The sequence below is a fragment of the Paenibacillus sp. FSL K6-1096 genome, from assembly GCF_037977055.1.
In the GTDB taxonomy this organism is placed as follows: Bacteria; Bacillota; Bacilli; order Paenibacillales; family Paenibacillaceae; genus Paenibacillus_AQ.
On sequence record NZ_CP150274.1, the window covers coordinates 634,385 to 865,070 of the forward strand.

Below are 230,686 nucleotides of genomic sequence, written 5' to 3' on the forward strand. Positions count from 1 at the left end.
GACTTTGTAGATCGTAGTCTTGCCCGATTTGCGGTCCTGGGTAACAGTAACCGATCCGGGAGACGCCGGTGCAGACGGCTCCGGCGTTGCGGAAGGTGCAGTCGTTGGCGTACTCTCCGCGCCAGCCGTAGCTTCAGGCGCCGAGGTTGCAGCCCCGCCGCCTGCCGCCGTTGGCGAAGCCTGAACCTTGGACGGGTCTTGTGTTGCCGTAGTCAGGCTGCCGTTATCAGCCTTTTCCGGCTCCGAGTCATTCATCGTTGAAGATGCATATAAATAGATGACCACCAGGATCAGCACAGGGAATGTCCACATGAGCAGGGTGGGCAGCCACTTGGGGTTCCGCTGTGTTTCGGGCTTGCGGCTGCGCTTCTGAATCACCGTCTCCATGGTGGTATCTACGGGAGCCGCGGGCACATTGCCGTGCTCCTCCATCAGCTCGTCCGGGTTAACCCCGACTGCCTCCGCATAGGTTTTGATAAAGGCCCGTACATAAAAGCTGCCCGGAAGCACTTTATAATCACCTGCTTCGATGGCCTCCAAATATTTTTTGCGGATCTTTGTTACTTCCTGGACATCATCAAGGCTCATCCCCTTTTGCAGACGCGCCTCTTTCAAATGCCGGCCCAGTTCCGACATACCATCACCTCCCAGATTGAGAATATATTAAAGATCATCACTGTAGCTTGTCGTAAACGACTCGTACAAGATCTCTTCGTTCGGCGCATTGCGCAGCTCGATAATGATATCGAAGTCATCAAACGTATACTCCGATTCACGCACAAAAATGTCCGGATGCTCGATCACCTTGGTGCTCGGCATACTCATGACATTCTGCAGCAGATTATAGTGCTTCTCATTGGAGCGGATCGTGCTGACAATCCCGTCAATAATGAAGACATTATGCGGGTTCATCTCGTCTTCAGCCAGCTGGCTGCGGACTGTCTGCCGCAGAAGCGTCGACGAAACAAACGTCCAGCGCTTCATCGCGCAGACGCTGCCGGCAATAATCGATTCGGTCTTGCCCACCCGGGGCATACCTCGTAGTCCTATAACCTGATTTCCGTCCCTCTTAAACAATTCACCGAGAAAATCCACCAGCAGCCCGAGCTCATCCCGGGTGAAGCGGAAGGTCTTGCGGTCATCGGAGTCACGGTCAATATATCGTCCATGGCGGACAGCCAGACGGTCCACCAGCCGCGGTGTACGCAGTGCGGTGACCGTTATATTATCAACTTTTTTGAGCATCTCGCCCATCAGCATGATCTTATCGTCGTCGCTGGTCTCCAGCAGCATTCCGCGGGTCTTGCCCTCCACACCGTTAATGGTCAGAATGTTGACTTCCAGCATCCCCAGCATGGAGGCGATATCGCCAAGCAGACCGGGTCTGTTCTTATGTATCTTATACTCCATATACCATTGTTTATATTCCACTTTGCGCACCTCATAGATTCCTTTTCCCTGCATATTGCTCTTAATACACGGGTCATGTTAATGATATATAAAAAAAAATTGAAAGGCAAGGACACGATTGTAATAATTGCAGAAAAGCTCCCGCAGGGGGAGCTTGTTCCGCATACCTATGCGTTTTTCTTCGCCAGTTTGACCATGAGTGCGGCAATGGTATGCTTCTCGTCATCCGTTCCGACATCCCACAGCTCTTTGATGGCCCGGTTGGAATAGTTGCCCGGATCGACCTTCTTGTCGAGGAATTCCCCGATTTCAAAAGCCAGCTTGGTGATGGTCTCGTCGCTCATCCCCATTTTTTCCGCCTGAATGACCCGGTCTCCCAAAAAGCTTTTCCAGGTATCAAAGTTCTTCACTACAGAATCTGTTGACATCTTAAATCCTCCTCGGGGTTGTGGTGATTTTGAGATTTAGAAGCAACAGTTATAATATGTCTCAAGCCGGAAAATCTTATGCTGGAGCATTTCTCCAGCGTGCCTAGGTAATCCAGCCGCCGTTCGGACTGATGATCTGCCCGGTGATATACCCCGATTCCGGCAGCGCCAGAAAATAGACAAGCGATGAAATCTCTTCCGGCGAGGCCAGCCGCCCCGCAGGGATCTCCTCCTCCAGCATCTTCACCTCACCCGGCTCCAGATTAGCCAGCATAGCGGTCTGCACCGCCCCAGGGGCTACCGCATTCACCGTTACCTTCGAGGGGGCAAGCTCCTTGGCCAGCGCCTTGGTGAACGCATTCACGCCCCCCTTGCTGGCTGAGTAGGCCACTTCGCAGGAAGCGCCGGAAATTCCCCATACGGAAGAGACGTTAATAATCCGCCCGTAACGCTGGGAGACCATATATGGCATGAAAATCTGGCTGCACATGAAGGTGCCCTTCAGATTCACCGCCATAATGTCGTCCCACTCCTCCTCCGTCACATCGGCCAGCATCCCGTAATGCGCCTTCCCGGCATTGTTGACCAGGATGTCAGGCATCATGCCGCTGCTCTCCAGCCTTTCGGCCATGCGCACCAGCTGGCTGCGGTCCTTCATATCGGCGGCGACCGTCATTACCTTCGCACCCAGCGCCATACAGCGCCGGGCCACATCATTCGCCGCTTCATGCGAGTTCATATAATGGATCACAATGTTCATGCCAACCGAAGCAAAACGCTCAGCGATCGCCCCGCCGATTCCCCCGCTGCCTCCGGTAATAAGCACGGTCATCTCCCCAATCGGCTTGCTGTCCTCTCCCGGCAGCGTCATTCGGGGCTCACCACAAGCGACACGGCCAGCTGTTCCCACTTCACATGGTCGCGGAGCCGGGCATTGACTTCTTCCAGCGTGATCGATTCGTACAGGGGAAGCACTTCGAACAGATCGCCGCCATGGAACTGGTAGCGCGTGAATTCATGGGCGATGGTCTCCGGCGAGTTCAGCATCCGCAGGTAGCCGCCGATTTTCTTTTTGCGGGCCCGCTCGAAATCCTTCTCCGCGAAGCCTGTCTCCAGAATATGGCCAACCTCCTCCTTAATCCGCTCCAGCAGCAGCCCCGGGTCTCTGGTGTCGCCGCCGATAGCCGAGAACGCATATTGCGGGGAGCTGTTGAACTCATGGCCGAAGCTGTCGGAGATCAGATCTTCATCGTAGAGCTTCTGATACAGCGGCGTGCTGCTGCCCAGCAGCAGATCCAGCATCAGCTTGGTGGTGAGATCCCGGCGCACCGCCGCCTCTCCGCTCAAGCCATCCACCTTCTCCTTGAACCCGAACATCATCTTGGGAATAGAGACCGCCAGACGGCTCTCCACATGCTTCGAGGCGACCTCGTCCGGCTCCTGATCGAAGATGCGGGTGATTTCACCCTGCGGCTCATAGCTTTTGCCATGCTGATTATTGCGGATCAGTTCGAAGACCTGCTCAGGATCAACACCGCCGACTACAAACAGCAGCATATTGCTGGGATGGTAGAAGGCATTGTAGCAGGTATACAGCGTCTCCTTCGTGATGGTCGAGATCGACTCAATGGTTCCGGCAATATCGATATGGACCGGGTGGGTCGCATACATCGCTTCAATCAGACCGAAATAGACCCGCCAGTCCGGATTGTCGGCATACATATTGATCTCCTGGCCGATGATCCCCTTCTCCTTCTCCACGTTCTCATCCGTGAAATATGGACGCTGCACGAAATCCACCAGAGTGCTAAGGTTCGTCTCAATATTCTCTGTGGCTGAGAAGAGATACACCGTCTGGTCAAAGCTGGTGAAGGCGTTCGCGGAGGCACCGTTGGAGGCAAAGGTGGCAAAAATGTCGCCCTCCGGCTCCTCGAACATTTTGTGCTCCAGGAAGTGGGCGATCCCGTCGGGAACCCTGATTTCTTCCCCCCCGGCCACCTTAAAGTGATTATCCACAGAACCGTATTTGGTGGCGAAGGTGGCGTAGGCTTTGCGGAAGGCCGGCTTCGGCAGCACATACACCTGCAGGCCGTTGTCCATAACCTCGTGATAAAGTGTCTCTTGCAGTCTTTCGTAATGGAGCTTGCGCACCGCTATTCCCCCTTCCCTGTCAGGAAATAAATCGTATCCAGTTCAAAAGTCTCCGCCGCCGCCTTAACCTCCGCCGCACCGATATGCTCCACCTGGTCCATCAGCTCTTCGGCGGAGCGGTCCTTGCCGGACAGCTGCCGGTTGAAATCGAAGGAGATCAGCTCAAACGCGGAATCCTGAATCTCCGAGAGCAGATTGCGGATCATCGCCTTGGTCTGGCTAAGCTCAAGCTCGCTGATGCTGCCGGCCCGCAGCTCATCCAGCTGCTTGCGGATAATATCCACCGCCTTGCCGTAATTCTGGCTCTCGATACCGGACTGGATCGTGCCGATTCCTTTATGCCCGTCATACCGGGAAGAGGCGTAATACGCCAGGCTCTCCTTCTCCCTCACGTTGACGAACAGCTTGGAGTGCGGATAGCCGCCGAGTATACCGTTGTACATTAACGCAGCCGCATATCTGTCATCCTTATAAGTGATTGAGGTGCGCAGTCCCATATTCAGCTTGCCCTGATTGACATCAAGCTTCTCCTCCACCGTCCGCACTTCCGTAACCTGCACAGGCTTGAACCCGGAAGCATAAGATGCCGGCTGATCCTGGCGATCCCTCCCAAAGTGGGCTGTTACCAGCTTTTCAACCTCCTCAGGGGTAGTGTCACCAACCACATACAGATCCAGGGTGGCACCGTTCAGCCAGGATTGATATGTCTGGTACAGCGATTCCGGCGTGATGCTGTCCAGGTCAGCCCTTTGACCCAGCGGATGCAGTCGGTACGGCTCATGGCGGCACATTTCCTCGATGCAGCGCTCTGCCGCATAACGGATTTTATCGTTGACAATGGCCTCCAGCTTCTTGCGGATCGTCTCACGTTCGGTAGCTACATAGGAGGCACGGAAGCTTCCGGCTTCCACCAGAGGGCGGGTGAATACCTCTCCGAGAAAAGCAAAGGACTCCTCCAGCAGGCTCTCCTTGCTCTGAACAAAGGAATCGTTGATCGTATCCATTCTGAACTGGACAATCTGATAATCCCCGCGCTTGTAAATATCAAAGCCGAAGCCTGCACCGTACAGCTCCTCCAGTCGTTCACGGAACTGGGTGGTCTCAGGATAGGAGGCCGTCCCCCGGCGGAGGACAAAAGGAACCAGCGCCGTAGACGTTACTGTACTCTCTTCCAGAGGAACGCCGGCATATAGTGAAATGGCGAACGTCTTGAACGCCTTGGTCGGCAGAACATGAATGCGCATACCGGCAGCGCTGCCGTGGTGAAATCCGTTATTTGTCAATTCCAAAACTCCTTTACGGCCCGTTACGGCTGGATAGATGCTGTATTTCAATGCTGTATTTCAAGTGTATGAAGTATTATCCATTCTAAACCATTCCAAAGTAAGGAAGCAACCGGAGGACAGCTTCCGGTTGCTCGCAGTAAAGGTTCTATGCGTGACGCTTCCTTGTAAGCTCTCAGACGGTGCGCCCGCTGTTACATGCAGAAAATATGCTGCCCGATCGTCTTCACCTGCGGGCGGGACCAGATCCACTTCGAGGTCGCCGTCTTCGGGTTGAAATAATAGATACAGCCGCCGGACGGGTCCCAGCCGTTCAGTGCCTGCTGCACCGCCTTGCGTGCCTGCTCGTTAGGCTCCAGATAGATCTGGCCGTCGGCTACTGCGGTGAAGGCTCCCGGCTGGAAGATAACCCCGGACGGGGTGTTGGGGAAGCTGGGCGATTTCACCCGGTTCAGAATCACCGCCGCTACCGCTACCTGCCCTTCAAACGGCTCCCCGCGTGCTTCCCCGTAGACCGCATTGGCCATAATTTTCAAATCATTCTCGGAGAGCCCCATCGTATTGCCGGAGGACAGCTCTGCTGTGTTCGATTTGGCCGTATTGTTGCCTCCCTGGGTATTCTTCTGGGCGGTAGATGTCTTAGGCTCAGTCGGCTTCCAGGCCTTTGTGGCATTGTACAGCTTAAGCTTGGTTTTGGCACCAACCACGCCGTCAGACTTCAGGCCGAATTTCCACTGGAACCAAGTAACGGCATTTTTGGTTTTGGGTCCGAACTGGCTGTCAATTTTGCCGTCGAAATACCCAAGATGCTTCAGTCTTCCCTGCAGCTCATAGACATCCTGCCCGGAAGATCCAAGCTTGAGCGGGGTTGTCCCGAACACAGGCATAGCCTCTTCCTCTTCTCCGGGGTAAACCGCTGCTGCCGATGAATTCCGGGCCGGCTCGGCATACATCCGGTCCCGGTCTTCTAAGCGGACACCCGCAAACGGTACGGCTGCCAGTGCAAGAGTCAATACGGCAATCATCCATTGCTTATGTTTGGTCATGGTTCGCTCTACCTTTCTCTTGGAAGTCTGCATGAATAGCTACGGTTATTATGACGACTGGCAGGACTTCCTATGCATGACCGCCAAGCAGAGAAGCGTAAATTCATTGCAAATGAGAATGATTATCAAATATACTTGGTTTATGAAACAACAGGAGTTGAGAAGATACATGGATTTTAAGGACCATATCGTATTGTGGAACCATGCTGCTGTAGAAGTTATGGATATCCGCAAAGCCTCATTCATTGCCGGACAACATCCGCTGAAGTACCGCTTTCCGGCTAGTACATACCTGTATATTGTTCGCGGCAGCGCAAGTGTGCTTATAGATGACAGCCCATATGAAATCAGTGGCGCAAGTGTCTTTCACGGGGGCAAAGGCACCATGATCCAATTGCTGAAAACACAGGAAATATTGGATTATTACCTTATTATGTACCGTTCTGCGTTAACCCTGCCTGCCCGGCGCAGCCTAACGGCGCTTTTGGAACGGAGCAGGCCTTTTACCGGAACCTATCACTTCATTCCGGCTCATCCCCTGCCGCTGTATGAGATTCTGGACCAGATGTACAATGATTGGCAGACACGCCGCGCTCTGGAGCATCTGCATGCCAAAGCCCTGTTCTATCAGTGGGTCCATGAGCTGCTTCATCAAATGCAGGGGCAGGAGCTGCAGCCGCTCAGAGCAGATGTGGTTGACCAGGCCGTACGGTATATGCACCATTCTTACAACAGGCCGTTCACACTGGATACACTTGCCGAGACTCTGGGCACAAGCCCGAGGACTTTATCGAGATTATTCCGCATGCGGCTTCAGACCAGCCCTGCCCAATATCTGTTCCAGATTCGCATGGATAAGGCCCGTGAGCTGCTGCTGGGCACAGAGGCCACACTGCATGATATTGCGGCTGCTGTGGGGTACCCGGATGCATATTCTTTTGGCAAAATGTTCAAGAAGCACTTCGGAAGCTCGCCGGTGAGGTACAAGAATTCTGTGCAGTCCACTCCCCTGTGGCGGGATATGCCATCTGCTCTGTCCGTATATGACATTGCCCGTGAAGACACTCTCCGATATATTGATGATGATAATCATTATCAATATGATCTTAAAGGAGCGTCATCCATGTTCAGAACAGCCAAGCCATCTCTACTGTTAACCTTGTTGTTATGCTTCACCATAGTGTTAAGTGCCTGTTCCCCAGGTACTACAGGCTCTAGCGCAGCGGGCAACACCAGCCCCTCACCGGCCTCTTCTCCTAGTGCCGCTGCAATCGCCACCCCATCTCCAGACAACACTGCGGCCGAGTCACAGACCCGTACAATCACTACGGTAAAAGGAGACATTGAGGTGCCTGCCGATCCTCAGCGTGTCGTGGTGCTCTACTTGCTGGGCGATGTTCTGGCACTGGGCATTAAACCTATCGGCGTGTCAGACGTATCCGAAGGTGCCGCCTTCGAGGAGGAATTGAAAGATGTGCAGAAGCTGGGCACCTGGTTCGAGGCTAATCCGGAGGTGATCCTGTCGCTGAATCCCGATCTGATCATTGTTCCTTCCGAAGAAACTTACGAAGCGCTGCACAGTATCGCACCAACGGTTCTGGTTCCTTATGAGCAAATGACGACGGAAGAGCGGGTCTGCTTCATCGGACATATTTTCGGCAAGGAAGACGAGGCCGCCACTCTATTGAGCGACTTCAATTCCAAGGTGGAGGAGAGTAAGCAGAAGCTCCGGGATGCGGGAATTCTCGGCTCGACGGTCTCCATCATGGAAGGCGGCGCAAAGCGCAGCATGGTCGTGGCTATGAGCAAACAATACGGCCGGGGTTCGCAGGTCATCTATGAATATCTTGGAATGAAGGCACCGGAGCTGCTCCAGGCCAAATTCGACAGCAAGACCGAGGCTGAGGGCGATTCCATATCCTTTGAAGTTCTGGCTGATTACAGCGGGGATTATATCTTCCGTTCCTCCTATGACGGGATGGCTGATCTGACTGGGGACCCGCTCTGGAACGCCATCCCCGCAGTCAAAGAAGGCCGCCTTATAAATATTGACTTCGGCTTATCCTATTACAGCGATATTTATTCCTTGGACGCGCAGCTTAATTTCATTGTTGAGCATTTACTTGCAGCACCACGGGTGAAGTAATACCGTTCATAGTTGTGCAAAAAAAGAGATGACCCGTAACTTGGGTCATCTCTTTTGCAGTTCAGGAGCTGAGTCTGCCATGCTGGTACTGCTCCAGTGACATCAGCACCTCGCGCGGCTTGCTGCCCTCGTAAGGGCCAATGACGCCTCTGGCTTCCATGGCATCAATCAGACGCGCAGCGCGGGTATAACCGACACGCATCCGCCGCTGGATCAGGGATACCGAGGCCTGCTTGGCCTCCAGTACAATCTGAACCGCCTGGTCATACAACTCATCCTGCGGCTCCTGATCCTCAGTCTGGGTATCATCCACTTCAGGCACAAGCGATTCATCATAATCCGCTTCCCCCTGGCTGCTGACGAACTGGACGATCGTCTCGACCTCCTGGTCGCTCATGAACGCGCCCTGGACGCGGATCGGCTTGGAGGCGCCCATCGGCAGGAACAGCATATCGCCGCGTCCAAGCAGCTTCTCGGCACCCGGCATATCAAGAATGGTCCGGGAATCGACGTTCGACGATACGCCAAAGGCTATGCGGGAAGGAATATTGGCCTTGATCAGCCCGGTAATAACGTCTACCGAAGGGCGCTGTGTGGCGATAATCAGATGGATTCCCGCCGCCCGCGCCATCTGGGCCAGCCGGCAGATCGCATCCTCCACATCATTCGCCGCAACCATCATCAAATCAGCCAGCTCGTCCACAATGACGACGATGTAAGGCAGAATAGCTGCCGGATTGTCTTTCATCAAGCTGTTATAGCCTTCCATATTGCGTGTGCCCGACTTGGAGAACAGCTCGTAGCGCTTCTCCATCTCCACCACGATCTTCTTCAAGGCCAGGCTGGCCCGCTTCGGATCAGTAACGACCGGCGCCAGCAGATGCGGAATGCCGTTGTAAACATTCAGCTCGACCATCTTGGGGTCAACCATGAGGAACTTCACTTCGTTCGGTTTCGCCTTATAGAGAATACTTGTAATAATACCATTGATACATACGGACTTACCGGAACCGGTCGCTCCGGCTACGAGCAGATGGGGCATCTTCGCCAGATTGCCAATAATTGTCTGACCGGAGATGTCGCGCCCGAAGGCAATCGACAGCCGCGACTCCGCCTCCTGGAAGATCTGCGTCTCCATCACTTCACGCATCGTAACCACCGAGACCTCTGCATTCGGCACCTCAATCCCGATCGCCGACTTGCCGGGGATCGGCGCTTCCATACGGATATCCTTGGCGGCCAGCGCCAGCGCAATATCGTCGGTCAGATTGACGATGCGGCTGACCTTCACGCCGATATCCGGCTGAATCTCATAACGGGTGACCGCCGGTCCGCGGACTACCTCCAGTACCTTGGCCCGGACCCCGAAGCTCTCCAGCGTAGCCTCCAGCTTGCGTGCTGTCTGCATGTAGTCATTCTGGTCCCCCGCCTTCGCCCCGTTATTGGGCTTGGATAACAGACGGAAGGACGGCAGCTTGTACGGCTTGGGCGGAGGAGGCGGCGGTGCAGCCGGAAGCGCCGGTACGGCGTCTCCCTGCTCTCCTGTCTCCAGCAGCCCCTCCAAGTCTACCGGGGATACATCCTGGCCCTCATCCTCCATGGAGGTCTCCTTCAAGCCGGCCGCCGGCATAACGCTGCTGCCGGCTCCTGCAGCCGCACCGCTGCGGGCAGCGGGCGAGAATTCGCTCCATTCCTCCCGGTCCTCGGCATTCAGCCCTTCGGAGCGGATATGCTCGAAGAAATCGCGGATAATCGGGGTCACAGGCTCCAGATCCTCATCCGGGAAGTCCTCTTCATAGAAGTCCTCCGGCGGCAGATCGTTGCCTGCTGTAAACCCGGAGATGACCGGACCGCTGCGGGGGTCCGTAATAATGATGTCCGGCACTGCAGTCTCTTCATCGTCCAGTTCCGGCTGATGGTCATTCCGCGCAGCAGCATTGCCGCTGAACCAGCCCGATACTCTGCTCAGCAGATTCGGGCGGCCGCGGCTGGGAAGCTGCTGGCCGGAGTCTGACGCTTCTTCGATATAATCCTCATCATCGTCAGGCTCCGGCGCTGCACTGCGGTTCGTTCTCCGTGGTCTGCTGACGACCGGAACAGCCGCCGGGCGGTTCGCCGCTCTAAGCTTAATACCCTCCACCAGCTTGACTGCCCTCACCCGGAGCAGGGTGAACAGCTCTACATAGGACAGATTGGTAATCAGCATGAAGCTGATCGCCAGGAGGACAATCATCAGCAGCTTGGCCCCCAGATTGCCGAACAGCCACAGGAGCGCAGCATAAGCCAGTGCGCCGGTATACCCTCCGCTGATATCCTTGCCCAGCATGTACACGCTGCTGTCCCCTGCACCCGGTGACAGCGCTCCTGAGAGATCATTATGTATTTGCGCCAGCACATTGCCCGGATGCAGCATCCCGAGCGGCCCCAGCTTCTGCTGCATGGCTGAGATCGTGCTCATCAGGCACATGGACAGCAGCAGCAGCACCCCGCCGGTATAGCGGCTGTTCCAGTTAGAAGGCCACTTTCTGTGAATCATCACCATGAGACCATAGAACATGCCTGCCAGCGGCAGCACGAAATAGAATCTGCCGAGCAAATAGCCCGCCATGCTGGACAGGGAGCGTCCTACCGCCGCTTCCCCGGACAGCGCAATGACGGAAATCGTGATCAGCAGAATGCCGTAGATCTCATATTTCAAAACGCTGCCCAGCAGCGCTTTTTTCTTTTTCTTTCTCCGTTTAGCCACGCCAGCCACCCCCGAGTCAATATTATACCATATAATGGCGTGGCGTACCTATGTTCTCTTTTGTCAGAAAATGCATCTTTAAGGGGGTTGTCCGCTTCAGCTTCAGCTTATCTGAATAACGGCTCCCGGGGCGTATGCCGCATCCAGATATTTGTCCAGCGGACCATGCAGCAGCCGGACGATCTTCGCCTGTCCTCCGTCCAGCGGCTCGACCTGCAGCAGCATCCCCTGCACACTGATCTCCTGCAGCGGCCGTGTGTAGCTCAGTGCGCCGTCGAAGATTTGCTCCATGGCCAAAACAGTGTACAGGCTCATTGGGGCAGCCCTCCCTGCGCCAGCTTATCCGCCATCGGCTGAGGTGCGGCTGAGGCAATCATGCGGTTCAAATGGGCCAGCGCGGCGCCGATGCCCCCCACCTCGTCCATCAGTCCGTATTTGACCGCATCCGCACCTCCAACCGCAGTCCCGATATCCCGGTTCAGCTCTCCGGTTTTGAACATCAGATCTTTGAATTGCGTCTCGCTGATCCGGGAATGGGAGGTGACGAACTTGACCATCCGCTCCTGCATCCGTTCCATGTACTCGAAGGTCTGCGGAACCCCGATCACCAGGCCGTTCATTCGGATCGGATGAATGGTCATGGTCGCACTCTCGGCAATAATCGAATAGGTCGAAGCTACCGCAATCGGCACACCGATGCTGTGCCCGCCGCCAATCACCACCGTCACCGTCGGCTTGGACAGGGAAGCTATCATCTCGGCAATCGCCAGCCCCGCTTCCACATCTCCGCCGACCGTATTTAGAATGATCAGCAGCCCTTTAATTGCTTTATTCTGCTCCGCCGCGACTAACTGGGGAATGATATGCTCATACTTCGTCGTCTTGTTATGCGGCGGCAGCACGAAATGTCCTTCAATCTGGCCGATAATCGTCATGCAGAAAATATCCGGCTCACCCGCCGGCACCGCCGTCTGCCCCAGCTCCTTCAGCACCCCTACCGGTCCGGGCGGCACCGGCTCACTGACCGCAGGCGCAGGCTTGCTCACGCCTGGCATGGGCTCTTCATTACTGCCTCTGCCGTTCATACTTGCTCCTATAAATTCCATCGCGCAGCCTCCCTTACCGCTTACAGCATCATCCGCTGCAGCCATAGTATCTCCTGTTTAGTATGACATTGGAGGGGGCCCTTATTCACCACTGCCGATAAAATGCAAGAAGGACGGGGCCGCATCATGCAGCAGCCTCCGCCCTGTCCTTTAGTATTTGTCCGCCACTGCCCCCAGGACAGCCGCCCGGACATAGGCTTTGCCTTGCAGGCTTTTTAAGCCGTCCGCCGTCCCGGTTACGACCACACCCAGTATCCGCACATCCCCGGCCTCCGGAGCGGCCTTGTCTTTCCGCAGATAATTGTAGATCCGCTGGTACTCGCCGTGGTGTATGTCCTTCTTCTTCATACCGAAGGTCACAGACCCGATGAAATCCTCAGGGCTTGCCTGATCCCAGTCCGGCCGGACGCCGAAGCCATAGACACCATAATTCGCACTCATCGGCAGCGGATAGTTCATTTTGTCCGGATGATTCTCGTTCGGATACGGCTTAAATTGGAACCCCTCGCGGTCATCATACGTATCCACCCAGTACCAGACCGGCTTCACCCCTGCCGGCAGCAGGTTCTTTGCTTCTTCAAAGGAGTAATCCCTGTCAAAAGATACCGCCAGCTCCACCCGCTTATCCCCGTTCATCTGATTCAGCTCGGCAAGATCATTCAGCATTTTCCCGTTATAATCTACCCCTGGCACATAGAAGGCCATCTCTCTCTGCCCGTTATAGGAATTATATCCCCGGTAGTACTCATATCCCTCCTGCTTCATCCGCGGATCTTCTACGGTCAGGTTGCTGGCCCCCCCATAAGCACCAGTAGTAAAAGGGAACCACCAGGCATTGTAATTCAGCCATCTGTTCTTCCAGGGGATGGGCACATCGCCAATGATCTTGTAGGTTTGCATTTCCAGGACTCCCGACAGAAAGCCTCGGTTATCCTTAAAGCCTGCCCCATATTCATTCGGACTGCTAATGCTCATATACCGCTCTTCACTGAACAGCGCATTCGTGGACATCCGGTCGACCAGCTGCGCCGCGCCAATGAACACAGCGATGATTACAACCACACTCACTGTAATTGAAATCAGGATGCTGCGGATCAGGCTCTTCCGCTTGGTTTTTTTCAGCGTTTGGATGATGTTCTGATCTTCTGCTTCTTCCCATGGGGCCGTCATTCGCCCTCACCTCCGTATAATTGTTGAAACTGCTGTCTGGCCCGGTAGAGAGTAGCTTTCACTGTTGATTCGGAAATACCGAGCAAGGCGGAAATTTCCTTGTAGGACAGCTCCATTTCATATTTCAGCAAAATCAGCTGCTTGTTTACCGGATTAAGCTGTGCCAAGACCCCCTCAATTTCTTCCTTCCGCTCCTTGCGCAGCAGCACCGCCTCCGGCATCTCCAGCTCGTGGCCAGGGTGCCCCTCCACTTCCTCACCGCTGTACGAATATCTCTTCGATCTGCGGCAGTAGTCGAAATACCGGTTAATCGCAACCTTATACAACCAGGCGCTGAATTTGCGTTCATCAATCGCCTCCAGATATAAGAGCGCCTTATATACCGTATCCTGCACAATATCCTCTGCATCCGCATCTCCGGCGCCCAGGCGGATCAGGTAGCGGCGGATTTCCGCCATTTTGGGCTGGAGCAGCCTCTCCATCTCTCTTGGCTCCAATTCTGCACCTCCTTGCCTGTATAACGGTCAGGTTCCCCAAATGTTGTCCGGTTCCAAAAAAAAACACAAAAATCCCCTTCACCCAGGAAACCGTCCAATATTTCCGGGAGAAGGGGATTACAGTTAAACTATATTGTCTTAGCGAAGCTTCACTTATACTTCCATAATAATCGGCAGGATCATCGGTCTGCGGCGGGTCTGCTCATAGAGGAACCGACCGAGCGAATCCTTGACACTGGTCTTCAGCGAAGCCCATTCATTGACCTTCTCGCTCATCAGACGCTGCAGCGTTCCGGAGACAATCCGGTTCGCCTCGTCCAGAAGGCCTTCCGATTCACGCACATACACGAATCCGCGGGAGATGATATCCGGGCCGGAGACAATGGCCCCGTTCTGCTTGCTCAGTGTGACCACTACGACCAGGATCCCATCCTGGGACAGCAGCTTGCGGTCACGCAGCACGATATTGCCCACATCGCCGACGCCCAGTCCGTCAATCAGCACGTTGCCGGCAGTAACCTTGCCTGCTCTGCGCGCTGCGCCCCCGGCAATTTCGATCACTTCACCAAGCTCGGTGATGAAAATATTGCTCGGGTCAACGCCAACGGATTCAGCCAGCAGCGCGTGTTTGCGCTGCATCCGGTATTCCCCGTGAATCGGCAGGAAGTACTTCGGCTTCATCAGGTTGAGCATCAGCTTCAGCTCTTCCTGGCTGCCGTGTCCGGATACGTGAACGCCGGAGTTGGAGCCGCTGTAGATCACGTTCGCACCGAGGCGGAACAGCTCGTCAATGGTGCGTCCGACATACTTCTCATTCCCCGGCACCGGTGTAGCGGCAATAATAACGGTATCTCCCGGCAGGATGTCCACCTTGCGGTGGCTGGAGCGGGCCATCCGGGTCAGCGCCGACATCGGCTCACCCTGGCTGCCTGTGCAGAGTACCACTACACGGTTGGCGGCCATCCGGTTCATCTCTTCCGGCTCGATCAGCATTCCGTCCGGAATATGCAGGTATCCAAGCTCAGAGGCGATGGATACAACATTCACCATACTCCGTCCGATGACGGTAATCTTGCGGCCGGTAGCTTCAGAAGCATTCACGACCTGCTGGATGCGGTGCACGTTGGAGGCAAAGGTTGCGACCACCACCCGCTGCTCGGCTTTGCGGAAAATATCCTCCAGCACGATGCCGACATTCTTCTCGGATGGCGTGAAGCCCGGCTTCTCGGCGTTGGTGCTGTCCGACATTAAGGCCAGCACGCCCTTCGCGCCGATCTCGGCCATCCGGTGCAGGTTGGCAAATTGGCCGTTAACCGGTGTGTGGTCAAACTTGAAGTCACCAGTGTGGACAACATTGCCTTCCGGAGTTTCGATGCAGACCCCGACAGAATCCGGAATACTGTGGTTCGTTCTGAAGAAGGTTGCCTTCAGCGAAGCCCCCAGATTGATCTCGGAATCCTCGTTGATCAGAATCCGCTTGGTCTCGCCCAGCAGCTTCGCTTCCTTGAGCTTGTTCTCTACAAGGCCAAGGGTAAGTCTTGTTCCGTAAACCGGAACGTTCAGGTTCTTGAGCACATAAGACAATCCGCCGATGTGATCCTCGTGGCCGTGGGTGAGGACAATGCCTCTAACCTTGTCTCGGTTCTCCGTCAGGTAAGAGATATCCGGGATGACAATATCAATCCCAAGCATATCCTCTTCCGGGAATTTCAGGCCGGCGTCTACGACTACAATGTCGTTGCCGTACTGGACAACGTACATGTTCTTCCCAATCTCGCCGACTCCGCCTAAAGCGAAAATCGTCAGTTTATCATTGTTGTTTTTTTTGGACAAGTGAATCTAACCCTCCTATGATGTTGGACGTCAAATTTTATTGGTTTAACCATGAGCTTCAATATTTAAGCGGCGCTGGAATGTACATCAAAATGCTGTTAACTCCATATTTCGACAAGGATATCCCGATTAAGGTGTATAATTGCGCAGGTCTAAATTCCCGAATCCGGGCAGTAATCTCCTCTTGAAGCGGGCAAATCCCGTCAAAATTCCACCACCGCGCCCCTCGCGCGTAAATCCGGCGTGTTTAGCACAGACTTATCCAAGGACCTATCCTGTCTCACAATGCACAATCACATTGACGGAAGATTACCGCATATTCTATTTTAACCGCACCAAGTCACTTAAGATCATTATACATGATTTTTTTGGCAAAAGACAAGTCACCCTGTGGCTGCCCCACTTTTTTCCTTTACAAACAGCCCGAATTTGCGCAAAAAACAGGCAAAATAGAGGCCCGAGGCCTCCATTTATAGCAACAAAAAACCGGCCGCTCGTTCAGAGCGCACCGGTTGCCGGAGCCAGTCTCTATTTCAGCAGGTTTGCGATGAAGGCTGCTTCTTCCTCATTCGGCGGGACCAGCGGCAGCCGGACCGAGCCGACATCGATGCCGCGCAGACCCAGAGCATACTTCACGGCAGAAGGATTCGGCAGCGGCTGAGGACATTCAAACAAGCCCTTGAACAGCGGAAACAGCTGCCGGTGCAGTGCACCAGCCTGCCTTACATTGCCGGCGTTATAGGCTTCGATCATCTCGTGCATCTGCGCGCCGGCTATATGGCTGGCAACACTGATGATTCCGTATCCGCCCACCGCAAGCGATGCCAGCCCGGCAGAATCGTCTCCGGTATAGACATAGAAATCCTCCGGACAGCCAGTGACAATCTGTGTCACCTGGTCAACCGAGGCGCATTCCTTGGTAGCCACGATGTTCGGAATCTCCGCCAGCCGGAGGGTGGTCGCCGCACTCATGCTTACTCCGGTGCGTCCCGGCACGTTGTACAGGATACAAGGCAGTGAGGTCGCGGCGGCAATAGCCGAGAAATGCTGATAGAGCCCTTCCTGATTGGGCTTGTTATAATAAGGGACGACCAGCAGCACACCGTCTACACCGAGGGCCTCAGCATCCCGGGTCATTTCGATCGAATGCTGTGTGCTGTTGCTGCCTGTGCCGGCGATGATTTTGCAGCGTCCGGCAGCCTGATTTTTGACAAAAGAAAACAGCTGCAGCTTCTCCTTGTCCCGCAGGGTCGGTGATTCTCCGGTTGTTCCGCAGACCACCAGCGCAGAAGATTTCTGCTCCTCAATCAGGTAATCGACCAGCCTTGAAGTTGCTTCCCAGTTGATTTCTCCGTCTTCGCCGAACGGGGTGACCATTGCGGTTATTAATCTTCCGAAATCCACTTTGAATTCCTCCTTGTCAGCGGTGCAATTCAAACTTTCCGTGCAGGGCCCGGACCGACTGCACCATATCTTCCTTCTTCACCAGCACCCAAATCGTTGTATTGGAGTCAGCCGACTGCAGAATCTGTATGCTCTGCGAGCTGAGCGCTTCCACAATACGCGCCATAATCCCCGGAACGCCGTTAATGCCTCCGCCGATGACCGAGACCTTGGCGCAGCCGGACAAGCTCTTGGGACGCAGACCCAACTCCTGCAGCGCGGCAATCGCCTGCTCCGATTTGTCATCGAATACCGTATACACCGCCTCGGTCGGAGTGACATTGATGAAGTCCACGCTGATCCCGTTATCCGCCATGCTCTTGAAGATCTGCAGCTGCACACCGGTTCCGTTCCCGTCCGGGCATTCCACCGAGATCTGGGTAATATTGCTGACATAAGCAACCCCGGTAACCAGCCGGTCCACCACTCCGCCCGCAATATCGTTGAAGCCTTCAGGATGGGTTACCAGCGTTCCTTCCGCCTCCGAGAAAGTGGAGCGGACGCGTACCGGAATCTGAGCCTGCATTGCAATCTCGACCGCCCGGGGATGAATGACCTTGGCCCCCTGATACGCCATGTTGCAGATTTCGGTGTAGCTGACATAGGCAAGCTGTCTGGCATCTTCTACGATACGCGGATCGGCGGTCAGAATGCCGTCTACATCCGTATATATATCAACCATTTCAGCACGCAGCGCAGCCCCGAGCGCAGTCGCTGAGGTATCGCTTCCCCCGCGGCCGAGAGTAGTGAAGTCCCCGGCTTCTGTCTGTCCCTGGAATCCCGTTACGATAACTACCTTGTTCTCGCGCAGCTCGCGCAGAATGCGTTCTGTCCGCACATTCAGAATCCGCGCATTGCCATAATTATTGTCGGTCAAGAATCCGGCTTGTGCGCCGGTCAGCACAGTCGAACGAATCCCCTCCTGCTCCAGCAGGCCGCACAGATTCGCCGCCGAGATGATCTCCCCGCAGCACATCAGCAGATCCCGCTCCCTGGCCGGCAGGGCATTGCCGCTCTGAGCGGCCAGATCTAGCAGCGTATCGGTCGCATAAGGCTCCCCCTTGCGCCCCATCGCCGAGACCACCACGACCAGGCTGAACCCGCTGGCGAGCTCGCGTTTGACATGACGGACCACATGCTCCCTGGCCACCGGGGTGGAGAGTGAGGTTCCGCCGAACTTTTGCACTAGAATACCCATGTATAATTCCTCCATTACTTCTCTCAGCAACCCTGAGTGGACCCTTCATGAGAACAATCACTTCCGTCAGCGGAAGCGTCGTCCTCACGATAACCTAATCTAAGTATAGTGTAAAATTGTTCGTGCCGCCCCCGGAACGGGGACGGCAGCAAAGAAGCGTATCTGATCAGCAGCTGAACATGCCATCTGCCGGGCAGAGACGGTTATCATTCTGTGAGCTATGCGGAATGGAAGCGCTCGATCAGCATCGGCTGCAGCTGGTTGCCCTGCAGGGCGGCATAACAAGCCTCGGGAATCAGGTCCATCTGCGCCACTAAGGAGTTCGGCTTACCGACCGGATTATCCTGCCCGAAGGGAACAAAATAAATATGCTTCGCCACCAGCAGCTTCGCGATATTGGCTGCATTCAGCCCAAGCCCGTCATTGGTCGAAATAGCCAGCACAATCGGACGTCCGTTGCGCATCTGCGATTTGGCGGCCATCAGCACCGGACTGTCCGTCATGGCGTTCGCCAGCTTGCTGGTGGTATTCCCCGTGCAGGGAGCGATCGTCAGCACATCCAGCAGCTTGGAAGGCCCCAGCGGCTCCGCTTCCACAATCGTAGAAATGATATCATTCCCGGTTATATCTTTCAACTGTTTTAACCAATTTTCCGAGGTTCCAAAGCGGGTATCCGTATTCAGTACCGATGATGACACAATCGGCACCACCTTTGCGCCGCCATCCATGAACCGCTGGATCTGCGGCATCACCTCCGCAAAGGTGCAGTGAGAGCCGGTGATGGCATAGCCTACCGTTTTACCGTGCCAATCCATTCATTCATCCCCCCTGATTAAAGTCTCGTCCAAGATCGACTGTACCAGTGCACCTGCCATAATTAATCCGGCACTCTTGGGGGCAACAACTCCGGGCAGACCCGGAGCCAGCATCGCCTTGATTCCGCGCTTCTCGGCATAGCGGAAGTCGCAGCCGCCCGGGGCGGAGGCCAAATCGATGATTACACAGTGCTTCTGAAGCCGTGACAGAACCTGGGCATCAATAATCATGCCCGGTACGGTGTTGAAGATCAGATCCGCTTCAGGTGCATGAAGCAGCAGATCTGCGGTCATGAACGGCTTCCAGCCCATCTCCTCTGCCCTGGCATAATGCTCCTGCTTCCTTACGCCCACCTTCACCTTCGCCCCGATTCCCTGCAGGGTCCTGGCCATGGTGAAGCCGGTTCTGCCCATCCCCAGCACCATGGAGGTGGAGCCGTGGATGGTGAAATCGGTATTCTGAATCGCCATGACGAGCGCGCCTTCCGCTGTAGGAATAGAGTTATAGATGGCGACATCGTCTCTGTTCAGCAGCTCCACCAGCTTGAGAGAATGCCCGGCACACAGTCCGCGCAGATAGCTTTTGGCCATACCTGTATACACAACCGCACCGGGCGGCAGCGCAGCGATATGTTCTTCCCGCAGCTGCAGCCGTTCCGAGGAGAACAGCGCATTAATATAACCTTCATCATCGCAGCCGACCGTCGGCAGCACCAGCACATCCGCTCTGCCCAGCAGCTCTGTTGACAGCTGTTCCAGGTGTACCCCCGGGCATGGGGTTTCCCACTGATCGAACCCGGCAGCGCTTACCGACCCATCCATTTCCACACATTTCCGTATCACTTCAATTTGTCTCGCGTCCCCGCCCAGGAACACGATCCTGATGCCAGTAAGCATAGGGATGACGCTCCTTTCCACAACCACATTCGACTATAAAGCATCTTATGCCGGAAGCGCCCGATGGGTGAAGAGCACAGCGAATTCTAATTCCCCGCTCAGTGCAGCTTTAGTTCAGGCGGAATATAAAAAAAGCCTGCGGCTGCACCCGAGAGGGCAACATCCGCAAGCTTATTTGTACCGCTTCTATGATAAGGACACTTATTTGCCGGTATGGCCGAAGCCGCCCGCGCCGCGCTCGGTTGCGGACAGCGTGTCCACTTCCACCAGCGACACCGCTGGAACTGCCTGGAACACCATCTGGGCAATCCGCTCGTTGCGGGCGATCGCAAACGGCTCCTGTCCCAGATTAATCAGCAGCACCTTAATTTCCCCCCGGTAATCGGCATCGATCGTACCCGGTGTGTTCAGGCAGGTAATTCCATGCTTCAGAGCCAGACCGCTGCGCGGGCGGATCTGCGCCTCCAGCCCGTCCGGCATCGCCAGGGCTATGCCGGTAGGAATCAGCTTCCGCTCGCCGGGAGCAAGCACCACAGCTTCTCCTACAGCGGCATACAGATCATACCCGGAGGCCTGCTCTGACATTTTGCAGGGCAGCTGAACATCCTCGTTCCCCGGAAGCTTGTTAATTTGAACGTAGTACGACAAGATCATCTCTCCTAACATTGTCTATCGCTTTATCTGTAGAGCCGACCATGGCCAGCGACAACGGCTGGGCGAACATTTCATCCAGCAGCGCCCCCATGTCATCCATGGTCACAGCCCCTATTTTGGCTATCATCTCATCCAGTGTATCCAGCCTGCCGAGCATCAGCTCGTTTTTGCCCATCCGGTTCATCCGGCTGCTCGTGCTCTCCAGGCTCAGAATCAGGCTGCCCTTGAGCTGCTCCTTGCCTTTGCGCAGTTCATCCTCGCTCAGGCCGTTCACGGCAAGATCATGCAGCATCTCCTTGATCAGCTCCGTGACCTCCTTGGTCTGCTTCGGCGCTGTTCCGGCGTAGACAGTGAACAAGCCGCTGTCGGCCTGGGCGCTGTGGTAGGAGAACACCGAGTAAGCCAGACCGCGCTTCTCGCGGATCTCCTGGAACAGCCGCGAGCTCATGCCGCCGCCGAACGCATTGTTCAGCAGAGCCATCGGATACTGCAGCTTGCCGCCGCTCTGGACGCCCGGCAGGGAGATGCAGATATGGTTCTGCTCTGTTTTCTTCTTGCGGAACACCAGCTCGCCCTGATACACCGGCTCAGTCAGCGCAGCGGCTGTTCCGTGATTCGTGAAGCCCCCGAAGTGCTGCTCCAGCAGCGGGATCAGCCCGTCGTCAATGTTGCCGGCCACGCTGATTACCGTATTCTCAATGGTATACTGCTCTTTCATGTAGCCCCGCAGGTCATCCGGCGTCATCTCCAGCAGGCGGTCCTTCAGCCCCAGGATCGTATACGCCAGCGGATGATTGCCGTAAGCGGCCTCACACATCAGTTCATGAACGAGATCATCCGGCGTGTCCTCGCACATGGCGATTTCCTCCAGAATGACATTTTTCTCTTTGGCCAGCTCCTCCGTGTCCATCCGCGACCGGAAGAACATCTCCGCCAGCACATCCACGGCAATCGGCAGATGCTCATCCAGCACCTTGGCATAGAAGCATGTATATTCCTTGGAGGTAAAGGCATTGACATTGCCGCCGATCGCATCGAACTGCTCGGCAATCTCCTTCGCACTGTACCGGTCCGTTCCCTTGAAGAGCATGTGCTCGATGAAATGCGAAATCCCGTTGTTGAGCGGGTTCTCATGGCGGGAGCCTGTCTTGACCCAGATCCCGAAGGAGACGGATCTTCCGGTCGGAATCCGCTCGGTCACTACCCGCAAGCCGTTCGATAATGTTATTTTATCCAATAGTACAATCCTCCTGGCACAGCCCCTGGTTCTGTCTGTATTTGTTATTCGCGCCTTTTATCCTATCAGAAATAGGCCGTTCACTCAACTTCCGTTAGGAACAATCCGGCCCGGAGAGAGTGTCTGGCTTACTGTGCCAAGCTGCAGTCCCTTGGCCCGGATGCCCCGGATCATCCCCCTCAGCGCTTTGGAGGAAGAGGACGTCGGGTGCATCAGCACCAGGGTTCCGGGCTCGGCCCGGCTGGTGATCTTGGCGATGACCGAATCCGGAGACGGATTGCGCCAGTCCACCGTATCCAGCGTCCAGAGCACCGTCTTCAGGCCCAGCGAAGCGGCGATCTCCACCGTCTGCTGATTGAAATCCCCCGAAGGCGGAGCAAACCAGGTGTTGGTCACGCCAAGGCTGTCCTTCAGCAGCTTCTGCGTCTTCTCGATCTCAGCGGTCGCACGCGCCCGGCTAAGCTTGCTCATATCAGGATGGCTGTACGCATGATTCTCCACCTCATGGCCGCGCTTCAGCATCTCTGCAGCCAGCTCCTTGTTCTTGCTGAGCCAGCTTCCGTCCAGAAAAAAGGTCACCTTCACCTTCTCCGCATCCAGAATATCGAGCATCGGGATAATATACTCGTTGCCCCAGGCCACGTTAATCATCAGCGAGACCATCGGCTTCGCCGGATTGCCCCGGTAGATCGGCTGCGCTCCCAGATCACTCAGTGATACCTTGGGCTTAATCTCCCGGTATACCAGCCTGAGATCCTCCGACGGCCCCCGCAGCACCGCATTGCGGTAAGTAGCCTCCACATCGACCTCAAGCCCGTTATATCCCGGTATAGCTTTCCATACGCGGTCAAGGACTGCATCGACCGGTGGTGCATTCAGCTCCTTGGCCTTGGCCATGATCTTCTCCCGTAATTCATTACTGCTCTGCTCCACAGCACGGCTCATCACGGCTGCATCCGCCTGCGGCTTGAGCCCGGCAAACATCTCCTTCACCGGCCCGTCTGTGCTGCCAATCCCGATTACCACAGCGATACAGGCCAGTACAAGCGCTGCCTTGTCCGTCTTCATGACATATGTCCTCCCCGGCCGATAACGGTCTGATCCGTCCCCGCAGCAATGGTAACCGTGCAAGGACGCTTTGTCCCAGCCTATGTCAGAAGCGCTGCAATTATAACATATATCTCCAAAAAAAAGAGCCAGAACCATAAGGCTTCTGTCTCTCCTTGAGAACATTAAGTTACATCCGCTTGTAACGCAAATTGCGATTATGATGAGCTTAAGCCTTGGCTCCGCTCTCCGCAGTCAGCACAGCTTTGCGTGACAGGTTCACGCGGCCCTGCTGGTCGATCTCCGTTACCTTCACAGTGATGATATCACCGATGGCTACGACGTCTTCCACTTTCGCCACACGTTCCGTCGACAGCTGGGAAATATGCACGAGCCCGTCTTTGCCGGGGATCAGTTCCACGAAGGCGCCGAACTTCTCGATCCGTCTAACCGTACCGGCATAAATCTCGCCGACCTGGATTTCCTTCACAATCCCTTCGATAATTCCACGGGCCTTCTGGATCATCGCTTCATCAGAGGAGCCGATAAAGACGCGGCCATCCTGCTCGATGTCGATCTTTACGCCGGTTTCTTCAATGATTTTGTTGATGATCTTGCCGCCGGCACCGATAACATCACGGATTTTGTCCGGGTTGATGTTGATGATAATAATCTTAGGCGCATACGGGGACAGGCTTGGTCTTGGCGCGGAGATCGCTTCATTCATTTTGCCCAGGATGAACATGCGGCCTTCTTTGGCCTGCTGCAGCGCATCCTGAAGAATTTTGCGGTCGATACCGTCGATCTTGATGTCCATCTGAATCGCGGTTACGCCTTCTGCTGTACCAGCTACCTTGAAGTCCATATCACCGAGGTGATCTTCCATGCCTTGGATGTCAGTCAGGATGGACACATGCTCTCCGTCCTTGATCAGACCCATCGCCACACCCGCAACCGGCGCTTTGATCGGCACCCCTGCGTCCATCATCGCCAGGATACTGGCACAGATACTCGCCTGGGAGGTCGAGCCGTTGGATTCAATCGCTTCCGATACGAGACGGATCGTGTACGGGAATTCAGTTTCACTAGGAATCACCTTGGACAACGCGCGTTCCCCGAGCGCACCATGGCCGATCTCGCGGCGTCCCGGAGCTCTCAGCGGACGGGCTTCCCCTACGCTGAACGGAGGGAAGTTGTAATGATGCATGAAGCGCTTGGTCTCCGCCGGATCAATACCGTCCAGAATCTGCACATCGCCGAGTGCCCCCAGTGTACATACGCTGAGAATCTGGGTTTGTCCGCGTGTGAACAGACCGGAGCCGTGAGTGCGCGGCAGCAGAGCTGTGTCGCATTCAATCGGACGGATCTCATCCAGCTTACGGCCGTCAGGGCGTACCTTATCATGCGTGATCAGGCGTCTGACTTCGTCCTTCACGATATCGTGCAGCACTTCTTTGACATCTTTCAGAAGCTCAGGTGTCTCTATGTATTTCTCTGCGAAATACTCCACCGTCTCATTGTTGATCAGGTCGATCGCATCCTGGCGGGCATGCTTCTCGGCAATTCTGACCGCTTCGATCAGACGGCTTCCTGCATAGGCGCGCACATCGGTGTTAACGTCTGCGTTCACCGCATGCAGCTTCACTTCCATCTTCTCCTTGCCGGCTACGGCAACGAGCTGCTCAATGGTAGCCACAATCTTGCGGACCTCTTCATGTCCGAACATAATCGCTTCCAGCATTACATCTTCAGGCACTTCATTCGCTTCCGCTTCCACCATCATGATGGCGTCCTTGGTGCCGGCTACAACGACATAGATATCGCTGATGGCCTGCTGGGCAACATCCGGGTTGATGATGAACTCGCCGTTAATCCGACCGACAGCTACGCCGCCGATTGGACCGCTGAACGGTACATCGGAAATACTCAGCGCTGCGGAAGTACCGATCATAGCAGCAATATCCGGCGCACAGTCCTGATCCACGCTCATGACCAGATTGAGGACCTGAACGTCATTGCGGAACCCTTCCGGGAACAATGGACGAATCGGACGGTCGGTCAGACGGCTGGACAGAATCGCTTTCTCGCTCGGACGTCCTTCACGCTTGATGAAGCCGCCGGGAATTTTGCCTACCGCATATAATCTTTCCTCATAGTTCACCGTAAGCGGGAAAAAATCCAGGTCCTTCGGTTCACTCGACGCTGTAACCGTACACAATACAGAAGTGTCGCCGTAACGCACCATAACTGCTGCGTTCGCTTGCTTGGCCAAACGGCCCGTCTCCAGCACCAGGCGTCTGCCGCCAAGCTGCATTTCCACACGTTGTTCCATAAAACCCCTCCTTAAATGGCATTCATTGTGCTCTGTATGTTCTACAAGCAAAAACGGCTTGTCCTCATACGGAGGTGATCTAGCCGTTCTGTGCTAATCCTATCTGCTTGTCAATTGTAAAAGTTTACCCTAAATTTTCAAAAAGCAACCCGGCTGTCCCGCTGTCGCTCGTAAGAAGGACATACGGTATACAACCAGGCTGCTTTAGGGTTCATCTTATGGAAAATTAACGACGCAATCCCAGTTTTTCGATCAGGGCGCTGTAACGTCTGATGTCTTTGTTCTTCAAATACGCCAGCAGTTTACGACGTTGTCCAACCATCTTCAGCAGTCCGCGGCGGGAATGATGATCCTTCTTGTGCGTACGCAGGTGGTCAGTCAAATTAACGATGTTCTCCGTAAGGATAGCAACTTGCACCTCTGGGGACCCGGTATCGGATTCATGAGTTTTGTGCTCGTCGATCAATTGGTGTTTACGTTCTTGAGTCAATGCCATCCTGTTCACCTCCTTCATTATAATCGCCTGTAGCCTCGTCACCGTCGGTGAGAACAAGCAACCAAGCTAAGGTTCACATGCTGGTCAATCCAGCAACGTTAATCAGTATAGCACCTTCGCAGGCAAAAGTAAACGGCATGTCCGCGAAAGATCAGGAATGTTCCCGGAGACGCTCTTTGGCGGTGACGGCATCGGCGCCGATCTGCGCAATCAGGGCATCAATCGACTCGAACTTGCGCTCCGAACGGATATAGGATACCAGTTCTACCTTCAGCTCATGCCCGTAAATATCTGCTGCAAAATCAAACAAATGCACCTCAAAGCTCGGGGTGGTCACTCCTTCATGGAACGTAGGCTTCACGCCGACATTCATCACACCGTGCAGAACTTCATCCTTGTACAGCACTCTTACGGCATACACGCCCTTGGCCGGAATGACATAGCGGTCGTCCAGCTGCAGGTTCGCCGTCGGGAAGCCGATGGTCCGCCCCCGCTTCTCGCCATGACCGACAATTCCCCGCAGGTGATAACAACGTCCAAACCAGGCATTGGCCTTATCCAGCTCCCCGCTCTGCAGGCATTTGCGGATGCCGGAGCTGCTGACCTTCTCTCCTGCAAGCAGGAACGGAGGCACTGTCTTCACATTCATTACACCGTGTCCCAGCTCGCGGAGCGTCTCGGCATCCCCCTCGCCCTTATACCCGAAGCGGAAGTCGAAGCCGACTACGGCAGTTACGATGTTCAGCGGCAGGAGCATGATGGAGACGAAGTCCGCCGGGCTGACCCGGGAGAGGTCTTCATTGAAATTAATGATATATAAAATCTCGACCCCCATGCCGGCAAGCAGCTCCTGCTTGTCCCGGGAAGGCGTCAAATATCCCTCATAGTCCCCTTTGCCCATGACATCCTTCGGATGGGGATAGAAGGTCATCACGGCGGCCGGAACGCCTGCCTCCCGGGCCAGTTCTACCGCAGATGTAATCACGCTGGCATGTCCCAGATGCAGGCCGTCGAATTGGCCGAGGGCCACAACCTGAGGCTGTGCCGCCTGCGCTGCCGTCTCCGGCAGCATCGGATAGCTTAATGTTATGGTTCTCACGCTGCTCTTCACCTACATTCACAAATAAATTAGAGTCTGCTGTCTAAGTCCTGTCTAGGCCTGGGCGAACACTTTGACCGGTGCAACCGCGCCGGAGGCTTCCAGCGCATAGATTCCAAGGAATTCTCCGCGCTGGTCATACAGCCGGAAATCACCGCTGTCCTTCACTTCGGGCGTAACCGAGCGGGCGGAAAGACGCTGGCCCTGGAGTGCCGCCTTCCGCTTCTCTTCAGCCACCGTATGCCGGGGCATATGGGAAATCGCTTCATCGGCAGCAATCAGATGCTCCTCCAGCGTATCTTCCTTCTTGTACTCGGCGATTTGCTCCAGGGTCAGGCAATGACTGGCCGGGATGCCGGCTGACATGGTCCGCACCAGCTCCACCATCACACCCGGAACCCCAAGCTTGCGCCCGATATCCACACAGAGGGTGCGGATGTAAGTCCCTTTGGAGCATAATACCCGGAAGGTTATATCGGGGTACTTGCCGTTCCAGACCATGCGCTGCATTTCAATCTCATAAATCTCCACTTCACGGCTCTTGCGCTCTACGGTCTTGCCTTCTCTTGCCAGCTCGTACAGTCGCTTGCCGTCCACCTTAACCGCTGAGTACATTGGAGGCACCTGCGAGATCACACCCTTGAAGGAGTCCAGCACCGCCAGTACCTCGGCCTCGGAGACCTGAACCTCGTCCACAGATTCGGTAATGGTTCCGGTCAGATCCTCAGTATCGCTGGCCAGTCCCAGCCTGAGTGTCGCTACATATTCCTTGGGCAGCTCCTGAATATACTCAACGACCCGTGTAGCCCGTCCCAGGCAGAGCGGCAGCACGCCGGTAACCTGCGGGTCGAGCGTTCCGGTGTGACCGATCCGCTTCATGCCCAGTATGCGCCGTGCTTTGGCCACCACATCATGTGAAGTGAACCCGGCCGGCTTATAGACGGCCAGCACTCCTGTCAGCTCACTCATAAATGACGCTTAACCTCCTCCAGCACCAGGGCAACCGCCTCTTCGAGCGTTCCGTTAATCCTTGCCCCGGCAGCACGGGTATGCCCGCCGCCGCCGAAGGCCTGTGCCAGCGCCGCTACATCCACCTTGCCTGCGGAGCGCAGGCTGGCCTTCACGGCCTGATCGTCGATGACCTTGAACAGAATGCCGACCTCAACCCCGCGGATGTTGCGCGGATAATTGACAATCCCTTCAAGATCCTCGTTCGCAGCTCCGCAATCCAGCATGTCCTGGGGCGTTACATACAGCCAGGCGATGTCCCCTTCGGGACTCAGTTGAAGGGTACTGAGCGCACGGTTCAATACCTTCACCTGGGGAAGGGTCATCTCTTCAAGCAGGGTCTCAGCCAGATCAGGACCATTCACGCCCAGCGCCAGCAGCTCGGATACAGCCGCCATCACCTTAGGCGAGGTATTGCTGTAGCGGAATCCGCCGGTATCTGTCAGCAGTCCGGTATAGACCGCTGTGGCGATATCGATATCCCACTCCACCTCGAACGTCTTCAGCAGATCGAACAGAATCTCCGCTGTGGCTGCCGCATCCGGCTTGATCAGCGTCACCGAACCATACCCGTTATTCGTTGGATGATGATCGATATTCAGTATGAGTGCATCACTGGCGAAATGGTGCTGGGTCAGCCCCACCCGCTGGAAATCAGCACAATCCACACAAATGATATGGCTGAACTTGCGCGGCAGCTTCTCCGCAGACAGATTCACAATCTGATCGGCATGCCACAGATATTCCATCCGCTTCGGAATCGGCCCCTCGTTCAGCATCGTGTATTTTTTGCCCAGACATGAGAGAAGCCAGCCCACCGCGAGGGTGGAGCTGACTGCATCTCCGTCCGGCTGAACATGCGACACTACAAGATAATCGTCGTGTTCCAGCAGAAACTTACGCGCCTGCCGGAGACTTTGTTCATAGCTCTGCATTCGCCGTCTCCTTTATGTTCCGTAGCCTATTCGTTTTTTTCGATCTCCCCGAGCAGCTTCTCGATATGACTTCCGTAAGCAACGGATTCATCGATCTTGAAGATCAGCTCCGGGGTGTGACGGAGGCGGATCGCCTTGCCGATCTCCGAGCGGAGGAAGCCCCCCGCTTTCTCGATCGCCTTGAGCGAGTCTGACTGCTGCGCCTCGTCTCCGAATACGCTCAGGTATACCTTGGCCTGTGACAAATCATTGGTCACATCTACGCCTGTTACCGTGACGAACCCGACACGCGGGTCCTTCAGCCCGGTTTGGATGAGCTGGCTCAGCTCTTTCTTGATCTGCTCGCCAACCCGTCCGGCTCTGATTTTAGACATGTTGTTTCACCTCTTTGCTTAGCGCTCTACCGTTTCCATGATGAAAGCTTCGATGATATCGCCTTCCGCGATATCATTATAGCGTTCCAAAGTTATACCACATTCATAACCCTGGGCCACTTCTTTGGCGTCATCTTTGAAACGTTTCAAGGTGTCGATTTTGCCTGTGAAGACAACGATACCGCCGCGGATCAGGCGCAGCTCAGCATTGCGGGTAATTTTGCCGTCGGTAACCATACAGCCTGCGACACTGCCCACTTTGCTGATTTTGAATACATTGCGCACTTCAGCGTGGCCGATAACACTCTCTTTATAGACGGGATCAAGCATCCCCTTCATGGCACTTTCAATTTCTTCAATTACGTTGTAGATGATGTTGTGCAGGCGTACATCCACCTTCTCCTGCTCTGCCGCAGCCTTCGTCTGGGCATCCGGACGAACGTTGAAGCCGATCACAATCGCGTTGGAGGCAGCCGCCAGGGTAATATCGGACTCGGTAATCGCTCCGGCACCGCTGTGAATGATCTTCACGCGCACGCCTTCGACTTCGATTTTGGCCAGAGAGCCCTTGAGCGCCTCAACCGAACCTTGTACGTCACCCTTGATAATCACGTTGAGATCCTTGATCTCGCCTTCCTTGATATGCTTGAACAGGTCATCCAGAGTTACACGGGTATTCGTGTTCAGCTCGGACTGGCGCTGTGTGGTAGAACGTCTGTCGGCAATGGCACGGGCTTTGCGCTCGTCCTCGAAGGCCATGAACGGATCGCCCGCCTGCGGCACTTCGGTCAGACCGGTAATTTCCACCGGAGTGGAAGGTCCCGCTTCCTTGATTTTGCGTCCCTTGTCATTGACCATGGCACGGACACGGCCGAAGCAGTTCCCTGCGACAAAAGCGTCTCCGACCTTCAGCGTACCGTTCTGCACGAGAATACGGGCCACCGGTCCGCGGTTCTTATCAAGCTCCGCTTCAATAACTGTACCGCGCGCCCGTTTGTCCGGGTTCGCCTTGTACTCATTCACCTCAGCCACGAGGAGAATCATCTCCAGCAGCTCTTCGAGGTTGATGCGCTGCTTCGCGGACAGGTTAACGAAGATCGTATCGCCGCCCCACTCTTCCGGCACCAGCTCGTAGTTGGTCAGCTCCTGCTTCACCCGGTCAGGGTCTGCACCCGGCTTGTCGATCTTGTTGACGGCAACAATGATCGGAAGTCCGGCAGCCTTGGCATGGTTGATCGCTTCCACAGTCTGCGGCATTACACCGTCATCTGCTGCTACAACGATGATCGTCATATCTGTCACCTGAGCTCCGCGCGCACGCATAGCTGTGAAGGCTTCGTGGCCAGGAGTATCCAGGAAGGTAATTTTCTTCTGGTTGATTTCGACCTGATAAGCACCGATGTGCTGGGTGATTCCGCCTGCTTCGCCGCCGGTCACGTTCGTGGAACGAATGGCATCGAGCAAGGTGGTTTTACCATGGTCAACGTGACCCATGATGGTTACTACCGGCGGACGGGTCATCAGATCCTCTTCGGAGTCATTCTCTTCCACGGTCTCGAAGCTGTCTTCATCGACCGGAATCTTCACTTCTACTTCAACTCCGAATTCACCGGAGAGCAGCAGAATGGTATCGATATCCAGCTCCTGGTTGATGGTGGCCATAACCCCCATCGAGATCAGCTTCTTAATTACTTCCGAAGCATCCTTGTGCAGCAGCTTCGCGGTTTCACCGACGGTCATGCTGCCGCGAACAATAATCTTCTTCGGTGTGTTGTCAATCTTCTCACGGTATACGGTCGGCTGGTTTCTGCCACGGTTATTATTCTTGCCGCCGCGGCCGCGGAAGTTACCGCCCTTGCCGTCTTCAAACCGTCTTTGGCCGCTGTTGTTGCCGCCCGGTCTGCCGCCGGTGGTGTTCTTCTTCGGTCCGCGGTCACCGCCGCGCGAGAAGTCGCCGCCGCTGCCTTGACCTTGGGTACGGTTGCCGCCGCCGGAGCCGCCTTGCGGACGGTTGCCGCCAGTAGAGCCGCCCTGCGGACGGTTGCCGCCGCCTGTGCTAGCCTGCGGACGGTTGCCGCCTGCGGAGCTGCCTTGGGTGCGGTTGCCGCCACCAGTGGTGCTGCCCTGCGGGCGGTTGCTGCCTGCGGAGCTGCCCTGGGTACGGTTGCCGCCTGCGGAGCCGCCTTGGGCGCGGTTGCCGCCGGAGCCGCTTTGCGGGCGGTTGCCGCCTGCGGAGCCGCCCTGCGGACGGTTACCTCCGCCGGAATTGCCCTGAGGGCGCGAGTTCTGCGTTGTGCCTGATCCTTGTGTTCTGCGGGAATCTTGTCCGCTTTGGGGCCTTGGTGACATCGTCGATTGGTTGTTGTTTTGGTTACTGTTCATACCTACCTGCTTTTCCGATTGAATTTTGTTGGCATTCTGAGCACTGTGGGCTTCGGCTGTTACCGCACCGGCAGTTACTGCCGGGCGGCTGCTGGCGCCTGTGTCCCGCTTGGCTGCAGCGTTTGTCTTAATATCCTTGAAGAATTGTTCCACTTTGCTCACGGAGCTGTTCTCCATGACACTCATATGATTATTCACTGGAACATTCAAACGCTTCAGAATTGTAATAATTTCTTTGCTGCTCATGTTTAGAGACTTCGCGTATTCATATACGCGGAGCTTATCTTTGTTATCTTCTTTAGTCAATAACTCCACCTCCGACAGTATCTCCAAGCGTTCTGGAGATCATTTCCGCGAATCCTTTATCCGTAACGGCCAGCACCACGCGCTGGTCTTTACCAATACTTGCACCGAGTTCATCCCGGTGAAATGCGATTGCTAGTGGAATATCGTAGGTCCCGCATTTATCGCGGAACTTCTTCTGGGTATTATCTGAAGCGTCACCCGCCAGGACGACCAGCTTCGCCTCTGAAGACCGTACTGCCTTAAGCACAGCCTCGTCGCCGGTGACAATCTTGCCTGCTCTCATGGCAAGCCCTAAATAAGAAAGTGTCTTACTCTTGCTCAATGTCCTCACTATCCTTCGCTGCCAAAAACTGCTCCTCCACGGATGCAAAATCCCGGGCAAGCTGGGCATAGATTTCAGGACTGACCTGGCATTTCAAGGCCCGGTCCAGTGCTTTGTTTTTTTGTGCCAGCTTGAAATACTCCAGCTTGCCGCAGATATAAGCGCCACGGCCCGACTTCTTGCCTGTCAGATCGATCAGCACTTCACCTTCCGGCGTTCTCACCACGCGAATGAGCTCTTTCTTGGGCATCATCTGCTGGCTGGCCACGCATTTGCGCAGCGGCACCTTTCGTTGCTTCATTAGTAACGCCTCCCGTCAGTCAGCATTCATTAATCAATGGAGACGGAATCCTGATGCATTTCATCATTGGAAGATCTGGGTCTGCCGTATTCCTGCTCCGCCTGGGTCTCGCTCTTGATATCGATCTTCCAGCCGGTCAGCTTGGCGGCAAGGCGGGCATTCTGCCCCTTGATGCCGATGGCCAGCGATAATTGATAATCAGGAACAATAACACGCGCCATCTTCTCAGCTTCAAAGACCTGAACCTCAAGCACCTTGGACGGGCTGAGCGCATTGGCTACGTACTCCTGCACAAGCTCGGAATAGCGGACAATATCAATCTTCTCGCCGCGCAGCTCCGTTACGATGGTCTGTACGCGTGTACCTCTCGGCCCTACGCAGGAGCCGACCGGGTCCACCTCAGGGTTACGCGAGTATACAGCAATCTTGGAACGGAAGCCGGCTTCCCGGGCCACGGAACGGATCTCCACAACCCCGTCAAAAATCTCAGGCACCTCCAGCTCGAACAGACGCTTCAGGAGACCCGGATGACTGCGGGACAGCATGATCTGCGGCCCTTTGGTCGTGTTCTCCACTTTGGTGATATATGCCTTGATACGCTCGCTTTGTTTGAACTTCTCTCCGGGCATCAGCTCGCTCAGCGGAAGCACCGCTTCAATTTTGCCAAGGTCCACATAGATGTTGCGCATATCCTGACGCTGGACAAGGCCGGTGACGATATCATCTTCCTTGTCGATAAAAGCGTTATAGATCAGGCCACGCTCCGCTTCGCGGATGCGCTGGGTCACCACCTGCTTCGCGGTCTGCGCTGCAATCCGGCCGAAATCACGCGGGGTAACCTCCTGCTCGGCGACATCCTCCAGCTGGAAGTGCGGGTTGATCTCCCGGGCGGAGAGAAGCGAGATTTCCGTCCGCGGGTCCAGCACCTCCTCCACAATCAGCTTGCGGGCGAACACCTTGATAACGCCTGTGTTGCGGTTCATATCCACACGCACATTCTGCGCCGCATTGAAATTGCGTTTATAGCTGGAGATCAGCGCAGCCTCGATGGCTTCGAACAGCACATCCTTGCTGATGCCTTTCTCCCTTTCCAGTTCATTCATAGCTTCAATAAACTCCATACTCATGAAATTCCGGTCCCCCTTTCAAGACGTTAAAAAATAATGGCCAATCTCGCACTGGCGACCTTGGCATACGGTACAACATGCTGTTTTTTGCCCGCGGAGATGAGCAGTTCCTCGTTCTCGAACGAGAGCAAACGACCTTCGAATTCCTTGAGTCCCTGAATCGGCTCATACACCGTTACAAAGACATCCTTGCCGACCGCTTTGGCAACATCTGCGGCTTTCTTGAGCGGACGTTCAGCTCCAGGCGAGGATACCTCAAGGAAATAAGCTTCGGAGAACGGATCGTTCTCATCCAGCTTCTGGCTGATATATTCACTGATGGTGCCGCAGTCATCAATATCGATGCCGCCTTCTTTGTCTACGAATATGCGCAGGAACCAGTTCGAGCCTTCCTTCACGTATTCCACGTCCACCAGTTCAAAGCCATTGTCCTCAAGATAGGACCCGAGCAGCTGCTCTACCGTTTGTTTAATTTTGGATTTAGATGTGCTCAAAAGAAAATTACCTCCACGAACTTGTCTTTTGCTATATACCAAAGATAAAGAGTGGGTTTCCCCACTCTTTACACAACGGACTTATCTCATTATTACCAAAAAAATTATACCATAGTGCGTGTGTACTGACAAGTACCAGCCCTTGACTCCCCTTTTTGAGCCCTGAAACATAAGGGTTAGAACAAGGAGAGCTGGTTGCTCTCCGGCAGTCCGCGGAAGCAGCCCATGCCGGTCAGCAGCTCAATTACAGTCTTACTGGCCTTGGATTTCTGCTGGAAATCCTCAATGGAGAGGAACTCTCCCGCCTCCTTCGCCGCGGCGATATTGATGGCGGCGTTGTCACCGATCCCGGCCAGTGAGGAGAACGGCGGAATCAGACTCGTGCCGTCAACGGTGAACCTAGTCGCATCGGAACGGTACAGATCGATATTCTTGAAGGTGAAGCCGCGCGCCGTCATCTCCAGCGCCATCTCCAGCACCGGAAGCATTGCTTTCTCCTTCGGCAGCGCCTGGAAGCCCTTGCCTTCAATCTCTACAAGCTGCTTCAGAATCGCCTCATAGCCCTTGCAGCACAGCTCGATGTCGAAGTCGGCCGCGCGGACCGAGAAGTACGTTGCATAATATTCAATTGGATAATACAGCTTGAAGAAGGCAGTCCGCACCGCAGAGATAACATACGCCGCAGCGTGGGCCTTCGGGAACATGTACTGGATTTTGAGGCAGGAATCAATATACCATTGCGGCACCTTGCAGTTCTTCATCTCTTCAATCCACTCCGGCGGCAGCCCTTTCCCTTTACGCACGCTTTCTGTGATTTTGAAGGCCAGACTGGCATCCATACCCGCCTTATAAATCAGGTATAACATGATATCGTCACGGCAGCCGATAACCGTCTTGATGTTGCAGGTATTATTCTTGATCAGCTCCTGGGCATTGCCGAGCCATACGCCGGTTCCATGGGACAGTCCGGAGATCTGCAGCAGGTCGGCGAAGCTGGAGGGCTTCGCTTCTACAAGCATCTGGCGGACGAACTTCGTCCCCATCTCCGGCACCCCGTAGGTGGCTACCGGAGTCCGGATCTGATCCGGCCGCACCCCGAGCGCATCCGTCGAGTTGAACATGCTCATGACCTTCGGATCATTCATCGGAATGGTCGTCGGATCCACCCCGGTCAGGTCCTGCAGCATCCGCATCATCGTCGGATCATCGTGGCCGAGGATATCGAGCTTCAGCAGGTTGGCGTCGAAGGCGTGATAGTCGAAATGAGTCGTTTTCCACTCTGAGGTCACATCATCTGCCGGGTACTGTACGGGCGTAATATCTTCAATCTCCATATAATCCGGCAAAACCACAATCCCTCCGGGATGCTGGCCGGTGCTGCGCTTAACGCCGGTACATCCGGCAGCCAGCCGCCCGACCTCTGCGCCGCGCCACCGCTTCTGGTGATGCTCCTCATATTTCTTGGCGAAGCCGTAGGCGGTCTTCTCCGCAACCGTACCGATCGTTCCCGCCCGGAATACATTGTCCGGCCCGAACATGGTTTTGGTGAAGTTATGGGCATTCGGCTGGTATTCCCCGGAGAAGTTAAGGTCGATATCGGGAACCTTGTCTCCCTTGAAGCCCAGGAAGGTCTCAAACGGAATATCCTGGCCTTCCCCCTTCAGCTTGCCGCCGCAATCCGGGCAGTCCTTGTCCGGCAGGTCGAAGCCGCTCGGCACACTGCCGTCCAGGAACCATTCGCTGTGCCTGCATTCAGGATTCGTGCAGATATAATGAGCCGGAAGCGGGTTAACCTCGGAGATCCCGAGAAAGGTAGCGACAACCGACGAGCCTACCGATCCGCGCGAGCCGACGAGATATCCGTCCTGGTTCGACTTTTTGACCAGCCGTTCAGAAATCAGATAGTTGGCGGAGAAGCCGTATTTGATAATCGGTGCAAGCTCTTTCTCCAGGCGGGCCACAACGACCTCCGGCAGCTCTTCGCCATAGATCGACTTGGCCGTGTTGTAGCAGGTATTGCGGATCTCATCATCCGCCCCTTCAATGATCGGCGTGAACAGGTCGCTGGGGAACAGATCATATTCCTCGAACCGTTCCGCCAGCTCAACCGTATTCGTGACCACGACCTCCATTGCCTTCTCCGCACCCAGGAATTCGAACTCGGCCAGCATCTCATCGGTCGTGCGGAAGTGGGCATCCGGCTTATTCTGGTCCTTCAGCGGACTGAACCCGGTAATCCCGTGGATAGTGATATCGCGGAACAGCTTGTCGCGCGGCTCCAGATAGTGCACATTGCCTGTTGCGATAACCGGCTTGTTCATCTGTTCGCCAATCTCGCAGATTTTGCGCAAGACATTCCGCAGGTCCTCAGCGCTGGCGACAAAGCCCTTGTCCACCAGATGCATGTACATGGTCAGCGGCTGAATCTCCAGCACATCATAGAACTGGGCAACCTCCATCGCTTCTTCCACCGTCTTGTTCAGCACCGTTTCGAAGAATTCGCCCCGCTCGCAGCCGGAGATCACCAATAGTCCGTCCCGGTACTCCTCCAGCTTGGATTTGGGAATGCAGGGTACCCGCTTGTAATATTCGGTATGAGACAGCGAGATCAGCTTATAGAGATTCTTCTTCCCGGCAGGATTCAGCGCATAAATATTGCAGTGAAACGGCCGCACATTCGACAGGTCATTGCCCACATAGTCATTCAGGCGGTCCAGCCGGGTGATCCCCTTCATCTTCTCCGCGTCCGCCAGCAGACCGTTCAGAATGCCGCCCAGGGCAATCGTATCATCTACCGCCCGGTGATGGCTCTCCAGCAGCACCTTGTACTTGTCGGCCAGCGTGTTAAGCCGGTGATTCTTCATCGTCGGGAAAAGCAGACGCGCCAGCTCCAGCGTATCCAGCCACGGATTCGGAAGCGTGGCCCGGCCCAGCTTAGTAAGCGAAGCCTGAATGAAGCCCATATCGAAGCGCGCATTGTGGGCGACCAGAATGCTGTCACCGACAAACTCCACGAATTCCTCCAGCACAGGGGCCAGGTCAGGCGCATCCTTGACCATTTCATCAGTGATGTTAGTCAGCTGCTGAATGTGGTATGGAATCTTCTCATGCGGATTCACAAAGGTCGTATAACGGCCAAGCTCCTTGCCCTCGCACATTTTGATGGCAGCAAGCTCCGTGATGTTATTCCGCGTGATCGACAGACCCGTGGTCTCGATATCGAATACGACATAGGTGGCCGTCTTCAGCTCCAGCGGCAGTGCATTCTCCACGATGTTGACCGCATCATTTACGACATTGGCTTCCACGCCGTAGAGCATTTTGAGCTTGTGCTTGTGGGCGGCATGGTTCGCGTCCGGGAAGCTCTGGACATTGCCGTGGTCGGTAACCGCAAGCGCCGGGTGGCCCCACTTGGCCGCTGTTTTGACATAGTCGGTAATCGTCGTCACGGCATCCATCGTACTCATTGTCGTGTGAAGATGGAATTCCACCCGTTTCTGCTTGGCGTTATCCTTGCGGGCCGGCGGTGCGGTCACCTCAGTAAGGTCGTTCGGAATCATCACCAGCTCAGGAATTTGCATGAAGCGGTCGTATTCCACTTTGCCGCGGGCCCGCACCCATTTGCCGTTGGCCAGCTGGCTCATGATCTTCAGATCTTCCTTGGTCTTGGCGAACATCTTCATCTGCAGGGAATCCGTGAAATCCGTCAGGCAGAAGCTGAACAGCGTGTTGCCGTTGCGAAGCTCCTTGCTCTCCAGTCCGAAGATGGTTCCCTGGATCGTGATCTTCTTCTCTTCATCCTGAATTTCCAGAATGGAGACGGCCTGCTCCTTGATCTCGTTCCCGATCTGCAGCTTGATGACCTCATTCGGGTCCCCGGCCTCCTCAGGCTCCTCCGGCTCAACCGCCGTCATCATCAGCTCAACCAGCTCACGCTGCTCCTGCTGGAGCTTCTGCTGGAATTCCTCATAGGCATCCGCCTTGCTCTCGTCCTCGGCAATCTGCAGCTTCACCTTCAGCTCGAGTCCGAAATATTTGGCATAATATTTGATAATGGCGGCTTCGATGCCTTTTTTGCGGGCCAGCTCCAGCGCCATCGAATCATTCAGGCCAAGCACCAGCGTGCCGTCCGTCAACTCCTGGCTGGAGCGCGTCAGCCATCCGTTCACAGACGGAATCTCGCGCTGCACCCACTCCAGGAACATCCCCCAATACTCCTGGACAATATCCGCCCGGTTAATTGTATCCTCATAGAGGAACAGGAAGCTCACCTTGGCAATATGCTGCAGCTTCTCGCGCATTCTAAGGATGAAGGTCCGGTAGGCCTGGGCCGGAATCAGGCTCTGCTTGGCAATGACAATATGCCAGTCACGGTTGCCGCGGCTGATCTCCACGCGCTCAATCTGTCCGTCCATGAAGTAGGGATCGATAATGGCAGGCGGGATCTCCCCCTGCTTCATAAGCAGCTCGAACCTTTTTCTTCTCTCCACGTTATGCTCCATGCTCTCCCACCTAACTCGGCAAATAATTAACTGTAAAACTGTATAGGTTTGCAGGCTTCAAAAAAGCTTCCGGCTCCAAAGCATTGGGTACTTGCGGCCCGCCGACTCTCTCGCCAGAAGCTGATATTAGCAAATATAGGGTACCGCTTAATACGCTTTGGCAAAAACAACGGTATGCTGTGCAGGCTTGCCGCAGCAGATACAGGTCTCCTTGGTCTCGGACGGCTGGAACGGAATGTTCCGGCTGCCTGCGCCGGTCTCTTCCTTCACCTTCGATTCACATTCCTCCGAGCCGCACCAGCCGGCAAGCGCGAAGCCGCGCTTCTCATCCATAGCATCCTTCATCTGCTCCAGGGTATCCACGGAATAGAAATGATCCTCCCGGAACTTCAGGGCACGCTCGAACATCTCCTGATGCACCTGCTCTAGCATGGCGTTCACTTCTTCCACCAGATTCTCCTGCCGGATGACCTTCTTCTCGCCGCTGATCCGCGATACCAGCACGCAGACGCCGTTCTCCATATCACGCGGCCCAAGCTCCAGACGGACAGGGACACCGCGCATTTCATATTCATTGAACTTCCAGCCTGGCGTAAGATCGGCACGGTCGTCCACCCGCACACGGATTCCAGCCTGCTTCAGTTCGGCAAACAGCTCATCGGTACGTGCGATAACCGCTTCGCGGGTCTTAGGCGGCCCGATCGGGATCATAATCACCTGCGTAGGCGCCACCTTCGGCGGCAGAGCCAGTCCACGGTCGTCGCCATGCACCATAATCAATGAACCAATCAGACGCGTCGTGGAGCCCCAGGAGGTGGTATGCGCATATTCCAGCACATTCTCCCGGTTCAGATACTGAATGTCAAAAGCAACCGCGAACTTCGTGCCCAGATAATGTGAGGTAGCAGCTTGTACGGCCCGTCCATCCTTCATCATCGCCTCGATCGAATACGTATCCACCGCACCGGCGAACCGTTCAGAAGGCGTCTTCTGCCCCGTAACAACCGGAATAGCCAGATAGGTCTCTACGAAGTCACGGTAGTTCTCCAGCATCCTCATTGTTTCTTCGCGGGCCTCCGCCTCATTCTCATGCGCCGTATGGCCTTCCTGCCAGAGGAATTCCGTGGTGCGGATGAATGGCAGAGTACGTTTCTCCCAGCGGACCACGTTGGCCCATTGGTTGATCAGCACCGGCAGATCGCGGTAGGACTGAATCCACTTGGAATACATATGTCCGAACATGGTCTCAGAGGTTGGACGGATCGCCAGACGCTCCTCCAGCACATCGCCGCCGGCCTCAGTTACCCATGGCAGCTCAGGGTTGAAGCCCTCCACATGCTCCTTCTCCTTCTGGAAAAAGCTCTCCGGAATGAACAGCGGGAAGTAGGCGTTGCGGTGTCCGGTTGCCTTCAGGCGGCGGTTCATCTCCTCCTGGATGTGCTCCCAGATTTCATAGCCGTCCGGCTTGAACACAATACAGCCGCGGACCGGCGAATAATCCATCAGATCCGCTTTTTTGATCACATCGATGTACCAGCGGGAGAAATCCTCGCCTTGCGGCGTGATCTCGGTAACAAACTGCTTGTCTTTGGCCATGTATAAAAATCCTCCTATTGTTGTGGATCAGCCGCTAATCAGGCGTAAAATATCATTATAAGTTACAGCGATCATTACCAGGAACAGAAGAGCGAAGCCCACAAAATGGACCATGCCTTCCCTGCTTGGATCTACCGGCTTGCCGCGCAGCGCTTCAATTCCAAGGAATACTAACCGGCTGCCGTCAAGGGCCGGAATCGGCAGCAGATTGAAGATGCCCAGGTACAGGCTGAGGATCGCCGCCCAGTAGGTCAGATATTGAATACCCTGCTGGGCTATCTGTCCAGTCAGCTGGAAGGTGCCCACGGGTCCGGAAATGTCATCCATATTGAATTTGTTGATCAGCTGCTTGAAGCCGACAAAGATCAGCTCGGTGGTGTCCACCATAGCCTTGCTTGACTTGGTGATGGTCTCGCCGGCCCCGGCCTTGCGCGTAGGCAGCTCCGGCGTGATGCCTACCTTGCCGCCTTCTTCCCCTTCCATACTCCGGGGAATCATTGTGACGTTGAAGGTCTCACCGCCGCGCTCCAGGGTCCAGTCCATCTCTTTGCCTTTGGCGGCCGAAGTGAGGGTGATCATCTTCTTGTAATCCCCGCCGATGGCCTGACCATCCACAGCGACCACGATGTCGCCCTTCTTCAGGCCGGCTTCCTGGGCCGGCATACCTTCGCTGACCTCGCCGATCTTCACATAGGACGGATTCTCCACCGGGATGCCGGCCATCTGCAAATGCAGCGCGAACAGCACAAAGGCCAGAATGAAGTTCATCACCGGCCCGGCCAGGATCGCGATAGCCCGCTGGCCCACCGTCTTGCTGCCAAACTGGCGGTCCTTCGGGGCTATCTGCGTCTGCTGGGTCCCTCTGATCATCATCGCCTGCGGGTTCACATCATACGTGGTGACTTCGCCGTCGACATTCAGCCGGATCTTCAGCTCATTCTCCAGATCCGTGAATTCCGCTTCACCGCGGATGACATTGCGGCGGGTATCCAGCGAATCCAGGTAGATATTCTTAATCTTGTTGTCCTGGCCGAGCCGGACGGCAATGGTCTGGCCTGGGCCAATCTCAATCATCTCGGGGTCCTCGCCAGCCATCCGGGCGTATCCGCCGAAGGGCAGCAGGCGCAGCGTAAATTGGGTTTCCCCCCGTTTATAAGAGAACAGTTTCGGACCGAAACCGATCGCAAATTCCCGCACTAGAATTCCCGCACGTTTGGCGAAATAATAATGTCCCCATTCATGGACTGTCACCAGAACGAAGAACATGAACACTGTCAAAAAAACTACTCTTACCATCTCCATAGCGCAACATTCCCCCTTAAGGTGTAAGACCGAAGTATGTCCTCTTAATTTATCATTATTCCAAGGCAAGGCACAAGAGAATCAACAGTCCACCCCTATTTTTAAAAGGGTATTGCCGCCACCGCCATTTCCACATGCTTCATGACTGTCTACAGGGAAGCTGCAAGCTCCCGGGAGGCAAGATCACAGAAGCGGATCTGCTCCAGATCAGGGTTAGCCGTGTTGTTATGGCGCTGCAACACTTCGTCAATAATCTCTTCAATCCGCAAGAAAGGAATCTCGCCGCGCAGGAAGCGGGCCACAGCAATCTCATTGGCGGCATTGAACGCGGTAGGCGCGGTGCCGCCCGCAATCCCGGAGTCAATCGCCATCTTCAGCGCCGGATAACGCTTGTAATCCATCTCGCGGAAGGTGAGGCTGGCAATGCGGGCCAGCGACAGACGCTCAGCCGGCGACGGCCAGCGGTCCGGATAGGTCAGCGCATATTGAATCGGAACGCGCATATCCGGGGTTCCGAGCTGGGCGATGATACTGCTGTCCCGGAATTCTACATACGAGTGGATAATACTCTCAGGGTGCAGCAGCACATTGATCTGATCATAGGGCAGGGCGAACAGATGGTGGGCCTCAATAACCTCCAGCCCTTTATTAACCATGGTTGCCGAATCAATAGTAATCTTGGCCCCCATACTCCAGTTGGGATGGCGCAGGGCATCCTCCACCGTAACATCCTTAAGCTGTTCGCGGGTTGAATCGCGGAACGAGCCGCCGGAGGCTGTGATGGTTATGGAAGCTACGTCCTGGCGGTTCTCGCCGTTCAGACATTGAAATATCGCCGAATGCTCGCTGTCCACCGGCAGCAGCTTCACGCCCCTGCAACCGGCCAGCTCTGTCACGAGATGGCCGGCGGTAACCAGCGTCTCTTTATTAGCCAGACCAATATGTCTTCCGGCTTCAATTGCTGCAAGTGTAGACTGCAGGCCTACACTGCCAACGAGCGCGGTCACAACGGTCTGTGCATCTCCGCCGGCAGCAATCTCCACCAGCCCCTCACTGCCGCTGTACAGCTCGACACCGGCAGGCAGAGCGGATCTGATCTCTGCGGCAAGCTCCGGCGTGGATACAGACACACGGCGCGGCTTGAAGCGGCGGACCTGCTCCAGAAGCAGCGAAGTATTGCTGCCCGCAGCCAATCCGTCAACCTCAAAAGCCTCGGGATGCATGGCTACCACATCCAGCGTCTGGGTGCCGATGGAGCCGGTGGAGCCCAGAATACTAATCTTTTTCACAGTTGCTTTCCTTCTCCCTGTCGTTAATAGTAAGGCATCAGCATTACGATATGTACGAAAGGAAATACGATAATCCAGCTGTCGCAGCGGTCCAGGATGCCTCCGTGACCAGGCAGCAGCGAGCCTGAATCCTTAATACCGTACACCCGTTTATAGGCAGATTGTACAAGATCTCCAAGCTGGCCCAGCACGGCGCAGGATACTCCGATCAGCAGCGCTCGCGGAATGGTCAGCAGATCAGGAACGAATAAGGCAAACACGGCAGAGATTACAGCGGAAATCAGGACTCCGCCAATCGCGCCTTCAATGGTTTTGTTGGGACTGATAGCAGGCCACAGCTTATTCTTCCCGAAGCTTCTGCCGACAAAATAAGCTCCGGCATCACTTCCCCAGATGCAGCACAGCAGCAGCAGGGTCCAGAACAGACCATGGCCGTCTCCCGCCCCGCGGGCAATGGCCATATAGGAGAAGCCCATCCCTATGTACACAATCCCGGTGAACATTAGTGCGGTGATCTTAATATCCAGCTTATTCTTGCTGAACACCGTAACCAGCAGGAACAGCAGCATTAATAGCCATATGCCCTGCTCCCAGGAGAACCACTCGTCTCTCCCCAGCAGATCCCAGGGAATCATGAAGCACAGCACAGAGATGTAGCCGAGTACAGCCGGAATTCCGAAGGGTGCTGTACCCGTCATTTTGATGAATTCATAATAGCCGATGAGGGCCATGGCAGTCAGCATCAGCTGATACGGCCAGCCTCCCCACACGCATAACCCCATAAACAAGGCTCCGGCAACAATTCCGGTAATCAATCGCTGCTTCAAACAATCCCTCTCCCATCAGGCTACTTCAATCCGCCATAACGGCGTGTGCGCCGCTGATACTCCGCCACAGCCTGCATCAGATGTGTTTTGTCAAATTCCGGCCAATACGCATCTGTGAACCAAAACTCACTGTACGCGATCTGCCACAGCATAAAGTTGCTGAGCCGCTTCTCGCCGCTGGTGCGGATCAGCAGGTCAGGATCGGGTAATCCGCTGGACAAAAGTCTGTTGCCGATCAACTCTGATGTGATCTCGTCCGGCGACAGCGTACCAGCCTGGATATCCTTGCCCATCTCGCGCATACAGTCTTCTATCTCTTTACGTCCGCCGTAGTTCAGCGCAAAATTCAATATAAGTCCGGTATTGTTCTTGGTGCGGGCCACTGCTTCATCCATGGCCTTACGGGTATGGGAAGGCAGAGCCTCCGGGTCGCCCATGACGCGTACCTGCACATTTTTCTCGATTAATTCGTCCAGCTCAATCGCCAGGAATTCAACGGGGAGACGCATCAGGAAATCAACTTCATCCTTCGGCCGGGTCCAGTTCTCCGTAGAGAAAGCATACAGAGTCAAAAATTCTACTCCCAGGTCATTCGCGGCAATGGTTGCACGCTTGACTGCCTTCATCCCGTTCTGGTGGCCCACCACCCGCGGCATACCGCGCCGTTTGGCCCAGCGCCCGTTGCCATCCATAATTATCGCTACATGCCGGGGAATATTATCCGGTGAAATCTCGACTGGCTCCTGCCTGTCTTTACGGCTCAGCCATTCTTGAATCCGTTTGATCATTTCCGTTTCCTCCAAGCTCTTATCAGAAAGAGACAAACCCCACCATAGCGGAGGGGCCTGAAGTCTCTTGAATTTCATTATACTTCCATAATCTCTTTTTCTTTGGACAAGAGCACTTTATCGACTTCAGCTATGAACTTATCCGTTGATTTCTGGATATCTTCCTGATGTCCATGTGATTCGTCTTCGGAAATGCCGTTCTTCTCCATCTTCTTAATGTCATCGTTCGCATCGCGGCGGATGTTGCGGATGGCCACCTTGGCTTCCTCGCCGAATTTCTTGGTGAGCTTCACCAGCTCGCTGCGGCGCTCCTCGGTAAGCGGAGGAATCGACAGCCGGATAATCGTGCCGTCATTGGCCGGGGTAATTCCGATATCGGATTTCATAATCGCCCGCTCGATGTCGGACAGGGAGCTTTTGTCCCAAGGCTGGATCATCAGGGTCCGGGGGTCCGGGGTACTGATGTTGGCCAGCTGATTCACAGGAGTCGGAGCACCGTAGTACTCCACTTGAATGCGATCCAGCAGCGACGCCGAAGCGCGTCCTGCCCGCAATGTTGCCAGATCGCGCTTCAGCGAGAGAATCGCCTTTTCCATACGCTCTTCGGCATTCTTCTTGACCGATTGTGGCATTAATTTACACTCCCTTTGACCATCGTCCCGATTCTTTCACCGAGAACGACACGTTTGATATTGCCTTGCTCTGTAATAGCAAACACAATGAGCGGTATATTATTATCCATGCAGAGAGAGGAAGCGGTGGAATCCATAACCCCGAGGTTCTTGTTCAGAATATCCATATAAGTAAGCTGCTCATACTTCACAGCCGTGCTGTCCTTGAATGGATCTGCAGAATAGACGCCGTCCACTTTGTTCTTGGCCATCAGAATGACCTCAGCTTCGATCTCGGCCGCGCGGAGCGCTGCCGTCGTATCTGTCGAGAAGAACGGATTCCCGGTCCCTGCGGCAAAGATAACGACACGGCCCTTCTCCAGATGCCGGATTGCCCGGCGGCGGATATAAGGCTCAGCAATCTGCTGCATGGCGATGGAGGTCTGCACCCGGGTAGGGACATCGATCTGCTCCAGGGCGTCCTGGAGGGCCAGCGAGTTCATCACCGTTGCCAGCATTCCCATATAATCCGCTGTAGCCCGGTCAATTCCGCTTGCGCTTCCGGCGATTCCGCGCCAGATGTTGCCGCCGCCGCAGACAATCGCAACCTGCACTCCAAGCTCAACGACTTCTTTAACCTGCTCTGCAATGGAGATAATCGTGTCGGCATCGATGCCATAGCCGTTCTGTCCAGCCAGCGATTCCCCGCTGACCTTAAGGACTACTCTCTTAAATACCGGTTGTTCCAACTGTATACCCTCACTTTCTTACAAAAGACGGAACACTTCTTGTATGTGTTCCGCTCTTTTGATGCTTGCCTTTATTCAGTTCATGCCAGAGTGCTGTGCAGCTCTTATTGGTTCACTTGTGCCATTACTTCTTCAACGAAGTTGTCGACTTTCTTCTCAAGACCTTCACCCAGCTCGAAACGTACGAAGCGGCGGATGGAGATGTTCTCACCGATAGTGCTGATCTTTTCGTTCAGCAGCTGAGAGATCGTCTTATCCGGGTCTTTAACAAATGGCTGTTCCAGCAGGCAGTATTCTTCATAGAACTTGCTGATGCGGCCTTCCACCATTTTTTCAACGATTTTCTCCGGCTTGCCTTCGTTCAGCGCCTGAGCCTTAAGAATTTCTTTTTCTTTCTCTACATCAGCAGCCGGTACTTCTTCACGGCGAACATACAGCGGCTTCGCTGCAGCGATCTGCATTGCGATGTCGCGGGCGAATTCTTTGAAGGAATCTGTTTTGCCTACAAAGTCTGTTTCGCAGTTGATTTCAACCAGAACGCCGATGCGGCCGCCAGCGTGGATGTAAGACTCTACAGTACCTTCTGTAGCAACACGTCCTGCTTTGTTGGCTGCTGCAGCCAGGCCTTTCTCGCGAAGCAATTCAGCAGCTTTGGTGATATCGTTGTTTGCTTCTTCCAGCGCTTTCTTGCAATCGAGCATTCCTGCTCCTGTTCTTTCACGAAGTTCCTTTACTGCCTTTGCATCTACTGCCATTTGTTATTCCCTCCAGATCATAGTCGTTATCGCACGCTTACGCCAAGCCATACTTGCTTGCATCTTAAAAAAAGGGCAGTGAGAGGTTATCCACCTGCCAACCACCCTTTTCATTTAAGTTCTTGTTTATGTTCCGGTTACTACTTAGGCTGTAGTTGTATCTTCGCCTTGGTGAGCTTCAACAACGGCATCAGCCATTTTACCAGTCAGGAGCTTCACGGCGCGGATCGCGTCGTCATTACCCGGGATAACGTAGTCGATTTCGTCCGGATCGCAGTTTGTATCAACGATAGCCACGATTGGAATACCCAATTTGCGGGCTTCCGCTACTGCAATACGCTCTTTGCGAGGATCAATGATGAACAGGGCGCTTGGAAGGCCCTTCATGTTCTTGATACCGCCGAGGAATTTCTCAAGACGATCTTTCTCTTTGCGGAGAAGGATAACTTCTTTCTTAGGCAGTACTGCGAAGGTACCGTCTTCTTCCCAAGCTTCAAGCTTCTTCAGGCGGTCAATACGCTTCTGAATCGTCTGGAAGTTAGTCAGGGTACCGCCCAGCCAGCGCTGGTTGATGAAGAACATGCCGGAACGTTCAGCTTCTTCCTTAACGGAATCCTGTGCCTGCTTTTTGGTTCCCACGAACAGGATTGTGCCGTTGTCGCCAGCCACGCTCTTTACAAAGTTGTAAGCTTCCTCTACCTTTTTGACTGTCTTTTGCAGGTCAATAATGTAAATTCCGTTTCTTTCAGTGAAGATATAACGATCCATCTTAGGATTCCAACGACGGGTCTGGTGACCGAAGTGAACCCCAGCTTCGAGAAGCTGTTTCATGGAGATTACTGCCATCTTCACACACCTCCTAGGTTTGGTTTATTGTGTGTCTCCTCCGCCGCGTGTCATCTTTCGGCAAGACTTTCTTCAGAAGAAAGCACCCCTTGTCGAAATCAACCGGCGTGTGTTTTAACACCGTCAATTACTATAACATATTAAAACAGCCTGTGCAACGATTACTGCAAAGTTATTCATTTTGGGCACGATTATTTTTTGACCGTAATCAGCTTGTCAATAATCGAGTTAATGCTCTCGCCCTTGGCGAAGCTGTAGCTGCCGTATTGAATGATTTTGTTGACCTTGCGGCTGTTTGCGGCCTGAAGGAACTTATCCTTGTCCTGAATAACGCCTGCCTCGGCCAGCACATCTGCGGTCTGGGCAAGCGTAATGCCCGTAGGAATCCTTACGGATATCGCTCCGTTCGCAGCACTCTCCGGCGATTCCGGCGCGGCCGGAGCCTTGGCCTCCCCGCCTGCCGGACTGCTCTCCGGCTGCGCCGGGGCGGACGGGCTTCCCGGCGTTGCCGCCGCACTTGGCGCGGCAGCCGCCTTCGGGGTGGCTGCCGGAGCAGGAGTCGCCGAAGGTACCGCAGCCTGCGTCGCTTCAGCGGCAGGCTCCCCATCGACTCCTTGGGCCGGTCCGCCCGGTGCCCCTTCATCCGGCGATGCTGTAGCTTGAGCAGCAGCATCCGCAGGGTCAACCACCGTCAGGTTCAGGCGGGCTGCTTCACGTACAAGCTCCTCCCGGGTCATCGGCGCGGCCCTGCCGGCGATCATCAGCTGGAGCAGCAGAGCCCCGGCGATCAGGCCGGCGCCCAATCCCAGCATGAAGTAGCGGTTCTTCATCATACGGATTCCTCCTGCGCGGCCAGCTGCAGAATCAGCTGCACTTCACCCCGCTGAAGACCGGCAGTTCTGGCGATGGAATCGATGGATTTGCCCTGCTCATGCAGCTCGAACAGCCGCGGATACCGCAGCTTGACCGAGCTGACCGGCTTCGGCTTGGCCGGGGGCGCTTCCGCTGGAGCCTCCGCTTGTTCAGCCGGCGGATTACCGGCTGAGGGGCCTGCCGCCTCTCTTCCGAAGGCAGCCGTCAGCTGAAGCAGGCCCTTCTCTTCGGCAGTGAGCCTGGCATCCAGCAGCAGCAGGCTCTTCTCCAGCCCGGTAACCTGTCCGCGCAGGGCGCTAATCTCTTCCTGCAGGGCGGCTTTGTTCGCCTGCGACTGTGTTTTGATGCTGCCGACAAGCTGAATCAGCTCCGAATTCTCACGCTCAATGTCAGCCATATACAGCTCCAGAGCCTTCTCCGCTTCCTTCAGGCTCTTCTTCTCCTCCGAGTCCTCCCTGCCGGTTCTGGCCGGCAGCCGCAGGGCATAGACCATAGCGGCTGCGCCTGCCAGCACGATGTATACCCATGGTTCCAAATGTCTAATCTCCTTCTGCGTTCAATTCTTGCCAGCCTCTCAAAGACTGAAATCAATACGGTGCCCCTTATAGGGGTGTTCGGCTTCATGGGTATCCTCCGGCTTCTCCTGCTTGCGGGGATAGGCCTGGCTCCCGGGACGGCTTCCCTTCCCGCCGTCCCGCAGCGCCGATTCTGCAGACTCGTCCACCTCGCTGCTGCGCTGCGCAATCTCCTGGGTCTGCTTGACGTTCTGGCCGGCCAGCTGCTGCTGGTCAAGCGCAGGACGCTGCTGCAGGTTATTCTGGACTCTGCCCGCATCATGGGTGCGGGGCAGGGCAATTTGCAGTTCCACCGGCTTCATACTCATACGATCCCTCTTCTTCCGTGATAGATTTCAGAATCAAGGAATGGCAGGCCGCCCTAAGCTGCCTGCCTGATTAGATGTACGGCGTAATGGAGATATCCCCTTCGCTGTATATGAAGGATACCCGCTCAGTAGGGTCCTTGACGAAGCGCGTGTACCTGCCGATCACGATTTTGGAGCCGCCATAGATCGTTTTGATGACGTCCACTCTGGCTCTGCCGGTATCCTCCAGCATCCGTTCAATTTCCAGCACACGCTCTTTAATTCTCTTCTCCTCGCGCAGATGGGATTGCTTCGTTGCATTGAGCTTCACCCGGAGGGCAACCTTATCCGGCGGGAGTTGGCCGTTGTTCGCCAGCTGGCCCAGCAGATACAGCGCTTTGTTCGTCTTATCCTCGTTCTCTAAGAGCTGGCGCAGCTCCTGGCGCAGCTCATTCATCTCGTTTCGCAGCTCAGGAACAACTCCCACCTCAATTGCTGTAGCGGTGGACATCGTATTCCCGATGGTTCGGGCAACTACCCGGTCCCCTGCCTGCACAATCCCTCCGACAATCAGGCCCTTGGAGCCGTTGCAGAGCACATCACGTCCTGCCCGGATATTGGAATGCATAATGCTCTGCGAGACGATGATATCCTCACCTGCAACTACATTGCCGTCCTGGATGAAGGAGACCTTGACGTTCTGTCCGGCGTTTACAAGACCTTTATTGTAGCCGATAATTCCCCCGGTGATCTCGATGGAGCCGCCTGAGATAAGCTCAGCACCCTCCACCCCGCCAACCACCCGGATATCTCCTGCGGATTTGACGGTGAAGCCGGTAAGCACATTGCCGCGAATGACTACCGTACCCACGAAATCAATATTGCCTGTGCTGTAATCCACATCCCCGTTCACCTCATACACCGGGAAAACGTTAATCTTCCCTTTGTCTGTTAGCGTAACCAATCCGTCAATGGCCGCGTACATCGAGGTCTCTTCCTGATCCACCAGCACATTCTTGCCTACCTTGAAGCGGGCATCTTTTCCTGCCCGGCAGGGAATCTCTTCGCCGGTGACCATCTTGCCGGGAACTCCGCTCTCTGCAGGAATCGCCTTGGCAATGAGTTGGCCTTTTCTCACATTATGCAGCCGCACCAGCTCTTTATAATCGACCTTGCCGTCCTCCTTCTCCAGAGGCCTGCGGTCTTCTTCCAAATCCACGGTCAGAATGACACGGCCGTCCTTGCCGTTCACTGCTGGCTCCCCGATGGCGATGGGCACTCTGTTCCAGAAATACTCCTCCGGATTGCTGCTGATCCGCTGGACAATGTCGCGCTGGATGCCGAAACGAATATTGTGACTGTACAGGAAGCTGTCAAGATCTTCGACCGAACAGGAGAAATTCTCATCCTTCTTGATGAATTGAAGGTAAGCAATTCCCTTATCATCCGAGAATGTAATACTCAGGTATTGGCTCAATACATATTGACCGATCAATTCTGCTCCCCCTTGTCACCGTCGCCCGGTTAATCATTTTGCATCAGAAGGTCCCGGTTCTTCTCAAGTGTACCCCTTAGCCGCAAAATCGCTTTGGAATGAAGCTGCGAGATCCGTGAAGGCGATAACGACATCACCTCGGCTATCTCGCTTAAAGATAAATCTTCATAATATAAAAGGGACACTACGGTCCGTTCTTTCACTGTTAATTTCTCGATGCCCTTGGTAAGTGTATCCCGCAGATAGAACTCATTTACTTTACGGTCCGGATTCTTGGCCTTGTCGTCCACCAGAATGGACATGCGCGTCTCGGATTCTTCTTCACGAATAGGATCTTCCAATGAACAGAGCGACATCACCGCAACATCCTGCAGCATGGTCTGAAACTCCGTCTCCGAAATATTCAGATACTGGCTCATTTCCTCGTCACTTACGGACCGCAGATACTTCTGTTCCAGCTGCTGGTAAGCATCCTCAATTTTTTTGGCTTTCTCCCGGACCGATCTCGGAACCCAGTCGCTTTGCCGCAGTGAATCGAGGATAGCCCCTCTTACCCGCCAGGAGGCATAGGTCTGGAATTGAAGCCCCCGCTTGTAGTCGAACTTCTCAATGGCGTCAATCAGCCCCATCACACCGTTGCTGGCCAGATCATCCTTGGACACGTTTTTGGGCAGGCCTACCGCCAGACGGCTGGATACGTAATCAACAATATGAAGATAACTCTCAATCAGCTTTTTTTTGGCTTCAGGATCACCGTGTTCTTTCCATTGCTCCCAGAGCATATCTGTTTCCGACTGAGCTGCTTTGCGCTCGTTCAACGGCTTTCACCCTTCCCAAAGTGTAGTCAGCGGGCCTGATGCGGCGCGGGAAATACGGACCTATGCCGCAGCACTCGCTTATTCTTCTTTCAGGTGACGAACGGCCTTGGCCAATTCTTCAGGATCTTTCATCGAGACCAGCTTTGGAGGCTGTAACGGCTTGAAATCCCCGTGATCCGCGCTCTCCTTGTCCTTCTTGGGGGTCAGCAGATCCTTCAGCTCCTGCTCTTCATCAGGTGTACTGATATCAAGCCTTCCTCCAAGAGCATCCCCCTGACCGGAGGGACCGGACTCGGCATCCTCAGCTGCCGCAGATTTCCCGGTAATAACACTGAGTACCCATCTCAGGAGAAAAGCAAGCACAAACCAGATGATAAATCCGTAAACGCCCCGGATCAGACTGGTTCCCACTGTGTTATGCCCGTTGTTTGCCAGAAAGGTAATGACAAACCCTGCGAGCCCGGCTGCTACATTAAGCAATAGCTTCCTGCTCATGGCTATATTTCCTTCTGGCCTTTTTGAACGCTGCGGATAAAAATCACTCCGGTATTACAGGAGATTTCTATCGTGCGTCCGTAGTTGCCGCCCGTATCCTCAGCGATCAGAGGAATACGAAGCGCGTCAAGAGCAAGCTTGCAGGATTCCACGTTACGAGGCCCGATCCTCATGGTGTCACTCCCGCCCGCAAAGGCGAACATCTGCGAGCCTCCGGCCATCTTGGCCACAATCCGGCTTCTGACCGCCCCCAGCGCAAGCAGGCGCGATAACAGCTCCGGCACAGCAGTATCGGCGAACTTGGCGATATTCAGCTGCCCTTCCCGCGCGATGTCTGACGAAGGCAGCATGACATGAGCCATGCCCGCCAGCTTTTTGCCGGGGTCGAACAGCGTCAGGCCAACGCAGGAGCCAAGACCGGTCGTACGGATAAGACTATCCTGGCCGCCCACATTAAGATCCGCCATGCCTACTTTAATGATGCTTTGCTCTTCAATCATTGTCGAACGGTACTCCCAGGGCCTTGAAGATTTTGGGGAATGATTCCGGATCGGGTATTAGGAAGAATTGCCCTTCAATTTCATTCTGGCCTTCCAGGAAGGTCGTGTCGATCAGCAGCGCGTCATCGCCCATCTGACCGAATTGCAGCAGCCCGTAGCCGAGAATAGCTCCGGCCATATCCATCGCCAGCGCCGGCACCGTAGGGTACATGGACAACGAGGTGAAATCAGCCAGGGAGGACAGGTAGGAGCCGGCCAGAATATTGCCGATCTCGCTGAGCGCCGACAGCTCCATCTCACTCAGCTCGCCGCTGCCGGACACTTCAATTCCGGCAATCCGGCTGAGCAGATTGGTGGCAGCCTCCGGGGCCAGTATGAAGAACAGATTACCGGGAGCTTCGCCTTCCACCCGCAGGAATACCGCATATACGAGTTCTTCCGCACCGCCCACCTTATCGGTAATCTCCTCGAAGCTGAGGAGCTGGACCTTCGGCACCGCCATATCGATCGGTTTATTGAGCAGCTGCGACAGCGCGGTGGCGGCATTGCCGGCCCCAATATTCCCGACCTCCTTGAGCACGTCCATTTTGAAGTCCTTGAAGTTCTTGAATAGCTCCACAGGCTATCCCTCCAGGCCTTCAAGCTGCACGATTTCGCTCTTGTTGAGCACCTCGGACAGGTTGAGCATAATCAGCAGACGGTCATCTCCAATTTTGGCCACCCCGTCCAGATACTTCGCCTTGATGCCGCCCACTACATCCGGCGGAACATCAATGATATCGCGGTTCAGATCAATGACATCGTTGGCGGAATCGACGATGAAGCCGACCTCCATCTCATTGACATTCACAATGATGATCCGGGTCTGGTCGGTATGCTCCGCTTCCTCGATCCCGAACCGGCCGCGCAGATCAATCACCGGAATGACCACTCCGCGCAGATTGATTACCCCTTTGATGAATGAATAAGTCTTCGGTACACGGGTAATCGGCATCATGCGTTCAATCGTCTGGACCTTCTCCACTTCAATGCCGTATTCTTCAGTGCCAAGCTTGAATACGATTACTTTGATATCTTCAGCCATGGAATGAACCTCCCTGTTCTATCCTCATTATTTGATGAAAGCATTCGGATCAATGATAAGCGCTACCTGCCCGTCCCCGAGAATGGTTGCCCCGGAGATGCCCTGCACCTCAGGCAGATACTTGCCGAGGTTCTTGATTACAATTTCGTTCTGTCCGATGAAGTCCTGCACTGCCAGGGCAACTAACCGTTCCCCCTTGCGCACGACGACAATCTCGGTCTCCTCCTCCGTGCTCTCATCGTAGTCCGGAATAGCGAAGATCTTGCTCAGCGATACCAGCGGAATATGACTGCCCCGGAACTCTACCATTCTGTTGCCGTGAATGGTGCGGATCTGGGTTTGCTTCACGATGCCCGTCTCCACGATAGATGAAAGAGGAATGGCATATTTCTCGGAGCCCAGCCGGACCAGCATCGCGGCAATGATCGATAGAGTGAGCGGAAGCTGCACTGAGAAGTTAGTGCCTTTGCCCGGCGTGGAGTAGATCGTGACGTTACCGCCCAGCGAGGAGATTTTGGCTTTGACCACATCCAGGCCGACTCCGCGGCCCGAGACGTCGGAGATGACCTCTGCCGTACTGAAGCCCGGGGCGAATAGGAGCTGATAGGCTTCATCATCCGACATCGAATTAGCCTGCTCCTGGGTAATCGTCCCCTTCTTGACGGCCGAGGCCAGAACCTTCTTCGGATAAATGCCCCTTCCGTCCTCTTCAATCTCAATGAAGACGTGGTTACCGCTATGGAAGGCCCGCAGCTGAACCGTGCCGGTCTCCGGTTTCCCGGCGGCGGTGCGGTCTGCCACCGATTCAATGCCGTGGTCCACCGCATTGCGCAGCAGATGCACCAGCGGATCGCCAATCTCGTCAATTACAGTGCGGTCCATCTCTGTATCGGCGCCGGTGATGATCAGCTCTACCTTTTTGTCGAGCGATTTGGCCAGATCGCGGATCATCCGCGGGAACCGGTTGAATACCGTATCCACCGGCACCATGCGCAGCTTCATGACGATATTCTGCAGATCCCCACTGACCCGGCCCATATGCTCAACCGTCTCGGTAAGGTCGCTGTTCTGGACTTCGGAAGCCAGCTGCTCCAGCCGGACCCGGTCAATCAGCAGCTCGCTGAACAGGTTCATCAGAACATCCAGGCGCTCAATATCGACACGGATGGTCCGGGAAGGCGAAGGCGCTCCGCCCGCTCGGGCCGGAGCCGCCTTGCCGCTGTCTTCCCTTGCGGGCGCAGCGGCGGCGGTCGCAGGGGCTGCTGCCGGAGCCGCAGTCTGCACAGGAGCAGGAGCTTCTGCGGTAGCAGCCACACTGTCCTGCCCCATCTGGCGCAGCGATTCCTGATCAAGAGCCACGGCTGTAACCGCCTCAATCTCCGACAGGTTCAGAATCATCTTCTGAATTTCGCTTGCATCCTTTTGGGTTATGTAATAGAGGGAGAAGCCGGTATCGAATTTCTCCTGCTCGATATCCTGAACCGAAGGGAAGGACTTAACGACCTCTCCGGAGCGCTCCAGAAGATCGAAGACCATGTAGGCGCGCACGGCTTTGAGCTGGCAATCCTTACGGATCGCTACATCCACATACAACACCTGATGTCCTGCCTGCAATGACTGCTCCAGTACGGAATACTGGAATTCGTCCAGGAATACCTGCGCGCCGGAGGCATTGCCGGCGGCTGCCGCAGTGACCTCGGCAGCCGCTCCGCCCGCCGCAGGAACCTCTCCGCGCACAATGGCCTGGAGGGAGGCTACAATTGCCGAGACATCCGCCTTGCCCGTGCCTCCGCCTGTGATATCCTCAACCATTGATTCCAGAGCGTCAATACTTTTGAACAGGGTGTCGAAGATGAAATCCTGCATCCGCAGTTTGTTATTGCGTACCAGATCGAGCACATTCTCCATCTGGTGCGTCAGCGAAGCCAAATCCTCAAAACCCATTGTAGCTGCCATACCCTTCAAGGTATGGGCGGAGCGGAAAATCACCTGGACAATGCTTAAGTCCTCAGGATTTGCTTCCAGTTCCATCATGCTTTCGTTCAGTGACTGCAGATGATCATTTGACTCATCAATAAACATGGATAAATATTGGTTCATGTCCACTAACGAGCACCTCCCCTTCGAGTTCGCTTTTCCATTATTTAACGGCTTGTACCAGCTTTGGAGCAATGTCTTGCAAAGGCAGAATGTATCTCACACACTGTAGCTCCACTGCCGAGCGCGGCATTCCATAGACCACGCAGGTCTCTTCGCTCTCCGCAAAGGTAGAGGTTACACCCGAATCGTAGAGTGCTTTCATCATACGGGCCCCATCGCTGCCCATCCCGGTCATGAGCACGGCGTGACGTTCCAGCGAGGTAAGCTGCAGCACCGATTCAAACAGTGTATCTACAGAAGGACGATGCCCGTTGCGGACCTCTTCCTTGGTAAGCTCGATCGCATATTGGCCGCCGGTTGCCGGAACCACCTTCAGATGATATCCCCCGGGGGCGATATAAGCCGCGCCCTGGCGGAGAATCATGCCGTGCTCCGCTTCGGCCACCTCCAGCGCGCTGAAGGTATTCAGCCGCTGGGCCAGCGATTTGGTGAAGTTAGGCGGCATATGCTGGACAATGACAATCGGGGCCGGAAAATCACCGGGAATCTTCTCCAGGAACGCCTTCAGCGCCCTCGGTCCTCCCGTAGAGCATCCAACCGCAACCAGCTTGCGCAGGTTGCGTGTCCCGCCGCCCAGCCCGGTGGCTGCAGGCGGCTCCATGAAGGCCCCCGCGGCCGTCTCGGCAGCCGCCCGCAGGCCAATCGCCTCGGCGCCGGCAGCCTCCGTGCTCCGGCTGCCGGGCCTGCCGGCCGCCGGCTTCGCTGCCGGCGGCGTAGACACGGGCGGCTTGGCTGCGCGCCCTGGAGCCACCGGGTCCGCACCGCCCTTCTGCGGCTGCGGCTTCGGCGGTTCAGCCGGCGGCGCAAGAGGCGCACGCTTCGGCTTCTCCGCTTCCTTCTGCGGCTCCCGCAGCGGCGCCGCTTCCTTCTTGAACGCTTCGGGCTTCCGGACCACCGGTTCCCTCACCGTTCTCGGAGCCTTAGGCTCCGCTGCCGGAGGCGGCTCCGGCGCCTTCACGCCCGAAGCGCGGGCTGCACGCTGTTCACGCGCCAGCATGGCCTCCTTCATCTGCTCCCGCAGGGATTCCCCCACGGCGATGATATCCTGGGAGTTTGAAATGGATGGCTTTCGGATGAAATCGAAAGCCCCCCACTCCAAGGCCAGGATGGTCTCCTTCATCCCCTCTTCATTAATGCCTGACAGCATGATCACAGGCAGGGGATGCTCGGCCATGATAAGCTTGAGCGCCTCCAGTCCATTCATCTCCGGCATTTCCACATCCATGGTGACGAGATCGGGCCGCAGCTCATTCACCTTCTGAATCGCCTCGCGGCCGTTAGCAGCGGTTGCCGTCACCTGGAAATCCGCATCGTTCTCTATTAAATCGGAAATGATCTTGCGCATAAACGCAGAGTCATCAACCACCAGAACTTTATAAGGCCTCATATCATTTCCACCTCTGTCCCCCAGATTCAGAACAATTATTTGTTTCGTTTCAACCACTTGCTGATAAATCCCCTGATGCCCTGCACTTTAGCGGTTTCTACTGAATCAGCAGCCAGATAGCTCAGCGCAAGCCTGCGCACATCCCTGGCTGCAATACTGTTCGGAAAAGCCACTGAGAATGGAATTTGTCTCTTTACGGCCTGGACAACATGCGGATCACTGCTGATATACCCGAGGACAGGAAGCTCAAGCTGGAGGAAGCGGCTGGCAGCCATGCAGATTTTGTCGCTGGTTGCCCGGGCCTCCCGTTCATCTCCCGCCTGATTGACAATCAGCCTGAACGCCGTCTCCGGATGGGAATGATGAACCACCTTCATTAAGGCGTACGCATCCGTGATCGCTGTAGGCTCCGGGGTGGTCACCACCAGGCAGTCGTCTGCAGAGGTAATGAACTTCATCGTCTCCTTTGAGAGGCCCGCCCCTGTGTCAAACAGGATGTAATCCATCGTATCGGCAATGAGGCCGATCTGTGCGGTAAAGTAATTCAAATCGGTCTCGGAAAGGGTAAACAGCTCATCCATCCCGGAGCCGCCGGCGATAAAAGGCAGGGCCTGCGGCCCGTGCTGGATGATCTGTCCGATATCAGCTTCCCGCTTGAGCAGGTGATACAGGTTATACTTTGCGGATACGCCCATCAGCACATCGATATTGGCCATCCCGATGTCCGCATCGAACAGCAGAACCCGCTTCCCCATTGCTTTCAGTGCAAGCGCAAAGTTAAGGGTGAAATTCGACTTCCCGACTCCCCCCTTACCGCTGCATACGGTAATGATGCGGGCGGAGCTGCCGCTGCCGGAGGCCGGCCGGGCATCCTGGCTGGACACCAGCCGTCTTAACGATTGCGCCTGATCCATCATCCGCCCCCTGTGCCCAGCAGCATCCCGCTAACCTGCTCCGGACTTGCCGTAAGAAGATCGTCAGGAACCGTCTGCCCGTTGGTGATATAGGAGAGCTTGAGCGGGAAATCGTTCAGCACATTGAACAGCGGACCATAGCTCCCCGTCTCATCCAGCTTCGTGAAAATAACCTTATCCAGCGGGTAGCGGCTGAAATGCTCGGCGATCTTCTTCATATCCCGGCTCTTGGAGGTGAGGCTCAGCACCAGGAAGGTCTCGCTGGGCAGCTCCTTGGCCAGCAGGCTCTGCAGCTCCGCGACCAGCAGCTCGTTGCGGTAATTCCGGCCTGCCGTATCCATCAGCACCAGATCACAGCTCTCCAGCCGGAACATGGCCCGCTGGAGATCACCGGGCGACTGGACCACCTCCAGCGGCATATTGAGGATGGAGGCATACGTTCTAAGCTGTTCAACGGCCGAGATACGGTATGTATCCGAGGTGATCAGCCCTACCTTGCGGCCCTGCTTGAACAGCTGCTCCGCCGCCAGCTTGGCAATCGTTGTCGTCTTGCCGACACCCGTCGGCCCGGCGATGTATACGATTCGCGTCTCCGGGGAGATGCCGCCGGCAATCCGGCCGTCGAGGAAGCCGTCAATCTGTTCCTGCAGCGCTTCTCCGAACTGCTCCGGGCTCCAGCCGCTGCCTTCCTCCCGGTAACGCTCCAGCACCTCGCTGATCCATTCATCAACCAGCACAGCATCCGTCTCCTGGTCGATCAGCCGCAGCTTCAGATTCTCCAGCGCACCCGGCAGCTCGGCCGCTCCCGACGAATAGCGCGCAATCCGCTCCATCCACTGCTTCATATCCCGGATCTCGCGGAGGACGTCGCTCTCGCTTGCCGCCTGCACAGGCTGAGCAGCCGAAGGCGCCTCATAGGCCGCCGGCAGCGGCTTCAGGCTCTCGCCTGGAGGAGATTCCGGCTGATGCGGCTGCGGATTCGTCAGCTTGCCTTCGGCCGGGACTTCCGGAAGCTCCGTCTTCACCAGAGGAGGACTCACCGCAACTCCGCCTCCCTGATCAGGGAGTTCAGCCAGTGCAGCGGCTACCTCGGCGTACGAGCTTCCAGCCGCCGCCTCCTTTACCGTGACAGGCTGCGGCGCTGCGGCTGACGCTGCCTTCTGGTAGGCCTGCGGCACAGCGCTTCGCGGCACATGCACCGGCTGTACGGGAGCCCGTTCCGGATCAGCCGCCTTCGGCCCGTTCTCCACAGCGGCAACCACTTCAATCTTCTTCTTCGTGAACATGCCCATGAAACCGCCGACTTTAATCTCTTTGGTGCTCAGGATGACAGCATCGCTTCCCAGCTCGCTGCGGATCGAATGCATGGCGTCAGGCATCGTATCGACCACATAACGCTTCACTCTCATAAGTTCACCACCCCGACGCTTTGAATTTCAATGTTTGGCTCCAGCTCGCTGTACGACAACACCGGTATATCCTGCATGGTCCGTTCAATGACCTGGCGGAGATACATGCGGATCGTAGGGGAGGTCAATACAATCGGCTGCTGGCCGGACTGCAGAAGACGGTTAATCTGCTCCGCCAGCCGCTGGTAGACGGTTTGGGTGGATACCGGATCAAGCGCCAGATAACTGCCTTGCTCCGTCTGCTGCACGCTTTCGGATATTTTTTTCTCCAGGCCCGGACCGACGGTAATGACCCGCAGCGTCTCGCCCGTCTGTGAGAACTGCTGGGTGATCTGCCGCGACAGAGACTGCCGCACATACTCGGTCAGAACATCCGGGTCCTTGGTGTAAGTGCCGTAATCAGCCAGCGTCTCGAAGATGGTCACAAGATCGCGGATCGAGATCTTCTCGCGCAGCAGCTTGCCCAGCACCTTCTGAATATCGCCGACAGCCAGAATAGACGGAATCAGCTCATCCACCAGCACAGGATAATTCTCTCTGAGATTGTCAACCAGCTGCTTCGTCTCCTGGCGTCCGAGTAATTCATGGCCATGCCGCTTAATCAGCTCGGTCAGATGCGTCGCTACAACCGAAGGAGGGTCAACCACCGTATAGCCCGACAATTCGGCACGTTCCTTCACCGATTCATCGATCCAGAGAGCCGGCAGGCCAAAGGATGGTTCGATCGTCTCAATCCCGCTGATCGACTCGTCATCATAACCGGGACTCATGGCAAGATAGTGATTAAGTAATAATTCACCGCCGCCCACGGTATTTCCTTTTATTTTGATGACATATTCATTCGGTTTCAGTTGAATATTGTCGCGGATGCGAATGACCGGCACGACAAGACCCATCTCCAGGGCACATTGCCGTCGAATCATGATGATTCTGTCGAGCAGGTCACCGCCCTGCCCCGTATCCGCCAGCGGTATCAGGCCATACCCGAATTCGAATTCTATCGGGTCTACCGTCAGCAGATTGATTACACTCTCCGGACTGCGCACCTCTTCGATCTGCTTCTCCTCGACCAGCTGTTCATCGGCAATCTGCTGCCGGTTAGCCTTCTGCCCCATGCTGTAAGCCGCATAAGCCATCAGACCTGCCAGCGGCAAGGTGGACATGATTGTAATCGGGGTGAAGAAGCCCAAGAAAGCAATGGTAGCAGCCACGATATAGAGCAGCTTCGGATAAGACAGCAATTGCCCGGTCAAATCCTCAGCCAGGTTGCCCTCCGAAGCCGCCCGGGTGACGATCAGGCCCGCAGCGGTAGAGATCAGCAAGGCCGGAATCTGGCTGACCAGCCCGTCCCCGATCGTAAGCACGGAATAGGTCGACAGCGCTGCCTGAAACGTCATGCCGTGAACCGTCATTCCGATAATGAACCCGCCGATCAGGTTGATGATGAGGATAATAATACTCGCAATAGCATCGCCTTTGACGAATTTGCTCGCACCGTCCATGGCGCCGAAGAAGTCCGCCTCGCGCTCTACATTGCGGCGGCGCTCGCGCGCCTGCTGTTCATTGATCATACCCGCGTTCAGATCCGCATCAATACTCATCTGCTTGCCGGGCATAGCATCCAGGGTGAAGCGTGCACCTACCTCCGCCACGCGCTCCGAGCCCTTAGTGATAACAATGAACTGCACGACCACCAGGATCAGGAAGACGATGAACCCGATGGCAATCTGCCCGCGCGCAATCCAGCTTCCGAAGGTGGCAACCACCTCACCGGCATGCCCTTCGGCAAGGATCAGCTTGGTGGTGGACAGGTTCAGGGCCAGCCGGAACAGCGTGGTGATCAGGAGCAATGAAGGGAATATCGAGAATTGGAGCGGGTCCTTCGTATTCATAGCCACCAATATAATAGTTAGGGCTATCGAAATATTGATAATTAACAGTACATCCAAAAGCCAGACAGGGATAGGCAGAATCATCATCAGCACAATACCGATAATGCCCAGCAGAACTGTTAGGTCTTTAGCTTTCAATGTCCTTTTCCTCCCCCGGCTTATCTCCTCTTGCCTTTAAGCTTGTATACATAGGCCAGCACTTCGGCAACGGCCTGGAACAGATCGGCCGGAACCACATCGCCAATCTCGGCTCTCTGGAATAATGCCCGTGCCAGCGGCTTGTTCTCCATCGTAACAACACCATGCTCCTTGGCCAGCTCCCTGATGCGGAGCGCTACATAATCCTGGCCTTTGGCGATAATCTGCGGAGCCTCCATAGTGGAACCGTCATACTTCAGGGCTACTGCAAAGTGGGTCGGGTTGGTGATGATGACATCAGCCTTGGGGACCTCCTGCATCATCCGCTGCATTGCCATTCTGCGCTGCCGCTCCCTGATCTTGCCTTTAATGATGGGGTCGCCCTCCATCTTTTTGTACTCGTCCTTAATGTCCTGCTTGGACATTTTCAGGCTTTTCTCATGCTCGTATTTCTGGTAGATATAGTCCAGGACAGCCATGATAAAAAGAGCCGCTGCAATCTTGATGCCCAGGCTCATCGTCAGCTTCGCCGCGAACCGGTAGACCCCTTCCGCATCAACATGCGAGAGGGAGGCAAAGCTCTCCTTCTCCCCCCAGAGTGTGCTGTACACCAGATAGGCAATCAGCAGGAGCTTGAAGACCGATTTGAGAAATTCGACAAACGAACGGGTCGAGAAAATATTCTTGAACCCTTTAATCGGGTTAATCTTGCTGAACTTCGGGGTAATCCCTTCGCCTGAAGCCATGAAGCCCACCTGCGCGAAGTTCACTACCAGCGCCAGCAGGAAGGTGATGCCCAGCAGGGGAGCGAGCAGAATCAGAATCTGCAGCCCGTACTGGTTGAACAGCGTGGAGATATTCTCCGGCGTGACCTCCAGCATCATCCGGTGCTGAAACACGTCCGTGTACAGCTTCATAAACCGTTCTTTCATGAACCCGCCAAAAATACTCAGGGACAGCAGCGCCGAGAACAGCACGACCGCACCAGACAGCTCTGCACTTTTGGCAACCTGGCCCTTCTTGCGGGCATCCTGCCGTTTCTTGGGGGTAGCCTTCTCGGTCTTGTCCCCGCCGAACAGCTGAAGATTCAGTTTGTACCGTGGCCGCTTCGCCATGTGATCCCCTCTCCTTACCTCTGCCTAAGGGCTCTTCCCCATGAGGCCAAGCAGGTTGTGCATGGACTCGAACATAATGTCGAAGAGGTTACGGAACAGCGCAGCCATCCCCGGCATCAGAATCAGCAGCAGCGCCAGGCCTATAATAATTTTGAGCGGAACGCCGATGACAAACACATTGTATTGCGGAGCCGTTCTCGCCAGGAAGGCAAGGCCCACATCCGTCAGGAACAGGGCTGCCACCAGCGGGGCCGACATCTGGAAGGCCAGCATGAAGGACTGCGCAAAGGTGCGGACCAGAAATTCCGACAGGCTGCCGTCAATCATGGTGAGGAACAGATTATTGTCCAGCGGCACCCATTTGTAGCTGTAGACGATGGCATCCAGCAGGTAGTGATGACCGTTCATGCTCAGGAACAGCAGCAGCGCAATCATATACTTGAAGTTGCCGATAATCGGCGCGGATGCCCCGGTCATCGGATCGATGACGTTGGCAATTCCGAACCCGATCTGAATATCGATGAACGAGCCTGCCGTCTGAATCGTCATGAACATCAGGTAGGCGACAAAGCCGAGCAGCAGCCCGATCAGCGCCTCCCGCATAATCAGGAGCACATAACTGAGATCCTGCGCAACCGTAACACTCATGCCGCCAGAGCTGAAGATGACCATCGATACAAAAAAAGACAGGCCAATTTTGAATGTTGCCGGCACACTTTGCGAAGAAAAGACAGGAACAACAACAAAAAAGGCGGTAATTCGACAAAAAATCAGCAAAAAAACAGGAAAACTTTGCACCAGGGTCTCTATATTCATCAGCTCAACCGATATACATATAGAGGCTTCCCAGGATTTGGCTGGTGAAATCGACCAGCTTCGTTATGATCCACGGACCAAACAGCAGCAGGGCGAGCAGCACGGCCACGATTTTGGGTACAAACGCCAGGGTCTGCTCCTGAATCTGGGTAGTGGCTTGAAAAATACTGACGATCAGTCCTACCACCAGACCAAGGATCAGCATGGGGGCGCTGGTTTCCAGCACTAAATACACGGCTTGGCCGGCAAGGCCGATAATAAAATCCGGATTCATCCCGTATGCCTCCTCTTAAAGATCAGGTGTTAAAACTCATAAGCAGCGATTTGACTACCAGATACCACCCGTCTACCAGCACGAATAGCATAATTTTGAAAGGCAGCGATATCATAACCGGCGGCAGCATCATCATCCCCATCGCCATCAGGGTGCTCGACACCACAATATCGATAATGAGAAAAGGAATGAAGATCATAAAGCCCATCGTAAAAGCCTTCTTCATCTCACCGATTGCAAATGCCGGCACCATGACGGTTAACGGAATATCGTTGTAGCTGGCCGGCTTGGCCGTAGCCTTGCTTCCGGTATAGTTCATGAACAGCAGCAAGTCCTTGGTGTTGGTCTGCTTGAACATGAATTCCTTAATCGGCTCCTGCGCCTTGTTCAGCGCCTCGCTCTGGGTCAGCGTGCCCTTTATATACGGCTGTAAGGCCGTCTCGTTCACGGTGGCCAGTGTAGGCGACATAATGAACAAGGTCAGGAACAGCGCCAGTCCTACCAGCACCTGGTTCGGAGGCATCTGCTGGGTACCGAGCGAGGTTCTGACGAAGCCCAGCACGATCACAATCCGGGTGAAGCTGGTCATCAGGACCAGGAATGCCGGAGCGATGCTCAGGACCGTTACGAGCAGCAGAATTGAAATGGAGCTTGTCCCTCCGCCTGATCCGCCGCTGCCTCCGACCTCAATATTGATGTTCGGGATCGGATCAGCATGTACCGGATGCAGCAGGAGGACACTGAATACACCAAGCAGCAGTAAAGAAAGAATCAGCTTTTTTTTCATAATTCCCCCGGCTTCTTCAGATCCTCATCCCTTAGCAGCTCCTCCAGCTTCTCTTTGCGCTCAGGGGCCTGCGCCAGCTTGGATTGCAGGGTCTCATAGAAGGACGAAGTCTCGCTAAGTTCAATTTCCTCGGATGGAATCTCACCGCGCAGCTTCGATCTGATCTTGGCGACAAGCGGTGTAATGAAATTCTCCGTTCCCGAAGACTGCTCTTCAAAAGCGGAAATTATCAGCGCCACCTCTGCCGGATCCGAAATCTTATCCATCATAGAGATGTTCTCGCCTACACCTATAAGATACAGGCTGCCGCCCAGCTCGATGATCTGAATCGACTTATTCGGGCCAAGCCCCAGCGCGCCCAGCGTGCGGATGGAACGGCCGCTCATCAGTGTCTGATTGCGGCGTCCCAGGAAACGGATCAGCAGCACGATAAGAACAATAATGATTGCAAGCACAAAGATAACCTTCAAAAGATTCAGCAGGGCACTACTACCGTCTCCGAACGTTTCGGAAGTGGCTAACATACCTTAATTCCTATACACCCAGCGTTTTGTTGATCGCTTCAATAACCCGGTCAGCCTGGAACGGCTTCACGATGAAGTCCTTGGCGCCGGCTTGAATTGCATCAATAACCATAGCCTGCTGACCCATGGCTGAACACATGATGACTTTGGCATTGGCATCTACCTTCTTGATCTCTTTCAGGGCGGCGATTCCGTCCATCTCAGGCATGGTGATATCCATCGTGATCAGATCCGGACGCAGTTCCTTGAATTTCTCAATCGCCTGTGAACCGTCCTGGGCTTCACCCACAACCTCAAACCCGTTCTTCGACAAAATGTCCCGGATCATCATTCTCATAAATGCTGCATCGTCCACGATTAGAATTCGGTTAGCCATTTTTACAAAATCCTCCCTAAGTATGCTTATTGTAATTTCTGTATACGGTCCCACTGGCTGACGATATCGGTAACGCGGACACCAAAGTTTTCGTCGATAACTACGACTTCCCCTTTGGCAATGAGCTTGTTGTTCACTAGGATGTCAACAGGCTCGCCCGCCAGCTTGTCCAGTTCAATAATTGAACCTTGCGACATTTCCAGAATATCTTTGATCTGCTTCTGGGTCCTTCCTAATTCTACGGTTACCTTCAGGGGTATGTCCATCAATAAATTTAAATTATTTTCGTCGATATTGCCGAATGCCCCGGCATTCAGATTAGCGAACTGAACAGGCTGCACATTCACGTTGCGGCCCGGTGCCGGATTCTGCGGCGGAGCCTGCTGATACGGCGTCCCCTGCGGCGGCATTCCGTATGGCGGCATCCCCTGCATTCCATACGCCGGCATCCCTTGCGGAGGGTAATAATATCCGCCTTCCGGCATCCCCGGATAGGGCGGCATTCCCTGTCCCTGCGGCGGATACTGCGGCGGGTATCCCGGTACTTCCGGCGCCGGCATCTGCTGCTGCGCTGTAGGCGGCGCTTGCGGCGGCTCCGGTGCTGCTGCGGCAGGCGGAGGAGTCTGTGCCGGCTTCTCCAGAGGCGCGGCCGCAGCTTCCGGCTCAGGCTGGCTGACATCACCTAGCAGCATGGTCACCATATCCTTGGCGAACTGCACCGGCAGCAGCTGCATGATGGTCGAATCAATCAGATCACCGATCTTCAGCCGGAAGGAAATCTGGATCAGAGTTTCATCATCCGGCAGGCTGCCGACCCCTTCACCGCTGGACATATTCAGAATATCGATGCCGGGCGGAGAGATGTTGACGAACCGGTTAAAGATCGTTGACATTGAGGTAGCAGATGAGCCCATCATCTGGTTCATCGCTTCCTGCACGGCGCTGATATGGATCTCATTGAGCTCCTCATCCTTGGGCTGCCCTTCCCCGCCAAGCATCAGGTCGGCAATGACCTGCGCATCCCTGATCTTGATGACCAGGGAATTGATCCCCTGGAAGCCGTCCACATACTGCACATGAACCGCCACATGAGGTTTCGGGAAGGCCTCCTCGAACTCTCCGCGGGTTATGATCGACACCTTCGGTGTGGTGATATCCACCTTTTTGCCCAAGAGGGTGGACAAGGCGGTCGCCGCACTTCCAAAGGTGATATTGCCGATCTCTCCCAGCGCATCCTGTTCAAACGGCGTTAAGTAATCATCCACGGTCTTCGGTGAAGGAGCCAGGGTGCCTTCCGCAGACTGTCTTAGAAGGGCATCGATCTCCTCCTGGGACAAATAATCTTTACTCGTCAAACTCTTCAACCCCTTCGCTGACAATCTCGTCTATTTGTACAGCCACACGTTCTTTGATCATCCCAGGACTTCCGATGAATTTCAGCTTGTCCCCTACCTTGATCGACAGACCGGAATCCACAGTCTTGTTCAGGGATATCACGTCGCCGACACTGAGTCCGAGAAATTCAGCGATGGATAACCTGGATTCGCCCAGCTCGGCCACAATCGGAAGCTGGGCCCGGTGGACCCTCGCCCGTATCGCTTCAAGCTCTACCTCATCGCGCACCTTCTTCTCGGAGACAAACCACTGGTGTACAGACAGCCTCGACATGATCGGCTCCAGTACAACGTGAGGAATACAGAGGTTGATCATCCCTGTGGTATCCCCGATTTTGGTGCTGAGGGAGATCAGGGCAATCGTCTCATTGGGCGATACAATTTGCATGAACTGCGGATTCGTTTCCAGTGCCTCCATCCGCGGATGGATATCAAGCACCGTTTTCCAGGCCTCCTGCAGGCTTTCAAAGCACCGGCTGAAGATCCGCTCCATGATCGTCGTCTCAATCTCGGTCAGCGCATTAATCTTGGAGGGTGCTGTTCCGAAGCCGCCCAGCAGCCGGTCCAGCATGGCAAAGGCGATATTCGGGTGAACCTCCATGACCATCCGGCCCTCCAGCGGCTCGGCTTCAAAGATGTTCAGAATCGTCATCTTCGGAATGGAGCGGATAAACTCATCATAAGGGAGCTGCTCTACCTGAACGACATTGATCTGCACGAAGGTACGTAATTGGGCCGAAAAGTATGTCGTAAGATAGCGGGCAAAGTTATCATGTATCCGTGTGAGACTGCGGATATGATCCTTGGAGAAGCGCACAGCCCGTTTGAAATCATAAGAGCGGATCTTCTTCTGGGTCTCTTCTTTTTTAAGTTCGTCGGCATCCATCTCTCCGGATGAAAGTGCAGCAAGCAGCGCATCAATTTCGTTTTGTGATAGTACATCAACCAATTCAATCACCCCCCATCAAAGAATCGACCCGCCTGCAGCTACATCGGTGCCAGTATAAATTTAGTGAATTCAATCTGGGTAATCGAACCTTTAGTCAAGTTCTTATTGATCATGTTCGCCAGCTTGCTGTTGAACTGGTCCTTGCCGCCTGCCCCGTTCAGCTCCTCGGGCTTCGTATCGGCAATCGCTTTGATAATCAGCGGTGCAAACTTTATTGTTTTTATCTTCTCGAATTCTTCCTTGGACTTCGCTGAATCCAGTTGAATCGCGATGTCAACTGACAGGATGTAATCGGGATCGGCAGTGTTAGTTTTGATATCTGTGATTTCGGCTGTCAATTCGACGATTTCATCAGCCGAGAGCTTTTTAGCTTCCACGTTCTGGACAGCCTGGTTCGCATCATTCGGATCACTCGGGAAAATCTTGTCCATCAGCAAGAATGCGGCGACTACGATAAGCGTAATGGCCAGCAGTATCGTAATGAGCCACGGCAGCATCTTTTTCATGAAAGCTCCTCCATCGACTGGACTTTAATGGTGGCAGCATGTGTGCCTATGTCCCTGTTATATTCCTTGATCATGTTAATGACTTCATCGGCCTTCTCACGCACAATCAGCCTTTTGCCCGTTACCAGCGTAATGTACGTGTCCGGTGATTCCTCCACCATTTCAACCAACAGGGCATTCAGCCACATGGCCGTCCCGTTCAATCTTGTTACCGAAATCATAACAGGCCTCCTAATAAAAATAGGGGGAGGAGTTCCTCCCCCACGACTGTTCCGACAATCCTGCCGGCGGCAGTATGTCAGGATAAAGCAAGTATTAAGCTAATCTGTGAGCTTAACGCTTCAGGTTAACCACTTCCTGCAGCACTTCGTCAGAGGTGGTAATGATCCGCGAGTTCGCCTGGAAGCCGCGCTGGGTCACAATCATCTCCGTGAATTCGCCGGTCAGGTCAACGTTGGACATCTCCAGCTGGCCAGTAACGATGCTGCCGGTTCCCGCTTCCGCGTTGCCGGCAGTGGTCGGCTCCAGCGCACCCTCCGCATTAGCGTTGAGTGTCACCCGGTACAGATTACCGCCAATCTTCTCCAGACCCGACGGATTACTCACCTTGCCGATCCCAATCTGTACACCGTTCTCCGTAGTACCATCAGCCATCGTCTGCACAATCGTACCGTTGCTGGAGATGGAGAATGCCGTAACATCTTCACCAATCTGAATGGGTCCGCCTCCGGCGTCAACGACAGCTAAGCCATCCGATGTAATCAGATTGCGGTTGGCGTCCACATGGAAATCTCCGGCACGGGTCAGGAACGGAACCTCCTGGTCAGCCGAGAGCTTCACCAGAAAGAACCCGTCTCCATCGATCCGCAGATCTGTAGGGTTATTCGTTGTCATCGCACTACCAGCTGTGTGCATAGTGTCAACGGAACCGATCGATACCCCGAGACCGATTTGTTTGGCATTGATTCCGCCTTGTCCCTCTTCCCCAGGTGCTGTAACCCCGGATACGGTCTGGCTCATAATATCCTTGAACATGACGCGCCCCGATTTGAAGCCGATGGTATTGACATTAGCGATATTGTTACCGATAACATCCAGCTTCGTCTGGAAACCGCGCATACCTGAAACCCCTGAATACATCGATCTTAACATGAATTATCGTCCTCCCGGATATAGAGTCTTCAGACTCTTAAGAATTGGATTGTTGAAGCTATGGGCGCAGCCGCGTCAGTCGGTCGGCGGCCGCTGCCGGCTCTCCAGTTCGGACCAGCCGGTTCAAGATATAATTACTGCACTGTCAATCTGCGTGAAGACATTGTCTTTCATCGACTGGCCGTCCATGGCTGTGACCACGGTCCGGTTGGCGACACTTACGATTAACGCCATGTCCTTCATGAGGATCAGCGACTCTTTGCTGCCCTTGGCGGCTGCCTTATCTACAGCTGAGGAGATCTGATCCAGCTGGCGGCTGCCAAGCTCGATTCCCCGCTGTTCCAGACGTCTCGCTGCATGATTGCTGAATTTCAGCAAATTCTTCTGCAGCACACTCTCGAAGGAAGCCTCGGAGCTTGCCGCATTCTTAACGGATGACGGACGCTGCAGGGCAGAAGGATGAACCGTTCCGGGGTACAGCTGCCCGATAGTTATGCGGTCACTCATGCCGTCTCCCCGCTCTCCCCGCCGCCTGATGAAGAGTCACTGCCTGCTTCTGCTTCACTAACGGCATTCTGGATTTCCGTGACATCCGTTAACGCAATGCGCTCCTTGCCTACAACCGCGTATTGGACACCGCTGCTGACAACAATGGATTCTACATTGCCGGATTTCGGCAATTTCGTCTCGGCATCCGTCCAGGTGATCTGCTTGCCGATCAGACCGGAGACCGAGCCCAGCGACTGATTCATCGCCGTAAGCTGGGTTGAAATATTCATAAGCTGCTCAACCGATGAGAACTGGGCCATCTGGGCGATGAATTCCTTGTCCTCCATCGGCTGCATCGGGTCCTGATTCTGCAGCTGAGTCATTAGAATCTTCAGGAACTGATCCTTGCCGAGTGTAGAACTGCCGGTGGCCTTGGGCTTATTATCGACTACATAATTCCATTGATCACTCGTTGATACGGGGGGTGTTGTTGCCATGCTTTTCTCACCTCACTTGTCTGTTCACTTGTTCCCTATGCTTTGGCTGAGAAGCCGCCGTCCTGTGCAAGCTCCTGCTGAGCCGAGACCCAATCCTTCCATTCTCCACCCAGCTCCGCAGCCAATACTGCATCTCCGGATTCTTCCTGACGTTCCCTTGATCTTCTGCCCTGCTGCTGGCTGCCTGCCCCTGCCTGCTGGCCTTGTTGTCCGGTCCACTGTGACTGCGGGGAAGAGCTGTTCTGCGATACTTCCAGCCGTTCTACCTGAAGCCCCTGGGATTGCAGCGCCAGGCGAAGCTGGTTCATCTGCTGCTCCAGCATATCCTTGGTTCCGGCGTGCTGGGTCAGGAATTGCGCAACCAGATTACCGTTATGCATCGATATCTTCACATCCACCTGCCCCAGATTCTCAGGGAACAAGGTAATGGTAGCTTCAGCCACTCCGCCTTTGCGGACGATCTCCAGCTTGCCGCCGATGAACGAATTCATCTCCCGGGCGAATTGGTGGACCGGCACAGGCGCGGCTTCTGACTTGAGCGGTGCTGTAATTCCGTGCCGCAGGGATAATTGGCCCGCCGTTACAACCTCCGGCTCCTTAGTTGCCCCTTCGCCAGCGGGCATAGGATCTTCTGCAAGCACGGTCTCCTTCAATGCGGCAGGCACTAACGCGGCAACAGGAGTGGAATCCTCAGGTGCAGTTACCGCTGCGGAATTGCCAGCTGCAGCCGCTGCCTCCAGCATGGAACGAGTGCTCGCTGAAGCCCCCAATAGCCTGCGGACATCCGCTGCCAAATCTGCCTTGCTATACATTTCCGCCTTAGGCTCGCTTCCCGTTGCCTGTTTAAGTGGCACCGCTGGAGCATCAACAACTGCTGGAGCCTTGTTAGCCATGGACTTGTGATTAACAGGTGCACTCTCCGCCATAATAGCCGAGAATTGATTCAGAAGCGCCGCTCCTTTGACAGCTGTCTCCTGATCTTCGCTGACCGCTGCCGTCTGAACCAGCTGTACCAGGCTGTTCAGTTCATCCTGAACGGCAAAACGCAGGGTTTCCGGGTTGCTGGCAAGCGGGGATAAAGTAACGGCTGTCTCCGACGCAGCTTCAGCTCCATTCTGCTGCACCGTAGCAGTGTTGCTGTTGAGGAGGGCCGGTACCTGAAGCAGCCAGCCCTGAAGCGCTGCAAGCAAGCCCGGGTCAGCCTCCAGACTGCTGTCCAGCTTCTCCAGATCCTGCTTAATGCCTTCCAGCAGGGGGGCTGTCTGCGTATCCGCATTTCCTGCATCCTCTGCTTTGGTCTGCACGGCACTCAGAAGCCCCTGCAGCAAAGCGGCCAGATTAGCAGCAGCAGGAGCCGTCGTTGCCGGAGCAGCTGCGGGCGTGCCGCCCATGCTCTGAACCAGCGTCTGGGCAAAAGGCGCTGCAGAACTGGAAGCCGCTGTGCTTGTTACATTGGCTCCGCTTGCTCCGCCTGTAATAGACGTTGCCGCGCCACCGCCCGCCCCATTACCTGCTGTGAGGGTTTGTGCGATTAGACTCATTGATTTCACCTCCCTTCAAGCGTTTTATTTACCGCCCATCAGACGGTTTAGTATTTGGGCTGCCTGCTTGCTGTCCTTCTTGGTCATCTCTCCCAGAATCGAGGAGCGGACCGTGTCACCTACTGTATTAAGGATAGTAATCACCTTATCCGGGCTGACGCTGTACATGGAGCCGAGCAAGACGGCCGCATCGGCAGCCGGCATCGCCGTGAAGGTCTGACTGAGCTTCTCCTGGTCCAGATTGGCTGAGGTCTTCGCGGGAGCCTCAGCCCCTGTCTCCTGCTTAATTCTGGATTGAAGGGCTGCAATAGCCATATCGGTTGAATTGGTTGTTTCCTTTAGCAGAACCGACACATCCGCCGCTTTTTTAGGGTCCATCTTTTCGAGAATCGCCGTTTTGCTGGCATTGCTCATATTGCTGAAGATCTGCACCATCTCTTCCGTAGTCAGATTCTCCATAATCGGGGCTGCCTTGGAGGCCTTCATTCCGCCATACAGCTTGGCCAGATCCTTCACATTCTTTAGATAAGGATCTTCCTCTTCAGGAGTGGCGGCGGCAGCCTCAGCGGCCTCTGCCTTTAGGCTGTCAATCTGCTGCTGGAGCGCTGCGGACTTATCCGCCTCGGCTGTTCTGGCGTCTTCGGCCTGCTTCAGCTTCTCGGCCTGCTCGGCCAGCTGCGATTTAAGCTCCTTAATCGTGCTCTCCGAGCTGGCAGCCTGCTCCTTGCTTTCCTTTTGCGGATCTTCGCCGGCCTCATCTGCGGCTGCAGGGTCCGGCACCGGATCAGGAACCCACTTCTCTACAATAGGAATCTTGCCCGCAATCTCCAACACGTTATTGCGGATATCCATATTAAATAGAGTCAGCAACACTCCAAGCAGCACAAGCGTGAAGATGATCGGAATCATCAAGAATAAGAAACGCTCTAACTTGCCTGCCGACCCTTCATCTTCAAATTCCATTTCATGATTTGCCACTGGCGGAAGCCTCCCGGGTTAGAGGGATTTCATCGCGAAGCGGACGGTAGCCATCTCATCCAGTTCGTTTTGTTCCCGTAAACTCATATTCTGCAGAAATGCCGTCTGTGCCTTGTCTTTGGCCATAAGCCATACCTTCTCATCCAGCACCTTGGTGCTCAGATGGTTCTGTTTGCTCTGAACCTCCATATGCGCCCGGCTGATATCGGACTGCTTGCGGGCAATGCATCTGTCCAGGTAATCCGCATAATCCTGCATCTCGCGGAGCTTGGCCAGCGGTGTCTTCTGCTGGGCTGCACTTTGCAGAGAGGACATCAGCGCGCTGCGCTGGCTCATTAATTCATCAAGGCTTTTCTCCTGTGCCTGCAGTTCTCCGAGCGCGCTTGAGAGCATCCACTCTGCCTGTGTCTTTTCGTTACCCTTCAAGTCCACCACTTTTTGAAAAGTATAATGGAACCGCATGATCATTCACTCCTCGAGAACTGTGAAATTAAAGACTGCTGGACTTCACTAAGGGTAACCTTCTCATTCACCTTCTGCCGGGTGAATTGCCAAATACTGTCGATATAATGAATGGACTCATCGATTTGGGCATTGGAGCCCCGCTGATAGGCTCCGATATTAATCAGATCCTCGGAGTCCTTGTACACGGCCATCAGACGCTTCACATTCTCTGCCGCGGCAATCTGCTCCTCCGGGGCGATATCCTTCATCACCCGGCTGATGCTTGCCAGCACATCAATGGCCGGGAAGTGCCCTTTGTTGGCAATGCTCCGGTTCAGGACAATATGCCCGTCCAGGATGCCGCGCACCGCATCGGCGATCGGCTCATTCATGTCGTCACCGTCCACCAGTACGGTATAGAAAGCGGTAATTGAGCCTGTAGGCCCCGTCCCTGCCCGCTCCAGCAGCTTGGGCAGGCTGGCGAACACGGAGGGCGTATACCCTCTCATCGCCGGAGGCTCACCTACAGCCAGTCCTACCTCACGCTGGGCCATCGCATAGCGGGTAACCGAGTCCATCATCAGCATGACATTCAGACCGCGGTCACGGAAGTATTCTGCGATGGTAGTCGCAATGAGCGCCCCTTTGATGCGGATCAGCGCCGGCTGGTCCGAGGTGGCTACGATGACTACGGAACGCTGCAGGCCCTCCGGCCCCAGGTCGCGCTCAATGAAATCCAGCACCTCTCTGCCCCGCTCGCCGATCAGGGCAATCACATTCACATCCGCTGACGTATTGCGGGCAATCATCCCCATCAGAGTGCTCTTGCCGACGCCAGAGCCGGCAAAGATACCTACGCGCTGGCCTTTGCCGATGGTCAGCAGCCCGTCAATCGCCCGGACGCCGATGCTGATCGGCTCGGCCACCCGCGGGCGGTTTAGCGGGTTGGCCGGAATATTAAACGTCGAGCTGTGCGGCATTCTGGCCGGAATCAGTGAGCCGTCGAGCGGCTGTCCGAGACCGTCCAGAACCTTGCCCAGCAGCTCCGAGCCGACTTGGACGCTCAGCGGCTTGCCGGTGCCAACCACATCACAACCGGGGCCGATGGCCTGCAGTTCCCCCAGCGGCATGAGCAGCACCTTGTTGTCGCGGAATCCGACCACCTCAGCCTGGAGCGGCTTCGTGCCTTTGGCCGGATAGATGTAACACACATCCCCGATGCTGGCATCCGGTCCTTCCGACTCGACCATCAGCCCGATCACCTGGGTAACCTTGCCGTTGATGCGGACCGGATCGAAGTTACGCAGCTGTTCTTTATATTTGCCGGTGTCAAGCATCGCTGTCCCCATTTCTCTGCTCATCCGAGTCCAATGCGATGCGCAGCAGCTCCTTCTTGATCTCGGCAAGCTGCGTATCGACGCGTGCGTCAATGCTGCCGAAGGAAGAGCGGATGACACAGCCCTGGTCCTTCACCGTGGAGTCCGGGAGAATCTGCAGCTCCGCCTGCGAGTCCACAGCGAGCGAGAGCTCTTCCCTGGCTGCGTTGACGAAGGCGAACTGGGCAGGAGAGACGCAGAGCGAGATCAGCCCCTGCTCGCGCTTGCGGGCCAGATTCTTACGGATCAGGTCCATGGCGAACTGCGGTTCCACTGTAAGCTGCTTGTCCACAATCTTCTCGGCAATGCTGCAGCTCATCTCCACCAGAAACGGCTCAGCCTCCTGAATAATGACATCCCTTGCCCGGTACGCCTCCTGAAGCACGCTCTGTGCCTCCTCCATCATCTCGGCCATGCGCCGGGACATCTCCAGCTCGGCCTGAGCCAGACCTTCCTGATACCCCTGCTGATAGCCTTCGGCCTTCACCGCTTCGATCAGCAGCTCGTCCTGCTCCCTGCGCTGCCGCCACCATTCTTCAGCTTCCGTCCGTGCTGATTCGATAATATTCTCGGCTTCCTGGGAGGCGCTGCGGACCTGGTCTTCAGCGAACTCCTGAGCGTCCTTCAGCATCTGCTTCCGGGCCTGCTCCGCCGCTTCTCCGGCCGGGTCCGCCTCGCGGCTATCCCCGGCAGCCTCATCCTGAGCAGGCTCTTCAGCAAGTCCTGCATGATGTCTGGCCTGCTCCAGCCGCTTCAGCACATCAACAGGAATATATTGAGAATGTTTGATCAGCTTAGACAATAATGTCATCTCCTCCGCCACGGGCGATGATAATTTCGCCGGATTCCTCAAGTCTGCGGATCGTGCCTACGATGCGGGTCTGCGCTTCTTCCACATCACGCAGCCGTACCGGACCCATATATTCCATTTCCTCGCGGAAGGTCTCGGCCATACGCTTGGACATGTTGCGGAAGATAACGTCCCGCACCTCTTCGCTGGCGACCTTGAGCGCCAGCTGCAGATCGGCATTGTCGATATCCTTGATAATCCGCTGGATGGACCGGTTGTCCACATTGACGATATCCTCGAAGACGAACATCCGCTTCTTGATCTCTTCCGCCAGCTCCGGGTCCTGAATTTCCAGGGAATCCAGAATGGTACGCTCTGTACCGCGGTCGACACCGTTCAGAATCTGGACAATCGATTCGATACCGCCTGCATTCGTATAGTCCTGGGTAACGGTTGCCGACAGCTTCTGCTCCAGCACACGTTCGATCTGAGTCACAACCTCCGGAGACGTGCTGTCCATAATCGCAATTCTCCGGGCAACCTCGGCCTGCTTCTCCTGAGGCAGGGAAGACAGGATAGAGGCGGCCTGTTCAAATTGCAGGTATGAGAGTACAAGGGCAATTGTCTGGACATTCTCGTTCTGGATGAAGTTGAGAATCTGATTCGGGTCCGCCTTGCGGGCGAAGTCGAACGGTCTTACCTGGAGTGTCGCCGTGAGCCGGTTGATGACCTCAAGCGCCTTGGCGGAGCCAAGCGCCTTCTCCAGAATCTCCTTGGCATAGTTGATACCGCCTTGCGAGATATACTCCTGGGCGAGACAGATCTGATGGAATTCAGACATGATCAGCTCCTTCTCACTGCTGTCCACCTTGCGGACATTAGCGATTTCCAGGGTGAGCTGTTCGATTTCCTCGTCTCTCAAATGCTTGAATATTTGCGCCGAAACTTCCGGCCCTAATGTGATTAGCAGGATTGCCGCTTTTTGCCGGCCGCTGAGTCCCTGCTGGCTAGCCTTTGCCATTCCTTCACCTCTGTTCTTCAGCAAGCCATGTACGCAGCAGGTTTACGAATTCATCCGGCTTCTTCTTCGCCAGACTTTCCAGCTGCTTGCGGACCTGACTCTCGTTCGTCACGCTGTCCATATTAATAGACGGAAACTCGGTTGGAACCTGCAGCGGAATATCTTCCTCTACCTCTTCCTCCTGCTTGTTCTTGCGGCTGCGGTAGATCAGATAACCGCCGCCTGCACCGACGAGCAGCGCGGCTGCGCCAATCGCCCAGAGCATCCAGTTGGCAAGTCCTCCCGAAGCGGTATCCGCAGCGGTACTGCCAAATTGTTGGGACAATACCGAAACTTTTTTGGTAAGATCGGCGTCTGTATAAGTGACACCCGAATCCGCCAGTGAAGCGCGGACGATGTTGACCAGAATATTTCTGATTGCTCCCGTGGTCGCATCATCCAGAGCATTTTGCCCTGCAGGTGGTTCAACCGCAACATTAATGGTTAAATCTTTTACAGTATATGGGCTGGCAATAATATCCTTAGTGATTCTGCTGACTTCATAATTTCTGGTCTCCGATGTTTCCTCAGAAGAAGAATCACCCGTGCTCGCCCCCGCCGGATAACCTGCAACATCTTCAGAGCCTGTACCTGCCACTCCACCGGATGTGTTCCCTTTACCTGAGTACGTATTGCTGATGATCTGGGAGCTGATCTCGATCCCTTTCATATTCTCAGCGTCTACAGGAACTACGAGGTCTTCCTTCCTGTTCTCTTTATCGAAGTTCAGCTTGGAGAATACCAGAACATCGACTTTATCGGGACCGGTGAGTGTACTGAGGAACTGCTTAACATCCCGTTTGACATCTTCCTCAAATTTCTTCTGCAGCGCGAAGTTCTCTTCAACCTGGCTGGAGACACCGCTCTGACCGCCTCTGGCTGTCGGCCGCAGCTCCACCTCATTATTGGTGATGGTAATGTTGTCGATTGGAAGATTGGGAACAGCCGTCTTCACCAGATTGAAGTATCCGTCAATATTCTCCTGCGACGGTCTGAATCCGGGATCGAAGCTTAGCACAACGGAAGCCTGAGCCTTCTCCTGATCCTCCTGCGCGGCGAACACAGTCTCCTTGGGCAGGGTGACGAGCACCTTGGCGTCCTTAATTCCCTGCATTCTCCGCATGAGCTGTTCCACTTCACCGTTCAGGGCATTGTTGTACTTCACATTGAATTCACTGTCTGTAGTGCCGATCATCGAAGAGGATTCATTGAACACCTTGTAGCCGATGGACCCCTGCTGGACAATCCCCTGCGAGCCGACAGCAATCTTAATGCGCGCAGCATCTGTGCTTGGTACGGATATGCTCTTGCCATCAGGGCTAAGACGGTAAGACACCCCGGATGAATCCAGATAATTCATAACTCCTGCAGAATCCGTGCTGTCCAGATCCTTGAAGGCCACTTCATATTCAACCTTCGTTAACTGCATGGTTGCTACTACGATTACTATTATGATGATAAACAGCGTGGAGAAAAATAATATTTTCTGTTTACCGCTGAATCTGTTCCAATACTGGGTCACCTTCTCCCGGTACTGGGCCAATCTTTCATTCACAGTGTCACCCCATCCGAAACGTAGCTAGGATTATTTAGATTTGCGTTCTCATAATTTCCTGATAGGCTTCTATCACTTTGTTCCGGACTTGTGTAGTCAGCTGCAAACTCAGCAATGCCTGCTGGGACGATATCATCGCTTCGTCAATGTTGACCTCGCCCAGTACAAATTTGTTGCTCATGTCTTTAGCCTGCTGTTCCTGGGCGGCCACCTGATTAAGGGCATCCTCCAGATAGGAGCCGAAGCTCTGCCCTGATTGCTGAACGGCTGAGGAGTTGGCGGCTGCGGGCTTCATTGCGAGCGGCTGCACGGCCTGGCTCCCGATTAATACATTCTGTATCACTTTTTCTCCCCCTAGTTCATCAATTCAACTTACCGTCCGATCTCAAGCGCCTTGACCACCATCGATTTGGAGGCGTTCAGCATCGTAACATTCGCTTCATAAGAACGCGAGGCAGACAGCATGTCCACCATTTCCTTGGTGATATCCACATTCGGCATGTACACATAACCGTTGACATCCGCATCGGGATGGCTGGGGTTGTACACCGGCTTCAGCGGCGAAGTATCGTCGATAATTTCCTTAACCTTGACCCCTTCGCTGCCCCCGCCCATTCGCGATTGGAGGATATTAGAGAAGCTGTCTCCCTGGCCGGTCTCCAGTACTGCAAGCTTGCGGCGGTAAGGAACGGCCTTGCCGTCCACTACAGAGGCTCTAGTAGTCTCCGCGTTTGCGATATTGGACGAGATGATATCCATCCGCAGGCGCTGGGCGGTTAAGGCCGAGGCACTGATTCCAAAGCTGCTGCCAAAATTCATCGCTCATTATCCTCCCTGCACCACTGTACGCATCATTGTGATCTGGCTGTTCAGCTGCTCTATATAAGAGTTGTACCTCAGCTGGTTCTCGGCGCTCAGCGCCTGTTCACGGTCCATATCCACATTATTTCCATTGTTATTCATCGAAGTAGTCTCATCTGTGCTGACAACAGCAGCCGGCATACCGGTCACCGTCCCAAACTGGAAATGACGGGAATCTGATACTTTAGCGCTCAGCGTCGGCTTGAGTCCAAGCTCCTGTTGTCTCAGGATACTCTCAAAGCTTACATCAGAACGTTTAAAATTTGGTGTATCAGCATTTGCTACATTATTAGCGAGAACACTTTGTCGTTTGGTGGCGGCTTCTAGGCCCCCCTGTAATCTTTGAAAGCTGACACTGTTAAGCAAACCCATGGTAATCCCCCTTCCAAACCTATCATAATGAAAAGAATTCCACAACTTCGACCAAAATCCTGCTCTTATTCGACAAATAAAGCCATTTTTTTCATTGAATCGTCGCTTAAAAGTCGAATCATGTCGATGAATGCATCTTATGTCAATCTCACATACATTGATTCTCTTAGAATTTGTATATTATTACAATAAGAAATAAGCCCTATCTTTTCAGAAAAGAGAGGGCTTAAAGCATGTTTTTACAATTTTCTTCCTTTTAAGTTACATATTCTTCTAAAAAATAGCGTAATTTAACTTTTCACGCATGATTTTAGGATCAAATTCGGATAGTTGTAATTCTTATTACCCAGATTTGTTGTTTTGAAGTCTGTCACATTAAAGGATATATTGGCTTAAATCGCGATCCTGGGCGATTCCTGCCAGTTTTTCGCGAACATACTCGGGGGTAATGACCATAGTATCCAAAGTCAGCTCAGGCGCTTCAAACGAAAGATCCTCCAGCAGCTTCTCCAGGATGGTGTGCAGACGCCGCGCTCCGATATTCTCCATATTCTGGTTCACAGAAGCGGCGATTTTGGCAATTTCCTGAATAGCCTCCTTCTGAAACTGGATTTCAATGTTCTCCGTCTGCAGCAGATGCACATATTGTTTCGTTAATGCGTTCTCCGGCTCAGTCAGAATAGATACAAAGTCCTCAAGTGTCAGACTGCTCAGCTCTACACGAATCGGGAAGCGCCCCTGCAGCTCAGGAATCAGATCCGAAGGCTTGGCAATATGAAAAGCCCCTGCGGCGATGAACAGGATATAGTCTGTCTTCACAGGACCGTATTTGGTCATTACCGTCGAGCCTTCCACGATAGGCAGAATATCGCGCTGTACCCCCTCGCGGGATACATCCGGGCCGGAGCCTTTGCCCTGGCTGGCTACCTTATCAATCTCATCGATAAAAATAATCCCGGACTGCTCCGCACGCGCAACGGATTCCTGGATCATATCGTCTGTATCGATCAGTTTGGCCGCTTCATCCTGAATCAGCACCTTGCGGGCCTCCCGGATCGGCAGCTTGCGCTTCTTCGTCCGCTTCGGCAGCAGGCTGCCGAACATCTCCTGCATATTCATACCTATCTGGTCGTTGCCCTGTCCCGCGAACATATCCATCATCGAAGGCGTGGTATCCTCCACATCAATCTCAATGATGTCATCCTCCAGCTGGCCGGCCAGCAGCTTGAACTTAATGCCCCTGCGGCGCTCGCTCAGGCTTCCGTCCTCCGCCTCTTCCTTGGTATCCTCCGCGCTGCCGCTGTTCCCGCCAAAAATCATCTCGAACGGGTTCCGCTGTGACTTGCCCTTCGATGACGAAGGCGCCAGAATCGCGACGATACGGTCATTGGCCAGCTCTTCCGCACGGTCCTTCACCTTCTCGGTGCGCTCCAGCTTCACCATACGGATAGAGGTCTCCACCAGATCGCGGACCATCGACTCGACATCACGGCCCACATAACCGACTTCGGTAAACTTGGTAGCTTCTATCTTGATGAACGGCGCATTGACAAGCTTGGCCAGACGCCGGGCAATTTCCGTTTTGCCGACACCGGTCGGTCCGATCATCAGAATGTTTTTGGGCACCACCTCATCGCGCAGCTCTTCGGACAACAGACTGCGCCGGTAGCGGTTGCGCAGCGCCACAGCTACGGATTTCTTGGCCTGTCTCTGGCCTACAATATACTTGTCAAGCTCTGTTACAATCTGGCGGGGTGTAAGCGACTGATTCGCCATTCGGAGTTCCTCCCTTTTTGTGTGGCACCGTGCCTATAATTGTTCGACAATGATATTGGAATTGGTATATACACAGATCTCGGAAGCAATCTGCAGCGCTTCTCTGGCAATCTCGTCGGCGCCCAGATGAGCGGCATGACGTTTGAGCGCCCGCCCGGAGGCGAGCGCAAAGTTCCCGCCGGAGCCGATCGCCAGCACATCGTCATCCGGTTCAATGATCTCGCCGTTGCCGGAGATCAGCAGCATCCCTTCCTTATCCATTACAATCATAAGGGCCTCCAGCTTGCGCAGGATGCGGTCCTGGCGCCAATCCTTGGCCAGCTCCACCGCAGCCCTCTGCAGGTTGCCGTGATGCTCCTCCAGCTTGCCCTCGAACTTCTCGAACAGTGTGATCGCATCGGATACGGAACCCGCAAAACCTGCAATCACCTGCCCTCTGTACAGGCGGCGGACTTTTTTGGCCGTCGTCTTCATAATGACGCTCTCTCCGAATGTAACCTGGCCGTCCCCGGCAATCGCCGCATGGCCGTTATGTCTTACCGCACAAATTGTAGTCGCATGAAAGCTGGGTAACATAATAGGCACCCTCCTGAAATGTTATGATCGAACTTCTGAATTTATTGCGCCGGAGCATCCGCTTCGGCATGCTCTGCTTCCGCCGCCTCAGGCTCCTTATACGTCAGCCCGCGGGATGCCGCATATGCGGCGAGGCTGTCCAGCGCCCGGTAGGCGAGACGTTCATTCTTCTCCTTCTTGCTCTTGAACCGCGTGTCCAGCTTCGGCAGCAGGCCGAAGTTGGCATTCATCGGCTGGAAGTGCTCGGGATCGGCTGAGGTAATGTAAGCAGGCATGCTGCCAAGAACGGTATCCTCCGGGAAAATCAGGCTCTCCTCGCCAAGCGCAGCCCGCGCTGCATTCATGCCGGCAATCATGCCGGAAGCCGCCGACTCCACGTACCCTTCCACACCGGTCATTTGTCCGGCGAAGAACAGGCGCTCACGGCCCTTCATCTGATAAGTAGGATGCAGCAGCTTGGGGGAGTTGATAAAGGTATTGCGGTGCATGACGCCGTAGCGCACATATTCGGCATTCTCCAGGCCCGGAATCAGCGAGAAGACCCGTTTCTGCTCGCCCCACTTCAGATGGGTCTGGAAGCCAACCAGATTATACAGCGTTCCCGCAGCGTTGTCCTGGCGGAGTTGCACAACCGCGTAAGGCAGCTTGCCGGTGTGCGGATTCATCAGACCTACGGGCTTCATAGGGCCGAATAAGGCCGTCTGCTTGCCGCGTCTCATCATAATCTCGATTGGCATACAGCCCTCGAAGTAAATCTCTTTCTCGAAATCTTTGAGCGCAGCAGTCTCCGCCGAGATTAGGGCATCATAGAAAGTATTGAATTCTTCTTCCGTCATCGGGCAATTCAGGTAGGCAGCTTCGCCTTTATCGTAGCGGGAGGCCAGATAGACCTTGCTCATATCAATGCTGTCCTTCTCCACAATCGGGGCGGCGGCATCGTAGAAATAGAAGTATTCCTCGCCAAGCAGCTCCTTGATCTCAGAGGACAGCGCCGGGGAGGTCAGCGGGCCTGTGGCAATGACAACGATCCCTTCCTCCGGTATATGTGTAAGCTCTTCGTTTATGACCTCAACCAGCGGGTGATTATGCAGCACGGATGTAATCTCACCGGAGAAGCCGTCGCGGTCTACCGCAAGCGCACCGCCTGCCGGAACCGCATGTTTGTCGGCAGCGCCCAGCACAAGCGAGTCCAGGCGCCGCATTTCTTCCTTAAGTACACCCACCGCATTGCCCAGCCCGTTAGCCCGCAGCGAGTTGCTGCAGACCAGCTCGGCGAACTGGTCCGTATGATGCGCCGGTGTCTTCACGGCCGGGCGCATCTCATATAATCTTACCGGCACTCCGCGAGAGGCGATTTGCCAGGCGGCCTCGCTCCCGGCAAGGCCTGCTCCGATGACGGTTACCTTCTTGATTTCAGTCAATTTCCGTTCCTCCTGTGAACCTATTATTCTGCCAATTCTTCGTTGTCCAGCACTTCCTCTGTATGATCACACGAGGTGCACTGCAGCTTCGTACCCTGCTTATTGCGCTTCTCTATCATCCAGGCGCCGCACACCGGACACGGCTTCGCGGACGGTCTGTCCCAGGACACGAAATCGCAGCCCGGATACTGGTCACAGCCGTAGAAGACACGCCCCTTCTTGCTGCGCCGCTCTACAACCTTGCCTTCATGGCATTTCGGACAGCTGACCCCGATATCCTTCACAATCGGCTTCGTATTGCGGCACTCCGGGAATCCCGAGCAGGCAAGAAATTTACCGAACCGGCCCAGCTTGTAGACCATCGGCTTGCCGCATTTCTCGCACAGCTCGTCGGAGACCTCATCTTCAATTTCGATTTCCTTCATTTCTTCTTCCGCATACGTAAGCCGCTTCTCGAAGGATTCATAGAATTCTGCCAGCACCTTAACCCAATCCTCGGCTCCCTCTTCCACATGGTCAAGATCGCCTTCCATATGGGCCGTGAATTCCACATCGAGAATCTCCGGGAAGAATTCTTCCATTTGCTCGATGATCAGCTCGCCGAGCTCGGTCGGCATGAACTTCTTCTCTTCAATCGCCACATATCCGCGCTTCTGGATCGTCTCCAGTGTCGGCGCATACGTACTCGGACGGCCGATGCCCAGCTCCTCCAGCGTTTTGACCAGTCTTGCTTCCGTATATCTCGGAGGCGGCTGGGTGAAATGCTGCTTCGGCTCGATCTCGTTCGCCTTCAACGCATCACCGGCCTTAAGCGGCGGCAGGAATTTCTCGTCATCGGTGGTGCCGTCATCATTGCCTTCCACATAGACCTTCATGAACCCCGGGAAGGATACCTTCGACCCGACGGCTCTGAAAATCGCTGTACCGGCTGCAATATCAACCGACAGGGTATCGAGCACCGCCGAGGACATCTGGCTGGATACAAACCGTTCCCATACCAGCTTATACAGACGGAACTGGTCACGGCTCATGAATTCCTTAACCATCTCCGGCTCGCGGAGCGCAGAGGTGGGACGGATCGCTTCATGGGCATCCTGAGCGCCCGCAGCCTTCTTGGAATACTGGCGCGGCGTCTCGGGAACGAACTTCTCGCCGTATTTGGAGAGGATCAGCTCCTTGGCTTCTTCCTGAGCCGTAGCGGAGATCCGGGTGGAATCCGTACGCATATAGGTAATCAAGCCGACAGTGCCTTCCTTGCCCAGCTCAACCCCTTCATAGAGCTGCTGGGCGACTGACATCGTCTTGGCTGCGCGGAAGCCCAGCTTGCGGGCCGCTTCCTGCTGCAACGAGCTCGTTGTAAAAGGAGCGGACGGATGCCGCTGTCTTTCCTTCTCCTTGACTTCCTTCACCTCGAAGGCGGCATTCTTGATCGCCTCCAGCACTTCCTGGACATCGCTCTCCTGGTTCAGCTCTTTCTTCTCGCCGTTCAGCTTATGGAACTTGGCTTCGAACTCCGAATCCCGGATGCCAAGCTTGGCGGTGATACTCCAGTATTCTGTAGGAATGAACGCAGATATTTCATTCTCGCGGTCCATGATAATCTTGACCGCTACCGATTGCACCCGTCCGGCAGACAGGCCTTTTTTGACTTTCTTCCATAATAGGGGACTGATCTTATAGCCGACCAGCCGGTCGAGAATCCGCCGGGCCTGCTGGGCGTTCACCAGATCCATATTAATCTTGCGCGGCGTCTTGAAGGCATCCTTCACCGCCTGCTTCGTAATCTCATTGAATACCACCCGGCACTCCTGGGTATTATCCAGCTCCAGCGCATGGGCCAGATGCCAGGCAATCGCTTCACCTTCGCGGTCCGGGTCAGCTGCGAGATAGACTTTTTTCACTTTTTTGCTGGCATCCTTAAGCTCCTTCAGAATGGAGCCCTTGCCGCGGATCGTAATGTACTTGGGATTGAAATCCTTTTCCACCTCAACGCCGATCTGGCTCTTGGGCAAATCGCGGATATGCCCCATCGATGCCTTAACGATATATTTACTGCCAAGATATTTACCGATTGTTTTTGCTTTTGCCGGTGATTCTACAATAACCAACGCATCTGCCATAGGTTTTCCTCCCAAAAGTTGATAAGCTAAAGCCCGTTCCCCTGTCTCCCGGACAGGCCTGAAAGCACGGAATCTATGCTTACCACAGTTACTTCTATATTAAATTACCTTATAAATTGCTCCCGGTAATTGTACTACCGCTTTTTTTATGATTAAAGATAACAGAACTGAATGCAAATGTCCAAAATCCCACTTTGTAGACACCAGCAGCTCATCCAGCGTAAACGGCCCTTGATGCAGTATATGGTAAAGGTGCAGCTCCTCACTTGTCAATTTCTTTTGCAGACAGTCTTCCGTTTCCCCGTGCTCCAAGCCTCCTGTCAGGGATGCTCCTGATCCGGCCTTAGGCAGGTAGGACACGTATTCTTCGACAATATCTGAGGCTGCGGTGACCAGCTTGGCCCCCTGCTTAATCAGCTCCAGCGCCCCCCTGCTCTTGGGTGAAGTAAGCGGCCCCGGCACGGCGAATACATCCCTGCCGGCTTCAAGCGCAGCATCGGCTGTAATCAGCGATCCGCTGCGGCTGTCGGCCTCCACCACCAGCGTCCCCAGGGTCAGGCCGGCAATAATCCGGTTGCGCTGCGGGAATAATCCCGGGTGGCTGGGTGTTCCAAGCGGATATTCACTCAGCACCAGACCTTCACGCGCAATCTGCCGCTCCAGCCCGCGGTTCTCCGGGGGATAGACCTTGTCCAGCCCGGTGGCCACCACAGCAATCGTGCCTCCGGCTCCCGCCAGCGCCGCTTCGTGGCTGATGCTGTCTATTCCTCTGGCCAGACCGCTGACAACCGTTAGACCAGCTGCGCTCAGCTGACCAGCCAGCAGCTCTCCCACCTTGCGCCCGTAGGCAGTGGGCACCCGGGTTCCGACCATCGCCACAGAAGGGCGCGATGCCAGCTCCAGCCGGCCCCGGTAATACAGGACCCATGGCGGCTGGGCGGTTTCTTTTAACTGAACAGGATAGTCTGCATCCAGAATGGTCACCATCGCTACACCGCTTTCTTCCATTAAAGAGCGGCGCTTCACAATCCATGCTTCATTCAGAACAGCAGCAAGCTTAGCGGACAATTTATCGGGGATGCCGGCCCTTTGCCAGTCTTCGTCAGTGCAGGATAAGACATCCTCCGTCAGCAGTCCCGCCCGCTGTATCCGGTCAATGCTCTTCCAGCCGATTCCTTCCACCTCATGCAGTCCAAACAGCAGATCACGGATTTCCATACGCATTCTCTCCCTAGAGGAAGGCCAGACCTTCCTTATTTTGTAATATAACACTCAAAATAGCAAGCAAAAAAAGCAACCCTCCATCCGCATCATCACGAATAAAAGGTTGCTTACCTTGTACATCATTCTATTAAATTCATCATGAATAACTATAATAACTAGGATTCTAGTGGGTAGTAAAAGCGTTCAGAATGCCGCGCTCTTCCAGCACACTGACAAGGGTTGAGCCCATCTCGGCAGGTGTCGGAGCCACCTTGATGCCGCAGGACTCCAGCACAGCGATCTTCTCGCTGGCCGTCCCCTGGCCGCCGGAAATAATTGCTCCTGCATGGCCCATCCGCTTGCCCGGAGGAGCCGTGACACCCCCAATGAAGCCGACCACCGGCTTGGTCATGTTCTCCTTGATCCACTGAGCAGCTTCCTCTTCGGCCGTCCCGCCGATCTCCCCGATCATTACAACCGCCTTGGTGCCGGGATCTTCATTAAAGAGCTTCAGAATATCGATGAATTCCGAGCCCTTCACCGGGTCGCCCCCGATGCCCACCGCCGTAGATTGCCCGATGCCGCGCTCTGTCAGCTGATGCACAGCCTCATAGGTCAGCGTCCCGCTGCGGGAGACTACCCCTACATAACCAGGCTTGTGGATGTAACCCGGCATAATGCCGATTTTACACTCTCCCGGCGTAATTACACCCGGACAGTTAGGACCGATCAGTACCGTGGAGCGGCCCTCCATATATCTGGAGACTTTGACCATATCAAGCACCGGAATGCCTTCTGTGATGCAAATGACGAGCTCAAGCTCCGCGTCCACCGCTTCCATAATCGAATCAGCCGCGAAGGCCGGCGGTACATAGATTACACTTGCAGTCGCGCCTGTGGCGGCTTTGGCGGCAACCACTGTATCGAATACAGGAAGGCTCTTCTCCGTGCCGTCCTCCAGCGTAATCTGGACCGTGGTGCCCCCCTTGCCAGGAGTTACACCGCCAACCATTTGCGTGCCGTAATCCAGCGCGCCTTTTGTATGAAACAGACCGGTGGCTCCGGTAATTCCCTGGGTGATGACTTTCGTATTTTTATTTACAAGAATGCTCATGCCTTAGGTCACATCCTCACTATTATTGTCGAATACGAGACAGGCTCTCCGTTAGCGGCAGCTTTTGCTTACACAAGAGCAACAATTTTGCGGGCACCGTCAGCCATGGAATCGGCAGCAACAATGTTCAGTCCCGAACCGGCGAGGATCTCCTTGCCCAGTGCAACATTCGTGCCCTCCAGACGCACCACCAGCGGCTTGGTTAATCCAAGCTGTCTGGCAGCCTCCACTACACCTGTAGCAATGACATCACAACGCATAATTCCGCCGAAAATATTAACGAAAATGCCGTTCACCTTGTCATCCGACAGGATGATTTTGAACGCTTCGGTGACCTTCTCAGTCGTCGCGCCGCCCCCTACATCTAGGAAGTTAGCCGGCTCGCCGCCGTAATATTTGATAATGTCCATGGTCGCCATGGCCAGTCCCGCACCGTTCACCATACAGCCGATGTTGCCGTCCAGTGCGATGTAGCTGAGATCATATTTGGAAGCCTCAATTTCCTTGGCATCTTCTTCGTCCAGATCGCGCAGCTCCTGAATATCCTTATGGCGGAACAGGCTGTTAGAATCGAAATTCAGCTTGGCATCCAGCGCCATCACATTGCCGTCAGCGGTTACGACCAGCGGATTGATCTCGGCAATTGAGCAATCTTTATCCACAAAAGCCAGATACAGCGCTTGCATGAACTTCACAGCCTTATTGACCAGCGCAGGCGGAATGGCAATGCTGTAAGCCAGCTTGCGTGCCTGGAAGGTCTGCAATCCCACTGCCGGATCAATGATCTCCTTGAAAATCTTCTCAGGGTGCGTTGCCGCCACCTCTTCAATCTCCGTGCCGCCTTCCTCGGAAGCCATCATAACCACCCGGCCGGTGCCGCGGTCCACCACCAGTCCGATATAATACTCTTTCTCAATCTGGCAGCCTTCTTCAATCAGCAGCCGCTTCACTACCTTGCCTTCGGGTCCCGTCTGATGGGTAACCAGTGTCTTGCCGAGGATTTCGGACGCATATGCGCGGACCTCATCACTGTTCTTCGCCACCTTGACGCCGCCCGCTTTGCCGCGTCCTCCGGCATGAATCTGAGCTTTGACTACAACAACCGGTGTGCCCAGCGCTGCGGCAGCTTCTACTGCTTCCTCCACTGTATAAGCAACTTTTCCGTTCGGTACGGCAACGCCGTACTTCTTAAGTACTTCTTTTCCCTGATACTCGTGGATATTCATTCCGGAAGCCTCCTAAAGTGTTGCGGCGGCATTCAGCAGGCAGCCTGCAGCCCTCCGCATTCCGTTTTGATTGTCCAAAGCCGGGGCCAGACCGGTGTTAACCGGCAATATCCCGGGACTAGCAGAGACCGTACCCGCCTGTTCCCTGAAGCAGCAAGCGGCCCGTTTCTCTGCTGCTGGCACACAGAATCTATTACAGAGTGATATCTATAATTACCTATATGCCAGAATGTGAAACCCAGAATATTGTAACATGTTTTAAAAACGCTTTCCTTAAAAACTTTCACTATTTATACATACATTTTCGCTCGGTTTCATGCCGAAATGCGAACGATTGCATTGACAATAAGCGAACAGTTTATTTGGAGCTATTCATATTCGCCTCGTGGACCCGGTTCAGAAGGTCTTTGAATTGTCCAAGCAGATCGATGAATTCTACCGGAGAGAGCATCGTGCCAGCGGCCATTTTGCCGGGAATAGACAATGCCTCCTGCTTCAGCGCCAGCCCCTGGTCCGTTAATGAGATCAGCACCTTCCGCTCATCCTGCTGGGAACGTTCACGCAAGATCAGTCCTGCGGCCTGCAGCCGCTTAAGCAGCGGAGTCAGTGTGCCAGAATCCAGGAACAGCGCCTCGCCCAGCTCCTTGACCGTACATTGCCGTCTCTCCCACAGAACAAGCATCACCAGATACTGGGAATATGTCAATCCGATTTTGTCCAGATGGGGCTGATACAGCTTCGTGAATTCACGCGAACAGGCATAGATCGTAAAGCAGAGCTGGTTCTCAAGCATGAGCTCAGGGGTGGTTGTCGGTTCATTTTGCATTTCTTCTTCACCTGCCTTTGTGACATTAGTTTATCACAATTCATTCATAATATCATGTTAATAGCGGAAAATAGATTGACTTTTATTTTAATTGTGTTAAATTAAGTTGTGTACAATATAATTTGAAATTGAACGGGAGCGATTAATCATGATGACGATCCAACAGAAAATGTATGAAACTACAGTAAAAGCGGTTGGCGGCAGACAAGGCTCTGTCGAATCCGACAGCCCTAAGCTGAACCTCACGATCAGCACACCGCGCGAAATGGGCGGTGCCGGCGGCGAAGGCACGAATCCTGAGCAGCTGTTCGCAGCTGGTTATTCCGCTTGCTTCGACAGCGCTCTGAACATGGTTGCCCGGATGGGCAAGGTGAAGATCGAGGGCAGTGAAGTTACGGCAACCGTAAGCTTCGGCAAAGTGGAAGACGGCGGCTTCGGCATTGCTGTCAAAATGGATGTTCTGGTCAAAGGTGTTGACCATGAAACTGCCAAACAGCTCGTTGAAGCGGCCCACGGCGCTTGTCCCTACTCCCGCGCAACCCGCGGCAATATTGAAGTGGAATTGAACGTGCTGTAAGACGTTATTCCTTCATATAGCAGGTAATCCAGTCCCCTGTCCGGCAGTTCCGGGCAGGGGATTTTGCATTGCATAGAACAGCAAGAAGCGCAGCAGCATTCAAGAAAAGTGCCGGGCAGGAAGCCCGCTTCTTCTTTACTCCTCCTCCGCCGTCACCTGCCGGTCCAGATTACGGTACTGTACCGCTTCGGCCAGATGTGCGGCATTGATTGCATCTGCGCCTTCCAGATCCGCAATCGTGCGGGCCAGCCGGATGATCCGGTCATGAGCCCGCATGCTTAGCCCCAGGCTCTCCAGAATGCCGTTCAGCAGCACTGCCTCCTCGGGCCGGAGCGCCGCATAACGGCGCAGTGCCGCTCCCGACAGCTCGCTGTTCCAGGAGACCGGCAGCCGTGCGTACCGCTGCGCTTGAACAGCCTGTGCCCGCAGCACCGCCTCCCGCATCTGTGCGGAAGAGACCTGTGGTGCGCCCGCATCCCATTCCTTCGGACGCGGAACATCAACCTGCATGTCCATCCGGTCCAGCAGCGGCCCCGAAATCCTGGCTCGGTACTGGGCGATTCTGGCCGGGCTGCAGGTGCAGCGCTGGTGGGTGCCGCCACTACCGAGATAACCGCAAGGGCATGGATTCATCGAACAGGCAAGCAGGAACCTCCCAGGGAAGGTGAACGCTGCCCGGGCCCGGCTGATCGTAACCAATCCGTCCTCCAATGGCTGGCGGAGCACCTCAAGCACGGCGCGGGAGAACTCCGGCAGCTCATCCAGGAAGAGAATGCCGCGGTGTGCAAGGCTGACCTCTCCCGGCTTCGGGATACCGCCTCCGCCGATCAGCCCCGCTCCCGAGATGGTATGATGCGGCGAGCGGAACGGCCGGCTGCGCAGCAGGCCCTGCCGCCCGTCCCTGAGCATCCCGGCGGCACTGAAGATCTTCGTCACCTCCAGTGCCTCGTCATCCGTAAGGTCAGGCAGAATACCGGGCAACCGCTTGATTAGCATGGTCTTCCCCGTACCCGGCGGGCCGATCAGCAGAATATTGTGCATTCCGGCAGCCGCGATCGTCAGCGCCCGCTTCACATGATTCTGGCCCAGCACATCGCTGTAATCTTCCTGCATCAGCTGTTCGGCCCGTAGCGGGGGCGGATTATCCGTAACCACTAGGGGCTTGTACCTTAAATGCTCCAGGGACAGCGCAAGCACCGGAGGGCGTTTTCCGGACGCAGCTCCATTCCCGGCGGATACCGGAAACGGCAGTTCTGATTGCTGCATCTCCTCTCCGCTTGTCTCTGTTAGCTCTGCTATACCAGAGGCAGGTGGCTGCTCCGGCTGCGGCAGCTGGTTCAGATGCCCGGCTGTGTACACCTTCATCCCTGTAATCAACGCCGCCTCGGCGGCATTGCCGGGCGGTACCAGCACCGCCTTCAGTCCTGTCCGCCGCGCAGTCTCAACCATGGATAACACCCCGTTCACCGGACGCAGGCTGCCATCCAGGGCAAGCTCCCCGATGAACAGCAGCTCTCCGGCATCAGGCATGATAAGCTGACCGCTCGTGGTCAGAATGCCCAGCGCAATCGCCAGATCAAACGCCGAGCCCTCCTTGCGCAGGTCCGCCGGAGCCAGATTAATCGTAACCCGCTGAAGCGGATAGCTGTATCCGCAGTTCTTGACTGCCGCCCTCACCCGCTCCACCGCCTCGCGCACCGCCGAGTCGGGCAAGCCGATAATATGGGTCTGCGGCAAGCCGTTCGCCAGATCAATCTCCACGCCAATCATTACACCTTCAATGCCATAGAGGCACGCACTATGCATTTGTCCGTACACCAAAAAGCACCCCTTCTCCAGAAATCCGCCCATACGCCGGGCGTTCATTTTCCGGGAAAAAAGGTGCTTCCTCATTCTCCGCAAGCTCTATTGATTTGAGTATACCCAATACCTCCTGCTTCACGCAAGAGGGCCTTGCGCACCTGCCGCTGCATAATTCTGCATATTCTTCTTTCTTGCATAATTGCGCAGACATGACTTAAGCATCATTTTAATCTCCACCTTCTTCGCTGGCTGTAACGGCGTCGCGGATCTGCTCGAAGGAGAGCGGCGTGTAATTCCAATGCTCCACACAAATATTGAAATGATGCTTGCCCTCATATTTCTGTCCATGGATATGGCCGTGCACATTCACGTAAGGCATATGCTTGTTCATATACATCGGCTCATGGGAGAGCATGAAGAACTCTTTATAGATCAGCGGATGTTCACTGACCTCATCAAACCCGGCTTCCAGCCACCAGGCCCGGCCGCGGCCGCGGTCATGATTGCCGAGAATCAGAATTTTGTAGCCGTTCAAGGCAGACACAATTCTCCGGGTATCCTCCAGGTTCAGAAAAGAGAAGTCACCGAGATGAAAGACGGTATCCTCCTTGCCCACCGCCGCATTCCAGTTCGTGATCATCGTCTGGTTCATTTCCTCTGTGCTGCCAAAGGGCCGTGATTCGAAATCAATAATCAGCTTGTGGCCAAAATGATGGTCCGAGGTAAAGTACACGTTGGACAACTCCGTCCCCTGCCTTTCCTGTAATCTTGTGATCGCCCTTGTCAAGTGGAAACGGCTATTCCGTCCTTTTTAAGGGCGGTATCGTTTCAGCAAGAAATATAAGGACAAGTTATCGTATGGAACATATAGATTCTTATATTTCCAAAAAGACTCCAAACCGCCCGTCTACCGGACAGTTCAGAGTCTTACCGGCCTTACTTCTCCCAATTCCGCTTGGCACCGCGCCGGTTCACATTCAATTGAATTAATTCTGCCACCGGCGGAGCTTCTTCATGCTCAACCAGCCACTTCCGCATCTCCTTAATGGCCTCCACCTGCCCGTTCCCCTTGTCCCGCCAGGTCAGCAGCTCGATAACATTGATGACCAGCGACAAGAGGCTGCTGTTGCTGTCCTGAGTCTTCTCAGCACGCATCTTGTGGAACAAGGCTTCATTCTCCCAGTCAATCAATATCTCTTCCGCTATAGCAGGACGCATAACGGTAAATGTCTTGTTACAATTGCTGCAGCATACAACTGACAAGGGCTCAGCGCCTAGTTCTGTTACCACTTTGTGTTCGCAATGCTGGCATGTAAAGCTCACCTGTATATCCATCGGTTGTTGATTTCTCATATCGGCAGCCCTCCTCATGGTGGCATTAAAAGTCACACTAATGTTTACCCACATCTTTTGAGAAATGACCCACGAAGTCCGTCCCATGTCAGGGTTTACTGTATCATTTCACCAGCCCTGCTGCCTTAAGGCAAGCAGAAACGGCTTTGCCGTCCTTTTTAAGGACGGCACCCGTTTCAGCGAGAAATATAAGGATAAGTTATCGTGTGCAACATATAAATCTGATATTTTTAAAAAGCGTCCCGGATATGGCGCAGCGAGGCAACGCTTAAATCTGCATTAAGCTGCACAGCAATCACATCGAAGGAGATGATAGCCTGAGCGATTCCCTGCTGATGAAGGTAGACGCCGGCTGTTTGTCTCACCTGACGGATTTTGCGGGCATCCACCGACTCTTCTGCGGTTCCCCTGAGCAGGGACCCGCTGCGGCTGCGCACCTCAATGAAGACCAGCCCCTCTTCGTAATCTGCAATAAGATCCAGCTCCCCGCTCCGGCAGCGCCAGTTACGCTCTCTGATCCGGTAGCCCTGCGAGGTCAAATACAGGCTTGCCGCCTGCTCCGCCGCCGCGCCTTTCTCTCTGCGGGTATAGGGGCTGCCGCCGGAAGCGCGGTTCACTTCTCCCTCCGTTCCCCGGCGATCCGGTCGCTCTGGTAGACATAGCTGAGAATCTCCGCCACCAGCTGATACAGCTGCGGAGGAATCTGCTGGTCCAGATCCAGCTTGGACAGCACCTCCACCAGCGCTGCATCCTCCTGCACGGCAACTCCGTTTTCCTTGGCTTTTTGCAGGATGATGTCAGCTACCGCCCCATGTCCCTTGGCGACAACTACAGGAGCCTCCGTCTGGCCGGGGACATATTTCAGGGCAACTGCCTTTTTAAGGTTCTGCGGAACCTTCTGCTCCGGCTCATTCATATGCGGTAATCTACTCCTTTGTATTCATGCGGAACGTAATCGGAGGACTTAACCTCGGGCGCAGCTGCACTCAGCTCCGGCATGGGTCCGGCCCGCAGGCCGGATAGCTGGTAGCCAATGGATTCCACGGCTGTGCGGATCTCCTCGCGGCGCCCTTCCAGCAGCTCCTGCACCCAGGGTTCATTGTTGTGCAGCTTCAGGCTGACAATCCGGTCCATGACCTGCACATCGACCAGGGTATGGCCGAGCAGCTTCATGTCCAGGTCGAACCAGAGGCGGCAGTTCGCCGCATCCAGTTCGCCTTTGCGCCCGCGCCGCGACTGGATGTGGACCGAGGCCGTCTCCCGGCCGTCCGGCCCCTGCAGCGGCAGGAACATCGTCACCTGCGCGAACGGCGCGGTGCGGTCCGTGTTAAGCAGCAGCTGCTGGCCCGTCAGCTGCTGCACGAGCTGGCCCGCGGCTTCCTTGACCGCGGGCGGGGCATCGCTGCTGCCCAGCACCTGCAGCAGCACGCCCTTGAGCGTCCCGGCGGCCTCTTCCGCGCCGCCGGACGCTGCATGCGCGGCCTGCGGCACGCCGCCGCGCACGGCCAGCTGCTCGTGCTCCGCACCGAGCAGCTTCAAGAGCTGCCCCACCCAGGGGGCTTCGCCCTGGGCGGGGGCAGTGTCCCCGCGCAGCGCAGCGGGGACGGGGTCTTGCCCCGCCGCGCCGGAAGCGGGCGGGGCATCGCTGAGCTGCGGCAGCGCGCCGCGCAGCTCCGTCAGGACGCCCTGCAGCTTCGCCAGCAGGGCCGCCCCTGCGCTGTCGCGCACACCCGCTGCCAGGCCCGCAGCGTCACGCGCTCCAGCCGCCGCCGCTGCGCCTTCGCGCGCTCCCGGCGCAGCACCCGCGCTTTCATGCGCTCCAGCGGCCGTACCCGCGCCTTCCCGCGCTCCAGCCGTTGCGCCTGCACCACTTTGCGCTCCTGCCATCGCCGCACCTGCACCATCACGCACCCCCGCCGCAGCTCTGGCACCTTCGCCTGCGCCTTCGCCTGACACCGCCGCAGTTCCTGCAGCTTCACCCGCTGCTGAGGCTGCTCCCGCGCCTTCACGCCCTCCAGCTGCTGCGCCTGTACCTCCTTGCGCCCCTGCCGACGCCATACCTGCACCTTCACGCAATCCTGCCGCAGCACCAGCGCCTTCGCGCACTGCAACCGCGCCCGCTCCTTCTTGCGTCCCTGCCGCCGCCACACCTGCACCCTCGCGCAGCCCTGCCGCAGTACCTGCTCTTTCTTGCGTTCCCGCCACAGCACCTGCGCCTCCTTGCGTTCCCGCCGCAGCACCTGCGCCTCCTTGCGTTCCCGCCGGCGCACTTGCACCTTCACGCACTCCTGGCACTGTCGCCGCACCTTCACGTACTACCGCCGCTGTACCTGCGCCTTCACCTTCGCGCAATATTCCACCCACGGCGCCTTCTTGCGCTCCTGCCGCCGGCACGGTACTGCCGGAAGGCTGTGCCACTCCCGCACTACCGCTGGTACTGACACCATTGCCAGCCGCATTCGCCGAAACGGAAGCACCGGCGGCTGTAATTGCTGCGCCTGGTGCACCAGACGTCGCCCTTCCTGCCCCCGTTGCTTCACCTGTGCCTGTTCCACCGCTACTCTGCTGCGCCCATACATTCAGCTCCGTCTCCAGAGCGGCCAGCAGCTGATGCAGCTTCGGTCCAAATATGGCCTGCTGCAAGCCCTTGACGGTCTCAGCTGTCACCGGCAATCCCCGCTTCATTGAGACGACTGCCGCCTCCAGCCATTCGGAAGCAGGTACACCCGGCGGCTTGGCATTCATTGCCGCATCAAGCTGTGCAGCGGTCTCCTTGGTGAACGCCAACCCTCCGGCCTGCATGGCCTGAATAATCTCCCGTCCAGCCTTCGAGCCTGCCAGTCCCAGCGCTTCAATAGCTTCGCCCATGCTCTGCGGCGAAGCCAGGGCCGCCTCCCCGGGCGATACGGGCTTCAGCACCGGAAGCCCGCCCTCTCCGGGCGCCCCAATCTGCAGGTTCAGAGTCTGACCGGCAGCCAGCGGTGTTTCCAGCTCCGCCCGTACCGGCGTTCCCTGAATCTGCACCACCGCCTCTTTTCCGGAGTCCGATACGCTAAGTACTACGCCGCGGACAACCTGTCCTTCCTTAAGCTCTACCGACTTAGATTCCCCCGCCCTGCTGTCACCGAGCAAGCCGCGAATCAGCGATCCGATATTCATGTTGTCCGCCTCCTGTCCCTTTCTACTCTATATCGGTATTTCCGGCCTATTACTGAACCAGCGGACGCATCAGAAGAAGGACAACTGTTCCTGCTCCGCAAGGATATTGCCGATGAAGCTGCGGCGGTGCATTGGAGTTACCCCCAGCAGCTTGATTTGTTCACGGTGCAGCTTGGTAGCATATCCTTTATGTATTTTGATCCCGTAATCCGGATACATCTCCTCCCATAAGCCTTCGCAGAGCCGGTCGCGTGTAACCTTGGCTACAATCGAGGCCGCAGCAATAGACTGGCTGTTGGCATCCCCTTTAATAATTGCACACTGCGGAACGGGCAGATCCACCTTCTCCGCATCCACAAGCATATAGTCCGGCTGTTGGCTTAAGCCTTCAACGGCTTTGCGCATCGCCAGACGGGCAGCCTGCTTAATATTAATCTCATCGATCACCGTGGAATCCACATAGCCTACACTGACTGTCAGCGCCTGCTCCATAATCAGCTCATACAAGGCGTCCCGCTTTTTGGCGGTCAGCTTCTTGGAATCGTCCACTCCTTCAATAATCAGCCCGGCTGGCAGAATCACTGCCGCAGCCACCACATCCCCGAACAGGCAGCCTCTGCCTACCTCATCCACCCCAGCGATGTGCCGGAAGGATTGCGCCCAGCCTTCTTTTTCATATCCAAGCATATCCACAGTACTCATCCGATCCCCGCCTGTCCCATACTATATTAATGAAGCTATATCTATTCATTTCGGAAACTTTCCTTTTACACATCACACAGCATTACCTACATTATTACTACCGTAATCCCAAAAAGTTGTACAAAAACATCTGATACCGCAACGAAAATCCGTCTTTTCCCATCCGAAATGCAAAAAAGAGCCTATCCAACTAACGGATGGCTCTTCCATACCTGCATTACCTTACTATTCAGGCGTTTCCAGCGTGAAGCGTCCAAGCTTCCCGGCACGCAGCTCATGCAGCAGCGCACGCGAGGCCTTCTCCAGATCTACCCGTCCGCCGCTCATCAGGCAGCCGCGTTTGCGCCCTACCGCCTCCATGATGGCTACGATTTCGTCCGGGTTCTCCAAGTCCTCAGGCAGCTTGCTGATGCCGAAGCGCTCCTGGAAGCGGTCGCCGTAATCCTTAATCAGATATTTAACCGCATAGAAGGCAATATCCTCTATATTCAGGATTTCTTCCTTGATCGCTCCGGTGACTGCCAGCTTATAGCCTACGACCTGGTCCTCGAACTTCGGCCAGAGAATCCCCGGGGTATCCAGCAGCTCCAGATCGCCGCCTGTTTTGATCCACTGCTGGCCTTTGGTCACGCCCGGACGGTCTCCGGTAATCGCAATGTTCTTGCCAGCCATCCGGTTGATCAGCGTCGATTTGCCCACATTGGGAATCCCGACGATCAGCGCCCGCATGGCGCGCGGGTTCATCCCTTTGGCCAGCTGCCGGTCGATCTTCTCCTTCAGCAGCAGCTTGACCTGCTCGGGAATCTCCTTGATTCCCGTTCCGGTTGAAGCATCCACCGGGTGAGCCACATGCCCCTCTGCCTTGAAGTAAGCCAGCCACTTGCGTGTAGATTCCGGATCAGCCAGATCCGCCTTGTTCAGAATAATCAGCCTTGGCTTGTCCCGCAAAATATCGTCAATCATCGGATTACGGCTGGACAACGGCAGACGGGAATCAAGCAGTTCTATTGCAACATCAATCAGCTTCAGCTTATCCTCGATTTGCCGTCTGGCCTTTGTCATATGACCAGGAAACCATTGAATGGCCAATGCCGTCACCTCCTTAGACTTTCAGTCCGTTTAATGGTTAATAATGGAGATATCCTTCACCGGCCAGAAAATCAGATCAGCACGGCCAACGATATCACCGAGCGGCACATAGCCGATCATCCGGCTGTCGGTACTGTCAGAACGGTTGTCCCCCATGACAAATACATGCCCTTCCGGCACAGTGCCGTCTGTGAAGCGTTCATTCGGAAAGTTTTTGTCGTTATACAACGCATTATTCTTGTGGGACTCATCAATAGCTTCCTGGATATATGTTTCGTTAACAGGCTCCCCATTAACCGTAACAACATCCCCTTCTACTTTGACGGTATCGCCGGCAACTCCGATAACACGCTTAATGAAATCCCTGCCTTCAGACGGAACATGGAACACGATGACTTCCCCGCGCTTCGGCTCACGGATATCATAGAGAATCTCATTCACAATCACACGTTCGCCGGTATGAAAGTTAGGCTTCATGGAAGGTCCGTCTACGATAAACGGCTTGAACAACAGCCAGCGTATTAGAATAACCAGAACCAATGCAATCGCTATCGCCTTAATCCATTCCAGAACTTCATTCTTCTGTTTCCGGGGGCTCTGCCCGCCAGATTCTATAATCTCGCCCTGCCCCTGCTGCATATCCTGCTGCATAGTTCACCGTCCTCTCTAGCTCTTGTTATCTCCACTATACAACACAAAAAAACTTCTGCCAAAAACTCCCCCGTGATTACTCCTTCAGGAGGCCTTTTCGGAGAAGCTGTTCCTAAGGCACATAGGTTCATAAACCCCACAAAGTGATACTTTAGCTTCGATGCTTACTCAGATACTTTGAGGGGACCCCAGACTAAAATTCTTATTTGCAAGAAATAACGAAAGGGGCTTGAACTCAAGCCCCTTTCATCTGTCCGTTTTCTAGCGACGAACTTCTTTAATTCTTGCAGCTTTACCGCGCAGGTCACGAAGATAGTACAGCTTCGCACGACGAACTTTACCGCGGCGAGCCACTTCGATTTTCTCGATTTTAGGGGAGTTGACTGGGAATGTTCTTTCCACACCAACACCATAAGAGATTTTACGAACTGTAAAAGTCTCACCGATCCCGCCGCCGCGACGTTTGATTACAACGCCTTCGAACAACTGGACACGCTCACGAGTTCCTTCGATAACTTTTACATGCACCTTCAAAGTGTCACCCGGGCGAAAACTCGGGATATCTTTACGAAGTTGCTCTTGTGTAATAGCTTGTAGGATATTCATTAAGGACTTCCTCCTTCCGTACAGGTGTTCTTGCCTCTTCCGGAGAGCCATCGCTCTCCCTCATTATCCGCAGAGGACCACCGTATTCCACACAACAGAAGTTATATTAACACAAAATACAAGCATCTGCAACATATACTTTTCATAGCACTCATAGCGGCAGCATATCCCGTTTCTTCGCCTTGGCCTTGCAATCCTTGCAGAGTCCGACGACACTTCCATCATCCTGCGCATAAAAAATCAGCTTGCCGTTCTTCTTCCTGCAGGAGGAGCAGATCTGGTCAGCGGCATTCTGCTTGGCCCTGCGGTGGCTCTCCATAGAGATTACATTACTTCTCCTGCCCGAATGCGGCGACTCACTCTTCCCTGGATTCATCCGGCTGCGGGACACTGCATAGACAGCTGCACCCGCGAGCACAATCATCACAACCGCTGCAACTACCATTTGACTCATCCGCTCCCTTCTCGTCCGCTCCCTTTGACTTCCTCTGACCGGAATCCGGTCCGCCTCTGTGCCGCTCCGTTACAAGCTTACTGGACTATGGTCCAGTATCGCAACCCGCCGCCAGCCTGTTATTCAATGTTTTCCCATAATATATAATATTGAGTATACATAAGCAACTGATTAACCTTTAGGAGGGTCTATATAGTGAAGAAAAAACATAACCCAGCCATCATCGCAGCCGCCGCCGTATTCTCCATCGTCCTGCTGGCCGGATGCACGGAGCTTCCCGGCAAAGAGGCCGCAGACAATCAACTGGAGCAGCGTATATCCGGCACCTTAGGTGAGGAAGCGGCAGCAGCTGTCAAGCAAGGCGTCAGCAATGCTACTGCAGCCGTAGGAGATGTTGTCCAGAATACGGCCGAACAGCTTCAAGACAAGCTGAATGCCCATGGTATCAGCAGAGAATTCAGCACCTCTTTGCCTGCAGGCTCTGCTTCAGTGCTTAAGCTGGAGAATGCCGTTGGGGAGGTCAGCGTAACCCAGGCATCCGGTGATGAGATCGAGGTAAAAGCCACCATTATCGTCTATGAGCAAAAGGATCACGACACAGTAGCCGGTGTGCTTGACCATGCGCAATTATCCATCGAGCATAAAGGAGATGCCCTGATCGTCTCAACACACAGTCCCGATAACCGGAAGAAGAATATTTGGGAATGGGCACAGCAGGAATACGGTGATTCCAACTTCAGCATTAATTATGAAATAGGATTGCCAGATACCGTGAACATATTTGAGGTTGATAATAATGTAGGCAAGGTTCAGCTCAGCGGTCTTGAAGGGACGTTTGAGGTCAGCAGCAATGTCGGCAGCATCGTCCTGCAAGACACCGTCTTCACCGGTAAGTCTAGCGTGGAGTCGGATACAGGCAGCATTGAGCTGGGTATTTCCGGAATGGACAGCGGCAGCAGTCTCAAAGCCAAGAGCGGGATAGGCAGAATCAGCGCCGAACTGGCTGACTCCCTCCCCTGCACTGTGAAAGCCAGCAGTGAGCTTGGCCACATCTCCGGCACCGGTGACGGCAAGACCAGGGATTTCAACGGCGGCGGTCCGCTCATCACACTTAACACACAGATTGGTGCCATATCGGTTAATTAATTATCAAATATATCACAATAAAAAGTGGGCATCCCTGAGCATCAGGGGCCCACTTTTTTTTGGTGTGCCTGACAGCAATTAGATCAGAGCGATTGCCAGCAGCGTGAACAAGCTCAGGGTAAGAATTTCGCTGCCGTAGCCGTAGTACCCGCCATAGTAGCCCCCCGGTCCTCCCGGATAGAATGCCGAGGTTTTCATTCTGCCGTTGCCCTTGGTTTTCAGATACACATTGTTCCGGTCCACATCGACAATAATTCCTTCGTGGCGCTTGCCGTCAGTGGTCAGAATACGTACCCGCTTATTTTTGCAATGAAGGCAATTATAATAAGCATCCATCTGCTCTTTCCTCCTCAACCGTGTTTCTGTATCTTATGAGGGGAGGGATAAGCCGGCAACGGCTATCGTCATGGCTGGGCTGTCAATAAATAAACTTGCTGTGAAAACAAGAACTTGTGAACATTGTGTATCAATTTTGTGTAAAAAGGGGTAATATTAGAGTAACCATTCAAAATAAATTCTAAAGTTTATGAACATTATTCTACAATTCTTAAGGAGGCAGGAATCATGAGCACAGCAGGCAGACGTTTTATGAACGAAGGAGTACTGCGGATCGCCTGGTTTATCATTTTCGCTTCGCTCACCTACACCGTGCGCAATTATACTTGGGCCATCGTACTGCTTTTGGCTGTTGGCTTATATTCGCTCGTCACCGGAGTAATCATGCTTAACCGCCGGGACGAGGATCGGGGCAGGATGTAACAGCACGTAATTACTACATCAATCAAACACTTCCCTCAGAGCGTTGTTCTGACGGAAGTGTTTTTTGCAATAAATGCCAATCATCTACATAATATGATATAATCACAGAAGCAATAGAACAGGCTTATAGGGGCGTGTCGGCTACCTCTCTACAGAAGGGAGGGATGCCTTGTGGAAGTTAAAGACACTTTAATGCTAATGATCTCATTCGCTACTTTAGTGGTTCTAATACTTTCATTCAGTAAACACAAATAGACCGCGCCCCGGCAAGGAATCGGTCTATTTGCATCGTCATTCCACCACAGCTGGCCGCCCTTAAAAGCGGCTCTATTGCGCAGGGAGAGTCGTGGTGACGCACGACTCTTTTTGTTGACTATAGTATATCATGTTTTGATTTACTTTGTAATACATGTATTACACTTTGTATTACAATTCAAGACTAACATCCTCTTTAGCTTCTTTATCCTATACTGTTTTCAATAAAAATAAGACCACGCCCTCCAGGAGCCAACTCCCTCAGGTATGATCTTATCTGCTCCATTTCCTATAATCGGAGTAACAGGATTTGAACCTGCGACCTCACCCACCCCAAGGGTGCGCGCTACCAGGCTGCGCTATACCCCGACGAAATCCATACACCGCATCCCACAAACTAACATACGCCTACAATAATCAATATATGCCAGGAAACGGTTACTTTCTATGTATACTTATAATATACCTCAGATTCGCTTCAGTTTCAAACCCGGTGCTAGAATATTTTGCTAGAATTATTTTTGAGGATTTTGTTAAAATTCAATGGATATTCCCCCTAAGCTATGCTATACTCTTGGCACAAGGAAAGGAGGTGCGTTCACATCAAGCATGACATGTTGAACGTATCCCTTACCCGGACCAACGGCTGAACCTCTTAGCCTTGGTGGCGCGGGATACGGATCAAGGTTACAAGTTAGCGCCTCGGGTAGAAAGACCGTCTTCGGACGGTCTTTTTTTGTTGGTCTTCTGAAATTCACTTCGAAGTGGACATAAAATAACCGCCTGAGCGGGCAGGACGTTAAGTCCTTCCTCACTCAGGCGGTTACTGGTGGAACCTGCTGTATGGCCGGGCTATATTTAATTACGATTTGCGGTTCTTATAGAAATCGATAATATCGCTAACGGTGCGGAGCGGCTCCGCCTCTTTGTTGTGGACTGTGTCCACGGCAGGCTTGAATGTTTCATGCGTATTCGTAGTCACTTCAGTCATTCCTTTCGGTAGTTAAGCTAGCTGTATCTTAAGCTGCATCTATTCTTGCGGCGCCTCTCATTATTACCCTGATCCAGGGACGCCGACGCATCTGATACTCATCTTTCCCTTACTCTACTATTCTTTCTGTTTGCTCCTTCCAATTCATTAATAGCCGAATACGGTTCCCGGCACACAGCAAAAAACGCCTCCCTAACGTAATATACGTTAACAAGACGCTGGTTATGACTCCAAACGAAGCCCAAATTTTATTGGTTATCCTTAATGCTTGCCTGCTCCCGCAGCCGCTTCAGTGTCTGCTTGTCCTTCTCTGTCAGCGCGGCTGTCTCCAGCAGATCCGGACGACGTTCCAAAGTACGCTGTAGTGCCTGCTCGCGCCGCCACCCCTCAATGTTGGCATGATGGCCGCTAAGCAGCATATCCGGCACCTTCCACCCCCGGAACTCGGCGGGGCGGGTATAGTGGGGATACTCCAGCAGGCCCGTGCTGAAGGAGTCCGTTACCGCAGAGGTCTCGTTACCGAGTGCCCCGGGCTGGAGACGCACTACCGAATCAATCACCGTCAGAGCGGGTAACTCGCCGCCCGTTAGTACATAGTCGCCAATCGAGAGTTCGTCTGTTACCAGATGCTCCCGGATTCGTTCATCGTAACCCTCGTAATGTCCACAGATGAAGATCAGATGCTGCTCCTGCGCCAGCTCCTCGGCAATCTGCTGATTATAAGTCCGGCCCTGGGGGCACATGAGGATGATGCGCGGCTTCACAGCGGTATCCTCAACAACCCCGTCCTGCCCGCTGTCAGCGGCGCTCTGCGCCAGTACATGCTCTACTGCTGCGAAGATGGGATCAGGCTTCAGCACCATGCCTCCCCCGCCCCCGTAAGGGGTATCATCCACGCTGTTATGCTTGTTTCCTGAGAAGTCACGGAAGTTGACCGCATTCAGCGTAACGATTCCCTTCTCCCGGGCCTTGCCGACAATGCTGGTGCCGAACACGCCCTCACACATCTCCGGGAACAGCGTCAGCACATCAATCCGCATCATGGAAGCAGCCCTTCCATAAGATGCACGGTGATTCTCCGGGCTGCAATATTCACATCAAGCACGACATCGTTAATGACCGGAATCAGAATATCATTGCCCTTCGCCGGCTTCACGACCCAGACATCATTCGCTCCCGGCTGCAGAATCTCCTTAATGGTTCCCAGCGGCTGCTCTGCATTCTCGTCCGTGTAAACCTCACAGCCTACAATCTGATGGAAATAATATTCGTTGTCCGGCAGCTCGACCAAGTCCTCTACAGGCACCTTCAGCATACTGCCCTTGTATTTCTCAACCTCATTGATATTGGTGTACCCTTTAAGCTTCGCGATGTACATCCCTTTATGCTCTCTGGCTGATTCGATGGTAACCTCGAATTTCGGGCTTCCGTCTGCCGGAATCAGCAGCAGCTTCTTGCCGGGGGCAAAGCGCACCTCCGGAAAGTCGGTGTGGGACAGAATTTTGATCTCTCCGCGGACTCCGTGAGTATTCACCAGCCTGCCTACCGTTAACTCTTCCGTCATAAATTCCTCTCCTTCTGCCGTTCTTATCGTGTGCAACATATAAATTCTTATATTTTCAACAAAAAGGAGCCGGGATATACTATCCCTAGCCCCTCTTGTACGCATCCTTAAGATAAAATATCCACGGTAACGCGTTTATCGCTCTTGACTGCTGCCGATGTGACTACGGTACGAAACGCTTTGGCGATCCGCCCCTGCTTGCCGATGACCTTGCCGACATCATCAGGATGTACGGAAAGCTCATAGACAATCAGGTGATCCTTCTCCACGGTCCGCACAGCCACATCCTCCGGATGATCCACTAAAGCCTTAGCAATAACGCCAACTAATTCTTCCATAGAGGACCCTCGCAATCAGTCATTATTTCTGTAGCTTTGACTCATGGAACTTCTTCATCACGCCAGCCTTGGAAAGCAGGTTGCGGACGGTATCAGATGCCTGGGCACCTGTCTGAAGCCATTTAAGAGCCTTCTCTTCATCAATCTTAACGACTGCTGGAACTTCAACCGGATTATAATAACCGATTTCCTCAATAAAACGACCGTCACGAGGGGACCGGGAATCGGAAACCACTACACGGTAGAAAGGCGCTTTATGTGCACCCATTCTTTTCAGACGAATACGTACTGCCACGAAATTCACCTCCTTAATAGAGTATCGGAATATAGAGAATTGTTTAAGATAAACCCTTTTTCCATCCCTCCCAAATCCTCCCTTCCCCAAGGGAGGGCCCCAAAGGGCTGCACCCTCTGGACTCCCGCTAAGTGCAATTAGCGTAGGAGTTCAGACTGGCGGGACTTGGCGGGGTTTGGTGAAGGACCGCTTTTCCTCCCTGCGGGATACGCTCGACTGGCGGCGTCCCCTGGATACGGAGGAAAGATTAAGGGCAAAAGATTAAGGTCAAGGTCAAAACCTTTTGATCATCTGATGTTGTACTATGTCTGATCTAAAAACCAAATGATTAAAAGATTAAGATCAAAAGACTAAAGGCAAAGACCTCATGATCTTCTGATGTTGTACTATGTCTGATCAAAACCTCAACGGAACGGGAATTTCATGCCGCCCTTACCGGCAAGGCCCTTGAGCTGCTTCATGGCGTTCTTCTTGCCGCCCTTGCCGCCGCCGCCCATCATGCCGGAGAACTGCTTCATCATCTTGCGCATCTCATCGAATTGCTTGATGAGCCGGTTCACCTCGGCTACGTTGGTGCCGCTGCCTGCAGCGATACGCTTGCGGCGGTTATGGTTGATGATCTCAGGCTGGGCTTTCTCGGCCTTGGTCATGGAATGAACAATGGCTTCGACACGGCCCATCTGCTTATCGTCGACCTTCAGATCCTTCATGCCCTTGGCTTTGTTCATGCCGGGCAGCATATCGAGGATCTGATCGATCGGGCCAAGCTTCTTGACCTGATCCATCTGCTCCAGGAAATCATCGAACGTAAATTCCGCATTGCGCATCTTACGTTCCATTTCCTTCGCTTTCTCGCTGTCGATGTTGGCTTGGGCCTTCTCGATGAGTGAGAGCATGTCGCCCATACCAAGAATCCGTGACGCCATCCGCTCCGGATGGAACGGCTCCAGCGCATCGATCTTCTCGCCGAGCGCGGCGAACTTGATCGGACAGCCGGTGACGGCCTTAACGGACAACGCTGCCCCCCCGCGGGTATCACCATCAAGCTTGGTTAATACTACACCGGTAAGCTCAAGCTGCTTATTGAAGCTGTCTGCCACATTGACGGCATCCTGACCGGTCATGGCATCCACGACCAGCAATACCTCATCAGGATTCGTTACAGCATGAATCTGCTTCAGCTCTTCCATCAGCGCTTCATCTATATGCAGGCGGCCCGCTGTATCGATAAGGACATAATCCAGATTGTTATCCTTCGCATGTTGAATCGCTTGTCTGGCGATCTCCACCGGACTCGTCTGATCTCCCAGCGAGAAGACGGGAACCTTAATCTGGTCACCCAGCACCTGCAGCTGCTTAATCGCCGCAGGACGGTAGATGTCCGCCGCTACGAGCAGCGGGCGGTGATTGCCCTTCTGCAGCAGCTTCGCCAGCTTACCGGAGGTGGTAGTCTTACCTGCACCCTGCAGACCTGTCATCATGACGACAGTCGGCGGCTTGTTCGACTTCGCCAGCTTCGCCTGGCTTCCGCCCATCAGCTCGGTCAGTTCCTTATTAACAATATCGATAATGACCATGCCGGGTGTGAAGCTGTCCATCACTTCCGTGCCGATCGACTTCTCCTTCACCTTAGACACGAAGTCCTTGACGACCTTGAAGTTAACGTCAGCTTCCAGAAGGGCCAGCCGCACTTCACGCATCGCTTCGTTGACATCATCTTCGGATACTTTGCCCTTGCCGCGCAGCTTGCTGAACACATTCTGCAATCTTCCGGTTAACCCTTCAAATGCCATAGGCGGCTCGCTCCCTTCAATGCTATTCTAACTTCTGCAGCCGGTCCAAGATGTCCATGAACTGCTGCTCAAATGGCTCAGGCAGCGTCCCATGGTCAGGCAGTCTGCGCAGTTCTTCGATATACTTGTTACGGTCTTCATGCTTGGACAGAAGTCCAAGCTTCTCTTCATAATTCTCAAGCACCTGCTCCGCCCGCTTAATGTGCTCATATACGGCCTGGCGGCTGATTTCAAATTCCGCAGCAATCTCTCCCAGGGAGAAATCATCGTGGAAATAATATTTGAGGAACGTCTGCTGCTTATCGGTAAGCAGCCGTTCGTAGAAAGCAAATAACAGGTTGATCCGGTTCGTCTTCTCGAGCCTATTCTCCTGACTCATTAAGGGCACTCCCTTCGTCAAGGAAAAACACTTTACAGCTTCACAACGTCCCTTATGATACCGAAAACAAAGAAAGATGTCAAGCTTTTTTGCTTGTCATCTTTTTCTTTGTCCCAAACGGGCGATTCTAAGCTGGAATACCGCTCTATTCCGGGCTTCTTCCCCTTATTGAATCGGAGTGATATACAACAAAACAACGAAGAAATGCAGCACCGTACCCGCGAGCACGAATAAATGCCAGATCGCATGATGGTACGGAAATCCGCGCCATACGTAGAACACCGTACCCAGTGTGTACAGCACCCCGCCCAGCACCAGCAGTGTAATGCCTCCGCTGGCCACGGCCTGGGTCAGGGGACCCCAGGCAATCACAATCATCCAGCCCATTGCAATGTAGAAGATCGTGGACATGAACAGGAATCTTTTGACGAAGAAGGCCTTGAACACAACCCCGAATACCGCGATTCCCCAAGCGATACCGAACAGCGTCCAGCCCAGCGGACCGCGGATCGCCACCAGCATGAAGGGGGTATACGTGCCGGCGATAAATAAATAGATCGAGGAATGATCCAGGAATTCAAAGAAATCCTTCGCCTTGCCTTCCCTGAGACTATGCACCATCGTTGAATTAAAATACAGCAGCAGCATCGTAGCGCCATAGATGGAGAAGCTGACGACATGCCAGGCCGAGCCATACTGAGCTGCAAATACGACCAGCAGCGCCAGTGCAGCGACGCTTAATACAGCGCCGATTCCATGCGTAACCGCATTGGCCACTTCTTCCCTGCGGCTGTAAGTGTGAGTGTTAGCCATACCACAATTCCTTCCGTTAACGGTTTCCTTCTATTATAGCCGTTTTCCGGGCATCCTTCCAGCCGCTGGTTCTTCTACAGCTTGTACAGCTCGGTATACTTCGCTTCCAGGTAATCCGCCAGATAATCCGGGTTCAGCGGCTCACCGGTCACCTGCTCAATGATCTGCGAAGGGGTCAGGCTCTGGCCGTAGCGGTATACCTTATCGGTAAGCCATTCCTTAATCGGCAGCAGGTTGCCTGTGGCAATCAGCTCCTCGAACTCCGGCAGCTCCTTGCGCAGCGTATTCAGCATCTGGGCCGCGTACATGTTGCCGAGTGAATAGGATGCGAAATAACCGAAGTCACCTCCAGACCAGTGAACGTCCTGCAGCACGCCCAGCGCATCGGTTGGCGGTGTAATGCCGAGATACTCCTGGTACTTCGCATTCCAGACCTTCGGCAGATCCTTCACTTCCAGCCCTTCGTTGAAAATAAGCTTCTCGATCTCATAGCGCACAATAATATGGAGGTTATACGTCAGCTCATCGGCTTCAATGCGGATGAAGGAATTGCCCACTTTGTTGATCGCCCGGTAAAATTCCTCCACCGTAACCTCCGCAAGCTGCTCAGGGAAATGCTGCTGGAGATCACCGTAATAACGCTGCCAGAAGGCCAGGCTGCGGCCGATCATATTCTCCCACAGTCTGGACTGGGATTCATGAATCCCCATGGAAGCGCCCTGCGCCAGCGGCGTGCCGATCAGCTCTTCCCCGAAGTTCTGCTCATACAGGGCGTGTCCGCCCTCATGCAGCGAGCTGAAGATCGCACTGGCTACATTGTCCAGCAGATAGTTGGTAGTAATGCGCACATCGCCGGGATTGAGCCCGGTTGCGAACGGATGCACACTCTCATCCAGGCGTCCGGCCTCGAAATCATAGCCCATCTGCTCCAACAAGAAGAGACCGAACTTCTCCTGCTGCTCCTTGGGGAAAATCTGGCTCAGGAACTCCGTATCCGGCTGGTTCGGCGAGGCGCTGATCGCTTCAGCCAGCGGAACGAGGCGGCTGCGCAGACGGCTGAAGATATCGTCCACCTTATCCACCGTCAGATCCGGCTCATACATATCCAGCAGCGTGTCATAGCGCGTCCCCTTCACGCCCCAGTAATCAATGAATTTCTGCTTGAGCTCAACAATTTTGCTGAGATACGGCTCGAAGGAAACGAAATCATCATTGTCCTTGGCTTCTTCCCAGATCGTCTGCGCATGGGCGGTCAGCACGGAGTATTCCTCGAAGGTTTTGGCGGGAATGCTCTTGCTGCGCTGGTATTCCTTGCGGGCATCCTTCACAATCTTGTTCTGATTGCTGTTCAACTGGCTCATGACCTCAGGCCGGCTGAAATACTCGGTGAACGCGCCCATCTCCTCTGATACCTCAAGCTTGAACGCTTCGGCACTCAGCATGCCCAATGTAGCTGAACGGATCTCAACGCCCTTACGCGGCGCACCGGTGCGCAGATCCCAGCCGAGAAGCCCGATCGCTTCATAGTAACCTTTAATCTTGGATAATAGCTCACTGAATTTCTCCCACTCTTCCCGGACCTGCTGTTCCATGGGTAAGCACCTGCCTTGTTAATTTTTTCTACACCTCTTGATGATACTTTTTATAATCGCTATAATCAAATTCAGGCTGCACCTCTTCAAATTTGAAATGGTTGGCGGTCTACAGAGCAGAAGCGGAAATACGCTTATACTCATCATGATTACGCACAGCAAGCTCTTTATGTTCGCCGCAAGACGCAGTACAATAAACTACAGTTTAATTTGAGGAGGCGCATATGTATGAGTCAGATTACAGACATTTTGGAGTTCAATAAGCATTTTGTGGAGGAGAAGGCATACGAGAGTTATCTGACCAGCCGCTTTCCCGATAAGAAGATGCTGATCATCACCTGTATGGACACAAGGCTTGTTGAGCTCCTCCCCAAGGCAATGAACTTCAAGAACGGCGATGTTAAAATCATCAAAAACGCCGGCGCTGTCATCTCCCAGCCGTTCGGGAGCGTGATGCGCAGCGTCATGGTTGCGCTGTATGAGCTGGATGCAGACGAGGTTATCGTCGTCGGGCACTATGAATGCGGCATGGCCTCCCTAAACGCCGACAAAATGATTAATTCAATTAAGCAGCGGGGCGTGTCCGAGGAAGTGCTGAACACGCTCGAAAATTCGGGGATTAAACTGACAAAATGGCTGCGCGGGTTTGACAATGTGGAGGAAGGGGTAATTCAGACTGTGGAGCTGATCAAGCGCCATCCCCTACTCCCACCAAACGTACCTATCCACGGCATGGTCATCGACCCGGCTACCGGAGCGCTTGAGCTTGTCTCGGATGGATACGCTGACGTGAAGACAACTCTCTGAATAACTGCTGTTTGCGCGGGTCCCGGACCCGCGCCTTTTTTAAAATATAAGAATTTATAGGTTGCACACGATAACTTATCCTTATATTTCTCGCTGAAACGGGTGCCGTCCTTAAAAAGGACGGCAAAGCCGTTTCCGCTTGTTTACATTTATGAATATTAAAAATTGAAACCTTGGGCCTCCGCCTGCGTATTACCGGGGGAACACCGGTAAGGTGTTACCAAATCACTAGGAGGTTCACGTACTATAATGAAACTAATGAAACACGCATTGATGATTGTCATGGCCTTCACCCTGTTCTTCGTCACAGCTGCACCTGACATGGCAGATGCCCGCCGCGGCGGCGGAGGCTTCAAGTCCGGTACCCGGGGCTTCACCACCACCCCGAAGAAATCCACTACTGACAACGTGAAAAAAAGCGATAGCACCAAAAGCAGCACTTCCGGAACGGCAGCCAACGCAAACCGCGGCTTCTTCAGCGGCGGCGGACTGATGAAGGGCCTGATGATCGGCGGGATCGCCGGCCTGCTCTTCGGCAGCATGTTCGCCGGCATGGGCGCACTGGGAAATATCATCGGCTTCCTGATTAACATGATGGCCATCTACTTCGTCATTGTCCTGATCATGTCGTTCTTCAAGCGCAGACAGGAACGACGCAGACTGCAGGAAAGAGACGGGCGTTATTAAGATGGCGGTTACGGTTCTCAGCATGGACGAGATTATCAACGCGATCTGCCTGCATATGGCGGAGCGCAAGGCTGTCCGGGTGGAGGAAGTCCAGGTCGAGCTCAGTTGGGATGAAGACACCGGCTACACCGCAGAGGTCTGGACACAGGGCCGGAGCCAGTATCTGGTGGAATCCAATATGATTGAGGCCATTCTCCGGTATCTGCACAGCGAATACGGCATCCGCGCTTACCGCGAGGATGTGCGGCTGGAGCTCGATGAAGAGATTACAGCCGTTGTGAACGCTTAAGCGTAATGCCAATAAGCCGTAATTTTAAACAAAGGGATGATCCGCCGGATCATCCCTTTACTTTATGTACATTCAGCTACAGGCCAGACCGCCCGGGCCTAGCTGATGCTTTTAACGCTAATCTCGTCGCCCTTGACCCAAATGACTTCGTTGTTGGTGATCGGACGCAAGCTGAGGGTAGCCGAATAGGTGTCCACAATCTGTTGCGCACTTTCTATAAAAGGGAAGCTGTTGTAATGCGGTACAGTATAGAACTCTACCAGGCCCAGCGCAGTAAAATCCGATAACTCTGGGGCCGGCTCTACGCTATCCATTCCTTGTACATATTCAATACTCGCTGAGGCGATAATCGATCCGGCCGACTCTCCAATGTACAGCTTACCGGCGTTAACGGCATCCGCGATCATGGCATCTGCTCCGCTTCTTTTCAGCTCCTGCAGGAGATAGAAGGTATTGCCGCCGCTCACATAGATGTAATCATTCGTTTGAATCTTGGCAGCAATGTCCGCTGCGGGAGCGGTGGCTACATCCAGCTCGTCTACAATCAGCCCCAGCTGCTCAAGGGCCTCTCTTCCTTCGGTTACATAGACTACATATTCCTCCACTTTGCTGGCCGTGGGAATGAAGGTTACCCTTTTACCGCTTAAGTCTGGCTCAAAATCTGCGAGCAGGCCGGCAACGTCAATAAAGGAGGAGGCCAAAAACATTTTTTTCATACCATCATAGCTCCTGTCTTGTCTGTCTTACTGCCAGTATAACAGATCAATATTCCATTGGCACAAGCGCCGGGCAGCCGAATAACCGGATCAGCCGTGTGCCGACCCGGTTATCAAGCGCCGAAGGAGAATCCCCTCACTTAGAGTAACGAAATCGCCAGCAGCTCATACAGGACCAGCGGAACGATCACATTGCTGCTCACCGCACCCGGATAAGGGTAACCGGGATAGCCATAGCCGGGATAAGGCTTGTAGTACGGATTGTAATACCCGCGGCCGTTCTCCATGGTCACTGTTACGGTCAGATACAGGTTTTTGCTGTCCATCCCGGCGAGGGTGCCTTCATGCATCTGTCCGTCAAGCGTCTGCACCTGCACTTGATGATTCAGATATGGCTTGCAACTCTGATGCAGAGAATCGCGAACCCCTTGCATATGCTTAACCGCCGCTGGGTCTGCCTGGTAGATCACCGTTGTTTGCGGGCCGGACTGATAGGTTGACATGAGCGTTAGACCTCCGTATTAGTGGATTTGCTCCATTCTATGCACCTGCCCAGCCCGGGGTGCCTAGCCTGCTCTGCACTTCCCATTCTACGCTGCACCGCACGCCAAATAGCCGTACACCGGAACCTCCAACATACGGCTTGAACTATTTTTCACTTAAAAAGCAACGCCGATTCCGCCCTGTCCGGCATATGTTCCCATCACAGGCCCCATCGTGGACAGCAGAATCTCTTTGAAGGGATGCTTCTCCAGAATGCGTGCCTTGACCTCCAGCGCCAGCTTCTCGCAATTGCTGTGAACAATGGCGATCACCGCCTGTTCATAATCATGCTGCTTGTGGTCCAGCTTGGCCAGCAGATGGGTCAGCGCTTTGGGTAGCCCCCGGGTCTTCTCCACCACTTCAACGACACCCTCGTCGCTGATCTTCAGCAGCAGCTTGATATTCAGCACGGAGGCGACAGCGCCGGAGATGCGGCTTAGCCGGCCGCCTTTGATTACATTCTCCAGGCTATCCAGCGTGAAGTAGGCCATCGTCTCTTCAACCTTATCCAGCACTTTATCCTTCAGCTCGGCCAGGCTTGTTGCCGTCAGTGACCATTTGGCTGCCATCGCGACAATCAGGGACAGTCCGCCTGAGAACAGTTTGGAATCTATAATTTCAATCGCATTGGGATGTCCCTCTTCCTCGTACATTTCCTTGGCGATCATTGCGGTCTGATAAGTACTGCTGATATTGGAGGACATGCAGATCACCATAATATCAGTGCCTGCCTCCACCTCCTTGAAGCTATTCAGGAAGGTCTGCGGGCTCGGGCTTGCCGTGGTCGGCAGCTCCTTCTCTTCATGCATCCGCGCATAGAAATCCTTCGTATCCATATCATCCGGCATAAGCTCATGGCCGAAATGAACCGGAAGATGAACAATAGAGATATCGTACTGCCGGATGTACTCAGGGGGTAAATCGGAACCGCTGTCGGTAATAATCTTGATGGGCATCAGGGTGATCTCCTTTCAATTCTATATCATTATAGCCACCCTGCAGGATCGGCAATAGTACAATTTATAACTTGTCAAAATCAGAGTTTTGTGCTTAGGCTGACTTATGGTATGGTTGAACTATATGTGAACAGAAATGGAGTGTACCCTGATGAGCAAGAACAGCGTATGGAACCGGGGCAAGCATAATGGGGCCGGCCTGTCCAAGAAGCCCCCGGTCAACACAGAGCAGGAGAGCGGGAGCGCCGAAGAGACGGCTCCGGTTGACAATAGCAAGGATGAGGCAGCTATGGCCCGGATCGATACCGTGAAGCCGATGAACCGCAGCAATTGGGTAAGCCGGCCTGCCCGCACGAAGCCGCAGAAGCCTGAACGGAGGTCATAGCAGGCCGTCCGGCAAAAATACATTCTGCTGCATTAGCGCCCGCATCACAGTAAGCGTGTTGCGGTGCAGCGGAACGCCGGTGGTCCGGTGGAGCTGAAGCCAGCGCAGCGAGGCCAGTGCCTCGAACAGCACAAGCTCTGCCGGAGTGCAGCTGCCTGAGGTGAGGAATGCCCTCTGGTAGATACCGGCGTACCGCTCGCCCGCATAGACCCTAAGCAGCAGAATAGACCAGGCTATGTCATACCGTGGGTCACCGAGCTGAACATTGGTCCAGTCAATAATGGTGTATTGTCCGGCTGACTCCAGAACATTGCCCAGATGATAATCTCCATGAATCAGGCGGTCCGGGGTTATCTCTGCCTGAGCGATCAGCTTCCCCGCCAGTGCCCGGATCTCCGGCTGCTGCCCCCATTCCGGGAAGAAGTAGTCGATGAATTCATAAGACGGCACATGGACTCCGTCCAGTGTATTAAGATCTAGCTTATGTATATTGAGCAGATTATGCGCTATGGCTGCGAGGCCTGCCGCATTCACCTTGCGGACGGGGGTTCCGTCGTAACTCATTAACAGCACATGATAGCCCTCCGCATCCACGCCCCAGGCGTAAGGATTGGATACCGCGCAGCCCTGACTGTAGAGGCGCTCCAGCACCTTGTATTGCAGCGGAATGTCCGGCCGGGATTCACGGTTCCAGCTTTTGAGCACCAGCTCTGTATCTCCCAGCTTTACCCGCTGTACCTCCGCTTCCAAGCCTCCCTGCATGGAAGTAAGCACCGCCCCGTCAGCCTTCCTAAGCAGCTTCTCACCTTCCGCAGACTGTTCTTTCCAGTCTATATCGCCAAGCCTGTATTTCATGATGATGCCCCCTCTCAGTTAACAATTCCTTCTCTAGGCACTTTCCCTACAACCCTGAATAGTATATCCCCATAGGACCATCAACCGGCAAATGGAGGAAGTATTATGGAGCATTGGATCAGAGTTGAACCGGACGTCAAAATCTATGTCAATGACATCAATCCGCTGGGCAGCAGGACCATCCTGTTCATCCACGGCTGGCCGGCTAACCACCGGATGTTCGAATACCAGTACAACCAGCTGATCCCGCTGGGCTACCGGTGTATCGGAGTGGATATGCGTGGCTTCGGCCAATCGGATAAGCCAACCGGCCGGTACGACTATAACCGGCTCGCCGATGATATCCGCTGTGTCATCGGCGCCCTGGGATTGCAGAACATTACGCTGGGCGGACATTCCACCGGCGGCGCCGTCGCCATCCGGTATATGGCCCGGCATCAGGGCTACGGGGTCTCCAGGCTTGCACTGTTTGCAGCAGCAGCCCCCAGTCTGATTCAGCGCCCGGGCTTCCCGTACGGCACGATCAGAGAGGTCATTGAGCAGATTATTCAGGCCACCTGGCAGGACCGGCCGAAGATGCTGCGGGATTTCGGTGACATGTTCTTCTATCACAAGGTCTCACAGCCGTTCTCCGACTGGTTTTTCCAGCTCGGGCTGGAAGCGGCAAGCTGGTCTACGATCGCTGTCTCCGAGGCCTGGCTCACCGAGGAGCTGTTCCAGGATCTGGCCTGCATCCGGGTCCCGACCCTGATTATGCACGGCATCCATGATCAGGTCTGCCTGTATCCGCTGGCAGTGGCCCAGCATCAGGGAATCAGGCATTCCGTGCTTATACCGTTCGAGAACAGCGGGCACGGACTCTTCTATGACGAACGGGAACGCTTCAACCGGGAGCTGTCCGCCTTCGCCCGCTAGACAATCCGCTATACGAATACAGCCGTTTCTTTGCCGGAGCAAGGAAACGGCTGTAGCATTATTTTAGCAGATTAAGGTTGACCTTACAGCTCCAGCGACTCCCCTAAACCAAGCGCTGTCCCCCGGATTCCCGCTTCCTCCAGCGCCTTCACGAAGGCCCCGGCATCCTGGCGGATCGGCGGGAAGGTATTGTAATGAACCGGAAGCACCTGCTTCGCGCCCAGCCACTTCGCCGCAATCAAGGCATGCTCTGGTCCCATAGTGAAATGACCGCCGATAGGCAGAATAGCCAAATCTATGGAATACAGCTCCCCGAACATCTTCAGGTCACCGAACAGCCCGGTATCTCCGGCATGAAGCACGGTACGTCCCTCCGCCTCAACAATGAAGCCCGCCGGCGTTCCGCCATAGATTCTCTGTCCATCCTCCAGCGTGATGCTGGAAGTGTGGAAGGCATGAATCATCGTCGCCTTGGCAAAGCCAAGGTCCACCGTTCCCCCGATGTTCATCCCGATCGTCTTCTTCGCTCCCTGACCCTCCAGATGACCTGCGAGTTCCACATTGGCTACAACTACCGCCTGATTCCGCTCAGCAATCGGCACAGCGTCCAGGATATGGTCCATATGGGCGTGAGTCAGCAGTACGGCATCGGTCTGAATATCCTCTACCTTCGTCACCGCCGCCGGATTGCCGCTAATGAACGGGTCGATAATCAGCGATTTGCCGTTCACCTCAATTTGAACACAGGAATGGCTGTGGTAGGTAATTTTCATAGAATTCGTCTCCTCTTCTTGATTAGTTTCAATAGGTACTAAGGAATGCATCGTGCAAAAACCCAAGGTTTACGATACAATGACACCAAGTTGCTCTAAATTCAAATCCAGCAGTGCGATTGACGAATATAACATAAATTATAACGTTCGTTTGTTTTTATGATATATCTATTCCTGCCAGCTGTCAAGAGAGGTGTGAAGAAGTTGCTGTCCGTTGAGAAAACAATGCTGTTTCTGTTATCTAAAGTGAAGCAGATGGGCGCCCAGCAGTTAGTCGAGATCTATGAGCACAGGGGGTACACCTCCACCTATATCCGCAACGCCCTGTCCCGTTTGAAAAAAGAGGGCTATATCGCATCCCCGGCACGTTCCAGGTATAACGTCACTGCCGAGGGGCTCGCCTACATTAAGGCGATTAACAGCAAGCCGGCCCGTTATCAGGAGCAGTGGGACCATACCTGGGATGTAGTAATGCTCGAGGTTCCCGAATCGGAACGCAAGAAGCGCGACCTGTTCCGCTCAGCACTCGGGCAACTGGGTTACGGGCTTTTATATAACAGTGTGTACATCTCACCATGGAACTATCAGGATGAGGTTACAGCCCAGATCCAGAAACTGGAGCTGAATGGCAGGGTGTCCATCCTGCAAGGCCAATTCCAGGAAGGCACGATTACACCGCTCAAAGCGCAGGCCATCTGGCACCTGGACGACATCGAAGCCTTATACCGGAAGAAAGCAGTCTGGCTGAAGGGAGAATTCGCTCCGAGATTAGCGGATACCCTTCAGGCGGGGCAACCATTACAGCTGTTCCTGCTATATTTGCAAATGGGTGAGGAGTTAAGCGGACTGTTCATGGCCGACCCCTATCTCCCGGATGAGCTGCTACCAGACCACTGGCCGGGCAAACAGGTCCTCTCAGACATGAGAGAATACATGGTTAGAGCCGCTCAGGCGATACCTGCGGATTCGTTCTATGCTCCCTTCGTCCAATAAGGTATGGCAAAGAGCAGCCCAGACTCCGGACTGCTCTTCGTATGTGAACTATTCCTCACGGCTGCCGGAAGCCAGCAGCTCCCGCACCGCTTCCTTGTTTGTTACCGGTGCCCGGCAGGCGAAGTTCCGGCAGACATAGGCGGTGGCTTCGCCGCGGATGGCCGGTTTGTCAGCCAGATGCGGCAGCAGGCGGAGAATTCCTTCGCTGTCCCCTTCCCAGTTAACAATGAGTGCCGCGTCCGGCAGATAGGCCTGCTGGACCTGGGCGAGCATAGCGTGCAGCACTGGATCTTCTTTTTTGCCGGAGAGAACCCATTCTCTGCCGCCGGAGACCATCGCCAGATGGGCCTGCAAATACATTGCATACCCCGGCGGATACTCCGAAGCAGCCGAAGCAAGCACCGCAGCGGTGCGTTCAGCGGTCTCTTTTAACTCCATATCCTGAGTAATCACCGACAGCTTCCAGAGCAGCTTCGCCGCCACCGAATTCCCGGACGGAATCGCGCCGTCATACAATTCCTTCGAGCGGACCGGCAGCTTCTCCCCGTCATGCCCGGTGAAGAAGAACCCGCCGCCTTCGGCATCATGGAACAGTTCGAGGAGCCCTTCTTTCAGCTCCAGCGCCCGTTCGAGGTAGATCGCTTTGCCTGTCGCTTCATATAATTCGCTGAAGCCCCAGAGCAGGAAAGCATAATCATCCACATAAGCCGGAATCGCCGCCTCCCCGTCACGGTAACGGGCCAGCAGCCGTCCATCCTCACGCCGCAGCCTGTCCCAGATGAAGTCCGCTGCACGTTCGGCGGCTCTGGCATATTCCGGCTTCTGGAGGGCTTTGGCCCCCAGAGCCAGCGCAGCGATCATTAGCCCGTTCCATGAGGTCAGCACCTTGTCGTCCTTCAGCGGATGAATGCGCTGCTCCCGGTATTCGAACAGCTTCTCGCGCCATTCGTCCATCCGGGTCCGCAGACCAAGCGGATTCATGCCCATACGTTCCGCAATCTCCTCCGGCAGCCCTTGGAGCAGATTCGGAATATTTTTGCCTTCGAAATTGCCCTCCGGCGTAATCCCGTACACATGGCAATACGAATGCATGTCCTCCAGTCCCAACGCTTCCTCAATCTCCTCCCGGGAGAAGACATAGAACTTGCCTTCCACACCCTCGGAATCAGCATCCTCTGCGGAATAGAAGGCGCCTTCCGGCGAAGTCATATCGCGCAGCACATACGTGAAGATCTGCCCGGCAATCTCCGCATACAGCGGCTTCCCCGTAAGCTGGAAGGCTTCCAGATAGACATTCGCCAGGAGCGCGTTATCGTAGAGCATTTTCTCAAAATGCGGCACCAGCCACTCCCGGTCAGTCGAATACCGTGCGAAGCCGAAGCCCACATGATCGTACATGCCGCCCTTGTACATTGACTCCAGCGTATGCTCCACCATCCGCAGCGCTTCCGGCTGATTATGAAGCTGGCTGTAGGCCAGCAGGAAAGACAGATTATGCGGTGAAGGGAACTTCGGTGCGTTGCCGAACCCGCCGTACTCCTCATCGAACTGCCGACGGTACAGCTCATACGCCTCATGCAGCAGCTCCGCTCCGGGAATACTGCCCGCAGTATCAGGGTTATACGCATTCTTACGGTCCAGCGTGTGCAGCTCAGTTAATAGTTCATCGCCAAGCTTGTCCAGCGCATCGCCATCCTGCTCCCACTTCGTATGAATCTGCTCCAGCACATCCATCAGCCCGATCCGCCCGAACATCTGCCGCTTGGGGAAATACGTCCCCGCATAGAACGGCTTCTTCTCCGGCGTCAGCAGCACCGTCAGCGGCCATCCCCCGCTCCCCGTCAGCGCCTGACACACCGACATATACAGCGCATCAATATCCGGCCGCTCCTCGCGGTCTACTTTGATCGCTACGTAGTGATCGTTGAGGAGCTGGGCGACTTCGGCGTCCTCGAAGGATTCGCGCTCCATTACGTGGCACCAATGGCAGGTCGAATAGCCGACAGATAAGAAGATCGGCTTGTTCTCCGCCTGCGCCTTGGCAAAAGCCTCCTCTCCCCATGGATACCAGTCCACGGGGTTGTGGGCGTGTTGGAGCAGGTAAGGCGATTTTTCGTTCGCTAATCTATTGGGTGTTTTATGAGTCGTCACCAGGCGTCCCCTCATTTCGGATGATTTGGGTAAAGTACGTATAGGGTTAGTTTACCCAAATTGGTGGGGGAAATCTCTTCCTGTGTCCTTTAGGCTTCCTCCATCATCTATTTTTACAAGCAGCTTAGCGAATGAAACAGTATACTGTCCTATTCGGCTCCCGATAGCCCAAGGAATCTCTCAATTTCCCTTGCACATTTATTAGTTTATCTCTCTTCCTCCTTAACCACGCAGATTCCCAAATTCACAGCTGTTGTCGTCTTGCCTACAGAGCCTTTTTGATTAGCCAGGGCACTTACCCTTGTCATCTCATTCCCTCCCTTTAACGTATAAAAACCGACTGCGCTAAATTTCAGTGCAATCGACTTTTAAAGGTTCTTCATTTAAACGGGTAATGCCGTCACTAATACCTTCTGAACTATTTTCAGCAAATCGATCAAGTAATTTCAATTCTGAGGCCAAATAGGACCTTTCTCTCAAAAAAATTTATGAATAAAAAACGGAAGCACCAAACTCTTAGTTGAGCTTGGTACTACCCTAACTTATCAGGTAACTTTATTCCCATACCTATTCCTTATCAGCATTAGGTCACATACTTATTAAGTCCTTCAAAATCAGTCGCTTGATTATAGTCAAAGACGATTCCAACACTGAACTTCGCTCTAGTTAATGCAACATACAGTTTTGAGCGGCTCGTAGAAGCTAAGTCAAAGGTGTTATTCTTAATCCACTTAATAATGGGTTGAGTTGGATATATTAATACCCTTTCGAATGTAAGACCCTTAGATTCGCCAAAATTAACACACTTGTAATCTTTATTTACCGTTTCTCTGATGCTGTCTCTTAATTGAACTGGGGTGTAGCTTTGTAAATAATGTTCAACATCTTGTTTTCTTACTAAAAAGATCCCGTCATGTCCCGTCACTTCATGTTGGTTTGATTGGCATGAATTATATTCAGGAAATAATTTTGAAGAATAACTACAAATCAGATCATTATTTCTATGGGATACATTTAACGAGTCTTCATCAATTTCACAATCTATCCTTCGACACTCGGTTTGAATAAACTTTTGATACGCCCTTCTTTATATCGATCATACTTTCTTTCAATGTGAGTTAGATATGTTACCTGACGAGGATCGCCTACGAAGAGCACGCTTGAATCACTCTTTAATAGTAACTTTACAATCTCCAAGTCATATCCTGCTAGGTCTTGGATTTCGTCAATAAAGATATGCGAATAGATACTGCTTAATCTCTTAATAACGGCACCGCCGCTTCTTTCATTACATCTGACAACCAATTTGGAAATCTTATCTGAGTAAACTTTAGAGTCGCTTGTAAAGTAGTACTGTTTAAAGTGAGTAATTTCACCAAAGTAAACCCTACGTGTTCCCTGAACATATCTCAAAGCCGATGGTTCATTTACTAGAAGCATTCCTCGAATTGGCTCATCATATAATCCTCCCTGATAAGGTCTAATTCCATGTTGTAGCAAAGTGGAAAACCAAGTTTGAATTGTAACATGAGATGGAACGCACCCATTCAATTCAACAAACTTCTTACGAATTTCGGCTTCGTTTGCTTGGGTATAAGTTGTAATAAGTACATTTCCTTCTCGTAGCCTTATTGCTTCATTTACAAGAAATGTTGTTTTTCCAGAACCAGCAGCTGCGATAACCAGTCTATTAGTTTTCATACTGATTACCTTATTGCATCTGCGATGTATTCAGGAAATACCACAGATTCAGCGGTTTCGAATATTTTCAATGCACACTCGGTTTTATTAGACTTCATATATTTATACATATCATCAACGTCTGCATATTCTGTTCCGAAAATAGTATTAAACTTGCTGAGCTCATTAACCTTTAGCAGTTTTGGTTCCAATGTATTGTAGTTAAAGGGGCTCTTTCCAATAACTAAATTACCTTCATCTACAGTCGGATCAAAACAAATTTTAATACCTTCATTTTTGTCATCACCCAAATAGTCACTGTACTTTCTATTAACAGCTTCTACGTCTCCATAATTATCTGTAACGACTGTTACAGGTTTGTTAAGCAATACCGCGATCTCTAAGAAACGTAAGAAAGAAGTGCCTACCGAAATAACATCGATTTCATCTTGAATAGGTAATTTACCTTCATTTGAAAGCATGTATGCTTTTTGAACTACCAGTTCATCGGAATCTCCCTCGACTAAAATAGCCTTCTTGCAGAGAATCAGCCGAAGGGTATCATAACCAGCGACCTTCTGAAAGAAACTTTTTGTATCAGGCTTTAGATTATTGAGCTTTATAGCCTTTTTGTCGTTTAATAAAATCAAGTTGCCTAACCCCAATTTATTAGCTACGAAACTACTATGAGTAGAAATAATTATTTGTTTATCTTGCTGATTCTCCGTTATTTTTTTTATAAACTGATTTAATTTAGTATGTGATAGGTGGTTTTCAGGTTCTTCAACTAAGACGACTGCAGCTTCTCTTGTTCTCCTATGGCTTAGAGCCAACTCAGTTTTCACAATACATTGCTCGCCTTTTCCAACGAAGTGAAACGGTACGTCATCAAGATACGTCACCAAACTGTTTTCCCAAGCATTCTTAGAAAGCAGCTCAACAGAAAGCTCGACTTTCTTTCCGGTTAGAACGGCGGTTTCTTGAATTTTCGCATTAATAGCTTGAATTGACTCTGAACCCATGAAATTATCTCGCATTTTTCTATGGGATTGGGAAATATCCACTATATCTGCGGGTTCCAGGTTATCCCGAACAATTCTAGAAATATAAATATCAGATCCATTTTGATATCGATTACTTGATGAATCAATCATGGCCGATTTTAGTGGTATGCTTTTTGGCGTTATTATCTCCCTAGCAAATGTAGACCAAACCAAATCGTAATATTCAATGGGTAGTGTCTTTACATCTCCTTTACTAACTAATTGTTCATATTCAGCTTGATACTTTTCATCGAAGCAAATTTTAAGTGAGATCCCACTTTCCTTCGCACGATCGCTATTGCCATTACCCTCTAACAACGCTATATTATCACCACTCAAAAATATTTCAATTAATATGTATGGTAACTCGTGACTTTGTCTCTGCTCCAATTTTGTTAAGTATTCGCTTACAACAGTATTATTGAAATAATACTGTGTTAACTCATTTTTGATTTGTCTGCCATTAAGAAGACCAGTGAGTGCTAAATGAATCGCTTCAAGAATCGTACTTTTCCCTGCCTCATTGTTGCCTACTAGGATGTTCATTCCTTCACTAAGTTCTAAAACGAACTCCCCGCAGAAACTCTTAAAGTTCTGGATTTTCACTTTTTTTATTATCAATTGTCTTCTCCCCCATTCATTCTATCTAAATAGATTATTACTAGGTGCTCTATATTTAGAGTACTTCGATTGGCTCCTTACTCGGTTTAACTTGCTTCTTCAGATTTGAACTTAAAAACCAGAGCAACAAAAGCGAAGCGAGGAGATGAGATAATCCTTTGTTGTACAAGGGATCACGGCATTTTTGTAGGGTCGAAAAATGGTTCGCATAATATTATGTTATGAGTTATCAGATGAGATCCTTGAATATTCGCTAAGTAAAAATTCTTCTAGAGCATGTTCAAATTGTGTACTTTTAGTTATCCCTGTTATTTGTATAATTTCAATTGTTTCTTTTCCATTTGTACTGTTCAAATCCTGTAATATTTTACTTCTATTTATTTTTTGAATATCAGTCGTACCACCTAAAATACTCAAATTTTGTTTACGCTTAAGTATTGATAACAACGAATTAATTTTGTTAGTATTGAGACGCTCACCTTTATGGATTAACACTGGAGAATCATCGTTAATATCTGTAATATTCTTCTTCATTTCGTTTAGCTTTTCCCACAATCCATCATTCAAAGAAATCCACTTGTAGGCTAATCTATCTTTTCGTAGGTTATTGATTCTTTTTTTATCCAAATCAACGTCTGACCAGTTGAGCTTTATTAAGTGATCTTGTTCAAATATCAAATGGTAGGACATCATTAAAATTAGGTGAAGGATGATCTTGTCTTCTTCGGAGTCCTTGTCACTATAATTTATCTTGTCACTTAATAGAAAAGATAATTCTTCATTAGAGAAAAACTTCATCTGTTTCTCTACTTTTGTTAGTTTTAGCGTTCTTAGATAATCATTCAGCTCAATATACTTTAAAGTACTAAGATGTCCATACTCTTTAAGAAAGTTCATAAAATTAACTACTGTAGCTCTGGCTGTAGAACTTCTTCTATAACTAAGAAATGATGCTATATCTCTTGGTACGAAAAACTTATCCAATCCATCAATGATATTTGAATTATTTATGTAGTTTTCTATATAATAATTAATGTCACTCAAGTATCTTTGTTTAGTTCGTAAAGAAATTTGATTTTCCTTTTGATTTAGATACTTAAGAAAATCAAGTTGTACAACGTTTTCTATTGAAGGTATCATTTTGTTACTCCTTTCATTTGATTTCTGGTAAACGTCATATTCACGAAATTTGTCAATCTAAAGAATACAATTAATTAAACGAACTGCCGAGACTCAAATTTCACCTATAGGCTATACTTATTATACAATGTAATGGAAAAATATTACGAGCGGTAATCTTACGATTTCAAATTAATAAGCTTCCTCCAATACTATCAGTCCAAACCCTAACAAAATAAAAAGAGGCCAATGCATACCGTTAGACACATTGGCTTCTTTACCTCAGACTATTTCGAACAAATACCCGCTCCGCTTTCTTCAATTGCTTTAGTGAATTCTCAAAAGAATACGGAAACCTACCTCGAAGCTCAACCAGCTTTTCTACCTCTCCCAAGGCAATAGCTTCCTTAATAGCAGGAATCCACTTCTCTTGAACAATGCCCCAACTTTCCGCTTGAAGAAGCTCGTCAATCAGCATAGGCAATTTAGAATTAAAAGTATCATAATTCTCTCCCATCCGACTTTATTTGTTCAAAGATCAACTTCTCCTTAGTCTGTATAGGTTTTGTCTTATGTTCCAATACTTCAATGAGCATCGCAGCTCCCGTTCTGAATCCAAGAGTATAGGCAGAAGCGGACGAGATAGAGATCAGGAGACTGTTCAGATCCATGACTTCTTCGAGCACGGTGAAGTCTTCTGAAGACAGCTTTGCTTGCAGAATGTTTATACGCTCCGAGATTAGCTTAGAGTTCTGTACATACTCGGGATCATTTAAACAGATTTGTTCATTTGGGCAGATTTTACCGTAATATAGATCTTCTAAAAGACTCACTTGTAACCCCTCCCAAAACATCATCTCTTTGATTACATTAGCGAATTTTTCGCTAAAATCAATAGCGAATAATTCGCTAAGATATGCTTGCGTTGGAGGTGTTCAAATATGTATCAACGTATCCGGGATTTACGCGAAGATAAGGATTTGACGCAAACTCAAATGGCGGAGTATTTGCAATGCAGCCAGCGGATTTATAGTAATTATGAACGCGGTGATGTCGATATTCCCACTGCAATTCTGATCAAGCTGGCAGATTTTCATATGACGAGTACTGACTACTTACTCAATCGAACGAACCAAAAGAAGCCCTACTCCAAAAGTTAAATTAGTATAATGCTTAGATACTGTAGGGTTCAAGATTATCTAAGAACAGACACCGAACAAAAAGCTCAGTGGCGAACTCCATGAGCTTTTTGTTCGGTGGTACCATTGCTTCTAATTAATGCTATTTCAATTTAATATGAATATATCTTTCTTTTAAATACTGAATCATACTATCTTCAACGATCAAACAACTTACTTCATCACGTTTGCTAACTTTCCCAATCTTGGATAACCAGTTATGAGAACCTATAAACAAATACTTATCATCAACCAACAAAATTTTAGAATGAATAGGAGGAATATATTGAAGTGCTTCTCCCATTACCTCTTTAAGCTTTGAAATTGATAGTTCAATATCTGATTTTCTTCCAAGTGCATAATCCTTCATAACAATACTGTTGATATTATGGATATCGATCCCTTTTCCCCCTCTATATCCAAAACCAATTCGGATCTCCACGCTTCTAGCCATCGCTACTTCAACAATACCAATAAACTCTTCATTAACCACGTACGGCATAATCCAAGGGGAGAAGATGACTATTGACTTAGTGGCATGACGAATTGCTTCTATCAATACCTGATAGTGTTCTTCTGGTGTTATAATTAGATGTTGCGGTATATGTTCACGAATGTATGTAGAAAATACTTCATTTTCATTCTCCATCCTATCAGTGGGAGTAGTAAACAACGCAAAGGAAATAGCTTCTAAATCGGAACTTACAGTATGAAAGTGTTCGTCATAGGGGCTAATACCTACACCCTTGTCCATAATAATCCTAAGAACATGATGCAAATGATTATGTTTAAGATTGGAAATAACATCAAGATTCCCAACTAACACAAACTGTTCTTTTGCACGGGATAAAGCTACATTTAGCATATTAGACCGCCCCCCAATAAATGCAGCAAGTCCTTGTTTTTTTGAAATGTTACTATCGATGACTGAGCTGAAAATTATATATTTCTTCTCCTGCCCTTGAAAGGTATGTACAGTGCCGATATCTACTCCAGCAATGGATGCTTGCAGCTTTTCTTTTTGTTTACTAAATGGAGTTATAATACCGATTTGCCCTTTAATATCTTCACCATACTCCTTCACATAAGCATCTACCAGATTCTTACACACCTGCACCTCCGAAAGATTAAAGTGGGCTCTGCCATCCTTTAAACCTCGTACGTCTATTGCTACCAAATTTCGTTCAAACAGCTTGTCATGGTTGTCTTTATTAATGATGGTAAGTATGTTTCCATAAACATATTGATTCGAAAATAACATTATACTTTCCTCGCATCGGCGATGCTCGGTTAAGATCATTCCTTTTCTCTTTCCTTGGTAATCGCATTCGTATATATCCGAATTAAGATCAACATAACTTTGAGCACTATTGCGCTGCACACAGAGCGTATTATGATGTGTCTCCGGTATAGGCTGGAATTGCTCAATCACATTGCTTTTTAAGAGCCTTATAGGCTCCAATTGCTCAATATCCCCCACTATTATAGCTCTTCTGGATCGAAACAAAGGGCTGCTCAAATAATGCGGCATAATCTGACCCGCTTCATCAACAAGTAAGGTGTCAATTAGTTGCGGCAACAAATGAAAGGTTCTCTCTCCGAAGGAATGTAAGGTAGAAGTGGTGACTGGAAAACAAAGAAACATTGTGTCCCAGAGACTCTGAATCCCTTTTGCATATTGAATGTCTCTCTTGTTTCCTTCATTGAAAAAAGGATTGAACCAGCTGCCTTCACATATCAAATTCAAGTTATGTATCACTTTTTCTGCATGTAGTAAGATGTACTGTTCTGTCACTCTCAAGGAAAGTAGATACAGCTCGTGGCGTTTTTTTAGAATAATAGGATTGCACGAAAAGTCAAATCTGCTGTTTAATGAGATTTTCTCTAACTCCCATTTATCAAAGAGTTCTTGTTCCTTTAACATCTGTGATTCCAACATTTCAATCGTTTTATAAAGAAATTGCAATTTCCGTGTCAATACCAGTTGCTCCATTTCTTGATCAGCAAGCTGTTCCTGAATCTCTAATACAGTCGAATTCACAACATTAAGATCGTTTATGCATGATGGTAATCGCTTATTAAGTAATTCTTGCTCCTCGGCCTCTTTATTCTTGATCAAACGATTTTCAATATAAGTTTCAGATGGATATTCCTTGAAGAAAACTTTTCTTTTTGGAATAAGCCACCCATACCAACTCCTCTTCTTCCACTTTAGATATTTCTCTAATATACTGTAGCCTTTCTTGATTTCTTCGGGTATGACTCGCAATCGCAACTTGGTTTCTTCCACTTTCTGTTCCAAATTTCTGATATTATGTTGTGAGTCTGTATATCTGTCCTTCAGATCATTCATTGATATTTCGAGTTCATTAATCCTTTTTTCAGCCCCCTCCCTTTCGCTTAAAAATCTTGATCTATCTTCAGTTATGCTTATAAATGTTATTTTATTATCACTATAGAAACGAACAAGCTCCTCTCTTCCTTCAATGAATCGCTCTATATCACCATACATATTTTCAAGTTTGTTATATGCATCATTAAATTGAGTTTTTACTTCAGGCAGAAGATATTGGTTGTATTCAGCTTCCAGCCCTTTAATAAACATAGGAACAAAATTCTTCATAAATGACTCTTTATTAGTGGCATTGCCTAATCTTGCGCAAAAGAAGCCGTTAATTTGCTCATTTTCTTCTTTGTTAGTTACAAATTGAGAAAAGTATTCCACTTCTTTAAGTAGCTCTAGCCCAATATTATCCACGGCTTTATTGTTGGTGCTAGTTAGAACCATCGAGTAAGTTCGTTCGCTACCAGTGATCGGATATCGATATAGTTCGCTGCTTCTCTCCTTAAACCGCTCCCATGGCTGCTCCCATATTTCAATCAGTCTCCTTGCTTTTTTAACCATATTATCGGCGAAAATTTCTTTGAGCAGCGTGCTTTTCCCTGTACCTGGGGGGCCGTTTACCGATAGAAGAGTGTGATTTTGAGCTGCATCAAGCGTATGCCACTGCTTCTCGTTGATCGGATACGAACCAGAATAACTTCCATAATGAAATAACTTACCTTCTTCTGAGTTGTTATACTCTACAGTGGATTGTCCCCCTATTAAATAATTCAACAACAGCTCTGGAAACTTTACTTTCTCTGAAACTAAATCAATAATACGTTGAATCTCCTTTTGAAAAATCGGTCTTGTCATGTCTTCCAATGTTTCATATGTAATAAATGCCTGATTAAGTTTCTGCCAGCCTTCATAAGATTTAAAGTGTTCAAGGGCTTTCCCGTATCTTGATGATAGCTCTCTATTCAAAATATTTATGATTTCAAACATATTCGTTTGTTGTGTATAGTCATTTGCACTTAGCAATTCCTGTAAGTTAGTCTTTTCAAGCTCAGCAACCTCAGATGTTGAACAATTTGTGAGCTTAGCGATAATTATTTCTAAGCTTTCTCTATTGATAAAAAAACTATCTACCTGAAGTTTTTGATCCTCAAATCTGCACTTAAACGTGATCAGGGGCTTTATCGTTGTCTCTTGTTTCGTTTTTTTCTTTAAAAGTGGATAGCAAATTGTTGTGGTATCCACTAGTAAATTTTTTATAAATTCTTCAGTATTCACCCTATTATCCGCGTATACGAAGGAGATCCAGGATAAAAAGTCGGCTATCTCCATTCCTCCTGAAACAACAAGTTCAATACTAGATGTAAGCTCAACGTCGCTGTACTTTCCTTTCTTAAGCTGATTTTTTATATCCTTGTAATCCGTAACCTTTTTGAATATAGTGGTAACTTTCTTACGGAAAGAATATTCTTCTAAAGTACTGGTATTACTCAAATAATCATCACTAAAGAGTTCTCCTTCCACCTTTGAAAGCGAATTTTCCATTAAGGCTGTCATTTTCTCATATTCAATAAAATACCTAAGTACGGTTCTCGCATCTAACAAGGAACTAACCTCCAAAAAAACAAATTTCTATAAGATAGTTTCATTATAGAACATTTAAAGATGTTCTATAAAGTTAGTTACCGATAAAAAAGCTCCTCCTATTTTTTAGCATAATCTTTAATGATAAAGGATTCACATGAACATCTCATCAATGACAAGTCAAATAACCTACAGATAAGAAGATCGGCTCGTTCTCCATCTACAGCTTCCTACCCATGTATACCAATCCACAGTGTTGTGGGAATGGAGTAGTAATTTTTTGCGATACCTTCTGTTAGTGTAAAAAGTTCTTCTTCAAATTCCGAAATTTCTCTTCAATAACAAACAGTTTTTTTCACATTTGCTATATGCCTATAAAGTAATCTGTTTTCTATTAGTTCAATAATTTTCTATACTCAATATTAGATTTATATATATACGTAACTTTAGCATAATGGTAATATTTCCTTGTTACATAATTACCCAATTCAGGAGGTATTGATGAAAACAAAAAAATTCTTTTTAACCACAACAGCTTTGCTACTGTTCTCATTGTCTTTAGCTTCAACCGGCTTTGCCAGCAACAATGAACAAGAAGCTTCAAACCTAAATAATGACGTGGAGATTCTTTATTCAAATAAAGAATTGGGGGGACCGCCAATTAACTACAATAGGTTCAAAACTTCTCAAGAAAATTACACACCAATTGTTGAAAGATCTTCAATTGCTACGGTGTATGATGAAAACGGTAACATTGTGAATACACACGTTATAGAAAAAAACACTACTGAAACTGAAGATAACAATATAAACTCCCGGGCTTCTTCCGGTAGATTATGTAGAGTCTTAGTTGCTGTTGATGAAGAATACCGTGCGAAACATAGTAATTGGATTTCATTAACAGAAAGTATAGTCGAGGGAGCAGACGATGCTTTCAACAGAGATTTTGGTATTGATTTAACAGTTGCAGCTTATCAATATTGGAATTCCAGTGGCAGCAATGGTAAACAAATTCTAAATAATTTAATGTCTTCTTATTCATCAAATAGCTATGACTTTGTTATTGGTTTTACAGCCGAACCTGATTTCGTTGATAATTATGGTATTCAAATTTCCGGCACTGCTCAAGAAGTAACTAGCAATCCCATATATGGTAGCTATGCAGTAAACTGGGATCAAAATGATATTTATTCTGACTGGCACTCTCTACAACATGAAATTTCTCATCTCTATTCACTTCAACACGATATTTCAGGACCTTCGCCTTTATGCATCATGAATTACGGAACCATGTATAGTACATCATATTGGGATACAGACCATTATAATCAAATTGCCGTAAGGGTTGGGTGGTATGGTACTAGCATAAACTAATATTCGTGAGCGCCATAAACTAAGTTTATGGCGCTTTCTAAAAATTTCGGAGGGGTAAATTATGAAGAAACTTCTTTTCATTATATCCGTTTGCATTCTTTTAATTGGATGTTCAAATGATAAAGTTACAAGCAGCAACAATAATATGTCCAATAGCGATCCCGTGACTTGGCTCACAATTGATGGAAAGAAATACTCTTATACCACTACTTATGAGAGTATGGATGAGACCACACTAATAGATACAGGAGACGTAACTGATAGTGAAGACGGAATTCAACTTGGCCTTAAAATCTACAAAAGCAATGTCTTCGAAGACCGTTACTTTATAAAAAGCCAAGATTATGAAACCGCATGGCGAGAATATAAATTACGCGATTAACACTGTTCATATCAACACATGGTTTACACTTCCAACCCTAACCACAAAGCCAATCCAGCGGTGAATTCTTTTTGAGACTCCAGCTTCAGTTCGTTATACACTTTAGTCATGCGTGCCTGTGCTTGTTCCATATCACCTGTTAAGCAATAGAGTGCAGTTAAATGATGCGGGTTCTCGTATATTCCAGCTTTCTCCCTTAGCTCCATTACCCGAATGACATTTTTAACCTCTTGAAACTGCCGCAGGTGAGGGAATATAAAATCTGAAATGTCTTTCGTTATTCTTTGTTTAAGTTCTTCAATGTTAGAATCAGGGGTCAATTTGTACCAATTATCGTTGTTCGTTAGCTCAGTACCGCGAATCTGCAGAACTGAACTCACGACTGTTGGAAAAGCTGGTTTCGGGTATAGATAAACTGTTCCGAATAATTCTTCCATATAGATTGCAGTATTGAAACAGAATTCGACCCCATTTTGCATGTTCCACTTGGATGATTGAATGTTCGCTGTCATGCTGCATTCCGATGCCCCCATCCTCCAAAACCATTCAAATCCCCAAATTCTCATTCACATACAACTCGCTGGGTAGAATTCGGTGCTGGTCAGTATGCAACAGCTCTGGCAAATGCCCGATACGCTCAGCCAAACGGGAGAGTTGTTGCTCATGAAAATTAGATAAGCCCGTATGAATCCGGTCCTGGAAAGGCTCAAGCCATCTCGCATCCAAGCTGTCCGGGCCGAAATACACTCCGAGCAGAGAGCCCGCAGTTGCTCCGAAGCTGTCGGTATCGTTTCCTTGCATGACCTGTTTGCATATTCCGTCTCCAGTATTCTCAGCAAATCGAAAGGTATTGATCAAGGTTCCGACTTCCTGATACACCTGACAATGGCAGTAATTCGCGTACTTCTGATGAATCCCCTGATAAGCCTCCAGCCAGTGATCTGCATTCGCTACGATCTGTAGGCAATCTTCGGTAATCTCATAGAACCTGCTCCTTCTAGGGACGAATTGCAGTGCAGTTCTTATGATTTCAAGCGGATCGCGCAGCACATGAGCGGCAGCAATTGCAGCGGCAATGAACATCGTGGCATAGATTCCCGTCCGGCGATGTGTAAAACTGGCATCACGCCAAGCCAGCTCAGCCGCAAGCGCAGGTTGACCAGGACAGGCATAACCGTAAGCATCTGCACGAATCGCTGCCCCGCATAATTCGGTATCTTGCACCAGGAAGTCGGGCCAAGCCTCTATTTCAGAATGATTGAATACTTCTCTGTCATGCTCCAAATAGCTAATTCCCGACCGAACCAGGATGGCCCTCTCCGGCCCCCAGGTTGTACTTATCGGAAGATGATTTATCCATAAATCTCTTAGATTTCTTTTCGTAAAACCCTTACCGAATTGCTCTAACGCCATCATTCCTATTAAGGTGTAGTTGATATCATCATCAGGTGCCACATAGCGAATCCGCCCGCGCGTCGTCTCGAACCATGACCAATGACGACGATCCAACGCATGAAGGGCTTGTTCCGAAATATAATCATTCAGCGGCCATTCCCCCACAGCGGTTAACGCTTGACGTAATTCCGACAAGGTGGGATTGACCTCAATCGGCTTGCCCAGCATTGAACCACAGACTGAAGCGAGGAAGCCTGCCTCTACACGCTTGGAGCTGTCCTTCAGATTCAAGACTCCGATCTGGCCCAGAGGTCTATCCGGATCGCATTCCCGCCATATCTCCTCCAATTCATTCGGCTCATAATAAGGCCAATTCTCCCGCATTGGCATATCAGCCAAGCTATGAGCGAATTCCAAATAAGCATCATAACTTGCGGAAAGCTCTTCCAATCGGGCTAAATAACCGGAGGTTTGATGCCCCTGTGCAAATTTATTACGCAGAATTCCCTCTAATTGATGTCTCAGGAACGTTAGCGATGGCAGCATGTGATAGCTCCTTTGTTGTGATTATCACAAAACCCCAAAAATTTAGAAAAATAAACAGATTTCAAAATTCCGCTGTTTATCGCTTGAATCTCCCTAATAAATTCAATGATTTTAGTTCTTATCTCATTAACAAATTCACTTTTGTGTACTCTAATATTCGAGAATGACCCATATGGCACATCTTTTAAAAGGAGCTTATCCGTTTGAATTAAATATCTATAAGGTATTTCACCGTTTTTCTCGCTTAAGATTAAAATCTCATTCTCCACTTCTATTTCTAACCAGGTCCAGGAATTCTCAACATACTTCAAGGCTAAGTAGTTATGCGAATTTAAGTAGTTGCAGGCATCGACAAGCAGATCTAAATTGGTTAGAATGAGCTCAGAATATAGCCCTTTTGCTGATAAAGGCATGTCTGGAGATGGATATGGAATGAACTCATGTCCGTCTACAACCAGAGTAAATGCCCCATAGATCTGATGCCACTCTTTATCAAATGTCGCTGTATCCACCGTTCTCAGTTCCTCTACCTGATCTTCAAACAACTCATACTTGATCTCAAATACTGGATGCTTAGACACTATTACTTTCCCCTTCTCTAGGAATTCTCCGAATACTCTATCGTCACATCTAGTTACTCATCTTCGCTCAGAACGGTATTTTTTCAAGTCACGCATGAGCTGTTGCTTTGCTTGTTTTATTTTGTTGTCCTTAGTACACCTCACAAAACAAACACAACCGCAATCACCACATACGCATACCGCACATTCTTGCTCAACATTATGTATATCATTCCATATAAAAGCGACATGAAAAACGCATACCCCCCCGTCGCTCCGCCCTGGAGCAGAATGTGGATCAGGCCCCAGGTGAGTGCGAGGAACATCCCGCCGTAAGGCAGGCCGTCTCTTTTGAATAGTGATTCACCGAATTTCTGCCCAAACGCAATCGTTAACAAGATCAACGCAGCTTCGAACAAGTAATAGACATTCTGAAAAATAAATCTCACCACGTCCTTGTATTCCTGAACCGGCTTGAAGCCCTCCCACACAATGGTTGTCGCTGCAATGGCGATCATCGATACCACCAACGCAAGCAACCATCCTCTGGCGTCCGGTGTTGCATTCAACCTCATGATGTCAAAATCATATTTGTGCTTGGAGAGCCTGATCAGGAATAACGCCATACCGCCCCACAGCAAGCAGGTAATTCCCCAGTGAATACACTGATGAAGCAGTGTATATTCGGAGCCTTTCACTCCCAAGATTGAAGGCAAAACCATCGACAATACCACTTCCAGGCCAAACCCTGCAAACGCATACAATGCTAAAGCCAGATAATCGCTTGCTCCAATTTTTTTCTCTGCCCTAACTGTGTTCGCCATCATCCGCACCTCCAGTTAACTTTAATCCTCATACTTACTCATAATCCCCCGCACATATGCCTTGAACCCGCTGCGGATCTCGGGCGGCCCCAGCACTTCACACTTGTCTCCAAAAGCAAGCAGCCGGTCATAGCCATAGTCATTCGCAATAATGGGATACTTGGCCCAGCAGTGGTGTTCATCCACCCGCAGGATATGGTCGGCACCGAACCGTTCGATTACCCGATCCATAACGGAGCGGTCCAGCCGGATCGTAACCTCCACCCAGCCTTGGTTAAGCCAATCACTCCCATCCATGGGGAGAGGGGTGAACGCTCTTGGAACGAACTGCTCCTTCAGCACCTGGAGACCGCTCATTCTGGCCAGCTTGAAGATGCGGTAGTCTTGTCTGTCCAGACAATAGCCTTGCAAGTACCAGCTGCTCTCCTTAAAAACCACCTGATACGGCTCCACCCGCCGTTCACTGATCTGCCCCCGCGCATCCGTATACGCAAAAGCCAGCACAGCATGCTCATTCATCGCCGTCTCGATCATCCCGAACAGGTTGCGCAGCGATTCGTTGCCTTGATTCAAGGACAGATCCATGACGAACGGCGCACTCGGTCTGTCCACTGCGTTGTCGGGGTAGAGAGCGTTCAGCTTCTCGGCAGCATACACCATTTCCCGTCTCCCGAACAGCTGCTTGTAGCTGTGTAACCCATTCATCAGGTTATGGATTTCTTGAGGAGTGAACACGGTTTTGCCCACCTTGTAGGACTTCATCAGACCGACACCGCCCCATGCCCCCATCAGCGTATAGATCGGCAAGCCGGCTCGATTCAGCGTATCAATATCCCGGTAAATCGTTCGTCTGCTGACTTCGAGACGCTCCGCTAACTCGCGCGCACTAATCTGCTCATGCTCCAGCAGGATCATAATGAGCGCAATCAAGCGATCCATTTTCATCAAGACCACCTCGAATCAAGTATGCCATACAGGTGTCACAGTTGGTAGATTATGCTTGCTTGGAAAACACAAATTACACTATCCAGGAGGTACATTGTCATGATTTCGACCAGAATTGAAACGAAAGACGCATTCCGCCTGATCGGCTACAAGACTACTCTAAGTGAGGGTGGAGCTGTGCACGATCCGGCGTATTCTCCGCTCAAAACAGCTTTTTTCAAAAGCACGCTGGAGAACGGCTCCATGGCCTCCCTGCGTCCCCTGTCTGAGAGTCCATACGGCTTCGCCGCGATTGCCCAGGAGGATGGAAAGATTCTGTATGTTGCAGGCGTTCAGTCGTCCAAGCCCCAGCCGGAGGCTGCGGGTGAAGTACTTTTTCCGGGAGGAGAGTATCTGGTGTTGTCAGGTCAGGGCGGGTTATCGCGTCTCGCGTTTGACCGGCTGGAGGATGAGGCATTCGGCGGTATCCTGAACGATGATTATGAGTATGTGTACACTGGACACCCGATTGCGGAGGTATTAACCAATGGCAACCCTATGGATGCTGAAGTCGAAGTGTGGGTGCCGGTGGAAAAGCGGAAGGCGGATTGAGGACTCCACTAAGAGGAAATAACGTTACGCTATAGGTAGAAGCAGCTCCGTTACGTTGTAGCGCATTGGATCAGCGGCACTCAGAATTTGAGGCGTGGCTGATCCAGCGCTCAATCATCTGCTCATGTCCAGTGGCTATCGCGCTGACCAGCCCAGTACGTTAAGGTGTAGGCGTATAGGATGATTAAGGCTATTATGATCAGGACAACGGGGATAACAAAATTAATGTTAAGCATAGCTATCATGTTTAGCTGCACAACCGATATCAGGATAACGAACAAGAAGCTTGCTGTAATCATGAAATTCGACCAGGCACGGCGATAAGATACGTCTTCTCTCCCCTGCTGCTTCCCTCTGCGCATTCTCCAATATTCAAATATGAACAGAAGTGTCCCTAACACCTGCATGATCGTAGGTATAAATACGATACTATAAGATTTATCTACATAGCGGTCTACGGTCCAACTGCTGTCGAAATGAACCGGAAGCTGGTCAGGAATCAGATCGTAGTTGCGCAGCACCATTACAATACTAACAACAATAATGGAAACGTGAATGAGGAACCACTGGCTGGGCAGGCCAACTTTTCCCTTGCGAAATCCAGGTTCCATCTCCATGACCGATGATTCGGGAGCAGAAGACAGCGTAGGCAGTAAGCTTTTCATTCTCAAATGATACCTAAAGTTAATAACCAAGGAGATTACGAGCATGGCGAGTGCGTAGGAGATCATGACCCAACTGACTTGCTTGGAATGTTTATCACTGTAGATTAAGCATAGAATGCCAACTATGAACAGGATGGTATGTAAAATAGCACTAATCCGGGCATACGACTTCCGCATCTGGCGCAGCAGCTTACTGTGGAATTGTACAACGCTGACGGTGGTCCCGAAGCTAATCGTCTCTTTTGTTAAATATGGCATACTCACGATGAGTACAATGGTAGGTACAAATACTAAGATAAAAATTATAACAGGCAGTATCGTTATATCATTCACCCCATTCAACAGACTATTTCACATAATCCTCGAATGCGATCTTATACTCAGCATACTTTTCAGGATTATTTTTTTCATATATTCTCAAATAAGCGGGTTCCCGAAAATCTATATCATTGACATCAAAATAGATGCTCTTGATATCTCCATTCTCATTATTGTCGGTCTTATAGGGTTGTATGAGTTCACCCTCCTGCTTCAATTCCATGGCTAACCTCTGAGCCCATCCATCGAACAAGTAAGCAGAGAATGAAATGTGATCATAACCGATAAATTTATACACTTCATTAATAGATGACGTCCTGCCATAATTCTCGTATAGATCGCTTGAATATATGGCTACATATCTGTAAGGTGTATCAATAAATACGCCCATGTAGTCAAATGCACTATCGCTATTAGCCGACGATGATACAGGCAATTTGAAGTCTTCACCGATATAAGCAGGATCTCTCTTCCCTTCATTGATCGCCTTCATAATTTGATCATCAGTTAGGCTATAGATATAATCGTAACCCGATTTTTTTGTTGCTGCTATGGTATCTTCATCAATTAATGTCAATGAATCTTCTGCCGTACTTGTGTTAGTTCTGCCTGTTCCAGTTTTACTGGTGTTAGGGATATCAGTAGAAGTTGAAGCTGACTTATTGATACTCGAAATTGCACTTCCTTTTTCAACTAAATCATACTTCGATAATCCATAAAATATCACTACATTTACTGTTAATGAAACTGTCAATAAAATAAATAAAATCTTAACCTTCATTCTGTATGCCACCCTCAGTTCCCATTTAATGCAACAACCCTACCATATTGTGGTGTACGTGTCACATGCTAAGAAAGTTTCATTGGAGTCCGATCGCTTCTTTAATTTGCGGGATCGATAAGCCGTTCGCTTTCAGCTCCTTTATCCAAAGAATGCGTGCGACGGTCTCCTCTCTTAAATATCTGCGTGTTAGATTCTCTTCAGCCTGCTCAAAGGGCAGCATACCTTCTTCGGTGTAATGCTTCAGTGTGCTGTAACGGGAACCTGTGATTCTCACCAATTCACCTATAGACACATACTCTGAGGCCAGAATGGCCTCCATGGAACGTTGCCTGGACATAGCTAGTTACTCCTTTACAGAGGACGCTTCGGAACAAGACGCACACCTTGAATCGGTACTCTCATCATCACATAATGCGGAATTGCATCGTATAACAAATTATCGATTCGGAGGGTCGCAATGGAACCTTTCTCAATCACCTTAACTTCATGTCCATAGGATTGCAACCTCGTAAGAACAGCGTTTATCCTTGCATCAGAATTATCGAACCAAGCCTCCGTCTCTATAAAGACAGCTTGTGCCCGCTCAAGGACAGGGAAGATAAAATTGATACTGCTGCCTGCATAGGTCTTCACAAACTTCGACTTCATGTGCAGAAACCGCTTGATCCCTAACGCCATTCCCTGATGGATTCGGCTTTGGAATAATGTCTTGGCCCATAAGTTACTGCGGTATAGATCATGCATTCTGGTATTGACCTGCTCCAGTTCATTCCCTGAAAAGAAGTCATGCATACATCCACTTTCGCGAAGCAGCCAGAGCATGCCAATGACCTCATCCGTTACCGTGCCCTCTTCCAGAATTTCTGCCCGGACATTCTCTGTAATGCTTGTATATACCCCGTTACTGCTTCGGTAGACTCTCATTTCAACACCCGCTGAATCGAAATACATGTCACTTCCTAACAGACTCGGGATCTCTTCGAGCAAATTCATTGCCTTTAGATCATCCGACATCGCAATTTCAAACTTTTTTAATTTTTTCTTGGGCAACATGGAAGCTTTTTTCAGCCACCAGCCCAGATCCCCCTGTACCTCAGCCTGATTATGGAGCAAAGGAAATAGAACAGCTTCTCTATATAGCGTTGAACTGGATTGGCCAAGAACTTCTTTGCGGAAAGTTAACTCGTTATCCGTTTGTGTAAACCATCCTTCTAAATAGACCTCCAAAATAACCGCAGCAGCCATAGCACGCAAAGACACTTTCTTAGCATTAGTCATGTAATTACTGCTACTCTGTGCGTTTAATGCGATCAGCGCAAAACTCTGTGCTAATTTCAAATCCATCATCACCATCCACCCCTCCCCATAATTTAGCCAAGGCGCGTCACTTATTACTTACTACTTATCACTTACTACTTACTCTAAGTCATTCCCCATTTATTGTCAATCTATATCCGCACCATCAGACCAATTCTTTAACCGAAATCTTATACAACATATTATCTGCACAGAACAGCACGCGGTCTTCCCGGAAATCTTGCGACATTAGTTCAAGCGGTTCGGATTTTTCATTCAGAAACTGTATCTTATGTCCTTTGGTCAAGCTTGATTTTTCAAGTTTCTTGATAACATATTCTCCGTGTTTACCGTAACCGCCGTCGAACAAGAAGTGACAACCATCCGTGCAGAACCCGGCCGAACCGGAAATTTCAGGATTCATAAACGTAACCTTGGGCTGACCGGGTCCGCCTGAGATGCAGCCGAGCAAGAAGTCCGTATAATAATAGAACCAGACCTCCTCTTCACGGACCACATTCAAAGCGTAACAATCGGCAATATCCGACACATGATCTTCGTACAATTTGTTGCCATGCTCATCCCAGGCCACAAGGCCGTGTTCACCGACAGGCTGATCCCACCCGTTATTCCCGAACACGCCTTCGTCAAAATAGCTGGTCCAGATGGTGCCCTTCTCCGTCACTTGAACATTCTGAATCCCGTCTCCAAGCAGGAACTCACGAACGGTACGTCCTGTATAATCACACACTTTGGCGTTCAGATCATATTGGCCTGCACCATAATACGTGCTGCGCGCTCCAACCAGCAGCAGATGTCTGCGAAGCGGCTGAACATAATGATAATTGAAATGCTGGTCCGGAAATGTAATTTCATCGATATAATGTTGGCTTTCTATCATCAGAACCTTGTAGGTATGCGGTTGCTGCAAAGCCGGTTGGACGAACATTCCGCGTTTGCGTTCCGGGATCTGGTTAATCAGCAGGACATATACACAGCCATCTCCACCTAATTGAGCCGAGACAATCTTGAATCCTTTGGTATACTCCGAAATATCTGCAAAAGGCTGCAGCGTCACTGTTTTATGAAACATGCTTCTTCCTCCTTAAGGTCTGGTATAAATCCATCCTCTGTTCTTTTACCGTATTATGTCAGAGTAGAGGGGACCAGAACATGGCGGAAGTATGGCGAAGCTTGGGAAAAAACGAAAAGACACTAACATGGAGTTAGCGTCTTTATCGATTCACTCTATTTTTAACGTATCTAGCCTTATTTAAAAAAGGGTTTGCCTACAGGAATCCCCCTGCTTCTGCCGCCGAGCAGCAGGCCGTTGATGCAGCTATACAATCCGGTAATGGTGACGATAAGCCCAAGCCACTGGAGGAGCACATTCCAATGGGTGCTTAGAATATTCAGGCTCACTAGCCCTGTAAAAGTAAGGAAGCAAGCCGCCGCCATATAGCATATAACCGTCACTTTATCCGCGCTGGTACGGTTAATCCATACCACAGGCAGGATGGAGATCCCGCCCAGGATGAAGGGAAGTGCTGTCATCTGGGTAGAGACCGGCCAACCTATAATGTCTGAGAAACCAATCGTTATGTTGGACAAACCACCAACTCCCCCGAACAGGGTGGCGAAGATCAGGAACACATTGCCGTTGGTTGAATCCCCTTTACAATAGTACAGGATGGCGCCAATCAGGTAAGGGATAAAGCAGGCGATCTGCACCATCCCAACTGCCATGATCGTGGGTCCGGTGAAAATACCGGCGTAGATTCCCCAAAACTCCATAGTTAGCATGGTGAAAATAAAGGTTAAGGCTGGTCCGGGATTCCCGAGCTGATCCTTTTTTCCGGCAATCCTGATGTCTTGAATTGGACTATCCTGAGTGTTTAATGGTTGCATATTCGCCCCTCTTCTCAAGCCTGGAATTTACTGTCCGGCATATCCTAATACTTCATCAAGCCAGTCCATTTCAATCTGGTTCTTGAGCAGCAGATTGTTCTCCGTGCAATGCTGTTCCCCGCCTTCATAAGCCATGGTCAGATTGAATCGGTTCTTAGGGTTCTTCAGCATGGCAAAATGCTTCCGTTCCTCCTCCAGCTGATCAGGTCCAAATTCCCCTTCGCCGATCATGTTCAGCACAGGGCAGGTGATTTGCTCTTCCAGGCCCAATAAGGAGCCTTGGCCCAGGTAATCCATCCACTCCGCAATCGTCGTATTCTTATGCCCGCATCTTGCGCGGAAATCGCCTTCCAGGACGAATTGCGCCGTCGTGTTGGCCGGATCGATCTGGGATTCCATGTCACGGGGGTAAGGCTTGCTCGCATTGAACCCTAGAATCTGCAGGATTTCAGGCTGCATGGACCAAATCACAGGACTGGCGATACAAGCGGCGATCCGCTTCTCGAAGCAAGCTGCCCGCATCACGTAGTATCCTCCAAAGCTATGGCCGATTAGGGCCATACGATCAGGGTCCACTTCCGGACGGGTTAATGCATAGTCAACAACATAACCAACCGGCACTTCTGCATCCATGCGGATGTAGAGATCCGGATTTTCCCAGATGGCTGCTTTTTGACCTGGAACCTCAAAGATCAGCAGATTGTAACCGCGGCGAACCGCTCCGGCGCACTGGAAGTAGATCTCCTCCAAATAGTTCTCGCCGCCGCCCATTCCTAACAATGTCGGTCTCCGCTCACCGGGCGCACCGCCTGCGATGAAATAACCTTTCATCACTCTGCCGTTTTCGTAGGGGATATCCACGGGTTCCATGATCGGATCAGACAGCTTTCCTACTTCTTTCCACAAGGCACGCGTCCGCATACATGATTCTCTGGTAAGCGGGTCCGAATCGCTAGTGTACATTCCCACGCAACCCCAATAGACCGCCGCACGCATGAAGGCTTCACGTGCACTCACTTTGTGCCCTTTTTCGAGACAGTCCCAGCCTTTGGCCTCCATCCGCTCAGCTAACGGCTGCCACGCAGGTGCGTAGGTTGAGAAATCGCCGTCCACAATATGCGAGGCAGCTTCGAAGCACTCACCGGTGGATACACCACCATAGGCTTCTTTAGCCAAAGTACGGGTGAAATGAAAATCCATATGCGACACGAACTTGTTGGCCATGCCAACGGAGTGACGAAAAATCGACTCGTTTTCGGCCACTGCCTGGCCTGCTAACTTTGCTGCAGATTGCTTGTTTTCTTGATTGGTCATGTCTTTTCTCTCCTTTTTATTTATGATGATGTCGGTGAATAATAAGGTACGTTAGTACCTTATATGGTCATTCTATAGGGAATGCGGACAAAATGCAAGTGATTAGATTGTTTGTGGTACTATATTATGGTGGAAATGATTCGGACCAAAAATAAGGGGTTGTTGTGATGAATGAAAATGCGAGCCGACGCCGGGGGGCTATCCTGGAAAATGCAATTTTAGATGAGGCTTGGCGGTTGCTCAATCAAATAGGTTATAGCAAGCTCACCATGGATGACGTGGCCCAGGCCGCCAAAACCAATAAAAATGCGATTTATCGCCGCTGGCCCCAAAAATGCTACCTGATTCAGGCTGTTATAAGCCGGCAAGCTCCAGCATTAGAAGGAGAGATCAGGGATCAGGGTTCTTTAAAGGAGGACTTAAGGGCACTATTCAGGGTTCTAGATCCTATCTTTGAAATCATCAAGCCTGATGATCTGCGGGGTGTGATTTCGGATATGTTTTCGTATACGACTTATTTCGATTTATTCAGCTTTGTGAATCAAGACAACGATATCCGTAAATCAATGGAAGCTATTATTACGAGGGCTAATCAGCGCGGGGAAATCTCTCTTTCAACCGATACAATTTCGGAGAAGGCTCTAAATTTACCGTTTCTGCTAATGATCAATGAAATTATATTGTATGGAAGGCTTAATGAAGCTGGCAGCGAGGATATTATTAATAATATTTTGCTTCCTATTTATGAGGTACATAAGTAGTCTTTCGTGGAGGACCGGACACCCGATTTCGGTGGCGCTGACCCATAGCAAACTTATGGATGCTGTAGCCGAAATGCGGGTGCCGGTAGAGAAGCGGGTATCTGTAATCTACAGCGTGATCTTCAACATGCTGTTTGCTCCCTTTTGAAACTCGTATCGGGCCGTTATTTCTTCAGTTGAACAACCCTGTTGATGTATGAAGGTGAGCAGCTCATCTAATTGACGATATCTCTCCCCTGAAAGGCTGACTAAAGGAAAAATCCGAATTTCCTGTTTGGTTACCCGAAGTAACTCTTGAATCGCCTTCCTATGGAAATCAGAATCAAGCCGGTCTGAATACATAAACAAAAAGTGTGCAGACAGTGTCATATCAAATTGCTTATCCTTGAATGGAAGCGAGGGCAATGCGGATGCAATATAACGCCCGGGATGGTTTTTCATACCCTCTGCACAGTCAGCTAGGGCGCGGTATCTATACTGCTTTAGTTCTTCAACGGATTTGAAATAATCCCATACGTAATTCGTCTGGGCACTTTCCATTTTGGTCATGGCGTGCTCTAAATCCTTCATGCCTTTTGCGTGAAGATCCTCATAGTCATGATAATAAGCGATATCCGTTGCCGTTACATCGGCACCCAATTTATTTGCATGCGCCGTGAACGAGCATGCTCCAGCGGGGCAATCCAGAATGGACCGTCCCTTCAATTCCGCCTGTGTTAAATTAAACATGGACATATATTCTTCAAAAGTCCTTCCAATAAACACGATACGGCTTAAATCCAACTTAACCTCTTTGCTCATCTCAGCTCACCTTTCCTCTACTCATCTAGTCTCACCCTGTCCTCATACAACAGCACCTGTTCATCCGGCAGCTCCGCATTATGATGATAATGCCCAAAATACCATTTGCAATAGTCCAGTCTAAACTTTATTTCGTTGAAATACGTATGCATTGAATCTGCTTCCACATTCGTACGATAGCGCTCTTTGATCCACTGAAGCGCATCATAGGAACAGGTATGGGTCAATACATAGTCAACCTTCCACTGGTTCTTCTCCAGATTGCGTGTGCCTTCCTGGTACTCTTCGGAGCTTGGCATTTCGCGTTCCCACCAGGACACGCCAGCCTTCCTGTACTCCTTGTCATGAGAAGCCGCCCCGCCAAAGGTGAAAAAGCTTTTCCCTCCGATCTCAAAGACCTGGCCGCGCATTAAATGAATGATACTAGGGGTAATGTGATGCACCTGGCCGCCGTTCCATTCGGAGACTGGATACGATTCAAGCAGATCAAAGTTCTCATGATTCCCGTCAATGAACAGGGTGGTCCACGGTTTCTCTGTCAGCCATTTGAGCCAAAAGCGATCCTCCGCATCATCTGCCCACAACAAGCCAAAGTCCCCGACAATAATAACATAATCCTGCTTCGTCAGCGCCCTGCCTTCAGGAAAGTTCCTGGAGTTAAAACGGCTGGCCACACTGATGGAGCCGTGAATATCGCCTGTTATGTAGATCATGGAATCTCCTCCTTTCAGAGGGCGTTTGATTGAATCACAAAAGCATATTTCTTCTCCTGCTTCTCCCAGGATGCATTTATGATAAAACCTCTAAATTCCTTTTTGTCTTTTTCATAGTAAGAGCTTAAAGCAGAAGCGATGTGCGTGTCTAAATTGAAGCTATACACACCTTTCTTTGCAACATAGGGAACATCGGTGATTTCTTTGGAAGTATATAAATAATCTCCATTAGCATCAATTAATCCATCGCTTATGGAAAGTGTATCTGGCGGATTCGATTCAAAATCAATTGAAATCTCTTCGCCAATATTCAAATATTGAATGTCTGAAATGTTCTCACCCGCGAACGCATAGGAAAACGGTGAAGCCTTCTGATCGGATAAAGATTCCTTTTGATCACTGTTTAGAGTCGCATATTTAATATTTTCTTTTCCGCCAAGAATGGTAACGCTACTCTTAGGACTGCCAACACACCCGGTAAATGCTACAAGTAATGAACTTAAAAGCATACTAAATATTATTTTTCTACAGCGATTAATAAGTATCATTCCCCTCTCTATACTCGCCGCAAATCTCTGCCTGCTAAAACCATAGACAACACGCAGCTAAGCGAAGCCAGCCCCATCCACAGCAATACGGAATAGGACATCCATACACTAATCATAGTATAATTGTAATTTGCCAATAAAGGCCAGCCCAGCACGAATAGCAGCAGCAGCGTTCTGATGAGCAGCGTAATACAGGCCTTGAGCTTTTGACGGCGAATCCCCTTCTCTGTGGCAAAATCGCTTCTCCCGCCAGCCAGCCGGATGAGCTTAAACGCAATACCAATCACAGTGAACACAACTAACAACGAAGCTACCCCATCCATCAGGATATAAGTATCATCATACTTGAACGTCTTCATCGGCTGTCCCTGCATCTGGTCATAGATATTCTGGGCAATCAGTGTTGGGGCGGTAGAGTTCAGATTAGCCAGCACGAACACCCCCTCCTTCCGTTCCGGATCAATGATTACTTGGGAGGAATAATTCGGGTTGCTGCCGCTATGACGGATCACCCCCGTCTTCAAATCTTGGCTCCAGCCGAAGGCATAGCGCAGATCCCCGCTTTCCTGTCCGGCTGTACGTAGGTTAAGCTCATGCGACTGCTGAATGGCCTTCTTCAGATCGTCCGGGAGCTCGCTGCTTCCCAGCTGGGCGTTGACCCAGTGCTGCAAATCGTTCAGACTCGTCACCAGATACCCTGCGGCTATATTTCCGTAATATCTGGGAGCATCGTAAGCCATGCTTTTGCCAAAAAACACCCGATACCCCTGAGCAAGCTTCTCCGGCGTCTGTTCCTGCCCTGTCGAGAAATAGCTGTCGTTCATCCCCAGCGGCTTCAGAATGTGTTCTGTTACATAATCCTGATAACTCCCCCCTGTCACCCGTTCAATAATCGCTGCCAAAATATCGTAATTCACCGTAGCATATTGATAGGCACTGCCCGGCTGGGTATCCAGCGCAAGGCTGGACATTCTATGTATGGTCGCTGCAAGCTGCTCCTGACCTGAACCTTCAGGGATCAGGCGGATGCTCCAGGACGGTATTCCGCTGGTATGTGCGAGTAGTTGATTAATGGTGATTTTAGCCTTCTCCTCCTTATAGGTCGGAGCGAACTCTGGCAGATATTGCGAGACCTCATCGGTATACGCCAAGGCCCCCTGGTCCTGTAGCATAATCACAGCCAGCGCTGTGAACGCCTTGGTCGTTGAGCCTAGCTCAAAAAGCGACTCCGCTGTGACCTCCTTCCCCTGCTCCTTATCGGCGTAGCCGTAGGTTTTGAATTCTGTTTTGCCGCCTGTGGCGGATAGAATCGCTACCCCTGGAGTCACTGTCTTGTCCATGATGCTCTGCACCATAGCAGACTCACTGTCAACCTTTCCCGAGGCCAAAAGAGTTCCAATCTCCTGCCAACATGCAGCCGCAGCAAGGCTTAGGATTAGCAGCATGGCAATGCCTTTCAGCAGCATTTCTTTTCTTCGCGTTGTCTTCTTCATGATTAGACTCCTTCAAGTTCGGTCGTGTAGATCATTATGCACTTATCTAGTAGGACGTCTTGAAGCAGCCGTTCCCTGCACTATGGGTGATTAATACTTTACCCCAACAAAAACAAGTCCGTATACCGATGTATAAAGAAAATATTTTTTTAGTTTGACCTTGCAGTATACTTCAACCCTTATAGTGAAATATAGTTAAGGATACTCTTATACTAAATTCATTAAAGATAACGAGAGAGGTAAATTATGCGAAGTAAATTTAATGGAGAACTGCCGGGAATTCTATTCCTAATTCTAGCGCTTTGCGCTTCTGTGTTTATCGGGAAAGAAATGTTGTTTGCTATAGTAGCAATAATCGTTTTATTGGCGCAAATAGTTATCTATACTTTTCTTCTCAACAAAAGAGGTAAACTGTTTTGGCTCTATGCAGTGGCCCTGGTAGCGGAGATTATGTTCTTAGCCACTAAGGAGTTCTGGATATTCGCATTTGCTATTTTACTGCTAATCGTCGCTGGGGTATGGAATGTGTTTTCTGCTCGTGCTGTGCGTAAGAGTGAAAAGGTTTTTCTAGTGGTGCGAAGAATGTTGTACAGTATTGTCGCTTTAGTTGCCAGTGTGGTTTGGATCGTTAACCTATATGTTCAACCTATTACGAGGTCTGTTACTCTGCCCGCTGAATGGACTGCTGAGATCAACAATGACCAGCTCGATTCTCCAGCCACCATGCTGGAAAATATCAAAAAAATGAATTCCTTTGGCAGCCGTACAACCGGATCTGAAGGTCACAATCAGTTTATTGCATGGTTACAGCAGCAGTTGACGGATATGGGGCTAACTGTATACCGGGATAAGTATACTTTTGACCGCTGGGAAGAAAAGAAAAGCTCTGTGATCATCGATAACCAGGAAATTCATGTGTCCTCTGCGTTTCCATACTCTGGCGAGACCGATGCAAATGGAGTTACCGGAGAATTGGTCTACACCAAGCCTGGTAAATATGATCAAGCCAAGGGCAAAGTAGCCGTCGTGGAAATCAAGAACTTTAAGAACTTCCCTATAGCACTGGTGATGAATATACGTGACAAATTCCGGGCGCCGGGCGGTATTCCATCAGATGAGGGGGATCTGGTCCTTACCACTGCTCTAAAGCATGCTAAATTGGAAGAAGCAAAGGAAAACGGCGTTAACGCAGTCATTATCGTCTGGGATGGTGTTTCAGATGAAAAGGCTGAACAGCAGTACCTCCCATTTACTGAGCATTATTTTGGAATCCCCGCCGTTTGGGTCAATAAAACAGATGGGCAGAAGGTAATCAACGCAGCTAAGGCACATCAGGCGGGCACAGTGATTCTAGAGGCAGAAAAACAGGAGCATGCGCCGACCGAATCTTTTTATGTGAAAATTGAAGGAAAGAACAAAAAGGAATCAATCATTGTTAATACGCATACCGATGGTGTAAATGTGGTAGAAGAAGACGGTGCGATTGGCATGCTCTCCATGATTCGTTACCTGCAGCAGCAGGAGCAGCCAGAACGGACTATGATCTTCTCCTTTGTAACAGGACATTTCAGATTGCCCGAATTCAAAGGTACGTCGCAGGCAACCTCAACCTGGATGCAGGCTCATCCTGAGCTGTGGGATGGTAAAGATGGACATCTGAAAGCCGTGGCAGGACTCACTGTAGAGCATCTAGGCGGCTTGGAATGGAAAGACAATGCTTCCGGACAATATGGACCGACTGGCAAAATAAGCACAGAATTCACCTATGCAGGGAATGAACGAATGAAAGCCATTTGGATGAAAGCCGTTGAAGACAGAAATAACACCCGGACCGTTATCCTGCGCGGACACAATAACTTTCAATTCGGTGAGAGTCAGCCCCTGTTCAATGCCGGGATTCCAATGATTGGCCTGATCCCCATCCCAGATTATCTGCTGGTAGATAGTGCAGACCGAGAGATGGATAAATTCGATGTGAATCTTATGCACGAACAAGTCGGGTCTCTATTGAAAGCACTACAGCTTATGGATCGTACAGAGACTACGGCGCTGGGGACGGCAGACCGGTATTCGTTTTTCTTTGGGCGGAGTAAGTAGTTGAAAGATAAAAGCTAACACCGATGCCAAAGTACAATGAGCGTAATTATGGTATTATATATTCGAGTTTTTGAGTCGATCAATCTTCTTATACCGGAGGGAAACATGGATATTACTGAATTTCAACAATGGGTTAGGGAATATTACAAGAATCGTAACTGGTCGGACTTAGATATATTTGTTCGTATTGGATTTCTTGCTGAAGAGACTGGGGAAGTCGCCCGCGCGATTCGTGCATTAGAGATTGGCAGGGATCGTCCAGACGAGGTTGCAGGCACATTTCAAGAGAATAAAGCTGAATTAACCGAAGAACTTGGAGATGTTCTAGGAAATCTCATTGTCATCGCCAATAAATATGATATATCGCTTGAAGATATCTTAATAGCGCATAAACACAAGCTTCAGGCACGCTATTCAGAAAATTAAGCCCCCCCAAAATAAGGAAGAAGGTATGCACATGAAGCTTTGTGGAGTTTGTATTATGACTGACAATGCACCGCGCCTGGCCGCTTTTTATGAAAACGTGCTTAAAGAGTCTCCGGTTGTTGAAGGACAGCATTATGGATTCGACAGCGCCCAGCTTGCGGTCTACAATCCGGGCCAGGTGAACGTGGTCAATGACAAGAATATGTCTCTAATGTTCTATGTTCATGATGTCTTGGCTGAGTATGATCGTCTAAAGCAAGCCATCCCCGCTATAGGGATTGCCTCTCCACCTGAGCGCAGACCGTGGGGCGCCTACTCCTTCTGGTTCCTTGACCCCGACGGCAATACGGTGAGCTTCATTGAGAAGAAGGATCTACCGTGATATACCAGTAAACACCGTACTTATCGACGACTTCAGCACAGCAGGAGCTCCAGGGAAGGGCTCCTTACGGAACTAGCACCGTGCCGCCCTTCACTAGCATTTCGTATGCCTTGTTCACTTCCTCTTAACTCGCAAAGTTAATTCCATAACTCATAGTTGGCCGTGACCCCTCTAATGATGATGCGAGCATAATTCTAACCAAGTTATCATTGTGTGATTCGCTGACTGCAAATATTTCTTGTCCGTCTCTAAGTAATGATGCGTGCATAAATGTGCCATCCAGGTATTTCTCATGGTAGCCCAGGGTAAGTCCAAAGGCTTCTGAGTAAAACGCTACAGCTTCATTGGTATTCTTGATGTATAAGGTTGCTCCTAGTTTCATGGTGTGGACCTCCTTAGTTTATTTAACTTCTCTCCCCGCCAAAAACCTCAATCATCGTTAACGCACCTATTTTGTAGCCTTGCGTAAAAGATAGTGCTGAATGCAGCGAGCAGGATTCACTATGTAGCTCCAGCAGTTCCTCGACCTGATCAAAATCCTCTTGAGAGAGTCTCTCTTTAAGCATCTCTAATGAATCAATAATCTGCTGATTAATCCTTCGCGATTCTGGATCGTTTGGCTTCACCTGCTCATTGGGACGCAAACTCCCATAATATAAATCCTCTAAAATAATGATCATCAGACCTCCTTAAATGTGATGCCTAGACTGGGAAAATACGGTTCCTCCCCACCTAGTTTACTTGATAAAATGGGTATATGTTGTTTTTTATGCAGTATTCGCATAAGAGTCGGAAAGATTCATTCAAGAAGCCATGAAGAGTAAAATTCAAGGTCATCGAATTCTTTCGGAGGAAGATGGAGTACATAACTGGGATAATTTCGAGTTTGACGGTCCGGTGTGGGTGGTTGATCCTTTAGATGGAACAGTTAATTTCGCCCGGAACCTGCCACATACGGCATTTCGTTGGCTTTTGCCCTTGATGGCGTAGTGCTGGCAGGGGCTGTGTATGCGCCAGATTTGAACTGCACCTATGTAGGAATTAAATATGCCAAAGCCCGACAACAAAAAACCGAAGCAGATGATGCTCCGGTTATGATAATGAGCAACCTATTCCCTCCAATCGGAAGTACCTCTCCACCTGAGCGCAGACCGTAGGACGCCTTTTTTTATATTATTGGAAAATTCAATTTATAATTTGGGTAGCAATAATAAGGCGGTCTACGTCCTATTTGAGGCATTAGCCATGAATCATTAATATAAATCATGGTGACTTTTTCCGACGAATGATTTACAAGTAATAGCTTCACTACCGGATTAAATTCATATCTCAATCCAAGTACCTCCTTATATTAGGAATTTGTAGATTCCCCGCCGTCAACATGCAGCACTTGACCTGTAACAAAACGCGAATCATCCGAAGCCAGATAAACGTAAGTCGGTGCAAGTTCAAATGGATGAGCAACTCGTTCCATTGGGTTAAATGCGCCATAAACAGCCACCTGGTCTGACGAGAAGCTTGCTGCAATGAGCGGCGTCCAGATCCGTCCGGGAGCAACGGCGTTAACCCGAATTCCTTGCTTCACAACATTTTTAGCCAAAGCACGAGTCCAACCAACAATTGCACCTTTTGTGGCGGTATAATCAATCATTTGTTGCTCGCCTACATACGTCACGACTGAAGTAGTACCGATAATAGAACTGCCTGGTTTTAAGTAAGGAATCGCTGCTCTCGTTGTGTAAAAATGTGAGTATATGTTGACTTTGAAGGTGTCATCGAATTGTTCATCTGTAATGTCAAGAAGGCTTTGTTGTTGAAATTGGATGCCAACATGGTTACAAAGAATATCTAGGCGTCCGAAGGCTTGAACGGTTTGCTCTACAATGGCGATACATTGCTGTTTATCCCGCAAGTCCCCTGGCATTAATAGGCAACGTTGCCCCAGTTCTTCGATTCTTGCTTTTGTTCTATTAGCATCTTCATGTTCATCTAAGTAGGCAATGGCAACGTCAGCACTTTCCTTTGCGAAGGCTATGGCTACTGCCGCACCAATGCCACTATCCCCGCCTGTAATAAGGGCAACCTTACCCGCTAACTTGCCACTCCCTTTGTAATTTGGATTTTCAATTATTGGAAGCGGCACCATTAATCCTTCTATACCAGGATGACGAAGCTGACGTTGTTCAGGTAAATTAATGGGGATTTCTTCATAGCGTGTGATTTTTCCGTAATTAGGGTACATGGGGTAAGGTTGAGTTTTCATTTTCTCCAGAAACATCTGTTGCATTTGTTTGATTTGTTGCAGCTCACGCTCATCAGACTCTTGTGCCATTTGACTTCCTCCCACTAAAAAATAATTTGTTCGCCTGTTTTCTCCATCATACGCAGGATTTCCATTTCAACGTTATGACGAAACAGCTTGAGAGGAGAACGCCAGCGGCCTGAGCGCGTATGCGGGAGCAGAGCTGTAGAACGTTCGCGATCCAAAAACGCTCAGCACTTGCTGCAGTTCCCGGAATGTGAGCCAATAGTCATGACACTGAAATGGCTCCTATCGCACTTGGTCCTTGATATGTTTATGTTGTAACTTCCACACATATTTGTAATTAATCAATATCTGTAGAAGTTATTTAAAGAGATAGTCCGCTTTAATCACTCCCTCCGCTATCCCCTTAGCACCTTTATTACCCCACCTTCCTCACAAAACTAAACCGCGCCCCGCCCAGCTCCGAGCGGGAATAGGTCAGCTCCCCGTTCAGCCGTACCGCTATCTGGCGGCAGATGGCCAGGCCGAGACCGGTGACGCCGTTCATGCCGGTATAGAAGCGCTCGAAAACGGCTTCCCGCTCCTCCTCTGCCAGCCCCGGGCCGTTATCTTCAATATGGATCGCCCACGCCGCTCCCGGAACCTCCGGGTCCACCCGGATGACCACCTGATCCTTGGTATGCCTAACCGCATTCTGGAGCAGATTGACCAGGATACGGAACAACTGCTCGCCGGGAATGGTAACTTGCAGGCTCTCGCCGTCCACGGTGAGCTTCAGCTCCCGCCTGGTGGCCTCGGGCATGAGCAGCATAGCAGCTTCTTCAGCCATAATCCGCAGGTCAAGGGTGGCGGCAGGCCAATGCTCGTCAACGGCTTCCAGCCGGGAGAGCTGGAGCAGCTTGTCTACCATATCAATCAAGCGCTGCGATTGGTTGGTGATGACCTCCAGCCCCTCCTCCTGCGTAACCACCTGATCCTGAATGGCGAAGACGAAGCCGTGGATGGACATCAGGGGGGTTTTGAGCTCATGTGAGATATTCTGTAAGAATTCAATCTGGTTGCGCTGATGCTGCTGGATACGCCCCGACATGGACTGGAAGGTGGTGATCAGCTCCCCGATCTCGGTCCGGTCCCCCTGTGGAAAAGGATTCCCCTGTGCATAAGAAGGCTCGTACCGCCCAACAGCTTCCTTCAGCCGGTTCAGCGGCCGCACCACCCGCGACACGGCCAGCAGCCCGATGGCGAGAATCACCACGAAGCTGGCTCCTATGGACAGCAAGGTGGTTCTCATTAATGAGCCGTATAAGGCTCGAAGCGAGGACAATGGCGAATAGATGAAAATCTCATCAGAGAGACCTCTCAGCTTTTCTTGCGCATAAAGTACTTTCCTGCCGTGCAGGAGGGCAATCCCATTTTTCCCCGTTGGCGTGTAGTGCAGCTGCTTCCCTTCCTCCTTCTCATCGCTCGCATCAATGATCCGGTGGTCCGGCCCCAGAATCATGTAGTCCGCGTTCAGCATCAGGCCCTTGACGACATATTTGAACCTGGTACTGTTCAGATTGGTGATATCGCCATCGCTGAGCAGCTTATGCGCCTTCCCGACTTGTCCATGCAGCTCAGCCTTGACCTGATTCACCAGGATGTCGTCGATCAGGCGCACGAACAGCATCACCGTAATCGCAACCGTGACCAGCATGGCGATGCACAGGGAGAACAGCATTTTGCCGCGAATCGTCCGCATGGCTACACCTTCCGCACGGATGCCCGGTATCCGAAGCCCCACACCGTATCAATGAGCAGGGTGGAGTGGTGTTCGGCGAGCTTTTTGCGGATTCTTTTGACCACATCATCTACAACACGGACATCCCCGAAAAAATCATATTCCCACACCTGCTGAATCAGATGCTCGCGCCCGAAGGGCCGTTCCAGATGGGAGGCCAAGAAGAGCAGCAGCTCGAATTCGCGCGAGGTCAGGCTCACTTCCTCAGCATTCACCATAACCTTCCGGTAATCCGCGTCTATCTCCACATTCCCGGACCGGCAAATCTGCTTCACCGCCGCTGCTGGCGTATTCTCCCCGATCACAGCACTGCCCGCTCTAGCCAGACGCAGCATCGACTTCACCCGGCCCACCAGCTCACGCGGATTAAACGGCTTGCTCAGGAAGTCACTGCAGCCCAGCTCCAGCCCCTGAATCCGGTCACTCTCTTCGCCGCGGGCAGAGATCATAATAATGGGCAGCTCGGTGAAGGTGCGCAGCTCGGTAAGCAGTGCCAGACCGTCAATCCCAGGCATCATAATGTCGAGGATCAGGCAATCCGGGTGCTCTGTACGGACATGCTCGACCAGCGTGCGGCCATTCGAGAACGAAGTCACCTCGTACCCTTCCTTGCGCAAATATTCCGAGAGCAGCTGTAAAATAAAAAGATCGTCGTCTACGACCACAATTTTCGCCATTATGTATACCCCTTTACCGTCCTTAATCTAGCTCTATTATACCCAATAGCAAATTCAGAGAAAGTGGTGTACAGTTACGATAATCCCCACAATAGACAAAGATACCAAAATTTATATTAGGTAGGTGATTAGGTGTTTTTCTGGTTGCATGTTGTTCTTCCTATTTCTTGCTTTTTGTTTCTTTTTAACTTTGTGCTCCTGTTTAAGAAGCTCCGTGACGGGAAAGGAATTTCTATCCGAAATATCATTCTGGCTTCGATTGGACTCTATTTAATGATCTATATCCCATCATTGTTTATTGCTATGGAAGCTGGAAGAGTATAATTTATCCCTTTTTGTTAGTTGACGAAATGCGATTGAAGTCAAAATCGTGTTTCGTCTTTTTCGTGTACAATCTTACATATCCGCAGACTGACCGTCACAACCTGTCTCACTCCTCAATAGTATGAAATTAAAGGAGGAGTGAATATGACAGATCGAGTTCGCAGAATCCTCTCAAGTATACTGGCTGTTGCGGTTGTTGCATTGGGCATCCATATCGCCGCAGCTTCTGCCAGCAGCAAGGTGTCCATTACGTCCGTGACTGTCACCAAATCCGGCATTGCGGTTCGGCCTTACACCAGTAACCCGGCATTATCCAAGGAGCAGCAAGTCATAGCCTATCGTAATTATAAGAATCTGACACGAGTTGTCATGATAGAAAAGTATGTCCTGTCTGATAAAGGAACCAAGCAAAAGATAGGCAGCGCAGCAGGCTTTATGTTACCAGGCGGATATATTGTCACTAATAATCACGTGGCCCCCGCAAGTTATAATGGAAAGGCATTGCGGTTCCAGATCACTTTTTACGCCCAAAAATCGGACGGGTATCTGCTTGGCTCACTGGTGGCTACCGATGTGAAGGAGGACCTCTCTCTGCTGAAGATCGATGCTAAAAAAATCCCCAAGGTCTATCAAGACAGCTATTTCAAGGATTTCAATCTCCAGCCGGCGGCAGGTGAGAAGGTCACGGTCATCGGGCATCCTACTAAGCCATTAGGAACAGCAAATACTGTAAGCACCAAGAAGTACACCTGGACACCGCTCTATGGATCGTTCACAGCCGACAATGTAGCCGTTTTCCGTAAATCGAAAAATCCCTCAATCCCCGACATTTACACAAATTCCATGGAGATCAAAGTGCAGACCTGGCCCGGGAACAGCGGCAGCCCCGTTATAGATTCAAGCGATAAAATCGTCGGAATCATCTCCTCCACGATACTCGGTGAACCCCGCTCCTTTGCTACCAGCTCGAAGCTCATTTTACAATTCATTGAAAATAACAATTTGTCAGAAGCCATTTTTGGACACGCCGCTGACGGAGGTCAGAGTTAGTTAGATGTATAGATCAAAGACGGGACTCTTCATGAGCCCCGCCTTTGATTGTTGTGCGTTTGATGCCTGCCGAAATCTATTGAGTGCTTATTTCTTTTTGGTTGTTACGATTGTCTTATTGCCGGATTTAGCAGGTGTAATAGTCTTTGCTACCGTTTTGTGCTTGGCATGTGCAGCTACTGTTTTTACTGTTGCTTTGTGCTTGGGATGTGCGGCTACTGTCTTTACTGTTGCTTTGTGTTTAGCGGTAACGGCTGTCTTTACTGCTGCTTTTTGCTTGGCTGGCGCTGTTGTTTTTACCGCTGCTTTGGCAGGAGTGGAGACTTTCACAGGAGTTACCTTCGCTGGGGCGGCAGCTTTCACCGCTGGTGTAGTGACCTTCACCTCTTTCACTGATTTTACTACAGGTGCCGTTGCTGCGAATGCGCTCGTTGAGCCGCCTACAACACTCACTACTGCCAACACTGCGATTACTCTTCTTGTCCATTTGATCATGTCAATCACCTCTTCTTTGAAAGTATCTTCATCTTAGCAGGCGATTGCGGGAATTCTGTGGAACAAGTATGAGTAAAGTATATGAAAATGGCTTCATAGAATGTGAACGGTGGCGACATCCTTTCCTGCCCACAGATTGAAGCTGTACCCCGGTACCCACAAATGCCACGGTGCGGCGTCCACAATAAAAGCAACATCCGCATACGTATCCCAAGTACCCTCCACTTGACTGGTGATCCTAACCAATACGGTCCAAATCCCCCCTTGCGTGCCCCCGCCTATGATTTCCTCATAGTCAACAACGATATCACGTATCCATTCATTTCTTGAAAAATTGCTTGGATCCCGATGCCAGGTTATTAGAGCCTGTGCGTGTCTTATGTCGTTCATGACGGTCATCTCTTTTCCATTTGTTGTATAATGAATCAGGGTAACTAAGTGGATGCGGGGTGGGTTATGAGAAAATATTTTTATATGATGATCATTTGCACTTTAATTCTTACGATCGCAGGTTGTTCCAACAATGAGCAGATTACATCCGATACGTTGGCGATCAGAGCAGCAACAACTGAATTAGAGATCAAACCTTCCACAAGCAAAGTGGAGGATTTCCTTACAAGAAACCGGCAGTTCATCTCCAGCTATGACACGGATACTTCCTATAATATCACCCCCGACTTTGTTGCGGAAAATTCTAAATTCTCTGTCTTCAAATATTCTATCTCCTCAGGATCTTTTCTTCTGTATGATGGCGAAGTTTACTCTCTTGGTATGTTTGGCGGGTTGACTAGTGTAGCGCTTGCCGATCTGGATAGGGATCACCAGTATGAATTATACTTTACCGTTGGATGGGGTTCCGGGATTCATCGCTCACAAATCGGTTACTTCAATCCTTCTACGAAAAGGGTCACTGTGTTTGATTTCCAGTATTTTGATCATGATATGATGCTGACTACCGGCGAAGCAGGAGCTTCTCTGATTGTGAATGAAGCAGCTATTGAATATGTATCGTTGGTGGATTTTAAAATAAAGTCCGATAATAAATTAATTGCCAGTATTGTTTCGGAGAAGGGTGAAATTAAATTGAGCTATTAAATCACTTAACTCAAGCTGTGATACAGCCCCAGACCGCTCATTACATAGGGACGAACAATGTCTAGAAGCACATCGGTCCGATTCTTTTCCCCGGCATTTAACCAATAATGCGCTGCACCATAGATGGCTGAACCTGTCATGGCCGCCATGATTTTTATATGATGAATGTCCGCCCCAGAGTATGTATTACCTCTAAGAAAAATGCTTTCTATGGTTTGCTGCAGCAATTTCTTTATTTTGTCATCGACCAGCTTAGCCATCGGATTGGAATCTATTCGGCAGATCCGGTAAAAATCTATGATGTATTGGTGCGTCATTATGATCAGCTGGTCACAAATATCCTCCGTAAACTCCTCTGCACTCACCACTTGCTCAGTGATTCTCTCATGAAAAGCCTGTTCAGTGACTTCATCCAGCAAAGCATATTTATCTTCAAAATGGGCATAAAAGGTGGCGCGGTTAATGGTTGCTTCCTGAGCGATATCTTTGATCGTAATTGCATCAAAGCCTTTGCTCTGCAGCAAATCTCTGAACGCTGTTCGAATTAACTGCCGTGTGCGCAATACCCTCGGATCTTCCTGATTTACCATCCCTATATCTCCTTGTTAAACATCAATATTCACAATGTGTTGCCTATGCAACTTTCCTCTAACTCTGCTGGTTGTACTCTCAAGCACGCAATATTATTATCTTATCAAACAGGTGTTGCTTAAACAATCTGTGAATCATACTTATGTTTATTTTAAGAGGAGGATGATCATGAAAGCTATTGCTTTGACAAGCCTTGGAATTCCCGAAGCGCTGGAAGAACTGGAAGTTCCCGTTCCTGCACTTACCGACACTCAGGTTCTCGTCGAAATGCACGCCTCATCCATCAATCCCGCAGATCAACTGTTTCGCAGCGGTGCAATTCTTGAGGGTCCGTTAGCCGATAAATTTCCGGATCAATTCCAATTGCCGCTTGTTCTGGGTAATGAAGTAGCCGGCATTGTTAAAGAGGTTGGCGGGAAAGTCCGGTATTTCAAGCCGGGGGATCGTGTCATGGGAATGATTCCGCGAGGTGCCTACATGGACTATGTTGCCGTGGAGGAGGATCTCCTGGCCGTTATTCCTGAGAGTCTTTCCTTCGAAGAGGCTGGCGCCGCGCCTGCCGTTGCTCTGCCAGCCTGGCAAGCGCTCTTCGAGCATGGCCATCTTCAACCGGGACAACGCATTCTTGTTCAAGCTGGCGCCGGAGGAGTGGGACATGCAGCTGTCCAGTTGGCCAAGCAACATGGAGCATATGTTATCGCGACTGCGAAGGACTATAATCACGATTTCGTCCGAGGACTAGGTGCTGACGAAGTGATCGATTATACGCAAACCGACTTCACCACCCAAATCACAGAGCCTGTTGACTTCGTGTTGGATGCCGCTATGGACCCTGCCACTTTCGGTACCGGGTTACCGGGATACATCGGAAGGAAGAACTACTCGGTGATCAGGGATGGCGGGACCTATATTTCAGTGGTCGCATTCGCGCTCAATGAATATCCGAAGGTCCGCGGCATTAACGCCTATTTCTTCCAGGCAAGAGCTAACCGTACTGATTTTGAAGCCATTGTCCGCCAGATGCAGGAGAATAAATTGAAGATCCATATCCGTGAGGCATTTCCCTTCACTGCCCAAGGCCTGCTTCAGGCGTATCGCAAAAGCGAAGAGTCAACCAAACGGGGGAAAATCATCATAACGAAAAATCTTGGATAAATGCCCTGCCAGCCGGGATGGGAATTTGCAATCTGCACAAGCGGAAACGGCTTTGCCGTCCTTTTTAAGGACGGTATCGTTTCAGCGAGAAATATAAGGATAAGTTATCGTGTGCAACATATAAATTCTTATATTTTGAAGAAAAAAGCTGTCCCAGAAGCCATGAAACGGCTGCTTGGGATAGCTCTTTATGCTGGAGTAGATTGGGCCTGAGCACTTGGGGGATGGGGAACGCTCCTATTCAGGCATCAGGCCTGCGTGTGTGCAAATCTATGCTGTTTTCAACATACATTTGGCCCAAACGCCTTCAGCGAGCCCATTGTATACTGTTTTTGGCATACATTTAGCCCATGCGCCTTCAGCGAGCCCATTGTATGCTGTTTTCCACATACATTTAGCCCACGCGCCTTCAGCGAGCCCATTGTATGCTGTTTTTGGCATACATTTAGCCCATGCGCCTTCAGCGAGTCCATTGTATGCTGTTTTTCACATACATTCGGCCCACGCGACTTCAGCGAGCCCATTGTATGCTGTTTTTGGCATACATAATTCCCGCAATAAAAAGGGCTATCACTTTTGGGACAGCCCTTCATATCTCATCCACCGTTCAATGATCGGCTGGCCGCTCAGGTGCAGCATGTCGTGGTGATCTTCGCAGAGGAGCCACTGAAGCTTTTTGGAAATCAGGTAGTATTCATTAAGCTGGCATAACTCAGGGATCACCTGGAGAATCGTCGCCGTCTTGCCCTCATACAGCCATAGCTTATCATACAGGTCCTCCGCCATGAACCAGATGGAGTCATCTTGGATGATGTCTCTTAGCTTGGCATAGTTTTTGTCTGCGAAGCTGGCGCTATGCCGGGGCTCCTGCAGCCGGTTCCAGCCCCAGTGTAAGCCCTGCGTATGATGGGTCTTGACCAGAAACCGTTCTTCAATTCCACGCAAAATAGGCTTCCACTGATCTTTGCCGACTTCATATAACGCGCTCCGGTCCAGCTTCAGCGACTTGATTAGTTCTTCGATCTCTGTTCGGACAGATAGGGAATCCACAGTAACACCTCTTTCTTGCAAGGACGGGCTTCTCCTCAGTGCCTCAGGCAGGAACACTATTTTAATGCAATAAACATCTCAATCTCATTGTCCAGGCTATCCGGTCTGTACCGTTCATCCCATACCTCAAAATCATAATCCTTCGGTTCATTCCCCGTCGCATACATCCACTCTCCATACAAATAATCATAGGAGCGGCTAATTTCGGATTCGAGGCCCTTATGGATGTAGGTCACATATCTGCTCTCAGGAACGGCATGGCTTACCATATTCAGCGGAATCTCGTCGGGATGAGAGACGGCATACCCAAGCATATGAACGAAACGGTCTGCCTGTGGATCGAACTCCGGGGTCAGCGGATACAATTGCATCAGAATCACATGGTCATGGCGCTTGTTCAGCACCTGGTCTCTGCCTGCGGTTAGCGCATGATAGGTCTGCATGCCCAGCCCCGACTCGAATGCGGCGACATCCGCTTCTACCTGATAACCGACGACATAGAATGCGGGTAATGTGATGACTTTGGCTTCCATGCTGTTAACTGTTCTCCCCTCTCATACGAATCCTTTAATCTTACAATTCCAGGATAACATATCAGAGATACTACTTCCTATCCCAAGGCTGCCTGGATGTAAAAGCTGCTATAGACCGTCAACCTGAACGCCTTCCGGCACTTGAAGCATAAACGGCTCGGAGGCGGTCTTATCCCACCCTGCAGTGATCGCTCCATACGGCGTAGGTAGGGTCCCCCAACATGTTGAGATGCCTTCGATCGGCTGCGGGTGGAAAGCGATGGTGCGGTAGCCAGGCTCCACCGGAACAACGCCCAGCACGCGTGAGACGATCCAGTGAACCGGCGTTCCCGCCCAACTGTGGCACAGGCTGATCCGGTAAGAATCATAGGCCGTGTACGTGGTCAGCGCATCATGGAAATCACCGTCATACTCCAGCGTGACACTCTCCCAGCATGTTGTTGCGCCTTCCTTCAGCATGGTCCCCCATACCCGGGAGATAGCCTCCCAGGCTTTGTCCTGATATCCCAGCCGGGAACAGCATTCCGCCAGCCAATAGGCGGATAATGGCGTAATCGGATCAGCAACAGTGTAGCCCTGCAGGAACCGCTTCGCTTCTGCCTCTTTTACATAACCGCTAAGGATTCCAAGCAGCGGTGTAATGAGCTGCTCTCCCTGCAGAAACTGCTCCCCGGGAATGTCGGGATATCGCCATGCAGGGAGGTTCACCAAGCCCGGTATGTAACTCTTCAGCTTGCCTATGTTCTCCCCCGTCAGACGCAGGAGCGCCTGCATGCCTAAGCTGGCTTCCCCGGCGTCCATCGAAACCCATTCCATGAGCGTAAAGCTGAAGCCTGCAAGCTTCTCCGTCTGTGCATCTATGTTTGCGGCCACTTGAAGGCTATGCCGCATCAGTTCATCCTGAAGCGACAAGACGAACGCTTCGTCACCCGTATGCAAATAATACTCCCATATATTATTGATCCACCACAAGGTATACGCAGGAATATCGTTCATCCATGAGCCTTCCGGGGTTCCCCGGCCCAGCTCCTCAATTGAGCGGCGAAGCACAGTCAGATCATCCCAGAGGACGTAATCCGCTTTGGCCGCCAGGTAAAAGTCATACGTCCAGTTCAGCCTGTCACGCTTGATGCCGTCCCACAATCCGATCTGATGACAGATACGGTTCGTATGCAGCGAAATATCATAGATGCGCTGCAGCAGATCTGAGTCCGTATTAATAGTACCCGCTTGATTCAGCGGGACAGCCGCTTCCTCCGCACACCACTCCACCTCATACGGTTCCCCTTCCGCTGCCAGAATCGTCATGCGCAAATACCGCAGCCCTTGCGGGAGCGTCACCCGCGTCTGTCCAGGCTCCAGCCGGATCACCTCCGTCATCAGTCCGGCATAATGCTCCAGCTCCTCCAGGGATTCCGCGCCGTTCCATATCACAATCAGTGCTGCTTGGGAAGGGTTGTGAAGCTGGAACCGCGCGTTATATTCCTTCCCCAGGTCTATGACACAAGAAGGCAAGGCGCTTCTGTCCATACTCCGCCACCATTGGTTCATTTCAAGCCATTCAGCCTGCTTGCGCACATGGTAGAATATCTGAAGCTCCTGACGGGCCGGAACCGGAACGTGGCAAATGCCTCGTCCGTTTCCCGTGACTCGGAGCTTTTCTCCAGAAGAGCTTACTTCCATATGAGCTGGCGGAGAGACCGTGCAACCGGAAATCGGACTTACTGCGATATCACCGAAGCCGCCCGCAACGAACCAGTCCAGTCCGTCCTCCAAATCACCGAACGGCTCTTCGCCGAGCAGACATACCTTAACGGCCCCCTCTCCGTTCGCCGACCAGCTCTCATCTGTACGCAGCCAAAATTCATTGGCCGCCAAATAAGCCACACATCCAACCGTCCGTTCATGCAGGTGAATGTTCACTGGCGCTGTCGGCATGAATACAGAGCAAGCAATCCGCAGGCGAATCGTGTGCGCTCCTGTGTCCAGACACTCCGGGAACGAGGCGATCCGTTGGAAGGCACAGACATTGCCTGCGCTCTCTTCTACCCGCCCTGCAATCACGCCGTCTATCTCCACCTCGGCTGATCCCGTCAGCGCAATGCGGAACTCCACATTCTTAATCGCTTGAGCTAAGACGAATGTACGGGTAAGCTCAATGCGCGAGGCGCCGTGACGGTCTGCATGCCAAATCCACTGGGGAATTCTCTCTGCTATCTGTGATATCTCCATACTGCAATCCCCTTCCTTTATAGCTTCAATGCGCCTTGCGTCATCCCTTGAATGTAATACTTCATGCCGAAGGTGAAAATCGCCAGCAGAGGCAGCGAAGAGATTGCATAGGCTGCGAATTGGGGCCCCATATCCGTAATGCCGAATTGCTTGGTGAACAGGGTCAGTCCGACGGAAATGACCTGCAGACTGCTGTCCTGAATCGTCAAGAGAGGCCAGATATAATCATTGTAGACGCCGACGGATTGCATGATAAACAGCGTTGCCAGAATCGGCAGCGAGAGCGGCAGCACGATGCGCGCAAATACGCGCAGCTCTGAGGCACCGTCCATTCGTGCCGCCTCGAACAATTCACCCGGCAGACCGGCCATATACATACGGCAGAGAAACGTGCCGAAGACCTGACCGCCGGCTGCACTGGAGATAATCATCGCCCAGGGCGAATTGGTAAGCCCCATATTTTTGTACAAGACATAAGAGGGAATCAGCGTCAGTACGCTAGGGACCATCATCATAGCCAGCATCATGAGGAATAGAACATTTTTGCCGGGGAACGATTTCTTGGCGAACAGGTATCCGGACACTGCTGACAGCAGCATCACGCTCACGCTGCCAGTCACCGCGTAGAATACCGTATTAAGAATATACCGCCAAATGCTTGTGAACGCTTCTGCGTAATTGGACCATCTTGCCGGGGAAGGCAACGCCCAGAAGTTGCCCAGGATTTGGGCATTGCTCTTCAGAGAGCTTAAGATCATGAACAGAATCGGCACCAGCGTCAGGAAGACAAGCAGCGCCAGCAGTGCGATGCTGACGAGCTGCCGGGTCTTGCCGGTATGCAACATAGGCCAGCTCTCCTTTCCTTACTCATCCGATTGCTTGATGAATTTCAAATTGATGATGGTAATGACCAGTATCACCGCAAACATGCTGACGCCAAGCGCGGAAGCATAGCCCAGATCGTTGAATTTCGTAGCGGCATAATACATCTGCAGGGCGGGAACGTATGTAGAGTCCATCGGTCCGCCGCCGGTTACAATGAGAATGCCGTTGAAATCCTGAATGATGCCGATCAGGCCCATAATAATCAGGAACTTGAACTGGCCGGCCAACAGAGGCAGATGAATCGAACGGATGATCCTTGGCAGCCCTGCACCATCCATGCGCGCCGACTCCATTAATTCAAGCGGAATCGACAGCAGACCCGCATACAGAACGAGCAATTGCAAGATGCCGACAAAAGGGAATCCTATGAATATCAGGGACCACAGCGCCGTCTGCGGATCTCCGAGCCAGCCGTGAGTCCACGAGCCAAGCCCGATTAATTGAAGAAAATGATTAAACAATCCCATATTCGGGTCATAGAAGTTCTGCCAGATGAGCAGGCCGGCTACACCGGGAATCACCATTGAGGCGGTGAACGCAGTACGGAATCCGTACTGCAGCTTCTTGCTGCGCAAATGGTAAATAAGCTCTGCTACAATCAGCGGGGGAATTAATGCCTTAACAAGTCCGGTAACAATCAGAAGAAGCAGATTGCCGAGCCCCTTGGAGACATAAGGGTCATGGATCATACGCTCGAAATTAGCAAGGCCGATGAAGGTTGTTTTGCCTCCGGGCTGCCACTGGTACAGCGAATGGAACAAGCCCGAGAAGGCAGGAAAATACATGAACGTGAACAGAAGCGCAAAGCTCGGAAGCAGGCCAAGGTATACCCATCTGGAATGCCAAATGCTCTTGAACACCACCAGCCGCTTCTGCTTCTTCAAATAGAACAGCCATCCGGCAAGGAGAAGGCCTATGGCCAACGCGCCTGCGGTCCAATACGCTGTTCTCATCCGAGTCTGGCTCTTCCCCTCGGCAATCACGCTTCCGACATCAAGCGGACGGATGCTTCCGTCCGTCTGGCCGGCGTAGAGAATGGTTCCATCCGGTGAGAAAGCCAGTGCGCGTCCCACCTGCCCTCCCCCCGATTCCCAGAGCTTGCTGCCGTTAGAATCGAATAAATAGAAGAAGCCGGATAAATCCGCTACCCCCAGCAGCTTCCCGTCCTTCGAAAATGCAACCGCAGACACATGGTCACGCGTGCTCAGCGACTGAATTCTCGTCCCTTCCTTGTTGAACAGCTCTACTTGCCTGGTGTCCGTGCCGACGGCCACATCACCTTCGCCGGTTACGGCGAGGGACTGGACTTGGCCGCTCGCACCGAACCGGCTGTGAGGCTGTCCGTATTTGTCCAGCAGGAATATGAATTGATCGGCTCCGGCCGCTGCGATCCATGAACCGTCTGCAGATACTTTAGCTGTCTTAAGTATCGTATCACCGGGGAACGACCCTGTCTGTTCGCCGGTTGCGGCATCCACCTGTATAACCATTTTGCCCCGCTGCACCACGGCAGTGACCAGCGCTCCATCTGAAGAGGCGGATACGCTTTTCACCTGATGCTTGAAATCACGGTCCCAGATCAGATGCCCGTCCGGCCCGTAGGCGTAGAGATGTCTGTCGTCCGATGCGGCAAGCAGCGTTCCGTCTTCCAGCAGATCAACGGCGTTCATTACATTGCCGGCCTCTACTTCAAAAAGTACACGGCCCTCCTGATCGAAGACCACCGCCTTCGACCCGTGGCTCCCCATCGCCACGCGGCTTCCATCCGCCGATACGGCAATCGAAGTAATCTCCTCCGCGCCTTCACTGGACCATGGAGCCTGCGCCGAGACATTCAGCGGAGCAAGTCCCAGCAGCAACAGGACCGCCAATAGAATCCATGATGTTCTCCTCATATGCCCTTCCTACCCTTCTGCAAAATCCACACTGATCTTCGGGCGCGCCGCCGTATAGCTTCATCTGCACCGGCCGAAAAAGGCCGGTGCAGATGAGAAGGCTTAATTACGTGCCGGCGGCCGTTTTTCCGGCGTATCCAGGTCAGAGCGTTCCATCTTTCTCTCCTTCAAGGCAACATCAAAATATTTGTCTATGTTCGCTTGCAGCTCATTGAGATATTGATCGGTCGAGATTTTTCCGGCGAAATACTTCTGTACACTGCCAACCCAATCTTGTATGGAAGGCTGGTAATCCCAGAGCCCGCGGGCCAGTACGTTGGCTGCACTATCGTAGCCCTCCGTATTCCCGATGGGAGCGAAGTCGGTGAATGCAGCCGTCATTTCATCGGGAAGTGTGATGTCCTTAAGAGCCGGGGCACCGTCCAGGGAGGCGTCGGGACTCTTTTGAATAGCTTCAACGTATACTTTGTAACCTTCAGGGCTTGTCAGGAACATCATAAAGTCCATGTTCAGCGCGTTCTGCTCAGCCGATTTGTTCACAATCCCATAAGAGCCTACCGGAATCTGAATCGTACGGGCCGCTCCCTGCACCTGCGGTCCTTCCATCGACGGCATATTGAAGAATCCGTACTCAAACGGTTTCACACCGCCCTGGGCGCCGGTTTTTTCCTCATCGGAGAAGTCCTTCGGCAGCTTCCAATAGGAGCCCGGGGTTGACAGCATGGTCGCGGCTTTGCCGGTTAAGAACAACTGGTAAGCTTGCGTATCCTTCACTCCGAAGAATCCGTCCGGGGTGTAGGAGAACAGCTTCTTCAGGTTCTCCGAGTAAGCAGCCCAAGCCGGATTGCCTGCCACTTTGAACGGTCCGCTCTTATCCTCGATCGCCTTCCAGGCGCGCAAGGCATTTTTGGTTACTTTGCTGTTGGAATCATTGTAAGGATCTTTAGGATCAAAGACCCACTCCTCGTCCACCTCCGGCAAATACGTATAGTCCTGCGGCTGGGAACGGGTAATGTTGACGAAATCGCGCATGTACTGGTCGGCGTAGATCCGCACCAGCCAGCCCGCTGTGCTGCTCCACATAGAGTTGGAATCGCCGGCCAGTCCGAGCGGAATATACCCGGCAGCCTTAATCTTGTCGAACGCGGCGGTCAAATCGCTGAACGTCTTCGGTGTCTCGGTGACCCCGGCTTGCCGGAAGATTTCCTTGTTGTAGACCCATACGATCTGGACTGATTCAAAATTCAGGTTCCAGAGATGATCCTCCACCCCAATGCCGTCGAGGTTAATGCCCATGGCGCCCAGGTCGAAGGAATCCTTCCAGTCTTTGCCGGTGTACGGATTATTCTTATCGAAATAAGGATAGTAATCGACGAATTTCTTATCGCCTGCCAGATTTAGAATTTCGTTGTTGGTAATGAGGTCAACCTCCGGTGTCCCAGCAGCAAATTGGGCACTCAGCCATTCTTTGTAGCCTTCCTGCGGCTTGTGGTCCACTTTGACCTTTACACCCGGATTGATAGCCATGTAAGCTTGTGCCACTGCGTTCCAGACAGAAGCGGACGCATTGGGCAGAGAGATTTGAATCTCGCCCTGCCATTTCGCAGCGGACGGCTGCGGACCTGCTGATGCGCCAGGCTCCGGGGCTGCCGGACTGGGTTCCGGCGATGTGCCGCTATTCTTGCTGCAGGCAGACAGCAGCGCCGAAATCATCAGCACGCTGATCAAGAGGAACAGTACTTTCTTCTTCCGCATGTTGTTTTCCCCCCATGTTAAAATGTGGATAAGGCGCTTACCATTTCAATCGTCCTTCTTTATAAACAAGTGCGTAAAGTATGCTCTATCCTTTATGTATACTTTACATTGAAAAGTATACTCTATACCACCCTGCGGTGCAACCACTTTTTTGCTGGCTGCTGCAACCAAGTAGAAACGGCTATGCCGTCCTTTTTTAGGATGGCACCCGTTTCAGCGAGAAATATAAGGATAAGTTATCGTGTGGAACGTATAAATTCTATATTTTAAAAAACATAGGCTGCCGGAATATCCGGCAGCCTATGACTTTTCCAATTCACTTCTTCCGCCTTAATAAGCAGCAACAACGGCCATACAGTTCACTGTGGAACCGGTCCCGTGCTTGCTCGGGGGATCAGTGTTGGCACAATCTCGTCCTTGATGAGCTGCTGTCCCGCTCCTGCCAGCTCGAACAGCAGAATCTCGGCGGCACGCTCTCCCACCTTCCTCGTATTCTGGTTCACAGTGGATAAGGAGGGATAGGCGATCTCACCGAGCTTCATATCATCGTAACCCATGATGCTGATATCCTGCGGTACTCTCATCCCAGCCGCCCTGGCTGCATTCATGGCCCCGATCGCTTTGTAATCGCTGGTTGCAAAGATCGCTGTCGGAGGGTCCTCCAGCTCCATCAGCTTCTCGAAGCCCTCTGCCCCCAGCTTCACCGACTCCTGCTCCTCATCCATGAACGCAACAAGCTGCGGATCAAAAGGAATCTGATGCTGCGTGAGCGCAAGCCGGTAACCCTGCAGCCGAAGCGAGAATTCCTGATTGATCTCCATAATGGACTTCCCTGTAACGATGATCCCAATTCTGCGGTGGCCAAGCGAGATCAGGTGCTGCGTCGCCAGATAGCCCCCGGTCAGGTTGTCCACAATAACATAGGGAATTCCCAAATGCGGATAGTAGAAATGCACAGTGACCATCCTCCGCTCCTCTTGCCGCCATGCGGTGAGCCGTTCAATGTCGAAGGAATCGGCAGCCGTAGTCGTCAGCAGGATAATTCCGGCATTCGGATCTTCAGGCAACTGATAATCAGTACCCATGTCCCACAGATGGAAGCCAACGCCATTCTCGCCGCACACTTCCCTGATGCCTTCGAACATTTCACTGAAGAACGGATGGCTGAAATTGTTCAGCTCCAGATTCAAATGTGCGAAAAAAAGCGTGCTGATCGGCTTCGCCTCCGCAGCTGCCGTCTTCTCCTGAATAAAGCTCCCCTTCCCGCGGATTCGGTATACGTATCCCTCCTGCACCAGATCGGAGAGCGCCCGCCGCGAGGTGATTTCACTCGTATTGTATTCCTTCGCCAGATCAATCTGAGTCGGCAAAGGATCATGCGGCCTCAGCTCGCCGGTTTCAATCTTATGCTTGATATCGTTCATGATGTATTGGTACATCGGCGTTTTATCGGATTTGTCCACATTCATTGCTGATCACTCCTATCGAATGGCATAAGTATACTTTAGAGGGTACGTTTTCGCAATGAAAAGAGGCGAAACCAGGCTGCTCAGGCCGCTGTTTCGCCGGATTGTATTGCCGTTGTTGCCGTGTTCGTCAGAGGATAGTGACATCTGCTCCCACGCCGCATTCCTCTTGAATTTCAGGTCCCCTTACCCTTATGATGCCGGTGAGGCAGGTCCGACTGTCAGCGTTTACAAGGGTCATCTGCTCCATATCGGCCTCTATGACGGAGAACGCGGAGGGGATCTGCGCCTTCAGGTGCAGCCTGCCATCCTGCTCTCTCGCCCACCTGATCTGAAGCTCTCCATGCTGCGTCGGAATGACGCCTTCTGCCCAGTCCAGGCCCTCAACAGGAGTGGGACGGATCGAGACTCTGCCAGTGCCCGCCTCGGATACATCTGCGCCCAGAACCTCACGGCTCAGCAGATAAGTAGGAGAAGCTCCCCAGCCGTGCGACAGGCTGACAGGAATAGAATCCTGCAAGTAAGTCGGCGTGTGCCCCAAATAGGGGCTTGGGGTGGTGGGGAACGGCAGCGATAAATCGAACGTTTCCCACCAGGTCATGGCTCCCCGGTCCAGCATCGCTCCCCAGTACCCGCGGATGATGGAGACCGCTTCTTCTGCAAAGCCATATTGGAACAAGGTCTCAAGCACGATGTGATAGAAGAAGGCCCCGCGGATCGGAGGCAGCCGCTCTGCAAGATACTCCTCCCGGATGAAAGCGACCACTTCCGCTTCCTCCATAATTCCCGACCAGGCTGCGGCAAAATTCGTCTGAGCAGTCACACTGGAGGACAGTCCCTCATCCGTCAAACAATCGGCATAGAGGGAGGTACCTGGGACGCGCTGCCGTGTCCGGATGGCTTCGCGCAAGCGCTTCGCCTTGCGCAAGAACTCTGCCGCACGGCCGTCTTCCTGCAATTCCTGTGCCATAAGGGAGAGGGTCAGCAGGAACTTGTAGTAATAGCAGGACACCGCAGTGACCCGGTCTTTCCGTTCTATATCATCCGACCAGTCGATGAAGCACCACCATCCGCTGCGGTCCGCCTTAGCGAACAGCCCGGCTTCGTCTTCCTGCCGCCCGAACCAGTCCGCCAGCAAGGCGGCATGCGGCCAGATCTCTTGGATAAACTGGAGGTCCCCGGAATACGAGTAGTACTCCCAGGCGCCCAGCAGCCAAAATGCACAGAAATCCGGCAGCAGAAACCGGTTCCGCTGTGGCCCGGTGCCGGGAATCGAGCCGTCTTCATTCTGGATTCTTGCTCCCTGCAGCAGTGATTTACGGACAAGCTCCGGGTTGCTGTAGGTCTGGTAAACCACTTTACCCATCACAACAGCGTCGGCAACCCACAAGGCGGCTTCGCGGTAGGGGCAGTCCTCCAAATGATGCTGGCTGTTCACAACGGTCGTATAACGCCCTGTTTCCCATATCCGGTTCAGCTTCTCGTCACTGCAGCGGAACACCGGCTCTCCTTCATACGGATAGTGAACAAAACGGACACCCAGCGAGCGGACCCGGAGCGCGGAGGGGGTTGCCATCCCTGCTATCTTAAGATAGCGGAACGCCCGGCGGCCGAATGGTTCCAGCTTGTTCGCACCCTTGCGGAGCAAAAAGGTATCGGTCAGCACCAGCTCCAATGATTCCCCGTAGAATAGCTGTACAACCCCGCCTTCGGCCGCTTCGACTTCTATTTCAGGATAGCCCACAATCTCTGTTCCGAAGTCATAAGTAATTTGCGGAAGCGAACCCGGGACCGAAGCGTCCAGCACCGTCACTGCTCCTTCCCCAGGATCACGCAGCAAGCCTTCGGCACTCTCCAGCCGGCCAAGATAGGATTCCGCAGCAACAACAGAGACAGGCTGCACCAAGGTCTCCCGCAACGGCGGAATTTCACGGGGCAACAGGCGGGGCCATGGCGAATCCGGCTGCTCCGCCCGGGCGGCAACGGCGGCAGCCGGCCAAGCGGAATCGTCATAATCCGCCCGTTCCCAGCCATCCTCCGCCTTCAAATCGGCAATCTCCCGGTATCCTCCCCACAGGTGCAGCCGGCTGGCCTTCGTTGTCCATTTCGGCGACCGCCGGCACTTCCAGTCCGCCCCGCTGGCAATGGAACCTAAGGGTGTATCGGCATTCTCCAGCGAGCCGAACAGATCAAGCTGGCAGATGATGCCACCGGGCCCCTGGAGCTGCTCTGTCACAATCGGCTCCCGGCCGAAGTTATGAGCCACAACCGCCAGAACATTCGTACCGGCTTGCAGACGTTCCCCGATATCATAGCTGTCATACGACATCCATGACAAATCTGCAGGCGCCGGTCCTCTTCCAATCTCATTCCCGTTCAAGTACAGCTTGTAGTGCTGATTGGCGGAAATATGCACCGTGGCTCGCTTCGGCTGCACCGTCAGCTCAAAACGCCTGCGTGCCTCCACGTATACGTTATTCTCTTCTGATACCCCGGCTGCCCATATCCAATCCGCCCGCCAGTTCACACTGTTCATATATAATCCCCTCCCACTCCAAGCATTCCAAAGAAGATAAAAGTATACTTACAAATATCATAATATACTTTTATTTCTTTTCCCGCAACAATATATGCGTTACAGCTTATCATATGCAGAGCAGAGGGTTTCGCTTTAATGCTGAGAGCATACTAATTAAAAAGCGGTTGGGCAGAAAAAACTGCCCAACCGCTTTTTAATTGCATTTCATTCGGTAAGCCACCGGTCCACGAACTCATAGGTCTGTCCGCCGTTCCAGACATGTCCGCCGGCAAAAATGTGGTGTGCGAAGCGGTCTTCAGCCCCCGTTAACCGGTAAGCGCCGGCTGTAATTTCAACCTGCTCCCTCACATTGTCCACTCCCCGTTCGCCGTTCAGAGGGTCCTGATCGCCCGTCTCAATCAGCAAGGCGCGCGGGGCAATTAAGGCTGCGATATCTCCCATATCCACAGCCTCCCATAACCGGGGCACATAATTACATGAACAATTATACAGATTGAGCAGAGCATCCTTGTATCCGTAAAAGTACCCGCTGACCACAGCGCAGCTCACCCGCTCATCAAGAGCGGCCAGCCACAGGGTTTGCAGGCCGCCTCCTGACAATCCGCAGCAGCCTATCCGTTCCTGTGCAATCTCTTGCCGGGTCCCGATGTAGTCAAGCAGACGTGTCAAATCCCAAGTCCACATCCCTGTCAGCGATAATCCCAAGCTAATCGCCATCATATTCAACTGATTGCAAGTGCTGCCCAAGAACACAGGCTCTTCGTCGCCCTGCCCCGACGATTCGCGCCGCTCTCCGAATCCCCGGGCGTCCGGGCACAGGACGATATATCCCCTCTGAACAAACGATACACCATAATCCAGATGAGCGCCGGCAATCGGCTCCCGCAAGGCTGGAATATCCGTCCGGCCGGCCGGAGACAGCTTCCCTCCGGTGCCATGTCCATGGGCTGCAATCATGCAAGGTCTCTTCTCCCCCGGCTGCAGACCGTCCGGCATCAGCAGGTAGAAGGGCATCCACACGTCCGGCTCCACCTGAATGAGCCATTTCTCACGACGGTAATTCTCCAGCTGGACAGATTCCTGTAGCTCCGGCCGTAGATCGCACATGTCCATTCTGGTCATGCCGATGAGTTCGCCCAGTCTGGCCCGGGTGCTTGTCTTCCAAGCTTCGTATTTCTCCAGGCTGGCAGTCTGGAACCTCCATTGTCGGGCGGTCCTGTCGAACCTGTCCGCTAAACCGGGAATGGACGTATAGTATTTGGCAATATGCTCTGTGTTCACGGATCTCACCTCAGATGAATTAGTATAATCAGTCGGTACTTAAGGCAGAACGTATATCCGGCCCTCGCCCGGAGCGAGTGATGAAGTCAGCTTCCCGGTTGCAGCATTATAATCGGTTCCCGTCTCCGTTCCGTTCGATTTGGATACTTCACTCACGCCGGCCGGCTTCGGGGATAAGCTGAACCGGGCGGTTACCGCGTTCACTGTATCCTTGTTGACGACCATTACATACTCCCTTCCGCTCCCGTTCTTGAAGTAACCGATAATCAGAGGCTGCGCCGCATCCTCCGGCTTCCAGAAGAATCCGGAGGGCACCCCTGATGTCCCGGACGGCAGCGAACCTGTGTGATATACCGCCTGTGAAGTAAGCGTCCTCAGCGTAGGGCCGATTTGGAGCAGGTCTGCATTCACCTTTTGTGCGGAAGCATACAGCGGCCCCTTAGAGCCGCCCGGAAGAACAATTCCGTCGTGGAATGTTTCTCCTTCCCCGCTCGGCGTTTCATAGGTGAAGTAGTTAATGCCTTTTGCCCCGTAAACCAGGCTGCTGTAGACATTATACCTCAGTTCGTTCTCAGTTGGCGGACGAAGTCCGTCGGTTACTCCTACAGATTGAATATACGCCCAGAAGTCTAGCGAAGCGGCAAGAGCCTGCCGCCGGATGATTTCCAGATTCGCAAAATACTCACTGCTGAAGCCGCCTCCGGCACTGTAAGGATAATGATCGAACAGAAGAAAGTCCGGCTTCTTGCTGGCCCAGCGGTACACATAATCTTCATAGGAGAAGGGAACCAGGTTCTGATTCAGTGCAAACCAGTAATCTCCGTTGACCGCTGCCCCGGCTACATAGGCGTTCCCGTCCTTTTCCAGCTTCACCCCGCCCGTAGACCGGATGACCCAGCCGACCTGGTTGTCGCCGCCCCCGCCATGTGTCAATTCCCAGTAATAGTCCGTATTCGGGCTTACCGCTGCATTGATCTCAAATACAGGAAAGCTGGTAGACGATCCTGATAACGTCTTCTGGCCGAGAAGAGCTGATTTGGCCGGGGAGTTCCACAGCTTAAGCGTCAGCGGTTCATTGCTGCCCCATTGATTCTTATCGATGTACAGTTGAAGGGAGGAAATGTGCGTGGTCCCGGAATTCGTCCTGAATGTCTGGCCCAAGGCGGAACCGGGGGTTACATACTCTCCGGACTGGGGACCAAAGCCGAGATTCTGAGCATAGTTCGGCAGCAGATTCACATATGTCAAATGGTTCGGATCAGCCGCCCTGAACTTCTCCATGGTCCCCTGCAGCCCGGTCATGGCCGCTGCGCCTGGCTCGTCCATAAGGTTGTAACCCAGAAGGCCCGGGTTCCCGGCATAATGGGAAGCCATGTCGTTAATAACAGAGGCCGGGGGCTGTGCGCCGCCGCTGTACATTTTCTGCCCGTAATTGAGCTTAAACCAGAAATCGTAATCATTCAGTGCCGTACCGTTCTGATACGCTGTTCCTCCGGCAAAAACATTGGATGAATTGCCTACCACCCAGCCGATATCTGCGGCACTGCCGCTTGTCAGCTCAAAATAGTAGCTGGTGCCGGAATTAAGCCATTTATGCAATTTAAAAACAGGATAATCATCGGCTACAGGACCTGTAATGGAATACGATCCGATCAGATTCTCTTTACCGGGCGAGGAGTACAGTCTAAGGGTAAGCTTCCTGCCCGCCGTCCACTGGGTTCTGTCAATATAGAGCTGAATGGTATCAATGGCGATGTCCGGCTCGGCAGGTGTAGTAAAGGTCTGTCCCAGTGAACTGCCGGCAGACACATACTTGCCGTCATTGCCTGCCGTCTGGTCAACCGTGAACTTATGCGAGCCCAGCCGGTCATCCTGCACGATGCAGCTCAGACCTTTGTCCGCACATTGGGCAAGTGCAGCATCATTCTGTGCGTAGGTATAAATGCCGTTGGACAGCAGCACGAAGGTCGCGTTCAGCTCCTTGATCTCCTGATACTTGGCGCTGGTCGTTTCCGCCGGGCCGGGCGACCAAAAAATTCCAACAGGAAACGGCTCCACATTCGGTATTGCAGCCTGAACAGAGGCTCCCCCCATCAGGCTTGCCAGGACTACGGATATTAAAGCGATCTTCTTTTTCATCCGGTCATTTCTCCCCTCAGTTGTCAAAGTGGAATCTTTCTCTTAACTGACTTGACGCTTCCTCCAGCAGTTGCCGCCCGCCTGCCTCCAGCCATTCTTGCTTGAACCGTTCATAATCGCTGTCCTCGCCCAGTATATACTTCAGGTCGAACTCCTGCGTCAGCTTCTTCAGATCCGAGGAGATTTGCGGGTCCAGATGCAGCAATTCATGATAATTGGTGTAGCTGTCCATGCTCATCGCCTTGTTGTCCAGTTCCAGTTGCTTGATGTCCGCTGGCCCGGGGCTGTCTCTGCGGCTCTCCAGCACCCGGTCCTGGCTGGTCGCCACCCATGTCCCCCAGTCATTCGCCCCTTTGACCTCTTGACGGTAAGGGTCCTCCTTGAGACTGATGAACTTGGCTTCCCGGCCGAAATTGCTGACCTTCTGCCCGTTCACCCCCACTCCCCAGCGGAGCGCCCAATATCCTTCGGTCGGGTAGACGGTAGAGTCAATAAAGCGGAGAATCCGCTCCATCTTCTCAGCATCTCCGGCCGCCTGTGCAGATACCGCCAGCAGGCCCCCGGCAATCGGTGCAGGCGGACGCCTCCCGCCGAATTCCGCACCCTTGGGAACCTGTAGCGCATCCCACCAGTTGACTGTACGGCCGGTTGCTCCGTTCATTCTCTCCCCTTCCTGCACAATGGCGCCGGGATAGTGGACGATGCCGATGTGTCCGCCGAACAGCTTTGGCTTGCGCTGTTCCCAGCTCTGCGTATACCAATCGGGGTCAATCAGCTTCTCCTTGACGATTGTCCGCATAAACGCCAGAAATTTCAGATGCGTACCGTCTACTACGGAATGCTGTACGGTTCCATTCGGGCCGATATGGAAGCCGGATGGGCCGTACATGGATTCCAGAATGCTGATCTCGCCGACATCGCTGCCGGAGCCGGCGGAGCTGATGCCCCAGGTGTCGTCTCTCCCATTCTGGTCAGGATCACCATACGTGAATTTCCGGAGCACTTCCAGCAGTTCGATGTCCGTAGCCGGCGGGGATAGCTGGAGCTCGTCCAGCCAGTCCTTGCGGATCATAAGCGCCCAGGTGAACGCCTCCGGCAGCTTCGGCAAGCCGATGATTCTGCCCTCCACAGTAGCGTGTGCTCTCATCTGGCTGTTCCACGTCTGCATGACATGCGGAAGCTTGGACAGATATGGCGTCCAGTCGTCCAGGAGGACCTCCTGCTTGTGCAATTTCATGATCAGATTACGGTCCCAGGAGAAGATGAGGTCCGGCGGCTGGCTGGAGGAGAAGCGGAGAAGCAGCTTGGCTTCCAGTTCTCCCGGCGGCACAGCGTCCATCGTCATTTCGATATTGAACCGGTCTTTGATCCACTTTCTCCAAGGGTCCGCTTCATCAGTCGGCGTATTAGACCATCCGTTCTCCATCATGTTCAGCTTCACTGTACTTCGCACAGAATCCCCTTCCGCCGGATGGCCGGTATCCGTTGAAGGCGGGTTCGGTGGACGGGAGGTTCCGGTTTGTTCTTCCTGGCCGGGGCAACTGGTGATCATAACTGTCAAGAATAATGCTCCTGTGGCCAAGGATACCCTTCGCTTCTTGTTCATCACTTAACCTCATTGTGTTTGAGATAGTCATTTGATGGCGTTACCCTTGGACAGCTTTATTATACAAAGGGAGTGAAGGCCGCTAAATGACAGGTCCTTGCGATTAGGGAACGGATCTTGCGAATAATGTCGAAATTTTTTTGTTATTATCTGGAATTTTTGCGGTATTCCGCCGGCCCGATCCCGGCAAACTCTTTGAACACACGGCTAAAATGCTTCCAGCTTTTATAACCGATCTGCTCGGCAACCTCATAGATTTTGGCGCCTGGCTCCTTCAGCATCCGGTTGGCCTCCTCCATCCGCAGCGCAGTTACGTATTCCAGAAAAGTCATGCCTGTCCGTTCCCGGAAGAGATGGCTTAAATGATGCGGACTCACGTAGATGGCCCCCGCCACCTCTGACAGCGTGAGGGAAGCCGTGAGATGACTGCGGATATACAGCTTGGCTGCGACAAGCACATGTCCCTCCAGTTCTCCTCCGGAGAGCTCTTGCGCCATCTGCTGAACCTGCTGAAGCACCCTGCTTCTCAGCTCAGCAGCATTCCTTGCCTGTATTAGCTCCGATATCAAATCGGCGGTTCTCTGCGCGCGAAACGCCGGGATTGAGGATTGGCACGCTTCCAGCCGCTCATAGATCATCAGGAACAGCGTCTCCAGCCCCCTGACCAGCTGTCCAAGATCTGCCCGCTCCAGCCATACGTCCAGCCTCTGTGCAGTTTCGGAGGCAAGCGATGCTTCATTCGCTGTCTCCAGCGCCACACGGACCAGATGTAATTCATCGCCTGCCCGCTTGCTGCCCGTCTGCCCTTGCGTCTCCTCATGCCGGTAAATGCCCGTGCCATGATACAAGCGGCCAAACAAAGCCATGAATGCCTGATTATACGGTGATGCCTCCGAGCTCAGGCCGGAGAATGAAGCAGAAATCCCGACACTGGCAGGCAGCTTCATACCCTCCAGCCAAAAGGCTGTGAACTGCTCGGAGAAGCTTCGTGCAATCTCTTCTCCGGCTGCTTGCGAATCGGCAAACACGCCGATCACGAGAACGGGGCTGCCAGGCCGCAGGGCATCCGAGAGGTAACAGAGATGGCCAAGCTCATCCGCAATCTCCCCAAATATCTTCATCATCAGCCAAGAAACCGTCTGTCCCCCTCCCAGCTCGGTCACTCTTGGGTTCTGCATATCGTCGATGTCTGCTGCGAGCACAAGCTTGTACGAGTGTTCCAAGTCCTCAAATGCCGCTCTTGTCATGGCGCGGTTTCGCTGCAGCTTATGATTGCTGTGCTGAGCGACGCGCTTCAGGGCCTCTGTCAGCTCAGTCTCATCGACCGGCTTCAGCAAATAATCCATCGTGCCAAGCCGTAGCGCCTGTTGCATATAGGTGAAATCCCCATGTCCGCTGAGCACAATAATTCGGGTGCCCGGATAACGGCAGCGGATCGCTTCCGACAGCCCAAGTCCGTCCAGCCCCGGCATTCTTATGTCGGTAATGATAACATCGGCTTCGGACTCCTGTAACCATTCGAGCGCTGCCGCCGCATCAGGAGCGGTCCCGACTACTTCAATGCGGATCTCCTCTACCGGCAGCGAACAAAGAATGTGACACAGTCCTTCCCTGATCTCCTGTTCGTCATCCACAATCAGCACTTTCATGATGACACTCCTCCTTCGCTGTAGACCGTTCTCCTTCAAGAGGGATGGAGAACCCTACGATCGTTCCTGCCCCGTCCATACTCTCCATATGGAATTCGGCTTGGCCTCCATAGATCAGTTGAATTCGCTGGTAGACATTCTCCAGCCCGATTCGTCTCCCGGCTGCACTTGCCTCCTGCCGGAGAGATGCAAGCAAGGCGTCCAGCCGATCCGGCGGAATTCCCGGACCTTCGTCAATCACGGAACAGATCATGTAACGGCCCTGCCGCTTGAAGCGCACTGTGATGCGGATCCGCTGGTCAACCGGCGAGACGCCATGGATAATCGCATTCTCCACAAGCGGCTGCAGCAACAACCCGGGAAGGCGGACCTCTCCCAGCTCTTCATCAACATCCAGCTTGAAGCTTAACCTGTCACCGTACCGGAAGCGTTGAATGCTTAAATAGCTGTGTATAAATTGAATCTCCGCCTGCACCTGGACGGTTTCTTGCAGGCTTGACGCATGGTAACGGAGCAACTGGCCGAGTTCAACCAGCCCTTGTTCTCCCCGCTCGCTGTTGCCTGTACGGATGGTCATGCGGATGGTCTCTAGGGTATTGTGCAGGAAATGGGGATGAATCTGGCTTTGAAGAGTACGTATTTCAGCTTCCCGGTAGAGCAGCTTCTCCTTCAGCATCTCGTTCAGCAGCGTCTGCACCCGCCTCATCATATGCCGGAAGGTCTGCCCAAGCTGTCCGACTTCATCGTCCCCTCCGGGTTCAGGAAATAATGGCGAAGCGGATAAATGTACCTGCCGACGGGTTGTCCGGGCCAGCCGGCGGAGCGGATCAGTCATACGGACGGAGAGCAGCCAGGATAGCAGAATGACAGCAGCTACACCGGACGTTATCCAGATCACGATCCATTCTTTGACCTGCTCGACTTCTTGCATGATATTGCCCAGCGGAATCACACTGACCACTCTCCAGCCGCTCGCGGATGAACGATTGTAGCTGACCAGCACGCTCTCTCCATCCAAGGTGACGCTGCTTGAGTCGGAGGTGGCGCTTTGAGCCCCCTGCATACCGTAAGCGCTCTCTTCGATTGCGTCGGCAAGGCTATCGTCAGAGGTATACACGATCTGGTTCCGGTCATCGAATACATAATGCCTGGTGCCGGTGCCGAAATCAATGCCGCGCATGATCTCCCGGATCGGCTCAAGCGTCCCGACAATTTGAATGATTCCTTTCAGCGCCTTTCTATTCTTCTGGCGGAGGGGCTGAACCACGGAGAATGCCTTCCACTCGCCGATATACGGATTGTCGCCAAACAGCCTGAAGGGAATCGTTCCGAGAACTGTCGGCGTATATTCATCCAGATCCAGATTACGGAACCAGGGCTGATCCCTATAGGACGCGTCCAGCCACAGGCCTCCGGCGGATTGACGGATATAGACTTGACCCGAGCCAGTATAGAACAGTACAGCGACATAGTCTTTGTTCGGATTCAAACTGATAAATGACAAGGCCCGGTGAAGGGAAAGGGTATCAGCAAGCCCGGGTTCCGGACCGGATCGCCCGAAGCCGCTGAAGGCTTCTTCAAGCAGCCCGTTATACGGCTCAACCATAACCGCTCTGGAGAGAAATTTCACATCGTTCACGTAATTATCCAGCCTGACATTTACCTGATCCAGCACTTGAGGGATATAATGATTAATCTGCCGCTCCATCGCCCGGCGGGCCATCTGGTAGGACAACCCTCCGACCACGGCGATTATCACCGTAAGCAGCACCGAGAACACAATCGCCAGCTTACAGGCCATCGGCCAATGCCTGAATTGCCGCCTCTTCCATCGCACGTAGCCATGCCTCCCCTGCCTATCCCGCTTTAAAGTGCCTACCTTATCTCAATTCCTTCTGTGAAGCTACAACGCCAAATCATGCCTGGTGATTATCCGGGCCAGTCGGCGGCTTGAGCCAATGAGCGCGGTATTGGGCCGGTGAGTATCCGGTTTTCTTTTTGAACAAGGCATGGAAAAATTTCAAATCGCGGTAGCCTGCAAGGCCGGCAATCTCCTTAATGGAATACGCCGGATGCTGCAGCAGCTCTATGCTTTTTTTGATCCGCACGTTCTGGATGTATTCTGTAAAAGTCTGGCCGGTGGCCTGCTTGAATCTCTTCTGCATATAGCTGGGACTGGTCGAAATCAGCCGGGCGGCTTGGGCCAGTGTGACCGGCTGATCATAATGCTGGTCAATATAGGCCAGAACGGCACCGATTCCAGAAGCGGCAGGCAGATCATGCGGCTGGCTGGTGTCCATGCGGTAAATACAGACAAGCAGCCGGGTTAACTGGGCATACAGAACCGCCTCGAAGCCGATGGATCGGGTACAATACTCCTGATACATCTGTTCAACAATCCGGCGGGCTGTACCCTGATCATCTCTGACATGGGAATAGCGGCCGCTTCCGGCAGCAAGCAACGGATAGAGCCCTTCAGCAAGCGGATAGGCCCGCGCCAGTTGCCGGGGGAGTTGTTCGTCAAAAATACAATTGTAGACAATAAGCTCATCCTTCGCAGAAGGCGAAGAAGGCCGGTACACATGCTCCGTTCCTACGGGAATAATAAACAGGTCTCCTTGCTCCGCTACAATCCGATCATCACCGATATAGTGAAATCCTTTGCCCTCAGCCACGTACTGAAGCTCTGTGAAGGTATGAAGGTGCAGCGGCAGGGTGAACGCCTCACGTTCTCTGGTAAGATGCAGGGGAAATTGATCCACCCAATAATCCCGGCCCTCCAAGACGAGCCGCTTGCGAGCTATCATTCTTCCACTCCTCCCCCTCTTAACTAGATAAGATAGACCTATTCATAGCACAGATCGCCCCCTATTAACAAGTGAAAAGGCTATGATATGCTCAGAGCAAGAACATCAGAATGAACGCGGGGAGAGGATCGTTATGCGGTGGGAAGGGCAATGGATCTGGCGGTCGAGGGAAGTTCAAATCAATGATTTTGCATATTTCCGGAAGGAATTTCAGCTTGCAGAACAGCCGGATTCAGCACAGTTATATATGTCCTGCCACCATTATGCGCACGTCTATGTGAACGGCATCAGACTTGGCGGATATGGTACCCCGGCTCCAACGAATCCTCTCAAAAGAAAGCTGTATACCGTCCATGAAGTAGCCGGCTTATTACATAGGGGAATGAACTGTATAACGGCTGATGCGCACTATCTGGGGGGAGATGCTCAGAACTCGGTCAATGGACTCCCCGGATTCCGGCTGGAATTGCACGGGCAGGCGGCCGGAGGCCATGGCTTCAAAGTGCTGTCGGACTCAAGTTGGCAAGTACTGGCCGACATGCCGCATCAGGCAGGCACCCCTTATCAGCAGGAAAGAAGAATCTCAGCGGTCGAGGCCTATGATGCCAGGAAGCTGGACCCGCTCTGGCGTTATGCAGGAGGGGAATTCCGCTCACTATGTACCTCCGCGCACCCCGCACTTATAAGCAATGACGCTTGGACCATGCAATTACAGACTATACCTGAGGGACAGATCGAAGAGGAGCTCCGGTTGACAAGCGTTGCAATGCTGCAGGAGCCAGACCAGTCTTCTTACATCCAAATCTTCGACGCCGGCAGAGTCGTCACCGGTTGGCCCCGCATCAGGCTGAGAGGGTACGCCGGAGCTGTGATCCGGATGCGCTATTCCGAGAATTTGGATGAGCAGGGCCGGGCCGGACATAATGTCGCCAATGAGGAGTCTGAGACCTATTATGATGAATACACGATGCGTGGGGATGAACTAGAGGACTGGCAGCCGGACTTCTCTTACAAGTCCTTCCGGTATGTTGAGCTGACCGGGTATCCCGATATTATTGACCCCGCTTCCGGGATTGTAGTCTGTTCAGCGCATACTGCTCTTCCTTACAGGGGGCATTACCGCTGTTCTAACGAGATGTTGAATCAGTTATATGCCGCCGCTGTCCGGACGCAAAAAAATAATATGCTGGGCCAATTGGTCGATTGTCCGCACCGGGAACAAGCGCAGTATTTGGCCGATACCGAATTGCAGGCGGAATTGCTGCTGTATAATTTCGATGCGGTTGATATGCTTGAGAAGACATTGTCTGACTTCGCCGACGCCCAGCTGGAAGACGGGACCTTCCCCTTCGTCGCGCCGACAACCTTCGAGCACCCGTCGTTTCACATCCAGATTCCGGAGTGGGATTTGCATTACGCCACCTTGTTATGGAAATTATACCAAGCCACCGGAGAGTCTGGGCGAATTGCAGCCTACTATGAACCGCTGACCCGGATGATCAGTTATTATCTTGGAACGATTGACTCGGCAATGGGACTGGTCCCTGTCGGTAAAGGCTGGCATATCAGTGACTGGCCGTACCCGGCAGTGGAGCATGAAGGCTTGTTCTTGACCGTCCAGCAAATCAAGTTCATTCAAGCTTTGGACATCGCGGGATACGCGGCTGCCCTGCTCGGCAAAAGCGAAGATCAGCAGAGATATGAACAGCAAGCCGCTGCGATGCGTAAACACCTGAATGCCCACCTTTATCTGCCGGAGTCAGGGGCTTACAAGGACAGTATCGGTGCTTCCCAGGCGCATCAGGGAGTGAGCGCGCTTGCCCTTTTTGCCAATGTTGTTCCGTTAGAAGAGCGGGCACGCACATTAGCTTATGTCCGGAAGAAGGAATGGGAATGCAGCACGGTCCTAGCCCTGCCGCTAATCCGAACATTATTCGACAATGGCTGTGAAGCCGAAGCTTATGCCATACTGAGCCGGCGGGAATATCCCGGCTGGGGGTATATGATAGAGCAAGGTGCTTTGACGCTTTGGGAGGGCTGGCAGGATATAGAGAGTCATTCCCACGCCTGGAACGGTTATCCCGGCAGACTGCTGCAGGAATATATTGTGGGAATTCGCCCAGCGGCACCCGGATTCACTCAAGCAGTCATTCGTCCCTATCTGGCCGCTGATCTGGAATTTGCCGAGGCCGCCGTCTGGACGGTACAAGGCAATATACAGGTACGCTGGGAGAAGACGGCTTGCCGCAAGCTTCTTATAACCGCCCATCTCCCGGCAGGCATATCTGCAAGGCTGGAGCTGGTTTGTGGCAATCAATACATTGAACAGGCGCTTCATGCAGGCTTGAACGAACTGACTTTTGAAGGCATTCTGGAGTAAAGGGCAAAGATAACGGCTGCGCTGATCAGGGCGAAGGCGAAAAAGACCATTACAGCATCTTTGGGATTAAATTCTTTTTTGGCTGATGGTCGAGTCTCAGTTGTACGATTCATAGCAATAGCTTCTCTGCTTGTCACAGTAGCTTCATATATTTCATCACTTCTGCAATTCCCTCACATTGAAGCATTAGCCGGGTGTTCAGCTTCTCCAACGCGTACTGGAAGGACCGTTCGATCTCCTGATGATCCTGGGTGTCCAGAGTACTTAACAGACTCCTCATATTGTCTATGTAGTAGACGGTCTTCCGCAAGCTGCTGATCACGAGGATTTTGCGCAGCTCAGTGAGGGAGAACATCCGGAAGCCATTCTCCGGGTTGCGCTCTGAACGGATCAGGCCTTCGACCTCCCAGTGGCGGATTGCTGAGGTTCTCACGCCCGCTATGGCAGCGGCTTCTCCTATATTCATCGGCTCTTTCCATTTCGCATTAAGCGTAGTTGGGATAACCGTATGTCTTATCATGGTAAGGATGTCTTCCATACGCTTTTTCTCCAGATGAATCTGGTATTGCTGTTCATTGATCCGCCATAGCGCCTGTTCCGGCTGCCCCTGCTTCATGCTTCTCATCACTTCATAAGCAACAGGAATATCATAACCTTGTAACAGAACCCGGATCGTAGTAAAAGCCTGAACATGCACCTCTCCATAATAACGGTGGTTGCTTGGCGTTCTCGGTACAACGGGGATCAGATCCTGTTCCTCATATCTTCTGAGGGTGGTGGTGCTCACCTGGAGCATAGCGGCAATCTGGTTAGGGGTATATTTCTCCATCTGACGAGCCCCTCCTTCAAGTGTAACCTTCAAGTGCTACGATAACATAACTTAGCGGTATTTCCTATTCTATATAGGTTAGCGACGCTCAAGCCGGAAGATTGCATGAATGTTATATGCTTACCATATAACCATTTGAGGAGTGAGCATATGAATAAAATGATTACACTACCAGACGGATCTCAGCTTAAGGCTGGCCTGACCGGACCTTCCGGCGCTCCAGTGCTGATGCTTCCAGTAGCCAAAGAATCTGTATACGGCCAGGAAGCAGATCACCTGCGGCTATGGGGCGTTGATCCTCAGCTCGGAGAACATTTCGTGGATGGGCTGCAAGACAAATTTCAGGTGCTGTATTTCGATTACGAGGGCCACCGTATGCACCATTCCAATCCGCTTGCTCTTACCGCTTCAAGTATCGCACAAGACCTGCTGACCACCGCTAATGAAATGAACGTTACCAGATTCAGCTATTACGGCTATTCCTGGCTGGCCCTGGCCGGACTTCAATTGGCAATCCGCACGGATCGGCTGGAGAGCCTGGTAATGGGTGGTTTTCCGCCTATGGATGGTCCGTATGCTGAGATGCTGACCGTAACCAACCACACGTACCAGATGGCGCTAAGCCAACCGGCTCCCGCCGAACCTGCAGTACAGGAGGCCGATGCTCCTGAGACGGTCGATTGGGACAACATTCAGATCCAAATGGTCCCGGAGCAAATGAAGCAGTTCGTTACACTGTACGAGAGTCTGGCCGATTTCAAGGATCGTGATATTCAGCATCTGCTGGTGATGCCAAGGATGGCTTTTGCCGGGGAGCAGGACAAGATTGTATATGGAGACAACTTCGGAGGTGTAACGGTGGATATCGCCGGTAGGCTTGTCGGACATCAGTCTGTTCTGGAACAGCTGGGATGGGATGTTGCCATTCTAAAGGGCAGCGGGATGGACCACACGAAAGCGATGCAGCCCGAGACCGTTCTGCCGGTACTGAAGCCTTGGCTGATCCGAAAATTACTCCGTGAGAGCTAAGCCATCCGGGCGCCGCCTCTTCCGCGCCAAGAAGCTCCCGTGAACGTTGAGCGTCACAGGAGCTTTCTTGATCTTTTGCAGACGATGACGGAAAAAGCTATTGCATCCCCTGCATAATGGCATTGATAATGCCTTGCTGGGTGACGGTGTTGTTATAACGGTTGAACAGGGCGAAGCCGTGCTGGCCGTTATAGCCATTGTCCCAATAGACCGGGACGGCCTTGTACTGCTTGGCGGTTGCAGTGACGGCTTTGGCATAGGCGGCGCGGTAGGTGTTGCTGCTTGAATCGTAGACGGATTTGTCAATCGAACCGAATTCTCCGATCACCACCGGGTAGCCTTGGGTCGTGAATTTATTGTACATGGATTGAAGCTGGGAGTTTAGGTAATCCTCCTGCCCCCAGGTCGATTTCTTGGCAGGGTTCGTCGCTGACGCCCCCCACTGCGTAATATTGCCGGACTCCTCGCCTGCGAAATCCCAGGGGGAATAGTAGTGGGCGGAGATCATGATTCTTTTTTCCGAGCTGGGGATGGTTGAGGATCTGTAGGTGTCGGTTGGGAGTACGAACCCGTAATTGCCCGCCGTATAATCGATATTCGTATTCCAGCCCGGAACCAGCAGCCATCTGGCGTTATTGTTGCCCCCTGTCTGTCTGACCGTATCGACGAAGATCTGATTATAAGCATTCAGGTTGGCGTAGTAAGCAGGATTCGGGTTGCTGTAGTTCCCGTCAAATACCTCATTCATCGATTCCAAAATCAGCCGCTCGCCATAATTAGCGAACTTATTCGCAATCTGCTGCCACACCTTCTGATACTTCTGCTTAATGGCTGTCTGATTGCCGCTATTGACCAACAGCCAGCTGCCCTGCACGGAATTGTATCCGTCCCCGTGAATATTAATGATGACATACAAGCCTTCATTGTAGGCATAATCTACGACTGTCTTGATACGGTCCAGCCAGGCTGAATTGATCGTATAGCCGGGGGCGCTCCCGATATAATTCAGGTAAGAGACCGGGATGCGGATCGTTTTGAAGCCTGCTGCTTTGACCTTCTGGATCAGTCCAGGTGTAATGGCCGGGTTATTCCAGGCGGTCTCGCTGGGTATCCCGTTCACTGAAGCCTCCAGCTGATTGCCCAGATTCCATCCGGCCCCCATCTCGCTGACAATCTGTGAAGCCTGCAGGGATCTGAAGTCCGAAGTCAGCGCAGCTGACGCCTCTGCCGCAGAGGCACGGGAACCCGAGCTGCCAAGCAGGGTAGAAGCCAGTAATACTAGAGCTAGGCTGTAGGCTCCGTATTTTTTGATTTTGGTTAGCATGTTAGAACCTCCGTTCCTTAGAATGAATTCTAACGATCAGACAAGACACAAGCATTGCTATGGAAATCCCGAAAATCAGAATGTATCCATTATAAAATAGTGTATTTGTATACTGGTTAATCAAGCCGAAACGAAAAACTACGGAATCCTTATCATTTGTAAAACCGTTTAGGTTTTGTGCTAATGCACTAATTTTGTTTAATTCACCAAATATCGTGAGCACCAAAGTGAGTGTTGCAATAGATGGAATAACTATCTTTGTCATGGTTGGAGACAGCTTTCTTAGATGTTCAATAGATTTCACAACCAAGTGTATTAGGAAAATGGTAAACAATATCAGGCTAAGGATCAAAATTAATATTCCGGGATTCCCGTTACCTGATATCCCTTTTCCAGCTCTATATTTAATAGTAGTAATATCGACCGCAAAAATACAAAGTACATTTAACAACAGCAGAATTATTGTTGACCCATACCTTCTTTTCAAAAGAACACCTCCGGTATAATGTATTCCCCGCCAAATAACATAAATTTTATTACTTAGCGGAGAATGGGTCAACAACTGCATTTAAGGGCGCTTAAGGCTCTATCCCCCACACTAACTGCCCGTTCACATATCCCGTAATCTGCTCGCGATCGGCGAACTGGGTGCTGGTGGAGTTGAAGGAGTAGTCGTTAGACTGATTGTAATTGGACCAGTCCTGTTTGGAGAAGCGGGTCTGAATGTCAGCGCTCTGGCCCGGATTCAGAGTCCCGGCAGCACTGGTGAAGCCAAGCTCCAGCACATAATCGGCCCCGGTCACCGGGGTATCCAGCTTCACGAAGGTTCCGGTCACGTTCGCGCTGCCGATGCTGGCCCAGTCGGTCCAGAAGCTCTGCTGCTTCTCGCCGTCAATCGTATAATAATACCGGAGCTTCACATCGCTGAGCCGGATGGGCGAATCCCCTGTGTTCACAACTCTGAATTTGGGGGCTATTCCGTTGGTCGAGGCGCTGGTAATGCCGTTGTACGCCTGGATGGTCAGCTCTCCTGACGGCGCGGGGATACTGCTGTCCGTTACATTAATAGTGAGAACCGCATTACTCCCTCCACTGAATTGAAAAGTGATCTTCTGCTGGCCGGGTGCAAGCGTAGCAAGATAAGCTTGAGATAAGACCACAGCCGTGCCGGTTGCCGTATAATCCTGGCCGGACACAAGCGTGTAAGCTCCATTCTTCAGGCCTGTCAGCTGGTGCCCGTTCAGGGTAAGGGCTACGGTGATATCCTGGGCAGGATTCGCCCCTAAGTCAAAATCTGCGTACACAGGTGATATGACTGCACTGGGATTCGGCTGGTTCCCGTTCAGATCGGGCAGCTCGTCCAATGTAATGACGTAATCACTCTGGTACAAAGCGGTCAGCGTAGCCGGGAAATTATAGGCTGTACTCATCAGGTACTCTCCGTACCAAGGCAGGAAGTAGAGCCAGCCCGCCCGCTCCTCAGTCAGATTCTGCACGCTTGGCACGGTGTCGTTCTCGGTCATGGCTACCATTTTCTTGCCGCCGGTTAGATCTACAAGCTGATAGAATGTCGAGGTAATGGCATCCTCATTCGGTACGCCGGACAAGCCGTCATAGCGGTTGTAGATGGTATTATATTTGTCGTAGCCGACAATATCCACCTTATCGTCACCGGGATACCAGGCGGGAGAAGTGCTGTACACATAGCTGTTGTAGGTCCAGATCAGGTTATGCAGCCCGTAGGTCTCTGTAAGCTCGGTGTAGAGCTGATCCCAGAGCTGCTTGTACACCTCAGCGCCAGCCGAAGCCCACCAGAACCAGGCCCCTTCCCCGTTCAGACCGCCGTTGCCCTCGGCCTCATGGTAAGGACGGAAGATCACAGGCACGTTATTCTCCTGTAAAATCTGCAATTGCTCCGCCAGATCCTGGGTCGCCAGTTGCAGATACTGGTACTCTTTGGTCCCCGGAATTACAGCATTTGCGGTATTGAAGTTGGTCTCGGTCGGCTTGTAGGTCGCTTCCTTCCAATCCACAAATTCCCCGAGCTGGTAATTCGTGAAGTCACGCGGGACCGTGAGATGCCAGCTGTTGGTGGCAATGCCGCCCTTATTGTTGACCCAATCGATCATGCGGGCCGTAGTGCCGTCCTCCCAGCCGTACAGCGGATTGTAGTTCATCAGGTCGAACCCGCGGACAGCCGGATATTTGCCGGTCAGATTGTGAATCCAGTCGAACTCCAGCTCGGAATTCCCGTCATTGCCCCCGCCGTAGATCTCCTGCTGCCCCGAGAGGATATGCTTGCCGTACACCTGGGTCAGATAATTCATCAGGAGCTGAGTTTCCGGCGTGGCCTGGGCATCCGAGAGAACAGGCTGCACAATCAGCGGATCAAGCTGGGCATGATCTACCGTAAATGCGTCAAAGTAAGCAAAGCCCCAGCCTGCCTTCAGCTGAATCGTGTTGCTGCCCTGAGTCAGCTTGTGATAGCCGAAGCTGTAATCCGACCACGCGGTCGTATAGGGCAGCATGAAATTGCCTTTGTTCACCCCATTGACGCTTAAGGACTGCTGTCTGCCCTCTGCGCTAAGCTCCTGCATATAACGGGTGGAGATCGTATACATGCCGGTTTCCGGGACTGTTACGTCGAAAGTAATCGTGCCGGAGCTCTGCATCCACACAAAACCGCTCCCCGAATAGCCGGGCTTCGGCGTTCCATAAATCTGGGTGACCACTTGCAGATCTGGAGTGAGCTGGGCATCCTCGCCTTCGATGGTGAACAGTGCCGGATCAGCGTGAGCGGTACGCGGTGGTGCTGCCAAGCCACCAAGCAGCAGCGTACAAGCGAGCAGCATAGTTCCTGTTCTTTTGAGCCATTTCTTCATTTTCTTCTTTCCTCCCCATGAACAAAATGGAAAAACCTTGTTTAACCTATCAGATCATGGTTGCGCTTTCATAGCAAAGATAGCACGTATTCCATAATTTGTAAACTATCTGTGGGTTTTACATTGCCAAAATATTAATAGGTGATTTAACACAGTTTTCACAATTCATTATATACGCACAACTAGAAGTGGTTTATAATCCAACAATAGATGGAATTTATTTCTTTTCTTTTATTTTTCTTCATAATAAGAGGAGTGATTGGATGGGTGTTAAGGAAGTCGTGTTGGATCGCACTTTAGTACGACAATTTGTTAATGAGGTAAAAGCACAATTCCCCAAGAAAGCATTCGGATTTTTTTTGTCTGACACAATGTCCGGGCCTCCGACGGAATACATCATTATGCAAGAGGATCAAAGAGACAATATGATGGATAAATTCTACGACTACGGCAATTATTATCTGGATCACAAGGATGCGGGCTTCCTAACCTCTCCCGAAGAAACGCTTCGTGTTGAGAAATATATCAGGACGAATCATTTGTTTAAAGTCGGCGTCTTCCACAGCCACCAGCGCCACCCGGCCATTCTCGCCAAAGTTGATGTGGATTTGCATCCTTCCCCGGAAGTATGGCATCTGCTTATTTCTCTTAGAACCCTTGAATATCCGCAGATTCGTATTTTCTCAGTGAGTTCTGCCAAGCGGGTAGGCGAGATTGATATCCAATATACATTATAAGGGGATAGAAACGTGAGCAAGGAAGCATCCATTGAGCTTGTGGAGCAGCAAACAGCCTCAGACGATTTGATCCGGCTGCTGAAAGAGATTTTCAAGACTGACCGTTTCGGCCAACCTGTTGTTATGGAAGGACAGATTTTGTATAACGGCTACCAATTACTGAAGCAGATGCCCAAGCCGCTGGAAGAAGAAATCCTCTATGAACGCTTTTACAAGGGCCGGCAGCAACGTTACGAAGCGCTCATTGCACCGCATATGACAGAGATACAGCCGCTGCCTTTCAACATGGGTTCGGAAGCCAATTCTAAATATTTGTATTGCGGAGAAGAACCTCAGCATTCCGTTCTTCTATCCCCCTATAAGATCTCCACAATTCCTGTAACAGAGGAAATCTATCATGAATATAACAGTGCACACAAAGTTACACATAAATTGAATCCAGCAGTAAACATGACATGGTACGACGCTTATATGTTCGCGGTCTGGTGTAATACGGAGCTGCCGACTGAAGCTGAGTGGGAATATGCCTGCCGGGGCGGTACAAACGGTCCTTTCTTCTGCCAAGAAGAGCAGTTAACGGCTTACGCATGGTTCAGCGAGAATTCAAAAGGCGTATTGCATGAAACCGCCCATTTGGCTGCTAATCCCTATGGATTATACGACATGCTAGGTAATGTGTGGGAATGGTGCCTGGATACTTATGATAGTGAATTTTATCACAATTCCAAATCACTAAATCCCATCAACTCTACCGCTAATGGCAACAAAAGCTGCCGGGGCGGAAGCTTTCACTCCTTTACAGATATGTGCCGTTCTGCGTTCAGACATCATGAGCCTGCTTCATTCTACGCCTATGACCTGGGTTTCAGAGTAATAAAAAAATAGATGGAGGTTGTCCCATGTCCACAATTAAAGTATTAATCCCCCAATTCTTAAGCCACCTGATTGAACAGAAGCAAGAGCTTCAAGTCGAAGCGGGCAGTATGAATGAGCTGAAGACCTTCTTCCAGCAGAGCTATACGGAATTCAGCGAAAGAATCTGGACAGACCAGGGAGAAGCCAAACGGAGTGTGCTGTTCGTACTTAACGATGAATTGCTTCAAACGGCGAATAGTGAAAATACAGAATTCGCTTCAGGTGATGAGCTTGGTATCATTCTGCAATTCGCAGGCGGTTAATGCTTCTCACGCACTCTGAACAATTGGAACTCAAAATAACGAAAAGGATGTGTCCTGTATGACTATTCATTCCGAAACGGATTTAACGCAAGACGAGCTTGCCCGCTATAGAAGACAGTTGATTTTGCCCGAAATCGGCCCCGAAGGGCAAAAACGTCTTAAACAAGCTAAGGTTCTGGTCATCGGGGCAGGCGGAATCGGCTCCCCTCTGCTGCTGTATCTCGCCGCTGCCGGAATTGGACATATCAGCATCTATGATCATGATGTTCTGGAGCTGACCAATATGAACCGGCAAATTATCCATGATTCCGCCAATGCCGGCGTTCCCAAAGTGCAATCAGCGGAGCAAACTCTGAAGCGGCTGAACCCTGAGCTAACTTATGAGCTTCATGCCGAACGTTTAACAAGAGAAACTGCGCTCGTTGTAGTACCACAATATGATATTGTCGTGAACGCTGTAGATAATCTGGATACCCGGTATATGCTCAATGATGTCTGTGTAGAGCTTCGCAAGCCTTTGGTGGAAGGAAGCATCTTTCATTTTGAAGGCCAGGTGATGTTCATCTCGCCCGATGAGGACAGCGCATGTTACCGGTGTGTATATCCAGAGCCTCTGGAGCCGCCGAAAAAACAGGAGTTTGGTGTGATCGGGGTTACCCCAGGTATTGTAGGTACGCTGCAAGCGGCTGAGGTAATTAAATATGTAGCCGGAATAGGCAAATCCCTCAAGAATAGAATGATCTATTTTGATCTGTTATCCGCCAAGGTCAGAGAGATAGAATTGAAGCCGGACCCGGAATGTCCAGTATGCTCCCAAGTAAAGCAGAAGGCGGTTCTGCGATAGGCTCAATTAAGCATGACTGCAAAGGAGAAAAGGGTATGAATTCTATGCTGCATCATTTTAAACCTGTAGAGCTAAGTGCAGAAGAAATGGAAGAGAGCTTAATCTATGTATGTTATGACCGGGTAATCTATCATTTTCTCAAACGAAATTTGGGTATCCAAAGCTTCTCCTGGCTCTTCTCGGACCGCTACCATGGTTTCATATATTCTGAAGCCAATGAGCCAATCCAGCCCATTCATAATGGACTTGCCGTTATTGTAGAGGCTTTGGGGGAATCCATTACAATCCTCCCTCAGCAGCTGTCCGAGGCTCTCCGCCCCCGGCTTGCCCAAGGCTGGAAGGCCAGTGCAATGGTAAGCTTCACCCGTCCTGACGGAAGCAGCTATTATACCAGCACTTTAATTGAGGGAATGAACAACGATACTGTGTATGTCACCAAAACGAATGAGACATCTCCTATCGCATGTCTGCCGCTCCCAATTAAGGAATTAGCGGAGCGGATGGCCCGCAATCAGGATAACACAGTCAGCTTGCAGTATCTCAATACTTCACCAGAACTGCTCGAGGGTCTTCAGGGAGAGGGTATCGCACAATATCGCAGTATCCATCAATTACTGTACGCCGAAGATGAATCCACTGTATTAACTGTTGAAGGATTAAATGGGTTACTGGCTGACATTGAAAAACGGAAGCTGGAGTTACTCACTCCGCCTTTAAGCAAACGGGATCAATTACGAATGCATAAGCATGTAGCCAACAAAATTGAGCCTTTGCTGTGGGCCTGGTCTTCTATCCTTTCTGACCCGGAATGTTCTGCAGTGCTTGGGTCCAAGCACTCAGAGTCTATAATTTCATCTATAAACAGCCTGTCCCAAAGGCTAAAAGCTCTTTTTAAATGGACCAGTCTTGTTTGCTCGCGTCCGCAGATTAACTTTCTGGATTCCTACATAAGAGAGTTTTCAGAATTAATCCGGGAATTCAGCAGCTTCCAGAGCCTCGCGGCAGAAGCGGACCAGACACTTCTAAACACAATAGCTCATAGAAAATGAGTCATAACGAATGGAGAGAAGACATTATGAATCATAAACTTGAGGAAATCTTCAGCGGACTCGTATCTCCGGAAACTCTGCGGCAGATTTCTTGTAACTTTGAAGATATTGCCGATATCCATATTAAGCAGTTGGGTGTGGATTCTCTGGCGATCATGGAGTTGGTACTTCGGATTGAAGAAACAATGGATGTGAATATCGATTATGAAACGTTCTCGGTTGATGAAGTGGCAACTCCGCGGCTGATCCTGAACATGCTGGCTTCCAGACAGCCCAGCTAACTTCTGACCTTTTTTCACCAGTTCAACTCTAACTTAAAAGCGAGGTAGACTAATGCTCCAGCGATCTGTTGCTATTTTTTCGGACGACGAAACCGGCCCATTGCTGGCTGATGCCGCTGAAAGTGCCGGCATTGAGCCGCATTTATTTTTTGCCAAACCTCCCTGCAGACCAATCAGGCATTCATGGCATCATGTAGATCCTTATCTTCCTCCAGAAGAACTTAGCCAAGCAATCCAGGCATTAATGGGAACTCCTGCGGGAATTGTATCCTGCATTGAACAATTGGCTGTGAATTTAGCCAAGACAGCGCAATGGCTGGGCGTATCCGCAAGCCCGGTTAGCGCAAGTGAGATCTTGCGAAGTAAGTCACGGATGAAGAGTGTGTGGGAGCAGGCCGGGGTTCGGACTCCGGCTGCCCGCCTGATTCAGCGTTCTTCAGAGCTTCAAGCAATAAGCCTTACCTATCCAGTTATCGTTAAGCCGACACATGGCGCGGCCAGCGCAGGGGTTCGGATTGTAGATAATGAACATGAGCTGCTGAAGCAGTTGAAGCAAATCTTCCGGTTCAATGCGACGACATTAGGCAGCGAAGCGGTAGAGCAGCCCGGAGCGCTGGTTGAAGAATATATTGATGGAGAAGAATTCTCCGTAGATACCATCTGGTACCAGGGTCAGCCGCTTTTTGACGGGATTATGAGCAAGGGAACACCGCAAGGGCCTACCTTTCCAGACCGCTTGTATTTCACCGATCCGTCCCTGGATCCCAAGACAAGACAGCATTTACTGGAATTATCTCACGCTGCCGTGCGTGCAGCCGGAGTACGCAATGGTGCAAGCCATACGGAAATACGGATGCGGCAGGAACAAGGCTACGTGCTGGAAGCAGCATTGCGCCCAGGGGCGGGCGGCAGCTTCTATGAGTTATTTGAGCAAGCCTCCGGCCTTCCCTTCTCACAAGCATTTATATTGGCCTCGCTTGGCATGCCTAATGAGGAGGATATCCGTTATTTGAAAGAGATGTCTTCCAGACCTTCTGATCCTACAGCACGGATGTACTGGTACAACATGGGATATAAGGGATCCGGAATTATTCAGAATATCCGCGGAACCGAGACGGTCTTGTCCAAACCCTTTGTCAGTAAGCTAGTCATCCGTAAAAAGACCGGTGAATATCTTTGCCCGGAAAGTGACTCTTTTGCCTATTTCGGCTGGATTACAGGACAATTGCCAGAGTCATTATCGGCTGAGGATTATTACGAGATGCTTACCGGACTTGAGACCTCCATTGAGATTGGCTTCAACTGAACATATGACGGAGGTAAAATCATGAACTTTCGGTTTACCAATCCCCGAATGCTATTGCCGCTTGGGGTTCTAATTACTAACATAGGGAATGGAATGTACACTCTGGCTGTAGGGAAGCTGCTCTATGATCAAACGGGCTCCTCCACCCCCTTCGCTATGCTGCTGATGTTGGAGGCGATACTAACCTTCTCCACTCAGGCCATCGCCAGTTCCGCTGTGGACAGAGGGCGGGCAAAACAGTGTGCAGTCATAGCAGAAGCGATACGCGGTTTTGCTGTTCTAACAGCTTCCGCTTTTGTATTCGCAGGCCATACGGCAAGCATTCTGCTTGCTGCAATTGTAATTAATCTGTTGCGTCCGTTCTACAGAACTGCCAGCTTCGCTATTGGTCCAATGATTGCCGACGGCAAGCAGCTGGCAGTCTACAATGCCCGGACTAGCACCTTTTTTCAGATTGGTCAGTTTCTGGGTGCAGGGATAGCAGGCGTAATCATTTCTTTATTCTCACCTGTAGTAGCTATAGCACTTAACGGCATGTCTTATCTCCTGTCTGCGCTGTGTATCGGTATAGCAGCTATTCCCGGTCAAAAGCTCAGAAACGGTCAAGGCAGCGGATTAGGCTCTATCCTTCTATCCATCAGCCCAAAACGCTTTTGGAACGAATGGACCGCTCTGATCATGGTTGTGCTGCGGAAAAACAAAAAGGTTCTGGGGCTGGCTCTCCTATGCACAGCTGACTACATCGTCGTTTCTTTTATAAACATATCTTATGCTCCTATTCTGGCCAAAATGGATGCGCCGTCCTGGTGGTTGTCGATATGGGATTCAGCCTTCTCGATAGGTGCCATAGCCGGTGCATACGTATTCGGAAAAATGGATCATTCCAGGTTCTATATGAACAGGACCGGGCTGGCGCTGATTGTGCAAGGATTAACCCTTGCTTCCATCGGTTTCTTGTATTCCCCCGTCTGGCTGGCACCCTGTATGCTCTTTCTGGGAGTATCCAATGCCTTCTCGGTATCCAGCTTTACTTATAATCTTCAGATTACAGCTCCCGCCGAATTCCATGGGCGGATATCGGGCATCCGGCAGTTTTTTATATCAGCAGCCACTACGCTTGTCATCCCTTTACTGTCTTTTGCTATGAATGGAGGCGTGTCGCTGTCTGCTACACTTGCCGCTGTTATTTGCCTAAGTGTTGCTCTGCTGGTCCTGTTATTCCTGTCACCACTACTGAACAGTCCATTTAACCAATCCGGCTCTATCGCGGGAGAAAAGGAGTGAGCTGATGCTTGCACAAGCACTCATTAATTCTGCTATGCGCCACGCGGACAGGACTGCCGTCAAGTACAATGATCAGTCTCTGACTTATGGACAGCTCATTACCCGGGCCAAAGTAGTTGCCTTGAAGCTTCGGAGGCTAGCAGCTGAAATGAATACACCGGAAGAACCTGTCTGCGGGCTGGTATTCAGTCACGGTATACCGGGCATTATCGGAGTCGTAGCGTCGGTACTGGCCGGGCTCGTCTATGTACCTTTGGACGCATCTTATCCGCCTGGACGATTAGCCGATATCGCCCGCCATTCAGGAATAAGTATTCTCGTAACAGATTTTGATACACTTCCGGTTGCAGAAGCTTTAGCTGCTGTACATTCTAATCCGGTCTCCATAACGATGGTTGATGACATTTCCTGTAATGCAACCGGACAATATGATCTGGCAGAGAAACATCACTCGCGTGTATATCTGCTATATACTTCAGGCTCAACAGGAATCCCTAAAGGTGTAATTCAGCATGAAGAACCCATTATTCATTTTGCAGAGGCGTACATACATGAACTGCAGATCACTCCAAATGACCGGCTCACTCTGTTTTCCACCTTTGGTCATGATGCAGCTGTCATAGATATTTTTGCAGGTCTATTATCTGGCGCTTGCCTGTATCCCTTGGATTTACGCATCCCGGAGAATTTGCTTAGATTACCCGGCTGGCTTAGCCGTAACAGCATTAGCGTCTGGCATAGCGTACCGAGTCTGTTCCGCACCTTTTTCACATCGGTCAGGCGGCTGCCTGCGCTTCCTGCACTGCGCCTTGCTGTATTGGGCGGAGAAGCACTCCGTTCCAATGACTACACTCTATGTTCAAAGAAACTGCCGGGCACTGGGTTGTATAGCCTATACGGACAGACTGAATCCTCTTATTCATCCGGGCTTATTGTAACGCAAGCTGAGGATGCCTCAGCCGTCGGCTTGCCGCTCCCGGGTACGAAGCTGCTTATCGCTCTAGGTACAGGAAGCTTTACGGTTATTTCTCCGTCCGGCGATTGGGTACAAGAAAGCTGTCCGCTTCTGAGCACTTACGGGATCGAGGACGCTGAATTGCTGATTGCCTCCCCCTATATTGCTGAAGGTTACTACAAAGATTCATATTTATCGGATCAGGCTTTCTTCACATCCCCTAAGTTTGGAAGGTTATACAGAACCGGCGATCTGGTTGAACCCGATGGAGCGGGAAGGCTCATATTCAGAGGAAGAAAAGATTCACTGATAAAAATCCGGGGCTACCGTGTTGAACCTGGGGAAATTGAATCATATATTCTAACCATCACAGGGGTGAAAGAGTGTGCTGTATGCTCCATTACTCGCAGCGGACCGGCAGCATTGACAGCTTTCATCCATTCTGACCGCCCCTTATTACTGACTGAGGTCAACCGTTGTCTGGAAGAACGGCTGCCAGCGTATATGCTGCTCTCCGAAGTTGTAAACCTGGAACAATTTCCTTATACCTTAACTGGAAAGATAGACAGGAAGAAGCTGGTCAGCGAGCTGGAACACTTAACTTTAAGCGAGCGCCACTAACAACAGCGGGAGTTCCCCCCTTGCAAAGCCCCTGCCATTCTGCAGGGGCTTGTCCGCATTAAGAGCATCTTTCCCTATTCACGGGGCAAAAACCTCGGGATTATCGCTCGTCCAGGCGCCGATGCAGCCGATCAGGCAGGCTGTACAGCTTTTCAGCACCCGCCCGTCCCGGCTGTCCTCATACTCTAAAACGATATTGATGCCCTGCTCCCGCCAAGCAAGAATCCGGCCGGAGAAGCCGGGCCATTCGCATTCCTCATCCATCGCGGGCAGGCCGTAGGCCGCTATCGCCTCCACCGGAGAGTTGCTCATGGCAAGGCCCCCGGGAAGCAGCCCGGGATATGGAGTCTTGATCCGGTCATCCGCACCGGGCGCGAGGAAATGAACAGAACCGATGATCCAATCCTGATTCGTATACTGGAGTCCGGTTAGCTCGTTCAGCTTCGGTGCACGGTACACATCGATGCGGATGGATGATTTCAAAGTCCAGATAATATCGTCGTTGAAATAGCTTTTGGGCGCGGGTACTCTCCGGACACCGTAAGGCTTCAGCAGGTCCTGGATACGCTTGGCATCATACGGCTGGCCCAGCATATTCACCAGTTGATCGGAGGGTTCATTCGTGGTCATGCCTTTCCTCTCCCCTTCACTTGTTCTTCTGTAATCCGCTCTTATTATAGCAAAAGCGCACTCCCACGTGAAACTTGAGGAGCGCGCTCACTTACTGATGCCATCCTACAGATTGCTTAGTTGGCATTGCTGAACTTCAGTCCGTCCTTGCCCAGCTCAAAGCCATACGCTTTGGCCAATGCCTGAAGCTCACTGTCATCCACAGCTTGGATTTCTTTAATGGTATTGTCCTTATCCCGGATCACCTTGAAATCTGTATTACCGTTCCCGTCATAATAGAATTGGTTGAACTTGTCTTCGTGCTGAAGATCCGGGTCCATGAACAGGCGGATGTGCTTGCCGTTATACAGGAATCGGTCCTGGACCTTGTCATAAGTCAAGCCGTAAGCAACATAATCCTTCAGGGAATCGTAATTGAAATCGCTCACTTCTCCGCTGCCATCCGATGAAGCGGCGGCCGCATCCGGTCCGCTGCTGTCTCCGTCCTCCAGTGCGCTCATCTCCGCAGCGCTGTCTGATTGTACACCGCTCACAGCTCCGCTGGACTGTTCAGCGAACGCGGATACCGCTCCGGCTACCAGAATGATTGAGATGGCTGCCGTCAAAACCGTCATTTTTTGAAGCTTCATAATTGACACGATCCTTTCTTTCGTCGCATTTTTACTGAAACCGCTGTACAGGGGAGTGAATCTCCCCTTCTGTTCGGCTACATCCAGGAGACATAAGGCGTAATCCGCCTTGTGCTCTGAGCCCAGCCTGCGGATCACCCTTGCATCGCATACCATCTCCAGATCCCGGTTCAGGTAGACCACCATCAGCCAGACCAGCGGATTGAACCAATGCAGGCAGAGGGCAGTAGACGCAGCCAATTTCCAGACCGCATCGAAATACCGGATGTGCATGTATTCATGGGTGAGGATATATTCCATAGCCGATACATTCCGGGTATCCAGCGTCTTGGGCAGGATAATCTTCGGGTGTCTGATCCCGAAGGTAACTGGTGTATCCATCCGGTCAAAGGTGAGAATCGTCAGCGTCCGCCGCAATGGATGTCTGGTTCGCCAGGCTTCAATCACCGGCTCTCTTCCTGGCAGCGGCAGCGCCGTCCGCAACTCCCTCTTGCTTCTAACGTAGATGACCGCCAGCACCATAAACAGCAGAACGGCACCGCTGGCCCACAACGCATGCAGAAGCTCCGGCTGGATCACCAGATGTTCTGTCTTCATGTCCGATACAGCTGTAACGGCAGGGTGACTGGACGGCCATCCAGTATCCGAATCTGACGGACTGAGCAGCAGGGATGCGGCATCGGGCTGTACCTTCACGAAATGATCCGCACCCGCTGTCTCAGACTGTAGCGGGAGCTGGGGAAGAACGGGAAACGAGACGGGGAGCAGCAGTCTGGCAATGACAATCCCCCATAGCACCAGGAACAACAGCCGGGGTAATCTGTGAATCGTCACAGACCGCAGCAGCAGCACAAGAATGATCAGCACACTTGCTGACATACTCATTCGTAGCAGGTCCGTCATCTTATCCCCTCAGCTCAAGCTTTCCACAATTTTCTTCAGCTTGTCGATGTCGGCCTTGCTGAGATTCTTCTCATTAAGGAATGCTGAGAAGAACATCTCTGCCGAACCGTTGTACATCTTGTTAATCAGTTCCTTCGTTTCATAGGACTGCACCTGCTCTTTGGGGATCAGGGCGGTGCAGATGAAGCCGGGATCTGTCCGCTCGATAGCATCCTTGGCGATCAGCTTCTTGATTACCGTGTAGGTCGTATTCCTGTTCCAGCCCGTTTCCCGGTTCAGAATGACGGCCAGATCACTGGCAGGCAGCTTGCCTTCCCTCCATACAACTTCCATAACCTTCAATTCGGAATCATACAATTTCAGCTCCATATACCAGCCTCCTTCCAATTGACTACTGTAGTAGTCACAATGCAATACTACTCCAATAGTCACACATTGTCAATTATATCCTTTTATTTCTTGGATATTCCACGCCTTTACGCATACAAGTAACTCTGCGCGGTATACATCTCATAATATTTCCCTCTGTGCTTCATCAGTTCAGCATGGGACCCGGATTCACAGATCTCTCCCTGGTCAAAAACATAGATCATATCGCAGAGCCTTGTTACGCCCAGACGGTGTGAGATCATGATGGCCGTCCTATTCTGGCACAGCTCGGAGAATTCTTCGTAAATCTGTGTCTCCACCTTAGGGTCAAGGCTGGCTGTAGGTTCGTCCATAATCAGAATTTCGGCTTCCGGCCGGCTGAGCGCCCGGGCAATCGCCAGCCTCTGCCATTGTCCGCCGGACAGCTCTATGTCATTATGCTCAAGCTGTCCAAGCTGGGTGTCCAGCCCCTGTGGGAGCTGTCTGATGAAGGACTCTATGCCTAAGTTCCGCAGGGACTGCTCCTGGAAGTCTTGCCCGAAATTGCCCGCCCGGATATTGTCTGCTACCGAGAACTGGTACCTAAGAAAGTTTTGGAAGACACAGACTGTCTTCTTCCTGAACGCCTCCAGGACGTCACCCAGCGCCTTCTCCCCGATCAGCACCTCACCTGAGGTGGGCTTGTACAAGCCCAGAAGCAGATGAATAAACGTGGACTTGCCGCACCCGTTTTCGCCGACCAGAGCAATCTTCTCGCCTTTATGTATTGTGATATCTATATTTTTCAAAGTGAGATTTGCGCTGCCCGGATAGCTGAAATCCACATTCCTGAATCTTATGAATGATGCGTCAGAGTCTGTCAAAGTCATATGCCCGCCGCCAGCATATTCTGGGAGGTTCAGGAAATTCAGCAGATCCTCCATATACAATGTGTAGCTGTTCATCGAACTGATTTTATTCACCATACTGCTTAGGCCGTCTGTTATCGCCTGCATAGACGTGATGATCAGCATCACATCGCCTATGCTCATACTGTGATCCAGAACACCTGTAACGGTTATCAGCAGGCAGATGCCCAGCGCAACATTGCGGAACAGATCGACGAGCGCTCCGCCCAGCGTATAATGCAGAAGTAATCTGAACTTCTCTTTCCACACCACATGGCGGATTGTCTCCGTACGGTCGTTCAAATAATCAATTAAGCCGAACATACGGATCTCCTTCGCATACTTCCGGCTGGTCAGCACCTCGTACATATAGTTCAGACGGCGCAGCGGCTTGCTCTGCTCTACTGCCTGGAAGTAGCTCCGCCGCCCCTGTTCATTCATCAGCAGCAGATACGGAACTGTACCCGCGACGGCAATCAGGGGAAAATAAAGGTTGATCCTCATGAGCAGAACAATATACGAGAAAATGGAGAACACCGGAAGCGCCACGGACAATGCGTTATTGATGTAGGCCAATATACCTTTATTCACATTGGATTGTACCCGCTCTAGAAGATCATAGACGGCCGGATTCTCCAGTTCTTCCATCGTAATAACAGACAGCTTCTTGTTCACTTGTCTGATGAATTCACGGTTAATGTTATATTTCAGGCGATTATTAACATGTGCTGTAAGATGCTCACAGCAGTCCAGAATGATCTTTAGTACGGCGTAGCCGGCAACAAGAATGAGCAGCTTGTGCGTTACATCGGATACTGAACGCAAGGCAGGGAGGCCGTCGATCAACAGCTTATAAAACCAGGCTCCAAGGGGAGCCAGCAGCGCGGTTAACGCCATAAGCCCCAATGAGAAGGTCAGGTCCCTCGTACAGAACAGCTTGACAATCATTATTATGTTGCGGACATGGGTCATCGTTTTTGCAGTCATATTACTTGATCCCCCGTATCATACCATTTGGCCTGATTCACGAAGAAGCTGCAATATTCGCCGCCCCGCTGCATCAGCTCAGCATGGGTGCCTTCTTCCACGATCTCTCCCTGCTTTATAAAAACAATCCGGCTGGCCAGCTTGGCAATGCCAATTCTGTGTGATACCAGTACAACGGTTCTGCCGCGGAAATATTTGCCGATATTGCGGAATTGCTGAATCTCCGACAGCGCGTCTAAAGAAGCGGAGGGCTCATCGAACAGGATGAAATCGGCATCGCGCATAAATGCCCGGCTGACCGCTACCTTCTGCCATTGCCCTTCTGACATGTCGATTCCGCCGGCATCGAATTTTTTGCCCAATATGGTGTTCAATCCTTCTGGATATTGTACGATAACCTGGTTCAATTGACCTTTCACCGCAGCCTCACGGATGAGATCAACGTCATCTATGTGCGTTACATCGCCAATGCCGACATTGTCCCGGATCGAGAATTCAAATTTGGCATAATCCTGAAATGCGGCGGTGGCGGCTGCACAATCATTACGCACCGTTCCTTCCGTAGGCTTCAGCAGCCCGGCCATCAATTTGGCCAAGGTGCTTTTGCCGCTACCGTTTTCGCCTACCAGCACAATAATCTCACCTCTGCCAATACGCAGGTTAATATGCTTTAAGACGGGCGGGTGCTCACCATAAGCGAACGATACATTTTGTAGCTCAACGACCGTTCTGTTCTTACTTAAGAGCGGTAAGGGAAGAGGAGGCTTACGATCCGGCTGCTTCTCTGTAATCAGCTCTCTGAATTCTTTGATATAAATGGTATTCATGCGGGCCTCCGAGAGGAATTCCGCGCAGGCATTAATCCCCTCAATAATCTGTCCCTGGCCTTGGGTGAGAACAATTAACTGATCAACGCTCAGCTTAGCCAGCGCCACCCCATAGCACATGACCAGCAGCATACTGTTCTCCAGGCCAAGCATGAGCGCAGACCACATGCAGCCGATAAGCGTCCATTTGCGGCTGAAGCTCAGATTCATGTCCCTGATCTCATCAAATTTGCCGAGCCGCTTCGCCTCCAGCCAACCGAAGATCTGGAAGCTGCGGATCTCCTTCTGACTGCTGCGGTCCTGCATCAGCTGGCTCAAATAACTCAGCTTGCGGTCCTCGTGCTCCTGCTGCTTCATCAGAGCAATGTGCTCCGCCGTATTTTTTTTCATGAAATAGTTGTAGAGCAGTCCAAGCAGTATAAACACCAGTAGATACCCGGCCCCCAGCCTGAGGATAATGAGCGCAGAGATACAGAAGCCTGCTACCGCCCCCGCGAAATGAAACAAACCGTTAACGGCGTTCGTCAGCTTATACCACAGCGTATCCTTGGCTCTTTCGATTTGCAGCAGGTAATCAGCCTGATCCAGCTTGCATAAATCCGCCTTGGCAATCGCATCGAACATCTGCCGTTGCAGCAGCGCACCTACCTTATTCTCAAGCAATTCGATGAACAGCAGCGAGAACGAATACTGAATATGCTTGAGCGAATAGACAAGGACGTACGCAAAGATGAGCATGGCAATGGCCAGAATCCCGGGGGATTGTCCAAGACTGACGATCAGGCGTTGAATCAGAAGCAGCTCCAGCGGCTGCAACGAATACATTAAGAGATAGAGCAGGAGAATGGAGACCATCGTGACCGGCTGTTGTCTGACAAAGGTGGCCAGAACCCACTTATATTCCTTCATGCGCTCTCCCCTGCCTTTCCATGAAAAGAACATGATTATGTGAAATAACCATGTCCTTGTCCATAATATGGAGCTTGTTAAGTATAAGTTGAATCAGGACTTACCAATTTCCGCATTTAAAGTTGCGTTTGCAGGAATAGGTCTTGCAGGTGAATGTTTTTGGACAGCTGAAGCCTGAAGTACAAGCGGCAGGAGTCACCATGGAATCTGTGCTTGCTTTTTCAATCATCGGTCTGATATAGCTCATGTTCTCACCTCCTTTCAAGTAAAGCGCCGGATTAGGGCTGGGGCACCAGTGTTTTTCTGTTCTTTTGTAGCTCAGACACATAATGCTTCGTTCTTACCCGGCAGCAGCCGTCCGTATCCTGAACCGACCCGCCATTGGCTACAGCGATGGCCACACAGCCCTTGCCGCAATGTTCATTCCAGATGCAACTCTGGCACTTGTTCATGTAATTCTGGCCCACCTGAAAGAACTTGACCAGGTTCACGAGGCGCTGGGACTTCAGCATAGAGGATAGAGAGGATTCATAGATATTGCCAATAGAATACTGGACATCTGTGAAGAGCTGGCACAGAAACACATTACCTGAAGAGTCTATTCTTGGTGTTAGCGGAATCTTGGTATCCTCTTCTGTCACTCCAGTGAGCAAGGGGCAGGCCCCTGTGAAATCATCGGGCAGGGTAACTTTCAACCCTCTGCTGATCAGATCCGCCACCTCCGGATGACTATGCAGACGCTCCGTCAGCTCAGATTTCTCCAGAAGATCCAGGTATAAATTGTTCTTGTTATTCTCACTTCGGCCCAGGCTGCTGAGACTCGCAATTTCGGCTTGGGGAATCTTGAAGCCAGCGGTCATCTTCAGCAGATTGACCATATCATCTTTGTTGAAGCCGGTCAGCACACTGCGGATCAGAATTCGCTCACTCATCCCGGCATCAAGCAAATGCTTCAAGCCCCGCATCGTCTGATCGAAGCTGCCGCGCCCGCATAACTGGTCATGGATGTCAGCACGTGAGCCGTTGACACTTAACTGAATGGCCGCGTTAGAGGAAGCAAACCTCTCTGCAATCTCCGGGGTAATATAGGTGCCATTGGTAATGACCAGCACCATGCCGAACTTCTTCTTCTTCAGCTCATCCATGAAATCCCAGAATTCAGGATGCGAGGTTGGCTCCCCTCCGGAGATCGTAATGCTTGTATCGGGATGATCCGGCAGTTCGTTAATGATGCTCATGAAGGCCGGCTTATCAATCTGGCTATGCAGAACACCGGATTCGTTATAGCAGTGCAGACAGCGCAGGTTACAATTGGAGGTGATCTCCAGATAACATCCGTTTAACTTAAAGCTCTCGGCAGGTGACAAAAATTCCACACAAGCACCTCATTTCCTAATTTTCACAAAACCTCTCTGCTCCAGCTCCTCGAACGCTCCGATACAGTCCGTAACAATATCGCTGAGCTCAAGCTGCTCCTTCTCCAAACACTGGTCATAGAGCATACCGGCTACCTCGGATACTGTTCTTCCATTGCAATGCTCCCATAAATACTTCGCGGTCTGATTCAAAAAGAACATCTCGCGATTACTGTCCATCACCAGCGATTCTTCGCCCAGGTCCTCATGAATTACGTTGACTCTGGACAAAAGCGTATTCGCATTCATCGGCTCACATCCTTACAGGAAATTTCTGCACGTGATTTGTTTCACTTTGAAATCTATCAAGCTTCCTCTTGAGTTCACTATAACGTAATATCCTATATTATGGAACATATTGTATGTTAATGGTATAATTAGACATGCAAACGTATTTATTGGGTGTTTTTATTGCTGGTCTATGACAAAATACTACATTGAAAAGGAGCGATCGCGTTGTTCCATGTAGGCGTGTGTGATGATGACGCCGAGGTTCTGGGTAAGCTGAAGCAATATTTTGCCCAGTTGTCCTTAGTGGCCGATTATTCATTCGATGTCCACTACTACCCTTCCGGTGAAGCACTGCTTAAGCAGTATAGAGCCATGCAGGGAGAATACGCGTATCATCTGCTGATTCTGGATGTCGAAATGACCGGGATCAGCGGGATAGAGACAGCCCAGGCTATCCGTTCGATCCCGGACTGGGATGTGCAGATCATATTCCTGAGCAGCTACCCTGAATACATAATGGCCAGCTTCGACGTCCAGACCTTCCAATACATGCTGAAGCCGGTTCCGTATAGCTTATTCAAGAGCAAGATTCTGAAGCTGTGCCGTTATATCGATTCATGTTCCAACCGTTTTGTCACGATCAAAGTCGAAGACGGACAGGTCGTGTTACGGCGGCCCGACATTATTGCAATTATCAAAATTAAGCATTCGCTGGCCCAGAACAAGCTGAAGGTCATCACATCAACTCAGGAGTATATCATCAATGGAACCTTGCAGGCCTGCTCAAATAAACTGGGTCCCCAATTTTTGACGATTCACCGGTCAATCATCGTTAATCTGGAGCATGTCCGCCGATTCAACTCAAGTACCGTGGTGATGTGTAATGACGAGGAATATCCGATTGGCCGCTCCCGGTCGAAGACGGTCAAGGATGTCTATGCGGAATATATGCTGGAAGACCTGCAAAGGAGAGGATAACTATGATTTCAGCGATTGTCCGCCGTCTCAGACACAGGGAACATTACAAAGCCACTACAATCGACCGGCTGACGAAGGCGAATTCCAGGCTGCAGCAGCAAATCGAAGCCCAGGATTCCAGCTACAAGCAGATTTTGCATTCATTCATGGATATTAAACAGATCATTCATGATACCAACAAGCAATTAATATACATACGTGCCTGTATTGAACAAGGCCAAGCGGCAGAAGGCGCCGGGCATATCAGCAGAATATTGCAGGACATCGAAGCCTCCTGCAGGCAGGTGGCCACCGGCAACCTCGCGGTCGATGCTCTGGTCAGCCACGCGCTTAGCCTCGCTCAGGAGCTTGAGATCACCATGGAGCACAGAATCCAGCTCTCGCCTCAAGCTAAGGATTTCGACCGTTATGATCTGTGTATTGTGCTGGGCAATCTCCTGGACAATGCCATTGAAGCAGCAAAACAAGTCAGAGAGAGCGAGGACCGGTCCATTCAGCTCCATATCCATGCCAACAACAAGGCACTCGTTATCTACATCAGCAATTCAATCGAAGCTCATGGCCGGCCCAGAGACCCTAAGCTGCGTGGGACCGGGCTGAGCAATGTGCAGCGTGTAGCCGACAATTATGGCGGCCATCTGAAAACAGCCATCAAAAAAGGAAGCTACGAGACGGTAGTCGTTCTTCCCTTCTTAAATTCCCGGTGATTTTCACCTGCAGCATCGGGTGTACTGAATCAGCCCCTGCAGCGATTATGCTACAGGGGCTGAAATGTGTTATGTTCCTATACTCCCGCCAATGCAGTCACTTGAGCCTGGAGAGCGTTCATTTGCTTGCGCAGCTCCCGGCCTTCCTTCTGCTGCTTCTGGACCACCGTTGTCAGCACGGCAATGATGTCCATCAGCACCACCGACTTGTGATCAGCGGTAGAGAAAATCTCCGGCACTTCCTCGGCGATGAAGCCGATGTTCTGCTTCTTGGCATTCTCTGCCTTGTAGCTGAAGGTCACGGGCTTCAGCTTGTTCAGCAGCTCCAGCGCCTTCTTGACCGGCAGACTGGCGACATTCTCCTTGAAGCTTCTGGACGAGGTCTGTGCAAAGTTAGCCGCCCGCAGATTGCCGCCGACATCCAGCTTGTAGTCATCTGCCGGGGCTCTGCCGATCCCCACATTGCCGGCGGAATCCACCGTCAGCGCAGCCGCTGTCTGGACCAGCCCGTCATAGGCGGTATCCTGGAGGACCAGATTCAGCATCTCTTCCCCGGTCCCCGCCTGCCATACATTGGCGATATCATCCCATGCGATCCGGGCGTTCTTCTCCTCGGCCCGGGCCACTTCAATTCCTTGGCTGACGGTCAGGCTGCCGCTGATCTCGGCATCCTTGGCCGTTAATGTACCGCTAAGTGCGGCGTCTGCAACGGTCAAATTACCGGATACTGCGGCGTCGCCCTTGACATCAAGCTTCACGGCTGGAGCTGCGGTGCCAATGCCCACGTTCCCGGAGGCAATCTTCAATGCGCCGCTAAGTTCTGTAAGCTCCTGATGCGTGTGATCGCTGTAGGCAAGCTGCTTCAGACTGCCGGCCAGCCCCAGCTGCCATTCGGCCAACGCCTCATTCCAGACAATCTGCGCCTTCGCGCCTGCAGCTCTGGCCACATCAAGCCCCTGGCTAACAGTCAGGCTGCCGCTGATCTCAGCGTTCTTGGCCGTTAATTCACCGCTAATGGTTGCATCCTTCGTGGTAAGCGAAGCACTGACCGCAGCTTCCGTAACGGTCAATGTACCGGATACTACTACATCGCCCTTGACATCAAGCTTCGCAGCAGGCGCTGCGGTGCCAATGCCCACATTCCCGGAGGCAATCTTCAGTGCGCCGCTAAGCTCCGCCAGCTCCTGATGCGTATGATCGCTGTAAGCGAGTTGCTTCAAGCTGCCGGTAACACCGGCGGTCCAGGCATCCAGGGATTCATCCCAGAGAAGCTGGGCCTTCGGATCTGCTGCCCGGTCCACGGCTATTCCCTGGGTAAGCGTGAGTGTGCCGGTGATCTCGGCATCCTTGGCGGTAAGGGTGCTGCTGATTCTGGCTTCTGCTGCTGCTAATGATCCGGCGGCAGCAATGTCCCCAGCAGTCAGATTGCCGGATACTGCGGCATCCCCCTGTACATCCAGCTTGGCAGATGGCGTGTCCGTACCGATTCCGATGTTGCCGTCTACCACCGTCAAGGCCTCGGAGAGAGCAGCGAATTCAGGATGGGTATGGCCTTTGAACTCAATAGCCATCAGGGTATTCGCAACGCCCGCCAGCCATTCATCGGCGGCCTCATCCCACAGCAGCTGGGCAGGAAGCGCGGTTCCTCCGCGGAAGACCTCCAGCCCGGCGTTTTTGACAATCGGGGCAGTCTGAGGTGTGTATTTGTTGACTCTGATAATATTGTCCTCAACCTCAAGGGTAGCCGCGTTGATGGTCACAGTATCCCCGTTCACGGTCAGATTGCCTTCCACCGTCAGGTCCTTGGAGATGACGGCGCTGTCGGCGCTAAGCTTGCCGGCCATATTCAGGTCCTTGGAGATGACAGCGCTATCGGCGCTAAGCTTACCGGCTACTTTCAAATCTTTGGATATCTCGGCATTCTCGGCTTTAAGCTGGCCCCGGACCACCGTATCACCCTGAACATCCAGCTTGGCTTCCGGATTGAACATCCCGATTCCGACCCTGCCGGCGCGGGTCACACCGAAGGCCGTGTCTCCGCCGGCCACCTTAACATCCAGCAATGCAAGCGGAGCCGTAGTGCCGATCCCGACATTGCCCTGGTCATCCGAAAAGACGGCCACGGTGTTACCCAGTGAATTGAACAGCTTGTTCTGTCCGCCCTTGCCTGTGCCGAATTCGGAGAAGGTCTTCCCGTCCCCGTAGAACCAGGCGTTCTGCTCCTGGTTCCAGTAGATCCGGGCATTCGGCTGCGCCTTCCCGCTGCTGTCCAGACCGCGCGCAGCTTCGAAGCCGCCGGCCACTACGCTGCCGGTTACCATGACATCCTTGCTGATGACCGCATTGTCTGCATTGATGCCGTTGGTAAATGAAGCCGTGCCTTCGAAGATAGCATCAGCACGTGCAGTCAGCTTGCCCGAGAAGATAGCCGCCCCTGAGACCTCCGTCTCCGTGCGGAAAAGCGCTTTGCCGGCCACATCCAGCACCTCGGTGGGGTTATCGGTGCCTACCCCCATCCGGCCGCTGCGGGTCAGGCTGAGCACTGTTCTGCCGGCGGTGCCCAGCTTCCAGCGGTCCTTCGCCCACTTAATCTGTGCGCTGGTCTCGGTGCCCTGCGGCACCTCCAGCCCGTCACCCACAGTCAGTGTTCCCGTAATGGCGGCACTGGCAGCGGTCAGGGCGCCTTTAAGTGCAGCGCCCGCAGCCTTCACACTGCCGGAGGCCTCAACATTGCCGGTGGAATCCACCACCAGCGCCGAGCTGTCGGCAGGTGTGGCCACTTGCCATTGGCCCTTGGCCTCATCCCAGGCAAGCTTGGCTGAATTCTCGTCCGTACCGCGGAAGATCTCCAGCCCGCCGCCGGATAACGATTTGACCGCTCCCGCTTCCTTGTTGACCGTTACCCACGGGCTGCCGATCTCCAGCTCGTCGGTGGCGATGCTAGCGGTATCGCCCCGCACTTCAAGGTCACCGGCTACCGTCAGGCGTTGGCCTACGGTCAGGTCATGATGGACATCCACATCGCCTTCCGCACTGGCGCTGAGTGCCAAAACATCACTCTGCGGATTGTACAGCCGGCTATGGATGTGCAGGGAATCCGCGCTTGCCATCTGGGTCAGCTTGTCCCACGAGCTGCCGCTGGCCACATTCTCCAGCGCAGCACCGATGCCTACCTTCCATTTCCGCTCGCTCTCGCTCCAGACCATCCGCGCCGGAGACTGGTCTTCTCCCCGGTAAACCTCAATTCCGCTCTCTCCGGCAGGCGGCGTGTCCCCTTCATATTTGTTGATCTCTATCACGTTATTCGTGACCACAAGGTCTTCCCGCTTCACTGTTGTGGTCGTGCCCTTGACGATCAGATTGCCGTCCACCCGCACCAGGCCCTGAACGGCCAGGCCGCCGCTGATGTCAGCGCCGTTGTTGACGGACAGGGTGCCCTGCACCTCGGCATCGTTAATGATCTCAATATCACTGTCCGCATTCACCCGGATGGCGGTGCTGCCTCCGCTGTCGCTTAAGGAATTGTGCCGGTGCAGGCCATCCGCATCCGAGCTGACCCCGCCGGTCAGCGCATCCCAGTTGCTGCCGTAAGCAATACTGGACAGCTCGTCTCCCAGCCCCAGCTTCCAGCGCCCGTCTGTCTCATCCCAGACCAGCTTGGCGCTCGGGTTCTGCTTGCCCCGGTAAACCTCGATGCTGCTCTGCTTCAGGGTAGAACTGTTGCCTTCGAATTTATTCAGCTCGATCCGGTTGCTGACTACCACCAGATCCTCCTTCTTCACGAAGGTGGTGGTGCCCTTTACGGTCAGGTTGCCTTCGATGGTCGCCGATCCGCCTACATTCAGATCACTCTTAAGCGAAGCAGTTCCCTTAGCAACCAGTGCTCCGCCGATCTCCAGCTCGCCAGAGGCGGTCAGCTTGCCCTGGCTGTCCGCTGACAGAATGGTGCCGCCCGACGGCGTGGACAGTCTGCTGTGCTTATGGGAAGTGTCGGAGACTGCCCCGTTCGTCAGCGAGTCCCACTTGGTGCCGTATGGAATGTCAGACATGCTGCCTTCCAGGCCGATTTTCCATTTGCGGTCCGTCTCATCCCATTCCATCCGCGCCTTCGGCTGCTGGCTGCCCCGGTAGACCTCAAGGCCGCCCTTGCTGCCTAGCGGAGTCTGGTTCTCCGCCTTGTTCACCGTCAGGAAGCTGTCCTCCACCTCCTGCTCGACCTTGCGGATGACCACCTCTTCTTCCCTGACAATCAGCTTGTTCACCGTCAGCGTCTCGCCAACCAGCAGATCATGGGGAACATTCACATTGCCGTCCGCCCCGATCTCCAGCGCCAGCAGGCTCTTGTCTTCATTGTGGAACTGCCTGTGGGTATGCAGGGCATCGGCATTGCTGCTCCCGCTGGTAAGCTCCTCCCACTGCTTCCCGTCCGGGATATCGGTCATATCCCCGTTCGCGGTTCCGGTCTGCCAGGATCTGGTCGCTTCATTCCAGGCGATTTTGGCATTGGGCAGGGTGGCTCCCCGGAAGACCTCAAGCCCGCCGCTATTTGATAACAACGTGCCGGTTACACTCATCCCCCGGTCCGCCAGAACCGTGCCGTTCTCATCGGTACGGAGCACAGGCGTGCCGTCCGCCGCCTTCAGCTGGCTGTGGCTATGGAGGCTGTCGGCATTCGCCCCGTGATGGAGCTGCTCCCAATCCGCACCGTAAGCCACCTTGAACATCCCGCTGGACACATCATCCTGCTGCACATCGGTTCCGATCATCCAGCCCTTGGTATTCTCGTCCCACTCCAGCTTGGCCGCAGGCTTATCCTTGCGGATCAGCTCCAGACCGATCCGGTCCTCCTCCCTGGCATTCTGATTCAGGGTCACCTTGCTTCCCCCAACAACCACCTGGGGAACATCCAGCACCGCCATGCCCCCACTGACCTCAATTCCATTCCTGGCGGAGAACGTGCCTTCAACCGCAGCCGCCCCAGCCAGCTCCAGATCCCCGGACTCGTTCACCTTGAATACCTTTTCACTGCCCGAGGTAACTGCCAGCCCCCCGTTAACCTCCACGGCACCGAAGGTGCTGATGGCGCCTGCCTTGATACTTCCGGTGAACTCCGTCAGGGCGGCGTGCACGTTAAGCCGGTTGCCCTCGTCACCGTCGATCTCCTTCGAGTTGCTGAGATACGGAGTGTCCGCTTCTTCCTTCGAGCCGATCAGGATCTGATCCGCCTTCAGCTTCGTTCCTCCTACCGCCCGGGTTACCAGCTTCGTGCCGTCAACATCCGTCTCGTAGATCTGATCCACGCTCAGCACCCCTTCCGGGGTATGGTTCAGATTCACCCGGGCCAGCAGGATATTCCTGCGCACATCCTCCGGCTTCCGGGCGCTGACCTGGATCTCCGCCTGTTCCAGCACATGAATCGGCTGACCGCCCCCTTTAATCGAGTCGGGGTCCGCTGTCTCTTCCTGATAACAGATGGAGATATAGATCTGGTCCGAGGTGCTGTACCCAGAGAGATCAATCACTCTGCCCGGATGCGTGTCGCTGACCAGAATCTCCTGGCTGATCTCCTCATTATTCTCCGGGTCGGTGACACGGTTGAGCGCGAAGCCCGGAGCAATCTCAACCGTGATCAGATCCCTCTTGGTCACCTGAAGCCCGTCAACAATCCCCCAGTCATGAAAATAACGGTTATGCAGCTGCCGCACCCGCTTATGGTAGTCCTGATCCAGCGTCAGGTCCTCTTCCTTCAGCAGCAGCCCGTTGAAATAATTCATCCGTTTCATATCCTTTGGCACAATCCCACTCCTCCCGGCTCTTCTTGGTTCCTGCCTGATCAGGCCTGGACAGGCGCTTCTTCTGCGGCAGCCAGCTCTTCCAGCACCTGAATAGCTCCGCTAATCCGTGTCAGGGTATATCCCAGCTGGGTGCGCTTATCGTCCAGCTCCTGAATCATCTGCCGTCCCGCTTCAAGCTCGGCCTTCAGTTCGTTCATCCGTGCTTCCAATTGTTCCTTCATGGGTTCATCCTCCTATGGTTTAGGCACCCTGCAGGGTGTCGATTTGATGCTGCATTCTGGCCATTGCCTTCTGCTGATCCTTCAGCACGCTGGTAAGAACAGCAATAATGTCCATTCCGCTGATCGCCCGCTGGTCGGGATCGGCCAGTACGGCCGGGACTTCCTCGGCAATGAATCCGAGTGTGCGCTGCTTGCTGCCGCCTTTATATTGAAAAGACACCGGATTCAGCCCCTCCAGCAGCTGCTTCGCCTCCCGCACCGGAATATCGGCAATATTGTCCTTCAGCTCGCGCGAGGACCACCAGTACATGCTGCCGTTGGCATAGACCCCGCCGCTGGCATGGAGATAGATGCGGTCCCCGGCATCATTGGAGACCCCGATATCCAGCACACAATTCTCCCCGCTGGTCGGGTAATACTTGATCCAGGCCGAATCGCCGCTGCCGCCGCCCGGGTCGGAAGGGAAGATGATCCCGTTGTTGCCGCTGCCCGCGCTGGGAATCAGGGCATTTCTTACTTCCAGGCTGCTGTGAACGGATGCATACTGCCAGTCATTGCCGTAGTTCAGCACCAGATGGCTGCCGTTATCGACCAGCGCCCTGCCGGGGGCGCCGCGGCGGCTGGAATAGCCGATGTAGAAGTCCGCACAACGGACCACAGCCGCGAATTCCTCGGCCACATCCAGCTTCTTGAATTTGCCGCCGAAGTTGAACACCTCGGTCTTGATGTTGCCCTTGATCTCAAGATCGCCCTTGATGACCGCGCCGCCATTCACCTGCAGCGAGCCGTTAACATCCAGATTATCCCATATGGAGACCCGGCGTGATCCCGATTTCCCGTTCCCGGCAATCATCAGGGAATTGTAGCTGGCGGTGTCGTTGCTGATCTCGGCGTAGTTCGCAGATTGGCCGGTGAATCCGGACCATTTGGAGGTGAAGCGGACCGGATTCTGTCCGCTCAGGATACGCAGCTCGCCTGCGACATCCAGCTTATCCGCCGGACTCAGCGTGCCGATCCCCACGTTGCCTGAAGCGTTAAGGGAAATGTGGTCGCTTTTATCGTTAGAGGTGCCGATCTCCAGGGTGCAATCCTCCCCGGTGCGGGGGTAGTACTTGATCCAGGCCAGGTCGCCGCTGCCGCCGCCCGGATTAGCCGGGAAAATAATCCCGTTATGCTCCCCGTTCCCGGTGCTCGGGATAATCTCCTGGGAGGCCTGCATTCTGCCGTTGACATACAGGAACCCGTTCACATCCAGCCGGTCCCAGACAGCTACCTTCCTGCCCTGCCCGGCGGAGCTGTTGCCGACAATCATCAGCGCCTTGTGGTCTGTAATATCGTTGCTGATCTCCGCACCGTTCATCCGGTTGTCGGGGAAGCCTGTCCAGGCAGAGGTGAAGCGGATGGGATTGCGTCCGCTGAGCATCCGCACACTGCCATCGACATCCAGTGAATCCTCCAGGCTCCGCTGCGGGCCGACGCCGACATAGCCGTTCTTGTTCCAGGAGAGCACCTGCTTATCTGTGCGGGAGCCGTCGCCATTAACCGTCCGGGTGCCCAGCACTCCGCCGCTGCCGCCGAATAAGACCGGACCATCGACCTCCGCCGCAGCAAAGGGCTTGCCGGCTCCGAACCAGCCCAGCCCCTGCGAGCTGTCAATCGTGTCCGGGTTCGTGCCCTTCAGCCACAGGGTGCTGTCCTCTTTAAGAGCGAGGTCGGAGTCACTGTACAGTTTGCCTGCTCCGGTGAAGCTGAAGGAAGCGCCGCCTGGCGATGAGAGTCTGCTGTGAAGGTGCAGGGAATCGGCGTAATCTTTTTGCGTCAGACTGTCCCATTCGTTGCCGTAGGCTAGCTTCTTCAGATCGCTGCCAAGCCCGGCCTTGAAGCATTTCTCCGCTTCAACCCAGACGATCCGCGCGTCATGGATGCCGCCTTCACCCCGGTACACCTCCAGCCCCCCATCCCGCGGGCCCGGGAATTCATAGTTGGGATCATCCGTATTGGGGCTGTTGACCTCCACGAAGCTGTTCATAATCCGCATTTCGCTCTGGGATTTGTCCTTGCTCTTCAGAATCAGCTCGCCTTCGAGCGTCAGCGCCCCGGCAATGCTCATCGCCCCGGTGAAGCGGGTCTCCGGCGCCTTGATCTCCAGCAACTTACCCTCCTGCAGCGTATACAGCGATGGCATCGCAGCCAGCACCGCCTCGCTCCGTCCGGGCCCGTCCATACTGTCCTCGCTCCGGGCCGGAATGATCAGCTTCTCGGTGACTAGCTTCTTACCGGCTGCACCGGCATAGGTTCTCAGCGGCGTACGGGCAGCATCGCTGTCATAATCGAAGATGCACGCACTGTCGATGACAATTCCGCTTCCCTCCTTGCGGGGAACCACACGCCCCAGGACGATCGTATCCGTACCCTCGGGCTTCTGCAGGCCGTGGCTGATTCTGCCCCGCTCCCAGATATGAATCTCCTGCCCCTGCCCCCGCTCGATATTGCGTCCGGCTTCCGTCTCCTCATAGCTGACCCAGATATAGATATTCTCATTGGCGTTATATTCCGAGAGATTCACCGGATTATCCGGGTGTCCCTCATAGATCAGAATTTCCTGGCTGATGCTCTCGTCCTTGCCTGTAGTTTTGTCCAGGACCGATACCTGGTTCAGGGCGAGCCCGTCCGCTATGCTTACCTTCATCGGGTCGGATTGACCCCCGGAGGGAAGGATCTTCAGCCCGCAGACAATGCCCCAGGTGTGCAGATAACGGTTATGCAGCCGCTGCAGGCGCAGGTAAAAGTCCTGATCGAGCTTGTAATCCTCCGCATTCAGGAAGAGGCCGTCAAAGTAACGCATTCTTTTCAATTCTTGTCCCATCAGTTGCTTGCCTCCCGATCTATAATCTCTACTGCTCAGTCATGCCCCCGACCAGCGTCTCCATGCCCACCCGACCGTACACCCCGAGGCGCATCTGCGGCACTTCAATATTCAGGCTGGAATTGGTGTAAAAAGGCCGCTCCTTCCGGATCACATCCTGCAGGTTCCGCACCTTCTGCTGCAGCAGGCTCCGGCTGTATGCCGGAAGAATGATATGGATGGAGAAGTAGCTTGGCTCCGCCGCTCCGACCATAGTATTGATTCCGACACGCCGGGACTGTCCGCACCGTACCGGCTCCTCGTAATTGCAGATCTGAATGGACGCTTCCTCCCCGGCATGGACCTGTATATACTCCTTAAGCCCCTCCAGGGTGCCGCGTTTCTGATAGAGCTGCACGCTCCTTCCGATCAGCTTGCGGTTGACGGTGCTGCGTGCTTCTGCCAGGGGCAGCAGCTGGTCCCGGGCCAGCGTGCGCTCGCCGGTATCCTGCTCTCCGTCGTATGCCTCGCCTTCTGCCAGCTCAAGGCCCACCCAGCCTGCCAGCCAGGACAGGAAAGGGGCGGGTGTCTTCCCGGGGTCGAAATAATGGTGCAGACCGTCCAGCATCGCTTCTATGCCTGCGGATTCTGTCCCCACTGCCCCCGTCTTGCCGGACAGCATCGCTTCGAAGGCCTTCAGGAACCGTCCCAGGAAAAACTGCTCATCGGTCTCCTCCGCCTTCTGCTGGAACACCCGGGGAAGATACTGTACATAGCTGTACTTCTGCTGACTGCTCATGCTTCCACCTCAATCTTCAATTCCTTCAGCTTAAACAGCTGGAAGGGCAGCAAATCGGGAGAATCCAGGGTCACATTCGTCACATGATCGATGCCGGTGATCCCCTCTACCAGATGATAGAGGTCCGAGGCATACAGCTTTCTCCCCGGCGGCCAGCCCTGGCCGTTCTCTCCGCCGCTGACCGGGTCCAGAAATTGTACAATCCTGTCGTTAACCGTGCTGCCGATCCCCGGGTTCCTGGCTGAGACCACCATCTCAATGGCAACCTCCCGGTAATCCGGCTCCACCACATGGACCCGGGTCGTCAGGAGCTTGCACTCATCCAGGCTGGCTTTGACATATTGCCTGATCGCTGTCATCTCCCGCATCAGGTCCTTCTGGTTCTCAGTTTGCAGCACCAGGATTACCGAGACATGCCCGAAGGCTTCCCTGTCTTCTCCGCTGCCGTTCTCCATATCCGTATTGATCAGGCAGAGCGTGCGGACTGTAAGATCAGGATATGTGCTGAGAATCCCGGGAACCGCAAGCAGGCTCTGCCTGGCCAGCAGCTCGTAATCCGCTGCGGTTACTGCCCGGTAACACTCGGAGAACTGCTTCGCGGCCCGGTAGATTCCGTCCGCAAGAAGCTCCTCATCCCCCAGGGTAACTCCCAGCAGCTTCAGGAAGTTCTGCTTGCTCTCATCTGTCACCTGATCCAGCCGGTACAGCACCATTTCTGTGAAGTAGGCAAACAGCTCCACCAGGGTAATGCCGGGATCGGACGGATTGTAGTTCGTCCAGTCCGGATCATAGAGCGGAATCAGCGTGAGCGCATCCGCGACTAGCTGGCCGAAATCAAGATCATCCAGCTCACGTACTGGAAGCGGCATAGGTTCATCCTCCTTTCTGAATAGACCGGTTGATGCTTACTGCTGCCCGGGCATACAATACGTGCACAGTGCGGCAGCTTCCGGCGGTAATTCGGATAACGCTTTAAGATACCGGCGGTCCTCCATAGCGATGGCATCCAGCCCGCACCCTGCGGCCGTACCGGTCAAATCATGCACCAGTCCTGAACGCTTATCCAGCAGGTAGGGAAAAAGATGCTCCTCCGGTTTGTTCACCAGATGCACTCCGCCGCAGATCAGCTCATCCTCTTCAAGGAAGATATTGTCTGTGCCGATACTGCGGATCTTCAGCGGCGTGGTGTTGATATATTCATCCGTCCGGCTCAGGAAGACGATATCCTTCTCCCGGAACACGGCAGTCTTCACATAGAATGTCGCCGCACCGGAATCCAGCCGGTTCAGGATATAGGTGCGGACGGTCAGATCACCGGTCAGGTCGTATTCCAGATCACTCCCCTCGGGGTAGCTGCGGTCCAGCGGCTCCTCATTCAGGGTCCGGCATTCCAGCAGGTCGCCGTCGATGGACAGAATCATCAGCTCGACCGGCTCAAACGACCGGTAACGGAGCCGGAGAATCGCCTTCTCCTTGAAGCCTCTGAGCACCAGCGATTTCACTTCTGCTCCGGCCTCCACCGGCTCCGCAAGCGCATACTGAATCGCGTTGTCCTCCGAACGGACCATACTGTACTTCGGATAAGCGGCCAGGGGCTTGTAAGGCCCGTTCTCCAGCGGCGCCAGCTTCAGCGTAAAGCACTGCACCGAGGCCTTTACGGCTACGTCAGACACATAGTCCACCCCAGGTGTATTCTTGATGACGGCATAGACCTCGGATACATACAGATTCTGTCCCAGCTCCCAGCCCGTATTGCCGTCGCCCCCATGGAGCGGATGGAAGAACTGCTTCAGATTGTCGATAATCCGGCCCTCCGCCACCTTCCGCTGCTCTGGAGAAGTGAACACCACGTCCGCTTCCACTGCAATGCGGACATAATCGGGCCCGCTCACCCCGATGCCCGGCTCACTGGTGTTCAGCACCGCGGAGATCCGTTCACACAAATAGGCTTCGATCTCGCTGCATAATTCCGGGCTGGGCGCAGGCTTCGGATCATCTGTCTGCGGCACCACGATAACGGTTGCCGTCCCCGGAACGAACGCCAGATCACGGTTCATGGCACTAAGACATTTCACCTTGGCGATCTGGGGCATCGCCTCCCGCACGAGCCATTCCATATCTTCGGCAGTTACGCCCCGGTTCCAGCTCTTCAGCGTATGCGGCCCCCGAAGCTCTGCCTGCTCTGCCTCCTCCTGGTCGAAGCCGCCGTCCGCCGCCACCGGATTGGTCACCGAGTCCAGCCAGCTGAAGCTGTCCCAGATCTTGGTGACCGTGCCTGCAGCCACATTGCCGGAGGAGCCGCCACCGTGCTTATAGTCGCACAGGATGTTGTCAGTCCCGTTTGGAGGAACCATCCCGCTGCGCCCGTCTCCGAACAGGACTGTTCCGCTGCTGCGGTCCAGCACATAGTGTCGGCTGTCCGGACCGGATACCGAGAAGGTATCGACCTCCTCCCACGGCACCCATTCTGCTTGCCCCGCCGCTTCACGGACGCTAAGGCGCTGGCCGGGAAGCACAGGGGGCCGGGACAGCTGGAAGCGCTGATTCTCTTCGCCATTGCTGGAGCCGGGAATTTCGCCGCTGACGGTATTGGAATTCCTGGCCCATACGGCATTGGGAAGAATGGCGTGAACCTCCGGACTGATCTCGAAGTCCCCTTCATCCAGCCGGGCGCGAATCCAATATTGTGCCGTACCGAACAGCGGCCGCATAGCGGTATCGGCCGGGATGGTAAACTGCAGAATCTCTCTGCGGGTGAAGCCTCTAATCTCATCGTTGACACTTAGCGTCAGCCATCTCCGGCCGTCCCAGTACTCCCAGGCGACGACCGGACGCCCCTGCTGCCCGCCGGTCAGCGGGAAGAAGAGCGATACCGGCAGATCGCCGGGATCTTGGTCAAAGCCCAGATAGAAGGTAGGCACAGTCTCCGCACAGGGATAAAAGGGCTTGAACTGCTCCCCTTCGGCCAGACATGCCGCCGTTTTGTCAGCGAAGCTGAAATTGTTCTCGGTGAGCACTGTCTGCGGATGGGCTTCCAGCGTATAGCTGTACGCAATGCTGAGCCTGCGGATGGAGGGCGGTGCATAAGTGGCCGGTGTGACCTTCAGCTTGGCGACATGGATGCTGCCTTCGCCCAGCTGAACCTCTTCATCCTCGTATTCATATTTGGCTTCCTCACCGTAGTTGCCGCCGGTGATCCGGGCGCGGACCCAGTACTGCTCCTCCCCGCCCAGTGTCAGCAGCTGAATTCCCGGACAATCGAAGCTTAACGTTCCGCTCGCCATGAGGCTGCTGACTCTGTGCTGAACCGCATCCGGTGAAGTCGCAGGCTCCCCGTCCGGCTGCTCCTCAAGGCCGGTAATATCCAGCCACTCCCGGCCGTTCCAATATTCCCAGCCGACCTGCACATACGGCGTATCCGGCAGCTTGCTGATTTCCGGCCCGGACAGCTCAAGCTTCAGCGTAATCCGGGCGCCCGGCTTGGAGAAGGCTTCGCTGCAGGCGATATAGAAGGTATCATTCACCTTGGGCTTGTCCCCGAACGGATAATAATCCTTGCCCATATCCATGGAAGTGCCATTGAAAACCGCCACATCTGGCATACGCCGCTCCTGGCGGTCAACGGCCAGCTCCAAAGTGATCTCTTCAATGTCCGGCAGCTGCGTCCCCGGAGCAATAGGCGTGTTCAGCTCGGCATAGAGCCACCCGCTGTGCCACTCCCGCAATGTCCCGGAGGCTTCATACCCGCTAATTGTTTTTGCATGTACCCCGGGCAGGGGATTGAACTGCACGACTGCCCTCCAGGCCGAATCCTCTGCAGCCTCCGCTATGGACGGGAAGACCTGCACAGGGCTTCCTTCTTCATTGAAGCAGAACCAGTCCATCTGCTTCAGCAGCTCCCGGGGGCCGGACTGCTCCTCAGCAGCTCTGGAGAGTGCCGCATCCGGCTTGTTGAAATAGACCGACAGGCGGCTGCCCTCCTCCCGGAATCCGAACAGCTCCGGGTGGCCCAGATATAACCGGTGGACGACGGTGGAGCCGCCCCGGAACAGCTTGGCGGTGCGGCCGCCAGCCTCCCCGGTGAACAAATAATCGTGATTGCTCCACTGGTCCTCCCCGGGATCAAGGCTTACGGCTCTGACCGGCTGCGGACGGATCACTGTCAAGTCCTTCTCCGTCTCAAAAATGATCTCAGGCCCATTCTCCGGCTGGGCGGATACCCGGGTCCCTGCCGGAATCGTGTTGTAGCTGTCCCCCTCCGGCTTCAGCTTGAAGAGCAGCGGGACTTTGGCGGCTCTGGGCGGCGACGGATGAATGCCGATCAGGTTCAGGAAGGCAGTGAAATTCTTTGCAGGCGCCTGGTTCAGCCGGCTGATGACCTTGCCCATCATCCCGGTGAAGATATGCACCAGCGCATCCGCCTTCCGGTCCTGCTCCAGCTCGGTCAGATCACTCCATTCCCGGCTGCAGTACCGGTAGATTAAGCGTCTCAGCTCCGGGACCATCTGCTCCTGGTCCCGCTTGTCAATAACAGGCATATGGTTTGGCATTATTTCCCCACACTTTCAAGGAAGAATGGATAGACCAGGTTATACTTGCTGTTGCTGGCCCTGATTGTATAGTCAATGGACACTTCAAGCTCAGTGCGGTCCGAGCTCGGCGTGACCGTAATATCATCCACTTCAATCCGCGGCTCCCAGTTCTGCAGCGCCTCTTCAATGAAGCTTCGAAGCAGGGTGGCGGTGCTCATGGTGTTCGGCGCGAACACCAGCTCATTCAGCCTGCAGCCGAAGTCCGGCCGCATGACCCGTTCGCCGCGGGCGGTGGACAGAATCAGCATCACCGACTCCCGGATGGAGTCCTCTCCGTCTGAAGAACGGAGGCTGCCCCGCTGCACCGCCAGCGGATGCTTCCAGCCCCGTCCCAAGAAATCTACAACTTCCATAGCTCAGCCTCCTATACTGACCGTTCCCGCTGCAGACACCTTGCCTGCCGGGAGGTCGGCCGGATCATTGCAGGTCAGCGCCGGGTCACCGTTTCTGGCCGCCTTTTTACCGTTAATGCTCACCGTTGCACTCCCGGCGGTAATGGTCCCTTTATTCGCCGGAGGCTTCTGGAACGGGCCTCCCTGCGGAACATGCGCCGGTGTATTGGTCGCCGTAGAATCCACCGTCGCTGCCGGCTGCCCCATAATTCTGACATTGGCGCTCAGCGCGCCGTCCAGAATACCTGTGAAGGGATGGGGCAGGGGGGTCGGCACCAGGCCGCCTCCGGCCGGAAGCATGACGATATGAGTATCGGTAGCCAGAACCCGGTCGCCTTGCTTGGCTGCCGGTTGTCCCATGTGAGCTCCTCCTCTCTAATTGAGATCAATCGCAGCGCCCTGGAGCTTCATACTGGCAGCTGCTTTGATATCCATGCCGGCCTTGGACTCGATACGGGTGCCTGACGCAGACTTCATTTCAATTGATTTCGCGGACAGGGACAGCTTGCCGCCTGCCGTGATTTCAAGCTCCGCACCGGAGGATACCGACACCTTATTCGCCTTGGCATCCAGAATAATCCGGTTCTTGCCCGATTTGTCGCTGATGCAGATCTGCTCTGCCCCGCCCTTGTCATCCAGCTTGATCACATGGCCCTTGGCGGAGGTCAGCGTAATGCTCTCTTCCCCCTTGGTGTCGGCAAACTGCAGCACATGCCCGCTGCGGGACTTGAACAGCCGGATATTGTTCTTGCCGTCCTTGTTGGTCTCCGGCGGAACATCCTTCCCGTTCCACAAGGACCCGATCACATAGGGGCGGTTGACATCCCCGTTCTCGAACACAACCAGCACCTCATCCTCCACCTCCGGCAGGCAAAAGGCACCGCGCCCCTTCCCGGCCATCCAGGAGGCCATACGCGCCCAGTTGGATTCCTGCATCCCCATCAGCGGAATCTTCACCTTCACCCGTCCGGGGCCGGGCTGGTCCGCATGGTTCGCCGAGTCGTTATGGATCACAATCCCCACCATCACCCCGAAGATCCGTCCTTCGTTCATGATGCTGTCCATAAAATTGGTAATTCCGGGTCCCTCACTCATAGGCCAGTCCTCTTCACCTTAAAAGTCGTTGTATACCCCTTACTGTCAAATTTGTGCACTGTAGATACAATGTAATAAATCCCGCTGAAGCGCTCGCCCATGCCGAGCAGCTTCACGGTCTGTCCGGCCCGGAGCTGCGGATTCCCCCAGCACATGCCTTCCCCGGCGATGAATTCGCGCAGGCGGCTGTTATATGCGGCGGCTGCCATCACCTTCGCCTCGTTCATATCCAGCAGATGCTCGGCCATAATCACAATCGGCGATTCCCCGACCGCTTTGGCGCTTAAGGAGAAGCCGCTTTCCTGGCCGCCCATCTTCGTCGTTTCGTCACCGCTTTTGGCTTCGGCCACAAGCTCCTTTTTTTCCTTCACATCCCAGCCCTTGACCTTCACCTGGCTGCCCCGGGTTAGCGCCCGCAGCTCCAGATTCAGCCGTTCGAAATCCTTCTTGAAGCTCATCTCCGGCAGCACCGGCGCCTTCACCGATCTGGACTTGACAAAGTTCAGCTTCTTATCGTCCGCGTACAGCTCATAATCGAGCAGCGCCGCCCGCTCCAGCAGAAACTCGTAATTGCTCTGGTTGTTCTGAAAAAGATATGGATGTACCGTGCCCGTATCCTCCACCACCGGAGTCAGCCCATGCTCCTTGGCGATCTCGGCTGCAATATCACTGTCCTTCTTCTTCAGGAACACCTTGCTCCGCGTCCCCGAGCGCAGCCGGTGCAGCAGATCATACCCGCGGATATCCAGCACAGAGTGCTCCCCGAAATTCAGGTCCAGCGAGGTGATCTCGCCGCTGATCATCAGCTCCGGCTGGTCGAGTCCGAGCGACAGCTTCAGCGGATCGCCCGGCTTCAGGCTGCCCAGATCGGTGCCCCGCCACATGCCGCTTGCGGAATTCACCATATTCAGCTGAATCGAGAACAGGGCCGGCAGATTAAGCTCATCCTCTACCGTGACCCCTTCCACCGCAGCCGTCAGCTCAGGGGACAGCTGGCTTCCGTTCAGCTCTATTTTGTATTTCGCAACACTGGTGCTCATGCAATCCCCGCCCTCATCCTTAATCCGGGATCACCAGGGTTCTCCCGATATCATTCGTTCCAGGAAAGCCGACCGGATTAACAATCCGGTTCAGCTCGGCGATCCTGCGCCAGGCCAGCGGCTCCTTCAGCGCCTCACTGGCAATAAGGTCCAGCCGGTCACCGCTCTTGACCACCCACAGCTTCCGGCAGGCATTCAGGCCCTGGCTGTCTTCAACCGTCTTGTCCGGCTCATCCGTGATGAAGGTAACATCAAGCAGCGAACGGACCGGCGTGCCGTTATCCATGAACATCGTGAACTTCTGCTCGATCTTGCTAAGCAGGCCGCGGTAGGTGAACCCGCCCCAGACGAACATGCAGACCGGCGGCCGCTTCGTGCTTTTGCCGCTGACCTTGGGGTCCAGCAGCGAGGTTAACTGCCTCGTCTTCTTGCGTACATCCTTCCGCTGCTCATAAGTATCGTAGAATAAGGAGACCTTGAACTCCGGTGTCTCCGTAATCTGAAACTGCTTGTTGTTCTTCTCCCCCGTATATTTGCCTTCGTAGGATACGGTGTACTCATTGGGGTTGAACATCACCTCAATCGCACCGACGGGCATATCCAGAGGAATAATCTTCGCTTTCTCCGCCATTATCTAAGTCCCCTCCGATCCTTGCGAATGGCTATTCTCTTCTCCAGCACCTGATAGACCTGCTCAGCGAGCCGATTCAGCGCCGCAGCATCCATCGGTGCTGCGGCCGGTGCCGCTTTGGCGTCCGCCCGGACCGGGGGCGGGGGCGGTTCCTGGAGCATGCGCTGAAGCTGCTGCTGCACCGGCTCCGGCAGAGAAGCCTGCGCCGCTTCCGGCTTGCGCAGCACCAGCCGGCTTGCGCTGCCAGCAGGCGGCAGCTCCGCTTCCGGCACAAGGCCCGCGCTATGGCGCAAGCCTTGGTGCCTTCCGGCCGGCCGCGCCGCCGGAGACGGCCGCCTTGCGGCCGTGTACACCGGCCCGCCCTCCGGCGCGGCGGCCGGGCGCTCTTCCGGGGCTGCCGGTTGCCCGGCTCCGGCGGACCGCAGGCTGGCCCCATGCCGGGCCAGCGCCGGAGAGGCTGCCGTTGGCGGCAATAGCCCCAGCGGCTGGCGCATGCGCAGCGGCGGCGGGAGCGCCTGCATGCGCTGCGCTGGCAGCAGCCTCGGCTGGGAGGCTGCGGACACAGGCAGCAGGGGATGGCTGTTCCCCTGCATAGCCTCTGGCGGCACCAATATCCCTGCCGCCGGAGGGTGCTCCAGCGCAGCTGCCAGCTGCTGCGCTAATACGAGGCGCAGCCCGGGGCTGCCCGGAGCAGAAGCTTGCGGAGCGGAAAAATCCGCTCTCATGCTCAAGTCCGGAGGCTGCTGCCGCTGCACCATTGCTGTCCGGCGCCCGCCCGGGGCTGCCCCGCTCAAAGGCTCCCGCGCCCCGGCTGCTCCCGGAGCCGCTAGAGCTGCCGGCGTGGCCGGTTGCCGCCCCGCAGAACGGTCATGCCCTGCGGCAGCTTCCCGGTGCAGGCTATATGCCCGCAGCACCTGCTGCTGGCGGCGGGCGGCGTAAGCCTGCTCCCGTGAATTCACGGGAGCAGAAGCACCGCCTGGCCGCTCCGCGTTCTCCCCAGCCGCCGCTGCCCCGGATGGCAGCGGCGGAACGGCAGGCTGAGGCACGGCTGCCATCCGCACCTGCCCCGCTTCAACAGCAGCTGCATCTGGAGGCTGCTCCGTGCTACCCGCAGGGCCAATAGTTCGCTGCACTGTTGTTACAAGATGTTCTCTGCCCTGCCGCTTGCGGACTTCCGCTTGAAATTCGTGCAAGGAGCCGAGCCTCTCCGCTGCCGGAAGCACAACACGCTGCAGACGTTCGCCACTGCCTGCTCTTGCGTTCCTGGAACTGGTCCCCGGTGCAACAACGCCCTGAGTGACCAGCAGAAGACGGCTGGCTGGTCCGGCTTCCTCTCTGATCCGGGTTACAGGATGATAGATGGCAGAATGGAACTGCTGAATCACCGTGTCCGCAGGCTGCGCGGCTTCCGGTTCAGCGAACGGCCAGAGCCACTGCCGCAGAATTAGACCGGGAAGCTGGCGCTTCCAGCGGCGGATGCCGTATTTTTCCAGAATAGCCTGAATGAATGCCGAAGGCGCCTGCACTCCCGGTGAAGCCATGGTCTGAAGACGCTGCTTCATTACCGGTACCTGTACAGCCCGTTGTGGGTCAGCACCAGACTCTCCACTGCCACCGCGCTGCTGCCGGCGCTGAACGCCGGCCCTTCCCATTTGATCGGGCAGGCTTCAATGAAGTTCCACCAGACCTTGGGCGTGCCGGAATGATCCAGCAGGCAAATGGACCCGCTGCGCCGCCTGATGACGCCGTTCACCACATTCTGATACCAGTTCCAGAGATATTCATCGCTCGTCACCCCGTTCTTCAGCGTCAGGTCCGAGTATTTGGACGGCCCCAGGAATGCGAATTCCCTGTGGTTCTCCCCGCCGAAGCTTTTGCGCTCCACCTGTGTCTCCACACTGAGGCCTGAGACCTCGGAGAACCCGGCAACGGAGATTCCGTCAATCTCCACCATGAAGTTGAAGGCCGGATAGGGATCCTCCCGGTAGCCGGGCACCCAGCTGCGTTTCGCGCCGATATTTAGCATATTTGCCTTCATGTTATCCTCTCCTACACCTCAAAGAAGTTCTTCTTCTCTTCCCCGCCGCTCAGCTTCTGGTTGATTTTGCTGACCTCGCTGCACCAGCGTTCCCGCTCGGCATGCTCCAGGTTCAGCACAGCAGTATAGTCCCAATGCAGATAGTAGGTCAGAAAGGCTACCTCCTCGTAGAGGCGGTCAAGGGGGTAGCCGATTATTCCCCCGGCGGCTCCAGCTCAAGCTCGAAGCGCTGCTCGCATTTGGGGCAGACCGCCTGGACCGCATTACTACCGCTCTGGTTGATCCGGTTATACATCTCCTGCAAATAGGCAAAATCCGCCGTATACAATTCTTCAATCACCCGCGGTGTAATCATGCCCAGCCCGCCCAGTGTGGTGACAACCCGCGAGAGCAGAATCACTGTCAGGTAGGCAGGGTTCTGCTGGACCCGGGAATCCCGGAGCGGCGTAATCTCATCGGCTGCGGTCGCCAGACGCATGGTGCCCTGCTTATGCAGCGTACCGGTCTCATCCACATACCCTTTAGGCAGGGTGAAGTTGAATTCCGTTTGCAAAAGTTCCATAATTTCCTCCGTTTCTTCTTCAGCACATTGGCGCTGCCCCGGCATGCTTCCGCTTTTCCCTCCGTATTCCCCGCTGTGAATTTGATGTCCATACCGTCCTATCGTTTATGTTGGCGTATGACATCAAATCCGCAAATGACGGGGAGCCGGAAGACTATCTCACTCTGCGGACGCCTTCATGCACCAGCTCCATCGATTCGACGGAGACCTCGTTGCCCTTGGCGCTGAGGGCGCTGACGTCATACTTGATCGGCCAGGCTTCAAGGATATCCCACTGGGCCTTGTCATTGCCTTCCTCATCCACCAGGATGATCGACAAGCTCTTGCGGTTCTTAAGCGCACCCTTGTCTTCAATCGACTTGCGCCAGTTGTAGAGCTCCAGGGAGTCGGTCAGCCCTTTTTTCAAGGTAATGTTGCCGAATTTGGTTAAGCCGGACAGCTTGCGTGAATGGGGGGCGTCGATGCCCTCACGGTAATCTACAGCCTCTGTGGACGTATCTGGAATCGTTGCGTCTGCGAAGGCTGCGGTCTGAATCCCGTCAATCACCACCCGGAAGCGGTAATTGCGGTATGGGTCCAATCTTTTGCCGGTTGCCATGGGATTAGTCTCCTCTCAATCTCTTATTTGGACAGGGTCTTCTGGCTGACCCGGATCACTACGAATTCAGCAGGCTTGACCGGGGCCACGCCCACCTCAATAATCAGCTGCCCTGCATCCCGCACGGCAGGCGGGTTATTCTCCTCGTCCACTTTGACGAAAAAGGCTTCCTCCTGCGTAGTCCCGTACAGCGCACCGTCTCTCCACACCCGGGTCAGGAAGGCCGTCAGATTGCGCTTCACCTTGCCCCACAGGCTCGGGTCATTCGGCTCAAACACCACCCACTGGCTGCCCTCGTCCAGCGATTCCTCAATGTACATCATCAGGCGCCGCACGTTGACATAGTGCCATTCCGAATCGGAGGACAGCGTTCTGGCCCCCCAGACGCAAATGCCTTCCGGCAGGGAACGGATCACGTTGATGCCGCCCGGATTGAGCAGCTCCTGCTCCGCCTTGGTGATAACCTTCTCAATGCCGACGACGGAATCCAGATAGCCGTCCGTTGTACCTGCCGGTGCCTTGTGGACACCACGCACGGAATCGACATAGGCATAGGTTCCGGCAATCGCGCCTGAAGGCGGCACCAGCTTCTGCTTTCCGGTGAGCGGATCGTTAATGTAGACCCATGGATAATACAGCGCACCATAAGAGGTGTTGAAGGAATTGCCCGAGTAATCGCCCGCGCCTTCCTTGAAATCCTTCACTTCCAGCGGGCTTAAGCCGTGCGGAGGATCTACGATGAAGATGCAGTCTTTTCTCAGCTTGCAGTAGTTCAGCATGTCCAGGATCGTGCCCCGGCTGTAGGCCATATCCGCAAGGTCCGGCGCCGCTACAATGTTGATGTTGTCCAGGGTATCGAACGCGTGAATCCCCGACCGGCTGTCCGAATCGCCCAGGAAATCAATCGGTGACATCCCGTTCACCCCGCCGCTCAGCGACAGTGCTGCCTCATTGAAGGCCGGCGTCTTCTCCATGTTCTCCAGAATGGTCAGATCGACCAGCGGCTTCACCTTGACAAAAGCGGACACCTGATTGATCTTCTCCTCGAAATTGATCAGCAGCATGTTGTCGAAAATTTCGACGATTTTGCCATCCTCATCCTCACCGGAGTATTCATCGTCAAACTCGCTGTCCAGCATATACTGCACAACCATCTTGAAGCCGAACTGCTGCTTGTTGGAGGACTGGCTGATCTTGACCGAAATCCGGTTGCCCCACTCCCCTTCGGAGCGTGCCACCACCTTGAACAGATCCAGGTTGTCCGTGTCTCTGACCGTCAGGGCCGCAGGCTGAATGTCCTTAGGCGCTGCTCTGACCACGTAGCACGAAGTGCCGCCTTCCGCAAAAAAGTTATACACGGCATAAGCCAGATAGCCATTGGGGATGAATTGGCCGAATTCGTTGACGAATTGGCTCCAGTTCGTGACCAGCACCGCTTTGCCGATTACGCCTTTCTCGGCGATCCCGACAAATGCCCCTACTGAGGTGCCCACGCCGGCAATCGGCTTGACCCCGCTTGAGACTTCCTCTACATACACTCCTGGCGACAGATAATTTGCCATCTCTTACCCTCCTAAAGTTTGGTTAACCTGTGTTTCTGTTCATTTTGCTTCCTGCGCTGCATCTGAGCTCGCTTCTGAACGGGCTGTGCAATAAGTTCCCTCCATGAATCACTCCCTTCGCCGCAGGAGCCCGGGCCTGCCAGTCTAAATGGGATGGATGCCCAGTTCCTTCACCTGAACCCGCGGAATCGTCATTGTCTTATCCGCAGGCAGCCGCACCGGCGATACCAGATAGGACAGGCTGACCTTGGCCGGCTTCCCCGGAAATACCTCCCACAGCTGCTTGATATCCTGAATGGTCAGGTTGTTGTAGGAGATCCGGATTTTCTCATTGCCGCATTCGGCCAGATTGCCCTTCAGATCCGTGCCGCTGAGCACCGGATGCTCATGGAACAGCTGAAAGATCCGGCCCAGAATCAGCTGCTCGGTCTCTCTGTCCTTGGCATACGGCGTGAGCAGATAATACAAATCCAGATAAGCCGGAGGATACGCGAACTGATTCGTCCCGGCGGTCTCCTCCTTCTCGCTGTTGCGCATACTCGGGCTATGGCTCAGATAATACAAGCACATCGAGAGCTTCATCGTGGAGCTGTCAATGTCGCTCGGTGAACCAAAGCTGATGAAGCTGTCATCGTTCAGCTCGGGCACATGCGCCTTGAGCAGCGCCTTCAGGCTGGTGCTGACATCTCTTATTACCGTACCGTTATCCACGGCCATGCTTATTTCACCTCAATCAGTGTGTGATAGGGAGCGTAATCCGACTGGAGGAAGGTCCGGCCCAGCTTGAGATATTCTCTTTTGGCGGCCAGCATAATCTGCTTCATCCCGATCGGACAGCCCTCATGCGCCGCATAAAAAGCCGCATTCAAGGCAATGTTCTTGATGTTCCCCCCGGCCAGCATGAACTTCTCCGCCATGAAGTCATAGTCGATTCCCGGATCAAGCGGCGCGCCCGCCGGGAACATCCCCCGCCAGATCAGCTCGCGCTGCGGCTTCTCCGGGAACGGGAACTCCAGCTTGAAGTGCAGCCGGCGCGCAAAGGCATCATCCAGATTCTGATTCAGATTGGTCGCCAGAATGACAATCCCCGTGTATTCCTCCATCTTCTGCAGCAGATAGCTGATCTCGACATTGGCATACCGGTCATGTGCATCCTTGACCTCTGAGCGCTTGCCGAACAAGGCATCCGCTTCATCGAAAAAGAGAATGGCGTTCGAGGTCTCCGCCTCATCGAAAATCCGCGACAGATTCTTCTCCGTCTCCCCGACGTATTTGCTCACAATCTGCGAGACATCGATCTTGTA

The 230,686-nt window shown here is 52.5% G+C and carries 220 protein-coding genes, 1 tRNA gene and 1 pseudogene (2 of these 222 cut by a window edge); 34 read left to right on the top strand and 188 right to left on the bottom strand.

Features of this window, described 5'->3' with window-relative positions; translation table 11 throughout:
• From MHI24_RS02810 to sleB, 7 genes are all read right to left on the bottom strand, one after another.
• Positions 1-636 carry the 5' portion of a RodZ domain-containing protein gene (locus MHI24_RS02810; RefSeq protein ID WP_340024047.1) on the bottom strand. 324 nt of this gene lie to the left of the window's left edge, so the window shows 636 of its 960 coding nt (coding positions 1-636); it begins with the start codon at positions 634-636; the stop codon falls past the left edge of the window.
• 27 nt (positions 637-663) lie between these two features.
• Positions 664-1,431, bottom strand: a complete 768-nt coding sequence (locus MHI24_RS02815; RefSeq protein WP_238653729.1) for a DUF3388 domain-containing protein — start codon at positions 1,429-1,431, stop codon at positions 664-666.
• Between the two features lie 146 nt (positions 1,432-1,577).
• Positions 1,578-1,838, bottom strand: a complete 261-nt coding sequence (locus MHI24_RS02820; protein ID WP_238653730.1) for a DUF3243 domain-containing protein — start codon at positions 1,836-1,838, stop codon at positions 1,578-1,580.
• Between the two features lie 103 nt (positions 1,839-1,941).
• Positions 1,942-2,709 (bottom strand): 3-oxoacyl-ACP reductase FabG, encoded by a 768-nt coding sequence (gene fabG, locus MHI24_RS02825; RefSeq protein WP_340024048.1) that lies wholly within the window; start codon positions 2,707-2,709, stop codon positions 1,942-1,944.
• On the bottom strand, positions 2,706-3,989 hold the full coding sequence (locus MHI24_RS02830) for a pitrilysin family protein (protein ID WP_340024049.1): 1,284 nt from the start codon (positions 3,987-3,989) through the stop codon (positions 2,706-2,708). Before MHI24_RS02830 ends, fabG begins: the two co-directional genes overlap by 4 nt.
• Before the next feature lie 2 nt (positions 3,990-3,991).
• Positions 3,992-5,233 carry a pitrilysin family protein gene (locus MHI24_RS02835; RefSeq protein ID WP_340026589.1) on the bottom strand — a complete coding sequence of 414 codons (1,242 nt, stop codon included), beginning with the start codon at positions 5,231-5,233 and terminating at the stop codon, positions 3,992-3,994.
• Between the two features lie 233 nt (positions 5,234-5,466).
• Positions 5,467-6,318: a spore cortex-lytic enzyme gene (gene sleB / locus MHI24_RS02840; protein ID WP_340024050.1), complete on the bottom strand. Its 852-nt coding sequence runs from the start codon at positions 6,316-6,318 to the stop codon at positions 5,467-5,469.
• Positions 6,319-6,487: 169 nt separating this feature from the next.
• Between sleB and MHI24_RS02845 the strand changes: the two genes are divergently transcribed.
• Complete coding sequence (locus MHI24_RS02845) at positions 6,488-8,464, top strand: AraC family transcriptional regulator (protein ID WP_340024051.1); 1,977 nt, start codon at positions 6,488-6,490, stop codon at positions 8,462-8,464.
• A gap of 61 nt (positions 8,465-8,525) precedes the next feature.
• Here the strand turns inward: MHI24_RS02845 and MHI24_RS02850 are convergent, their stop codons facing one another.
• The 79 genes and pseudogenes from MHI24_RS02850 to MHI24_RS03240 all read right to left on the bottom strand — a co-directional run bounded on the left by MHI24_RS02850 (position 8,526) and on the right by MHI24_RS03240 (position 89,693).
• Positions 8,526-11,210 (bottom strand): DNA translocase FtsK, encoded by a 2,685-nt coding sequence (locus MHI24_RS02850; RefSeq protein ID WP_340024052.1) that lies wholly within the window; start codon positions 11,208-11,210, stop codon positions 8,526-8,528.
• Between the two features lie 102 nt (positions 11,211-11,312).
• Positions 11,313-11,525 (bottom strand): YlzJ-like family protein, encoded by a 213-nt coding sequence (locus MHI24_RS02855; protein WP_340024053.1) that lies wholly within the window; start codon positions 11,523-11,525, stop codon positions 11,313-11,315.
• Positions 11,522-12,316, bottom strand: a complete 795-nt coding sequence (locus MHI24_RS02860) for an ATP-dependent Clp protease proteolytic subunit (RefSeq protein WP_340024054.1) — start codon at positions 12,314-12,316, stop codon at positions 11,522-11,524. The genes MHI24_RS02855 and MHI24_RS02860 overlap by 4 nt, the downstream gene beginning before the upstream one ends.
• Before the next feature lie 150 nt (positions 12,317-12,466).
• The gene (locus tag MHI24_RS02865) at positions 12,467-13,486 is read right to left on the bottom strand and encodes an anti-sigma factor (protein WP_340024055.1); all 1,020 of its coding nucleotides are present in this window, start codon (positions 13,484-13,486) and stop codon (positions 12,467-12,469) included.
• Positions 13,483-13,983 (bottom strand): RNA polymerase sigma factor, encoded by a 501-nt coding sequence (locus MHI24_RS02870; protein ID WP_340024056.1) that lies wholly within the window; start codon positions 13,981-13,983, stop codon positions 13,483-13,485. Before MHI24_RS02870 ends, MHI24_RS02865 begins: the two co-directional genes overlap by 4 nt.
• A 153-nt stretch (positions 13,984-14,136) precedes the next feature.
• Positions 14,137-15,816 (bottom strand): ribonuclease J, encoded by a 1,680-nt coding sequence (locus MHI24_RS02875; protein WP_340024057.1) that lies wholly within the window; start codon positions 15,814-15,816, stop codon positions 14,137-14,139.
• Positions 15,817-16,344: 528 nt separating this feature from the next.
• Positions 16,345-17,220, bottom strand: a complete 876-nt coding sequence (gene dapA, locus MHI24_RS02880) for a 4-hydroxy-tetrahydrodipicolinate synthase (protein ID WP_340024058.1) — start codon at positions 17,218-17,220, stop codon at positions 16,345-16,347.
• 16 nt (positions 17,221-17,236) lie between these two features.
• The gene (gene dapG, locus MHI24_RS02885) at positions 17,237-18,457 is read right to left on the bottom strand and encodes an aspartate kinase (RefSeq protein WP_340024059.1); all 1,221 of its coding nucleotides are present in this window, start codon (positions 18,455-18,457) and stop codon (positions 17,237-17,239) included.
• 218 nt (positions 18,458-18,675) lie between these two features.
• On the bottom strand, positions 18,676-19,272 hold the full coding sequence (locus MHI24_RS02890) for a dipicolinate synthase subunit B (protein WP_340024060.1): 597 nt from the start codon (positions 19,270-19,272) through the stop codon (positions 18,676-18,678).
• Positions 19,273-20,169 carry a dipicolinate synthase subunit DpsA gene (gene dpsA, locus MHI24_RS02895; protein WP_340024061.1) on the bottom strand — a complete coding sequence of 299 codons (897 nt, stop codon included), beginning with the start codon at positions 20,167-20,169 and terminating at the stop codon, positions 19,273-19,275.
• Positions 20,170-20,370: 201 nt separating this feature from the next.
• Positions 20,371-20,817 carry a dUTP diphosphatase gene (dut, locus tag MHI24_RS02900; protein ID WP_340024062.1) on the bottom strand — a complete coding sequence of 149 codons (447 nt, stop codon included), beginning with the start codon at positions 20,815-20,817 and terminating at the stop codon, positions 20,371-20,373.
• Positions 20,795-22,060 (bottom strand): pitrilysin family protein, encoded by a 1,266-nt coding sequence (locus MHI24_RS02905; RefSeq protein ID WP_340024063.1) that lies wholly within the window; start codon positions 22,058-22,060, stop codon positions 20,795-20,797. The genes dut and MHI24_RS02905 overlap by 23 nt, the downstream gene beginning before the upstream one ends.
• An 84-nt stretch (positions 22,061-22,144) precedes the next feature.
• On the bottom strand, positions 22,145-23,128 hold the full coding sequence (locus MHI24_RS02910; RefSeq protein WP_340024064.1) for a polysaccharide deacetylase family protein: 984 nt from the start codon (positions 23,126-23,128) through the stop codon (positions 22,145-22,147).
• 208 nt (positions 23,129-23,336) lie between these two features.
• Positions 23,337-25,439, bottom strand: a complete 2,103-nt coding sequence (pnp, locus tag MHI24_RS02915; protein WP_340024065.1) for a polyribonucleotide nucleotidyltransferase — start codon at positions 25,437-25,439, stop codon at positions 23,337-23,339.
• A gap of 226 nt (positions 25,440-25,665) precedes the next feature.
• Positions 25,666-25,935, bottom strand: a complete 270-nt coding sequence (gene rpsO, locus MHI24_RS02920; RefSeq protein ID WP_019910460.1) for a 30S ribosomal protein S15 — start codon at positions 25,933-25,935, stop codon at positions 25,666-25,668.
• A 151-nt stretch (positions 25,936-26,086) separates the two neighbouring features.
• Positions 26,087-27,034 (bottom strand): bifunctional riboflavin kinase/FAD synthetase, encoded by a 948-nt coding sequence (locus tag MHI24_RS02925; protein WP_340024066.1) that lies wholly within the window; start codon positions 27,032-27,034, stop codon positions 26,087-26,089.
• Between the two features lie 54 nt (positions 27,035-27,088).
• The gene (gene truB / locus MHI24_RS02930; RefSeq protein ID WP_340024067.1) at positions 27,089-28,003 is read right to left on the bottom strand and encodes a tRNA pseudouridine(55) synthase TruB; all 915 of its coding nucleotides are present in this window, start codon (positions 28,001-28,003) and stop codon (positions 27,089-27,091) included.
• Positions 28,000-28,977 (bottom strand): bifunctional oligoribonuclease/PAP phosphatase NrnA, encoded by a 978-nt coding sequence (locus tag MHI24_RS02935; protein WP_340024068.1) that lies wholly within the window; start codon positions 28,975-28,977, stop codon positions 28,000-28,002. The genes truB and MHI24_RS02935 overlap by 4 nt, the downstream gene beginning before the upstream one ends.
• A gap of 26 nt (positions 28,978-29,003) precedes the next feature.
• On the bottom strand, positions 29,004-29,351 hold the full coding sequence (gene rbfA / locus MHI24_RS02940; RefSeq protein WP_340024069.1) for a 30S ribosome-binding factor RbfA: 348 nt from the start codon (positions 29,349-29,351) through the stop codon (positions 29,004-29,006).
• Positions 29,352-29,369: 18 nt separating this feature from the next.
• On the bottom strand, positions 29,370-32,039 hold the full coding sequence (infB, locus tag MHI24_RS02945; RefSeq protein WP_340026590.1) for a translation initiation factor IF-2: 2,670 nt from the start codon (positions 32,037-32,039) through the stop codon (positions 29,370-29,372).
• A pseudogene (locus MHI24_RS02950) lies at positions 32,037-32,322 on the bottom strand (ribosomal L7Ae/L30e/S12e/Gadd45 family protein); the annotation flags it as partial. The pseudogene MHI24_RS02950 and the gene infB, both read right to left, overlap by 3 nt.
• Positions 32,323-32,347: 25 nt before the next feature.
• Positions 32,348-32,662 carry a YlxR family protein gene (locus MHI24_RS02955; RefSeq protein WP_340024070.1) on the bottom strand — a complete coding sequence of 105 codons (315 nt, stop codon included), beginning with the start codon at positions 32,660-32,662 and terminating at the stop codon, positions 32,348-32,350.
• Positions 32,663-32,691: 29 nt separating this feature from the next.
• Positions 32,692-33,789 carry a transcription termination factor NusA gene (gene nusA / locus MHI24_RS02960; protein WP_340024071.1) on the bottom strand — a complete coding sequence of 366 codons (1,098 nt, stop codon included), beginning with the start codon at positions 33,787-33,789 and terminating at the stop codon, positions 32,692-32,694.
• Positions 33,790-33,815: 26 nt separating this feature from the next.
• Entirely contained in the window at positions 33,816-34,283 is a 468-nt protein-coding gene (rimP, locus tag MHI24_RS02965) for a ribosome maturation factor RimP (RefSeq protein ID WP_238653754.1), read from the bottom strand.
• A gap of 176 nt (positions 34,284-34,459) precedes the next feature.
• Positions 34,460-38,785 carry a PolC-type DNA polymerase III gene (locus MHI24_RS02970; RefSeq protein ID WP_340024072.1) on the bottom strand — a complete coding sequence of 1,442 codons (4,326 nt, stop codon included), beginning with the start codon at positions 38,783-38,785 and terminating at the stop codon, positions 34,460-34,462.
• A gap of 147 nt (positions 38,786-38,932) precedes the next feature.
• On the bottom strand, positions 38,933-40,381 hold the full coding sequence (gene proS, locus MHI24_RS02975) for a proline--tRNA ligase (RefSeq protein ID WP_340024073.1): 1,449 nt from the start codon (positions 40,379-40,381) through the stop codon (positions 38,933-38,935).
• Between the two features lie 27 nt (positions 40,382-40,408).
• Entirely contained in the window at positions 40,409-41,683 is a 1,275-nt protein-coding gene (gene rseP / locus MHI24_RS02980; protein WP_340024074.1) for an RIP metalloprotease RseP, read from the bottom strand.
• A gap of 149 nt (positions 41,684-41,832) precedes the next feature.
• On the bottom strand, positions 41,833-42,972 hold the full coding sequence (locus MHI24_RS02985) for a 1-deoxy-D-xylulose-5-phosphate reductoisomerase (RefSeq protein WP_340024075.1): 1,140 nt from the start codon (positions 42,970-42,972) through the stop codon (positions 41,833-41,835).
• A 23-nt stretch (positions 42,973-42,995) separates the two neighbouring features.
• On the bottom strand, positions 42,996-43,799 hold the full coding sequence (locus MHI24_RS02990) for a phosphatidate cytidylyltransferase (protein WP_340024076.1): 804 nt from the start codon (positions 43,797-43,799) through the stop codon (positions 42,996-42,998).
• Positions 43,800-43,819: 20 nt separating this feature from the next.
• A complete protein-coding gene (locus MHI24_RS02995; protein ID WP_340024077.1) occupies positions 43,820-44,587 on the bottom strand; it encodes an isoprenyl transferase in 768 nt (255 codons plus the stop codon).
• Positions 44,588-44,664: 77 nt separating this feature from the next.
• The gene (gene frr / locus MHI24_RS03000; RefSeq protein ID WP_340024078.1) at positions 44,665-45,219 is read right to left on the bottom strand and encodes a ribosome recycling factor; all 555 of its coding nucleotides are present in this window, start codon (positions 45,217-45,219) and stop codon (positions 44,665-44,667) included.
• Complete coding sequence (gene pyrH / locus MHI24_RS03005) at positions 45,219-45,947, bottom strand: UMP kinase (protein WP_238653762.1); 729 nt, start codon at positions 45,945-45,947, stop codon at positions 45,219-45,221. Before pyrH ends, frr begins: the two co-directional genes overlap by 1 nt.
• Positions 45,948-46,051: 104 nt before the next feature.
• A complete protein-coding gene (gene tsf / locus MHI24_RS03010) occupies positions 46,052-46,702 on the bottom strand; it encodes a translation elongation factor Ts (RefSeq protein WP_340024079.1) in 651 nt (216 codons plus the stop codon).
• Between the two features lie 144 nt (positions 46,703-46,846).
• Positions 46,847-47,548 (bottom strand): 30S ribosomal protein S2, encoded by a 702-nt coding sequence (gene rpsB, locus MHI24_RS03015; RefSeq protein WP_036692565.1) that lies wholly within the window; start codon positions 47,546-47,548, stop codon positions 46,847-46,849.
• Positions 47,549-47,739: 191 nt separating this feature from the next.
• Positions 47,740-48,381 (bottom strand): hypothetical protein, encoded by a 642-nt coding sequence (locus tag MHI24_RS03020; protein ID WP_340024080.1) that lies wholly within the window; start codon positions 48,379-48,381, stop codon positions 47,740-47,742.
• The gene (locus MHI24_RS03025; RefSeq protein ID WP_340024081.1) at positions 48,378-48,956 is read right to left on the bottom strand and encodes a hypothetical protein; all 579 of its coding nucleotides are present in this window, start codon (positions 48,954-48,956) and stop codon (positions 48,378-48,380) included. Before MHI24_RS03025 ends, MHI24_RS03020 begins: the two co-directional genes overlap by 4 nt.
• A gap of 39 nt (positions 48,957-48,995) precedes the next feature.
• Positions 48,996-49,304 (bottom strand): hypothetical protein, encoded by a 309-nt coding sequence (locus MHI24_RS03030; RefSeq protein WP_340024082.1) that lies wholly within the window; start codon positions 49,302-49,304, stop codon positions 48,996-48,998.
• 70 nt (positions 49,305-49,374) lie between these two features.
• Entirely contained in the window at positions 49,375-50,778 is a 1,404-nt protein-coding gene (locus tag MHI24_RS03035; RefSeq protein WP_340024083.1) for a FapA family protein, read from the bottom strand.
• 29 nt (positions 50,779-50,807) lie between these two features.
• Positions 50,808-51,596, bottom strand: a complete 789-nt coding sequence (locus MHI24_RS03040; protein ID WP_340024084.1) for a FliA/WhiG family RNA polymerase sigma factor — start codon at positions 51,594-51,596, stop codon at positions 50,808-50,810.
• A gap of 78 nt (positions 51,597-51,674) precedes the next feature.
• Positions 51,675-52,091 (bottom strand): hypothetical protein, encoded by a 417-nt coding sequence (locus tag MHI24_RS03045; protein WP_340024085.1) that lies wholly within the window; start codon positions 52,089-52,091, stop codon positions 51,675-51,677.
• A gap of 2 nt (positions 52,092-52,093) precedes the next feature.
• A complete protein-coding gene (locus MHI24_RS03050; protein WP_238653770.1) occupies positions 52,094-52,591 on the bottom strand; it encodes a chemotaxis protein CheD in 498 nt (165 codons plus the stop codon).
• The gene (locus MHI24_RS03055) at positions 52,584-53,210 is read right to left on the bottom strand and encodes a chemotaxis protein CheC (protein WP_340024086.1); all 627 of its coding nucleotides are present in this window, start codon (positions 53,208-53,210) and stop codon (positions 52,584-52,586) included. Before MHI24_RS03055 ends, MHI24_RS03050 begins: the two co-directional genes overlap by 8 nt.
• Before the next feature lie 3 nt (positions 53,211-53,213).
• Positions 53,214-53,675, bottom strand: a complete 462-nt coding sequence (locus tag MHI24_RS03060; protein ID WP_238653772.1) for a chemotaxis protein CheW — start codon at positions 53,673-53,675, stop codon at positions 53,214-53,216.
• A gap of 27 nt (positions 53,676-53,702) precedes the next feature.
• On the bottom strand, positions 53,703-55,781 hold the full coding sequence (locus MHI24_RS03065; RefSeq protein WP_340024087.1) for a chemotaxis protein CheA: 2,079 nt from the start codon (positions 55,779-55,781) through the stop codon (positions 53,703-53,705).
• 34 nt (positions 55,782-55,815) lie between these two features.
• Entirely contained in the window at positions 55,816-57,222 is a 1,407-nt protein-coding gene (locus MHI24_RS03070; protein ID WP_340024088.1) for a chemotaxis response regulator protein-glutamate methylesterase, read from the bottom strand.
• Positions 57,223-57,257: 35 nt separating this feature from the next.
• Complete coding sequence (locus MHI24_RS03075) at positions 57,258-58,139, bottom strand: MinD/ParA family protein (RefSeq protein ID WP_340024090.1); 882 nt, start codon at positions 58,137-58,139, stop codon at positions 57,258-57,260.
• Complete coding sequence (gene flhF, locus MHI24_RS03080; protein WP_340024091.1) at positions 58,136-59,545, bottom strand: flagellar biosynthesis protein FlhF; 1,410 nt, start codon at positions 59,543-59,545, stop codon at positions 58,136-58,138. The genes MHI24_RS03075 and flhF overlap by 4 nt, the downstream gene beginning before the upstream one ends.
• The gene (gene flhA / locus MHI24_RS03085; RefSeq protein ID WP_340024092.1) at positions 59,542-61,575 is read right to left on the bottom strand and encodes a flagellar biosynthesis protein FlhA; all 2,034 of its coding nucleotides are present in this window, start codon (positions 61,573-61,575) and stop codon (positions 59,542-59,544) included. Before flhA ends, flhF begins: the two co-directional genes overlap by 4 nt.
• Before the next feature lie 20 nt (positions 61,576-61,595).
• A complete protein-coding gene (flhB, locus tag MHI24_RS03090) occupies positions 61,596-62,690 on the bottom strand; it encodes a flagellar biosynthesis protein FlhB (protein WP_340024093.1) in 1,095 nt (364 codons plus the stop codon).
• Between the two features lie 24 nt (positions 62,691-62,714).
• Positions 62,715-63,506 carry a flagellar biosynthetic protein FliR gene (gene fliR, locus MHI24_RS03095; protein ID WP_340024094.1) on the bottom strand — a complete coding sequence of 264 codons (792 nt, stop codon included), beginning with the start codon at positions 63,504-63,506 and terminating at the stop codon, positions 62,715-62,717.
• A 4-nt stretch (positions 63,507-63,510) separates the two neighbouring features.
• Positions 63,511-63,780: a flagellar biosynthesis protein FliQ gene (fliQ, locus tag MHI24_RS03100; RefSeq protein ID WP_340024096.1), complete on the bottom strand. Its 270-nt coding sequence runs from the start codon at positions 63,778-63,780 to the stop codon at positions 63,511-63,513.
• Positions 63,781-63,802: 22 nt separating this feature from the next.
• Positions 63,803-64,567, bottom strand: a complete 765-nt coding sequence (gene fliP, locus MHI24_RS03105) for a flagellar type III secretion system pore protein FliP (protein ID WP_340024097.1) — start codon at positions 64,565-64,567, stop codon at positions 63,803-63,805.
• Positions 64,564-65,091: a flagellar biosynthetic protein FliO gene (locus MHI24_RS03110; RefSeq protein ID WP_340024098.1), complete on the bottom strand. Its 528-nt coding sequence runs from the start codon at positions 65,089-65,091 to the stop codon at positions 64,564-64,566. Before MHI24_RS03110 ends, fliP begins: the two co-directional genes overlap by 4 nt.
• Positions 65,092-65,101: 10 nt before the next feature.
• On the bottom strand, positions 65,102-65,467 hold the full coding sequence (locus tag MHI24_RS03115; protein ID WP_019910416.1) for a response regulator: 366 nt from the start codon (positions 65,465-65,467) through the stop codon (positions 65,102-65,104).
• A 26-nt stretch (positions 65,468-65,493) separates the two neighbouring features.
• Positions 65,494-66,822 (bottom strand): flagellar motor switch phosphatase FliY, encoded by a 1,329-nt coding sequence (gene fliY / locus MHI24_RS03120; protein WP_340024099.1) that lies wholly within the window; start codon positions 66,820-66,822, stop codon positions 65,494-65,496.
• A complete protein-coding gene (fliM, locus tag MHI24_RS03125; protein ID WP_340024100.1) occupies positions 66,812-67,810 on the bottom strand; it encodes a flagellar motor switch protein FliM in 999 nt (332 codons plus the stop codon). Before fliM ends, fliY begins: the two co-directional genes overlap by 11 nt.
• A gap of 38 nt (positions 67,811-67,848) precedes the next feature.
• Positions 67,849-68,316, bottom strand: a complete 468-nt coding sequence (locus MHI24_RS03130) for a flagellar basal body-associated FliL family protein (RefSeq protein WP_340024101.1) — start codon at positions 68,314-68,316, stop codon at positions 67,849-67,851.
• Complete coding sequence (locus tag MHI24_RS03135; RefSeq protein ID WP_340024102.1) at positions 68,313-68,537, bottom strand: flagellar FlbD family protein; 225 nt, start codon at positions 68,535-68,537, stop codon at positions 68,313-68,315. Before MHI24_RS03135 ends, MHI24_RS03130 begins: the two co-directional genes overlap by 4 nt.
• Positions 68,538-68,649: 112 nt before the next feature.
• Entirely contained in the window at positions 68,650-69,468 is an 819-nt protein-coding gene (gene flgG, locus MHI24_RS03140; RefSeq protein ID WP_340024103.1) for a flagellar basal body rod protein FlgG, read from the bottom strand.
• 123 nt (positions 69,469-69,591) lie between these two features.
• On the bottom strand, positions 69,592-69,975 hold the full coding sequence (locus MHI24_RS03145; RefSeq protein WP_340024104.1) for a TIGR02530 family flagellar biosynthesis protein: 384 nt from the start codon (positions 69,973-69,975) through the stop codon (positions 69,592-69,594).
• Positions 69,972-70,454: a flagellar hook capping FlgD N-terminal domain-containing protein gene (locus tag MHI24_RS03150; RefSeq protein WP_340024105.1), complete on the bottom strand. Its 483-nt coding sequence runs from the start codon at positions 70,452-70,454 to the stop codon at positions 69,972-69,974. The genes MHI24_RS03145 and MHI24_RS03150 overlap by 4 nt, the downstream gene beginning before the upstream one ends.
• Positions 70,455-70,489: 35 nt before the next feature.
• A complete protein-coding gene (locus tag MHI24_RS03155; RefSeq protein WP_340024106.1) occupies positions 70,490-71,995 on the bottom strand; it encodes a flagellar hook-length control protein FliK in 1,506 nt (501 codons plus the stop codon).
• A 24-nt stretch (positions 71,996-72,019) separates the two neighbouring features.
• Complete coding sequence (locus tag MHI24_RS03160) at positions 72,020-72,973, bottom strand: kinesin (protein ID WP_340024107.1); 954 nt, start codon at positions 72,971-72,973, stop codon at positions 72,020-72,022.
• An 18-nt stretch (positions 72,974-72,991) separates the two neighbouring features.
• Positions 72,992-73,435, bottom strand: a complete 444-nt coding sequence (fliJ, locus tag MHI24_RS03165) for a flagellar export protein FliJ (protein ID WP_340024108.1) — start codon at positions 73,433-73,435, stop codon at positions 72,992-72,994.
• A gap of 2 nt (positions 73,436-73,437) precedes the next feature.
• Positions 73,438-74,766 (bottom strand): flagellar protein export ATPase FliI, encoded by a 1,329-nt coding sequence (fliI, locus tag MHI24_RS03170; protein WP_340024109.1) that lies wholly within the window; start codon positions 74,764-74,766, stop codon positions 73,438-73,440.
• Positions 74,747-75,595: a FliH/SctL family protein gene (locus tag MHI24_RS03175; protein ID WP_340024110.1), complete on the bottom strand. Its 849-nt coding sequence runs from the start codon at positions 75,593-75,595 to the stop codon at positions 74,747-74,749. The genes fliI and MHI24_RS03175 overlap by 20 nt, the downstream gene beginning before the upstream one ends.
• Positions 75,588-76,604: a flagellar motor switch protein FliG gene (gene fliG, locus MHI24_RS03180; protein WP_340024111.1), complete on the bottom strand. Its 1,017-nt coding sequence runs from the start codon at positions 76,602-76,604 to the stop codon at positions 75,588-75,590. The genes MHI24_RS03175 and fliG overlap by 8 nt, the downstream gene beginning before the upstream one ends.
• A gap of 4 nt (positions 76,605-76,608) precedes the next feature.
• Entirely contained in the window at positions 76,609-78,198 is a 1,590-nt protein-coding gene (fliF, locus tag MHI24_RS03185) for a flagellar basal-body MS-ring/collar protein FliF (protein ID WP_340024112.1), read from the bottom strand.
• 34 nt (positions 78,199-78,232) lie between these two features.
• Positions 78,233-78,541, bottom strand: a complete 309-nt coding sequence (gene fliE, locus MHI24_RS03190) for a flagellar hook-basal body complex protein FliE (protein ID WP_340024113.1) — start codon at positions 78,539-78,541, stop codon at positions 78,233-78,235.
• A 29-nt stretch (positions 78,542-78,570) separates the two neighbouring features.
• A complete protein-coding gene (flgC, locus tag MHI24_RS03195) occupies positions 78,571-79,017 on the bottom strand; it encodes a flagellar basal body rod protein FlgC (RefSeq protein WP_340024114.1) in 447 nt (148 codons plus the stop codon).
• Between the two features lie 6 nt (positions 79,018-79,023).
• Complete coding sequence (gene flgB / locus MHI24_RS03200; protein ID WP_340024115.1) at positions 79,024-79,431, bottom strand: flagellar basal body rod protein FlgB; 408 nt, start codon at positions 79,429-79,431, stop codon at positions 79,024-79,026.
• A gap of 375 nt (positions 79,432-79,806) precedes the next feature.
• Entirely contained in the window at positions 79,807-81,207 is a 1,401-nt protein-coding gene (hslU, locus tag MHI24_RS03205) for an ATP-dependent protease ATPase subunit HslU (RefSeq protein WP_340024116.1), read from the bottom strand.
• 33 nt (positions 81,208-81,240) lie between these two features.
• Positions 81,241-81,783: an ATP-dependent protease subunit HslV gene (gene hslV, locus MHI24_RS03210; protein WP_340024117.1), complete on the bottom strand. Its 543-nt coding sequence runs from the start codon at positions 81,781-81,783 to the stop codon at positions 81,241-81,243.
• Positions 81,784-81,824: 41 nt separating this feature from the next.
• Positions 81,825-83,204: an FADH(2)-oxidizing methylenetetrahydrofolate--tRNA-(uracil(54)-C(5))-methyltransferase TrmFO gene (trmFO, locus tag MHI24_RS03215; RefSeq protein WP_340024118.1), complete on the bottom strand. Its 1,380-nt coding sequence runs from the start codon at positions 83,202-83,204 to the stop codon at positions 81,825-81,827.
• Positions 83,205-83,227: 23 nt separating this feature from the next.
• Entirely contained in the window at positions 83,228-85,324 is a 2,097-nt protein-coding gene (topA, locus tag MHI24_RS03220; RefSeq protein ID WP_340024119.1) for a type I DNA topoisomerase, read from the bottom strand.
• 99 nt (positions 85,325-85,423) lie between these two features.
• Complete coding sequence (gene dprA, locus MHI24_RS03225) at positions 85,424-86,542, bottom strand: DNA-processing protein DprA (protein ID WP_340024120.1); 1,119 nt, start codon at positions 86,540-86,542, stop codon at positions 85,424-85,426.
• A gap of 169 nt (positions 86,543-86,711) precedes the next feature.
• A complete protein-coding gene (gene sucD, locus MHI24_RS03230; protein ID WP_340024121.1) occupies positions 86,712-87,641 on the bottom strand; it encodes a succinate--CoA ligase subunit alpha in 930 nt (309 codons plus the stop codon).
• Positions 87,642-87,709: 68 nt separating this feature from the next.
• Complete coding sequence (gene sucC, locus MHI24_RS03235; RefSeq protein WP_340024122.1) at positions 87,710-88,867, bottom strand: ADP-forming succinate--CoA ligase subunit beta; 1,158 nt, start codon at positions 88,865-88,867, stop codon at positions 87,710-87,712.
• A 358-nt stretch (positions 88,868-89,225) separates the two neighbouring features.
• Positions 89,226-89,693: a MarR family transcriptional regulator gene (locus tag MHI24_RS03240; RefSeq protein WP_340024123.1), complete on the bottom strand. Its 468-nt coding sequence runs from the start codon at positions 89,691-89,693 to the stop codon at positions 89,226-89,228.
• Positions 89,694-89,841: 148 nt separating this feature from the next.
• Between MHI24_RS03240 and MHI24_RS03245 the strand changes: the two genes are divergently transcribed.
• Positions 89,842-90,270, top strand: coding sequence for an organic hydroperoxide resistance protein (locus tag MHI24_RS03245; protein WP_340024124.1), 429 nt, complete (start codon positions 89,842-89,844; stop codon positions 90,268-90,270).
• A gap of 135 nt (positions 90,271-90,405) precedes the next feature.
• Here MHI24_RS03245 and MHI24_RS03250 read toward each other — a convergent pair whose 3' ends face one another.
• The 11 genes from MHI24_RS03250 to MHI24_RS03300 all read right to left on the bottom strand — a co-directional run bounded on the left by MHI24_RS03250 (position 90,406) and on the right by MHI24_RS03300 (position 100,087).
• Entirely contained in the window at positions 90,406-92,088 is a 1,683-nt protein-coding gene (locus MHI24_RS03250; protein WP_340024125.1) for a YifB family Mg chelatase-like AAA ATPase, read from the bottom strand.
• Between the two features lie 211 nt (positions 92,089-92,299).
• Complete coding sequence (locus tag MHI24_RS03255) at positions 92,300-92,806, bottom strand: phosphoesterase (RefSeq protein WP_340024126.1); 507 nt, start codon at positions 92,804-92,806, stop codon at positions 92,300-92,302.
• A gap of 203 nt (positions 92,807-93,009) precedes the next feature.
• The gene (locus tag MHI24_RS03260) at positions 93,010-93,426 is read right to left on the bottom strand and encodes a hypothetical protein (RefSeq protein WP_340024127.1); all 417 of its coding nucleotides are present in this window, start codon (positions 93,424-93,426) and stop codon (positions 93,010-93,012) included.
• 230 nt (positions 93,427-93,656) lie between these two features.
• The gene (locus tag MHI24_RS03265) at positions 93,657-94,043 is read right to left on the bottom strand and encodes a YraN family protein (RefSeq protein ID WP_340024128.1); all 387 of its coding nucleotides are present in this window, start codon (positions 94,041-94,043) and stop codon (positions 93,657-93,659) included.
• Positions 94,040-94,342 carry an EscU/YscU/HrcU family type III secretion system export apparatus switch protein gene (locus MHI24_RS03270; protein WP_340024130.1) on the bottom strand — a complete coding sequence of 101 codons (303 nt, stop codon included), beginning with the start codon at positions 94,340-94,342 and terminating at the stop codon, positions 94,040-94,042. Before MHI24_RS03270 ends, MHI24_RS03265 begins: the two co-directional genes overlap by 4 nt.
• On the bottom strand, positions 94,339-96,585 hold the full coding sequence (locus tag MHI24_RS03275; protein ID WP_340024131.1) for a DNA ligase: 2,247 nt from the start codon (positions 96,583-96,585) through the stop codon (positions 94,339-94,341). Before MHI24_RS03275 ends, MHI24_RS03270 begins: the two co-directional genes overlap by 4 nt.
• 69 nt (positions 96,586-96,654) lie before the next feature.
• Entirely contained in the window at positions 96,655-97,287 is a 633-nt protein-coding gene (locus tag MHI24_RS03280; RefSeq protein ID WP_340024132.1) for a ribonuclease HII, read from the bottom strand.
• A 225-nt stretch (positions 97,288-97,512) separates the two neighbouring features.
• Positions 97,513-98,376, bottom strand: a complete 864-nt coding sequence (ylqF, locus tag MHI24_RS03285) for a ribosome biogenesis GTPase YlqF (RefSeq protein ID WP_340024133.1) — start codon at positions 98,374-98,376, stop codon at positions 97,513-97,515.
• A gap of 30 nt (positions 98,377-98,406) precedes the next feature.
• Positions 98,407-99,027 (bottom strand): signal peptidase I, encoded by a 621-nt coding sequence (gene lepB / locus MHI24_RS03290; protein ID WP_340024135.1) that lies wholly within the window; start codon positions 99,025-99,027, stop codon positions 98,407-98,409.
• 261 nt (positions 99,028-99,288) lie between these two features.
• The gene (gene rplS / locus MHI24_RS03295) at positions 99,289-99,633 is read right to left on the bottom strand and encodes a 50S ribosomal protein L19 (RefSeq protein WP_340024136.1); all 345 of its coding nucleotides are present in this window, start codon (positions 99,631-99,633) and stop codon (positions 99,289-99,291) included.
• Positions 99,634-99,784: 151 nt separating this feature from the next.
• Entirely contained in the window at positions 99,785-100,087 is a 303-nt protein-coding gene (locus MHI24_RS03300) for a hypothetical protein (RefSeq protein ID WP_340024137.1), read from the bottom strand.
• Positions 100,088-100,282: 195 nt separating this feature from the next.
• On the opposite strand from MHI24_RS03300, the gene MHI24_RS03305 reads away from it, so the two are divergent.
• Positions 100,283-101,233 carry a hypothetical protein gene (locus tag MHI24_RS03305; RefSeq protein ID WP_340024138.1) on the top strand — a complete coding sequence of 317 codons (951 nt, stop codon included), beginning with the start codon at positions 100,283-100,285 and terminating at the stop codon, positions 101,231-101,233.
• 78 nt (positions 101,234-101,311) lie between these two features.
• Here the strand turns inward: MHI24_RS03305 and MHI24_RS03310 are convergent, their stop codons facing one another.
• Positions 101,312-101,569, bottom strand: coding sequence for a hypothetical protein (locus MHI24_RS03310; protein WP_340024139.1), 258 nt, complete (start codon positions 101,567-101,569; stop codon positions 101,312-101,314).
• 228 nt (positions 101,570-101,797) lie between these two features.
• Between MHI24_RS03310 and MHI24_RS03315 the strand changes: the two genes are divergently transcribed.
• Positions 101,798-101,992, top strand: a complete 195-nt coding sequence (locus MHI24_RS03315; protein WP_340024140.1) for a hypothetical protein — start codon at positions 101,798-101,800, stop codon at positions 101,990-101,992.
• A 550-nt stretch (positions 101,993-102,542) separates the two neighbouring features.
• On the opposite strand, the gene MHI24_RS03320 is transcribed toward MHI24_RS03315, so the two are convergent.
• The 9 genes from MHI24_RS03320 to MHI24_RS03360 all read right to left on the bottom strand — a co-directional run bounded on the left by MHI24_RS03320 (position 102,543) and on the right by MHI24_RS03360 (position 110,012).
• A tRNA-Pro gene (locus MHI24_RS03320) sits at positions 102,543-102,616 on the bottom strand.
• An 870-nt stretch (positions 102,617-103,486) separates the two neighbouring features.
• The gene (gene trmD, locus MHI24_RS03325) at positions 103,487-104,278 is read right to left on the bottom strand and encodes a tRNA (guanosine(37)-N1)-methyltransferase TrmD (protein ID WP_340026591.1); all 792 of its coding nucleotides are present in this window, start codon (positions 104,276-104,278) and stop codon (positions 103,487-103,489) included.
• Positions 104,278-104,802 carry a ribosome maturation factor RimM gene (gene rimM / locus MHI24_RS03330; protein WP_340024141.1) on the bottom strand — a complete coding sequence of 175 codons (525 nt, stop codon included), beginning with the start codon at positions 104,800-104,802 and terminating at the stop codon, positions 104,278-104,280. Before rimM ends, trmD begins: the two co-directional genes overlap by 1 nt.
• A 107-nt stretch (positions 104,803-104,909) precedes the next feature.
• Positions 104,910-105,140, bottom strand: a complete 231-nt coding sequence (locus MHI24_RS03335; RefSeq protein WP_340024142.1) for a KH domain-containing protein — start codon at positions 105,138-105,140, stop codon at positions 104,910-104,912.
• A gap of 22 nt (positions 105,141-105,162) precedes the next feature.
• Positions 105,163-105,435, bottom strand: coding sequence for a 30S ribosomal protein S16 (gene rpsP / locus MHI24_RS03340; protein WP_238653824.1), 273 nt, complete (start codon positions 105,433-105,435; stop codon positions 105,163-105,165).
• A 404-nt stretch (positions 105,436-105,839) separates the two neighbouring features.
• Complete coding sequence (gene ffh / locus MHI24_RS03345) at positions 105,840-107,228, bottom strand: signal recognition particle protein (protein ID WP_340024143.1); 1,389 nt, start codon at positions 107,226-107,228, stop codon at positions 105,840-105,842.
• 22 nt (positions 107,229-107,250) lie between these two features.
• A complete protein-coding gene (locus MHI24_RS03350; RefSeq protein ID WP_340024144.1) occupies positions 107,251-107,607 on the bottom strand; it encodes a putative DNA-binding protein in 357 nt (118 codons plus the stop codon).
• 165 nt (positions 107,608-107,772) lie between these two features.
• The gene (locus MHI24_RS03355) at positions 107,773-108,420 is read right to left on the bottom strand and encodes a hemolysin III family protein (protein WP_340024145.1); all 648 of its coding nucleotides are present in this window, start codon (positions 108,418-108,420) and stop codon (positions 107,773-107,775) included.
• 74 nt (positions 108,421-108,494) lie between these two features.
• Complete coding sequence (locus MHI24_RS03360; RefSeq protein ID WP_340024146.1) at positions 108,495-110,012, bottom strand: carboxypeptidase M32; 1,518 nt, start codon at positions 110,010-110,012, stop codon at positions 108,495-108,497.
• Positions 110,013-110,240: 228 nt separating this feature from the next.
• On the opposite strand from MHI24_RS03360, the gene MHI24_RS03365 reads away from it, so the two are divergent.
• The 3 genes from MHI24_RS03365 to MHI24_RS03375 all read left to right on the top strand — a co-directional run bounded on the left by MHI24_RS03365 (position 110,241) and on the right by MHI24_RS03375 (position 111,795).
• On the top strand, positions 110,241-110,819 hold the full coding sequence (locus MHI24_RS03365) for a carbonic anhydrase (protein WP_340024147.1): 579 nt from the start codon (positions 110,241-110,243) through the stop codon (positions 110,817-110,819).
• Between the two features lie 249 nt (positions 110,820-111,068).
• Positions 111,069-111,506, top strand: coding sequence for a hypothetical protein (locus MHI24_RS03370; RefSeq protein WP_340024148.1), 438 nt, complete (start codon positions 111,069-111,071; stop codon positions 111,504-111,506).
• Position 111,507: 1 nt separating this feature from the next.
• Positions 111,508-111,795 carry a YxcD family protein gene (locus tag MHI24_RS03375; protein WP_340024149.1) on the top strand — a complete coding sequence of 96 codons (288 nt, stop codon included), beginning with the start codon at positions 111,508-111,510 and terminating at the stop codon, positions 111,793-111,795.
• A 98-nt stretch (positions 111,796-111,893) separates the two neighbouring features.
• Here MHI24_RS03375 and MHI24_RS03380 read toward each other — a convergent pair whose 3' ends face one another.
• The 3 genes from MHI24_RS03380 to MHI24_RS03390 form a co-directional block, all read right to left on the bottom strand.
• Positions 111,894-112,511 carry a Type 1 glutamine amidotransferase-like domain-containing protein gene (locus MHI24_RS03380; protein WP_340024150.1) on the bottom strand — a complete coding sequence of 206 codons (618 nt, stop codon included), beginning with the start codon at positions 112,509-112,511 and terminating at the stop codon, positions 111,894-111,896.
• A gap of 140 nt (positions 112,512-112,651) precedes the next feature.
• On the bottom strand, positions 112,652-113,014 hold the full coding sequence (locus MHI24_RS03385; RefSeq protein ID WP_340024151.1) for a hypothetical protein: 363 nt from the start codon (positions 113,012-113,014) through the stop codon (positions 112,652-112,654).
• A gap of 156 nt (positions 113,015-113,170) precedes the next feature.
• On the bottom strand, positions 113,171-114,010 hold the full coding sequence (locus tag MHI24_RS03390; protein ID WP_340024152.1) for a DegV family protein: 840 nt from the start codon (positions 114,008-114,010) through the stop codon (positions 113,171-113,173).
• A gap of 151 nt (positions 114,011-114,161) precedes the next feature.
• Between MHI24_RS03390 and MHI24_RS03395 the strand changes: the two genes are divergently transcribed.
• Complete coding sequence (locus tag MHI24_RS03395; protein ID WP_340024153.1) at positions 114,162-114,395, top strand: hypothetical protein; 234 nt, start codon at positions 114,162-114,164, stop codon at positions 114,393-114,395.
• On the opposite strand, the gene MHI24_RS03400 is transcribed toward MHI24_RS03395, so the two are convergent.
• Entirely contained in the window at positions 114,390-115,250 is an 861-nt protein-coding gene (locus MHI24_RS03400) for an aminoglycoside phosphotransferase family protein (protein ID WP_340024154.1), read from the bottom strand. The two genes, MHI24_RS03395 and MHI24_RS03400, sit on opposite strands and share 6 nt — an antisense overlap.
• A gap of 105 nt (positions 115,251-115,355) precedes the next feature.
• Between MHI24_RS03400 and MHI24_RS03405 the strand changes: the two genes are divergently transcribed.
• Complete coding sequence (locus tag MHI24_RS03405) at positions 115,356-116,165, top strand: alpha/beta hydrolase (protein WP_340024155.1); 810 nt, start codon at positions 115,356-115,358, stop codon at positions 116,163-116,165.
• A gap of 83 nt (positions 116,166-116,248) precedes the next feature.
• On the opposite strand, the gene MHI24_RS03410 is transcribed toward MHI24_RS03405, so the two are convergent.
• Complete coding sequence (locus MHI24_RS03410; protein ID WP_340024156.1) at positions 116,249-116,938, bottom strand: metal-dependent hydrolase; 690 nt, start codon at positions 116,936-116,938, stop codon at positions 116,249-116,251.
• Positions 116,939-117,133: 195 nt separating this feature from the next.
• On the opposite strand from MHI24_RS03410, the gene MHI24_RS03415 reads away from it, so the two are divergent.
• Positions 117,134-117,931, top strand: a complete 798-nt coding sequence (locus tag MHI24_RS03415; protein WP_340024157.1) for a PaaX family transcriptional regulator C-terminal domain-containing protein — start codon at positions 117,134-117,136, stop codon at positions 117,929-117,931.
• A gap of 48 nt (positions 117,932-117,979) precedes the next feature.
• On the opposite strand, the gene MHI24_RS03420 is transcribed toward MHI24_RS03415, so the two are convergent.
• The 7 genes from MHI24_RS03420 to MHI24_RS03450 form a co-directional block, all read right to left on the bottom strand.
• Entirely contained in the window at positions 117,980-120,082 is a 2,103-nt protein-coding gene (locus tag MHI24_RS03420; RefSeq protein WP_340024158.1) for a thioredoxin domain-containing protein, read from the bottom strand.
• A 206-nt stretch (positions 120,083-120,288) separates the two neighbouring features.
• Positions 120,289-120,390 (bottom strand): AAA family ATPase, encoded by a 102-nt coding sequence (locus tag MHI24_RS03425; RefSeq protein WP_340024159.1) that lies wholly within the window; start codon positions 120,388-120,390, stop codon positions 120,289-120,291.
• Between the two features lie 275 nt (positions 120,391-120,665).
• Complete coding sequence (locus MHI24_RS03430; protein WP_340026592.1) at positions 120,666-121,148, bottom strand: hypothetical protein; 483 nt, start codon at positions 121,146-121,148, stop codon at positions 120,666-120,668.
• A complete protein-coding gene (locus MHI24_RS03435; RefSeq protein ID WP_340024160.1) occupies positions 121,124-121,783 on the bottom strand; it encodes a UvrD-helicase domain-containing protein in 660 nt (219 codons plus the stop codon). The genes MHI24_RS03430 and MHI24_RS03435 overlap by 25 nt, the downstream gene beginning before the upstream one ends.
• A 5-nt stretch (positions 121,784-121,788) precedes the next feature.
• The gene (locus tag MHI24_RS03440) at positions 121,789-123,426 is read right to left on the bottom strand and encodes an AAA family ATPase (protein ID WP_340024161.1); all 1,638 of its coding nucleotides are present in this window, start codon (positions 123,424-123,426) and stop codon (positions 121,789-121,791) included.
• A gap of 219 nt (positions 123,427-123,645) precedes the next feature.
• Positions 123,646-124,566, bottom strand: a complete 921-nt coding sequence (locus MHI24_RS03445; protein WP_340024162.1) for a hypothetical protein — start codon at positions 124,564-124,566, stop codon at positions 123,646-123,648.
• 479 nt (positions 124,567-125,045) lie between these two features.
• Positions 125,046-125,378: a DUF6809 family protein gene (locus MHI24_RS03450; protein ID WP_340024163.1), complete on the bottom strand. Its 333-nt coding sequence runs from the start codon at positions 125,376-125,378 to the stop codon at positions 125,046-125,048.
• Between the two features lie 108 nt (positions 125,379-125,486).
• Here MHI24_RS03450 and MHI24_RS03455 point away from each other — a divergent pair, with 108 nt between their 5' ends.
• Positions 125,487-125,705 carry a helix-turn-helix transcriptional regulator gene (locus tag MHI24_RS03455; RefSeq protein WP_036733492.1) on the top strand — a complete coding sequence of 73 codons (219 nt, stop codon included), beginning with the start codon at positions 125,487-125,489 and terminating at the stop codon, positions 125,703-125,705.
• 121 nt (positions 125,706-125,826) lie between these two features.
• Here MHI24_RS03455 and MHI24_RS03460 read toward each other — a convergent pair whose 3' ends face one another.
• Positions 125,827-129,669 carry an AAA domain-containing protein gene (locus tag MHI24_RS03460; protein WP_340024164.1) on the bottom strand — a complete coding sequence of 1,281 codons (3,843 nt, stop codon included), beginning with the start codon at positions 129,667-129,669 and terminating at the stop codon, positions 125,827-125,829.
• A gap of 480 nt (positions 129,670-130,149) precedes the next feature.
• On the opposite strand from MHI24_RS03460, the gene MHI24_RS03465 reads away from it, so the two are divergent.
• Complete coding sequence (locus MHI24_RS03465) at positions 130,150-131,022, top strand: M12 family metallo-peptidase (RefSeq protein ID WP_340024165.1); 873 nt, start codon at positions 130,150-130,152, stop codon at positions 131,020-131,022.
• Between the two features lie 61 nt (positions 131,023-131,083).
• Entirely contained in the window at positions 131,084-131,404 is a 321-nt protein-coding gene (locus tag MHI24_RS03470) for a hypothetical protein (RefSeq protein ID WP_340024166.1), read from the top strand.
• Between the two features lie 23 nt (positions 131,405-131,427).
• Here MHI24_RS03470 and MHI24_RS03475 read toward each other — a convergent pair whose 3' ends face one another.
• The 5 genes from MHI24_RS03475 to MHI24_RS03495 all read right to left on the bottom strand — a co-directional run bounded on the left by MHI24_RS03475 (position 131,428) and on the right by MHI24_RS03495 (position 135,668).
• The gene (locus MHI24_RS03475; protein WP_340024167.1) at positions 131,428-131,916 is read right to left on the bottom strand and encodes a DUF4304 domain-containing protein; all 489 of its coding nucleotides are present in this window, start codon (positions 131,914-131,916) and stop codon (positions 131,428-131,430) included.
• Between the two features lie 34 nt (positions 131,917-131,950).
• Positions 131,951-133,345, bottom strand: coding sequence for an ADP-ribosylglycohydrolase family protein (locus tag MHI24_RS03480; RefSeq protein WP_340024168.1), 1,395 nt, complete (start codon positions 133,343-133,345; stop codon positions 131,951-131,953).
• Entirely contained in the window at positions 133,330-133,926 is a 597-nt protein-coding gene (locus tag MHI24_RS03485; RefSeq protein WP_340024169.1) for a hypothetical protein, read from the bottom strand. Before MHI24_RS03485 ends, MHI24_RS03480 begins: the two co-directional genes overlap by 16 nt.
• Before the next feature lie 140 nt (positions 133,927-134,066).
• Positions 134,067-134,732, bottom strand: coding sequence for a hypothetical protein (locus MHI24_RS03490; RefSeq protein WP_340024170.1), 666 nt, complete (start codon positions 134,730-134,732; stop codon positions 134,067-134,069).
• Between the two features lie 18 nt (positions 134,733-134,750).
• Positions 134,751-135,668, bottom strand: coding sequence for a YafY family protein (locus tag MHI24_RS03495; RefSeq protein WP_340024171.1), 918 nt, complete (start codon positions 135,666-135,668; stop codon positions 134,751-134,753).
• 105 nt (positions 135,669-135,773) lie between these two features.
• On the opposite strand from MHI24_RS03495, the gene MHI24_RS03500 reads away from it, so the two are divergent.
• Positions 135,774-136,265 carry an effector binding domain-containing protein gene (locus MHI24_RS03500; RefSeq protein ID WP_340024172.1) on the top strand — a complete coding sequence of 164 codons (492 nt, stop codon included), beginning with the start codon at positions 135,774-135,776 and terminating at the stop codon, positions 136,263-136,265.
• 122 nt (positions 136,266-136,387) lie between these two features.
• Here the strand turns inward: MHI24_RS03500 and MHI24_RS03505 are convergent, their stop codons facing one another.
• The 7 genes from MHI24_RS03505 to MHI24_RS03535 form a co-directional block, all read right to left on the bottom strand.
• Positions 136,388-136,930, bottom strand: coding sequence for a DUF1648 domain-containing protein (locus MHI24_RS03505; RefSeq protein ID WP_340024173.1), 543 nt, complete (start codon positions 136,928-136,930; stop codon positions 136,388-136,390).
• Between the two features lie 346 nt (positions 136,931-137,276).
• The gene (locus MHI24_RS03510) at positions 137,277-138,029 is read right to left on the bottom strand and encodes a hypothetical protein (RefSeq protein ID WP_340024174.1); all 753 of its coding nucleotides are present in this window, start codon (positions 138,027-138,029) and stop codon (positions 137,277-137,279) included.
• A 79-nt stretch (positions 138,030-138,108) separates the two neighbouring features.
• Positions 138,109-138,369 carry a helix-turn-helix domain-containing protein gene (locus MHI24_RS03515; protein WP_340024175.1) on the bottom strand — a complete coding sequence of 87 codons (261 nt, stop codon included), beginning with the start codon at positions 138,367-138,369 and terminating at the stop codon, positions 138,109-138,111.
• A 14-nt stretch (positions 138,370-138,383) separates the two neighbouring features.
• On the bottom strand, positions 138,384-139,379 hold the full coding sequence (locus tag MHI24_RS03520; RefSeq protein ID WP_340024176.1) for a hypothetical protein: 996 nt from the start codon (positions 139,377-139,379) through the stop codon (positions 138,384-138,386).
• Between the two features lie 115 nt (positions 139,380-139,494).
• A complete protein-coding gene (locus MHI24_RS03525; protein ID WP_340024177.1) occupies positions 139,495-140,421 on the bottom strand; it encodes a hypothetical protein in 927 nt (308 codons plus the stop codon).
• Positions 140,422-140,597: 176 nt separating this feature from the next.
• On the bottom strand, positions 140,598-141,236 hold the full coding sequence (locus MHI24_RS03530) for a hypothetical protein (protein WP_340024178.1): 639 nt from the start codon (positions 141,234-141,236) through the stop codon (positions 140,598-140,600).
• Positions 141,237-141,263: 27 nt separating this feature from the next.
• Positions 141,264-142,550, bottom strand: coding sequence for an alpha/beta hydrolase (locus MHI24_RS03535; RefSeq protein ID WP_340024179.1), 1,287 nt, complete (start codon positions 142,548-142,550; stop codon positions 141,264-141,266).
• Between the two features lie 167 nt (positions 142,551-142,717).
• On the opposite strand from MHI24_RS03535, the gene MHI24_RS03540 reads away from it, so the two are divergent.
• Positions 142,718-143,311, top strand: coding sequence for a TetR/AcrR family transcriptional regulator (locus MHI24_RS03540; protein ID WP_340024180.1), 594 nt, complete (start codon positions 142,718-142,720; stop codon positions 143,309-143,311).
• 108 nt (positions 143,312-143,419) lie between these two features.
• Here the strand turns inward: MHI24_RS03540 and MHI24_RS03545 are convergent, their stop codons facing one another.
• Genes MHI24_RS03545 through MHI24_RS03560 form a run of 4 tightly spaced genes read right to left on the bottom strand, consistent with a single transcriptional unit; the run spans position 143,420 to position 146,866 of the window.
• Positions 143,420-144,112 carry an SAM-dependent methyltransferase gene (locus MHI24_RS03545; RefSeq protein WP_340024181.1) on the bottom strand — a complete coding sequence of 231 codons (693 nt, stop codon included), beginning with the start codon at positions 144,110-144,112 and terminating at the stop codon, positions 143,420-143,422.
• Between the two features lie 17 nt (positions 144,113-144,129).
• A complete protein-coding gene (locus MHI24_RS03550) occupies positions 144,130-144,825 on the bottom strand; it encodes a metallophosphatase (protein ID WP_340024182.1) in 696 nt (231 codons plus the stop codon).
• 14 nt (positions 144,826-144,839) lie between these two features.
• Positions 144,840-145,373, bottom strand: a complete 534-nt coding sequence (locus MHI24_RS03555) for a hypothetical protein (RefSeq protein ID WP_340024183.1) — start codon at positions 145,371-145,373, stop codon at positions 144,840-144,842.
• Positions 145,374-145,381: 8 nt separating this feature from the next.
• Positions 145,382-146,866, bottom strand: coding sequence for a serine hydrolase domain-containing protein (locus tag MHI24_RS03560; RefSeq protein WP_340024184.1), 1,485 nt, complete (start codon positions 146,864-146,866; stop codon positions 145,382-145,384).
• Between the two features lie 246 nt (positions 146,867-147,112).
• Between MHI24_RS03560 and MHI24_RS03565 the strand changes: the two genes are divergently transcribed.
• From MHI24_RS03565 to MHI24_RS03575, 3 genes are all read left to right on the top strand, one after another.
• A complete protein-coding gene (locus tag MHI24_RS03565) occupies positions 147,113-148,963 on the top strand; it encodes a M28 family peptidase (RefSeq protein WP_340024185.1) in 1,851 nt (616 codons plus the stop codon).
• A gap of 105 nt (positions 148,964-149,068) precedes the next feature.
• On the top strand, positions 149,069-149,389 hold the full coding sequence (locus MHI24_RS03570; protein ID WP_076078525.1) for a MazG-like family protein: 321 nt from the start codon (positions 149,069-149,071) through the stop codon (positions 149,387-149,389).
• Positions 149,390-149,444: 55 nt separating this feature from the next.
• Positions 149,445-149,771 (top strand): VOC family protein, encoded by a 327-nt coding sequence (locus MHI24_RS03575; protein ID WP_340024186.1) that lies wholly within the window; start codon positions 149,445-149,447, stop codon positions 149,769-149,771.
• 124 nt (positions 149,772-149,895) lie between these two features.
• On the opposite strand, the gene MHI24_RS03580 is transcribed toward MHI24_RS03575, so the two are convergent.
• The 5 genes from MHI24_RS03580 to MHI24_RS03600 form a co-directional block, all read right to left on the bottom strand.
• Positions 149,896-150,153 carry a hypothetical protein gene (locus tag MHI24_RS03580; protein WP_340024187.1) on the bottom strand — a complete coding sequence of 86 codons (258 nt, stop codon included), beginning with the start codon at positions 150,151-150,153 and terminating at the stop codon, positions 149,896-149,898.
• A gap of 22 nt (positions 150,154-150,175) precedes the next feature.
• Positions 150,176-150,451 (bottom strand): DUF6809 family protein, encoded by a 276-nt coding sequence (locus MHI24_RS03585; protein ID WP_340024188.1) that lies wholly within the window; start codon positions 150,449-150,451, stop codon positions 150,176-150,178.
• A gap of 671 nt (positions 150,452-151,122) precedes the next feature.
• Complete coding sequence (locus MHI24_RS03590; protein ID WP_340024189.1) at positions 151,123-152,103, bottom strand: SDR family oxidoreductase; 981 nt, start codon at positions 152,101-152,103, stop codon at positions 151,123-151,125.
• Positions 152,104-152,455: 352 nt separating this feature from the next.
• Positions 152,456-153,778 (bottom strand): HAMP domain-containing sensor histidine kinase, encoded by a 1,323-nt coding sequence (locus MHI24_RS03595; protein ID WP_340024190.1) that lies wholly within the window; start codon positions 153,776-153,778, stop codon positions 152,456-152,458.
• Positions 153,779-153,780: 2 nt separating this feature from the next.
• Complete coding sequence (locus MHI24_RS03600; protein ID WP_340024191.1) at positions 153,781-154,494, bottom strand: response regulator transcription factor; 714 nt, start codon at positions 154,492-154,494, stop codon at positions 153,781-153,783.
• A 468-nt stretch (positions 154,495-154,962) separates the two neighbouring features.
• Between MHI24_RS03600 and MHI24_RS03605 the strand changes: the two genes are divergently transcribed.
• Positions 154,963-155,868 (top strand): serine protease, encoded by a 906-nt coding sequence (locus MHI24_RS03605; RefSeq protein WP_340024192.1) that lies wholly within the window; start codon positions 154,963-154,965, stop codon positions 155,866-155,868.
• An 87-nt stretch (positions 155,869-155,955) separates the two neighbouring features.
• On the opposite strand, the gene MHI24_RS03610 is transcribed toward MHI24_RS03605, so the two are convergent.
• Both MHI24_RS03610 and MHI24_RS03615 read right to left on the bottom strand, forming a co-directional pair.
• The gene (locus tag MHI24_RS03610; protein WP_340024193.1) at positions 155,956-156,363 is read right to left on the bottom strand and encodes a hypothetical protein; all 408 of its coding nucleotides are present in this window, start codon (positions 156,361-156,363) and stop codon (positions 155,956-155,958) included.
• Positions 156,364-156,456: 93 nt separating this feature from the next.
• Positions 156,457-156,753 (bottom strand): hypothetical protein, encoded by a 297-nt coding sequence (locus MHI24_RS03615; protein WP_340024194.1) that lies wholly within the window; start codon positions 156,751-156,753, stop codon positions 156,457-156,459.
• Between the two features lie 66 nt (positions 156,754-156,819).
• On the opposite strand from MHI24_RS03615, the gene MHI24_RS03620 reads away from it, so the two are divergent.
• Positions 156,820-157,458, top strand: a complete 639-nt coding sequence (locus tag MHI24_RS03620; RefSeq protein WP_340024195.1) for a hypothetical protein — start codon at positions 156,820-156,822, stop codon at positions 157,456-157,458.
• A gap of 5 nt (positions 157,459-157,463) precedes the next feature.
• Here the strand turns inward: MHI24_RS03620 and MHI24_RS03625 are convergent, their stop codons facing one another.
• On the bottom strand, positions 157,464-158,048 hold the full coding sequence (locus tag MHI24_RS03625) for a TetR/AcrR family transcriptional regulator (protein ID WP_340024197.1): 585 nt from the start codon (positions 158,046-158,048) through the stop codon (positions 157,464-157,466).
• Between the two features lie 169 nt (positions 158,049-158,217).
• On the opposite strand from MHI24_RS03625, the gene MHI24_RS03630 reads away from it, so the two are divergent.
• Positions 158,218-159,204, top strand: coding sequence for an NADP-dependent oxidoreductase (locus MHI24_RS03630; RefSeq protein ID WP_340024199.1), 987 nt, complete (start codon positions 158,218-158,220; stop codon positions 159,202-159,204).
• A gap of 570 nt (positions 159,205-159,774) precedes the next feature.
• On the opposite strand, the gene MHI24_RS03635 is transcribed toward MHI24_RS03630, so the two are convergent.
• The 14 genes from MHI24_RS03635 to MHI24_RS03700 all read right to left on the bottom strand — a co-directional run bounded on the left by MHI24_RS03635 (position 159,775) and on the right by MHI24_RS03700 (position 181,041).
• Positions 159,775-160,275 carry a DUF6756 family protein gene (locus MHI24_RS03635; RefSeq protein ID WP_340024200.1) on the bottom strand — a complete coding sequence of 167 codons (501 nt, stop codon included), beginning with the start codon at positions 160,273-160,275 and terminating at the stop codon, positions 159,775-159,777.
• Between the two features lie 35 nt (positions 160,276-160,310).
• A complete protein-coding gene (locus tag MHI24_RS03640; protein ID WP_340024201.1) occupies positions 160,311-160,787 on the bottom strand; it encodes a GyrI-like domain-containing protein in 477 nt (158 codons plus the stop codon).
• Positions 160,788-160,895: 108 nt separating this feature from the next.
• Positions 160,896-163,019, bottom strand: a complete 2,124-nt coding sequence (locus tag MHI24_RS03645) for an alpha-L-rhamnosidase C-terminal domain-containing protein (protein WP_340024202.1) — start codon at positions 163,017-163,019, stop codon at positions 160,896-160,898.
• A gap of 17 nt (positions 163,020-163,036) precedes the next feature.
• Entirely contained in the window at positions 163,037-163,864 is an 828-nt protein-coding gene (locus MHI24_RS03650; RefSeq protein WP_340024203.1) for a carbohydrate ABC transporter permease, read from the bottom strand.
• An 18-nt stretch (positions 163,865-163,882) separates the two neighbouring features.
• Positions 163,883-165,799, bottom strand: a complete 1,917-nt coding sequence (locus MHI24_RS03655) for an ABC transporter permease subunit (protein ID WP_340024204.1) — start codon at positions 165,797-165,799, stop codon at positions 163,883-163,885.
• A 102-nt stretch (positions 165,800-165,901) separates the two neighbouring features.
• Positions 165,902-167,554: an extracellular solute-binding protein gene (locus MHI24_RS03660; RefSeq protein WP_340024205.1), complete on the bottom strand. Its 1,653-nt coding sequence runs from the start codon at positions 167,552-167,554 to the stop codon at positions 165,902-165,904.
• A gap of 359 nt (positions 167,555-167,913) precedes the next feature.
• Complete coding sequence (locus tag MHI24_RS03665) at positions 167,914-169,023, bottom strand: GntR family transcriptional regulator (protein ID WP_340024206.1); 1,110 nt, start codon at positions 169,021-169,023, stop codon at positions 167,914-167,916.
• A gap of 127 nt (positions 169,024-169,150) precedes the next feature.
• Positions 169,151-171,556 carry an alpha-L-rhamnosidase N-terminal domain-containing protein gene (locus tag MHI24_RS03670; protein ID WP_340024207.1) on the bottom strand — a complete coding sequence of 802 codons (2,406 nt, stop codon included), beginning with the start codon at positions 171,554-171,556 and terminating at the stop codon, positions 169,151-169,153.
• Positions 171,557-171,763: 207 nt separating this feature from the next.
• Positions 171,764-172,840 (bottom strand): alpha/beta hydrolase family protein, encoded by a 1,077-nt coding sequence (locus MHI24_RS03675; RefSeq protein ID WP_340024208.1) that lies wholly within the window; start codon positions 172,838-172,840, stop codon positions 171,764-171,766.
• A gap of 39 nt (positions 172,841-172,879) precedes the next feature.
• Complete coding sequence (locus MHI24_RS03680) at positions 172,880-174,979, bottom strand: beta-galactosidase (protein ID WP_340024209.1); 2,100 nt, start codon at positions 174,977-174,979, stop codon at positions 172,880-172,882.
• A 16-nt stretch (positions 174,980-174,995) separates the two neighbouring features.
• Positions 174,996-176,531 carry an extracellular solute-binding protein gene (locus MHI24_RS03685; RefSeq protein ID WP_340026593.1) on the bottom strand — a complete coding sequence of 512 codons (1,536 nt, stop codon included), beginning with the start codon at positions 176,529-176,531 and terminating at the stop codon, positions 174,996-174,998.
• A gap of 200 nt (positions 176,532-176,731) precedes the next feature.
• Positions 176,732-178,234 carry a response regulator gene (locus MHI24_RS03690; protein ID WP_340024210.1) on the bottom strand — a complete coding sequence of 501 codons (1,503 nt, stop codon included), beginning with the start codon at positions 178,232-178,234 and terminating at the stop codon, positions 176,732-176,734.
• Entirely contained in the window at positions 178,212-180,071 is a 1,860-nt protein-coding gene (locus tag MHI24_RS03695) for a sensor histidine kinase (protein ID WP_340024212.1), read from the bottom strand. Before MHI24_RS03695 ends, MHI24_RS03690 begins: the two co-directional genes overlap by 23 nt.
• A 79-nt stretch (positions 180,072-180,150) precedes the next feature.
• Entirely contained in the window at positions 180,151-181,041 is an 891-nt protein-coding gene (locus tag MHI24_RS03700; RefSeq protein WP_340024213.1) for an AraC family transcriptional regulator, read from the bottom strand.
• 133 nt (positions 181,042-181,174) lie between these two features.
• On the opposite strand from MHI24_RS03700, the gene MHI24_RS03705 reads away from it, so the two are divergent.
• Positions 181,175-183,421 carry a family 78 glycoside hydrolase catalytic domain gene (locus tag MHI24_RS03705; RefSeq protein WP_340024214.1) on the top strand — a complete coding sequence of 749 codons (2,247 nt, stop codon included), beginning with the start codon at positions 181,175-181,177 and terminating at the stop codon, positions 183,419-183,421.
• 133 nt (positions 183,422-183,554) lie between these two features.
• Here MHI24_RS03705 and MHI24_RS03710 read toward each other — a convergent pair whose 3' ends face one another.
• Positions 183,555-184,250, bottom strand: a complete 696-nt coding sequence (locus tag MHI24_RS03710) for a MerR family transcriptional regulator (protein ID WP_340024215.1) — start codon at positions 184,248-184,250, stop codon at positions 183,555-183,557.
• A gap of 150 nt (positions 184,251-184,400) precedes the next feature.
• Here MHI24_RS03710 and MHI24_RS03715 point away from each other — a divergent pair, with 150 nt between their 5' ends.
• A complete protein-coding gene (locus tag MHI24_RS03715) occupies positions 184,401-185,279 on the top strand; it encodes an alpha/beta hydrolase (protein WP_340024216.1) in 879 nt (292 codons plus the stop codon).
• 97 nt (positions 185,280-185,376) lie between these two features.
• Here the strand turns inward: MHI24_RS03715 and MHI24_RS03720 are convergent, their stop codons facing one another.
• Positions 185,377-186,603 (bottom strand): glycoside hydrolase family 5 protein, encoded by a 1,227-nt coding sequence (locus MHI24_RS03720; protein WP_340024217.1) that lies wholly within the window; start codon positions 186,601-186,603, stop codon positions 185,377-185,379.
• A gap of 578 nt (positions 186,604-187,181) precedes the next feature.
• Positions 187,182-189,485, bottom strand: a complete 2,304-nt coding sequence (locus MHI24_RS03725; protein WP_340024218.1) for a glycosyl hydrolase — start codon at positions 189,483-189,485, stop codon at positions 187,182-187,184.
• 263 nt (positions 189,486-189,748) lie between these two features.
• On the opposite strand from MHI24_RS03725, the gene MHI24_RS03730 reads away from it, so the two are divergent.
• The 9 genes from MHI24_RS03730 (at position 189,749) to MHI24_RS03770 (ending at position 197,740) form a co-directional block, all read left to right on the top strand.
• Positions 189,749-190,222: a hypothetical protein gene (locus MHI24_RS03730; protein WP_340024219.1), complete on the top strand. Its 474-nt coding sequence runs from the start codon at positions 189,749-189,751 to the stop codon at positions 190,220-190,222.
• A gap of 12 nt (positions 190,223-190,234) precedes the next feature.
• Complete coding sequence (locus MHI24_RS03735; protein ID WP_340024220.1) at positions 190,235-191,107, top strand: formylglycine-generating enzyme family protein; 873 nt, start codon at positions 190,235-190,237, stop codon at positions 191,105-191,107.
• 14 nt (positions 191,108-191,121) lie between these two features.
• Positions 191,122-191,400 (top strand): hypothetical protein, encoded by a 279-nt coding sequence (locus MHI24_RS03740; protein WP_340024221.1) that lies wholly within the window; start codon positions 191,122-191,124, stop codon positions 191,398-191,400.
• Positions 191,401-191,458: 58 nt separating this feature from the next.
• Positions 191,459-192,244, top strand: coding sequence for a ThiF family adenylyltransferase (locus tag MHI24_RS03745; RefSeq protein ID WP_340024222.1), 786 nt, complete (start codon positions 191,459-191,461; stop codon positions 192,242-192,244).
• Between the two features lie 35 nt (positions 192,245-192,279).
• A complete protein-coding gene (locus MHI24_RS03750; protein ID WP_340024223.1) occupies positions 192,280-193,293 on the top strand; it encodes a hypothetical protein in 1,014 nt (337 codons plus the stop codon).
• A gap of 26 nt (positions 193,294-193,319) precedes the next feature.
• Positions 193,320-193,574 carry an acyl carrier protein gene (locus tag MHI24_RS03755; protein WP_340024225.1) on the top strand — a complete coding sequence of 85 codons (255 nt, stop codon included), beginning with the start codon at positions 193,320-193,322 and terminating at the stop codon, positions 193,572-193,574.
• A 373-nt stretch (positions 193,575-193,947) separates the two neighbouring features.
• A complete protein-coding gene (locus tag MHI24_RS03760; protein WP_340024226.1) occupies positions 193,948-194,880 on the top strand; it encodes an ATP-grasp domain-containing protein in 933 nt (310 codons plus the stop codon).
• Between the two features lie 21 nt (positions 194,881-194,901).
• Positions 194,902-196,164, top strand: coding sequence for an MFS transporter (locus MHI24_RS03765; protein ID WP_340024227.1), 1,263 nt, complete (start codon positions 194,902-194,904; stop codon positions 196,162-196,164).
• A gap of 4 nt (positions 196,165-196,168) precedes the next feature.
• Positions 196,169-197,740 carry an AMP-binding protein gene (locus tag MHI24_RS03770; RefSeq protein ID WP_340024228.1) on the top strand — a complete coding sequence of 524 codons (1,572 nt, stop codon included), beginning with the start codon at positions 196,169-196,171 and terminating at the stop codon, positions 197,738-197,740.
• Positions 197,741-197,818: 78 nt separating this feature from the next.
• Here the strand turns inward: MHI24_RS03770 and MHI24_RS03775 are convergent, their stop codons facing one another.
• The 8 genes from MHI24_RS03775 to MHI24_RS03810 all read right to left on the bottom strand — a co-directional run bounded on the left by MHI24_RS03775 (position 197,819) and on the right by MHI24_RS03810 (position 205,545).
• Positions 197,819-198,370 carry a hypothetical protein gene (locus MHI24_RS03775; RefSeq protein ID WP_340024230.1) on the bottom strand — a complete coding sequence of 184 codons (552 nt, stop codon included), beginning with the start codon at positions 198,368-198,370 and terminating at the stop codon, positions 197,819-197,821.
• A gap of 116 nt (positions 198,371-198,486) precedes the next feature.
• Positions 198,487-199,884: a M56 family metallopeptidase gene (locus MHI24_RS03780; protein WP_340024231.1), complete on the bottom strand. Its 1,398-nt coding sequence runs from the start codon at positions 199,882-199,884 to the stop codon at positions 198,487-198,489.
• Positions 199,885-199,911: 27 nt separating this feature from the next.
• Entirely contained in the window at positions 199,912-200,271 is a 360-nt protein-coding gene (locus tag MHI24_RS03785; RefSeq protein WP_340024232.1) for a BlaI/MecI/CopY family transcriptional regulator, read from the bottom strand.
• 107 nt (positions 200,272-200,378) lie between these two features.
• Entirely contained in the window at positions 200,379-202,145 is a 1,767-nt protein-coding gene (locus MHI24_RS03790) for an ABC transporter ATP-binding protein (protein WP_340024233.1), read from the bottom strand.
• Positions 202,142-203,881 (bottom strand): ABC transporter ATP-binding protein, encoded by a 1,740-nt coding sequence (locus MHI24_RS03795; protein ID WP_340024235.1) that lies wholly within the window; start codon positions 203,879-203,881, stop codon positions 202,142-202,144. Before MHI24_RS03795 ends, MHI24_RS03790 begins: the two co-directional genes overlap by 4 nt.
• A gap of 100 nt (positions 203,882-203,981) precedes the next feature.
• The gene (locus tag MHI24_RS03800; RefSeq protein ID WP_340024236.1) at positions 203,982-204,128 is read right to left on the bottom strand and encodes a hypothetical protein; all 147 of its coding nucleotides are present in this window, start codon (positions 204,126-204,128) and stop codon (positions 203,982-203,984) included.
• Positions 204,129-204,159: 31 nt separating this feature from the next.
• Positions 204,160-205,257: a radical SAM protein gene (locus MHI24_RS03805; RefSeq protein WP_340024237.1), complete on the bottom strand. Its 1,098-nt coding sequence runs from the start codon at positions 205,255-205,257 to the stop codon at positions 204,160-204,162.
• A 9-nt stretch (positions 205,258-205,266) separates the two neighbouring features.
• The gene (locus tag MHI24_RS03810) at positions 205,267-205,545 is read right to left on the bottom strand and encodes a PqqD family peptide modification chaperone (protein WP_340024239.1); all 279 of its coding nucleotides are present in this window, start codon (positions 205,543-205,545) and stop codon (positions 205,267-205,269) included.
• A 207-nt stretch (positions 205,546-205,752) separates the two neighbouring features.
• On the opposite strand from MHI24_RS03810, the gene MHI24_RS03815 reads away from it, so the two are divergent.
• A complete protein-coding gene (locus tag MHI24_RS03815; protein WP_340024240.1) occupies positions 205,753-206,505 on the top strand; it encodes a response regulator transcription factor in 753 nt (250 codons plus the stop codon).
• Between the two features lie 2 nt (positions 206,506-206,507).
• A complete protein-coding gene (locus MHI24_RS03820; RefSeq protein ID WP_340024241.1) occupies positions 206,508-207,212 on the top strand; it encodes an ATP-binding protein in 705 nt (234 codons plus the stop codon).
• Between the two features lie 77 nt (positions 207,213-207,289).
• On the opposite strand, the gene MHI24_RS03825 is transcribed toward MHI24_RS03820, so the two are convergent.
• The 19 genes from MHI24_RS03825 to MHI24_RS03915 form a co-directional block, all read right to left on the bottom strand.
• Positions 207,290-213,007, bottom strand: coding sequence for a tail fiber domain-containing protein (locus MHI24_RS03825; protein WP_340024242.1), 5,718 nt, complete (start codon positions 213,005-213,007; stop codon positions 207,290-207,292).
• A 38-nt stretch (positions 213,008-213,045) separates the two neighbouring features.
• The gene (locus MHI24_RS03830; protein ID WP_340024243.1) at positions 213,046-213,228 is read right to left on the bottom strand and encodes a hypothetical protein; all 183 of its coding nucleotides are present in this window, start codon (positions 213,226-213,228) and stop codon (positions 213,046-213,048) included.
• 19 nt (positions 213,229-213,247) lie between these two features.
• Positions 213,248-216,094, bottom strand: coding sequence for a tail fiber domain-containing protein (locus MHI24_RS03835; protein WP_340024245.1), 2,847 nt, complete (start codon positions 216,092-216,094; stop codon positions 213,248-213,250).
• A gap of 28 nt (positions 216,095-216,122) precedes the next feature.
• On the bottom strand, positions 216,123-216,872 hold the full coding sequence (locus tag MHI24_RS03840; protein WP_340024246.1) for a phage tail protein: 750 nt from the start codon (positions 216,870-216,872) through the stop codon (positions 216,123-216,125).
• Positions 216,869-217,741, bottom strand: a complete 873-nt coding sequence (locus tag MHI24_RS03845; RefSeq protein ID WP_340024247.1) for a hypothetical protein — start codon at positions 217,739-217,741, stop codon at positions 216,869-216,871. Before MHI24_RS03845 ends, MHI24_RS03840 begins: the two co-directional genes overlap by 4 nt.
• A gap of 36 nt (positions 217,742-217,777) precedes the next feature.
• Positions 217,778-221,422, bottom strand: a complete 3,645-nt coding sequence (locus tag MHI24_RS03850; RefSeq protein ID WP_340024248.1) for a putative baseplate assembly protein — start codon at positions 221,420-221,422, stop codon at positions 217,778-217,780.
• Positions 221,422-221,817, bottom strand: coding sequence for a GPW/gp25 family protein (locus MHI24_RS03855; RefSeq protein ID WP_340024249.1), 396 nt, complete (start codon positions 221,815-221,817; stop codon positions 221,422-221,424). Before MHI24_RS03855 ends, MHI24_RS03850 begins: the two co-directional genes overlap by 1 nt.
• Positions 221,818-221,820: 3 nt before the next feature.
• Positions 221,821-222,216, bottom strand: coding sequence for a PAAR domain-containing protein (locus MHI24_RS03860; RefSeq protein WP_340024250.1), 396 nt, complete (start codon positions 222,214-222,216; stop codon positions 221,821-221,823).
• Between the two features lie 15 nt (positions 222,217-222,231).
• The gene (locus MHI24_RS03865; protein ID WP_340024251.1) at positions 222,232-222,951 is read right to left on the bottom strand and encodes a phage baseplate assembly protein V; all 720 of its coding nucleotides are present in this window, start codon (positions 222,949-222,951) and stop codon (positions 222,232-222,234) included.
• Positions 222,948-223,991, bottom strand: coding sequence for a hypothetical protein (locus tag MHI24_RS03870; protein ID WP_340024252.1), 1,044 nt, complete (start codon positions 223,989-223,991; stop codon positions 222,948-222,950). The genes MHI24_RS03865 and MHI24_RS03870 overlap by 4 nt, the downstream gene beginning before the upstream one ends.
• A 19-nt stretch (positions 223,992-224,010) precedes the next feature.
• The gene (locus MHI24_RS03875; protein WP_340024253.1) at positions 224,011-224,622 is read right to left on the bottom strand and encodes a peptidoglycan-binding protein LysM; all 612 of its coding nucleotides are present in this window, start codon (positions 224,620-224,622) and stop codon (positions 224,011-224,013) included.
• Positions 224,622-226,184: a hypothetical protein gene (locus MHI24_RS03880; protein WP_340024254.1), complete on the bottom strand. Its 1,563-nt coding sequence runs from the start codon at positions 226,182-226,184 to the stop codon at positions 224,622-224,624. The genes MHI24_RS03875 and MHI24_RS03880 overlap by 1 nt, the downstream gene beginning before the upstream one ends.
• Positions 226,184-226,660: a phage tail protein gene (locus MHI24_RS03885; protein WP_340024255.1), complete on the bottom strand. Its 477-nt coding sequence runs from the start codon at positions 226,658-226,660 to the stop codon at positions 226,184-226,186. Before MHI24_RS03885 ends, MHI24_RS03880 begins: the two co-directional genes overlap by 1 nt.
• An 11-nt stretch (positions 226,661-226,671) precedes the next feature.
• On the bottom strand, positions 226,672-226,779 hold the full coding sequence (locus tag MHI24_RS03890) for a DUF6760 family protein (RefSeq protein ID WP_340024256.1): 108 nt from the start codon (positions 226,777-226,779) through the stop codon (positions 226,672-226,674).
• A gap of 74 nt (positions 226,780-226,853) precedes the next feature.
• Positions 226,854-227,222 carry a hypothetical protein gene (locus MHI24_RS03895; protein ID WP_340024258.1) on the bottom strand — a complete coding sequence of 123 codons (369 nt, stop codon included), beginning with the start codon at positions 227,220-227,222 and terminating at the stop codon, positions 226,854-226,856.
• Positions 227,223-227,376: 154 nt separating this feature from the next.
• Positions 227,377-227,820 (bottom strand): phage tail protein, encoded by a 444-nt coding sequence (locus tag MHI24_RS03900; protein WP_238652826.1) that lies wholly within the window; start codon positions 227,818-227,820, stop codon positions 227,377-227,379.
• A gap of 23 nt (positions 227,821-227,843) precedes the next feature.
• Positions 227,844-229,382, bottom strand: coding sequence for a phage tail sheath C-terminal domain-containing protein (locus MHI24_RS03905; RefSeq protein WP_340024259.1), 1,539 nt, complete (start codon positions 229,380-229,382; stop codon positions 227,844-227,846).
• A 144-nt stretch (positions 229,383-229,526) separates the two neighbouring features.
• Positions 229,527-230,099 (bottom strand): DUF4255 domain-containing protein, encoded by a 573-nt coding sequence (locus tag MHI24_RS03910; RefSeq protein ID WP_340024260.1) that lies wholly within the window; start codon positions 230,097-230,099, stop codon positions 229,527-229,529.
• Between the two features lie 2 nt (positions 230,100-230,101).
• Positions 230,102-230,686, bottom strand: partial view of an ATP-binding protein gene (locus MHI24_RS03915; RefSeq protein ID WP_340024261.1) — the end only. The gene runs 1,722 nt beyond the window's last position; the window shows 585 of its 2,307 coding nt (coding positions 1,723-2,307); its start codon lies beyond the right edge, outside the window; the stop codon is at positions 230,102-230,104.

Coding starts and splice junctions, on each gene's coding strand:
- MHI24_RS02820 (WP_238653730.1), bottom strand. CDS start 1,838: ATGTCAACAGATTCTGTAGTGAAGAACTTTGATACCTGGAAAAGCTTT.
- fabG (WP_340024048.1), bottom strand. CDS start 2,709: ATGACGCTGCCGGGAGAGGACAGCAAGCCGATTGGGGAGATGACCGTG.
- MHI24_RS02835 (WP_340026589.1), bottom strand. CDS start 5,233: ATGCGCATTCATGTTCTGCCGACCAAGGCGTTCAAGACGTTCGCCATT.
- sleB (WP_340024050.1), bottom strand. CDS start 6,318: ATGACCAAACATAAGCAATGGATGATTGCCGTATTGACTCTTGCACTG.
- MHI24_RS02845 (WP_340024051.1), top strand. CDS start 6,488: ATGGATTTTAAGGACCATATCGTATTGTGGAACCATGCTGCTGTAGAA.
- MHI24_RS02855 (WP_340024053.1), bottom strand. CDS start 11,525: ATGAGCCTGTACACTGTTTTGGCCATGGAGCAAATCTTCGACGGCGCA.
- MHI24_RS02860 (WP_340024054.1), bottom strand. CDS start 12,316: ATGGAATTTATAGGAGCAAGTATGAACGGCAGAGGCAGTAATGAAGAG.
- MHI24_RS02865 (WP_340024055.1), bottom strand. CDS start 13,486: ATGACGGCCCCATGGGAAGAAGCAGAAGATCAGAACATCATCCAAACG.
- dapG (WP_340024059.1), bottom strand. CDS start 18,457: ATGGGTATTCTAGTGCAAAAGTTCGGCGGAACCTCACTCTCCACCCCG.
- MHI24_RS02890 (WP_340024060.1), bottom strand. CDS start 19,272: ATGGATTGGCACGGTAAAACGGTAGGCTATGCCATCACCGGCTCTCAC.
- dpsA (WP_340024061.1), bottom strand. CDS start 20,169: ATGCTTACTGGCATCAGGATCGTGTTCCTGGGCGGGGACGCGAGACAA.
- MHI24_RS02910 (WP_340024064.1), bottom strand. CDS start 23,128: ATGAAGACGGACAAGGCAGCGCTTGTACTGGCCTGTATCGCTGTGGTA.
- pnp (WP_340024065.1), bottom strand. CDS start 25,439: ATGGAACAACGTGTGGAAATGCAGCTTGGCGGCAGACGCCTGGTGCTG.
- rpsO (WP_019910460.1), bottom strand. CDS start 25,935: ATGGCATTGACTCAAGAACGTAAACACCAATTGATCGACGAGCACAAA.
- truB (WP_340024067.1), bottom strand. CDS start 28,003: ATGAGTGAGCTGACAGGAGTGCTGGCCGTCTATAAGCCGGCCGGGTTC.
- MHI24_RS02935 (WP_340024068.1), bottom strand. CDS start 28,977: ATGCAGAGCTATGAACAAAGTCTCCGGCAGGCGCGTAAGTTTCTGCTG.
- rbfA (WP_340024069.1), bottom strand. CDS start 29,351: ATGTCTAAAATCAGAGCCGGACGGGTTGGCGAGCAGATCAAGAAAGAG.
- MHI24_RS02955 (WP_340024070.1), bottom strand. CDS start 32,662: ATGAAGCAACGAAAGGTGCCGCTGCGCAAATGCGTGGCCAGCCAGCAG.
- nusA (WP_340024071.1), bottom strand. CDS start 33,789: ATGAGTATGGAGTTTATTGAAGCTATGAATGAACTGGAAAGGGAGAAA.
- MHI24_RS02970 (WP_340024072.1), bottom strand. CDS start 38,785: ATGGAGCATAACGTGGAGAGAAGAAAAAGGTTCGAGCTGCTTATGAAG.
- proS (WP_340024073.1), bottom strand. CDS start 40,381: ATGGCCAAAGACAAGCAGTTTGTTACCGAGATCACGCCGCAAGGCGAG.
- rseP (WP_340024074.1), bottom strand. CDS start 41,683: ATGGAGATGGTAAGAGTAGTTTTTTTGACAGTGTTCATGTTCTTCGTT.
- MHI24_RS02995 (WP_340024077.1), bottom strand. CDS start 44,587: ATGATCAAACGGATTCAAGAATGGCTGAGCCGTAAAGACAGGCAGGAG.
- frr (WP_340024078.1), bottom strand. CDS start 45,219: ATGCCACAATCGGTCAAGAAGAATGCCGAAGAGCGTATGGAAAAGGCG.
- tsf (WP_340024079.1), bottom strand. CDS start 46,702: ATGGCAGTAGATGCAAAGGCAGTAAAGGAACTTCGTGAAAGAACAGGA.
- rpsB (WP_036692565.1), bottom strand. CDS start 47,548: ATGGCAGTAATCTCCATGAAACAGCTTCTCGAAGCTGGGGTTCACTTC.
- MHI24_RS03020 (WP_340024080.1), bottom strand. CDS start 48,381: ATGATGAAGAACCGCTACTTCATGCTGGGATTGGGCGCCGGCCTGATC.
- MHI24_RS03030 (WP_340024082.1), bottom strand. CDS start 49,304: ATGAGTATGAAGCCGGTGGAACTGCAAATTGCCCTGCCCCGCACCCAT.
- MHI24_RS03045 (WP_340024085.1), bottom strand. CDS start 52,091: ATGAGCAGGAAGCTATTGCTTAATGTAGCAGCCGGGCTCGCAGGGTTT.
- MHI24_RS03050 (WP_238653770.1), bottom strand. CDS start 52,591: ATGATTGAAGAGCAAAGCATCATTAAAGTAGGCATGGCGGATCTTAAT.
- MHI24_RS03060 (WP_238653772.1), bottom strand. CDS start 53,675: ATGGCTGAAGATATCAAAGTAATCGTATTCAAGCTTGGCACTGAAGAA.
- MHI24_RS03070 (WP_340024088.1), bottom strand. CDS start 57,222: ATGAGGCCTTATAAAGTTCTGGTGGTTGATGACTCTGCGTTTATGCGC.
- MHI24_RS03075 (WP_340024090.1), bottom strand. CDS start 58,139: ATGATGGATCAGGCGCAATCGTTAAGACGGCTGGTGTCCAGCCAGGAT.
- flhF (WP_340024091.1), bottom strand. CDS start 59,545: ATGAGAGTGAAGCGTTATGTGGTCGATACGATGCCTGACGCCATGCAT.
- flhB (WP_340024093.1), bottom strand. CDS start 62,690: ATGGCGAAGCGGCCACGGTACAAACTGAATCTTCAGCTGTTCGGCGGG.
- fliR (WP_340024094.1), bottom strand. CDS start 63,506: ATGAATATAGAGACCCTGGTGCAAAGTTTTCCTGTTTTTTTGCTGATT.
- fliQ (WP_340024096.1), bottom strand. CDS start 63,780: ATGAATCCGGATTTTATTATCGGCCTTGCCGGCCAAGCCGTGTATTTA.
- fliP (WP_340024097.1), bottom strand. CDS start 64,567: ATGAAAAAAAAGCTGATTCTTTCTTTACTGCTGCTTGGTGTATTCAGT.
- MHI24_RS03110 (WP_340024098.1), bottom strand. CDS start 65,091: ATGTTAGCCACTTCCGAAACGTTCGGAGACGGTAGTAGTGCCCTGCTG.
- MHI24_RS03115 (WP_019910416.1), bottom strand. CDS start 65,467: ATGGCTAACCGAATTCTAATCGTGGACGATGCAGCATTTATGAGAATG.
- MHI24_RS03130 (WP_340024101.1), bottom strand. CDS start 68,316: ATGAAAAAGATGCTGCCGTGGCTCATTACGATACTGCTGGCCATTACG.
- MHI24_RS03135 (WP_340024102.1), bottom strand. CDS start 68,537: ATGATTTCGGTAACAAGATTGAACGGGACGGCCATGTGGCTGAATGCC.
- flgG (WP_340024103.1), bottom strand. CDS start 69,468: ATGTTAAGATCGATGTATTCAGGGGTTTCAGGTATGCGCGGTTTCCAG.
- MHI24_RS03145 (WP_340024104.1), bottom strand. CDS start 69,975: ATGAGTGACCGCATAACTATCGGGCAGCTGTACCCCGGAACGGTTCAT.
- MHI24_RS03150 (WP_340024105.1), bottom strand. CDS start 70,454: ATGGCAACAACACCCCCCGTATCAACGAGTGATCAATGGAATTATGTA.
- MHI24_RS03155 (WP_340024106.1), bottom strand. CDS start 71,995: ATGAGTCTAATCGCACAAACCCTCACAGCAGGTAATGGGGCGGGCGGT.
- fliJ (WP_340024108.1), bottom strand. CDS start 73,435: ATGCGGTTCCATTATACTTTTCAAAAAGTGGTGGACTTGAAGGGTAAC.
- fliI (WP_340024109.1), bottom strand. CDS start 74,766: ATGGGGACAGCGATGCTTGACACCGGCAAATATAAAGAACAGCTGCGT.
- fliG (WP_340024111.1), bottom strand. CDS start 76,604: ATGGCAAAGGCTAGCCAGCAGGGACTCAGCGGCCGGCAAAAAGCGGCA.
- flgC (WP_340024114.1), bottom strand. CDS start 79,017: ATGAATTTTGGCAGCAGCTTTGGAATCAGTGCCTCGGCCTTAACCGCC.
- flgB (WP_340024115.1), bottom strand. CDS start 79,431: ATGGGTTTGCTTAACAGTGTCAGCTTTCAAAGATTACAGGGGGGCCTA.
- hslU (WP_340024116.1), bottom strand. CDS start 81,207: ATGGCGAATCAGTCGCTTACACCCCGCCAGATTGTAACAGAGCTTGAC.
- hslV (WP_340024117.1), bottom strand. CDS start 81,783: ATGTTACCCAGCTTTCATGCGACTACAATTTGTGCGGTAAGACATAAC.
- topA (WP_340024119.1), bottom strand. CDS start 85,324: ATGGCAGATGCGTTGGTTATTGTAGAATCACCGGCAAAAGCAAAAACA.
- dprA (WP_340024120.1), bottom strand. CDS start 86,542: ATGGAAATCCGTGATCTGCTGTTTGGACTGCATGAGGTGGAAGGAATC.
- sucD (WP_340024121.1), bottom strand. CDS start 87,641: ATGAGCATTCTTGTAAATAAAAATACGAAAGTCATCACCCAGGGAATT.
- sucC (WP_340024122.1), bottom strand. CDS start 88,867: ATGAATATCCACGAGTATCAGGGAAAAGAAGTACTTAAGAAGTACGGC.
- MHI24_RS03240 (WP_340024123.1), bottom strand. CDS start 89,693: ATGCAAAATGAACCGACAACCACCCCTGAGCTCATGCTTGAGAACCAG.
- MHI24_RS03245 (WP_340024124.1), top strand. CDS start 89,842: ATGATGACGATCCAACAGAAAATGTATGAAACTACAGTAAAAGCGGTT.
- MHI24_RS03260 (WP_340024127.1), bottom strand. CDS start 93,426: ATGAGAAATCAACAACCGATGGATATACAGGTGAGCTTTACATGCCAG.
- MHI24_RS03270 (WP_340024130.1), bottom strand. CDS start 94,342: ATGAATGAGCCGGAGCAGAAGGTTCCGCAGAACCTTAAAAAGGCAGTT.
- MHI24_RS03275 (WP_340024131.1), bottom strand. CDS start 96,585: ATGAATATCGGATCGCTGATTCGCGGCTTGCTCGGTGACAGCAGGGCG.
- MHI24_RS03280 (WP_340024132.1), bottom strand. CDS start 97,287: ATGAGTACTGTGGATATGCTTGGATATGAAAAAGAAGGCTGGGCGCAA.
- lepB (WP_340024135.1), bottom strand. CDS start 99,027: ATGCAGCAGGATATGCAGCAGGGGCAGGGCGAGATTATAGAATCTGGC.
- rplS (WP_340024136.1), bottom strand. CDS start 99,633: ATGAATATCCTACAAGCTATTACACAAGAGCAACTTCGTAAAGATATC.
- MHI24_RS03300 (WP_340024137.1), bottom strand. CDS start 100,087: ATGAGTCAAATGGTAGTTGCAGCGGTTGTGATGATTGTGCTCGCGGGT.
- MHI24_RS03310 (WP_340024139.1), bottom strand. CDS start 101,569: ATGGATGCTTATTATAATTGCCTTCATTGCAAAAATAAGCGGGTACGT.
- MHI24_RS03315 (WP_340024140.1), top strand. CDS start 101,798: ATGAGCACAGCAGGCAGACGTTTTATGAACGAAGGAGTACTGCGGATC.
- trmD (WP_340026591.1), bottom strand. CDS start 104,278: ATGCGGATTGATGTGCTGACGCTGTTCCCGGAGATGTGTGAGGGCGTG.
- rimM (WP_340024141.1), bottom strand. CDS start 104,802: ATGACGGAAGAGTTAACGGTAGGCAGGCTGGTGAATACTCACGGAGTC.
- MHI24_RS03335 (WP_340024142.1), bottom strand. CDS start 105,140: ATGGAAGAATTAGTTGGCGTTATTGCTAAGGCTTTAGTGGATCATCCG.
- ffh (WP_340024143.1), bottom strand. CDS start 107,228: ATGGCATTTGAAGGGTTAACCGGAAGATTGCAGAATGTGTTCAGCAAG.
- MHI24_RS03350 (WP_340024144.1), bottom strand. CDS start 107,607: ATGAGTCAGGAGAATAGGCTCGAGAAGACGAACCGGATCAACCTGTTA.
- MHI24_RS03355 (WP_340024145.1), bottom strand. CDS start 108,420: ATGGCTAACACTCACACTTACAGCCGCAGGGAAGAAGTGGCCAATGCG.
- MHI24_RS03360 (WP_340024146.1), bottom strand. CDS start 110,012: ATGGAACAGCAGGTCCGGGAAGAGTGGGAGAAATTCAGTGAGCTATTA.
- MHI24_RS03365 (WP_340024147.1), top strand. CDS start 110,241: ATGAGTCAGATTACAGACATTTTGGAGTTCAATAAGCATTTTGTGGAG.
- MHI24_RS03370 (WP_340024148.1), top strand. CDS start 111,069: ATGAAACTAATGAAACACGCATTGATGATTGTCATGGCCTTCACCCTG.
- MHI24_RS03375 (WP_340024149.1), top strand. CDS start 111,508: ATGGCGGTTACGGTTCTCAGCATGGACGAGATTATCAACGCGATCTGC.
- MHI24_RS03380 (WP_340024150.1), bottom strand. CDS start 112,511: ATGAAAAAAATGTTTTTGGCCTCCTCCTTTATTGACGTTGCCGGCCTG.
- MHI24_RS03385 (WP_340024151.1), bottom strand. CDS start 113,014: ATGTCAACCTATCAGTCCGGCCCGCAAACAACGGTGATCTACCAGGCA.
- MHI24_RS03390 (WP_340024152.1), bottom strand. CDS start 114,010: ATGCCCATCAAGATTATTACCGACAGCGGTTCCGATTTACCCCCTGAG.
- MHI24_RS03395 (WP_340024153.1), top strand. CDS start 114,162: ATGAGCAAGAACAGCGTATGGAACCGGGGCAAGCATAATGGGGCCGGC.
- MHI24_RS03400 (WP_340024154.1), bottom strand. CDS start 115,250: ATGAAATACAGGCTTGGCGATATAGACTGGAAAGAACAGTCTGCGGAA.
- MHI24_RS03405 (WP_340024155.1), top strand. CDS start 115,356: ATGGAGCATTGGATCAGAGTTGAACCGGACGTCAAAATCTATGTCAAT.
- MHI24_RS03410 (WP_340024156.1), bottom strand. CDS start 116,938: ATGAAAATTACCTACCACAGCCATTCCTGTGTTCAAATTGAGGTGAAC.
- MHI24_RS03425 (WP_340024159.1), bottom strand. CDS start 120,390: ATGACAAGGGTAAGTGCCCTGGCTAATCAAAAAGGCTCTGTAGGCAAG.
- MHI24_RS03435 (WP_340024160.1), bottom strand. CDS start 121,783: ATGAAAACTAATAGACTGGTTATCGCAGCTGCTGGTTCTGGAAAAACA.
- MHI24_RS03445 (WP_340024162.1), bottom strand. CDS start 124,566: ATGATACCTTCAATAGAAAACGTTGTACAACTTGATTTTCTTAAGTAT.
- MHI24_RS03455 (WP_036733492.1), top strand. CDS start 125,487: ATGTATCAACGTATCCGGGATTTACGCGAAGATAAGGATTTGACGCAA.
- MHI24_RS03465 (WP_340024165.1), top strand. CDS start 130,150: ATGAAAACAAAAAAATTCTTTTTAACCACAACAGCTTTGCTACTGTTC.
- MHI24_RS03470 (WP_340024166.1), top strand. CDS start 131,084: ATGAAGAAACTTCTTTTCATTATATCCGTTTGCATTCTTTTAATTGGA.
- MHI24_RS03475 (WP_340024167.1), bottom strand. CDS start 131,916: ATGACAGCGAACATTCAATCATCCAAGTGGAACATGCAAAATGGGGTC.
- MHI24_RS03480 (WP_340024168.1), bottom strand. CDS start 133,345: ATGCTGCCATCGCTAACGTTCCTGAGACATCAATTAGAGGGAATTCTG.
- MHI24_RS03490 (WP_340024170.1), bottom strand. CDS start 134,732: ATGATGGCGAACACAGTTAGGGCAGAGAAAAAAATTGGAGCAAGCGAT.
- MHI24_RS03495 (WP_340024171.1), bottom strand. CDS start 135,668: ATGGATCGCTTGATTGCGCTCATTATGATCCTGCTGGAGCATGAGCAG.
- MHI24_RS03500 (WP_340024172.1), top strand. CDS start 135,774: ATGATTTCGACCAGAATTGAAACGAAAGACGCATTCCGCCTGATCGGC.
- MHI24_RS03505 (WP_340024173.1), bottom strand. CDS start 136,930: ATGAAAAGCTTACTGCCTACGCTGTCTTCTGCTCCCGAATCATCGGTC.
- MHI24_RS03510 (WP_340024174.1), bottom strand. CDS start 138,029: ATGAAGGTTAAGATTTTATTTATTTTATTGACAGTTTCATTAACAGTA.
- MHI24_RS03515 (WP_340024175.1), bottom strand. CDS start 138,369: ATGTCCAGGCAACGTTCCATGGAGGCCATTCTGGCCTCAGAGTATGTG.
- MHI24_RS03520 (WP_340024176.1), bottom strand. CDS start 139,379: ATGATGGATTTGAAATTAGCACAGAGTTTTGCGCTGATCGCATTAAAC.
- MHI24_RS03525 (WP_340024177.1), bottom strand. CDS start 140,421: ATGTTTCATAAAACAGTGACGCTGCAGCCTTTTGCAGATATTTCGGAG.
- MHI24_RS03530 (WP_340024178.1), bottom strand. CDS start 141,236: ATGCAACCATTAAACACTCAGGATAGTCCAATTCAAGACATCAGGATT.
- MHI24_RS03535 (WP_340024179.1), bottom strand. CDS start 142,550: ATGACCAATCAAGAAAACAAGCAATCTGCAGCAAAGTTAGCAGGCCAG.
- MHI24_RS03540 (WP_340024180.1), top strand. CDS start 142,718: ATGAATGAAAATGCGAGCCGACGCCGGGGGGCTATCCTGGAAAATGCA.
- MHI24_RS03545 (WP_340024181.1), bottom strand. CDS start 144,112: ATGAGCAAAGAGGTTAAGTTGGATTTAAGCCGTATCGTGTTTATTGGA.
- MHI24_RS03550 (WP_340024182.1), bottom strand. CDS start 144,825: ATGATCTACATAACAGGCGATATTCACGGCTCCATCAGTGTGGCCAGC.
- MHI24_RS03555 (WP_340024183.1), bottom strand. CDS start 145,373: ATGATACTTATTAATCGCTGTAGAAAAATAATATTTAGTATGCTTTTA.
- MHI24_RS03560 (WP_340024184.1), bottom strand. CDS start 146,866: ATGAAGAAGACAACGCGAAGAAAAGAAATGCTGCTGAAAGGCATTGCC.
- MHI24_RS03565 (WP_340024185.1), top strand. CDS start 147,113: ATGCGAAGTAAATTTAATGGAGAACTGCCGGGAATTCTATTCCTAATT.
- MHI24_RS03570 (WP_076078525.1), top strand. CDS start 149,069: ATGGATATTACTGAATTTCAACAATGGGTTAGGGAATATTACAAGAAT.
- MHI24_RS03575 (WP_340024186.1), top strand. CDS start 149,445: ATGACTGACAATGCACCGCGCCTGGCCGCTTTTTATGAAAACGTGCTT.
- MHI24_RS03580 (WP_340024187.1), bottom strand. CDS start 150,153: ATGAAACTAGGAGCAACCTTATACATCAAGAATACCAATGAAGCTGTA.
- MHI24_RS03585 (WP_340024188.1), bottom strand. CDS start 150,451: ATGATCATTATTTTAGAGGATTTATATTATGGGAGTTTGCGTCCCAAT.
- MHI24_RS03590 (WP_340024189.1), bottom strand. CDS start 152,103: ATGGCACAAGAGTCTGATGAGCGTGAGCTGCAACAAATCAAACAAATG.
- MHI24_RS03595 (WP_340024190.1), bottom strand. CDS start 153,778: ATGCGGACGATTCGCGGCAAAATGCTGTTCTCCCTGTGCATCGCCATG.
- MHI24_RS03600 (WP_340024191.1), bottom strand. CDS start 154,494: ATGGCGAAAATTGTGGTCGTAGACGACGATCTTTTTATTTTACAGCTG.
- MHI24_RS03605 (WP_340024192.1), top strand. CDS start 154,963: ATGACAGATCGAGTTCGCAGAATCCTCTCAAGTATACTGGCTGTTGCG.
- MHI24_RS03610 (WP_340024193.1), bottom strand. CDS start 156,363: ATGATCAAATGGACAAGAAGAGTAATCGCAGTGTTGGCAGTAGTGAGT.
- MHI24_RS03615 (WP_340024194.1), bottom strand. CDS start 156,753: ATGAACGACATAAGACACGCACAGGCTCTAATAACCTGGCATCGGGAT.
- MHI24_RS03620 (WP_340024195.1), top strand. CDS start 156,820: ATGAGAAAATATTTTTATATGATGATCATTTGCACTTTAATTCTTACG.
- MHI24_RS03625 (WP_340024197.1), bottom strand. CDS start 158,048: ATGGTAAATCAGGAAGATCCGAGGGTATTGCGCACACGGCAGTTAATT.
- MHI24_RS03630 (WP_340024199.1), top strand. CDS start 158,218: ATGAAAGCTATTGCTTTGACAAGCCTTGGAATTCCCGAAGCGCTGGAA.
- MHI24_RS03640 (WP_340024201.1), bottom strand. CDS start 160,787: ATGGAAGCCAAAGTCATCACATTACCCGCATTCTATGTCGTCGGTTAT.
- MHI24_RS03645 (WP_340024202.1), bottom strand. CDS start 163,019: ATGGAGATATCACAGATAGCAGAGAGAATTCCCCAGTGGATTTGGCAT.
- MHI24_RS03650 (WP_340024203.1), bottom strand. CDS start 163,864: ATGTTGCATACCGGCAAGACCCGGCAGCTCGTCAGCATCGCACTGCTG.
- MHI24_RS03655 (WP_340024204.1), bottom strand. CDS start 165,799: ATGAGGAGAACATCATGGATTCTATTGGCGGTCCTGTTGCTGCTGGGA.
- MHI24_RS03660 (WP_340024205.1), bottom strand. CDS start 167,554: ATGCGGAAGAAGAAAGTACTGTTCCTCTTGATCAGCGTGCTGATGATT.
- MHI24_RS03665 (WP_340024206.1), bottom strand. CDS start 169,023: ATGAATGTGGACAAATCCGATAAAACGCCGATGTACCAATACATCATG.
- MHI24_RS03670 (WP_340024207.1), bottom strand. CDS start 171,556: ATGAACAGTGTGAACTGGCGGGCGGATTGGATATGGGCAGCCGGGGTA.
- MHI24_RS03680 (WP_340024209.1), bottom strand. CDS start 174,979: ATGAAAAAGAAGATCGCTTTAATATCCGTAGTCCTGGCAAGCCTGATG.
- MHI24_RS03685 (WP_340026593.1), bottom strand. CDS start 176,531: ATGATCACCAGTTGCCCCGGCCAGGAAGAACAAACCGGAACCTCCCGT.
- MHI24_RS03690 (WP_340024210.1), bottom strand. CDS start 178,234: ATGAAAGTGCTGATTGTGGATGACGAACAGGAGATCAGGGAAGGACTG.
- MHI24_RS03700 (WP_340024213.1), bottom strand. CDS start 181,041: ATGATAGCTCGCAAGCGGCTCGTCTTGGAGGGCCGGGATTATTGGGTG.
- MHI24_RS03705 (WP_340024214.1), top strand. CDS start 181,175: ATGCGGTGGGAAGGGCAATGGATCTGGCGGTCGAGGGAAGTTCAAATC.
- MHI24_RS03710 (WP_340024215.1), bottom strand. CDS start 184,250: ATGGAGAAATATACCCCTAACCAGATTGCCGCTATGCTCCAGGTGAGC.
- MHI24_RS03715 (WP_340024216.1), top strand. CDS start 184,401: ATGAATAAAATGATTACACTACCAGACGGATCTCAGCTTAAGGCTGGC.
- MHI24_RS03720 (WP_340024217.1), bottom strand. CDS start 186,603: ATGCTAACCAAAATCAAAAAATACGGAGCCTACAGCCTAGCTCTAGTA.
- MHI24_RS03725 (WP_340024218.1), bottom strand. CDS start 189,485: ATGAAGAAATGGCTCAAAAGAACAGGAACTATGCTGCTCGCTTGTACG.
- MHI24_RS03730 (WP_340024219.1), top strand. CDS start 189,749: ATGGGTGTTAAGGAAGTCGTGTTGGATCGCACTTTAGTACGACAATTT.
- MHI24_RS03740 (WP_340024221.1), top strand. CDS start 191,122: ATGTCCACAATTAAAGTATTAATCCCCCAATTCTTAAGCCACCTGATT.
- MHI24_RS03745 (WP_340024222.1), top strand. CDS start 191,459: ATGACTATTCATTCCGAAACGGATTTAACGCAAGACGAGCTTGCCCGC.
- MHI24_RS03750 (WP_340024223.1), top strand. CDS start 192,280: ATGAATTCTATGCTGCATCATTTTAAACCTGTAGAGCTAAGTGCAGAA.
- MHI24_RS03755 (WP_340024225.1), top strand. CDS start 193,320: ATGAATCATAAACTTGAGGAAATCTTCAGCGGACTCGTATCTCCGGAA.
- MHI24_RS03760 (WP_340024226.1), top strand. CDS start 193,948: ATGAAGAGTGTGTGGGAGCAGGCCGGGGTTCGGACTCCGGCTGCCCGC.
- MHI24_RS03765 (WP_340024227.1), top strand. CDS start 194,902: ATGAACTTTCGGTTTACCAATCCCCGAATGCTATTGCCGCTTGGGGTT.
- MHI24_RS03770 (WP_340024228.1), top strand. CDS start 196,169: ATGCTTGCACAAGCACTCATTAATTCTGCTATGCGCCACGCGGACAGG.
- MHI24_RS03775 (WP_340024230.1), bottom strand. CDS start 198,370: ATGACCACGAATGAACCCTCCGATCAACTGGTGAATATGCTGGGCCAG.
- MHI24_RS03780 (WP_340024231.1), bottom strand. CDS start 199,884: ATGAGTATGTCAGCAAGTGTGCTGATCATTCTTGTGCTGCTGCTGCGG.
- MHI24_RS03785 (WP_340024232.1), bottom strand. CDS start 200,271: ATGGAGCTGAAATTGTATGATTCCGAATTGAAGGTTATGGAAGTTGTA.
- MHI24_RS03790 (WP_340024233.1), bottom strand. CDS start 202,145: ATGACTGCAAAAACGATGACCCATGTCCGCAACATAATAATGATTGTC.
- MHI24_RS03795 (WP_340024235.1), bottom strand. CDS start 203,881: ATGAAGGAATATAAGTGGGTTCTGGCCACCTTTGTCAGACAACAGCCG.
- MHI24_RS03800 (WP_340024236.1), bottom strand. CDS start 204,128: ATGAGCTATATCAGACCGATGATTGAAAAAGCAAGCACAGATTCCATG.
- MHI24_RS03810 (WP_340024239.1), bottom strand. CDS start 205,545: ATGAATGCGAATACGCTTTTGTCCAGAGTCAACGTAATTCATGAGGAC.
- MHI24_RS03820 (WP_340024241.1), top strand. CDS start 206,508: ATGATTTCAGCGATTGTCCGCCGTCTCAGACACAGGGAACATTACAAA.
- MHI24_RS03830 (WP_340024243.1), bottom strand. CDS start 213,228: ATGAAGGAACAATTGGAAGCACGGATGAACGAACTGAAGGCCGAGCTT.
- MHI24_RS03835 (WP_340024245.1), bottom strand. CDS start 216,094: ATGGGACAAGAATTGAAAAGAATGCGTTACTTTGACGGCCTCTTCCTG.
- MHI24_RS03840 (WP_340024246.1), bottom strand. CDS start 216,872: ATGAGCAGTCAGCAGAAGTACAGCTATGTACAGTATCTTCCCCGGGTG.
- MHI24_RS03845 (WP_340024247.1), bottom strand. CDS start 217,741: ATGCCGCTTCCAGTACGTGAGCTGGATGATCTTGATTTCGGCCAGCTA.
- MHI24_RS03850 (WP_340024248.1), bottom strand. CDS start 221,422: ATGCCAAACCATATGCCTGTTATTGACAAGCGGGACCAGGAGCAGATG.
- MHI24_RS03855 (WP_340024249.1), bottom strand. CDS start 221,817: ATGGAAGTTGTAGATTTCTTGGGACGGGGCTGGAAGCATCCGCTGGCG.
- MHI24_RS03860 (WP_340024250.1), bottom strand. CDS start 222,216: ATGGGACAACCGGCAGCCAAGCAAGGCGACCGGGTTCTGGCTACCGAT.
- MHI24_RS03865 (WP_340024251.1), bottom strand. CDS start 222,951: ATGAGTGAGGGACCCGGAATTACCAATTTTATGGACAGCATCATGAAC.
- MHI24_RS03870 (WP_340024252.1), bottom strand. CDS start 223,991: ATGAGCACCAGTGTTGCGAAATACAAAATAGAGCTGAACGGAAGCCAG.
- MHI24_RS03875 (WP_340024253.1), bottom strand. CDS start 224,622: ATGGCGGAGAAAGCGAAGATTATTCCTCTGGATATGCCCGTCGGTGCG.
- MHI24_RS03880 (WP_340024254.1), bottom strand. CDS start 226,184: ATGAAGCAGCGTCTTCAGACCATGGCTTCACCGGGAGTGCAGGCGCCT.
- MHI24_RS03885 (WP_340024255.1), bottom strand. CDS start 226,660: ATGAAGGCAAATATGCTAAATATCGGCGCGAAACGCAGCTGGGTGCCC.
- MHI24_RS03895 (WP_340024258.1), bottom strand. CDS start 227,222: ATGGAACTTTTGCAAACGGAATTCAACTTCACCCTGCCTAAAGGGTAT.
- MHI24_RS03900 (WP_238652826.1), bottom strand. CDS start 227,820: ATGGCAACCGGCAAAAGATTGGACCCATACCGCAATTACCGCTTCCGG.
- MHI24_RS03905 (WP_340024259.1), bottom strand. CDS start 229,382: ATGGCAAATTATCTGTCGCCAGGAGTGTATGTAGAGGAAGTCTCAAGC.
- MHI24_RS03910 (WP_340024260.1), bottom strand. CDS start 230,099: ATGGCCGTGGATAACGGTACGGTAATAAGAGATGTCAGCACCAGCCTG.